A 230,686-nucleotide genomic window follows, 5' to 3' on the forward strand; every position below is an offset into this window, starting at 1 on the left:
ATCTCTGCACCGGTCTCGGTGACCACCAAGGTGTGCTCGAACTGTGCCGTCCACTTACGGTCCTTGGTGACGACGGTCCAGCCGTCCTCCCAGATCTCGTAGTCGATACCACCGTGGTTGATCATCGGTTCGATCGTGAAGACCATGCCCGGTTCGATGATCGTCTCGACCGCGGGCTCGTCGTAGTGCAGGATCACGAGGCCGTTGTGGAAGGTCTCGCCGATTCCGTGTCCGGTGAAGTCCCGGACGACGCCGTACCCGAACCGATGGGCGTATGACTCGATGACGCGTCCGATCACGTTGAGCGCGCGGCCGGGCTTGACGGCTTTGATGGCCCGCATCGTTGCCTCGTGCGTGCGCTCGACGAGCAAGCGGTTCTCTTCGGACACGTCACCGGCGAGGAACGTCGCATTGGTGTCGCCGTGAACCCCGTTGATGTACGCGGTGACGTCGATATTGACGATGTCTCCGTCCTGGATCACGGTCGAGTCGGGGATTCCGTGGCAGATCACCTCGTTGAGAGACGTGCAGCACGACTTGGGAAAGCTCTTGTATCCCAACGTCGACGGATATGCGCCGTGGTCGAGCATGAACTCGTGTGCGATGCGGTCGAGTTCGTCGGTCGTGACACCGGGAGCGACAGCCTTGCCGGCTTCCTGCAGCGCGCCTGCAGCGATCTTGCTGGCGATGCGCATCGCCTCGATCGTCTCCGGCGTCTGAACCCAGGGCTCGTTGCCCTCTTTGGCGGTCGGCTTCCACGCGTACTCGGGCCGCTCGATCTTCGAGGGCACAGCGAGGACGGGAGAGACGGTTCCAGGGACCAATGGGGTACGCACAGACATGCAGAACAGCCTAGACCTCGCGTCGCGCGTCAGCCGGATGCACTCCAGTTCCGGAAAACAGGATCGACGAGAATTCTGGCGGGGGTCGACATCGTCTGTCCGAACTCCTCGAAGAGATTGTCGCGCGATTCGAAGGTGCCCAGATCACGGTCGACGAATTCGGAGAAGTCCAAGCAATCACACGAAACCGATCCACCCCAGCTGATCGGAGCGCGTCCGATCGCGTCGAACAGTGTTTCCTCGCCGGTGTTCGTGAACGGTTGCACCGATGAGACTGCCGCAGGTGCAACGATCTCGGAGATGTCCTGCCAGCGTCCGTCGATCAGAAATTCCGGCCACGCCAGCAGCACTGACTTCGGAATCACCGCACGTAGATGCCGAAATCGCGGATACCAGAATTCCCCGCGAAGTACGAGACCGCGGACGCGGGTGGCGATACCTCGGCGGCGAGCCAACGCTTCGACGACGGCAAGTCTCTGGCTGCATGATCCGCGCCCTCGACTCAATGTCACCGAGACGGGCTGCCGGTCGTCGAGTCCGTACACCGCCCGAATCGTTGCAGCGACGCTGCGATGCGCCGACACCAGAAACTCCTGCGCCGACTGGATCGCACCTTCTGCAATGTCCTCGTATAGGCGGGCCACGTCGTGGTGGCCCCAGTCGAGAATCGGCGTCGCGGCTGCGTCGCCTCCGGACACATCGTGGCGGATGTCACCGTCGCGGATTCCGCCGAGCAGCACGCACGTCATGTCTCAACCGTAGTGCGCGACCGGAATCCGTGGAGCCTGACAGAATCCGAACCGTGAAGAAATGGCTGCTGTTGATCACCGCGATCCTGACCGAGGTGTCTGCGACTCTGTCGTTGCGCGCCGCCCTCGATCACCCCGCTTGGTACATCGTGGTCGTCGGCGGATATCTCGCGGCATTCACCGCCTTGTCGTTCGTCCTGCGGGAGGGCATGGGACTCGGTGTCGCATACGGAATCTGGGGCGCAACCGGCGTTGTCCTGACCGCCGTGTTCGCAACTTTTCTTTTCGGCGACCCGCTGACAGCAACGATGGGCGTAGGTATTGCCCTGGTCATCGGCGGAGTGCTGTGCGTCGAACTCGGTTCCCAGGTTGCTGCCGACAGCGGGCCGGTGGACCCGGCATGACCTTCCTATTTCTGATCGCTGCAATTATTTCCGAGGTCACCGCGACGTTGTCGCTGCGGATGGCGTCGCAGGACGGCAGCGACAAGCGATGGCTCGCGGTTGTCGCCGTGGGGTACCTCGCCGCTTTCGCTTTCCTCACGCTCGCACTCGACGCGGGCCTGACGATCGGCGTTGCGTACGGCATCTGGACTGCATGTGGGGTGGCGCTGACGGCAATCGCATCCCGCATTCTCTTTCGCGAACCGCTGACCAAGCTCATGATCGTGGGGATCGGCCTTATCGCGGCAGGCGTGCTTCTCATCGAACTCGGTGCGGGCCACTGAGCCCAGCAAACAGGGTGTAAGGTTTACCTAACTTTGCTTTGGAGGTAGTCCGCGGTGCCGATCCCTGCCCTTCGTGAAATCGACGGTGGTCCACACCTGGACGACGGTCCGCACTTACGGGAACCCGAACGCCACACCCCGATGGCGCGCGCCGTCCCGGCGCCGTTTCGACTGACGACGTACATCGTCGAGACCGACCACATCACGCAGTGGCCACAGCACGCTCATGCCGAGCACGAACTCATCTGGTCCGACCGCGGCGTCGTCAACATGATCATCGACAATCAACTCTGGACCGTCACGCCCGGCGTCGGCCTGTGGATCCCTCGCGGGGTCCTCCACGAGGGTCAGGCCAATCCCCACGTCGCATTCCGCGCCACTCTCTTCACCCCCGAGTTGTGGACTCCCGCCTGGAACGAACCGTGCATCGTGACGCTGAGCGAGGCGGCGCGAGTTCTGCTGATCCACCTCGCCCATACCGGAATGCCTGCAGAACAACGCCTTCGGGCTCAGCAGGTCTGCGTCGATCTCCTCACTCCCGCATCGGCCCCGCATTTCGACGTGCCGATCCCCCGCGATCCTCGGCTACGGATACTCGTCGACAAAGTTCTGTCTGATCCCGCGGACGATCGATCACTCGATCAGTGGGCGCACGTTCTCAATCTCAGCCGACGCACGGTCACCCGGATCTTCGCCGCGGAACTCGCCTTGAGCTTTGCGCAGTGGCGCACCCTGGTTCGCATGAGTACGGCCTTGGGAATGCTCGGGACCGGGATGAGTGTGAATGCAGTCAGTCGTCGAGTCGGGTACGGGACGTCGAGTTCGTTCATCGCCGCCTTCCGCAAGACGGTCGGCTACACCCCCGGCAATGCTCTCGCCGCCGTCAACTGACGCAAGCCTGACCTGTTGTCGACATCTGCTGGCCCCTTCGCTACACGGACGCGCCCTACATTCACTTAGGTAAGCCTGCTCTCATGTGCTCGAGGCACTGAGTCGTGCAAGCACTTCCCCGATCAATCCCGAGGAGTTTCGCGTGTTCAGATCTGCCCGTCAGAGAATTCGTCCCCATCGGAGGCGACGAATAGTCGTTGCGCTGATGGTGGCGGCCGCACTGCCTCTGACCGCCTGCACACAGTCGTCGACCGAGACCGAAGGAAACAATTCGTCGGCATCCGCCGTCGAGGACGGCGCGTTTCCCGTCACGATCAAGCACGCATTCGGTGAAACCGTCATCGACAAGGAACCGACCAGGGTCCTCACCCTCGATTCCGCAGCGGCAGACACCGTCATCGCCCTCGGAGTCACCCCGGTAGCGATGCAGAAGGACTCGTGGGCCGGCGACGCCGACGGCTTCCTGCCGTGGACCCGCGCGGAACTCGAGAAGTCGGGCCACACACTGCCCACGCCTGCGCCGTACTACTCCGACAGCGGGGAGCTCCTGTTCGAACAGATACTCAATGTCGCACCCGATCTGATTCTTGCGCCGTATTCCGGTTTCTCCGAGCAGGACTACCAGCGCCTGAGTTCGATCGCCCCGACACTCCCCTACGACACCAAGCCGTACCAGCCGAGTTCGTGGCAGAACCTGGCCACCGATGTCGGCAAGGCTCTCGGTCGCCCCACTCAGACCGCTGCGCTGATCAAGTCCGCGGAGGAAACTGTCCAGGAGTCGAAGGCGAGCCATCCGGAATTCAACGGGGTCACCTTTGCCTTCGGGTCCTACATCCGCGAGGGAGAAACCGAAACCGCCATCTACGGCCCCGACGATCCACGCGTCAAGTTCGTCGAAAACCTTGGGCTCACAGTTGCTCCCGACGTGGTGAACGGCGCCAAGAACTTTGCAGGCGACTCTTTCCTGTTCGGCATCAGCATGGAGAAACTCGACACGATCAACACAGACGTGTATCTCGGATGGGCAAGCGATCAGTCGGAAGTCGACAGCACGTTGGCCAACACTCTGTTCGCGCGGTGGCCGGTCATCGCCAACGGAAAGGACTTGTGGATCACCGACAATCGCCTGACAGCGGCGACCATGTACGTCAGCGTTCTGAGTGTCCCGTGGGCAACCGACGAGCTCGTTCCACAGTTGACCGAACTGGTCGCCAAGTAGCAGCCCACGCGGTCGGATCACGCACCTGAAGGCCACTCACTGCGCAGTGTCGCGAAAACCAGAGTGTCGGTCCATTCGTTCTTGATCCACGCGTTCTGCCGAAAATGTCCCTCTAGCCGCATACCGATACGCTGCGCGAGTCGTGCCGAAGATTCGTTTCTCGAATCCATCTGCGCGATCACGCGGTGCAATCGGGGAGTCGCGAATACATAATCGAGCAGAGCCGTCACCGCTTCCGTCGCGAATCCGCGGCCGCCGAACTCGGGCGAGAACGCCCACCCGAGTTCGGCGGTGCGCTCGGTTTCAGCTGTGCGCTCGGTTTCAGCTGTGCGCTCGGTTTCAGCTGTGCGCTCGGGCTCGTCGACAAGCCACGCACTCACGCTTCCCACAACCTGACCGTCGTATTCGACAACAAGCGCCAGGGCACCGGCCACGAGGTCACGGCGAGAAATCCTGGTCTGCACGGCCTCTCGGGCCGCCGCGAGATCCCAAGGCTCGTTGAACAGGTACCGGCATACGTCGCTGCGCCCGTGGAAGACGAGTAGGTCCCGGTGATCGCCCGGCCGATAGGTGCGAAGTACCAGTCGGTCCGTCCGGATCACCTCAGGTGCAGTCGCCGTCGACCTGCCCACGTCCCCCATATCCATGCCATCACGGTAGGTTCTTTCGAATTCGTAGGCGCGTGAATATCGCGAGGACGAGCAGTGCTCAATGTTTGATTTGCCCCGTGGCGGGCTACTTCACCACCGTAAATGGTCGAAATACGGAGTTATGCCAGGCAATTTCGCACTTGAAATCTAGGGGCGGTCATGTCCGAGGATTCACTGGTCAAACAGGGTGTGGCAAAAGGAAGCGCGCTCGGCGGCGCGGTGCTCCTCGTCACCGTCGGCGTGCTCGAAATTCTCCAAGGCATCTCGGCGATATCCGAGGACGACGTGACAGTCGTCGGCCCCGAATACACCTATCAATTCGACCTCACGTCGTGGGGATGGATCCACCTCGTACTCGGTGTGCTCGTCACCGCGGTCGGAATCATGCTCTTCACCGGCGCGACGTGGGCACGGGTCGGAGCAATAGTCATCTGTTCTCTGTCGATCCTCGCGAACTTCCTCTGGCTACCCCACTCTCCGTGGTGGTCGATCATCATCATCGCGCTCGACGTGTTCGTCATCTGGGCTGTCGCGACATGGAATCCCGACGTGATCTGAGGCGACAGTTTCGGATCCACCTATCAAGTTCGACGTTTTCATCTGTGCGGCAGCAGTTTCCCTCCTGAGAGGAACACGATGGCAAACGGCACGAACGACGGCCCGCTCCACGAGGACGAGCGTGCCGAACTGGCCAGGCTGCGCCAAGAGGTTGCATCGCTTCGCGAGCACACTCCCAGCGCCCGTGAAACGCCCCTCGAACAGGTCCCCCGGCCACCTCGACACGGCCTCCGGTGGACCGCCGTGGTAATTCTGCTCGTGTTGGTCGCGCTACTCGCAGTCTTGTCCGTGACCACGCGCTTCACCCGAAGTCAGATCCTGGACACGGACCGTTACGTCAGCACTGTTGCGCCACTGGGCGAGAATCCCGCCGTGCAGGCCGAGATCACGAATCAGATCACCGACGAGATATTCGATCGTGTCGATGTCGAGGGGCTCACCACCGACGCGCTCACCGCACTGACCGACGTGTCGAACCTTGCAGCCAACGCACCTCGCCTGGACCAAGCTCTCGTGGGGTTGGCCCCGGTGATCGCCGGTCAGGCGAAGAGTTTTGTCCACGACACGGTGGGCTCACTCGTGCGGTCACAACAGTTCGAAGACTTGTGGATTCAGGCGAACAGGTCTGCGCACAACTCCCTCGTCGCGGTCATGACCGGCAACTACGGACCCGACTCCGTCGAAGTCGATCAGAGCGGAACCGTCAGCATTTCGCTGAGCACGATCATCGACAAGGTCAAAACAGTCTTGATCGACCGCGGCTTCGCCTTCGCAGACAAAATCCCCTCCGTGGACAAGGAATTTGTTCTCTTCCAGTCCCCCGAACTCGTGAAGGCACAGCGAGTCGTCTCGGCACTCGACAAGGTCTCAGCAGTGCTGCCATGGATGGGAATCGCTTGCGCGGCAGCCGCTGTCGCCGTTGCTCCAACGGGTCGCAGGCTCCGCGCGCTGTCACTGGTCGGTCTGTCGATTGCGTTGGGAATGCTTGTTCTCGCGATCGGAATTCTCATCGGGCGTGCAATCTACCTCGACAGTGTCCCTACCGATATTCTCTCGCCAGACGCCGCGACTGCCGTCATCGACACAGTTCTGGTGCCACTGCGCACGAGTCTTCGCGCGGTTGCAGTCCTCGGCGTGGTGGTGGGGCTCGGCGCCTACCTGGTCGGTGGGTCGTCGTCGGCAATCGCCGTTCGCCGAGGCTATGGGCAGGCATTGGACTTCGTCCGGCATTCCTCCAGAGGGCGTACGCCGAATCAGGTGGAGCGGTGGGCCAATCAGCTTCGTGTTCCGCTGCGCTGCGCCATCATCGGCATCGCCGCACTGTTGCTGCTCTTCTGGCGCTACCCCACAGGATTGGTCGTGGGTTGGATTGTCTTCATTGCGCTGGTCGCACTCGTAGTTCTCGAAATACTGGTTCGTCCTGCACGCGCCGCCGCGGAGGATGCCAGGCCCGACGACGCCGGAACCGACGACGCCAGGCCTGGGGCAGAAGATACGAAAACTACGCCAGCGCCTTTGCCTTGATTGCCTGGAATTCCTCTTCGTTGATCGCGCCTGAGTCGAGAAGCTCTCTGGCGTCGGCGATCTGCTGAGTCGGCGACTTCCCGGCGACGTTTCGAATGTAATCACTCTGCGCGTGTATGTGCTGCTGAGCGGCCTCCATCGACCGCCGCGTCATTCCGTCGTTCTTGACGACCACGTAGATCATCGCGGACAGGAACGGAATGACGAAGAGAAATATCATCCACAGCGCCTTGGCCCAGCCCGAAGTCTCGTGATCACGGAACAAATCGGTGATGATCGAGAACAACACGCTCAAGTAGGCCACAAAGGCGAAACAGACGAAGATGAACCAGAAGAATTCCCAGAAACCTTCCATGTCAACGCTCCCTGCACTCGGTTTACACATCAGGAGTTCGGGAGGCTGACCTTCCGCGCCTGAACTTCTGCATTCGGCCAGAACTCCCTGGTCCAAGGTCATTTCAGTATGCGCCGACGACTTCCGTTCCGGCTACAGCTCGAGTGAGTCCAGGTTCGCCGAACGCTCGTCCATAATCGAGATCACGATTCTCCGATTCGAGATCTCCTGTCTGGCAGCCTTTTCGACAAGGAGAGGCACGAAGTCACGGATCCGACAGCCCACGAACCGCTGATGAATTGTTCGCACTCTGTTTTCGATCTCCGGTGGAGGAACATTCGGATACCGGGAAATCAGGCGAGTGATCACCCGCTCGACGTGAAGCAACTCTTCGTCGCCAGTCATTCATTAATGGTCGTCCGTCCAGCCGAGCGCGTCAAGACTCGGAAAGGGTTCGAAAACAACACAATTCAGGTACCTCTCGTAGCCAGGCCGACCGATGGGGCACAGTTCGAGACTTCTGACAATTGCGGGGGGATAATCGACGGATGATGTGGACGGAGAGTCTAGGTCGGCTACCGGGGATCGCGACTGCACGCGGATATCGCCGTGAATGGCTGCGCGCAGACGTCACGGCAGGACTCGTTCTGACGGCCCTGCTCATCCCCGCGGGGATGGGCTACGCGGAGGCCGCCGGATTGCCCGCGTACGCCGGTCTGTACGCAACCATCGTGCCGTTGCTCGCGTACGCGGTAGTCGGACCGTCGAAGATTCTTGTACTCGGGCCTGATTCGTCACTGGCACCGCTCATCGCCGCCGCGGTCATACCGCTGGCAGTGGTCGGCGATTCGGAGAACGCGCTTGCACTTGCCGGAGTTCTCGCCATTCTTGTGGGTCTCATCCTCGTGATCGGGGGTTTCCTGCGTCTGGGCTTCGTCACCGAGCTCCTCTCGAAACCCATCCGTCTCGGGTATCTCAATGCGATCGCACTCGTTGTCGTGGTTGGTCAGATTCCCAAGCTGCTCGGATTCTCCGTCGACGCGCCCGGCCTCGTCGGTGAAATCGGTGAAATCGGGAAAGCACTGATCGGTGGTGATGTCGACACCCTCGCTGCCGTCGTCGGCATCGGCTCACTGGTCGTCATAGTCGCCTTCCGGCTCTGGGTACCTGTAGTTCCCGGCGTGCTGGTGGCAGTCGTCGCGGCCATCGTCTTGTCCGCTGCCGCCGGTCTCACCGATGACATCGGAATGGTCGGCGCGCTGCCGGAAGGGCTCCCCCTCCCCTCTGTCGGCGGAGTCACCTGGCAGGACGTGGGGCAGCTGATCGGGCCGGCGGCCGGTATCGCGTTGATTGCCTTTGCCGACACCGGTGTTCTCTCGCGCACCTTCGCCGCCCGACACGGCGAGGACGTGAACGGCAGTACCGAAATGAAGGCGATCGGTGTCGCGAACGTGGCCGGCGGACTTTTCGGCGGATTCCCGATCTCTGCGAGCGGATCACGGACGCCGGTGGCCGAACAGAGTGGGGCACATACACAATTGGCCGGCGTTGTCGGAGCGCTTGCGGTCCTGGTGTTCGTCCTCGTCGCTCCCGGACTCACGGCATATCTGCCCGATGCAACACTGGCCGCCGTCGTCATCGTCGCCGCGTGTGCACTGATCGACGTTGGCGGCATGGTCCGCATGTGGCGCATGAGCACCGTGGAATTCGGCCTCGCCGTCGCGGCGTTCCTCGGCGTCGCCCTCGTCGGGGTGCTTCAAGGCATCCTTGTTGCGATCGGACTGTCCTTCGCAGCGGTCATCGCGCAGGTATGGCAGCCACATCGAACCGAACTCGTCGAGACCGGCGAACCCGCCGGATTCCACGACGTCGAACGACATCCAGATGGGCATCGCATCCCCGGCCTGGTGTTGGTGAGGTTTGACGCGCCACTGTTTTTCGCGAACGGCGAGATCTTCGACGAGTACGTTCGCTCCGTCGTCGCCAAGGCACCCGACCCGGTCGAATGGGTGGTCATTGCCGCCGAGCCGATCACCGGGCTCGACACGACCGCCGTCGACGAACTCGTCGATCTGGATACATTTTTGGAGGGCAAAGGAATTCGATTGGCATTCGCGGAGATGAAAGGTCCGATCAAGGATCGACTCATCCGATTCGGGGTCGGCGACAGGTTCGATTCGACGCACTTCTACCCGACCATCGAAGCGGCCGTGAACGCATTCCGCACCCGAACCGGCGACTGACAACGCCAGGCAATCGGGAGCCTAAGCTGCATTAGGTACCGTTTGGTATGGGATTCACGACGGACAATGTTCCGGCTCGCCGTATCGCTCAGGTCGCCGGGGTGGGTGGGATTGCCGTCGGTGTCATTGCGCTGATCTCGTCGTACTCCACCAAGCCGATCAACCCGTTGATCGCCGTGGCCTCCTTTGTCCCGATGCTGCTTGCAGTCACACTCGCAGCGTCCCTGATATGCCTGGTTTTTCGCCGCTGGATCCTGCTGGCGATTTCGGTGGTACTGATAGCGGTGGGCGCGTCGGTGATCAGTCCATTGTATGTAGCAAACAGTTCCGAAATCGACGGGCCGTCTCTGCGTGTAATGCAAGCGAACCTTCTCTTCGGGCAGGCAGACCCCGTCAGTTTGACTGCGACGGTGCGTGAGAAGGCAGTCGATGTCCTCACGGTTCAGGAACTGACCACATCACTCGAAGGCTCTCTGAGAGATCAAGGGCTCGAGCAACTGCTGCCGCATCACTACTTGGTACCGGACGAGGCCGGCGGGGGTGGCGCAGGTATTTACAGTCGTTATCCGCTGACGGAAACTCGGGAATTGAACGGCTTCGGACCTACCAATCTTGTTGCCGAAGTGGGCTTCTCGACTCCGTTCACCCTTCTGGCGGTACACCCCGGACCGGCGTTCGTGACCCCTCCCGACGTGTGGACTGCCGAGCTGAGCACTTTGCGGAACACACTCGACGCCGCCTCCGCGCAAGAAACCGTCATCGTCAGTGGCGACTTCAATACGACATTCACGCACAAGCAATTTCGTGACCTCCTCGACGTCGGCTACTCCGATGCCGCAGACCAATTGGGAGTAGGCATCGTTCGCACCTACCCGGCGGACAAAAAATTTCCCGCGATCGTCGGCATCGACCATGTACTTCTGCGGGGCGGACAGGCGAAAGCTCTCGAGCGGATCGAGATCGAAGGTTCCGATCACTTCGGCTTGATCGTCGACGTGACGATCCCCAACTAGTCGGAAGAGCACCCGCCCCGCGAACGCATTGCGGATCACCCGTGCTTCGGCATGCTTCGACCCGACACATCGATCGTTCGATGAAGGTGATGCGGCGTACGCAGGACGATCGACCGGTCCACCACGGATACGCCCGGAAACTGCTCGGCGAGATAACCTTCCAAACGCTGCACGTCGTCGATCGAGCGCAGCCACACCGCCAACGCGATGTCGTAGCTGCCGATGGTAGAAGCAACAAGCCTCGCCTCGCGCAGGTGGGAAAGGCGCTGAGCAATTGCCTCCTTTCGCCCGTCGAGACGTAAGAAGTACCACGCGTAGACCGGCCAGCCGGAGTAGGGCCGAGCTATCTCCGTGCGGACGACCAGACGCCCTGTCGACAGCTCGTGAGAAAGTAACGCTCCGGCGCGTGCCGGCGTGACTCCGAGGGCTGCAGCGAGTGCCGAGACGGTAATTCGTGGTTCGCGGGAAAGGATGTCGAACAGCTGCGACTGTTCCTCTTCGCTGGCGCGTACACCACGAATCTTCGCCGGCGGAGTCGCCTCGAGCGCGGCGATCTCGTCCGCGTCGAGAGCACGTAGACGCCAGTTTCGGGCATCGGAGTTCGCCGAGGACACGATCTGTGTTCGCATCGCGGTGATCATCGGCAGCGATCGTGTTCGCTCCAGGACGTATCTGGACAATTGATCGAGGTCGGTGCACGTGAGCGTGACAAGCAGATCCCGATTGCCGGTTGTGAGATCGACTGTCAGGACCTCTGGATCGTGCGCGATCTGTTCGGCGACACCAAGGGTCTGCGCCGGTGCGCATTCGATCTCGAGGAGCGCAGTCGCCGACACGATGGGACCGCCTCGGTAGGCAGCGATCCACGCTATCCCTTGCGAGTGTAGACGCTCCCAACGCCTGGTCAGGGTGACCGGGTCGGAACCGATCGCGCGTGAAAGCTCGGACCACGACGCTCGCGGCCTGATCTGCAGTGCGTTCAACAGCCGAAGATCGTCGTCCTTGAGCATCTGATCCTGCACCGAGGACCTCACTTTCACAAGAATGCTGCACCGAAACAGGATCGAAACGCATCAATCCTAACTTCATCTCATCAATAGTCCACCAAATCCTGAGCCTCGAGAACGCTACATCTTGCGTTCGTTCGCCCCCTCGAGAAAGACACCGACATGACCGAAGCATTCCCTGTCTCGCATGACGATTCTCCGGTCAGCGATCAGACCGCGACGCACAAGGTCGTTTTCGCCATGAGGTCGCCACGCCTGTGGATCGTGGTGATTCTGCTCCTCGGGCTTGCGGCAGGCGCCCAACTGATCGGCCCCGCAGTGATTCCCGTCGGCGCTGCCGCCATCACGATCCTGCCCATGGTGTGGGGACTGATTGCCGGCGGTGTCGTCTCGAGCCAGAAGTGGAAACCTCTCGGCCTCGATCTTCAGGCCGCAGCCTCGGCAATCATGGGGCTGGCTGTTCTCTTGCTCTGCGCAAGACTGTCTTTCACCATCGGCCCGAACATCCAACTGTTGTTCGAGGCGGGCCCTGCCCTGCTACTGCAGGAACTGGGGCACTTGTTCGGCACTATCGCTCTCGCACTCCCACTGGCGGTACTCCTTCGGATGGGACCGGCGACCGTCGGAGCAACCTTCTCCATCGACCGCGAGGGCTCCTTCGCGATGGTCAGTGAACGCTACGGCCCCGATTCCGACCAGTACCGCGGAGTCCTGTCGATGTACGTTTTCGGCACTCTGTTCGGTGCCGTGCTGATCAGCCTGATTGCGTCGCTGGCTACGTCCTTCAACATCTTCGACCCCCTCGCGTTGGCGATGGGTGCTGGGGTCGGATCCGGCTCGATGATGGCTGCCGCTGCCGCGAGCGTCGTTTCGGCGCACCCCGAGATGGCCGACCAGGTACTCGCCGTGGCAGCCACATCCAACATCATCACCGGCCTCCTCGGCGTGTATGTCGGCATGTATGTCGCACTCCCCCTTGCTGATCGAATCTACGGCGCACTCACCAAGCGCTCGAAGACGAGCACCGAGCGGAAAGCTGACACTGCCCCACGAGCGGTCGCGCCGAGTGTCACCGTGCCGCTGACCACTATCGTTCCGATTCTGTTCGTCGGTGGGGTCATCGTCTCCTCGATCGCAGCGGGTGGCGTAACTCGATCGATCATCGTCGGATACCTGATCCTCACCGGATTGTTACTCCTGGGCGTCGGCGTGGCCCGCCTGACCCGCGGCAAGATCGCGGCGATGATCGCCATCATCACCGTCGGCGCCTTGGCGACCACGCCGTGGTCCCCCATCGGTGACTTCGTCTCGACCACCGTCGGTACCGTCGACTTTCTCTCGATCTGCACCCTCACCTTGACTGTCGCAGGTCTCAGCCTCGGCAAGGACCTTCCCTTGCTCAAGACGATCGGCTGGAAGATCGTCCCGGTCGGAATCGTCGCGATCCTCGCCTCGTACCTGCTTTCCGTGGTCGTCGCGGAGTTCGCGCTCGGCCTCTGGCATTAGGACTGCACCGAAAGACGCTGGAAACAAAAGATCTTGAAAGGAAGCAATATCCATGTCCATCGCTGACACCCTCGCCCCCACGGACTCGGTTTCGAGCACGATCGAGAAGTGGTCATCTCGCCTCATCGACGTCAGCCACACGATCCATGCTCACCCAGAGTTGGCATTCGAAGAGCATCGTGCGTCGGCGCTCTTGGCTGACGCCGCGCAGGAAGCGGGCTTCACGGTTACTCGCGCCGCCTACGGCCTCGAGACGGCATTCGAAGCGGTGCGAGGCTCCGGCCCCTTCCGCGTCGTCGTCTGCGCCGAATACGACGCCCTCCCCGACATCGGTCATGCGTGTGGGCACAACGTCATCGCCGCCGCCGGACTCGGAGCAGCCGTCGCACTCGGTGAGGTCGCGGAAGAGCACGGCCTGACCGTCGTCCTCCTCGGTACGCCGGCCGAGGAACACGGCGGCGGGAAAGTCCTACTCCTCGAACGCGGCGCATGGGAGGGCGCGGCGATGTCGATCATGGTCCACGGCGCTGCAGGTGAAGACGTCAGTTGCACCGTCACGGGAACGCAGGCAGTCGATCGGTTCGACGTGACCTACTCCGGACGAGCCGCGCACGCGGCCGCTGCGCCACACAAGGGAATCAACGCAGGTGACGCCGCCACGATCGCCTTGGTTGCCATCGGACTTCTCCGTCAACAACTTCCGTCCGACGTCAGACTGAACGCCTACGTCGAGCACGGCGGCGAAGCGACAAACATCATTCCGGCCTCGACATTGGTTCGAGCGGAAGTTCGGGCCGCAGAACTCGACGTGCTGTTGGACGCCAAGCGTCGCATGCTCGCATGCTTCGAGGGCGCTGCTGTGGCCAGCGACTGCTCCTGGTCGACCGAACGCGCCGAACCTCGGTACGAGGAGCTGGTACAACATCGCGTGCTGGCGACCATCTGGGACGAGGAGATCGCGAGCCTGGGCCGCACCGCGGCCGCCCGAACTCCCCTGACCGGCGGCTCGACTGACATGGGCAACGTGTCGAAGGCGGTGCCCTCGATCCACCCGATGATCGCGTTGCGCGGCGTCACCGGAGTTCCTCACACTATCGAGTTTGCCGCTGATGCCCGCTCCGCAGCGGGTGACGAAGCCGTTCTGCATGGGGCAATCGCAATGGCGCGCACTGTGATCCGAGCCGCTAGCGGGGACTCGCGCTCCACCCTCTTGACGCTTGCGGCCCAGCGCGAGTCAGGAGCGACCACCGTCACGAGCGCCGAATGAGCACCACCGGAGTCTATGTTTCCGCTCTCGAATTCTTCTCCATCGGCATCGGACCCTCCAGTTCACACACGGTCGGTCCGATGCGCGCTGCCCACGCTTTCGGCGGCGAGCTCGCCGCTGCCGACTTGACCGCGTCGGTCGACCGGATTCGCTGCAATCTGCACGGCTCACTCGCCGCCACCGGAATAGGCCACTGCACTCCCGACGCGGTGATCGCGGGACTTCGTGGGTTGGAGCCTGAAACGTGCGAGCCGAGCGACGTTCACGGGCGTTGGGCCGAGCTGTCGGACGGCGGATCGGTGACGCTCGTCGGTGGCTCGCTCGAACACGTAGTGTTCGAGCACGAGGACATGGTGTTCGAGCCGCTCGTTCGCCGTCACGGCCACCCCAACTCGATGACCCTGACCGCCTTCAAGGGTCGCGAAATCGTCTGTACACGTACATATCTGTCGATCGGTGGCGGATTCGTACTGCGCGCCGGAACGGAGACGCAAGCAAACGCGCATTCGATCAACTCACGCTACCGAACCGCGAAAGAGCTACTGGCGGAAAGCGGCTCCGGAACTATCGCCGAACTGGCCTTGTCGGACGAAATCGCGATACACGGCCAGGATCGGGCATTCACCGGCATCGACGCGATCTGGTCCGCGATGCGCGCCTGCATCGAGCGCGGCACCCAGACCGAAGGTGTATTGCCCGGGCGTCTCGGAGTTCGCCGACGCGCGCGGTCTGCGAACATTCAACTGGAACAACGTAACTGCGCACCATCCTCACGCGAGTGGCTGACGGTCTACGCCATGGCGGTCAACGAAGAAAATGCAGCAGGTGGCCGCGTGGTAACGGCTCCGACGAACGGTGCGGCAGGCATCGTGCCGGCGGTGCTCTACCACCACATACGTGCGACGGGCGCCGGCGCGCATGACGTTCGAACATTTCTACTCACCGCGGCGGCAATCGGGTCGATCATCAAGGCGAATGCCTCGATCTCGGGTGCGGAAGCCGGGTGTCAAGGCGAGGTCGGAGCCGCTTGTGCGATGGCGGCGGCAGGTCTGTGTGCCGTCATGGGTGGATCGCCACGACAAATCGAGAATGCAGCTGAGATTGCCATGGAACACCATCTGGGGCTGACCTGCGATCCGGTTGGTGGCCTGGTCCAAATCCCCTGCATCGAGCGAAATGCCGTAGCCGCCTCGACTGCAGTCACCGCAGCACAGCTCGCATACCTGGGTGACGGGACGCATGTGGTGAGCCTCGATACCGTCATCGAGACCATGCGACAAACCGGAAACGACATGTCCGTGCGCTACAAGGAAACCAGTGAAGGCGGGCTCGCCGTCAATGTCGTCGAGTGCTGAGGGGGATGTCGACGCCGGTGGCGTCCACGGGCGGCCGCCACCGCCGGAAATATCATCCTCTCGAACGATGAAGTCCGTAGCGCGGATTTCTACACTCGGTGACATGACTTTGTGGACGGTGACCAGATGACCGCGCATCACGCTGGCGGAATTCCGCTGCATACCGCGTCGGGGCCATCTCGGCCGATACTGTCTTCCGGCCGCAAGATCGCCGCGCTGATCGCTGCCGCCGCCGTCTTCTCCGCAGCCTTCGTTCTCGCCCCGGCCATGCTGACAACACGTCCCGGCGAGGGCTATGCAAACCAGGGGGCGCTCGTCGAGACGGTCCGAGCAAATTTCGTCGAGTATTGGAACTCGGGCGTTGAGAGCTTCACGCCCGGTTTGCAGTCCGCTGTCGACTACTGGCAGCGGTACCACATGGCCAAGGCAGTGATTGCGGTAATCCTGTTGACCGTCCTGCTCTCACTCGGCCGCGCGCTCTGGATGTCGTTCGTGAACGCCGGCCCTCTGACGGCTGGAAAGAAACTCGCATTCGTCTCGGCCGGTGGACTGGTCACACTCCTCGCACTGTTCTCGTCGGTACTCGTAATGGCAAACGTCCAAGGTGTCGTTGCGCCCTTCTCTTCGCTGATCTCGATGTTGCCCGTGGCCCAGACGGATGGGGCGCTTGGCGACACTGTCGGGCAGGTCCGCCAACAGCTCGCTCAGTCGACGGGCACCGGAAATCAGCAAAGTCCCGCCCTCGAACTGATGATCAGCGACTTCGCGCGGTATCACTTGGCCATGGCGGTGATCGCGCTGATCGCGGCAGCAATATCACTGGCCGTGGCCGTGGTCGTGTGGGCACGCTTCGCGAGAACGGCACGATCCGAGCGACGGACGAGATTCATGTCGGGGTCGATAGGCCTTCTCACTGCACTGTTCACGCTGGGATTGATCGTTGTCGGCGTAGCAAATATGGGCACCGCGGCAGACCCGGCACCGGCGCTGGCGGCGTTCTTCGACGGCGGGCTCTGACCCAAGTCAAGGGTTGAGGCCAGGGTTCCGTAGTCCCCCGGTACCGGTTGAGGAGGTACCTGGGGACTGCGTCTGCCGTACCCGGGGTCGATGTGTGAGTGCCCTCGGACAGGCAGAGTTCGACTCATGAAAACCGGAGCAAGACGCATCATGCTTGTCGGCCTGTGCAGCGCCATGGTTGCCGGCGCTGTAATCAGCTGCAGCACGGACAAATCCACAGACAATCCCACATCCACCACTGACAAGGTCATGGACTCTGCCATCACCGGCCAGCTCGACTCGATCATCGACGCGGCGGTGAATTCGACCGGGATTCCCGGTGCGATGGTGGGCATTTGGGGACCCAACGGCAACTATGTGAAGGTTGCGGGCGTCGCCGATACTGCAACGAAAGCACCGATGGAAACCGACTTCTACCACCGAATCGGTAGCGTCACCAAGACATTTACCGTGACCGCCCTGCTGCAATTGGTCGACGAGGGAAAGATCGGTCTCGATGATCCGATTTCCCAGTACGTCGACGGCGTCATGGAAGGTGATGCGATCAGTTTGCGTCACCTGGCAGGGATGCGCAGCGGCCTTGTGGACTACACGACGTCCGAACAGTTTGTGATGGAATATCTTTCGGATCCTCGCCGACCTTTCACACCGGAAGAACTCGTCGGATACGTCAAGGATCTCCCACTTCGACTTCGACCAGGGACCACCGTCGACTACTCGAACACCAACACTGTTCTGCTGGGCATGGTGATCGAAAAGGTCTCCGGCTCAAAACTGTCGGACGTCATCGACACCAAGATCGCGACACCACTCGGGATGGAGCACACCAGCTTTCCCACGACCAACGCGTTCCCGACACCACACGCACAGGGGTACACCAACCAAACGCTCGACGAATCCGTGACCGCGGCAACGGATTGGAATCCGTCGTGGGGCGGCGCCGCGGGTGCAATGATCTCGTCTTTGGACGACATGCGCATCTGGGTTCCGGCGCTGGCCAAGGGCGATCTTCTCACCGACGACACTCAGAAGCAGCGCCTGCAAACCGTGAACTTGAGCGAAGGGGACGACAGCTCCGGCTACGGACTCGGATTGTTCAACAGCGGTGGCTGGATCGGTCACAACGGAAGCCTGCCCGGCTACAAGACAGTCTCGGTCTACTTGCCCGAGAAGGACACCACCCTGGTCGTCTTCATCAACACCGACATCGACGGCGAGACTGATCTGACCAGCGCGTTGATGGTACCGATCACCAAGTTGATCAGCCCCGACAACGTCTACGGCTGATCACCTCGGGTCGGATCCACAATTCGGACGAAAGTGACATTTCGGGTTCGGTCAGTCGATAGGCTCATCCATCGACAGATCGAACCCGGAAGAGGCAGACATGGGATCCTTGAACGACTGGTTACTCAACAGCGACAGCCCGCTCGCGGGGATCGTCGGCGGCATCCTACTGACGATCGCGATGCTTTCCGGCGGCACGGGCATGTAGCCCGCCACGCTCGATACAGCTCCGTATAGCGCTGGATGTTCAGTGCGTGACCCGACGAACATGTTCGTTACGAACATGTTCGTGTACGGTGTAGTCATGCCCACGCAGCCAACAGGTCCGTCGAGCCGTCGCAATCGTCCAGCCAAACCCGCTCTGACACGCGAGGGCATCGTCGGTACCGCGGTGCAAATCTTGCGGTCGGAGGGGTTGCAGAAGTTGACGATGCGTCGACTCGCCCTCGAACTCGACACCGGCCCGGCGTCGCTGTACGTATACGTGCGCAATACTGTCGAGCTACATGCCGCGGTTCTCGACGAACTCCTCGGAGTCGTGGATCTCGCCGAAAATTCTCCCGGCACTTGGCAAACCCGCCTCGAACAGGTCTTGACCTCCTACACGGCCGTGCTGTTCGATCATCCCGGTCTCGCCCAGTCGGCACTCGTTTCCCGGCCCAGCGGAGTTCACTACGTACGCCTGCTCGAGCGCCTGCTGGCATTACTCGACGAAGGCGAAGTCCCTTCGGGTCAAGCAGCGTGGGGCGTGGACTTGCTGCTGCAGTATGCGACGTCCACAGCTGCCGAACACTCGGCGCCGAACAATTCCGCCGACTCGGATGCCCAATGGAGCGCGTTGACCGACGCAATCCGGAACGCAAACCCGCAGACGCACCCCCTCGTCTCAGGCCATGCAACAGCACTACTCGCCGGTGAACCCACCGCACGTCTGTCCTGGGGATTTCGCACGCTCATCACGGGCATCGAGAACACCCCACTCACTTCTTAGGAATCCACCATGAATCACTATCCCATCGCAATCATCGGTGCCGGCCTCGGCGGCCTCACCCTCGCCCGAGTCCTCCATCTCCACGGAATCGATTCTGCGGTATTCGATCTCGAATCCGGACCAACAGCGCGGACCCAAGGCGGCATGCTCGACATCCACGAAGACTCGGGCCAGATCGCGCTTCGTGCCGCCGGCCTGTACGACGAGTTCCGCGCCCTCGTTCATCAAGGCGGTGAAGAGACACGCGTCCTCGATCGAAATGCCGTCGTGCACCTGAGCGAGCAGGACACCGGAGACGGTGACCGCCCGGAAATCGACCGAGGTCAGCTGCGTGACCTACTGCTCAGCTCACTTCCACAAGAAACAATCCACTGGGGAGCCAAGGTCCGCAGTGCACATCCGTTGCCGGACGGTCGACACGAGGTCCACCTCGCCGATGGCACCCACTTCACCACCGATCTCCTGGTCGGCGCCGACGGCGCGTGGTCGAAAATTCGCCCTCTGGTTTCGAACGCCACTCCTGCCTATACCGGGATATCTTTCGTTGAGTTCGACCTTCACGACGCCGACAACCAACACGCGAATGCCGCCGAAACAATCGGTGGCGGAATGATGTTCGCGCTCAGCGCCGACAAAGGCTTCCTTGCCCACCGTGAGACCGACAACAGTCTGCACGTCTATGCCGCCCTGCGAGTTCCCGAGAACTGGGCGGCGAGTGTCGACTTCTCCGACGATCACATCGCGAAGAAGATTCTGCTGGAACACTTCTCGGACTGGGACGAGTCGCTGCGTTCACTGATCGTCGAAGCGGACAGCACGCTGACTCCTCGCCCCATCCATGCCCTTCCCATCGGGCACAGTTGGAGCCGTACTCCAGGCGTCACATTGCTCGGGGACGCAGCGCACGTCATGTCGCCGTTTGCCGGAGAAGGCGCAAACCTGGCAATGCTCGACGGCGCCGAACTCGGCGAGGCGATCGCGTCACACAGCAGCACGCAGCAAGGACTTGCTGCCTACGAAGAGCGACTGTTCCCGCGTAGCGCCGCGTCGGCACAACAGTCGGCTGATGGACTGGACATGTGCTTCGGCGAGAACGCACCCCAGGGGCTCCTGGACATGTTCACCTCACACCCCTGACCTGACGAATTCGGATCAGGTCGTCAGGTCCTCGTGGGCAAGCGACGAAGACAAACCACGGTGGGCTTCGACTTGCTCCAGCAGTTGGCGGGCTTTCTGCTCGACCACGGACACTGCATCGGCGCCGGCGACCCAACGACGTGGGGGTAGCGGCGAATCGACAAGTGCCACAAGTGCCGCGGCAAGTTTCACCGGATCCCCACCCTGGGCACCGTTCATACTCTTCCACGCTTCGACGGTCTCGCCAGTCCGAGCGTCGTAGTCGTCTATCGACAATTCCGGCCAGATCGACGACGCACCCTCGACAAGCAGCTCGGTCCGGAAGAATCCCGGCTCCACGATCGTCGTCCCGATTCCGTACGGTTCGACGTCGAATCGCAATGATTCCATCCAGCCCTCCAGCGCAAATTTCGACGCGGCGTAGGCTGCGCAAAACTCCTGACCAACCAGGCCCGCAAGCGAACTGACAGTCACGACATGCCCACTCCGTTGCCTACGCATCACCGGCAGCACCGCCCGTGTCACATTGATCGGCCCGAAAAAGTTGGTCTCCATCTGAGCGCGAAGTTGTGCCGGACTGACAACTTCGAAGAACCCGGCGTAGAAGTTTCCGGCGTTGTTCACCAGCACATCGATTCCACCGAATCGTGCAACTGCCGTGTCCACCGCAGCATATGCGGCTTGTTCGTCGGTGATGTCCAAGGCAATCACCAACAGGTCGTCATGCTCACCGATCGCTGCAGAAACACGGTCCGCATCACGCCCCGTTGCCACCACCGCATGCCCGGCAGCAAGAGCCGCCTGCGCAATGTCGACTCCCATGCCCCGGCCTGCGCCGGTAACGAACCAGACCTTCTTGTCAGCCATGTTCACTGTCCTCTCGTTTGATGGAGTCCAGTACAGAACAGATTCCACGGCCCTGGGAGTGCCTGTCGTTCCGGGTAACAGCAGACCCCCTCAACGCGCCTACTCGCGAAGAGTCGTCAAGAAGGCAATACGGTCACCACGGTAGAGCGAACGAACGCGCTCGATCGGCACACCCTCCGGATCGACGGACGTCCGGTGCAACAGAAGCATCGGCATCGAGGTGGTGGACTCGACGAGTGTTGCCTCGCGCGGTGACGCGAGCACCGTCTCGATCCGTTCGGTAGCAGAGGCGAAGACCACGCCGATGGAGCGGATGGCCGCGTACAGGGACGTCGTCGCGTCGAAGGCGTCGAGCATCTCACCGAACCTGCTGTCCGGCAAGAAGGTTGATTCGAGCCCGATCTTCTCGCCGTCGGCGAAGAGGACACGCTCGAGATGAACCACGCTGTCGCCCAACTCGATACCCAACTCCGTCGCGAGACCGTCGTCGGCTGACATTCGTTCGAAGGTCACAACCTTACGACTGGGCACTCGCCCAGCACTCAGAGCGCCTTCGGTATAGGAACGAATCGACAGCGGCTGAACCAACTTCGGACTCGCTACGACGGTGCCCCGACCCCGCCGCTCGATCCGTCCTTCGACGAGAAGATCACGAAGCGCTTGACGAACCGTCTCGCGAGCGACGGTGAACCGCGCCGCCAGTTCTCGCTCCGACGGGACGGAATCACCCTCGTCGAGCCCGCTGAGAATGGTCTCGATCTCGGTGCGCACCCGGTAGTACTTCAACTCGGGTTCGATCACGACGCTCGAGGTCCCCGGCCCGGTGGACGTCTGCTGATTCATGGCGCAAGCGTACAAGAATTCGGTCTATACCAATTGTTAACCTGGAGTTCGTCTCGATTCCCCCTATTGGTCTAGACCAAACGTCACTATCTCTACATGCGAATTTTGATTGTGGGCGGAGGAATCCTCGGAACGGCGCACGCCGACGAGGCAATCCGCCGGGGACACGATGTCATCCATCTCGAACGCGAGCCCGAAGCCCGCGGTGCAACGGTACGGAACTTCGGATTGGTCTGGGTATCCGGGCGAGCTCCCCACGAACTGGAAGCCGCGCTGCGTTCGCGCGAGCTGTGGGCGAACCTTGCCGCCCGTGTCCCCGGCGTCGGATACCGCCCGGCCGGCTCCATCACCCTCATGCGCACCGAGGAGGAGGTCGCGGTCGCGCAGGAAGCATTCGCTCGGCCGGACGCCGACAACCGAGGGTTCGCACTTCTCGATCCCGACGCCGTTCGCGTCGTCAACCCCGCACTCCGGGGCAAGTTTCTCGGCGGACTGCACTGCACCCTGGACGCCGCTGTCGAGTCGCGGCAAGCGCTCCCCGCCATCCGTTCTTACCTCGAATCCACCGGCCGTTACACCTTCCACGCCGGAACGGAAGCCCGCGAGATCACGACGAACACCTCCGGCGTACACATCCGTGACGATCACGGTCGCAACTTCGAGGCCGATCTCGTGATCGTCTGCCCCGGAGCAACACTCGGCGGATTGGCCCGCGATCTCGCCGGCGATCTCCCGTTGCGACGTGTGCGCCTGCAGATGATGCAGACAGCCCCACTCGGCGAAAAGCTCACCACCGCAATCGCGGACGGTGACAGCTTCCGCTACTACCCCGGTTTCGCCGGATCTGCCCTCGATCACCTTCGCACGGTGCAGCCGCAGGAACCGACGGCCGAGGAGCACCGCATGCAGCTCCTGTGCGTGCAGCGCTTGCACGGCGGCCTGACCATCGGCGACACCCACGAATACGAGGAGCCCTTCGACTTCGACGTCGACGAGGCGCCCTATCGCCATCTGTCCGGAGTCGTGGAAACACTTCTGGGACGCGATCTTCCGCCCATCGTCAAGCGATGGGCGGGCGTCTACAGCCAGTGCCTCGACCCCTCACAACTTGTTCACCGCGCACAAGCCGCCGACAACGTCTGGGTGGTTGCCGGTCCCGGTGGCCGAGGCATGACGCTCGGCCCGGCACTGGCGGAACACATCGCCGACCAGCTCGGTCTCTGAATCCTTCCGACAAGAAAGACTTCTCATGTCTCCCATCACCCTTGCCGTTCTCGACATGGCCGGCACCACCGTCGCCGACGACGGACTGGTGCTTCGCGCGTTCGCCGCCGCTGCCGAAGCCGGCGGACTGCCTGCCCAAGGCACCGAAGCCGACGCCGCTCGCCAATACGTCCTCGACACGATGGGCCAGTCGAAGATCGTCGTGTTCCGGGCGATCTTCGGGGACGAATCCCGCGCCCAAGCCGCGAACGCCGCCTTCGAAACCACTTACGATTCCCTCATCGACCAGGGCCTGGCCGAGCCGATCCCCGGCGCCGAGAAAGCCATCACCACTTTGCGCGAGGCCGGCATCAAAGTTGCCTTGACCACCGGGTTCAGCCGATCGACGCAGGACAAACTCCTCGTCGCGCTCGGCTGGGAATCCCTCGCCGATCTCACCCTCTCCCCCGCCGAGGCCGGTCGCGGTCGACCGTACCCGGACCTGGTTCTGACTGCCCTGCTCAAACTTTCGATCGACGACGTCCACCAGATCGCCGTACTCGGTGACACGTCCAACGACGTGCTCAGCGGCATTCGCTCCGGCGCATCGATCGTTGCCGGCACTCTGACCGGCGCTCACGACGAACAGCAACTTCGCGAAGCCGGTGCCACCCACATCGTCCCGTCCGTGACGGAGTTCGCCGAACTCCTCACCCACTCCTGATCTCACCTCCGAAAAAGGAATCGTCATGCGTCTACGCCCGAGCATCGCTGCGGCCGCTCTCGCCGTGTCCGTCCTTTCGTTCACCACCGCCTGCGGTGGCACCGGCACTGCCGCCGGATCAGATACCGAGACCGTCACCGTCTACAGCGCCGACGGTCTGTCCGGTTGGTACAAGGGAAGATTCGACGCCTTCACCGCGCAGACCGGTATCGCCGTCAACCTGGTCGAAGCTGGATCCGGCGAGGTTGTCTCCCGCGTCGAGAAGGAGCAGTCCAACCCACAGGCAGACGTGATCATCACGCTGCCGCCGTTCATCCAGAAGGCCGACGCTCAAGGTCTGCTCGAGCCCAGCGGAATCGACACCTCCGCCGTTCCTGCCGACGAGAAGGACGACGCCGGCAAGTACGTACCCGTCGTCGAGAATTACCTCTCGTTCATCGCCAATCCAACTGCATCACCCGCCCCACAATCTTGGGACGACCTGCTCACCGATCAGTTCAAGGGCAAGTTGCAGTACTCCACGCCCGGGCAGGCCGGCGACGGTACCGCGGTGTTGTTGCTGCTCCAGCATCTGATGGGCAAGGAAGGCGCCCTCGACTACCTCGGAAAGCTCCAGGCCAACAACGTCGGACCCTCGTCCTCCACCGGAAAGCTCCAGCCCAAGGTCAGCAACGGCGAGCTGCTGGTCGCCAACGGTGACGTCCAGATGAACCTCGCCTCCATCGCCGACGACGGATCGAAGTTCGACATCTTCTTCCCCGCTGGAGCCGACGGCACTCGCACCACCATCGCACTGCCCTACGTGATGGGCCTCGCCAAGAGCGCACCCAGCAGCGAACAAGCCAAGAAGTTGATGGAGTTCCTGCTCTCCGAAGAGTCCCAGAAGACCGTCGCCACCGATGCACTCGGCGTATCGGTCCGCGAGGACGTCCGAAGCAACGCCGGTGAATCCAGCGACAAGAACACGCCTTCCGGAGTTCTGCAGGGCGTCAACGTCTGGACCCCGAACTGGAACGACGTCCTCAGCTCGCTCGACGCCGACATCGCCGCTTACCAGAAAGCCACCGGGAGCTGATCATGGCAAGAACCAGACTGGGGCGGACGCTCCCCGAGACCGTCGGTGTTCACGGAGCGATCGAACATTCCGCTCCGGCAATCACTTTCGATCGCGTCAACGTCGCCTACGGCCGTGGAAAGACCGCAACCCATGCCCTCGTCGATTTCAATCTGCGAGTGGCACCGGGTGAAACTGTGGCACTGCTGGGGCCCAGTGGATCCGGGAAGTCGACCGCGCTGAAGGCCCTCGCGGGATTTGTCCGCCCCACGTCCGGTTCCGTCAAGCTCGGCACCCGAGACATCACCAATCTGCCTCCCGCACAGCGCGGTATCGGCGTCGTCGTTCAGTCGTACGCCCTCTTCCCGCACATGCGAGTTTTCGAAAACGTAGCCTTCGGACTCCGAGCCCATCGCGTGCCGCGGTCGGAGATCGGCCCTCGCGTAGCCGAAGCCCTCGACATGGTCGGGATGTCGGCGTACGGAAAGCGCCTTCCCCGTGAACTTTCCGGCGGTCAACAGCAGCGAATCGCCATTGCCCGAGCATTGGCGATTCGCCCTGGAGTACTCCTCCTCGACGAACCGTTGGCCGCCCTGGATGCTCAACTTCGCGAGAGCATGCTCGGCGAGCTGGCGAGGCTGCGCGCAGCACTACCTGACACCGCCATGCTCTACGTGACGCACGATCAGAGTGAAGCCCTGGCGCTCGCGGACCGAATCGCAGTGATGCGCAACGCCAGACTCGCGGACATCGACACCGCCGAGGCCTTGTGGAAGCGTCCACCGTCCAGCTTCACCGCGGCCTTCCTCGGGGGTGCCAACCTGCTGCCCTGCACCGTCACACGCGTCATCGGCACCTCCGCACTGGTCTCGATCGGTGGCACGCCGTTCACTGCTCACGCCCCGCAGCCCGAGATCGGGCACATCGAATGGGAGTCCGACATGGACGCCTACCTGTGTGTTCGTCCACACGCGGTAGGCGTAACCGGCGTCGGCGCGCGAGGATCATTCCCGGCACATATCGTCTCGAGCGTCTGGCGCGGTTCCACGACGCGTCTGACACTGGCTGTCCATGGTCTCGACGACGTCCGCGTCGACGCAGATGTTCCAGGGCACGACGAGCGACCGGTCGACACAGAAGTGGGCGTCGTCCTGCCCACGGACGGCAGCGTTCTGGTTCCCGCGGATCGCCACCCATGACGACCACCTTGGAACGCCCCGAAACCGCTGTGCCCCAGCACAAAGACCCGATCCCGTGGCGCCGGATCGGGTGGGCGCTACCGCCACTGCTTCTTGTCCTCGTGTTTGCTGTCTATCCCACCGCGCGTGTCCTCACGGAATCGCTGAGCACCGAGAGCGGCACCGGGTTGTCCACGTGGTCCTCCGTGCTCGGTTCGGAACTGTTCCGAACCGCACTCTGGCGGACCATCCAGATCGCCGTGGCGTCGACGCTGGGCTGCCTGGTGCTGGGCACCTTCCTCGCCTTGGTGCTTGCCTTCGTTCCGTTTGCCGGATACAAGGTGGTTGGCCGATTGATCGACACAGTGCTCGCCCTGCCGTCGTTCCTGATCACGCTGGCGTTCACGTTTCTGTACGGCACTGCCGGCGCCGTCAACGCGTTGATCATGCGCATCACCGGCGACGCGAGCGGTCCGCTCAATTTCCTCAACACGCCGTTCGGAGTCATCGCGGCCGAGATCACCTTCTTCACGCCGTTTGTCGTCCGACCGCTACTGGCCGCGTTCACCCAGATTCCGCGTGAACAGCTCGACGTTGCAGCCAGTCTCGGCGCGTCTCCTGTCCGAGTTCTGCGACAGGTGGTGATGCCGGAAGCGTGGCCGGCCCTGCTGGCCGGTGGTTCACTCGTCCTTCTGATGACGCTCAACGAATTCGGCATCGTGCTCTTCACCGGAGCAAAAGACGTCGTAACCCTTCCGGTCCTCATCTACACCCGTGGCATCGTCACCTTCGACTTGCCGGGAGCGGCAGTGATCGCGACGGTTCAAGTCGCACTCTCGCTCGGCTTGTACTGCCTCTACCGATTCACGTTCAACAGATTGATGGGAGGCAGCCGTGCTGCTGTGGACCCGAAGCTCTAGGGCTCTAGTACTCGGATTCTTCGCCCTCGTCGTCGCGGTTGTCTTCGTCGCGCCGATCGCCACCGTCGTCGCGGCTGCCTTGGCCGGATCGTGGACCGGGCCACTTCCGTCGAATCTCGGTGGAAAGAACTTCTCCACGGCGCTGTCCGACGAGAACTTCGCCAGCCTGACCGTCAGCTTGCAGACTGCGTTCATCTCGGGCGCGCTAGCTCTGATCGTCGGAACCTGGGCCGCGCTGGCTGCTCGTGAGGCGCCGATGTGGCTGCGGCGCATCACCGACGCCGTGTTCCACCTGCCGATTGCAGTTCCCTCGGTCGCGATCGGATTGGGGCTGCTGATCACCTTCAACGAGCGCCCGCTGCTGCTCGGCGGTACCAAGTGGATCGTGATTCTCGCTCACACGGTTTTGGTGCTTGCCTTCGCCTTCAGTTCCGTATCGGCCGCGCTCGAACGGCTCGATCCCGCCTACCGTCAAGCTGCCGAATCACTCGGCGCCGGGCCCGTGCGGGTCCTGACGCGGGTGACGCTACCGCTGCTGCTCCCAGCGTTGGGTGCGGCCGCCGGGCTTTCCATCGCACTGTCGATGGGCGAGCTGGGCGCTACCGTGATGGTCTATCCGGCGACCTGGAAGACCTTGCCAGTCAGCATCTTCGGACTCACCGACCGCGGCCAGGTATTTCTCGCCGCAGCAAATACGACACTGCTGCTTGCAGTCACCCTGGTCGCCCTCATGGTGGTCGGCAGAATCCGGCGGCGCTGACCTTGCTGTGCGCCTTTATTAACCGCCCGCGGTTAATAAAGGCGCACAGCAGGGGGTTTATCCCTTCCGCAAGATGTACCGCTGAACCTTGCCGCTCGGGGTCTTGGGCAGGTTCGGAACAAAATGCACGGTGCGCGGGTACGCGTGCGCGGCAAACTTCTTCTTCACCAGGGTTTGCAGTTCCTTCTCGAGTTCGTCGTCGCCGTCGACGCCTTCGCGGAGAACGACGAACGCCTCGAGGACCTCGCCGCGCAACTCGTCGGGCATACCCACGACGGCGGCCTCGATGACGTGTTCGTGCATGACCAGCACGCTCTCGACGTCGAAGGGGCCGATGCGGTAGCCCGCCATGATGATGACGTCGTCGTCGCGCGAGGAGAAGAAGAAGAATCCGTCCTCGTCCGTCATCCCGGCGTCACCGGTGATGTACCAGCGACCGTCTTCGCTGAATCGCTGCTTCGTCTTCTCCGGCGCATCGACATACCCGGTAAACCACATCAACGGGCTGTTGTGCGTATCGATCGCAACGCGTCCCTGAGTGCGAGCCGGCGCGATGTCATCCGAATTGTCTTCCAGCACAGCGGCAGACCAACCCGGCAACGGACGACCCATCGATCCCGGGCGTACGTCTTCGCGGAGACCGTCGGCCCAGGCGTTGACGATGAACATGCCGTGCTCGGTCTGGCCGTAATGATCACGGACCTCGACGCCCAACGAGTTCTTGGACCACGCAACAACATCCGGGGTCAGGGGCTCACCGGCCGAGGACGCACGGCGCAGCGAGATGCCTTCCGGAACGGGTGCCTTGTCGGCGCGCAGACTGCGGTACACGGTCGGAGCGGCGGCAAAATTGGTGACACCGAACTTCTCGATGATCTGCCACGTCAGAGGCGCGGAGAAGCCGGCGTGCAGCAGAATGCTTCGCGTGCCGGCGGCAAGCGGGCCGAGCAAGGCGTAGTACAGCCCGTACGCCCAGCCCGGGTCTGCGGCGTTCCAGAACACGTCGTCGTCGCGGACGTCGAGGCCGAACTCCTGGTAGGCGTGGAACGACGCGAGCGCGCGCACCGGAACGGGAACGCCCTTGGGTGTTCCCGTGGTGCCACTGGTGAACAACTGCACCATCGGTGCGTTGCCGCCGACTGCCTGAGCAGCGCCCTTCGGGTCTTCGGCATCCTGAGCTGCGACAAGTGCGTCGAAGTCCAACTCGTCACCGGCCGCACCGCCCGCGACGACGACCTGCCACGCTGCGTCGGCGGGAATGTCCTCACCCGGCGCGAGCTTGTCGAGCTGATTGGCGTCGGAAATGACCACCTTCGCGCCGCTGGCCGTCAAGCGGAAGGCGATGGCCGGCGAAGCGAACGCCGTGAACAACGGCACGTGGACCGCGCCGCGGCGCCAGATTCCGAGGAGCGCGACCACGAGGTCCGCAGACTTGCCCATCAACGTCGCGACGTTGTCACCCGGCTCGACTCCGAGGTCGGCCAGAGCTGCCGCGAAACGCGCGGACTGCTCACGTAGATGACCGTAAGTGAGGTCCACCGAGTTAAGGTCTGCCTCGACGACGGTGAATGCAACGCCATCCGCGGGATGCCGATCGCAGAGCAATTCTGCGGCGCTGGCATGCGGGGTGTCGTACTGGTCCAGCAGCTCGCGCACCCGTGCGGTGGGATCGGTGCTCATCAACTTGCTCCTTATCGATCGTCGTATGGTTGGCCCGACCGGTTACGTTGGCGGCTCGTCATACGTACTGTTCACCCCCTATGATCTAGCTCACAAGAGAACTTCACTACCCCCAGAAAGGGGTACCTGCGTGAACCGACATGCTTCGTCACTTCTGCGTCCCCGCGACGGGGACGCTATGCGAGGTGAACTCCGAACAATTGCAGCTCAGGGCGTTGTTCCCGTGCTGTTCGGAGGCGAGGTCCAGGACGGAACCCTGCACCTGAGCGAATTCGTCGGCACCCGCACCAACAACCTCAAGGGCTTGGCCATCCCGCCGCGCTCGGGCATGGGCGGACGCGTCGTCGCCCAGGGTTCACCGATCACCGTCAACGATTACGGCAATTCGCAGTCCATCACTCATCACTTCGACCGGCCTGTTCTCAGCGAGGGCCTGCATTCGATCATCGCCGTTCCGGTCATGGTGTCCGGCAAATCGCGCGCTGTCCTCTACGCCGCGATCCGTGATTCCGCTCCGTTGGGTGACCGCACAGCAGACGTCATGGTCAACGCATCCCGGCGCCTCGGGATGGAGTTCGCCATCCGCGACGAAGTCGACCGTCGCCTACAACTACTGCAGGCCGCCGCCGCGACCACCGCCGACGGTATGTCTTCGGAAGAGATCCGCGGAGTCCACGCCGAACTACGCAGTGTCGCCCAGACCGTCACAGACACCGACTTACAGACCAAACTCCGCGGACTCTCCCAGCGTTTGGCCAACCTGCTGCGGCCGACCGTCGACGCCGAATCCGACGTCACGCTCACCCCACGTGAAGTGGATGTTCTCTCGCAAGTCGCACTCGGCTGCACCAACATCGAAGCCGGCCAAAGGCTTTCCCTCCGCCCGGAGACCGTGAAGAGCTACCTGCGTAGCGCGATGGGCAAGCTGGACGCGAGCTCACGCCACGAAGCTGTGGTGACCGCCCGCAGGTTGGGACTGCTCCCCTGACGAGTCAGTAGCCTTCCGGCAAGGCGGTGAGCATGTCGCGGGTGACTGCGACAGCGTTGTCCGAACTTCCGCCCCGCACAACCAGAGTCGCGAAGGCCAGGTTGCCTCGATAGCCGACGAACCACGCATGCGATCCCCCTTCGACCTCGGCTTCACCGGTCTTGCCGTACACCTCACCCTGATCTTCGACGCGTTCGGCAGTACCGCTGGTGACCACGAGCCGCATCATTCCGCGCAGACCGTCGACCATGGCCGGCGTGATCGCTGGACGCTCGCCGTCGATGGTGGTTTCGCGCCCCGAAATCAGTTGCGGCACCGGAGTCGAACCGTTCGCGACCGTCGCAGCTGCCATCGCCATTCCGAACGGACTGACCACGACCTTGCCTTGACCGAACCCGTCTTCCGTCCGCTGGACCAGATCCGACGCCGGCGGCACCGAACCCGAATCGATCGGCAATCCCACCACGTTGTAGTCCTGGCCGATACCGAACTGCGCTGCGGCAGTGGTCAACGTGTCCGGTTGCATCTCGCTGGCCAGCTTGGCGAAGGACGTATTGCACGAACGTGCGAAGGCCGTTGCCATCGGCACTGTGCCGAGTGAGAACTCGTTGTAGTTGGGAACGCTGCGCTCACCGATCTCGATCCGGCCCGGGCACGGCACCATCGTGTCGGGGGTCGCCTGACCGGTCGAAATCGCCGCACCCGCCGTGATGATCTTGAACGTCGAACCCGGTGGGTACTGACCCATCGTCGCGACCGGACCGTCACGGTCCGCCGCCTTGTTCTGTGCAACGGCCAGAATGGCCCCACTCGACGGTTCGATGACCACCATCATCGCCTGGTCCTTGTTCACGTTCACCGCGCGCTGCGCAGCGATCTGGATGTTACGGTCCAGACTGATACTGAACGACGGAACAGGTTGCGGCGCAGTCTCGGTCAGCACGTCGGTGTCGACGCCGTTCTGGTTGACCGTGACGACACTCCAGCCGGCTTTACCGTCAACCTCGTCGATGATCGTCTTCTTGATCTGCCCGAGTAGGTCAGGCGCGAACTCCGGGTCCGTCGAGACGAGATCCGATTCGTCCGAGACAGATACTCCCGAGATGGCTCCCAGTTGCGCCGAAACCTGGTCGTAGTCGTCACTGCGCAGCCGGGTCACCAGATAGTCGCCCTTGACGGCCGTCGAGGATTCGGCGATCGACTGACCCGTCAGCGACGAATCGAACCGCCCGAGAACACTTGCGAGACTGTTTGCGGAACCGATGATGTCGTTGCTCTTGGAGCGATCGAACTTCACTCGGTAGACGATTCCCGGCACCAGGACATCGGTCCCCGAATGTTCGTTGACCCGCGCTCGCGGCGCTGCGGTTGCCCGCAACGACATCGTCTGCTTGTCACCGAGGCGCGGATGAACGTCCGTCGAACTCCACCGGACGGACCAGTCGCCGTCCTTGCGTCCCATCTGCAGCTCGCCGTCGTACGTCCAGACGCGGTCTTTCGGAAGGTGCCACTCGTAGGTGTAGCCGACCGTCGCGGTATCACCGTTCATCTTCACCGACGTGGTCTCGGCAGTCATCGACTCCGCCTGGAGCGCATCCCAGGTGTCGCTCAATACAGGACCCGCGGAATCAGGCCGGTCCGTCAGTTTCGCTGCCTCGTCGATGTCCCTGTCACCGAACGCACTCAGGAACTGCTGCGCGACGGGCTCGGGACCGGCGGGTTTCGGAGTACACGAACTGATCCCCACCGCCATGAAAATCACGGTGCAGGAGGCCAACAGTTGGGCCGAGCGACTACGAGAGAAATGCCGAGTGTTCATCGAGCCCCATAGTAGGGCGACAAATGCTCCACCCAGCGTAGGCGCGACCATTGCCTGCAACTTGGACGCTCAGTCGAGCAGCACCGTCGAAAAGGTCGCGACCTGCCGGAACCCCACGCGCGAATAGGTCGACCGCGCAATCGTATTGAAGCTGTTGACGTACAGGCTCGCAATGCGACCGGTCGCCATGATCGACTCCGCTACAGCCGCTGTACCGGTCACGCCGAAGCCTTGTCCCCGAAACTCGGGATTGACCCACACACCCTGAATCTGGCCACAGCGCGCAGACATCGAACCGACCTCGGCCTTGAACACGACCTGACCGTCATCGATATGCGCCCACGCTCGCCCGGCGGCGATCAGGCTTGCGACACGATGTCGGTACCCGCGCCCACCGTCGTTGGCACGTGGATCGACGCCGACCTCTTCGATGAACATTGCGATCGCGGCAGGAAGATAGATCTCGAGTTCGTCCGAACGAACCTGCCGGACCAGCGGATCGGACGGACACGCCAACGGCTCGGATACCGCGAGCAAAGGTTGTTCGGGGCGGACCTCCCGCGCAGTTCCCCAATCGAGCTCGAGCATCTCCCATAGGGGCAACGCCAACTCGGCGCGTCCGACTACCGAGGAGCACATACGCGGAATCCGGCAGGCACGGTCAGCGAATGCCCGAATGTCATCCGGCTCGCCCCGAAGCGGGACCAAATTCGCCCCGGCAAAGCACAGGGAAGACAACGGCCCGCCTCGACTCCACAGCTCGCCGTGAATCATTCGCGGATCGACGCCGCATTCTTCGACACGCGCGGCAATCATGCAAGCCGCCACCGGATCGGCGTCGAGTACCGCCCGGACGTCCTCGAGATCTCGACTTCCGACCTGCTTGGCTCCGAGGAGTTTGAGCATCCGTCAACCCCCTCGACTCGACTGCGCGTCCACGAATATCACTACCCGATCATGATGCACTCAGATTGCCACGAACCTGACACCGACGGGGAAGATTCATCCGGCAATCACTCAACTCACGGTGACGACCGGTGCACCCTCCGAAGCGTCACCCTCCATGCTTTCGGCAATTTTCATCGCCTCTTCGATCAGCGTCTCGACGATCTGAGCCTCGGGCACCGTCTTGATGACCTTGCCCTTGACGAAGATCTGGCCCTTGCCGTTGCCGGACGCCACTCCGAGGTCCGCCTCACGCGCTTCACCCGGCCCGTTCACGACGCAGCCCATGACTGCCACGCGAAGCGGAATCTCCATACCTTCGAGGCCGGCAGAGACCTCGTCGGCCAGGGTGTAGACGTCGACCTGTGCACGGCCACACGAGGGGCACGACACGATCTCGAGCTTGCGCGGACGCAGGTTCAGCGACTGCAGAATCTGGTTACCGACCTTGATTTCCTCGGCCGGCGGGGCCGAGAGCGATACGCGGATGGTGTCGCCGATACCCTCCGCGAGCAGCGCACCGAAGGCGACCGCGGACTTGATCGTGCCCTGAAACGCAGGGCCCGCCTCGGTGACGCCGAGGTGCAACGGGTAATCGCACTTGGCAGCGAGTTGGCGGTAAGCCTCGACCATGATCACCGGATCGTTGTGCTTGACGGAGATCTTGATGTCACCGAAGCCATGCTCTTCGAACAGCCCGGCTTCCCACAGCGCGGACTCGACCAACGCTTCGGGCGTCGCCTTGCCGTATTTCTCCATCAACCGAGGATCGAGCGATCCCGCATTGACGCCGATGCGGATCGGAATGCCCGCGTCACCGGCAGCCTTGGCTACCTCTTTGACGCGGCCGTCGAATTCCTTGATGTTGCCCGGATTGACACGCACCGCAGCGCATCCCGCCTCGATTGCCGCGAAAATGTATCGCGGCTGGAAGTGGATATCCGCGATAACCGGGATCTGGCTCTTCTTGGCAATGATCGACAACGCGTCCGCGTCTTCCTGACGCGGGCAGGCGACACGGACGATGTCGCAACCGGACGCGGTCAGTTCGGCGATCTGCTGGAGCGTTGCGTTGACGTCATGCGTCTTCGTGGTGCACATGGACTGCACCGAGATGGGGAAATCGCTGCCCACACCTACCGTGCCGACCTGCAGCTGCCGTGTCTTGCGTCGAGGAGCAAGAATCGCTGCGGGTGCCGAGGGCATTCCCAGTCCGATAGGGATGGTCACGTCTGTGCCTTCTTTCATAGCTTCACTGCAAGTTTAGCCGGGCGATCGCCGCACTACCGCGCGGCAACCGTCGCCCTTCTCACACGGTCAGAAGATCTTGATCGGATTGACGATGTCAGCCGTGAGTGTCAGCAACATGAACGCGCCACCGATCACGATGAATACGTAAGTAATCGGAAGGAGTCTCGTGTAGTCGACCGGGCCGCCCGGAATCAGGCCGCGGCGTGCGCGGAACCAATCGCGGATCTTCTCGTAGAAGACGACCGCGATGTGCCCGCCGTCGAGCGGCAACAGCGGCAGGATGTTGAAAACACCGAGGAAGAAGTTGATCGATGCGAGCAATCCGACGAACATCGGCCACTCGGCTCGATCAGCGGCCTCGCCGCCGATCACGCTGGCACCGACCACGCTGATCGGTGTGTCCTGAGCCCGCTCGCCGCCGGTGACCGACTCCCACAGAGCCCCCACCTTCGACGGAATGTCAGCCAGCGCCTTCACCGAGTCGACCATGATCTGTCCGGTGTAGTCGAAGGCCGCCGGCACAGCCGTGAACGCGTTGTACTCGACCAACGCCGAGCCCGGACCACCGATTCCGACAGCGGATACTTCCTGCTTCACGGGAACGCCACTGGCCGAGTTCACATATCGCTGGACTCGTTCGGGGACGACCGTGATCGACAACGCCTCTCCGTCGCGATCAACCGACAACACGATCGGGCCATCCACACCTCGAATAGCAGCTGCCACCTCGGGGAAGGTGCTCGTCGACTTTCCATCGACTGCGGTGATCCGATCCCCCGATTTCAGGCCCGCATCTCCTGCGGGGCCTCCACCCGAGCACTCTGTCAGCTCGAAGTTGCCGTCCTGGCCCAGCTGATCGGGGGCTACACACGTGACCTCTTGGACCACTGGCTGAGCGGGCTCAGTTCGACCCCAACCGAGGAGCAATGCGTAAATCAGGAGGAACCCGAGAATGAAGTTCATCGCGATACCGCCGGACATGACGACGACGCGCTTCCACGCCGCCTTCTTGTACATCGCGTGCGGCTCTTCTTCGGGCGTCATCTCGTCGAGGGCCGTCATGCCGGCGATGTCGCAGAATCCACCGAGCGGCAGCGCCTTGAGTCCGTACTCGGTCTCACCTCGACGAAACGAGAAGATCTTCGGTCCGAAGCCGATGTAGTAGCGGCGAACCTTCATTCCCAAAGCCTTGGCCGTCCACATGTGGCCGGCTTCGTGCAGGGCGATGGACACGCCGATGCCGAGGGCAAACAGCACTACGCCCAGTGCAAAAACCATGAAAGCTCTAGCCCTCCTGCTTCACGAGCTGACGCGCTCGTGTGCGTGCCCAGCCGTCTGCGGCCAGAACGTCGTCCACGGTAACCGGTTCCGCGGACCATTGACCTGCATCGTCGAGAACAGCGGCCACCGTGCGGACGATTGCCGGGAAGGAAATGACACCGTCGAGGAATGCCTGGGCCGCCACTTCGTTGGCCGCGTTGTAGATCGCGGTGAAGCAACCTCCGGATTTGCCCGCGCTTCGCGCCAGATCGACGGCGGGGAACACAGACGAATCGAGCGGCTCGAATTCCCAGGTGGAGGCGGTGGTGAAGTCGCATGCCGACGCCGCGCCTTCGATACGGTCCGGCCAGCCGAGAGCGAGCGCGATCGGCAGCTTCATGTCCGGTGGGCTTGCCTGTGCCAGCGTCGATCCGTCGAAGAAGGTCACCATGGAATGCACGATCGACTGAGGATGCACGGTGACGTCGATCCGGTCGTAGTCGATCCCGAACAGCAAGTTCGTCTCGATCAACTCGAGGCCCTTGTTGACCAGGGTTGCCGAGTTGAGAGTGTTCATGGGTCCCATCGACCAGGTGGGGTGCGCTTTTGCCTGTGCCGGGTTCACACTTTCGAGATCCTCGGCACTCCAGCCGCGGAATGGCCCACCCGAAGCGGTGAGGACCAAGCGAGCCACCTCGTCGGCCGATCCGCCACGCAGGCACTGAGCCAGCGCGGAATGCTCGGAGTCGACCGGCACGATCTGACCCGGCGCGGCAGCCTTGGTCACCAGCGCTCCGCCCGCCACAAGGGATTCCTTGTTCGCCAGCGCCAGACGCGCCCCCGAGTTCAAAGCAGCCAGAGTCGGCTCGAGTCCCAACGAACCGACGAGCGCATTGAGGACAACGTCGGCACCACTGTCCCGAACCAGTTCCGTCACGGCGCTCGGTCCCGAACGGGCGGTGACCGATTCCAGCGCCGATGCCGCCGCAGGATCGGCAACGGCGACGTCGGTGACGCCTGTTGCGCGAATCTGTTCGGCCAACAACTCGACATTGTTGCCACCCGCCGCGAGTCCCACTACTTCGAAACGATCGGGGTTGGCGGCGATGACCTCCAGCGCTTGGGTACCGATCGAACCGGTGCTGCCGAGGAGGAGGACGCGGGTACGTGTGGTTTCCTGCACCCGCCCATTGTTCCTGATAACACCTGAGAACAACCTTATCGACGCCCAACTACGTACGACAGGCAGTCGTATGTCACCATATTGGGCAGTAGTGCAACCGAATGAGCAGGAGGATCGACCGTGGCCGATACCCAGTTGGACGTCAAGTCCAGCGCCCCCGTCGTGGTCTCGCACGTCGATGAGGCCGAGGTTCCCTCTGCCGCATGGGGGTGGAGTGGTGAAGGACTCAAGTTTTTCCGTTTCCTCGGATGGTTCTTCGCAATATTCCTGCTTCTGATGATGATCGGAAACCATCACGGCAAGGTCGAGGATCTGTGGCTCATCGGCACCGCCGGATTGATGATCTTCATTCTGGTCCGCGACATCGTCATTCGTCGCCGCCCGCGCTAGAGACCTGACATAGAGAAGGCCTCCACGAACGAAAGTTCGTGGAGGCCTTCTCTTTACGTGTTTCAGGCCTGGAGCGTTTCAGTTCTCCGCGGCCAACTGACCACAGGCTGCGGCGATTTCCTGACCGCGCGTGTCACGCACCGTGCACGAGACGCCCTGAGCGATGACCCGACGCACGAACTCACGCTCGACGTCCTTGGGGCTCGCGTCCCACTCGCTGCCCGGCGTCGGGTTGAGCGGAATCAAGTTGACGTGCACCAAACCGCCGAGCGCCTTCTTCAGCTTCTTGCCCAGCATGTCCGCGCGCCACGGCTGATCGTTGACGTTCTTGATCATCGCGTACTCGATGGAGACACGGCGACCGGTCTTGTCTGCGTAGTACCGGGCAGCCTGAAGTACCTCCGACACTGACCAGCGATTGTTGACCGGGACAAGGGTGTCGCGCAGTTCGTCGTCCGGCGTGTGCAGCGACACCGCCAGCGTGACGCTCAGGCCTTCGTCAGCGAGCTTGCGGATCGCCGGGGCAAGCCCGACGGTCGAGACGGTCACGGACCGCTGAGACAGGCCCAGTCCGTCCGGTGCAGGTGACGTGATGCGTCGTACCGCTGCCACTACGCGCTTGTAGTTCGCCAAGGGCTCACCCATGCCCATGAACACGACGTTCGACAAGCGGCCGGGGCCGCCGGCAACTTCACCGTCGCGCATGGCGGCCGCTGCCTCGCGTACCTGATCCACGATCTCGGCAGTCGAGAGATTGCGGTCGAGGCCGCCCTGACCCGTCGCACAGAACGGGCAGGCCATTCCACAGCCTGCCTGACTCGAGATGCAGAGTGTCGCCCGATCGGGATAGCGCATCAGGACGCTTTCGAGCAGCGTTCCGTCATGCGCCTTCCACAGGGTTTTGCGAGTGTCGCCCGAATCGCACGCGAGATGCTTGATCGGCGTCAACAGAGTCGGGAAGAGCGACTCCCCCACCTTCTCGCGCACCGATGCGGGGAGATCGGTCATCTTCTCCGGATCGGCTTCGAGCCGCGCGTAGTACTGACGCGCCAGCTGATCGGCCCGGAAAGCCGGTAGGCCGAGCTCTTTCACCGCTTCTTTGCGCTCGGCGGAATCGAGATCGGCGAGGTGCCGTGGAGGCATTCCGCGCTTGGGTGCAGTGAAAACGAGGGGAAGAGAGGCAGCCATAGTTACACCATTGTCCCATTGTTTTGGGGTGCTACCCCACTGCCACCCGATTGTGGCCGGATTACCCGTGCAACTTCGCGCAGGTTGCGTGATGATCATGTCATGTCAACCACACCAGAGGATCCGTCGAACTCTCCCGTGTACGGCCCCGCCGACGGTTTCGGTCCCGACCCGGAACTTCCGAAAGTGGGCGAGGACAAGGCCGTCGAAAAACACGATCCCGAGCCGACGCCGGCGCCGGAACCTACGCCGACCGGAACGGCTGTCACCGACCGAACCAGAGCTGCGACAACCTGGGTTGGCCTGGTCATAGGCGCAATCGTGCTGATCTTGCTGCTGGTGTTCATCCTGCAGAATCTCGAGAGTGTCTCCGTCAAGATCCTGGCCTGGCAGATCGACTTTCCGCTCGGAATCACGATCCTGCTTTCCGCTATCGCGGGCGCGCTGATCATGGCATTGGCCGGCGGCGTTCGCATCATTCAGATCCGGCGCGCAGCGAAGCGGCAAATGTGACTGAAATCTAGTTACGCAATTGGGTCGATCGATGGGCCACCAGGCATCATTGATGTCGTGGAAATCACCGGAAAGGCCCTGATGTGACTACTCACATGGAGAGACCTGTGACCTCGCGAATTGCCCCGCAGCAGGCAAGATCCTGGCTCCTCGTCCCCGCGTCCAAACCGGACACCTTCGACGCCGCCCTCGCGAGTGCGGCCGACGCCGTCATTCTCGACCTCGAGGATGCCGTCACCGCACCCAACAAACCGGCCGCCCGCCGCGATGTCGCCGCATTTCTGAGCGAGCACAATCACGCCTGGGTTCGGATCAACGACGCCACGACACCGTTCTGGGAAGAGGATCTCGCCGCACTCGCGGGCCTCCCCGGACTCGAGGGTGTCATGCTCGCAAAGACCGAAAGCGGACAGCAGGCCGACGCCACTGCCGAGCGACTACCCGAGGGCACCAAGATTCTTGCCCTCGTCGAATCCGCGGTGGGACTCGAAGCTGCCCCCGAGATCGCACGCACCGACGGAATCTTCCGTCTGGCATTCGGCAGTGGCGACTTCCGGCGCGACACCGGAATGGACGACTCGCCCACCTCGATGTCGTACCCGCGTTCGCGGCTCACCATCGCCAGCCGCGCGGCACGCATCGCTCCGCCGATCGACGGCCCCACACTCGGCCCCGATCTGGATCTGCTCGCCCGAGACTGTGCGATCACGTTGTCACTCGGGATGGCAGGCAAGCTCTGCATGACCACCGCACAGACCGCCCCCGTCAACGCGGGCCTGAGCCCGTCCGTTGCCGACGCCATCTGGGCTCAGAACGTCATCGACGATCTCGGCGAAGACGGCTCACGCGTACGCGACGGTAGTGACCTACCCAAGCTCGCCAAGGCGAAGAAGATCCACAAGCTCGCCACCCTGTTCCACATCCCCACCGATCGCTGATTTTTTTCGAACTGAATCGGTGCAGAAAACGTCAGGCGCTCAAGTCGGAGCGCCTGACGTTCGTCTTTTCAAGCCTTGCTTCACGCAAGTTCGAGTGAGCGTGGTTTGTATCGGACGTGGATCCGGTACCCCACCGAAAAGGCCAGACCCGTCACTTGTGCGAATGCACGCTCGGCGGTCTTCTCGGTGAATTCGATACCGAGTACTCGCCGTAAATCGTCTCGATTCTCGAACTCCCAACGGGCCTCGACACGGGTGAGCGAGAATCCCTGAGCGTCGAAGAAGGCTTCGACTGCCGCGGGATCGTATTTAGGCAGATCCGCCCTCATCCACTCTCCGTACGGACCGGCGCTCACATCGAGGTCCACGATGAGCAGGGCTCCCCCAGGCCTCAGGATGCGCATGGCCTCACGAATTCCCGGACCGCAGCCTTTGCCGAAGAAATACGCCGTTCGGGCGTGGACGAGGTCGACTGAAGCATCGACCAGACCTGTGGACTCTGCCGAGCCATGGACTATGTCGATCGACGCCGAATCGCGGCTTCGTTCCCGCGCGGCCTTCACCAGCGGTGCATGCGGCTCCACTCCGACGACACGACGCGCGGTACGAGCGAACTCCGGTAGATGAAACCCTGCCCCACAGCCGACGTCGACGACGTCACGTCCGGACCAGTCGATCTGGGCTCGCATCGCGGCCCAGATGGACCCGTCGACGTCCTGCGCGCGGTTCTCGACCTCGTAGACGTCCGGCCAATGCCAGATGTTCGGACTGGGGATCGGCTTGGACCGGCCCGAGAAGAAATCACGCACGAGAAATCAGACGAGTGCGTACAGAATCAGCCAGGTGACAAATGCCGACGGCAGGAGCGAATCCAGGCGATCCATGATTCCGCCGTGTCCGGGAAGCAGGGTTCCCATGTCCTTGATGCCGAGTTCACGCTTGATCTGCGATTCGATCAGGTCGCCGACCGTCGCGACTACCACCAGGACGACACCGAGCAGGACGCCGATCATCGAGTTCGCGTCGAGGATCAACGTCACCGACAACAAGCTGCCGATGACACAGAAAATGAGGGACCCGACGAATCCTTCCCATGACTTCTTCGGGCTGACCGCCGGAACCATCGGATGCTTTCCGAACAGGACGCCGGCCGCGTAACCACCGATGTCGGAGCACACGACACCGATCATCAGGACGAAGACGCGACCCGGGCCGTCGTCTTCGAGCACCATCAATGCACCGAAGGACGCCAACAGCGGAATCCATGCCAGAACGAACACCGTGATGGAGGTGTCTCTCAGGAAGTTCTTCGGGGTTGCCTTGAGCCCGTGGTCGAACAACCGCCACACCATGCACACCAGGACGGTGGCGGTGAATCCGCTGAGCACCCCGACAGGTCCCCACGGCCAGCCGAGCCAGATCGTGGCTTGTCCGCCGACGAGCAGCGGAATTCGCGGCACCTCGATGTCGGCTTCTCGGAGTCGCGTGGTGACCTCCCACGTCGCGATGAACATCGCAACCGCGACGACGGCGATCCACCCCGGGGGCAGGAAAATCAAAGTGCCGATGACCAGGGCGCCGAGACCGGCTCCGACGCCGATGGCGGCAGGTAGGTTCCTGCCCGCCTTCGACTTCGGCGGTTGCGCGCCCTCAGCGCCGCCCGTAGGCCCGTCCGTGACGGGACCACCGGCGGTTCCCTCTTGTGCGTGCACCCAAACTCCCTGATCTACTCCCGACGACAAACACTGCAAACGAGGAGGCTATACCTCCATCAACTCTGCTTCCTTGTGCTTGACGAGTTCCTCGACCGTGTGCACGTACTTCGCCGTGGTCTTGTCGAGTTCTTTCTCTGCGCGACCGACCTCGTCCTCGCCGGCTTCACCGTCCTTCTGGATCCGGCCGAGCTCGTCCATCGCCTTACGGCGGATGTTACGCAGCGTGACCTTCGAATCCTCGCCCTTGGACTTGGCCTGCTTCACCAGTTCACGACGACGCTCTTCAGTGAGCTGCGGAACCGAGATGCGGATGATGCTGCCGTCGTTGGACGGGTTCACACCGAGATCCGAGTTGCGGATCGCCGTCTCGATCGCGTTGAGCTGCGAAGCCTCGTACGGCTTGACGATGACCATGCGGGCCTCGGGAACATTGATGCTCGCGAGCTGCGTGATCGGCGTGATCGAACCGTAGTAGTCGATCACGATGCGCGAGAACATACCGGGGTTCGCGCGTCCGGTGCGAACCGAGCCGAGATCGTCCTTGGCTACCGTGACAGCCTTTTCCATCTTCTCTTCTGCCTCGAAGAGCGCTTCATCGATCACGGCTGTTCCTCCATGTTGTTCTGCATCATTTTTTGGGTGTCACTCACGACTTGATCAGGGTGCCGATCTTCTCACCGGACACCGCGCGAGCGATGTTTCCTTCGGTGAGGAGGTTGAACACCATCATCGGCATCGAGTTGTCCATGCACAGGCTGAATGCCGTCGCGTCCGCGACCTTGAGCTCACGCTCGATGACCTCGCGGTGCGTGATCTGTTCGTACATCGTCGCGTCCGGGTCGATACGCGGGTCGGCCGAGTAGACGCCGTCGACTGCCTTGGCCATCAGCACCACCTCGGCACCGATCTCCAGTGCGCGCTGCGCAGCAGTGGTGTCAGTCGAGAAGTAGGGCATACCCATCCCGGCACCGAAGATGACTACGCGACCCTTCTCGAGGTGCCTACGTGCGCGAAGGGGAAGGTACGGCTCGGCGACCTGTCCCATGGTGATGGCCGTCTGCACTCGGGAATCGACGCCGGCCTTCTCCAGGAAATCCTGCAGAGCGAGGCAGTTCATGACGGTGCCGAGCATGCCCATGTAGTCGGAGCGGGCGCGATCGAGGCCACGCTGCTGCAGTTCCGCTCCGCGGAAGAAGTTTCCGCCGCCGATGACCACTGCAACCTGCACGCCTGATCGAACGACCTCTGCGATCTGCTCAGCCACCTTGGTGACCACGTCGGGATCGAGACCGACTTTGCCGCCTCCGAACATTTCGCCGCCGAGTTTGAGCAGGACCCGCTTGAATCCTGGACGTTCGTTGGCTGGTTCGGACATTGTTCTCCTCAGTTCGATACAAGACCTTGTAGGTCCTTCATTCTTCTTCTGCCGCGAATCGGACACCGCGACATAGGAAAGCCCCCGGGACTCGTCCCGAGGCACTCTCATCCTGCCTCATCGGAGGCCCCAGGTACACGTAGACCCCGCCGGCAGAGCAAATGCTCTTCAGGCGGGGTCCATGTGTGCGGGCTCCGAATTAAGCGGAGGCGCCGACCTCGAAACGCACGAAGCGCTTGATGGTCACGCCTGCCTCGTCGAGGATCGCCTTGACGGTCTTCTTGGAGTCCGTGACCGAAGACTGCTCGGTCAGAACGACGTCCTTGAAGTAACCGTTGACGCGGCCTTCGATGATCTTCGGCAGCGCCTGCTCGGGCTTGCCTTCTGCGCGGGCGGTCTCTTCGGCGATGTGACGCTCGGAAGCGACGATCTCCTCGGGAACCTCGTCACGCGTGACGTACTTCGCCTTGAGCGCTGCGACCTGCATTGCAGCGCCGCGAGCAGCCTCAGCAGCAGCATCGCCTTCACCGGTGTACTCGACGAGAACGCCGACAGCGGGCGGCAAGTCGGAGCTGCGCTTGTGCAGGTACACGGCGACGGGGCCGTCGAAGGAAGCGACGCGGCTCAGTTCGAGCTTCTCACCGATCTTCGCGGACTGCTCCGCAATGACGGTGTCGATGGTCTTGCCGTCGAGCTCGAGTGCCTTGAGAGCGTCGAGGTCAGCAGGCTTACCAGCAGCAGCGACGGTCACGATCTCGTCGGCCAGCTTGATGAACTCGTCGTTCTTGGCGACGAAGTCGGTCTCGCAGTTGATCTCGATCATGACGCCGTCCTTGGCGACGACGAGACCCTCAGCGGTGGTGCGCTCTGCGCGCTTTCCGACATCCTTCGCGCCCTTGATGCGCAGCTGCTCGACGGCCTTGTCGAAATCGCCGTCCGCATCTGCGAGTGCGTTCTTACATGCCATCATTCCGGAGCCGGTGAGCTCACGGAGCCGCTTGACGTCAGCGGCGGTGTAGTTCGCCATGATTAGCGAGCCTCCTCATGTGTCTGTTTCGGACCTAGGACTAACGGTGAAGCACGGCCTAACGGTGAAGCACGGCCTGACGGTGGTGCTCGGGCCTAACGGTGAAACGGCCCTGACCAAATGAACTCTTGGTCAGGGCCGGTTTCAACGAATCAGGCCTCGGTGGCCGGTGCCTCTGCGGCGGGGGCTGCTTCAGCCTCTGCAGCCGGAGCTGCCTCAGCCTCTGCGGCGGGAGCTGCCTGCGAGAGCAGTTCCTGCTCCCACTCGGCGAGGGGCTCGCCTGCGCCGGCTTCGGGCTTCGCGTCCTTGTCGGCGCTCAGTCCTGCACGTGCCTGCACGCCCTCGGCAACCGCGGAAGCGACAACCTTGGTCAGCAGTGCTGCGGAACGGATGGCGTCGTCGTTGCCCGGGATCGGGTAGTCGACGAGGTCGGGATCGCAGTTGGTGTCCAGGATCGCGATGACCGGGATGTTCAGCTTGCGAGCCTCGGCAACTGCCAGGTGCTCCTTGTTGGTGTCGACGATCCACACCGCGGAAGGAACCTTGGCCATGTCGCGGATACCACCGAGGGTGCGATCCAGCTTGGTCATCTCACGCGTGAGCATGAGGATTTCCTTCTTGGTGCGACCTTCGAATCCACCGGTCTGCTCCATTGCCTCGAGCTCCTTGAGGCGAAGCAGACGCTTGTGAACGGTGGTGAAGTTGGTGAGCATGCCGCCGAGCCAACGCTGGTTGACGTAGGGCATTCCGACGCGAGTCGCTTCGGAAGCGATGGACTCCTGCGCCTGCTTCTTGGTGCCGACGAAGAGAACGGTGCCGCCGTGGGCAACGGTCTCCTTGACGAACTCGTACGCCTTGTCGATGTACGTCAGCGTCTGCTGGAGGTCGATGATGTAGATGCCGTTACGGTCGGTCAAGATGAATCGCTTCATCTTCGGGTTCCAGCGACGGGTCTGATGTCCGAAGTGGGTTCCACTATCGAGCATCTGCTTCATGGTTACGACAGCCATGGCTGTGTACCTCAAACTTTCAATCCGGTTGATGCAGGCGATCGGGTGATCCCTGCCCTGGCACCCGCACGGCCGTCGGACCTGTTTCGTGAGAATCAGGACCAGCCGAGGCCGGAAAACGTGCGCGGGCGCGCGAAGTCGGACTGTGCGAGCACAGACCGCTCGACAAGTGTACGTCCTCGTCCCCCGATGCCATAACCACCCCGGAAGCAACAGACCGAACCGGCGGTTGTGGATCGGCGGTTCTCTTGTGGATTACCCGTCTGATCTGCGTTGAAGCACGCGCGACTCCACGGAAGATCAAGGAATGACGATGTTGAGCGGAGCCCGACGCGGCGTGGTCGTTGCTGCGATCTCCTGCTGTGCCGCCGTCGGCACGGCGTCGGCAGACACGCGTTTCGACTGGCCGCTCGCTCCCCGGCCGCACGTGGAACGCGTATTCGACAAACCGGCCGAGAACTGGCTGCCGGGTCATCGCGGCGTCGATCTCGGCGGCAGCGCCGGCCAACCCGTCCTCGCTGCCGGCGAGGGCATCGTGGCGTTCGCCGGAGTCGTCGCGGGCAAGCCGACGGTCTCGATAGATCATTCCGGCGGCCTACGCACGACCTACGAACCCGTGGTGGCCGACGTTCGCGCCGGTGAACGCGTCGCGGCCGGGGCCGCGATCGGCACCCTGGAATCCGGCCACGAAGGGTGCGTCGTCGCTGCATGTTTGCATTGGGGCGTGCGACGAGGGCGCGAGTATCTCGATCCCCTCGGTCTTGTTCGGACGCAACCGCTCAGGCTCAAGCCACTGAGAGATGGTTGATCAGTCGCAGAATCAGTGCCATTCGGAAACGGCGTGCCGACCCACAGCGTCCGCGAAGTCGTCGGCCACCATCGCTGCCAATTCCATGAATGCTCGCCTGGTGGCCGGTCGCATCAACTCGAGGTCCATCACCGACCCCTCCGCGAGATGCTCGTCGAATGGAATGACCTCGACGGCGCGGCATCGACGCATGAAATAGTCCACCAACGCGTCCATGTCGATCACGCTCGACCCTGGACGGGCGGCACTGATGACGACGACGGTCCGTTCGACCAGGTGACCGTAACCATGCAACTGAAGCCAATCGAGCGTCGCCGCAGCACTTCGGGCCCCGTCGATTGCCGGCGAACTGACGAGCACCAACGAATTGGCAAGATCGAGAACGCCGTTCATCGCCGAGTGCATGATCCCGGTACCGCAATCGGTGAGAATGATGTTGTAGTAGACCTGCAAGATGTCGATGACCTGGCGATAGTCCGCCTCGCTGAATGCTTCCGAAATCGCCGGATCCTGCTCACTCGCCAGGACCTCGAGACGACTCGGCGACTGTGATGTGTGCACTCGCACGTCCGAATAACTCTTGATGTCCGGCCGCGCGGCAATCAGGTCGCGCACTGTCGAATTGGTCTGCAGCGGAACACGTTGCGCCAAAGTTCCGAAATCGGGATTGGCATCGACCGCCACGACACAGTCGCCGCGAAGCGACGCAAACGTTGCACCGAGCCCCACCGTGACCGTTGTCTTGCCCACGCCCCCTTTGAGCGAGAGCAAAGCAATTCGGTAGTCGTTGCGTATCGGCTGTTCGATGCGGGCGGCCAGGGCGCGATTGCGCTGTTCGTTGGTCGATTCCCCCAGATTGACCACACCACCGGTCGCACGATGCAATCCTCGCCGCCAGCCACCCCGGGGTGTCCGTTTGGGGCGTTTCAGTAAAGCCTCGGCAACCAGATCCTGGTTTGTCACCTGCTGCTGACTGGACGGCGGCGGTGGCGCCGTCCAGGCCTCTTGCGGTCGCACCGCAGGCTCAGGCGTCGGCACCGGCGGTGGAGCCGGTTGCGGCGCTTCGGACAGCCAGGCCGGTTGGCCACTGTTCGGCGGGTGCTTCACATCTTGGCGGTTCACGAATCCCCCGGATATCGCATGTAATCGAGTGTCTTGACACGACGATCGAACTTTGCCGATTGTTCACTCTTCCGACCTGCGACGCTACCAAATACCGGCCGAGAACTCGCGTCGCTTCACGATCTAGGCGCGTGGATGGGCCTGATCATGGACGGATCGAAGCCGTTCGACCGACACATGCGTGTACAGCTGAGTGGTCGCCAGACTCGCATGCCCGAGGAGTTCTTGGACCACACGAAGATCAGCACCGCCCTCCAGCAAATGTGTCGCAGCCGAATGCCGAAGCCCGTGCGGACCCATGTCGGGAGCTCCTGGAATTGCAGCCATCGTTTCGTGGACCACCGAACGCGCCTGACGCTGATCGAGCCTGCCGCCTCGAACTCCGAGGAGCAATGCTCGCCCGGACCGATCCGAACTCAGTGCGGGTCGCCCGTGCTCCAGCCACCCGTTCAGTGCCGATTCTGCGGGCAGTCCGTAGGGCACCGATCGCTCCTTGTTGCCCTTGCCGAGAACACGAAGCAATCGTCGATCGGCGTCGACCGACTCTAAGTCCAGTCCACACAACTCACCGACACGAATTCCGGTGGAGTACAACAATTCCACGATGAGCCTATCCCGCAGGGCGAGCGGCTCTTGTTGCTGCGCACCGCTTTCCGCCGCATCCATGGCATCGAGGGCTTGACTCTGACGCAGCACCGTCGGCAGTGTACGACGAGCAGGTGGAGCCGCCAGACGTGTACCCGGATCGACGGGAATGCGTCCGGTCTGCGCGAGCCACGCTGTGAAACCGCGCGCCGACGACGCCCGACGAGCGACCGTCGTGCGGGCCGTTCCGACGGCATTCTGGGCGGCCAACCACGAGCGCATGACCCCAAGGTCGAGGCCGTCGAGATCTACCTTCTCCGAACCCGCGGCGAAATGGGTCAGCAATGCCCGTGCGTCGCCGACGTAGGCGCGGATCGTGTGTTCCGACCGACCCCGACTCAGTCGGAGGTACTCGGCATAGGCATCGAGGTGAACACTCAAGCTCGCCGGCAATGCGTCAGTCATGAACACACGCTCGCCCGCCGCGATTGAAACTGCAAGCTGCCTCGCCGATAGGGTTGATCGGTGAATCGAGCAATTCCTCTGAAGATGTTGTGTGTACTGGCACTGATTTCCGCAATCGCTCCACTGTCCATCGACATGTACCTGCCCGGCCTACCCTTGATGGCGGATGCACTCGACACTACTGCGGCCAGCGTTCAGCTGACACTGACCACCTTCATGGCGGGCCTCGGAATCGGGCAGCTGATCATCGGGCCGATCTCCGACGGACTGGGCAGGCGACGAATACTGCTGGCCGCGACGATCATCACGGCACTGAGCGGCGCGGCATGCGCAGTGGCACCGAACATCGAGTTTCTCATCGGTGCGCGACTCGTCCAGGGATTGAGTGGAGGCGCTGCCATAGTCCTTGCCCGCGCTTGTATTGCTGATCGAGCACGTGGCGACGACGCGGCGAAGCTTTTCAGCATCATGATGATCATCGGCGGTATCGCTCCCGTGGTCGCCCCACTGATCGGCGGTGCACTTCTCGGCCCCGTCGGATGGCGCGGAATCTTCTGGGTGCTGGCCGTCGCAGGTGCTGTGATGGTGGCTGGCGTCGTGTTGCTTGTTCCCGAGACACTTCCACCCGAGCGACGCCACGGCGGTGGATTGAAGGCACTGATCTCGAATCTGCGATAATTCGTCCGAAATCGGCACTACCTCGGTTATGCACTCGCATTCGTCTTCGGATTCGGCGCCCTGTTCGCGTATATCTCCGCATCACCGTTCGTCGTTCAGAACGTCCTGGGGCTCACTCCGTCACAGTTCTCGATAGTGTTCGCAGTGAACGCCACCGGAATGGTCACGGCAGCGATGATCACCACTCGCCTTCTCGGCAGAGTCGGCGCTCGCACATTACTGCGATTCGGGGTGTGCCTACTCCTCGCCGGCGGTGCCGTATTGTTCTGCACCAGTGTGGTTTTCAGCTCCACGAATCCCTGGTTGATCTTGGGCCCGCTGTTCGTCGCCATTTCGAGCATCGGGTTCATCATGGGCAATGCGACCGCTCTCGCCCAAGGAGAGGTCACCAACGCTGCCGGAACCGGCTCAGCACTGATGGGAGCGGGCCAGTTCGGCTTGGCCGCGCTGGTTTCGCCGTTGGTGGGAATTGCGGGAGAAGACACGGCAGTTCCGATGGCAATCGCAATTCCCACCTTCGGAGTTCTCGCGGCCGTTGCGCTCGTGTTGCTGACCCGCGGCAAGGCCGCAGCAGCTTAGCTTTCGGCCGCGGCGAATTCGGACTTCCACACTCGGAAGCCTTCTTCGGTGCGACCACGACGCCAGTATCCGGAGATAGAAGCGGCCGACGCCGGGACATTTCGTTCCTTGCGAATGTATGGCCGAAGGTTATGCATGACGGCTTGCGCCTCCCCGTGAATGAATACGTGAGGTTCGCCTGGCAGCCACTCGAGCGCCTTGACCGCGGCAACAACTGGCGCGTTGTCACCTGCCGACTCTTCACCCACCGCGTCGGACGACGCTCCGCGATGTAGCCAGGTCACGGCAATGCCCTCTGGAGCATCGAGTGCAATCTCGTCTTCCGGTCCACCGACTTCGACGACGGCGTAGCCGACCGCATCCGGCGCCAATCTTGCTATCGACGCAGAAATGGCAGGTATTGCGGTCTCGTCACCGACGAACAGATACCAATCAGCGGACGGTGACGGTGAAAACGCGCCGCCCGGTCCACGCAGGGTAATCTCAGTGCCCGGCTGAACTGAAGCCGCCCAAGGACCTGCAACTCCGACGTCACCATGGACGACGAAATCGATCGCTATCTCTTTGGTAGCAAGATCGTAGGAACGGATCGTGTAGGTACGCAGGACGGGCTGATCAGGAGTGCCGAATTCGATCTTTACATAGGAATCGCTGTATTCGCTGGGAGTGAACGACTCGAAGCCTGGTCCCCCGAGAAACACTCGTACCATGTGGGGGGTCAATTGTTCGGTCCGCAGAACCGTCAATGCAGTTGTCGGCTTGGCCACAGAAAGATCCTTCCGAAAGTTAGTGTTACCTAACTAATGTACACGACAATTGCAGCACGAGGGCGAAATACCTCGCCGACGACTCCACGCAGCGCTCTGTCAGCCCTTGTACGCAACGAAAGAAACCGACCAATCTGCTGGGTAAATACGGTGCCGTATACGCGGATTCTCTGATCAGCTTCACATAGACGACCTGTCGGACAAAGCTGTCCGAGAACTCGGCAAAGCAACAGTAAAATACACCTCTGGCTCCCGGCGAAGTTCGCCGGGAGCCAGAGGTGTATTTAATTCAATCTAGTGTGCAGCGTCGAAAGCGTCGATGATTTCCGCTTTGATACGTCCACGCGGAGCAACTTCGTAACCGTTCTTACCCGCCCAGTCACGGATGGCCTGGAGCGTCTCCTTGGAGCGGCCTGAACCCGACGTGGCCTGCGGAGATGCAGCCTGAGCCTTCTTACCGCGCTTCCCGCTCACCTTCGCAGCCGCCTCGACGAACGGCTTCACCGCAGCGTCGAACTTCTCCGCATTGGTGGCGCGCAGATCGATCACGTAATCCGTTCCCTGGTAAGAGAACTCAATTCGATCACCGAATCCATCGTCAATCGGCTTACCGTCAAGGTCGTCGATGAGTTGCCGAATCAGCTTCTCAGCCATTGCACTCCTCTTTCAATGATCGATTCAATTCTCCTTCACAATACACAGATAGAGCGTTGATGAACAAAAGAAGTTCGTAAGTCTCCGTGATTTCCGAACAGACTCAATGGTCCGAATTAGCAGCAGGTTAGCGGCATTGCCTCGAACGAACATGGTCCCGAAATTTTGTACATTCACACTTCGGGTACCGGGTGTCGATCAATACCCGCCGTCATCGTGATCCAGACTAATCGGACTTCTATGCACATAGACCTGAGGCTTCCCTGAGACTTGTCGAACCTGCAGGTCGGGTCGGCAAAGCGGGGTCGAGAATTACATTGCACAGAGTCGAGCAAATTCACGAAATATAGCCCTGACGTGCAATTACCGATGCACTGACGGTATTGAAGATTCGCTGCCTTCGGAAACGATTAGTGAGCATCGCCACGCATGGTCGGACAGCGCAGAGAGGTTCACGAACTACCGCGTCCGAAACCAACCACTCGAATCAGAACTTGCAAATCCCTCGAGTTCGAGCAGAGGAAGAGTTGCACGAACCTGAGCTATGAGCAAGCCCGATTCCTCGGACAACTCACGGGTACTACGAGACCCTGTTCCCGGCAGAGCTTCGTATACCAACCGAGAATTGCCGCGCAATGAGTCGATGTCACGCGTCGCCGCAGCATCCTCCGCGGAATCCCCGACACCAAATGGACCTGACGCTTCGACTACATCCACGGCATTGGAAACGAGTTGCGCTTCACGTTCGCGAATCATCCGGTGACATCCGGTCGACGATGCCGATGTCACCGGTCCCGGCACCGCCATTACCGGGCGGCCCAATTTCCGAGCCCAATTGGCGGTATTGCGAGCCCCACTGCGCCAACCCGCCTCGACAACCACGACTCCGTCCGACAACGCAGCTACCAGTCGATTCCGTGCCAGAAATCGGAACTTTGCGGGTGTCGTGCCGGGTGGATATTCACTTATCACCGCACCCGAATTCGCTATCTGTTTGAGTAGTCGCGCATGCCCGGACGGATACGCTCGATCCACCCCACAGGCCAAGACGGCCAGAGTGGTTCCGCCTACGCCCAACGCAGCGCGGTGCGCGGCCCCGTCGATACCGAAGGCCGCCCCGGAAATCACGGTCCATCCGTCGACGGCGAGGTCACCGGCAATCTCTGCCGTCACGTGTTCGCCGTACGCAGTAGATGCCCGCGTACCGACAATCCCAACCGATCTCTCGGTCAGATCAACCAGATCCCCGGACCCCAACACCCACAACACAAATGGCGCCGTCTCACCCCCGGAGGCATCGAGTCCGTCGAAGGAAAGCATTCGCCACGCCGGCCAATCGGCGCAGTTCGGTGTTACGAGTCTGCCACCCATCGCCTCCATCAGGTCGAGGTCTCGTTGGGCTGTGTCGATGTGAGCGCGGGCTCGCGTCTTCTCCTCGATTGCGGGTGGCAGATCGCCGTTGCGGACCGCCCTCGCAGTTTCTTCGACCCCGAGCTCGTCGATCAACATGGACATATACGCGCTTGGGCCCTGCACGACGCGGGACAGATATGCCCAAGCGAGTAGTCGCGGATCGTGTGCAGTCATTGGAATCCCCTGTCTCGGAAGTCGAGTGCGGTGACAACTTGGTCGGGTCCGGGCATCGCCTCACCTGCCAGATCGGCGACACTCCAGGCAACCCGCAACGCTCGGTCAGCCCCACGAGCGGTTATCACCCCTTTACGCAGCGCCCGTTCCACCGGCGCCAACGCCGCACGCGAGAGTCTGAACTTCTGCCTCAACGCAGGCCCTGGCACTTCCGCGTTGGTCCGCCACCCGTACTCGCTCCACCGCTGGGCTGCAGTGTCTCGAGCTGCCGCCACGCGCGCACGAACATCGCCGGTGCTTTCCCCCACTTCGTCGATCAGCGCTCCGGTTGCAACGGCTTGCATCCGGACCCTGATGTCGACTCGGTCCAAGAGCGGGCCGGACAATTTCCCCAGGTATCGGCGACGCGCCGCGGGTGCACAGACACAATCCGCGTCTCTCGGCGGCGCGCACGGGCAGGGATTGGCGGCCAGGATCAGCTGGAACCGCGCCGGGTACCGCGCAACTCCGTCCCGCCGGGCGATTCGCACCTCCCCGTCTTCGAGCGGCGTGCGTAGCGCTTCGAGCACTTTCACCCCGATCTCGGCACATTCGTCGAGGAACAGCACGCCGCGATGGGCCCGGCTGACCGCACCAGGACGAGCCATCCCACTACCACCACCCACCAGTGAGCTGACCGACGAACTGTGATGCGGCGCAATGAAAGGCGGCATGTCGATCAACGGCCGATCCTCCGGCAACACCCCCGCCACCGAATGAATCGCCGTCACCTCCAACGACTCCCCCTCCGTCAACGGCGGAAGAATCCCCGGAAGCCTCTGCGCCAACATCGTTTTCCCGATCCCCGGCGGACCCGTCAACATCAAATGATGCGCACCCGCCGCCGCAACCTCGATCGCCCACCGCGCATCCGTCTGCCCGACAACCTCACTCAAATCCCGCACCACCACCGAATCCGCACGCTCGAAAACATCAGGAACAGCCAACGCCAACTCCCCACGCAACCACCCGATCACCGCAGACAAATCGTCGGCACCCAGCACCTCGATCCCCTTCACCAGGCCCGCCTCAGCCAACGCCCGAGTTGGAACCACCACAGTCCCCCACCCCGCCCGCTTCGCCGCAAGCACCGCAGGCAACACACCACGCACCGTCCGCAAACGACCGTCGAGTGCCAACTCCCCCAAAAAGACAGTCTCCCGCAACAACTTCCGCGGCAACTTCTTCGCCGCATCGAGAACCGACAACGACAAAGCCAAATCGTAAACACTGCCCACCTTCGGCAACGTCGCCGGCGACAACGCCAAAATCACCTTGCTGTCCGGCCACTCCTCACCGGAATTGGTCACCGCCGCCCGAATCCGATCACGCGACTCGTGCAACGCCGTATCAGGCAGCCCCACCAAATGCACCGCTGGCAACCCGCGCCCGATATCCGCCTCGATCTCCACAATCTGGCCGTCCACGCCACTGACCGCAACAGAATGCGCCCGCCCCAACGCCATCAGAACGCATCCACAAAATGCTCGACCGAAAACTCGCCGCCGCGGCCGATCAGCACCGCCACCACATCGAAACGCACCCTCGACCACGACCGACCCGAATCCGTGAGCCACTGCATCGCCAACACCCGAATCCGACGCTGCTTCGCGAACGTCACCGACTCCGCCGGACTCCCGTACCCGACACCAGAGCGAGTCTTCACCTCCACGAACACAATCCGATCACCGGATGTCGCAATCACATCCAACTCGCCGTACCGACAACGCCAATTACGCTCGACAATCTCCAAACCCGCATCGATCAGGAACTCGACAGCCACATCCTCGCCCCGAGCACCCAACGCCATATTCCTCGCCATCACAGCCCCCACCACTCACACCCCGCGCCCGCCCATACGAAACGCGTCCCACCCACCACCCTCAACCCACCACCACAAAACCAAGCCACCCACAACCGACCTGTGGACAACTCAGAACCTGTGCAATTCGGCAGCGTGATACATCAACGACGGCGCACAATCCGACAATTTTCTGAAATTCCCCACAAATTGGACGAAAGTCCAGTAGAACTAGTTACAGTTTTGCTCAAACCGTCACGCACCCCGCTGAATGGAGTTCTACATGGCCCGCCGCTCACTTCGCCACGCAGTAGCAACCACCACATCCCTCGTTCTCATCGCCGCCGGCGTCACTGTTGGACTTGGCGCCTCGGTGGCGCAAGCAGCACCGGCCTGCGCGCTCAACCAGTCGGTCACCGACAGTTGGGCCGGTTCCCTCGGGACGCCGTACACCGTCAGCAAGGAGGTTGTCGGCGACGGCAAGGTCGCAGCGGGTCAGACGGTCACCTACATCACCAAGGTTTCCGGTTCCGGAGCCCTCGTCAATCAGATCCGCGATTTCCACCCGGCAGGATTCCAGCTCGTCAAGGCTCGCCTGAACGTCAAATGGCTTATCGGCGACCAGAAGTGGGACGACGTCACCAAGACCGTCGTCGTCGGCAATAACTCCGTGGTGGCAAAGGGCGGCGGATGGACCACTGCGGGCGGCGGCGTCATCGCTTTGGAAACCACCTACAAAGTTCCCGATAACGCAGTTGTAGGCACGCAGCTCGACAGCGGCGCCGGCACCAACATTGTGCTGGCGGCGGGCGACTGGAACATCAATCCGATGGGCGTCTGCGTCACCATCCGGCAGCCGAACCCCGTCGAGGCGGGCGCCGGAAGCCTCGAGGACATGGGCTTCGGCTCACTCAACTCCGGATCAGGCCAGGTATTCGGCTCCCTCACCGACCCGCAGGGGTCGATGACCAATGTCATCAGCGGTGTCCTGGGCAATGTGCTCGGCAACATGAGCTGACTCAGTTCAGATTGGTAAATCGGCCGAGCTACCAGCAGATGCTGGTAGCTCGGCCCATTTCTACCTTGCCGAACAAAGCTTTGCCGTCAACCGAGTTCAAGAAATCATCAGCAAATCACCGTATCAGCCTTCCGCCGTACCGGGCCGGCGTCGTACCGAAGGTTTCCCGAAATGCGGCGATGAACCCACTGCTGGTGCGGTAACCAACCTGCGGGGCAACGTCATTGACACCCTCACCCCGCGCGAGCATCTCGAGTGATGCATACATGCGTGCTCGAGTTCTCCACTGCCCGAACGTAATCCCCGTATCGGCAACAAAGGCTCGCATCAAGGTCTTGGAACTGACCCCGAGTTCGCCCGCCCACTCCCCCAGCGTCCGTGAGTCCGCCGGATCAGCGAGGATCCGGGCTGAAACCGAACTCGCCGCAGCGTTGCGAGGAACCGCGAGGACGTCGTGCCGTTCGGGTGCTGAAGCAAGAATGTCGTAGAGCAACTCCTGACTCATCAACCGCCGAGCATCGTCGATGGTCCGGTCGGCGAGGTGCCGCAACAATTGAGCGGACAGTGCGTCGACTTCGAGAACACGTGGCTGAGTCCACCGCGGCCCGGCAGGGCGTAGATCCGGACGCGCATAGGCCGCGATCATGCATCCCTCCGTCAGAAGAGTCATGTCATGGAGGACGGTGCCCGGCAGCCAGACCAAGTGTTCGCTGTGCAGGTGCCACACATTGCCCCCGGCAGCGATCTGCATCGTGCCTTCACTCATCCAGGCGATCTGATGCTCCGGGTGTCGATGAGCTCCGTACGCGGTCACGCCGTCGACGATGTTGGCGTAAACCTGAAAATCTTTGAATGTCCGTCCGCGACTATCGGGGAGCGCTAGCAAGGAGTTTGGGCGAGTCGAGTACTCGAGAGTGGACATTTTCCGTCTTCCTGGGCGTATCCGAGTCCATCCGGAAGGATGGACCGACAATTCTGCAAAGGTTAGCCTCACTTTATTGCTGACGCGACCAGTTCAGCACTTTCCTGCGGAACTCAGATCACTCGCCCACCACTTCGAAGGAGCATGTACGTGCCCTCACGTAGCACCCGAATCCTCGCCGCCCTACTCACGACGGCCGCGATCATCGGGTTCTCGACCGCCTGCGGAACCTCGCAAGGCGTCGACACCACATCAGCGACCCAGAGCAACGACGCATTCCCCGTGACGATCGAGCACGCCCTGGGTTCGACGACAATCGACGCCGAACCACAGCGCGTCGTCACACTCGGCTACACCGATCACGAACCACTGCTTGCCTTGGGAGTCGAACCCGTCGGCATGGCCGAATGGTGGGGGTCCGGCATGGATGAAAGCTGGCCGTGGACGAAGGACTACTGGAAGGGGAAAACTCCGACGTACATCAACAGCGGCGGAGACTTCAACTTCGAGCAAATCGCCTCCCTCGCACCAGATCTGATCCTCGCGCTGTACGCCGACATCGACACGGAAACCTACAAGAAGCTGACCTCGATTGCGCCGACCGTCGCGCAGAGCAAGGACTACGACGCATACACAACGCCGTGGACCGACATGACGGTCACCGCCGGGCGCGCCCTCGGCAAAGAACCACAAGCTCGACAATTGATCACGGATACCGAAAACGCGTTTGCCACCGCTCGCGCTGCGCACCCGGAATTCGCCGGGCAAACCGCGACGATCGTCAACCTCGACACTCCCGAGGGATACGTGTTCTCGTCGCACGACCCACGCGGAATCTTCCTCTCGTCACTCGGATTCACCCTCCCGCCGACGGTCGACACATTTGTCGGCGACCAGTTCGGCGACTGGCTCCCGAACGAGCGCTACGACATCCTCGAGCCCGTCGACCGCTTGATCGTGATGGCCGATCCGGAGGGCGAGAAGGCTCTCGCCGGCAACACTCTTTACCAGCGGTTACCCGCTGTGAAAAACGGAAATGCGATAGTCGTGCGATACACCGCAGATCCACCCGTCGGCGCTGCAATGTCCGGCAACACCGTCCTCAGCATCCCCTATGCCATCGACCAGCTGACAGCTACCTTGTCGAAGTAGACAGCAGGACCAGGTATCGAAAATATGTTCGAAGAGTGTTAGCCTCAATCCCAGGAAGCACCCACGAACATCGAGGACCGCCATGGACGAGGTACCGGACACCGCGTTAGATCTGGCTCGACTGGTCGACGAGTTGACGGTTCTCGACCAGCGACGCGTCGACATCGGCGAGAGCTTGGTTCACCTCGAGTACCTCTACTCCCGAATGGGCGCTCGGCAACAGGCAGATGCTGCCCGAAAAGCCTTTCAGGAGAAGTATGTCGGGCGAATCTACGAACTCGCAGACGGCCTGCGCACCTGAAAAGGGGTTGCACACAACCACGGACGAAGCGCATGGTCAATCCTGCACGACACACGTCGGACCGATCGGTTTGGCTGTGAACTATGTGGGAGAAATCTGATGGAGAAGATCACCAAGAGGCTGTGGAACTGGGCATCGATACTCGACGAGAACACTCGTGAGCAAGCGCTGCGCACGTCCCAGATGCCTTTTGTCCGTCCACATCTGGCATTGATGCCGGATGCGCACCTCGGTGCGGGTGCGACGGTGGGTTCGGTCATTCCGACGGAAGGCGCAATCATGCCCGCCGCCGTAGGAGTCGATATCGGCTGCGGAATGATCGCGGTCAAAACCCAGTTCAGCGCATGCGACCTTCAAGGCCGCGACCTGAGCATTCTTCGCCACAGCATCGAACGCTCCGTCCCGCTCTCGGCAGGTGTCTACAACACGACGCTGAGCGACACGGCGCACATCCGCATCGCAGAACTCGAGGCGATGGCGGGCGATCGTCTGGCCTTCTACGACAAGTTCAAGAACAACTGGAGGTTTCAGCTCGGAACGCTGGGTTCTGGCAACCACTTCATCGAGGTGACGCTCGACGAGAGCGACGGCGTCTGGCTGTTCCTGCACTCGGGAAGCCGCGGTATCGGAAACAAGCTCGCACAGCATCACATCAAGATCGCCAAGGACTTGTGCGAGCGGTGGTACATCGACCTTCCCGATCCGGATCTTGCCTACCTGGTCGAGAGGACACCCGAATTCGACTCGTACATCACCGATCTCAACTGGGCTCAGCATTTCGCCCTGCTCAACCGAGAAGAGATGATGGACCGCGTCGTGAAGGACTTCGCGCATTTCATGGGTGACGGCAAACCCGCGATCATCGACGAGCTCGAGCGGATCAACTGCCACCACAACTTCACCCAGAAGGAGTTCCACATGGGTCGCGGAGTGTGGTTGAGCCGTAAGGGTGCGATCAAGGCAGACGAGGGCACGCCCGGGCTCATCCCCGGTTCGATGGGAACCGCGAGTTACGTCGTCGTCGGCAAGGGAAACGTGCCCTCGTTCAAGTCCAGCCCCCACGGCGCGGGTCGGGTGTACGGACGTAACCAGGCACGCAAGACCTTCACCATCGAAGATCTCGACAAGGCGATGGTCGGCATCGAATACAAGCGCTCCGCGGCGTTCCTCGACGAGATCCCGGGTGCGTACAAGGACATCGACGTCGTGATGGACGACGCGAAGGACTTGGTCGAGATTCGACACACCCTGCGTCAGATCGTGAACGTCAAGGGCAACTGATCCGGCACAAAGCAGCGAAATACGAAGTGCCCCGCCGATATCGGCGGGGCACTTCGTCGTCGAGATCTGTGCAGCACGCACAGGTCAGTCAGGAAGGCGCAGATCCGGCTTGTCCAACTCTTCGATGTTGACGTCCTTGAACGTCACGACGCGCACGTACTTCACGAATCGCGCCGGGCGGTACATGTCCCACACCCAGGCGTCGGACATCCGCAGCTCGAAGTAGATTTCCCCGTCGGAATTGTGGGGCAGCAACTCGACCGTGTTGGCCAGGTAGAAACGTCGTTCGGTCTCCACGACGTAGGAGAACTGTCCGACGATGTCCCGGTATTCACGGTAGAGCGACAGCTCCATCTCGGTTTCGTACTTCTCGAGATCCTCGGCACTCATCGGTTTAGCCAGTCCTCCCAGTTCGTCTGAACTTCCATCATCCCGTACGGCCTGCACGTTGTTCCAACCGGACTCCCGCAGCCACCACGTTGGCATAGGTCATGCGGTGTTCGGGGCACGGCCCCAGGTCTTCGAGAGCGTCCATGTGCAGGGGCGTGCTGTATCCCTTGTGAATCGCGAAGCTGTATCCGGGATGAGTGTTGTCCATCTCGGTCATCACACGATCTCGGGTCACCTTCGCGAGAACGCTCGCCGCGGCGATACATGCAGCGGCGCCGTCACCGCCGATGACCGGCAGCGAGGGAGCCGTCAAACCCGGAACCCGGAACCCGTCGGTGAGGACGTAGCCCGGTTCGAGGTCGAGGCCCGCAACTGCTCGTCGCATCCCCTCGATGTTGGCGACGTGGATACCGATCTGATCGACTTCCGCAGCGGGTACCGAAATAACACTCCACGCCAACGCCAAACGCTTGATGGCCGGGAAGAGCTCCTCGCGCGCGCGTTCGGTCAACTTCTTCGAATCGTCGAGCCGCGCCAGTGCCGCTTGCGGTTTCGGCGCCAGGACACACGCGGCAATGACGAGTGGACCAGCGCACGCTCCGCGCCCGGCTTCGTCGACGCCGGCGACCGGACCGAGTCCGGTTCGCGCCAACGCAGACTCCATCGTCCGCAGACCTGCCGATCTGCGAATGACAACGCGAGGGGGCCAACTACTCACTGTCTCTGCCTACTCGGAACTACGCGAATCCATGTGTGCGGTCCGACAACTCAGTTGCCCTGAATATCAGGCGCATCGATGCCGCCCATTCGCGACGGGGGAAGGACGATGAATCGAGCTTGACCGATGATGTTGTCGATCGGGACTGTTCCCTGGAACTCGTCATCCACGTGGTAGCGCGAGTCGGCGGAATTGCTGCGGTTGTCGCCCATGACCCACACGTGGCCCTCGGGAACGGTGATCGGTCCGAAGCATCGGCCCGACTTCACTTCGGTGTCACACGTTTGTGTTCCCGGAGTGAACGGGAAATCCATCTTGATGTACGGCTCGTTCAGCGGTTTGCCGTCGACCAGGACTCGGCCCTGGTCATCACAGCATTCGACGGTCTGGCCACCTGTTGCGATCACTCGCTTGACCAAGTCGTTCTCGTCCGGCGGAACGAGGCCGACCCACGAACCGACTTCTTGAATGCCGCGGACTACAACGTTGTCGGACCGATTGGACACATATTTCGTGTTCCACGAATCGGGTCCCTTGAAGACGACGACGTCACCGGGTTCCGGATCGCCGAAGCGGTATCCGATCTTCTCCACCACGATGCGGTCACCGGTACATCCTGCACAGCCGTGCAGTGTCGGTTCCATCGATTCGGATGGGATGAGAAAAACTCTGAAGACAAATGCCTGAAGGACGATGCTGAGTACCAGCGCTACGCCGATCAGAACAGGGAGTTCTCGCAGGAACGATCGCTGTTTCTTCTGCGGCCGATGTGAGGTCGGTTCCGCGGAACCGCTTGATCCCTCGTGATTCTCGGGTCCGGACGACAATGCCTGCTCCTTCGAAGAATCTGCCACAGAAACCAGATTAGCCCGACACCGCGCGTACGCGGTGCCGGGCTCATCGGAAAGATCAGCGCTTTTCCTTGATCTTCGCCTTCTTGCCACGAAGCTCACGGAGGTAGTACAGCTTGGCGCGACGGACGTCACCGCGGGTCAGAACCTCGATGGAGGCCAGCGTGGGGCTGTGAACCGGGAAGGTGCGCTCGACGCCGACGCCGAAGGAGACCTTACGGACGGTGAAGGTCTCGCGAACGCCGCCGCCCTGGCGACGAATAACGACGCCCTTGAAGACCTGCACGCGCTCCTTTGAGCCTTCGATAACCTTGACGTTCACGTTGAGCGTGTCGCCGGGACGGAACTCGGGGATGTCGTCGCGGAGCGACTTTTTGTCCAGGAAGTCCAGGGTGTTCATATGTCATCCTTGTATTTCGCAGGAGCAGAGGAACCGAGCGGCACGCGTTTCGGTCTCCCGAAACGGCGCTCGTCTGGTTCGTGCCCAGATCAAGTGCTGCTGCCTGGTCCAGGCAACCCGTCCATTGTGCCAGACGCGGACACCAGCGGGGAAATCGGCGGCGGCGGAGCCGCGTGGATGGTGTGGTCCAGTTCCTGCTCGGCCGCGGTCATCGCATGCTCGACGCTCGGTGATCCGGCAATCAGATCCTGGACGTAGATCTTGGCCCGGATGACGGGCCGACGCCACTTCCGCTCACGCTCGAGCGCGCGGTTCATCCGTTTCGGCTTGCGCGTGTACCGCCAGCGAGCCCACGGTGCACCCGGCCGGCTCAAGCGAACCGCTCCGATTACCAGCAGCGGAAAGACGAACAGACCGACGAGCCCCGTCCAGATCTTCCCCTTGAGAATCACGATTGCCGCCAAGGCGAAGTTGATCAACGCGACGAAAACGAAGACCAATTTGATCCACGGATCTCGTTCTTCACGGAATCCGGCGACGTCGAGCAGTTCGAGGGGGCGGAAACCCAGCAGCACCAGACCGGTCACGGCGATCGCGACGAAGACCGCATCCACCGAGGTCCGACCTTGTTCGGACCAGTACACATCCTTCAGGTAGAAGATCAGTGCGAACTCGTCGAGCACCAACGCCGCACCCATACCGAAGATCGCCGCCAGGACGGCACCGGTGGTCTGCGAACCATCGACGTAGACCGCGATCAACGCACCACCGGAGATCATCATGGCGATCACACCGAACACGACGTGATGCACATGCTGACCTCCGGGCGCGATGTTGCCCGGCCACCATTTCACTTGCGCGCGAATCATCCGAACGCTGAGGCGGATGAAAAGGAACGCGGACAGGAACCCGAGCAGGAAGAACAGCAACGGCAATCGGCCATGGGCGATGATCTCGCGCTCGAGCCACTCTCGCATCGCTGTCCTCCCTTCACCGAATTCATGATCCGACCCTGATCGGATTCATACCGCCAACCGACTCGATTGTGACGATACGGACTTCGAAAACCCGGCGGACGGATTTACTTGCCGAAGCCCGCCTTGCGCAGAGCGTCGGCCATCGACCCGGCAGCAGGCGCGCGGTTGTCCGGTCGCTGCTCGCGTCCACCCTGGCGTCCGCCATTTCCTCGTTGCTGACCCTGCCCCTGACGCTGACCCTGCGGCTGGCCCTGACGCTGAGGTTGCCCACCACGCGGGCCTTCGGACTTGCGGGGCGCACCCACCTCGTCGTCGAGACGAAGCGTCAGCCCGATGCGTTGGCGTGCCTCGTCCACTTCGAGAACCTTCACCTTGACGACGTCACCGGATTTGACGACCTCGCGTGGGTCCTTGACGAAGTTGTGTGACATCGCGGAGACGTGAACCAGACCGTCCTGATGAACTCCGATGTCGACGAAGGCGCCGAAGGCTGCGACGTTGGTGACCACGCCTTCGAGAGTCATACCTGGCTTGAGATGCGCCACCTTCTCGATGCCTGCGGCAAAGGTCGCGGTCTTGAATTCGGGTCGTGGATCTCGTCCCGGCTTCTCCAACTCGGAGATGATGTCGGTGACGGTTGGCAGACCGAATCGCTCGTCGACGTAGTCGGACGCCTTGACCGATCGAAGTGCCTGCGAGTTTCCGATCACGGTGCGCACGTCCCCGCCCGCACTCGCAACGATCTTGCGAACCACCGGATATGCCTCCGGGTGGACGCTCGACGCGTCGAGCGGGTCGTCACCGTCGGTGATCCGCAGGAAGCCTGCGCACTGCTCGAAAGCCTTGGGTCCCAGGCGGGAGACGTCCTTGAGTCCCTTGCGGGATTTGAACGGACCGTTCTGGTCCCGATGCGCAACGATGCTCTCCGCGAGAGAACCCGCGATTCCGGACACCCGAGCGAGCAGCGGCACGGACGCCGTGTTGACGTCGACGCCGACCGAGTTGACGGCATCCTCGACGACGGCGTCGAGGGAACGTGAGAGCAGCGATTCGGTGATGTCGTGCTGGTACTGACCGACACCGATGGACTTGGGGTCGATCTTGACCAACTCCGCCAACGGATCCTGCAGGCGACGCGCAATGGACACCGCACCGCGAATCGAGACGTCGAGGTCGGGAAGTTCCTGCGACGCGTAGGCCGAAGCCGAGTACACCGATGCGCCTGCCTCGGAGACGACGATCTTGGTCAGGTTGGGCGCGCCGGTCTTCTTGATCAGTTCGGTAGCGAGCGTGTCGGTCTCACGTGAGGCCGTGCCGTTGCCGATGGCGATCAGTTCGACGCCGTGCTTGGCTACCAGCCCGGCAAGCGTCGCAAGAGCCGCGTCCCACTTGTTCTGCGGCTGGTGCGGGTAAATCGTCTCGTAGGCAACAACTTTGCCGGTTCCGTCGACGACGGCAACCTTCGTTCCGGTGCGGAATCCGGGGTCGAGTCCCATGGTGGGTCGGGCGCCGGCGGGAGCTGCGAGGAGTAGATCCTTGAGGTTGGTGGCGAAAACGTCGACGGCGTCCTTTTCGGCCGACTGCCGCAGACGCATCCGAGTGTCGATACCGAGCGTGACGGCGAACTTCGTCTTCCAGGCCCACTTGACAGTGTCGAGAAGCCACCCGTCGGCGGCCCGCCCACGGTCGGCGATCTCGAACCGCGACGCGATGCGGCCTTCGTAGACCGTGCGCTCCCCCGCCGCGAGTTCTTCGGTGTCGGCCGCCATGTTGAGCGACAGCACTTCTTCCTTCTCGCCGCGCAGGACGGCGAGGATGCGGTGCGAGGGCAATTTGGAGAACGGTTCCGAGAACTCGAAGTAGTCAGCAAACTTCGAGCCATCGGTTTCCTTGCCCTTGCGGACCGAGGAGACGACCTGGCCGCGATTCCACATCAGCTCGCGCAATTCACCGACCAGATCGGCGTCCTCGGCGAAGCGCTCCACGAGGATCGACCGGGCGCCGTCGAGTTGTTCGTCCGAATACTGCGCGGGATCGGTGGTGGGATCTCCGATGAGAGCATCCGCGACGGGCTCGTGGCCGGCTTCGCGGGCGATCTGCGCCTTGGTGCGCCGCTTCGGCTTGAAGGGGAGGTAGATGTCCTCCAGCCGCGCTTTCGTCTCGGCCAGCATGATCTGACCGCGCAGTTGGTCGTCGAGTTTGCCCTGAGAGTCGATCTCCGTGAGCACGGCGTCACGACGGTCGTCGAGCTCGCGGAGATACCGCAGCCGCTCGTCCAGGAGTCGCAGCTGGGCGTCGTCGAGCGTGCCGGTGACTTCCTTGCGGTACCGGGCGATGAAGGGCACCGTGGCTCCGCCGTCGAGAAGGTCGACTGCTGCTGCAACCTGGCCTTCGCGGACGTCGAGTTCCTCGGCAATGCGCTGGTTCACGGTCTTGAGAATCACGAGATCCGACCCTACCGCTATCCTGAGACAAGAAGATCGGCAACAGTGCCGTGTCAGGGCTACCGGGGGAAACAGATGAGTACGCGGTACGTCCGGATTGCCGCAATGGTGGCCGCAGTTACTTTTGCGGCTTCGTGCAGCGGCGGACAGAACCCGGATGATCCGATGCAGACCCCCGCCTTTCCCGACACCAACGTTCCGGTTGCAGAGACCCTCGACGGCCGCCTGGCGCAAGCTCAGGTAGCGGCGCTCGGGCGTGGTGCGGACGTCTCCATCGCGATCCTCGACCGCTCCTCGGACAAATACCTCGATGTCGCCGGTGACCAGCAGATCGAAACCGCCTCGGTGGCAAAACTTTTCATCGCCGAGGATCTACTCCATCAGGACGCTCGCGGCGAGCGGCCCATCACGGACGACGATCGCACCCTCATGGCGGCGATGCTCGAATCCTCCGACGACACCGCAGCCAACCTCCTCTGGGACGAGGTCGGCGGCCAAGAGGTGATCAGCCGCGTCGCCGAGCGTTACGCACTGACCGCGACGACGCCGCCGTGGGACGGTATGTGGTGGAACACCGAAACCACGACACGTGACCTGGTCACCTTCTACAGCGGGATCCTCGACGACTCCGACCAACTCGGACCTGAACGGGTCGAGCAGTTCGTCGAGTACCTGCGGCAATCCACTCCCGAAGGAACCGACGGCTACGACCAGAGGTTCGGCCTACCCGAGGCCCTGTTCGGCGAGCCGGTCATCGGAGTCAAACAAGGCTGGATGTGCTGTGTCGAGGACAAGTGGATCCATCTGTCCACCGGCATCGTCGGCGACGACAACCGATACATCATCGCGATCGGTTCACGAGAAGACGTCCAGTACACCGACGAGGACAGCTTCTATCCCGACACCTCGTTCACCGATGCCGTCGACGACGAGAGCGCACTGCACGCTCGCGACACGGTCACCGGCGTCACACAGATCCTCTTCCCGAGCGGAAGCATCGACGACTGGGCGGCGGCATCCACGACCGCGGACTCGGTGATGCCCGAAGCGTCCGGGCCCTGATTCGATCCACGCGGTCGTGTTCGTCCTCAAGCCTGCTTGTATTCGAGGACCGAACCGATCACCCGTTCCTGTTGTTCGGACGTGAGCATGGGCCACAGCGGCAGGCGAAGGATCGACGCGGAGAATTCGGCGCTACGCACACACGGCTCCGGTGTTCGTCCGTAGCGCACACCGGCCGCACTCGTATCGAGCGGGACGTAGTGAAACGGCGCCACGATTCCATCAGCGGCAAGATGCCGGATCAACCCGTCGCGACACTCTTCGGTCGGCATCTTGAGATAGAACAGGTGCGCGGTGTGCTCGCGATCATCGGGGACCGACATGGGAACGACCCCGTTCTCGGACGCCCACTCGCCTAGACTCACGCTGTAGGTATCCCAGACGCGATGCCTGGCCGCTTGAATCGCGTCGAACTCCGAGAGTTGTGCGTCGAGGACAGCGGCATTGAGTTCACTGGGCAGATAACTCGACCCGATGTCCTGCCACGAATACTTGTCGACCTGGCCGCGTAGGAAACGCACACGGTCGGTCCCCTTCTCACGGATGATTTCGGCGCGGGTCATCAGCTGATCGTCGGAGAGCAACAGCGCGCCGCCCTCGCCGCAATGAACGTTCTTGGTGTCGTGAAAACTCTGCGTACCGATAGTTCCGATGGTGCCGAGCGCCCGCCCACGCCACTTTCCGCCGAGGCCATGGGCGTTGTCTTCGATCAACGCAACGCCGTGGAGTTTTGCGAGGTCGAGGAGAGGTTCCATGTCGGCGGCGACTCCGCCGTAATGCATGACCAGTACAGCTTTGGTGCGCTCCGTGATCGCCGCTGCGACGCAGTCGGGATCGATATTGCCGGTACTCGGATCGATGTCGACGAACACAACAGCGGCACCGCGCAACGCGACGGCAGTCGCCGCCGAACTGAACGCGAAGCTCGGAACGATCACCTCGTCGCCAGGTCCCAATTCGAGGAGCAGCGCACCCAATTCGAGTGCATGAGTGCACGAAGTCGTCAGCAGAGCATGCGTGGATCCGGTGATCGCCTTGAGCGCAGCGGTCGCGGACTTGGTGAAGCGTCCGTCACCGTGAATGTGATCGGACTCCAGAACCGTTGCCAGATTCGACAATTCGTTCGATGCCCGATAGGGGCGGGAGAAGATGATGCGATCAGTGCTCACGACTATGCCGATCGATCGAGGTTCCGGGCCGCGGTGAATCGACAGTCAGATACAGCGGCTTTCCGACAAGGACGTGCAGTGCAACACCGAGGTATTCGGCGATGAGACCGAGCGAAAACAGGATCGCACCCGAACAGACCAGCAGCGCCATGATGATCGACGCCCATCCTTCCGGGTCGTTGTTGTCACCGGTCATGGCTTGGATGAAGATCACCGCGGCCATGATCACACCGGCCGACGCCAGAGTGACTCCGAGCAGACTCACCAACCGCAGACCGCGGGTTCCGCTACACAACACCATCTTCCAGAACAACGAGAACAAACGCCGATAGTTGTACCCGGATTCCTCGCGGCCTTCGGCTCGAAGAGTCACCGGCGCCGTGGCCGTGTTGCCGACCACCCACGTCAGCGCGACGTCCAGGTACACGCCATTGGCGGCGACGCCGGCCAACTGTCGGCCGATGTCACCTCGGATCAGGCGGTAACTTTCGAATCTCGTCGAATCAGGGAACGCGAATACCGTCGCCAAGACGATCTTTGCGCCGCGCGATGTCAGGTTCCGCAAGAATCCATGCGGGCGAGTGTTCGTGGGTTTGGAATACACGAGATCGGATCGCTCCGTCAGCGCCGTGTCGAGGAAAGCCCCGATATGCACCGGGTCGTGCTGGCCGTCCTCGTCCATCGTCACGATCCACTGTCCACGGGCAGCGGCCATACCGGCGATAGTCGCCGCGTCCTGGCCGTAGTTGCGACTGAGCCACACGACGCGCACCTGATCGAAACGACGCTCCAATTCGAGTAACACGACGTCGGAGCGGTCCGGTCCGTTGTCGTGGACCAGAACGATCTCGTCGACGGTGAACTGCGCACCACCGGGCGTCGAACTCGGCGCGCACAGGCCGTCCAACTCCTCGACGAGCGCCGTGATCGTCTTTTCGCCCTGATAAACGGGCACTACGACGGAAATCGAGTGCACTCGCTTCCACTCCCTTCAGGGGGCTCGACTGGCGCCGAGAGACAGGCACGATCGGGCCCACACCGTCGCGAACTTTAACACGCAGAGGTGTCCGGACTTCGGATGCCGACGGCGCGTGACGCGCTCGCGTCTCCGTGCGCCCCACCTGCCCTGTTAAGGTCTGGAACTCGTGGTGGAAACTCGCACTCTCGCCCGGGCAGACGTGTACAAGTGGGGCGCCGTCACGGCGGTCGGTGTCATCGCCGGCTACCTGGCCGTGGTGCTCGCGAACGCTCGTCACTTCTACACCGACGACACCGAGTCCCAGTACGCGCCGCTGTGGGTCATGCTCGGCCGTAGCCTGCGAGAAGGACACCTGCCGGTACTCGTCCCCGAGAACTGGATGGCGGGTAACTACGCGATCGAGGAAGCGGGCCTTCTCAATCCGCCGCAACTTCTGATCGACCTGATCGCACCGTCCTTCGACAACCTCGCGCTGTACGCGACGATCGTCAAGTTGATCTTCGCGATAATCCTTGCGCTGGGCGTCTATCGGATCTGCCTGGAGTACGGCTCGAAGCCCACGTGGGCTGCGGTCGCCGGAGTCTCGATTCCGTTCACCGGGTTCCTCCTGTTCTTCGACTCCGCCAGTTGGATGACAGCCTTCACCGGCACCGCATGGATGGTTCAGGCATGGGCGTCGGCAATCCGCTACGCCCGCGGCAAGAGCGGTCCGATCCCGACCTTCGTGTTCTTGTATCTCGCGATGTCGGTCCAATATGTTTTCCCCGCAGTCGAATCCGGCTTGATGATCGGCGCGGTCGCAATCGGCGAAGTTGTCTATCAACGGCGTTGGTTGCCGTCGCTGCGGCTTCTGGCGGTATCTGCCTGTGCCGCCCTCGCCGGTCTCGCGACGTATCTACCGAGCCTGCTCACCGCCGACGTCACCTGGCGCGGCGCATCCGAAGTCAAGAACGACGCTTTCCTCGCCGTTCCCTGGTCGGAATCGCTGAACGCGAGCCTGCCGAGCACCATGCCTGCATTCTCCTCGTGGTGGGGATACATCCAGACCATGCCCATGGTCTACATCGCCTGGTTCCTCATACCCGCCCTGGCGTTCATAGACTGGGGCAAGGCACGCGGCGCGGCACGCGAATTGACCGCCGTCGGGATCTTCACGGTCGCCGTCCTCATGTGGACGGCCGGGCCGAGCACGATCGGCCCACTTCGGTGGCCCGCGCGCGTTCTTCCGATGGTGGCCATCGGACTCCTGCTTCTGGTGTGCATCCTGCTCGGGCGTTACGCCACGACCGACAAGTTGCGCGGGCGCGCCGTTGCAGCGGGAATCCTCGTCGGCCTGCTTCTGATCAGGTCCGCCTCGGCAGCCCCCGGGCTCGCGAAATGGCACGTGATCTCAGCCCTGGTCGTTGTCGCACTGGGCGCCGCGATGGTCTGGCTGGGCCGTACGAAGGGCACCGCGCTCGCATGTCTGTTGGCAATCGCCGCGGTCTCCCCCATCACTTACGCCCAGGTTCGAGCCGCGCAACCGACCCCGATGAGCTGGAACCTGCCCGAATCCCGCTCGGAGATGAAAGAGGCCTTCCCCGACTTCGACGGCACGACACTGCAACTGGGCGACCGTGCGCTCATCGCTCCCGGGGACAAGACCCTCGACGGAGCGTACGGTTCCCTGGCCTTCGGCAACTACCCCAAAGACCTCGAACTGACCTACACCAGCGGCTACACCCCCAACGGGCACTTCTACTTCGGTGATCTGCTCTGCATGCGCTGGGACATGAGCGTCTGCCCCGACGCCTTCCGACGTGCATTCACCGTCGAACCCACCACTGGCCGCACCATCGTCGACCTGATGAACGTGGACCGCGTCGTACTTCAGAACGCCCTCTACCCCGATTCACGCAACAACCCGGCTCCCGACGGATGGACATGGGTCGACTACCCCGGCCACGAGAACTACATCTCGGTGCTCGAACGCGTCGACGGCCCCGTCTCGACACGCAACGGACGCATCGCCGACGCCCAAGACGTCGAGGCTGTTTCGACCGGGGAATCGAACATGTCGAGCACCCTTCGTGTCAGTTCGGAGACCGGCGGCAGGGTTGTGTTCGCACGGCTCGGCTGGCCCGGATATCGGGCGAGCCTGGGCGGTCAGTCTGTCCCGATCGACGTCGTCGCGAAGTCCTTTGTCACCGTGGACATTCCCGCCGGGACGAAGGACGCAGAGCTTGTCCTGACGTGGCGCCCGCCGGGTTGGAAGGTCGGCGGCGCTTCGATGGTCGCCGGAATCCTCGGCCTCGGCGTGCTCGAGTGGATGTATCTGCGGACCCGGCGCAAGGACCGGATCGAGATCGTGAAAACCGAGTCTTCATGACCGAAGACATCGCATCACCCGAGAACCCCGGTCCACTGCTGCGGGTGGTCAAGCATCAGCCCATCGCGTTTGCCATTGTCGGAGTGGCCAATACGGCGATCGGATACGTGCTCTTCGTGATCTGGTCACTGATCCTCGACAACAAGGATCTGTATCAAGTGGCTGTGATCGGCGCGTACTCCATCAGCGTGCTCATCGCTTTCGTTCTGCATCGGACTCTGGTTTTCCGCGTCCGCGGACATGTCGCACGCGACCTGGGTGCGTTCATCGTCGTCAATTCCGGTGGCCTGGTGCTGAATCTGATACTCGGAACAATCGCGGTGTCGATTCTGCATGCCCCTCCGCTTCCCGCCCAAGCGGTTGTCATGTTGATCGTCGCCGGTGTGAGCTTCTTCGGTCATCGATACTTCTCGTTCCGCCGCAAACCTGCCGAACGGCACTGACCTCCTACGATTCGCGGGGTAACGCTCGATCCACCGCCGCCTCGACGATCGTACGAATATCTTCCTCCCCGAACAGGTTCGGCAATGTGAGTCGATCCAGTACAAGCCAGTTCAGCGACAAATAGAGCAGGCGAACGGTCATCGCATCGCCGGGCACCCCGGATGCCAGGTGATTGGCGACATTGAGGTCGAAGTCTTCTCGGATGCGGACGGTCAAGACCGCTCGCAGGTCCGGTCGACGCGTCGCCTCCAGCCGCAACTCCATGAGCGCGAGGAAACCCGTTCCGAACGAGGTGACCCGCTCGACCACGTCGAGCATGAGCGTCACCAGGCGCTCACGATCGGTGCCGTTGACGGGATCGATCATCCCTGCGAGGTCGTCCGGAATCAGTCGCTCGTAGATCCGGCCACCCGCTTGGGTGAGCAGGTCGTCGCGATTGGAAAAGTAGTTCGACGCTGTCCCGTTCGGCACGGCCGCCTGGGTGTCGACGGCCCGAAAAGTCAAGCCTCGAGCACCCTCTCGGGCCAACACCTCGATTGCCGCGTCGATCAGGGCAAGCCGACGTTCCGGGTTCTTTCGCACTTGACATCACTCCTGACACGACCCTAAGTTGAACCACTACAAACATAGTACTACGAACGGAGCGTCAAGATGCGAAAGCTTGTGTACTACGTGGGAGCTTCTCTCGACGGCTACATCGCGGGACCAGACGGCGAATTCGATTTCTTTCCGGTATCCGAACAGATCACGGCCTGGATACGCGATCGATATCCCGAGACCGTGCCAACGCATGTGCGGCCCGCTCTCGGAATCGAGGACGCGCCCAACAGAACCTTCGATACGGTCATCATGGGCCGCGGCTCTTACGAACCCGGGCTGACCGCCGGCGTGAGAAGCCCCTTCGCACACCTGCGCCAGTTCGTCGTCTCCACAACCGTCCCTGACGCCGAGGATCACGCGGTCACAATCGTCCGCACCGACCCACTGGCAGCAATCAAATCCCTCAAAGGAGAAGAGGGACAGCATATCTGGCTGTGCGGAGGCGGAACTCTCGCCGGCGAACTACTACCGGAGATCGACGAGTTGATCATCAAGAGGTATCCGGTTGTCGCCGGCGCAAGCATACCGATGATCAGAGGTGACTACGCGCCGACACTGTTCACACCGACTGCAACCGAATCGCTCGACGACGGCGCAAGCATCACCTGGTTGAAGCGAAATACCTAAGGAAGAAGATCCGGTCGACGCTCGGCCGTGCGCTGCAGCGACTGCTCATGGCGCCAAGCCTTGATCTTCGCGTGATCACCGGAAAGCAGAACCGGCGGAACTTCGAGGTCGCGCCACACAGCCGGGCGAGTGTAACTAGGCCCTTCGAGAAGACCGTCGGAGAACGAATCCTCTTGGTGTGACAGCTGATTGCCGAGAACGCCGGGCATCAGTCGCACAACAGCCTCGACCATCACCAGCACGGCTGCTTCACCGCCGATCAGGACGTAATCGCCGATGCTGACTTCTTCGACCCTGACCCGCTTGGCGGCGTCGTCGAAAACCCGTTGATCGATACCTTCGTATCGGCCACAGGCGAAGACAAGGTGCTTGGCGGTGGACCAGCGGTGCGCGGTCTCCTGGGTGAACGGAACGCCGGCGGGAGTGGGCACCACCAGAATAGTCTCGGCATCATCCGGGCCGGAAGAATCGGAGCGCCCGATCACGTCGTCCAGTGCCGGACCCCAGACGGTGGGTTTCATGACCATGCCGGGTCCGCCGCCGTACGGAGAATCGTCGACGGCTTTGTGTACGTCATGGGTCCACGACCGAAGATCGTGGACGTCGACCGAGATCAAGCCACGTTCGATTGCCTTGCCCAGCAAGGCAGCACGAAGCGGTTCGAGATACTCGGGAAAAATGGTGACGACGTCGAGACGCATGACAAACGATCAGTCGTTGTCTGAGTTCGAATTGTCACTGTTCGACTTGTCGCCGAAATCCGGGTCGAGCAGTCCCTCGGGAGGCTCGATCACCACGACGCCGTCAGCAATCGACACCGAGGTGACGATGGCGGCGACAAACGGGATCAGCAATTCACCGGACGTCTCACCGGTACGGCGAATCGAAAGCAATTCGCCTGCCGCGGAATGCAATACCTCGATGACCGAACCGACCTCGGTACCGTCGGTGAGGACGACCTTCAGCCCTTCGAGTTCGTGATCGTAGAACTCGTCCGGATCGTCCGAAGGCTCGAGTTCGGAGCTGTCGATGACGAACAGTGTGCCGCGCAACGCATCTGCGTCGCCGCGGTCACTGACGCCTTCGAGGCGCAGCAAAAGCCGCCCGGAATGATCCCGGGCGGCTTCCACTGTGTACGACTTCAGTGTGGACTCGCGCGGCTTGCGCCCACGCAGCACGGAACCTACGGCAAAACGATCCTCGGGCTCGTCTGTACGAACCTCGACTACCAATTCACCTTTGATGCCATGCGACTTCGCGACACGACCGACTACGAGTTCCACCTGTTTACTGCCGTCTACTGATCGGTGTCGACGACATCAACACGGATACCGCGGCCACCGATGCCGGAGACCAAGGTCCGCAGAGCGGTCGCCGTGCGACCACCCCGACCGATGACCTTGCCGAGATCGTCGGGGTGCACGTGCACCTCGACGGTCCGTCCCCGACGTCCGGTGATCAGCTCGACACGCACATCGTCGGGATTGGCGACGATGCCACGCACGAGATGCTCTACCGCATCAGCGACGACGGCACTCACTTGTCAGCAGCCTCGGCGTCTGCAGCGGGAGCCTCGGCGTCAGCCGCGGTGTCTTCTGCCTTGGCCTCGTCAGCCTTTGCAGCCTTCTTCTTCTTGGGGGTGATTGCTTCTGCAACCGGCTCGTTCTCGGCCTGCGCGAGCGCAGCCTGGAAGAGCTCGAGCTTGGTGGGCTTGGCTTCCTTGACGCGCAGGGTGCCTTCGGTGCCCGGCAGGCCCTTGAACTTCTGCCAGTCACCGGTGATCTTGAGGAGTGCCTCGACGGGCTCGGTGGGCTGTGCGCCCACGGACAGCCAGTACTGAGCGCGCTCGGAATCGATGTCGATCAGCGAGGGCTCTTCCTTGGGGTGGTACTTGCCGATGGTCTCGATCGCACGGCCGTCACGACGGGTGCGCGAGTCGGCGATGACAACGCGGTACTGAGCGTTGCGGATCTTGCCGAGGCGGGTGAGCTTGATTTTGACAGCCACAGCTGCAGTTCTCCTTCAGCGCGCACAACAGTGCTGCGCATGTCACGTGCAATTCAGCGACCCACACGATTTGTGAGCCCGGTTTTGCCTCTATCCTGTGACCGTCGCAGCGGTACGTAACCGGATGCGACGAACAATGGTCCATTGTGCCAGATGGGTGGGCTCGTTCGGAAACCACCCTGTGCGCGCTTCGAGAGTGCGGGGACTCCCTAACCACTCACGGGGGTGCCGCGGAGGATGACACGCGTCGGCTTCGCGAGCACATCGGGGTTTCCGCGCGGATCTTCGGAGTAAACCACCAGGTCGGCGGGCGCTCCTTCCTCGATGCACTGCGCACCCAACCAACTCCGCGCGTCCCAGCTCGCTGCGCCCAACGCCTGGTGAGCTGTCAATCCGGCAACTTCGAGTTCGGCGATCTCGTCGGCGATCCGCCCGTGCCTGATCGATCCGCCTGCGTCCGTTCCGGCATAGATCGGAATCCCGGCCTCGTGAGCGGCACCGATCGTCTGGTGTCGACGAGCGTGCAGATCGCGCATGTGCGCGGCGTAGATCGGATACCGCGTGGCGGAGTCCGCGATCTCGGGGAAAGTAGCGATGTTGATCAGCGTCGGAACCAGGGCCGTGCCGTGAGCGACCATCAACTCGATGGTCGCGTCCGTCAATCCGGTTCCGTGCTCGATGCAGTCGATGCCGGCGTTGATCAGGCCGGGCAGGGCGTCCTCGGCAAAGACGTGAGCGGTGACCTTTGCGCCTTCGGCGTGGGCGGCAGCGATGGCCTCGACCAGGATCTCGTCGCTCCACAACGGGGCGAGGTCACCGATGGAACGGTCGATCCAGTCGCCGACGAGCTTGACCCAACCATCACCGGCGCGTGCCTGACGCACTACCTCGGCCGGCAGCTGAGATTCGTTGTCCAGGTCGACCGGCAGGCCCGGGATGTATCGCTTGGGTGCCGCGATGTGCTGGCCTGCGCGAATAATCCGCGGCAGGTCGAGGCGCTCGTCGACGAACCTGGTGTCGACCGGTGATCCGGCGTCGCGGAGCAACAGCACACCCGCGTCACGTTCGGTCTTCGCCTGCCCCAGCAAGCCGTCGACGTTTTCGCCCCCACCACCGCCGTAGCGGATGCCCACGTGACAGTGCGCATCCACGAGACCCGGTGTGATCCAACCCGATTCGACGATCGTCTCCGCACCGGACACCGGCTCGAAGGAGATCAGCCCGTCGACGATCCACAATTCGATCGGCTCGGCATCGGGCAGACCGATACCCCGGAGATGAAGCGCAGCCACCGACTACTTCTTGGGCAGCTTGAGCTGGGAGAGATCGATGCCTTCCAGTCCGGGCGGCAACTGATCGAGACCCTTGGGCATGTTCGACAGGTCGGGCATACCGGCCGGCATTCCGCCGGGCATCCCCGGGAATCCGCCCATACCGGGGAATCCTCCGCGCATCTTGGGCTGCGTCGGGCCCTTGCCGCCCTTCTTGCCCTTCTTGCCCTTCTTGCTGCGAACCTGCTTGCGTGCGCCGGGCATGCCCATGCGGCCGGCCATGGCAGCCATCATCTTGCGGGCTTCGAAGAAGCGATCCACCAGCTGGTTGACGTCGGAAACCTTGACGCCCGAACCGTTCGCGATGCGTAGTCGGCGTGAGGCGTTGATGATCTTCGGATCGTCGCGCTCGGCGGGCGTCATACCGCGGATGATTGCCTGAATGCGATCGAGTTGCTTCTCGTCGACGTTGGCAAGCGCGTCCTTCATGCCGCCGGCACCCGGCAACATACCCAGGAGGTTGCCGATCGGGCCCATCTTGCGGACGGCCATCATCTGATCGAGGAAGTCTTCGAGGGTGAGCTGGCCGGAACCGATCTTGGCTGCGGTCGCTTCGGCCTGATCGGCGTCGAAAACCTGCTCGGCCTGCTCGATGAGGCTCAGGACGTCGCCCATGCCGAGGATCCGGCTGGCCATGCGATCGGGGTGGAAGACGTCGAAGTCTTCGAGCTTCTCGCCGGTGGACGCGAAGAGGATCGGCTGGCCGGTGACCTCGCGCACGCTCAGTGCGGCGCCACCGCGGGCATCGCCGTCGAGCTTGGTGAGGACGACGCCGGTGATGCCGACTCCCTCACGGAAAGCGTCGGCGGTGCTGACCGCGTCCTGACCGATCATGGCGTCGAGAACGAAGATGGTCTCGTCCGGGTTGACGGCGTCACGGATACCGGCGGCCTGCGCCATCAACTCCGAGTCGATGCCGAGACGACCGGCGGTGTCGACGATCACGACGTCGTAATGCTTGTTGCGGGCTTCCTCGACGCCGGCGCGAGCGACCTCGACGGGGTCGGCTGCGGAAACGCCCAGTGCGTTCTCGCCACCGCCGATGGAGGTGCCGGGATGCGGCGCGAAGACCGCAGCGCCTGCACGCTCACCGACGATCTGGAGCTGAGTGACGGCGCCGGGACGCTGAAGGTCGCAGGCAACGAGCAGGGGTGTGTGCCCCTGATCCTTGAGCCACTTGGCCAACTTTCCGGCCAGCGTGGTCTTACCGGAACCCTGCAGACCGGCCAACATGATGACCGTCGGCGGAGTCTTGGCGAACTGGAGTCGACGGGTTTCGCCGCCGAGAACCTCGACCAGCTCTTCGTTGACGATCTTGACGACCTGCTGGGCCGGGTTCAGTGCACCCGAGACCTCGGCGCCCTTGGCGCGTTCCTTGATCTTGGCGATGAAGCTACGCACTACGGGAAGCGCGACGTCGGCCTCGAGCAGGGCAAGGCGGATCTCGCGGGCCGTAGCGTCGATATCGGCGCCGGACAGACGACCCTTGCCACGCAGATCCTTGAGAGATCCGGTCAATCTGTCGGAAAGGGATTCGAACACCGAGTGCGCTCCTGAAGGTCGTGCGAGTTAGCCGTGGATATTCTCGGGCACCAGCCTAGCCGCTACGCCCGCACCGATCCCAGCCGATGCGGGCGTAACTGCCGAAACCGGTCCGTCAATCCTCTTTCTTCTTCGGTTGTGGCACCGGAACCACCGCCAGCACTGCCTCCTCGACGCGCTCTCGCGCGGCGCGGGTATCTGCCTCACCGAAGTCGAGGCAGAACGCGTCGACCACCGAGGAACCCAACGTGGCGACCTTCGCCCATCGGATGTCGGCACCACTGTGTTCGAGTGCTGCGGCCAGTCGGCAGAGCAGGCCGACGCGGTCCTCGGTACGCAATTCGAGGATCGCGTGACCGTCACCGGGCGCGTCGAACCAGATGACCCGCGGCGGCGCCTGCGAATAGAGCACCGGAACCGCCGAATCCTTGTTGGTCTGGATCGGGTCGTCCCACTGCTCCGCCCGTGCCTCCTCGTCCTTGGCGTCGAGAAGTTCGAGCAGATTCAGCTCGCCGGCCGAAGCCCGGATCAATTCCTGCCTGAGCAACACCGCCTGCGGAGGTGTGCCGAATCTCGGCGTGACGACAAACGAGTTGACCGCCGAACCCGCATGCGACCCCAGCGATGCGGAATGCACCCGCAACGACTGCAGCGCCAGAACTCCGGCAGCCCGAGACAGCAGCCCGGGAGCGTCGGGCGCGATGACCGTCACGACGTAGGTGTGCGGATTCTCGGCCGGCACGAGCGAGACGTGAACCCCGCCCTCCTCGGCGATGGCCAACTGCTCGGGAGCGAGTGGATCGGGTTGTGGGAGGTCCTCCCCCGCCATCAGCAAACGGCATCGACGCACGAGCTCACCGATCAGCGACGACTTCCAGTCGCCCCAGACGCCAGGCCCAGTGGCCAGCGAATCCGCCTCAGCCAACGAATGCAGGAGATCGAGGAGCGTCCCGTCCCCTTCGAGTGCGTCGACCACTCGCTGCACGGTTGCCGGATCGTCGAGGTCGCGACGGGTGGCGGTTTCCGGCAACAGCAAGTGATAGCGCACCATCGCCGTCAACGTCGCGACGTCGGAAGGCCAGAGCCCCAAACGATTTCCGATCGCGGTGGCCAATTCGGCGCCGACGACGCTGTGGTCTCCCCCTCGCCCCTTGCCGATGTCGTGGATCAACGCACCGAGCATGAGCAAGTCCGGCCGAGCGACGCGCGTGGTGAATCCGCTTGCATACGCGGCGGTTTCGACGAGGTGGCGATCCACCGTCCACGTATGGACGGCGTCGCGCGGCGGAAGATCGCGAATGGTCCCCCACTCCGGCAGTAGTCGACCCCAGAGCCCGGTCCGGTCCATCGCCTCGATCACCGGAACGGCACGCGATCCCGAACCGAGCACGACAAGGAGATCGTTGACCGCATTCTTCGGCCACGGCTCGCGCAGTTCCGGGGCATTGTCGGCCAGGCGATTGAGAGTCGACGCGGAGATGGGCATGCCGTTGGTGGCCGCCGCTGCCGCGACCCGCATCACCAGACCGGGATCCTTCTTCGGTCTCGCATCGCGCGCCAGAACAACTTCGCCGGCATGCTCGACGACGCCCTCGTCCAGTGGCCGCCGCACCGGCGCGCGACGCAGCCGCGACAAACCACGCCGGGGCAAGGAGTTTCCGGCGGTACGGATACCGACGTCGACCGAATAGCTGATGGTGCGCGCCGATTCGCTGAGAAGGCGTGCCAGGTCGAATCGATCACCGATCCGCAGCGCCGCACCGATTTCGTCGGCGTCCTGCGCTCGCAGTTGATCGCGGGCGCGACCGGCAACGCGGTGAAGTTCGGTGCGCACGTCGAGCAACCGCCTGTGCGCAAGTGCCAGACCGCCGCCGGGCGAGTTGGGTCCCAGCCCCGGCATCCCGTCGGTCAATTGCGCGATGGACAGGGCGTTGAGCAGTTGGACGTCACGCAGTCCGCCACGTCCGCTCTTGAGATCGGGTTCGGCGCGATGGGCGATCTCGCCGCTGCGCTCCCACCTCGTACGGGTCTGGGTGATCAGTTCGTCGAATCGGCTGCGGATGTCCATTCGCCACTGTCGACGGACACCACTGATCAACAGGTTGCTCAGTTCCACATCGCCGGCAATGTGGCGTGCTTCGAGCATTCCGAGTGCCGCCGTCATGTCGGTAGCCGCAACCTGAAGCGCCTGCGGAAGCGTCCGCACGCTGTGGTCGAGTTTGATGTGCGCGTCCCACAGCGGGTACCACAGGCTGTCCGCGACCTGGGCCACGACCGCTGGGTCCATGTCGTCGTGCAGCAAAATCAGATCGAGATCGGAATACGGCAACAGTTCGCGTCGGCCCAGACCACCCACGGCGACGATGGCGAACCCACAATCCGGTTTGATGCCCAGTTCGGTCCCCTTGGTGGTCAACCAGAATTCGTGCAGATCGACCAGTGCATGTCGCAGCGAGGGGGCGTCGAGCCTCCTGTTCTTGACGCCTCCGGTGAGTAGGGCCTTGCGTGCGCGGGCCAGGTCCGCAGCTTCGTCGGATCCCCCTGACGAGACCGGCCCTGGCCCCGTCGCTTTCGCGACGGAACCAGGGCCGAAGTTCTCGGACCCTTTCGGGTCAGAGTGCATCGCCACCGCGTTCCCCGGTGCGAACCCGGATGACCGACTCGACTGGCGAGACCCACACCTTGCCGTCACCGATCTTGCCGGTGCGAGCGGCCTCGACGATCACCTCGACCACCTTGTCCACGGCCGCGTCGTCGACGACGACCTCCACCCGGACCTTGGGTACGAAGTCCACGGAGTACTCCGCGCCTCGGTACACCTCGGTGTGGCCCTTCTGTCGGCCGTAGCCCTGAACTTCGCTGACTGTCATTCCCAGCACTCCGGCCTGCTCGAGTCCGGTCTTGACGTCCTCGAGCGTGAACGGCTTGACGATTGCTGTGATCAGCTTCATGTGCTCATCCCTTTCCAAACTCTGAAGTGCCTGAATTCACTTTATTCACGTGCTGATCACGCGAGGTCGTATGCGGTCTCTGCGTGTTCGGTCTCATCGATGCCGCGTGCCTCGTCCTCGGCCGAGATTCGCCAGCCCAGGGGCTTGAGTGCGAAGCCGATGATCGTCGTCAGGACGCCGGTGAAGACGAGTGCTGCGAGTGCGATCACGATCTGAACCACCAGTTGCTTGTAGTCGCCGCCGTAGAAGAGGCCGGTTGCGGTGCCGAAGAATCCGATACCGATCGTGCCCCACAGGCCGGAGACGAGGTGAACGCCGACGACGTCGAGCGAGTCGTCGAAGCCGAAGCGGAACTTCAGGCCGACTGCGAGAGCGGACAGGATGCCGGCAACGGCGCCGAGGAAGATGGAACCGACAGGGTTGAGCGCACCGGCAGCAGGAGTGATGGCGACCAGACCGGCGACCGCACCGGAAGCTGCGCCGAGGCTGGTGGCGTGACCGTCACGAATACGCTCGGTGGCGAGCCAGGCCAGGACTGCGGCACACGTCGCGGTGGTCGTGTTGACCCAGGCGAGACCGGCGTTTCCGTCGGCGGCGAATGCCGAGCCGGCGTTGAAGCCGAACCAACCGAACCAGAGCAGTGCGGCGCCGAGCATCACGAAGGGCAGGTTGTGCGGACGGAAGGCGGTCTTGCCGAAGCCGAGACGCTTGCCGACGATGAGAGCGAGGACCAGACCGGCCATACCCGCGTTGATGTGAACGACTGTGCCACCGGCGAAGTCGATCGGAGCGACGTTGGCGACGGTGACTCCGTCGTCGTTGACCGTGGTGCCGAAGAGCTTTGCCGCGATGCCGTCCTCGGAGCCCGAAAGGAGTCCGCCGCCCCACACCATGTGTGCGAGGGGGAAGTAGACGACGGTGACCCAGATACCCGAGAACAGGAGCCAGGTGCCGAACTTGACTCGCTCGGCCAGGGCGCCACTGATGAGGGCGGTGGTGATGATCGCGAACGTCACCTGGAACGCGATGTCGATGACGTTGGGGTAGCCCCAGGCGCCGGCGATGAAGTTGCCGTCAGCATCGGTGATGCTGTTCTTGAGACCGAAGAACTCGAACGGGTTGGCAAAAATGCCCCCGATGTTCTCGGTGCCGTAGGACATCGACCATCCCCACAGAACGTAGATGACGCCGATGACGGCCATTGCCCCGAAGGACATCATCATCATGTTCAGCACGGACTTGGACCGAGACATCCCGCCGTAGAAGAAAGCGAGGCCGGGTGTCATCAGCAAGACCAGAGATGCAGCCATCAGCATCCATGCGGCGTTACCGGAGTTCGCCAACAAATCGTCGGTACTCACTTACTACCTCCTAGTCGCACGTGCCGGACAGCACGTCGTTAAGGAGAAGAGTGCTGGGCTGGTGTTTCGTCCATGGCGCTGTCGCGTTTCGCAGACGTGAACCAATTGCCCAACTTTGTTGCAAACAGGTTTCGCCAGGGGGTTCTACGCCCCCAGTGCGCCTTTTCGGTGGTTCGCGCTACCGAAAAGGCGCACCGCGGCGTCAGCCCAGCAGGGCGTCGACGAACGCACCCGGCTCGAAGGGCGCCAGGTCGTCGGCACCTTCACCGAGACCGACCAACTTCACCGGCACACCCAGTTCATGCTGAACCTGGAAGACGATTCCGCCCTTGGCAGTTCCGTCCAGCTTGGTCAGTACGACGCCGGTGATGTCCACGACCTCCGCGAACACTCGAGCCTGCGCCAGTCCGTTCTGGCCGACCGTCGCATCGAGAACCAGCAGAACGTCGTCGACCGACGCCTTCTTCTCGATGACCCGCTTGACCTTGCCGAGCTCGTCCATCAGACCGGTCTTGGTGTGAAGGCGGCCGGCGGTGTCGATCAGGACCACGTCGACGCCGTCCGCGATGCCCCGTGAGACCGCGTCGAAGGCAATCGCAGCGGGATCTCCACCCTCCTTGCCGCGAACAACTTCAGCGCCGACACGCTCGGCCCACGTCTGGAGCTGATCAGCAGCGGCGGCGCGGAACGTGTCCGCGGCACCGAGCACGACGCGACGACCGTCGGCGACGAGCACGCGAGCCAGCTTGCCGGTTGTGGTGGTCTTTCCCGTCCCGTTGACGCCGACGACGAGCAGAACAGCCGGGTGATCGTCGTGCGGCAAGGCGCGAATGGAGCGGTCCAGTTCGGGACGCAGTTCGGCGATCAACACCTCGCGCAGCAGGGCGCGGGCGGCAGCCTCGGTCCGGACGCTGCGGGCCGCCATCTGCTCACGAAGCTTCGTGACGACCTTCTCCGTTGTCGCGGAGCCGAGGTCCGCGATGAGGAGGGTGTCCTCGACTTCTTCCCACGAATCCTCGTCCAGATCGCCGCCACCGAGCAGACCCAGCAAGCTCTTGCCGACTGCCGACTGCGAGCGAGAGAGGCGCCCGCGCAGTCGGTCCAGCCGACCCTCGGTCGGGTCGATCTCGTCCAGTACGCGCGGTGCTGGCTCGACGGTTTCGGGAACGACGACAGGTTCGGGAACGACAACAGGCTCGGGAACGACAACAGGTTCTTCGACAACCGGTTCTGCTACCGGTGCCTCTTCTACTACCGGCTCCTCGATGACGGCCGGCTTCTCCGCAACGGGTTCTTCGACGACCGGTTCCGCGACAGCTGGTTCCTCGATAACCGGTTCTTCGACGATCGGTTCTTCGACAACCGGCTTTTCGACGACGGGCGGCTTCTCCGCCAACGGAGGTGTCGGAACCACCGGAGGTGGCGCTGTTGCCGTCGACCCCTGACTGAAGTTGAACCCGCCGCCGGCCTTGTAGCCGCCTGACTTGTCCTTCTCGGGGGCGCCGAGCTCCGGCTTCGTCTCGGGCGCCTTCAGCGAAACCTGCCCCTTGCGGTAGCGCAGGAATCCGGCAACGAGAACGACGAGTAGTACGGCCGCTACAGCCGCGATGATGATCCATGCCTGGGTAGTCACCGGCCCATTGTTTCAGGCTCCGACCCGGAAAGTGAGCAGGGCTTACGTAGAGGCCATGTCTTGACCGCGAAGTCGCTGCGAAATCACGGTGGTGATGCCGTCGCCGCGCATGCTGACGCCGTACAGCGCGTCGGCGATTTCCATCGTCGGTTTCTGGTGGGTGATCACGATCAACTGCGACTTCTCCCGCAATTGTTCGAAGAGTCCGATCAGCCGCCGCAGGTTGGTGTCGTCCAACGCCGCCTCGACCTCGTCCATGACGTAGAACGGGGACGGGCGTGCCCGGAAGATCGCGACCAGCATGGCCACCGCGGTCAACGACTTCTCGCCGCCCGACAGCAACGACAACCGCTTGACCTTCTTCCCGGGCGGACGGGCTTCGACCTCGATGCCTGTGGTGAGCATGTCCGACGGATCGGTGAGAACCAGTCGTCCTTCTCCCCCGGGAAACAGTTTCTCGAACACGCCCACGAACTCCCGCTCGACGTCTGCATAGGCCTCGGTGAACACCTGCAGGATTCGTGCGTCCACGTCTGCGACCACGGCGAGAAGGTCCTTGCGTGCGGTCTTGACGTCTTCGAGCTGAGTGGAGAGGAAGGTGTACCGCTCCTCGAGCGCTGCGAATTCCTCGAGCGCCAGCGGATTGACCTTGCCGAGGGTGGCGAGGTCCTTCTCCGCCCGCTTGGCGCGCCGTTCCTGAGTCGCACGGTCGTACGGAAGCGGAGCGGGGGCGGTGACCTGCTCCCCGCGCTCCTTGGCCTGCTCGTACTCCTCGATTTCGAGGGCGGTCGGCGGCAGTTCGACGTCGGGTCCGTACTCGGCTATCAGATCGTCGAGGCCGATACCGTACTGATCGAGGATCGACTCCTCGAGTTGTTCGATGCGCAGCGCTGCCTGAGCCTTCGCAACCTCGTCGCGATGGACGGCGTCGGTGAGTGAAGCGAGCTGTCCGGTCAGTGCCCGGACGATCTCTCGGACCTGATCCAGCTTCGCCGTGCACTCGGAGCGTGCCCGAGCCAACTCGTCGCGGTGAGCAAGAGCTGCGGCAACGACGGTCTCGAGTTCGGCCGCCACACGCTGTCCCGATTCGGCGACAGCAGCTGCAACTTCCGCAGCGTGCGCTCTGGCGCGCAGAGCCCGTTCGGCACGAATCCGCGCCTCTCGTTCGGCAGCAGCGGCGCGGCGAAGCGAATCAGCCTTTCCGCGTACGGATTCCGCGCGCTCTTCGGCGGTGCGCACGGCAAGGCGGGCATCCATTTCGACGATGCGTACTTCCGCCAACGCGGCTGCCGCCATTTCACGATCGGCAGCGGTCGATTCCGCGCCGTGCCCCGGTGCACTGCCGTCGGTTTCGGCGACACGGAGTCGTTCCTCCAGGTCTGCCAGCTTCGTCAGAGACTCACCGCGGCTCTCCTCGGCACGCACTCGCTGGGCGGTCAATCGCTCGGATTCCGCGTGGGCCACGCGCGCGGCTTGCCCCAATCTGCCCAACTGCTCGTAGATGGCGGACATGGCAGCGTCCGATTCGTTGAGCGCGGCCAAGGTCTGCTCCGCGGTCTCGCGTCGAGCAGCCTGTTCGGCCAGCGCGCCGGACAGCGCAGCGTCGAGTTCTTCGGATCGGCTTTCCGTGGCCGTCAACTCCGCCGTCGACGCGTCGATCGCCGCCTGGACCTCCAGCGTGCTCGGCTGCCGATCCGACCCGCCGATCATCCACCCCGGGCCATGCAGATCGCCGGAACGCGTCACTGCACGCATTCCCTTGTGGTCAGCGACAACTCGAATCGCGTCATCGAGAGTTTCGACGAGGACGACGCCATCGAGGATTGCGGTCAATCCGGCACGCAACTCGTCAGGGCAGTCGATGACGTCGACGGCATGACGGCTGCCCGGTGCGATCTCGCTCTCGCGTTCGATCGCCGGTTCACCGCTCACGATCAGTGACGCACGCCCACCGTCCTGATCGGCCAGTGCCGCAACAGCCGAGCGAGCCGAATCCAACGACTGCGCCACGACGGCGTCCGCTGCCGGCCCCATCGCGGCAGCGATTGCAATTTCGTAGCCGGGTTCGACGTGAATCAATCCGACCAGCGAGGTGATGCCGTCGCCGCGCCGGTGTTCGAGCAGCCAGCCGCCACCGTCCTTGCGCTGCAAGCCCATCGACAGCGCTTCGATTCGCGCACGGAGCGAAGCGATGCGTTGCCCGCTCGTCTTTTCTTCCTCGCGAAGTTCTTCGACGCGTGCATCGATCATTTCGAGAGCTTCGACTGCCCGTTCATGATTGGTGTCGAGGCCGACTTCACCGGCGTCGAGGTCCCCGATGCTTTCCTGCACCGTGTCGAACTCGGCTTGTGCGGCATCCCCACGCAGACGGGCCTCGTCGATCGCCTCGGTCAGTCGAGAAACTTCCGCGTCGACGGATTCGACGCGGGTACGCAGAGTGTCGACCTGGCCGGAGAGTCGAGCAAGTCCTTCACGGCGGTCGGCGACGGCACGAACTTCCGCCATGTGCGCCCGTTCCGCTTCTGCTGCAGCATCTTCGGTGGCCTCCAGCTGGTCCCGAGCAGCTTCCGCCGCCGCTCGCGCGATTTCTACGCCTTCGAGGAGTTCGGCCTCCTCGGCCGCAAGACGTTCGGCTCGCGCTTCCATCTCTTCCGGGTCCTGGCCGCGGTTGCCGACGGGTTCGGAGTCGAGATGGCGTGCACGCTCGCGGGCGATGCGCACGGTGGCGTTGACTCGTTCGGCAAGCGCAGAGAGCTGGAACCAACTCTGCGCGGCGGCTTCCGATCCCGGAGTCAGTCGAGCGAGAGCTTGCTCCTGACGCCCGAGTTCGAGGTTGGCCTCGTCGAGCGCGGCCGCCACCTGGTTGTGCTGTTCACGGGCCGCTTTCTCGTCCTGCGCCTGGTCGTTCAGTTGAGTTCGACGGGTCACCAGGTCGTCAGCGGCCAGCCGCATCTTTGCATCACGCAGGTCAGCCTGGACCGTCTGTGCTCGCCGAGCAACCTCGGCTTGGCGCCCCAGCGGTTTGAGTTGCCGACGCAGTTCCGCGGTGAGGTCACTGAGTCGAGCGAGATTGGCCTGCATGGAATCGAGCTTGCGCACCGCTTTTTCCTTGCGGCGGCGATGTTTGAGGACTCCCGCGGCTTCTTCGATGAAGGCGCGTCGATCCTCGGGGCGGGATTCGAGGATCGCGGCGAGCCGTCCCTGCCCGACGATGACATGCATTTCGCGGCCGATACCCGAGTCGCTGAGCAGTTCCTGGACGTCCATCAGGCGGCAGGACGAACCATTGATCTCGTACTCCCCCGCGCCGTCGCGAAACATGCGGCGCGTGATCGACACCTCGGAGTACTCGATCGGGAGCGCGCCGTCGGCGTTGTCGATGGTCAGGGTCACTTCGGCGCGGCCCAGCGGCGCGCGGCCGGAGGTGCCGGCAAAGATGACGTCTTCCATCTTGCCGCCGCGCAGGGCTTTCGCGCCCTGCTCGCCCATCACCCAGGTCAACGCATCGACGACGTTGGATTTACCCGAGCCGTTCGGGCCGACGACACAGGTGATCCCCGGCTCGAACCGAAGAGTCGTTGCCGACGCAAAGGATTTGAATCCCTTGAGTGTCAGACTCTTGAGGTGCATGGGGGGAAACTTTACCGCCAAACAGGTCAGCGTTCGACGAACCCTGTCAGGTCACCCCTTGCGGGGTCCCAGCTGTCGACCACGAGATCCACCGAGCCCGGGGTGGTTCCCGAGCGCAGCAACTCCAACAAACGCTCGAGCTGCGTGCGTTCGCCTTCTGCCACGACGAGCACTCGACCGTCGCGTTGGTTCGACGCATATCCGATCAACCCGAGTTCGAGAGCGCGAGCCCTGGTCCACCAGCGAAACCCGACGCCTTGAACGTATCCGTGAACCCACGCCGTCAGTCGCACAGGCGGTGTCTCAGTCATGACATTCAGCCCGCCACACGTTCGAGACGGTGAACCTCACCCAGGAAACCGGTGGTGTAGAGCGAGTTGGGATCCCAGCCCGGGCCGGCGCCGAACTTCACCGCGGACGTGAACGGAAGACCTGAGGCGATCTCACACGAAGATCCCGAATTCGGATCGACGCGAACAACTTTGCCGCCGGCATTGAATGCGACGTACAGCGCGCCGTCCGGTCCGACGGTCAGATCGTCAGCCATGTTTGCCGGACCGAATCCGGGGAGCGTGATCGTTCGCACCGGCCCGCCCAGATCGTCTGCGTCGAGGACGTGGACGGCAGTCACCATGTCGAAGGTCGTCGTCACGTAGATCGTCGAACCGGAGCGTGCGAGGCCGTCGACGGTGCCGAGGTCTTCACGAACGATCGAACTCGTTCCGTCACCGTTGACGACCGTGAGCCCCGGCCTGGTGAGTGTGCGAGCAGTGAGGAAGCGGTTATCGTCCAGCGGCACAAGCCCGTTCGGCATCACCAGTCCGTCGGCAATCGTTGTCACCGATCCGTCTGCCACGTCGACCTTGCGGAGGTTGCCGTCGGCGATTCCGAACAGCCCCGAGACAGTCGAGTTACCCGTGGTGAAGTACACGGAACCGTCACGCGCGACCAGTCCGCCAGGCCCTGTGACGTCACCGACCAAAGGTGTCCGTGTTCCGTCCGGCGCCACTTTCAGCAGTGCACCCGGCCCGATCAGAGCCGACTGCGACAACACCATCGATCCGTTTCCGTCGAACTCGAGATTCTCGAGCATGCCCGCACCACTCGTCACGACGCTCGACGTCCACGAACCGCAACCTCCGGGTGAGCCGCCGGCCGGCACCGAGGCCTGCGCCGGAGCACTCACCGCCACAACGGAACCCAGTGCGATCGCAGCGACAACGCTGCCCGCGCGGAACATCAGGCTTCCGTGTCGAACGACAGTGTGACCTTGGTTCCGGCCTTGAGAGTGCGCCCGACCGTGCACACCTTGTCGACGGAACGCTCGACGAGAGTGATGAGGCGCTGCTGCGCTTCGGCATCCAACTCGCTGAGGTCGAGTTCGAGAACCTCGTCGAGCTGCGGATAGACCTCGTTGTCACGATCGGCGGCACCGGACACTCGGACTGTCGCGTCGTAGTTGTCACCGAGGCGGCGAGAGATCGGGAAGTCGGAGCTCATACCGGTGCAGGCAGCCAGAGCGATCTTGAGAAGTTCCCCGGGTGTGAACACTCCTGGCACCGATTCGGAGCCGATGAGAACCTCTGCGCCACGCGAACTCTTGCCGGTGTAGAGGCGGGTTCCGGTGCGCTCGACCCAGAGTTCCGTGTGAGCCGGGGCGGTTGCAGCGTTGTCAGCAGTCTGTTCAGCCATGACGCAATCTTGCCACTCCGCCGAACCGACGGGGCGGGAGACCTAGGCGATTCGCCGTGCCCTCGGGGTCGGCTGACACCGCGGGCAGCTGAACGACGATCGATTCATGAACTTCTCGCGCTTGATCGGCGCGCCGCATCGCGGGCACGGAAGATTCTCCTGCCCGTACGCCGACAGTGACCGGTCGAAGTAGCCGGACTCCCCGTTGACGTTCACGTACAGCGCGTCGAAGGACGTACCGCCCTGATCGAGCGCTTCGCCCATCACCGAGTGCGCCGCGGTCAACAGTTCTCGAAGTTTGGGCCTGGTGAGCGTTTCGGCGATTCGGTTGCCGTGAATCTTTGCTCGCCACAATGATTCGTCGGCGTAGATGTTTCCGATTCCGGAGACCACCGTCTGGTCGAGAATCGCACGCTTGATCTCGGTGTGCTTGCCCCGCAGGACTTTCACGACGGATTCGAGATCGAACGCAGCATCCATGGGATCGCGAGCGATGTGCGCCACCGACTCGGGCAGCATCGTTCCGTCGACCTCGACGAGGGGGGAAATCGACCAGCCACCGAAGGTTCGCTGATCGACGAATCGGAGATCGGCCCCGGAATCGAGGGCCAACCGAATGCGTAGGTGCTTTTCCCAGTCGACTGTCGGGGGCTGGACCAACATCTGTCCGCTCATCCCGAGATGAACCACCAGTCCGACACCGGCAGGCTCGAGAACCAGCCACAGATACTTGCCGCGACGCTCTGCCGAAGCGATGGTCTGCCCGGTAAGTTGGCCGATCAAGTCATCGGAACCGAGAATGTGGCGCCTGATCGCGCGGGGATGGAGTACCTCGACGGCCTCGATCGCCGCACCTACAGCATGAGACTGTAGGCCGCGGCGAACGACTTCGACTTCGGGAAGTTCAGGCAAGAGTGAACTCAGCCGGCGAGATCAGACGGGTCGTCAGCAGCGACTGCGGTTGCAGTGGCATTCTCCGACATCGTCTTCCATGCCGAACTTGCTGCCTTCTGCTCGGCTTCCTTCTTGGAACGACCGACACCGACGCCCAAGGGCTTGCCACTGATGAGAACGGTGGCCGTGAATTCCTTGTCGTGATCGGGTCCGGTAGCGGTGATCTCGTAGACGGGAACTCCGGCACCGTGTTCTGCGGTCAGTTCCTGCAGACTCGTCTTCCAATCCAGACCCGCGCCCAGAAGCGGTGCGCGAGTGAGTAGATCGTCGAACAGATCGAGAACAACGCGTCGCGCGGTCTCGATGCCGTGCTGCAGGTGGATGGCGCCGAGAATCGACTCCATACCGTCGGCGAGGATGGACGGCTTGTCACGGCCGCCCGTCATTTCCTCACCCTTACCCAGCAGCAGGTGCGCTCCGAGTCCACCTTCACCCAGAGTCCTGGCAACCTCGGCGAGTGCATGCATGTTGACCACGCTCGCACGAATCTTCGCCAGATCACCTTCGGATTTGTCCGGGTGGGACAGATAGAGATTTTCGGTCACCGTGACGCCGAGAACGGAATCCCCGAGAAACTCGAGGCGCTCGTTCGTGGGCAGTCCGCCGTTCTCGTACGCGTACGAGCGGTGCGTGAGGGCCAGGGTCAGAAGACCGGGCTCTATATCTACGCCGACAGCGGCGAGGAGCTTGTCGTGATTGCCCTCGCCGCCGGCGGCTGAAACTGTATTTTCGCTCGTCATAGTCTTTCTCCGGGGAGAACTAGACAGCAGCGGTTACCTGGCGGCCCTTGTAAGTACCGCATGACGGGCATGCGATGTGGGGAAGGGTCTGCTCGCCACAGCCACGGTTGGGGCAGGTAACGAGGGTGGGCACAGTGGTCTTCCACTGGCTACGACGCGACCGCGTGTTGGATCGCGACATTTTGCGCTTGGGGACAGCCACTTCTACTTCTCCTCGGCTTCGGTGATCACAAGATTTTCGCTGGTGTTTGATTCCACGCCAAATTTGGCCGCGAGACCAGCCCAGCGAGGATCAAGTATGTCATGCCCATGCCCAGATTCCGCAATCGCCAGGCGAATGCCACATTCTGAGCACAATCCCAGGCAATCGTCACTGCACAGAGGCTGGAGCGGAAGCGCCAGCCCGACTGCATCGACTATGACCGGTTCGAGGTCGATTTCGTCGTCTTCGACCGCGTAGACCTCTCCCTCTTCCGTCGTCTCCTCGGTGGTGCTGTCCGGGTATGCGAACAACTCCGTGAGATAGATGTCCACGGTGTCGGTGAAAGGTTCGAGGCACCGCGAGCATTCACCCTTGGTGGGTGCATGCACGTTTCCGGTGACGAGAACACCTTCGGACACTGCTTCGAGACGAAGATCGAGATCTATGTCCGCGCCCGCTTCGATCGCGATCAGATCGAGACCGATACGGTTCGGGGACTGAATTGTTCTCTCGACGGTACGCATCGACCCTGGACGACGACCGAGCTTGACCGTGTCCAGCAAAAATCCCGCATCACTTGACTGATGCGACGAACTACGACGATGCGTTGACAAAGAGAACTCACCTAACTGTTGAAACTGGTATGGGCAACCACTCCACAATACGGCAGAGACAAGGCAAATCCCAATTCCGTCCACGAAAAAGTGGGCCGCCCCATATCGGACGACCCACCTTCGACTGTCTCGTTCGCTCTAGCGACGACGCTCCGAACGACGATCGTCGTCCTGGTAATCGGGAACTCCCGAACCCGTACGAAGCTGTTGGCGACCACGCCCGACCGATCGAACGGTTCCGGTGAGGAACTCTTCGAATTCGGCCAACTTGGTGTCGACGTACAGATCACACTCCGAACGCATCCTGTCGGACTCCGCGTGAGCGGCATCGATCACTCGCGCGGATTCCGCGTGAGCTGACTGGACTACCTCGGTCTGCGACACCAGACGAGCCTGCTCTGCCGTTCCCTCCGCCACCGAATGCTCGTACGATGCCTGGCCGGACTCGATCATCCGATCGGCCTCGGCACGCGCCCGGCCGGTGACGGCGTCGTACTCACGACGGCCGTCGGTGACGGTCCGTTCCGCTTCTGCTTCTGCGTCCTCGACCAGCTGATCGGCGTGTGCACGTGCTTCGGCAACCATGCGATCGGCCTGAGCCTTGGCATCGGACAGAATCCGGTCGGCATCGTCGCGTGCGTTCTCCACCGTCGACGTCGCCTCGGCGTTGGCGCTGCTGACCGTCTTCTCGGCGGTTGCTCGCGCGTCACCGACCAATTTGTCCCGATGATCGAGGACGTCCTGAGCGTCGTCCAGCTCGCTCGGAATTGCGTCCCGGACGTCGTCGAGCAGCTCGAGTACGTCACCGCGAGGCACAACACACCCCGCGGTCATGGGAACACCGCGCGCCTCTTCGACAATTGCGACCAGTTCGTCCAGTGCCTCGAATACGCGGTACACAAGCAACCCCAATCTCTACCGGCCGAAATCGGCCCACATCGTCACCGGTCCACTCGGACCTGTGCCCGTTCCTGTCCAAGTTTGCCGGAAGAACAGCCAACGGGGTGTCGTCGTGGTCGGTGTGTCGGGGATCAGCTGTTTTCGGCTGCTCGCTCGGCGATACGCGCGAGTAGCCGAGAATGCACCTTGGCAGGCAACATGTCGGAGACGTCGCCGCCGAAGGTCGCGACTTCCTTCACCAGAGAACTCGACAGGTAGCTGTACGTCGGATTCGTGGCGACGAACAGTGTGTCGACGCCGGTGAGCTTCTGATTCATCTGAGCCATCTGCAGCTCGTAATCGAAGTCGTTCGCGCCGCGCAGACCCTTGACTATCGCGCTGAGGCCTTCTTGTTTCGCATAGTCGACCAGCAGTCCGTGCCACGACGTGACGCGAACGTTGGGCAGGTGACTCGTCGCGTCTTCGAGCATCTCGATCCGCTCGTCGATCGTGAACATGCCACGCTTGCTCTTGTTGATCAGCACGGTGACCACGACCTCGTCGAATTGCGCAGCAACTCTTCCGATTACGTCGAGGTGACCGTTGGTCACGGGGTCGAAGGATCCGGGGCAGACGGCGCCAGTCATGAGTCCAGACCGTAGCAGGTGGCCAGCTCGATGCGGGCTTCACCGTAGTTCTTGGCCTTGATCGGCTCGTAGCCCTGAGGCCACACGGTCTCCGGCGAGCGCGACGAACGTTCGAGTACGACGATCGTGCCCTCCCCCACCCATTTGTTGGCCTGCAGATCAGTGAGCATGGACACGACGGCATCGTCGGTCACCGCGTACGGCGGGTCCGCGATCACGATGTCGTATTCACGCGCGCTCGGACCCGAGACCACGGCCGCGACCGGAGCGGCGCGAACCGTCGCTCCCGGCAACGCGACAGTGCCGATGTTCGCCTTGATGACGGCAGCAGCCTTGGCATCCAATTCCACGAGAACGACGTGCTCGGCCCCCCGCGAAAGCGCTTCGAGGCCCAGAGCACCCGAACCAGCGAAGAGGTCGAGAACCGCGCACCCTTCGAGATCGATGCGCGCTTCGAGAGCACTGAACAGCGCCTCGCGAACCCGATCCGACGTGGGACGGGTGCCGCTCGGCGGGACTCGCAGGCGTCGACCGCCCGCGAGTCCCGAGATGATGCGTGTCACTCTGCGGCGCTCTCCCCCGTCGAGACGACTACCAGCAGGTCTCCGCCCTCGACCTGTTGGACGGCGCTGATCGCGATCCGCGATACGACGCCGGCGCGCGGCGAGGTGATCGCCGCTTCCATCTTCATCGCTTCGATCGTGGCCACGGTGTCGCCGGCCTCGATCTTCTGGCCTTCCTTCACCGCGAGCGTCACGACACCCGCGAACGGCGCCGCCACGTGGCCCGGGTTGTTCTTGTCGGCCTTCTCCGCCACCGGTACATCACTGGCAATGGAGCGATCACGGATCGAGACCGGGCGCAGCTGGCCGTTCAGGATGCACATGACAGTGCGGTAGCCGCGCTCGTCGGGCTCGGAGATCGCTTCGAGACCGATGATCAGCTCCACGCCGGGAGCCAACTCGACGCGGTGCTCGTCGCCGCGCCGCAACCCGTAGAAGAACTGGTTTGCCGAAAGCCGCGACGTATCACCGTACTTCTCGCGGTGCTCGAGGAATTCCTTTGTCGGGCCGGGGAACAGCAGACGGTTCAGCGTCGCCTGACGGTCCTTCGACGAGCCCTCGAGCAGCACCTCGTCCTCGGCGGAGAGCGTCGCTTCCGGCTTGGCCTGGCCACGTCCTTCGAGGGCCTTGCTGCGGAACGGTTCCGGCCAGCCACCGGGAGGCGTACCGAGTTCACCGCGCAGGAAGCCCACCACGGAGTCGGGGATGTCGAAGTTCGCCGGATCTGCGGCGAACTCCTCCGAAGGCACGCCGGCGCCGACAAGATGGAGCGCGAGGTCGCCGACGACCTTCGACGACGGCGTCACCTTCACAAGGTGTCCGAGCATGCGGTCTGCGTCGGCGTACTTGGCTTCGACCTCTTCGAACCGGTCGCCGAGACCCAGAGCAACGGCCTGGGTCCGGAGATTGGAGAGTTGGCCGCCCGGAATCTCGTGCGTGTACACGCGTCCCGTCGGTGCCGGCAGTCCGGATTCGAACGGCGCGTACACCTTTCGCAGCGCCTCCCAGTACGGCTCGAGGTCGCACACGTTCTCCAGGTTCAGCCCGGTGTCGAACTCGGAGTGCGCAGCGGCGGCAACGATGGCCGAGAGAGCAGGCTGGCTGGTGGTTCCGGCCAGTGCCGCGGAAGCACCGTCGACCGCGTCGGCGCCCGCCTGCCATGCTGCGAAGTACGTGGCCAACTGTCCACCGGGAGTGTCGTGTGTGTGAACGTGAACCGGCAGATCGAAGTTGCTGCGTAGAGCCGTCACCAGCTTGGTAGCCGCCGGAGCACGCAGCAGGCCTGCCATGTCCTTGATCGCGAGCACGTGAGCACCGGCGTCGACGATCTCTTCGGCCAGCTTCAGGTAGTAGTCGAGCGTGTACAGAGTTTCGTTCGGATCCGACAGATCACCGGTGTAGCTCAACGCCACCTCGGCGAGGGCCGTTCCGGTCTCACGCACCGCGTCGATGGCAGGGCGCATCTGGTCGACGTTGTTGAGCGCGTCGAAGATTCGGAAGATGTCGATGCCGGTGTCTGTGGCTTCCTGAACGAATGCGCGCGTGACCTTTTCGGGATACGGCGTGTAGCCCACCGTGTTTCGACCGCGAAGAAGCATCTGGAGGCAGATGTTGGGAATCGCCTCGCGCAGTGCGGCGAGCCGGTACCACGGATCCTCGTGCAGGAAGCGAAGTCCCACATCGTAAGTGGCGCCGCCCCAGGCTTCGATCGAGAGCAGTTCCGGAGTCAGCCGGGCCACGTGCCCGGCAACTCCGAGCAGTCCGCTGGTTCGAACTCGCGTGGCCAACAACGACTGGTGCGCGTCGCGGAAGGTGGTGTCGGTGACGCCCACGGCCTTCTGTTCGCGCAGTGCCTTCGCGAAGCCTTCGGGTCCGAGTTCGAGCAGGCGCTGACGGCTACCGGCAGGAGGAGGCGTCGAAAGATCGATCTTGGGCAGCTTGTCCTGCGGGTACACCGCCGAGGGTCGCTCACCGTGCGGCTTGTTGACCGTCACGTCGGCGAGGTAGGTCAGGATCTTGGTGCCTCGGTCGGCGGAGGAACGCAGGGTCAGCAACTGCGGACGTTCCTCGATGAAGGAGGTCGTCACGCGTCCGGCACGGAAGTCCGGGTCGTCGAGAACCGCCTGCAGGAACGGAATGTTGGTCGAGACGCCACGAATGCGGAACTCGGTGACCGCGCGGCGAGCCCTCGCGACAGCGGCTTCGAGGTCGCGACCACGGCAGGTGAGCTTGACCAGCATCGAGTCGAAGTACGCTCCGACCTCGGCTCCGAGCGTGGCGCCGCCGTCGAGTCGGATACCGGCTCCGCCCGGGGTGCGGTACGCGGTGATGCGGCCCGTGTCGGGGCGGAATCCGTTGGCCGGATCCTCGGTCGTGATGCGGCACTGCAGCGCCGCGCCGCGGAGCTTGATCGTGTCCTGTGACAGACCAAGTTCTGCAAGCGTCGAACCGGACGCGATCTTGAGCTGCGACTGGACGAGGTCTACGTCCGTCACTTCTTCGGTGACGGTGTGCTCCACCTGAATTCGCGGGTTCATCTCGATGAAGACGTGGTTGCCGCGCTTGTCGAGAAGGAACTCGACGGTGCCCGCGCACGTGTACCCGATCTCCTTCGCGAAGGCGACGGCGTCGGCACAGATCTTGGCGCGCAACTCTTCCGAGAGATTGGGCGCCGGAGCGAGCTCGATCACCTTCTGGTGGCGACGCTGCAGCGAGCAGTCACGCTCGAAGAGGTGGATGACGTTGCCCTGCTCGTCGGCGAGGATCTGCACCTCGATGTGGCGGGGGTCGATGACGGCCTGCTCGAGGAAGACCGTCGAATCGCCGAAGGCCGATTCCGCTTCGCGCGCTGCGGCTTCGATCGCTTCCTTGAGTTGTGAGCGCTCCGCAACGCGGCGCATTCCGCGTCCACCGCCGCCTGCGACCGCCTTGACGAAGATCGGGAAGGTCATGTCCTCGGCGGCCGCGAGCAACTCGTCGATGTCCGCTGACGGCTCCGAGGACGCGAGCACCGGCAGGCCGGCGGCCTTTGCCGCTGCGATGGCCCGAGCCTTGTTACCAGTCAACTCGAGGATCTCGGCGGACGGGCCGACGAACTTGATGCCTGCCTCGGCGCACGCCGCCGACAGATCCGGGTTCTCGGAGAGGAAGCCGTAACCGGGGTAGATGGCGTCGGCTCCGGCGCTCTTGGCGGCGGCGACGATTTCCTCGACCGAGAGATAGGCGCGAACGGGGTGACCCTTCTCCCCGATCTGGTAGCTCTCGTCTGCCTTGAGACGGTGGATCGAGTTCCGATCCTCGTACGGGAACACCGCGACGGTTCCGGCACCTAGTTCGTAGGCGGCGCGGAAGGCACGGATCGCAATTTCGCCGCGGTTCGCGACGAGCACTTTGGAGAACATTCGAGAAAACTACCCCGATTTCATCTTGCGTCTACATGCGGAGTCTCATATTTCGGACTGAATCGAGAAACCAACCCGGCGGTCCTCGTGCTATTCGATTTCAGCTTGTCGTCATACCCGTCACGACTTCTCGAGGTACTCGATCCGGTCGGAGTCCAGGGCAGCGGTCACCATGGAAGCGAGGGCGGGATGACCCTCGAGCGACGGATCGGAGTCGACGATTCCCTGAGCGAACTCCCTGGCGGACTCGAGGATGTCGCCGTGGGCCATGAGGGAAAGCAGTCGCAGATTCGAGGTTGTGCCCGACTGCGCCGCACCGAGGATGTCTCCTTCACGTCTGGTCGCGAGGTCGAGTTGAGCCAGTTCGAACCCGTCGTTGGTCGCTGCCACCGCCGAGAGCCGCTCGTACGCCGGTCCGCCGGGATTGCTTCCGGTGACGAGGATGCACAGTCCCTGGTGTTTGCCTCGACCGACTCGTCCGCGCAGCTGATGGAGCTGACTGACGCCGAACCGCTCGGCGTCGACGATCACCATCACCGTCGCGTTCGGAACGTCGACACCGACTTCGACAACGGTCGTACAGACAAGGACGTCTATGTCACCGACGTTGAACGCGCTCATCACGACGTCTTTTTCGTCGGAAGGCAGTCGACCGTGCAGTAACCCCACTCGCAGGTCGGCCAGCGGGCCGCTCGACAGCTCCTCGAAGACGTCGACCGCCGACTTGGTCTCCGGCTGCTTCTCCTCGGTGAACTGGTCCTCACCGGCACCCTGCTCACCGTCGCCGATCCGCGAGCACACGACATACGCCTGACGACCGTCCGCGACGTCCTCACGGATTCGTTCCCATGCCCGATCCACCCACTGCGGCTTCTGCTTCGCGGGCACGACACTGCTCTTGATCGGGGTTCGCCCACGCGGAAGCTCTCGCAGGGTCGATACCTCGAGGTCGCCGAGCACCGTCATGGCGATGGTTCGCGGAATCGGCGTTGCCGTCATCACCAGCAGATGCGGACTCAGTCCTTCGCGGGCACGTGATCGCAATTGATCACGTTGCTCGACGCCGAAGCGGTGCTGCTCGTCGACCACAACCATGCCGAGGTTGAAGAACTCCACGTTGTCCTGAATGAGTGCATGGGTACCGATGACGATCCCGGCGTCGCCGGTCACGGCTTCGAGCAGCGCTGCGCGCTTCGCAGCCACAGGCAGCGAGCCGGTCAAAAGGGCGATCCGGGTGGAATGTTCGGCCGAACCGAGCTCACCGTCTGCGGCCAGCGGGCCCATCATCTTGCGCAGTGATCGCGCGTGCTGGTTTGCCAGGACCTCGGTGGGTGCGAGCAACGCACACTGATACCCCGCATCGACGACCTGCAGCATCGCGCGCAGAGCCACGATCGTCTTGCCTGACCCGACCTCGCCTTGGAGAAGCCGGCTCATCGGGTGTGGGCGGGCGAGGTCGCCGGAGATCTCCTCGGCGACTGCTTGCTGTCCCTCCGTCAGAGTGAACGGGAGCATCTCCTCGAACTGATCCGCGATCCCGCCGGCAACCGGAGCGCAGGCCGGAGCCACACGCTCGGAGTTGTCGTGACGACGCATCGCGAGGACCAACTGCAGAGACAGCGCCTCGTCGAAACGCAGACGATCCTGTGCTCGTTCGATGTCTTCCTTGGTATCCGGGAGGTGAACGGTACGCAGCGCCTCGTCCAAACCGATGAATCCGTGTTCCGCCCTGGTCTCGTCAGGTAACGGCTCCTCGATCGGATCGAGTTGGTCGAGTACTTGCCGCACGCACCGCATGATGGTCCAACTCTCGACCTCGCGGGTCGCCGGATACAGCGGGATCAATGCGCGGTCGAAGACGGACAGATCGAGTTCCGCGCCGGGATCCTGATTTGCGCGAGCCAGGCCCGCAAGGTCACCGGCTCCCTTGATAGACGCCAAGGGAACCACCGAATCCTCCTCGCCGACACGAGGTTCCGGCAGGATCAGGTAACTCGGATGAGTGAGAGACCACTTGCCGCGGAAGTACTTCACCGTCCCGGAGAACATCGCCCGCACGCCGGGCTTGATGACGTGCCGCACCTTCTGCGGGTTGAAGAACGTGACGTCGACGGTCTGCGAATCAGTGGCCAGCGATACTCGCAACATCTGCCCCGGACGGTTCTTCATCTTCACGACGGCCGCCGACGCCACCCGCGCGATGATGGTGATGTGCTCACCCTCGGGCGGCTCCTTCTCGGCAAGTTCCTTGCCTGCCGACGCGTACCGATGTGGGTAGTGACGCAGCAGGTCCTCGACCGTCCGGATCTCGAATGCCTCGTCGAGCGCGTCCGCGGTCTTCTTTCCCAAAAGCCGATCGAGCGGGTCGGCGAGCGTCGCCATCAGTTCCTCCAGCACAGTGTCGCGGTAAGCACATGTGTTCGTATATCAGTAGTCACCGACAGACCCGGTTCGATCACTCCACACCCAACTGGAACAGGTCACCCGGCTGATCGCCCTGATAGACGAGCACGTCGACGCCCGGGTGATGCGCGATCACGTGTGCCTCGAGTTGCCCGGCCAGGTCGTCCGGCGCGTCCGCACCCATGAGTAGGGTCACGAGTTCGCCACCGGATCCAAGCGCAAGGTCGACCAGTCTCGCACTCGACTCCGCGACGTCGGGCCCGATGAGCACCACCTCGTGCCCCATCAGACCGATCGCGTCACCCGGGTCACAGGTCCCGACGTACGTCAGGGAGCGTTCGACGGCAATGCGCAGCGATCCCCACCGAGTCGCAGCTGCGGCCTCGGACATCGTGAAGCCGTCGTCGGCGACGTTGCGCTGAGCGTCGTGAACGGCGAGGGCCGCCAGGCCCTGGACCATCGACGATGTCGACAGCAGCAGAACCTGGTGAAGCGGATCGCGGGCAGCGGCACTGACTGCGACCAGTTCCTGAGCGGTCAAAGCTCCGTTCGGAAGCACCAGAACTTCGCTTCGCTCCATCTGACGGATGCGGCCGAGCAGTTGCGCGCGTGTCACCGGCGCGTCGTCGCACCGAAGAACCGTCGCGCCCTCACTCTCGAACAACGCCGCCGCACTGTCACCGGCAACGACAGCCAGTACGCCGCGCGCGCCGGCGCCGGGGAATCGCCTCTCCGCCCGTGCCACCAGCTGGTCTCGTTCGTCGACGAGAAAACTGCTGATGCGAATGCCGTGGACCTTCCCGGCCTCGAGACCTGCCTCGACGGCAGCGCCGGCATCGCAGCAATGCACGTGCACCGACCAGCCACCGAAGCCGTCGCTGACGATGACCGTCGAATCCCCGAGGACGGACAGCCGCGTGCGCAGCGCCGTCATGCGATCGTCGTCCGAGTCGTCGACGAGGTACATGACCTCGAAATCCTGTTCCGAGTGATCACCGCATTCGATCGGGCTCTTGTGAGCCCAATCGTGATCGAAAGCGCTGACGTCGACAACTGCGCTCGACTTCGGGTCCGGCGTCCCCAGATCCTCGCGAACCTGCGCTTTCCCGGTCACCACCTCGACAAATGCGTCGAGAATCAGAACGAGTCCGAATCCCCCGGCATCGACCACTCCGGCGGAGGCCAGAACGTCCAGTTGCTCCGGGGTCTTGTTCAACGCGACCGCAGCCGCATCGGCAGCGGCGGCAACCACGGAAGCAAGGTCCTCGCCACTCGGCGTCCTGGTGTCGACGCACTCCTGCGCCGCCTCCCCCGACGCGCGCAGAACCGTGACGATGGTGCCTTCCACCAGATCGGAGACAGCCCGAGAGGCCAGCGCCGTCGCCGTTGTCAGCGAGTTCGCAAAGCTGCGACCGTCGATGTGCTCGCCGTGGACGCTCTCGGCAATGCCCCGGATCACCTGGGACAAGATCACTCCGGAATTGCCCCTGGCACCCGATACCGCGCCCCGAGCCAGAGCGTTGGCGACGCGACCGGCACTGCGGACGTCGTCCTCGATCGTCTCGGCGGAATCGAGGGCAGCTCGCATCGTGAACAACAGGTTGGTGCCGGTATCCGAATCAGGGATGGGAAAGACGTTGAGGCTGTTGATCTCTCCACGACGTTTCTGGAGGCTGTCGACCGCCCGACGGGCCCAGCGCCGCAGCAGATGGCCGTCCGCGACGGATTCCACTTCATCGGCGACGCGTTGCACTTCCCCCACTGACGGTTCCCTTCCACGACGGAAAGACTGACGACTGACCGACCGCGACGAAAACGAGATCGGCGATCGGTGCAGTCGAGGGTAGTCCGACGCTTCGGCGCAACCGTGACTACCGGGCGGTTTGGCCATTCGGGCCGGAAGCGGTTACTCTTACACGGTTGCCTCGAACGGGCTACACGAAATAATGCTGCACATTGTTTGTTGCTGATTGACTGTTTTCACGTTCGACTGCACAGTGAGCGGTCAAGGATCGGTTCGAAGTCGAGTATATTCGGATTGTAATTCTGGCTGCCCTACCGTGTAGGGTAACCACTTCAATATTCATTTCTAACAAGGAGTTCGCGACTATGGCTGCCGTCTGCGACGTATGCGCCAAGGGGCCCGGCTTCGGTAAGTCGGTCTCGCACTCGCACCGGCGTACCAATCGTCGCTGGAACCCGAACATTCAGTCTGTTCGTACCGAGGTTGCCCCGGGTAACACCCGTAAGGTCAACGTGTGCACCTCCTGCCTGAAGGCAGGCAAGGTCGCTCGGGGCTGATTGCCCGAGCACAAACTATTGCAGGCTCTGCCCCCGTCACTTCGGTGACGGGGGCAGAGCTGTATCTATGTGTCCCCGTGTTTCGTTTGGCTGTCAGGCACCCGTAATGTGCGTTGAGTGACTTCTATCGATGACCTGAGCAAAGTGACCCTCGACGAGGGCGTACTCCGCATCACCATTTCCACCGCCGCCAACGGCACCTCACTCGACGACGAAGGACTTGTTCAGGGCGCGCAGGCGCTCGAGACAGTCGGAAACGACATCGGGAGCATCCTTCTGGTCGGCGAGGGCGCAAACTTCTGTGCCGGCGGCAACGTCCGTGCCTTCGCAGCAGCCCCCGACCGCGGCGAGTACGTGGCCGAAGTTGCCCGCGTCTTCCACGTGTTCGTACGCGCGCTCGACGCCGCGACCGCTCCGGTGGTCGCCGGAGTCCACGGATGGGCAGCCGGCGCCGGAATGAGCCTGGTCTGCCTCGCCGACGTCGCGATCGGCGGAACCGGCACCAAGCTTCGCCCTGCCTACCCCTCCATCGGTTTCACCCCGGACGGCGGGATGTCGTGGACACTCCCCCGCATCGTCGGTGCGGCACGCGCTCGCGAGATTCTTCTCAACGATTCGGTGATCGGTGGCGACGAAGCCGTCCGCCTGGGGATTCTCACGCGACTCGTCGGCGACGACGAGGTTCAGGAAGAAGCAGCTCGCCTCGCCCGCGCCTTGGCCAACGGGCCGAGCACGTCGTACTCGGGAATCAAAGCGCTGCTGCGTTCGTCACGGACGAACTCGCTTGCCGAGCAACTCGACGCCGAAGCTGCGTCCATCGCCCTCGCGGCGAACAGCCCGATCGGCCGCGAAGGTGTCGACGCATTCGTCGAAAAGCGTCGCCCCGATTTCACTTCCGCAAAGCAGGCGTAAGTCAGCGGCATGCCGAACGTCGCGCCACGACGTTCGGCATGCCAGGTGAGTGCAGACGCAGTTCGATCAGCCCAGATTCCAGTCGACCGGATCGGCTCCCAGTCCGGTCAAGAGTTCGTTCGCACGACTGAACGGGCGCGAACCGAAGAAACCGCGCGAGGCCGAAAGCGGTGACGGGTGCGCGGATTCGATGATCGGTGTGTCGCCGAGCATCGGCGCGAGGGTGGCCGCGTCCCGACCCCACAAGATCGCCACCATCGGCGACGACCGCGCGACCAGAGCGCGGATAGCCTGCTCGGTGACCGGTTCCCAGCCCTTCTTGCGATGAGAAGCGGCTTGCCCAGGCTGCACGGTGAGAACGCGATTGAGAAGCAGCACACCTTGTTTCGACCACGGCGTCAGATCGCCGTTCGGCGGTATCGGCAACCCGAGATCCTGGTGATACTCCTTGTAGATGTTGCCGAGGCTTCGCGGAACCGGCCGCACGTCCGGGGCAACCGAAAAGCTCAACCCGACAGCATGACCGGGCGTCGGATAGGGGTCTTGACCGACGATCAGCACCCGAACGTCGTCGAACGGGTTCGTGAATGCACGCAAGACGTTCTCTCCCGCAGGCAGATACTCCCGTCCCGCAGCGATCTCGTCGCGCAAGAACTTACCCATCGCGGAGATCTGCTCCGAGACCGGTTCGAGTGCCCGCGCCCACCCTGGATCGACGATCTCTGCAAGCGGCGCCATCAGTCGAGCCTGCGCAACGCGTCGCGGTAGTACGCCGCATTGGCTGCGTACATCTTGACGTTCCCGTCGAGGTGACCGAGCGGAACCTCGTATCCCGCACGGACCTTGGCCGGCACACCGAGTGCCATGCTGCGCGGCGGAACCTGCATCTTGTTGGCCACCACCGCACCAGCGGCGACGATCGACCCCGTCCCGATCACCGTACCGTTGAGAACAACTGACCCCGATGCGATCAGGCAGTGGTCCTCGATGGTCGACCCCTCGATGTGCGCGTTGTGGCCAACGACGCAACCGGAGCCGATGACGGTTGCATCGATGGCGGTGCAGTGGATGACGGTTCCGTCCTGGATGTTGGATCCGATTCCCACCGAAATGGTTCCGTAGTCACCACGCAATACCGCTTGCGGCCAGATAGAGGTTCCCGCCGCGAGAGTCACGGCGCCGATCACCACCGCGTCCGGGTGGACGTACGCGTCCGGATGGATGTCCGGAACTCTGTCTCCAAGTGCATATACAGCCATGAAAGCAACCTATACCGCGGTGGTGCCGGTGGTCGAAAAGCTGTGCCAACCTCCGCCGCTCTCGCGGAGGGAACCGTCGACCGTCACACCGGACCCGCCGACGACCTCACCGATCACAGTCCACCCCGAAGGAATCTCGACTTCCGGCCCGAAAGTTGCTGCAAATCCGTGATCTTCACCACCGGAGAGGATCCACTCCAGCGGATCGACGTCGAGGACCTCGGACGCCGACGCGACGTCGGGTGAGGTCGGAACCGTCGCCGAGAAGATGTCGAACCGCACGTCCGATGCCTCTGCAAGATGTCGGAGATCCGCGATCAATCCGTCGGATACGTCGGTCATCGAATGTGCTGATCCTGCCGCCGCCCAAGCCGATTCATAGGGCGGATTCGGAATCCGATGAGAAGCAAGCAAATCCGGAAAACCTTCCGCTTCGTCGAGAAGTAGGGCCAAACCCGCTGCCGAACAACCGAACAACCCGGCGACCGCGATCCTGTCACCGACCTTCGCTCCCGACCGCAGCACTGCCGGACGGCCGCCGAGATCGCCGAGTACGGTCACCGACACGACGATCACCGGTGATTGGACGAGGTCTCCGCCGACTACACCGGCTCCCAGATCGGTTGCCGCGTCCCAGATCCCGGCCGAGATCCCGTCGACCACGTCGACGGGAGTCGACGGTGGGCACCCCAGAGACACGGTGAATGCCGTCGGCCTCGCTCCCATCGACACCACGTCGGCAGCGTTCTGGGCCACCGCCTTGCGGCCGATGTCCCGCGGCGAAGACCAGTCCATTCGGAAATGTCGACCCTCGACCAGCATGTCGGACGAGACGACGACGCGACCGTCACCGGAGGTCACGATCGCGGCATCGTCACCCGGCCCCAATTCAGTGGTGACCGGTTGGATTCGGCCGACGAGAGAGCGCGCGATCACGTCGAACTCCCCCACCTGTTCGACGGTGTGCTCTGACCCGAACTCCGATGATGCAGCGAGCCCCGATGATGCAGCGAACTCCGATGATGCGATGAGTGTCTCCAATGCCGACGCAATTCGCTCGTAAGCGGCCTGCGGTACCTTCTAGCTGTGGTCGTGAATGCTTCTGCAAGCTCACGCGTGTGTCGGCAATCCTACCGATTCACCGCCGTGTCCTCAGAAGTGACAAGACCGCCGATCGACTGGACCAGGACCCGAGCGAAGAACTGAGCATGGCAGAAAACACTTCCACCGCAGACAACACCGACATCGACCCCGACGGCGACGACGATCCGTCCGAGCGCCGCAGTCCGGCACTGATCGCGACCGCCATCGCGCTCCCGGTGGCCCTGATCGTCGGAGTGGTGATCGCAGCCGTCGTCGCGGGAAACAACCCCGAACTCTCGCCCGTGGCGCTCGGTCCCGTGCCGGCACCGGCTGCAGAGTCGGAGACCTGCGTTTCCCTTCTCGATGCGCTTCCCGACAAGATCGACGACTTCACGAAAGCCGAGTTGGTGGAGCCTGCTCCGGTCGGAGCCGCCGCTTGGCAGCGCAGCGAAGGTGAGCCGATCGTGCTGCGCTGCGGACTAGACCGTCCGTCCGAGTTCGATCAGGCGGCAGCGCTACAGGTCGTCAACGGCGTGCAGTGGTTCCAGGTCTCGGGAACCGACATCGGTCTGGCGGCGAGCACGTGGTTTGCCGTAGACCGTGGCGAGTACATCGGTATCACTATCCCCGACGGGACCGGCCCGACGCCGATTCAGGAGATCTCCGACACCATCACGGCGACTCTCGAACAGAAGCCTCTCGACCCGGCACCGGTCGCGGTTCCCTGATCAGCGAAGGCCGGTGCCTCGAGCGATGGCGGTGTCGACCAGTGTCGAAATCAAAGTGCGGTAATCGATTCCGGTGGCGTTCCACATCTTCGGGTACATCGAGATGGAGGTGAACCCGGGCATCGTGTTGATCTCGTTGATCACCGGACCGTCGGCCGTGACGAAGAAGTCGACTCGCGAGAGTCCTTGGCAATCGAGGGCCTTGAACGCGCGGACTGCAAGCTCCCTGATCTGGTCGCTCACCGACTCGTCGAGTTTCGCAGGGATGTCGAATTCACAGACGTCGTCGAGGTACTTGGTGTCGAAGTCGTAGAACGCGTCCGAATCGGCGTCGGAATCCGGCATCCGGATCTCGGCGACCACACTCGCCTTGACGTCGCCGTTCGGGAATTCGAGGACGCCGCATTCCACCTCGCGGCCGATAATCGCGCCTTCGACGATCACCTTGGGATCGTGCAGGCGTGCATGAGCAATCGCCCCGTCCAGACCGTCCCAATTGCTCACCCGAGTGATGCCGATGGACGAGCCTCCACGAGCGGGCTTCACGAAAACCGGAAGGCCCAACTCAGCCTTCTGCTCTTCGGTGAGCGTTGCGGTTCCCGGTCGAAGCACGACCTGCACTCCGACGGGAAGTCCTTCAGCAGCAAGAAGCTTCTTCGTGAACTCTTTGTCCATGCCGGCGGCGCTGGCCAGGACTCCGGGTCCGACGTACGGAACCCCGGCAAGTTCGAGCAGACCCTGAATGGTGCCGTCTTCGCCGTAAGCCCCATGCAGAACGGGGAACACGACGTCGACCGACGCGAGCACAGCACCGGCGTCCGACCCGTCGAAGGAGATGACTTCGCCCTCGCGGGTGGGGTCCGCGCTGAGGACCACCGACGTTCCGTCCTTGTCGACCGACGGCAGTGCGCGCCCGCTGATCGAGAGGGCGCTGGGGTCGCTCGAACCGAGCACCCAGGAACCGTCGACGGTGATGCCGATCGGTACGACGTCGTACCGATCGGGGTCGAGGTTGCTCAGGACGCTTCCGGCGGAAACACAGGACACTGAATGCTCATTGCTCCGGCCACCGAAGATCACGGCCACGCGGGTACGGCTGCTGTTCACGCGTCAAACCGTACCGCCGAATCGACTTCGGCACGCGATCGGGCCGGACCCGAAATCATCGACGTGGTCCGCTCAGGCGTCGAGCGCACGCTCGATGTCGACCAGAAGATCGGCGGTGTCCTCGATGCCACAAGCGATTCGGACAAAACCCGCACTGACCGGATCGCCCCAGCGCGCACGGCGATCCGCCGTCGTGTGGATCCCGCCGAAGCTGGTGGCGGCCGTGACGAGAGCGCTCGCTTCGACGAACGAGTGGAATGCCTGAGCCGAATCCAGTTCGACGCTCACCAGTCCGCCGAATCGATTCATCTGACCGGATGCCGTTGCGAAGGACGGGTCACCGCGAAGGCCCGGGTAACGAACGGACCGGACCGCTTTGTGTCCCGCCAACATCTCGGCCAGGGCCAGCGCGTTGTCGCACTGACGTCCGAATCGCAGGCCTGCCGTGCCGAGACTGCGGTGCGCAAGCCACGTCTCGAAGGGGCCGAGCACTGTTCCCGAAAGAAGTCGCTCACGCTCGATTCGCTGACTCACCGCCCCATCGGAGGTGGCGACGTAACCCATCAGGAGGTCACTGTGCCCGCTGAGGGCCTTGGTACCGCTGGCCACGACGATGTCGGCACCCAATTCGAGCGGGCGCTGCCCCAGCGGTGTCGCAGTCGTGTTGTCGACGATCAGCAGCGCGCCCGATCGGTGGCACACGTCGGCGAGCACGCGAAGGTCGACCACGTCCAGCACCGGGTTGGACGGCGTCTCGGCGACGACGACCACGCGGCCCGGCGACGCGGCGAGCAGATCCGCGAAGCTCGCGTCGCCCATCTGCAGAGTCGAAACTTCGCGAACCGTGATCCCCAACGGCGCGAGGCGCTCATTCGCGTACAACCGCACCTGGTAGTACCCGTCCGAGGGCACGACGACCGTATCTCCGGTGACGAGCACGCTGCGCAAGGTCGCGGTGATCGCGGACATTCCCGATCCCATGACGAGGCCGTAGTCCGCTCCTTCGAGCGCCGCGAGCGCTGATTCGAGTCCGCGCCAACCCGGGTTCGATGCACGAGCGTAGGTATCGGACTCGGAGCCTTCCTCGGGCGAAAGTTGGTACGGCGCAGCGAATATCGGCCCAAGCTGCATGGGCTGACCCGCGGCGTGTTCGCGCGCGACGGCGCTCACGCTGCGCGTCGAATCCCCGTAGTCCCCGCGATGACTCATACCGATTTCACTCATTCCGGCTTCGTCCGGCGTCCGAGCAACTGACCGATCGCATCGCTGACGGCCATACCTTCGTGGCACACCCGATGGACCGCGTCGGTCAACGGCATCTCCACGTCGTATCCGGCAGCGAGTGCGCGTACCGACGTGCACGACTTCACGCCCTCGGCGACCTGACCGTTGGTTGCCTTCTGCGCCGACTCCATCGACCCGCCCCGTCCGAGCCGCTCTCCGAACGTCCGGTTTCGCGACAACTCGGACGTGCAGGTCGCTACCAGGTCACCGACACCCGCCAAGCCTGCGAGAGTCGACGCCTTGGCTCCGAGCGCAACACCGAGCCGGATTGTTTCGGCGAGCCCGCGGGTGATGATGCTGGCAACCGTGTTGTCGCCGAACCCACTACCGGCGGCCATGCCACAGGCCAGTGCGATCACGTTCTTGCACGCACCGCCGATCTCACAACCGATGACGTCGGAATTGGTGTACGGCCTGAAATAGCCGGTAGCGCAAGCATCCTGGAGAGCGAGGGCACGCGAGGAGTCCGAGCAGGCGATCACCGTCGCCGCGGGCTGCCCGCTGGCGATCTCGTGTGCAAGATTCGGGCCCGAGAGCACCGCGACGCGCCCCGGTTCCACACCGGTCACCGACACGATGACCTGGCTCATGCGCATGAGCGTCCCGGTCTCGATTCCCTTGGCCAGACTCAGCAGAGTCGCATCGGGTCCGATCGAGCCCTTCCACTGCTCCAGGTTTCCCCGTAGCGACTGCGAGGGAACCGCCAGCACGATGAAGTCAGCGCCTGCCATCGCCTCCTCGTGGTGGTGGGTCGCGCGGATCGACGAAGGCAAAGCAATGCCTGGCAGATAGTCGCTGTTCTCGTGTGTGGTGTCGATGCGCTTCGCGACCTCTTCACGCCTGGCCCACATCGTCACGTCGGTTCCGGCCTCGGCCATCACCTTCGCCAACGCCGTTCCCCACGAACCTGCGCCCAATACAGCTGCCTTACTCACACGCTCACCCCGTCTACCCGGCGAAGCGGGTCGCCGCCAGAAAAATCGTCTGCACAGAGTATCGCCTGTGGTGCACTGCGGTGGGCAGCCGCGGACACCGAGCGTGATGACTGGCAAGATCGAGGGATGGACAGCGCGGAACCCCCGTACCCACACGTCGTGGAGACACCGCATGCGCGCACGGAGATCGAACGCCCCATGCATGCGATAGTGGCCGTCAAGTCCTTGAGATCGGCCAAGTCCCGCCTCGCGGGCGAACTCGACTCGGATGCGCGTGCAGACCTGGTGTTGGCCATGCTTCACGACACCCTCGCCACAGTCGCAGCCGTCTCGGCCATCGACAGCGTTACAGTGGTCACCCCAGACCCCACCGTTGCCGCACTTGCATATTCCGTCGGCGTGACGGTCTACGCCGATCCAGCTCCCGACGGCGCCCGAACGAACGGCGCAACACCGCGCACGGAAGAAACCCTCAATGCGGCGCTGAGTGCAGCGGCCGCCGATATCCGAGCCAAGCGCGGAGTGGTCGACCTCGTTGTGCTGCAAGCCGACTTGCCCGCCATGCAACCAAGCGAACTGACGGAGGCCGTGGCCGCCGCCCGAAGCGGCGGACGTTCCGTCGTCGTCGATCATCACGGCACCGGCACCTCCGCATTGTTTGCGTGTGGAGAGAGTGCGCTCGACCCTCGATTCGGACCGGAATCTGCACTTGGACATACCAATTCAGGCGCTCGTCCACTCAACGGCCAATGGCCGGGACTGCGCACCGACGTCGACACCCATGCCGATCTCAGCACTGTGCGAGCACTGGGAGTAGGCCCCGCCACATCGGCTTCGTTGACCAGACTCAAGGCCACGCCGTCGAACAGCCGATGAATTTTCTTTCATCGATTGTCGGACCGCGCGATTGTGGGGGATGATCGACGAGTGAGCAATGGCGAAGCACTCGAAAACCGTATTTCCGAAGACCAGTCGGACGGAGACCACAGCTCCGGCCGGCACGAGAACGGCGCGGCCACCTCGCCGCGATCTCAGGCCGTCGCGGTCGCCACCAACATCCCGGGCGCGCCCCCTGCAGCTACCAAGGCAGAGCTACCCGAATTGCTCGTCGGGCTCCCCGAGGATCGTTACCTCAACCGCGAACTCAGCTGGCTCGATTTCAATGCCCGTGTTCTCGCATTGGCCGCCGACGAGTCACTGCCGTTGCTCGAACGCGCAAAGTTCCTCGCCATCTTCGCTTCCAATCTCGACGAATTTTTCATGGTCCGGGTCGCCGGACTCAAGCGCCGCGACGAGACCGGACTGTCGGTCAGGTCCGCCGACGGCCTCTCCCCACGCGAACAATTGGCGCTCATCGCGCGTCGCACCCAGGAACTCGCCGACAAGCACGCGCACGTGTTTCTCGACTCGGTCCGCCCTGCCCTGGCGGCAGAGGGCATTTCGATCGTTCGGTGGGCCGATCTCAGCGCCGATGACCACGGCCGACTCTCGGCACATTTCCACGAGCAGGTCTTCCCGGTACTGACGCCGTTGGCAGTCGATCACGCTCACCCGTTCCCCTACATCAGCGGACTGAGCCTCAACCTCGCCGTGACGGTGAAGGACTCCGTCACCCGCGGCGAACACTTCGCTCGCGTCAAGGTTCCCGACAACGTCGGCCGGTTCGTGCGAGTCAAGAGCACGACGTCTTCGTCCACCATCGATTCGTTCCTCCCGATGGAAGAACTGATTTCGGCTCATCTGGACGTGCTGTTCCCCGGAATGGAAATCGTCGAACATCACGCTTTCCGAATCACACGCAACGCCGATTTCGAGGTCGAAGAGGATCGGGACGAGGATCTGCTGCAGGCACTCGAACGTGAATTGGCGCGTCGCCGTTTCGGTTCACCCGTTCGACTCGAAGTTGCCGACGACATGACCGAGCACATGCTCGAACTGCTTCTGCGTGAACTCGACGTCGATCCGGCCGACGTGATCGAGGTTTCCGGTCTGCTCGACTTGTCCTGCCTCTGGCAGGTTTACGCCGTCGACCGCCCGGCTCTCAAGGACGCGCCGTTCGTCCCGGCGACGCATCCGGCGTTCGGTGAGCGCGAGACTCCGAAGAGCGTCTTCTCGACCCTGCGCGAAGGCGACGTGCTCGTCCACCATCCTTACGACTCGTTTTCCACAAGCGTTCAACGCTTCATCGAACAGGCCGCCGCCGACCCGCAGGTACTCGCGATCAAGCAGACCCTGTACCGCACTTCCGGCGACTCCCCCATCGTCAACGCACTGATCGACGCCGCCGAAGCCGGCAAGCAGGTTGTCGCGCTGGTGGAGATCAAGGCGCGCTTCGACGAGCAGGCCAACATCAAGTGGGCACGCAAACTCGAACAGGCCGGCGTTCACGTCGTCTACGGTTTGGTCGGTCTCAAGACTCACTGCAAGACTTGCCTCGTCGTCAGGCGAGAGGGCTCGACCATTCGTCGTTACTGCCACATCGGCACCGGCAACTACAACCCGAAGACCGCGCGTATGTACGAGGACGTCGGATTGCTCACCGCAGCACCGGAGATCGGTGCGGACCTCACCGACCTCTTCAACTCGCTGACCGGATACTCCCGAAAGACGAGTTACCGCAACCTTCTCGTTGCGCCGTACGGGGTTCGACGCGGGATCATCGAGCGGATCGACAACGAGATCGCGCACAAGCTCGCAGGCCGCGAGGCCGGTATCCGCTTGAAAGCCAACGCATTGGTCGACGAGCAGGTCATCGACGCGTTGTACCGCGCGTCCAAGGCCGGTATCCCCGTCGAGATCGTGGTCCGCGGAATCTGCGCGCTCAAGCCGGGCGTCCCCGGCCTCAGCGAAAACATCGAAGTACGTTCCATTCTCGGACGCTTCCTGGAACACTCGCGAATGTTCCATTTCCGCTCGGCCGACGAGTTCTGGATCGGCAGCGCAGACATGATGCACCGCAACCTCGATCGCCGCGTCGAGGTCATGGTGCAGGTCAAGGACCCGAAACTGTCGAAGCAGCTCGGTGACATCTTCGACTCCGCGCTCGATCCCCGAACTCGCTGCTGGGTACTGCATCCGGACGGGAGTTGGGTCGCTGCCCCCGAACGCGGTGAGGACGTACGTGAGCATCAACAGTCGTTGATGCGCAGCCGCACCGCCAGCGGGTCTTGACGGGCTCGGATCACACAATGAGCGACAAGCCGGTCAAAGCCAACATCTTTGCCGCAGGCGCGGTTCTGTGGCGGAAGGCTCCCCAGGATCCTTCCGCCATCGAGATCGCCGTCGTACATCGACCGAAGTACGACGACTGGTCATTCCCCAAAGGAAAGCTCGATCCCGGCGAGACCTTCTTGACCGCGGCAGTTCGCGAGGTCCGCGAAGAGACCTCGATCACCGGACGTTTCGGAAGGCACCTCGGTGGCGTGACGTACCCGATCCCGGGACATCGCAAACTCAAACGGGTCGAATACTGGTCGGCCGAAGCAGTAGACGGAGATTTCGGGCCGAACAACGAAGTAGATGTTCTCTATTGGCTTCCGGTCGCCGAGGTCGCCGATCATCTTTCCTACCCGATGGATCGGATGATTCTTCGCCGCTTCGTTTCCATTCGGCCGGACACGAAAACGGTATTGCTCGTCCGCCACGCAAAAGCTGGAAGCCGTAAGCGGTACAAGGGCGACGACAATGTGCGTCCACTCGACGCCAAGGGCAAAGAGCAATCCGCCGCCTTGGTCGAACAGCTGAAAATCTTCGGAGCCGATTCGGTTTTCGCGGCTGACCGTACGCGCTGCGTCGACACCGTAATGCCATTGGCGGAGGCATTGGGTGTCGAAGTTTCGACGGAACCTCTTCTGACCGAAGAAGGTTACGAGGCCGATCCCGAGGCCGCCAGGGCACGTGCGCTGCAGATCGCCGCGTTGGAGGGCACTCCCGTGATCTGCAGCCAAGGAGGCGTCATCCCCGATTTGATGCGCTGGTGGGCTGATACGGCCGGTGTAACACTGCCCTCCGCACGCAACCGTAAGGCGAGCACTTGGGTGCTCTCGTTCCTCGACGGCCGTCTGGTTGCCGCCGATCACCTCGACAGCCCGCTCCCCAAAGTCGCCAACTCCTGAGGGATTTGGACCAACCGACACCCAGCTCGAGTCGGTAGTTTTGCAAAGCACTGAAACACAGGAGAATTCACACTTCTCCCAGGCAGCAAAAAGAGGTGCAGCCGCGGATCTGATCCGCGGCTGCACCTCTTTGTCTTACGGCATCGGGTTTTTCACCCGAACGCGACTACTTTGCGCGCTTGGCCGGAGCCTTCTTGGCCGGAGCCTTCTTGGCTGCGGTCTTGGCGGGAGCCTTCTTGGCCGGAGCCTTCTTGGCCGGAGCCTTGGCTGCGGTCTTGGCGGGAGCCTTCTTGGCGGGAGCCTTGGTGGCAACCGTCTTCTTGGCTGCGGTCTTGGCCGGAGCCTTCTTGGCGGGAGCCTTGGTGGCAACCGTCTTCTTGGCTGCGGTCTTGGCCGGAGCCTTCTTGGCGGGAGCCTTCGCGGCAACCGTCTTCTTGGCTGCGGTCTTGGCCGGAGCCTTCTTTGCCGGAGCCTTCTTGGCTGCGGTCTTCTTGGCAGCAGCCTTCTTGGCTGCAGCCTTGGTGGCCGGTGCTGCTACGCCACGCTTGACTGCCGGGCCGGTGGCCGGAAGCTTCTGTCCACCAGCGATAACAGCCTTGAACTGCGCACCCGGACGGAAAGCCGGAACCGACGTCGGCTTGACCTTGACGGTCTCGCCCGTACGCGGGTTGCGTGCAACACGTGCTGCACGACGACGCTGCTCGAAGACTCCGAAGCCGGTGATGGTCACGCTCTCGCCACGGTGGACGGCGCGGACGATGGTGTCCACGACGTGCTCCACTGCGTCGGTCGCTGTGCGCCTGTCCGAACCCAGCTTTTCAGTCAGAACATCGATGAGCTCTGCCTTGTTCATTGAAATTCCTCCGCTAATTGTGGTCCACCGTCGGACCGACTGAGAACCACGGTAAACCTGATAACGGCAAGAGTCTATGTGCCACGCCAATTCTCATTCAACGTGACTGCGAAATGGTGACCTATTTCTCTTCCCGCGCGGAGTCGCGGATTTCGGTTCAGCCCTGCGAAATTCGGGCTGGAAGGGTAGTCGGTTTCCATGAAGGCCTTGACTTTTCGAACTCGGAAATCGCTTCTACCTGCCGCAATGTCAGTCCGATGTCGTCGAGACCCTCCAGCAGACGCCACCGTGTGTAGTCGTCAATATTGAACGGCACCACCGTAGTTCCGGCGCTCACGGTCCGATTCTCGAGATCTACTGCCAATTCCAGTCCGGGCTGCTCTTCGAGCAACTTCCAGAGCAATTCGACGTCGCTCTGCTCGACCTGTGCCGCCACGAGACCGGCTTTTCCGGCGTTCCCGCGGAAGATGTCGGCGAACCGGGAAGCGATGACGACTCGAAATCCGAAGTCCGAGAGAGCCCACACGGCGTGCTCACGCGAAGAGCCCGTGCCGAAATCGGGGCCGGCTACGAGGACACTTCCCTTGTCGTACGGAGCCAGATTGAGAATGAAGTTGGGGTCGGTACGCCAGCCTGCAAACAGCCCGTCCTCGAATCCCGTGCGCGTCACCCGTTTCAGGTACACGGCGGGGATGATCTGATCGGTATCGACATTCGAGCGTCGCAGCGGGACGCCGATACCCTTGTGCGTGGTAAAGGATTCCATCGAAATTCTCCTAGAGAAGGTAAGTGGGTCAGACCAGATCGGCCGGTGCCGAGAGCGTTCCGCGGACCGCCGTGGCCGCCGCGACGAGCGGGGAAACCAGATGGGTCCGACCGCCTTTACCCTGTCGGCCTTCGAAATTCCGGTTGGACGTCGATGCCGAGCGCTCGCCGGGAGCAAGCTGGTCAGGGTTCATTCCCAAGCACATCGAACAACCGGCCTGACGCCATTCCGCCCCTGCCGCTGTGAAGATCTCACCGAGACCTTCACTTTCGGCTTGAGCACGCACCCGCATCGAACCGGGAACGATGAGCATCCGAACGCCCTCTGCCACATGGCGACCTTCGAGCACCTCGGCTACTGCGCGCAGATCTTCGATCCGTCCGTTGGTGCACGAACCGACGAACACGGTGTCGACAGCAACATCCCGAAGCGGCATGCCGGCGTCGAGACCCATGTAGGTGAGCGCCTTCTCAGCTGCCTGACGCTCGCTCTCGTCGACGATGAGTTCGGGATCGGGCACACGGTCACCGAGTGGCGCACCCTGTCCCGGATTGGTTCCCCAGGTGACGAAAGGCGTCAATGCGCTTGCGTCGATGTGGACCTCGTTGTCGAATTCCGCACCCTCGTCGGTCTTGAGCAGCTCCCACGCGGCGACGGCTTCGTCCCACTCTGCGCCCGACGGTGCATGCGGACGGCCCTTGATGAACTCGTATGTGGTCTCGTCCGGTGCGATCATGCCCGCACGGGCTCCGGCCTCGATCGACATGTTGCAGATGGTCATACGAGCTTCCATCGACAGTTTGCGAATGGCCTCACCGCGGTACTCCAGGACGTAGCCCTGGCCGCCGCCGGTGCCGATCTTGGCGATGACGGCGAGGATCAAGTCCTTACTCGTGACACCGGGAGGCAGCTCGCCGTCGACCGTGATCGCCATGGTCTTGAAGGGGCGCAACGACAATGTCTGCGTCGCCATCACGTGCTCGACCTCGCTCGTGCCGATTCCCATTGCGAGCGCACCGAATGCGCCGTGCGTCGACGTATGACTGTCACCGCACACCACGGTGGTTCCGGGCTGAGTCAGGCCGAGCTGCGGTCCGACCACATGCACGATGCCCTGATCGAGATCGCCCATGCGGTGCAAGCGAACTCCGAACTCCTCACAATTTCGGCGCAAGGTGTCGACCTGAGTCTTGGACACGGGATCGGCAATGGGCTTGTCGATGTCGATCGTCGGGACGTTGTGGTCCTCGGTGGCGATCGTCAGGTCAGGGCGGCGCAACTGGCGACCCGCCAAGCGAAGTCCGTCGAATGCCTGCGGGCTCGTCACTTCGTGAACGAGGTGGAGATCGATGTAGATGAGGTCGGGATCCTGCCCCTCCCCTTTCACGACAACGTGGTCGTCCCACACCTTCTCGGCGAGAGTGCGTGCTTTCTGTGCCATGTCTTCCACCTCTGTACGTAGCCTCGCGTCGGCGGACTACGGGCTGGCCCGCCGCGCGTGAAGTAAGTCCCCAGCCTCCGCAGCAGATTCAGACTGTCCCTTTCGGAACTTGCGCCACCTCCGAGGAAATGCGCTAGCTCATCCTGAAATGCGCTAGCCCACCAGGAAATGCGCTATCATCCCACTATGCGAGAAACTGGTATCGACCTATGAGACAGCATAGCGGCATCGGCGTCCTGGACAAAGCAATGGGCGTGCTTCATGCAGTAGCTGAGGAACCGTGCAGCCTCACCGAACTCTGTGCACGAACCGGTTTGCCGCGCGCGACCGCCCACAGACTCGCCGTCGGTCTCGAAGTCCATCGACTCCTCACTCGCGATTCGGACGGTCAGTGGTGCCCAGGGCCCGGGCTCGCCGAACTCGCTGCCACCGCTAATGATCCACTCATTGCAGCGGCCGGACTCATCCTCCCCCGCCTTCGCGAAATCACCGGCGAAAGCGTCCAGCTGTACCGCCGGGAAGGCACCCAACGCATCTGCGTCGCGTCGATGGAACCGCCGACCGGCCTGCGTGACACGGTGCTCGTCGGAGCCCGACTGCCGATGAATGCCGGTTCCGGCGCCAAGGTCCTTCTCGCATGGGCAGATCCACAAACCCAACGGACCGTCCTCGCTGATGCGTCGTTCGGCGAACGAGTGCTCCTCGAGGTTCGCCGGCGCGGCTGGGCTCAGAGCGCGGCCGAACGTGAGCCCGGTGTCGCCAGCGTCGCGGCTCCCGTCCGAGACTCGGCAGGCGCTGTCATTGCCGCGATTTCGGTCTCCGGCCCCATCGATCGGATGGGTCGACGACCGGGAGCCCGCTGGGCGGCCGACCTTCTCGCAGCCGCCGAAGCGCTCCACAAGCGTCTGTAATTCGTGACACAGTAAGGTCTTCAGATCCTCGAGCACGTAGGAGTACGACGCGACCATGGCAGGAAAACAGCGTAGTCAGATCACGATGACCGAGGCCGAAATTTCGAGCTTCGTCGAAAAGAGCCGTACGGCAACGATGGCGACGTTGAGCGCCGACGGAATGCCTCACCTGATCGCGATGTGGTTCGCAATAGTCGACGGCGAAATCTGGTTCGAGACCAAAGCCAAGTCGCAGAAGGCGGTCAATCTTCGCCGGGACTCCCGTATGTCCGTCCTGATCGAAGACGGTCTGACGTACGACACACTCCGAGGCGTATCGATGGAGGGCACCGGAATGATCGTCGAGGATCCCGAAGCCCTCTTCGCCGTGGGAATCAGCGTCTGGGAGCGATACACCGGCCCGTACACCGAGGATCTCCGCCCGGCCGTAGACGCAATGCTCCACAAACGCGTCGCGGTGCGGTTCGTTCCCGATCGAACTCGTTCGTGGGATCACCGCAAGCTCGGGATGCCCGCGATCCCGCTTTCCGGTTCTACTGCACCACCGTCGTAGAGCCCGAGATTCGTGAAGCGAAAATTCACGAGCTTTCGAATTCGGGCCGGCGTAGTTTCACCAACAGGCCCAACAACAAGGAGTGAGCATATGAGCGATCTCGACAGCAATACCCCGTCCGAATCCGAATCCCAATCGGAGGAGACCAAACGAAAGTTCCGTGAGGCCCTCGAACGGAAGAATCATCAGAACGCCAAATCGACTGACCATCGCGACGGACAGTCCAAGGTCCACAACACGCATGGCCCGGCCGATCACAAGCGAGAGTTCCGCCGTAAGAGCGGATAGCCGATCGAGGACAACAGAGTGAGATGACGATCACCCCCAGTCGAATTCGACTGGGGGTGATCGTTTTTCGCATGGCAGGCAAAATTTTCACACAAACGAAAAGACCCTCCGATCAATGATCGGAGGGTCTTTCCTTTGTAGCCCCGACGGGATTCGAACCCGCGCTACCGCCTTGAGAGGGCGGCGTCCTAGGCCGCTAGACGACGGGGCCAGGACACGCTTTTAAACGTGGTATCAGTCTTGCTCTTGGATGCTCAGCAAGCTTAGCTTGTCTGAGTCCGGCCACAAAATCGACCGGATTTCCGCTGGGGTACCAGGACTCGAACCTAGAATGGCGGTACCAGAAACCGCTGTGTTGCCAATTACACCATACCCCAAGGTCTTGCTCACCAGCCTTGCCCGATCCGCTTCGCTGTTGTGCTCGGCGGCTCGTCTCCGGCCGAAAAGAAGATTACCAGTACCCCTGCCCCAAATACCAAATCGTATGGTCACAGGAGGTTTTTGCTTCATTTTCGGCCGGAGGACCGTCCGATCTAGGCGGTTACGGCTGCCCTACCCGCGCGCAACCGAGCAAGCGAGACCTCACGACCGAGCAATTCCATCGACTCGTACAGCGGAGGGCTGATGTGAGAGCCCGTGATCGCGACCCGAACCGGAGCGAAGGCCTTACGCGGTTTGAGCTCCAGATCCTCGATGAGGGCCTTCTTGAGTGCTTCCTCGATACTGGCCGCCGTCCACTCCGAAGTGGCATCGAGCGCCGCAAGAGACGCGTCCAGAACCGGACCGGCATCTTCCTTCAGGTTCTTTGCCGCCGCGGCCGGATCGAGAGCAAACGACCCCTCGTCGACGAACAGGAATTTCAGCAGATCCCACGCGTCGGACAGGACGACGATGCGCGTCTGCACGAGGTCCGCCGCAACAGTGAACGTCGCTTCGTCGACGTCGGCGCCGATATGGCCGTGTTCCACCAGGAACGACTTCAGGCGGCCCGCGAAGTCGGCCGGCTCGAGCAGGCGAATGTGCTCGGCATTGATCGCGTCGGCCTTCTTCTGGTCGAAGCGCGCGGGGTTGGAGTTGACCTTGGAGACGTCGAAGGCCGCAACCATCTCGTCGAGTGAGAAGACGTCGTGATCGTCAGCGATGCTCCACCCGAGCAGAGCCAGGTAGTTCAGCAATCCCTCGGGGATGAAGCCGCGATCGCGGTGGATGAAGAGGTTGGACTCGGGATCGCGCTTGGACAGCTTCTTGTTGCCCTGACCCATCACGAAAGGCAAGTGCCCGAACGACGGTGTGAAATCGGCAACACGAATGCGGATCAATGCCTCGTACAACGCGAGCTGACGCGGAGTCGAGGACAACAGATCTTCGCCGCGCAGTACATGGGTGATCTTCATCAACGCGTCGTCGACCGGGTTGACCAACGTGTACAGCGGAATACCGTTACCGCGAGTCAGCGCGAAGTCCGGAACGGTGCCGGCCTTGAACGTGGTCTCGCCGCGCACCAAGTCGTTCCAGGTCAGATCGTGATCGGGCATGCGGAGTCGGACGACGGGCTTGCGTCCCTCGGCGACGTACGCAGCGCGCTGCTCGTCGCTCAGGTCGCGATCGAAGTTGTCGTATCCGAGCTTCGGGTCGCGGCCGGCAGCCTTGTGCCGCGCTTCGACTTCCTCGTTGGTCGAGAAGGACTCGTATGCCTCACCCGCGGCCAGCAACTTGGCCACGACGTCGAGATGCAGGTCACGACGCTCGGACTGGCGATACGGCGCGTGCGGTCCACCGACCTCCGGGCCCTCGTCCCAGTTGAGCCCCAACCAGCGGAGGGCGTCGAGGATGGCCTGGTAGGACTCTTCACTGTCGCGCTGCGCATCGGTGTCTTCGATACGGAACACGAATGTGCCGCCGTGGTGTCGTGCGAACGCCCAGTTGAACAAGGCTGTGCGCACCAAACCTACGTGCGGGGTTCCGGTGGGTGACGGGCAGAAACGGACGCGTACTTCGCTGTTGGTCATGGCTCACTTGGCTCGGCGATGATGGATGGTCGTACTACAGGTTAGTCCGGTAGCGCTTCCTCCACGCCCCCGATCACCTACCCGGTAGGACGTTGATTCGCGTCATGTCACCGTCGTAGTAGGCAAGTAGGCGCTTGTCCATCACCTTTCGCCACAGCGGCGGCACCCAGGCGCACACGATCATGACCGCGTAACCCGCTGGAAGTTGCGGAGCTTCGGCCGCACTTCGCAGGCTCTGGTACCGCAGACGCGGATTCGCGTGATGGTCGCTGTGACGCTGAAGTTGATAGAGGAAAAGGTTGCTGACGACGTGGTCGCTGTTCCAACTGTCCTCAGGAGAGCAGCGAACGTACGAGCCGTCAGGCCTCTTGGCGCGAAGCAATCCGTAATGCTCGAGATAGTTCGCGGTCTCGAGGAATGTGAAACCGGCAATAGCCTGAACGGCCAACCACGGCGCGATTTCCCACCCGAACACTGCGATCAAACTGCCGAACAACACGACACTCATCGCCCACGCGTTCAGGATGTTGTTACGGTAACTCCAGGTCCGCCTCCCTTGACGCTTCAGACGAGCGCTTTCGATCCGCCATCCCGAGCGCAGGCCGCCGATGACACTGCGAGGCAAGAAGAACCAGAAATTCTCCTTGTATCGCGAACTGGCAGGATCCTCCGGCGTCGCAACACGGACGTGGTGACCATGGTTGTGCTCGACGTAGAAATGGCCGTAGAAGGACTGCGCCAGCGCTACTTTCGCGAGCCACTTCTCGAGCTTTTCGCTCTTGTGCCCCAATTCATGTGCCGCGTTGATCCCCACACCGGCAACCACGCCGGCGGTCATCGCGAGCGCGAACTTCTCCCCCGCCGCCATCGGCGCGTTCACCCAGCACCAGGCGACGAACACGAGACCGACGTATTGGAGGGGCAGGAACAGATACGTGCACCAGCGGTAGAAACGATCCTCCTGCAGATGCGGAATCGCTTCGTCCGGCGGGCTGTTCCCGTCTTCGCCGGCCAGGAGATCGATGAGGGGAATGACGATCACGATGAGCCAGGCCCCGATGGCCCAGAAGAGCCCAAGGCTGAATTTGTCGACCAGGAACCACGCAGCGAACGGACTGAGAGGAACCAGCAAACCCAACGGCCACAGGTAGCGCTTCTTGTCTCGCCACACCGGCCGCTGCCCGATTCGTGCTTCCCCTGTCGCTGACCGGGAGGCTTCCGCGAAGGTCGTCATGTATCACCACGTTTCTGCGCAATCCACTCGATTGCCCCATCGGCTTCTATCCAGTTATCGGTCACCCTACTGCTCAGCGTTACATTTCAGGGAATTTGGTCTGTTACGGGCCGTGGCAGCAAACCGAGGGGCGAACCCTCCCAACCTGATCAATTCAGACATAACGCCAGGAGGATCAGTGGCGAAGCTTCGCCTGGCTCACAAAACTCGCAGGTCAGTCCCAGCGCCTGATCACCTCGATCCGAAAGGTAATCCCCATCAATCCCCCGGCGATAGTTACTATCTTGCAACTTTTCTTCGACAGACACCTCTCGACTCACACCACGACGGAGGCCCCATCCAGTTGGGATGGGGCCTCCGTAGTCACATGACTGAAAGAACCGGGTCAGATCACTTCTTGGCGGTCACCGGGTTGGTGAGCGTGCCGATCCCCGAGACCGTGACCGACACCGAATCACCGTCGACGATCGGGCCCACTCCGGCGGGGGTGCCGGTGAGGATGACGTCGCCGGGCAGGAGTGTCATCACCGCCGAGATCCACTCGATGATCTTCGGAATGTCGTGAAGTAGGAATGCGGTGCTGCTGTCCTGCTTGACCTGACCGTTCACCTCGGTCTTGATGTCGACGTCGGACGCATCCAGGCTGGTCTCGATCCACGGACCGAGTGGGCAGAAGGTGTCGTGCCCCTTCGCGCGCGTCCACTGCCCGTCGTGACGCTGATGATCTCGTGCCGACACGTCGTTGGCGATCGTGTAGCCGAGAACCACGCTCAACGCCTTTGCCGCCGGAACGTCCTTGCACGGTTGACCGATGACTACCGCGAGTTCACCCTCGAAGTGCACCTCGTTGGAGGTGGGAGGCAAGACGATCGGGGCACCCGGGCCGACGATGGACGTATTGGGCTTGAGGAAGATCACGGGATCCGCAGGGGCTTCGCCGCCCATCTCCGCGATGTGATCTGCATAATTCTTGCCGATGCAGATCACCTTGCTGGCGAGAATCGGAGCCAGCAGACGAACATCGGCGAGCGGCCAACTTCGGCCGGTAAATGTGGGGTTCCCGAACGGGTGCTCCGCAATTTCCTTGGCGACGAGGGCATCCTCTTCACCTTCGATACTGACGAACGCAACACCATCGGGACTGGCAATTCGACCAAGACGCATGCCGGCCAGTCTATCGGGGTGTCGGAAACGACTGACGCGCGCAAGCCGAAAGGCTTACGCGCGTCAGTCTCGTGAAAGAAATCCTTACAGCGCTGCGGTGATCCGGTCGCCGATCTCCGTCGTGGAGATGGGGCCTTCGCCGCGGGTAGCCAGGTCAGCAGCGACCACAGCCTCCACCCGAGCGGCGTCGTCCTCGCGCCCGAGATGGCGAAGAAGCAGTGCGGCCGAGAGGATCGCGGCGGTGGGATCTGCGATTCCCTTGCCGGCGATGTCCGGGGCACTACCGTGAACGGGCTCGAACATCGAGGGGTTGGCCCCCGACGCGTCGATGTTTCCGCTTGCGGCCAAACCGATTCCACCGGTCACCGCGCCGGCGAGGTCGGTGATGATGTCACCGAAGAGGTTGTCCGTGACTATGACGTCGAAGCGCGACGGGTCGGTGACCATGTAGATGGTGGCAGCATCGATGTGGCAGTACGCGGTTTCGACGTCCGGGTACTCGGCTCCGACGGTTTCGATCGCACGTGTCCAGATCGCGCCCGCGTTGGAAAGCACGTTGGTCTTGTGGATCAGTGTGAGGTGCTTGGAACGTGTCTGCGCCAGCGCAAATGCATAACGAACAACACGCTCGGCTCCGAACCACGTGTTGATCGACACCTCGGTCGCGATCTCGTGATCGGTGCCGACGCGGATGGCGCCACCGTTACCGGTGTACGGGCCTTCGGTGCCTTCACGAACCACGACGAAGTCGATCTCAGGCTGGGCCGCCAACGGCGACAGCGCACCCGGATACAGCTGAGCGGGGCGAAGATTCACGTGATGATCGAGCTGGAAACGCATGTTCAGCAGCAGACCACGCTCGAGGATGCCAGGCGCGACGATCCGCGGGTCACCGATGGCGCCCAACAGGATTGCGTCGTGTTGACGGATCTGGTCCAGCTCGTCCGCCGGGAGCAATTCGCCGGTGGCGTTGTAGCGACGGGCACCGAGATCGTATTCGGTGGTTTCCAGATCCGGAACCAACTTGCCGAGCACCTTGAGTGCTTCGGCTGTGACCTCGACACCGATTCCGTCGCCCGGAATGACCGCAAGCTTCATGGAGTCCTCATCTCAGTAGAACTGTGCGCCTTTATTAACCGCGGGCGGTTAATAAAGGCGCACAGCAAAAACAATCAGGAAAGGTCGACCTGGGCGACGCGAGCGTCGAGCTGCGAGACGATTGCCTCGACCTCGGTGTCACCGACGACGCGGTCGACACGCAGGATGACCGTTGCGCCTTCGCCTTCGGCGTCCTGGCTCAGTGCTGCAGCCAGGATGTCGACGCCGGCGTTACCGAGAACGGTACCGAGCACACCGAGAACGCCCGGGCGATCGCTGTAGTGGACGACGATGTTGTGACCCTCGGCGCGCAGGTCGAAGCTGCGTCCGTTGATGTTGACGATCTTCTCGACCTGCTGCAGGCCGGTGAGTGCGCCCGTGACCGACGTGACCGTGCCGTCAGCCGCAACTGCACGAACCTCGACCGCGCTGCGATGAGCCAGTGCCTCGGAGTGCTTCTCGACCGACACGGTCACGCCACGCTGCTCGGCAAGTGCCGGAGCGTTGACGAACGTGACAGCCTCGTCGCTGCTGGCGGAGAACACGCCGCGCAGTGCAGCCAGGCCGAGGATGTCGACGGTTTCGGCCGACAGCTCGCCGGTGGCGACAACCTGCACGGTCTGGACAGCTTCAGGCGACAGCGTTGCAGCGAGGAGACCGAGCTTGCGGACCAGCTCGAGCCACGGAGCAACTTCTTCGCCGACGGGTCCGCCGGAGACGTTGACAGCCTCGGGAACGAATTCGCCTGCCAGAGCGAGGAGAACGCTCTTGGCCACGTCGATGCCTGCGCGGTCCTGAGCCTCCGACGTCGATGCGCCGAGGTGCGGGGTGACAACGACGTTGTCCAGCTCGAAGAGCTTGGAATCGGTGCACGGCTCGGTGCTGAACACGTCGAGGCCGGCGCCGCGAACCTTGCCGGAGACCAGTGCGTCGTAAAGCGCATCTTCGTCGATCAGACCACCGCGGGCGGCGTTGACGATGATGACGCCGTCCTTGGCCTTGGCCAGGCGCTCGGCGTTGATCAGGCCGGCCGTTTCCTTGGTCTTGGGCAGGTGCACGGAGATGAAGTCGGCGCGCTCGACGAGCTCGTCGATGGTGACCAGTTCGATGCCGAGCTGCGCTGCGCGCGCTGCGGGCAGGTAGGGGTCGTACGCGATGATGGTGGTCTCGAACGCGGCGAGACGCTGCGCGAAGAGCTGGCCGATACGGCCGAGTCCGACGACACCGACGGTCTTACCGAGGATCTCGACACCGTTGAACTTGCTTCGCTTCCAGGTGTTCTCACGCAGGGTCTTGTCTGCTGCGGGAATCTGGCGAGCGGTCGACATGAGGAGCGCGACAGCGTGCTCGGCAGCGGAGTGAATGTTGGAGGTCGGTGCGTTGACGACCATCACGCCGCGCTCGGTGGCTGCGGGGATCTCGACGTTGTCCAGGCCGACACCGGCGCGGCCGATGATCTTCAGCTTGGTGCCGGCGGCCAGAACCTCGGCGTCGACGGTGGTGGCGGAACGAACGAGAATCGCGTCGGCCTCGGGTACCGCGGCGAGCAGCGCCGGGCGGTCAGGTCCGTCGACCCAACGCACCTCCACACCGTCACCGAGCGCCTCGACTGTGGACGGCGCGAGCTTGTCGGCGATCAGAACAACGGGACGGCCAGGCTGGCTCACGTGCAAACTCCCTGATTAGGTGGGTGTGAAGGTGGTTTAACCACCGATAGTTTAGTGCGCGCTGACTTCGAATCCACAACGCGGTAGGCAATACCACATAGTGGACACTTTCGCGGGCAAATTCTCGATGGAATATGAATCCGGGCTCAACCGGCCCGGAAAACGACTCCGGCCCAATGCCGCGCTGGTTCAACGTAATTGAACCGGCGCGACATCAGGCCAGTGGAGACGTGGAGCGTGAAACGACGAATTACGCGGTTTCGGTGATCGGACGATCGACCCAGCTCATCAGGTCGCGCAGCTTCTTGCCGGTGACCTCGATGGGGTGCTCGGCGTTGGCCTTGCGCAGGCCCTCGAGTTCGGTGTTGCCGTTCTCGACGTTGGCAACCAGACGACGGGTGAACTCGCCGGACTGGATGTCGGCCAGGATCGCCTTCATGCGCTCCTTGGTGTCGGCGTCGATGACGCGCGGGCCGGAGAGGTATCCACCGAACTCAGCGGTGTCGGACACCGAGTAGTTCATGCGGGCGATGCCACCCTCGTACATGAGGTCGACGATGAGCTTGAGCTCGTGCAGAACCTCGAAGTACGCCATCTCGGGTGCGTAGCCGGCCTCGACCATGACCTCGAAACCGGTCTTGACCAGTTCCTCGGTGCCGCCGCACAGCACAGCCTGCTCGCCGAAGAGGTCCGTCTCGGTCTCTTCCTTGAACGTGGTCTTGATGACGCCTGCGCGGGTTCCGCCGATGCCCTTGGCGTAGGACAGAGCGAGAGCCTGGCCTTCACCCTTGGGATCCTGGTCGATGGCGATGAGCGCGGGAACGCCCTTGCCGTCGACGAACTGACGACGCACCAGGTGGCCGGGTCCCTTGGGGGCGACCATACCGACGGTGACGAACTCCGGAGCCTTGATCAGGTCGAAGTGAATGTTCAGGCCGTGACCGAAGAACAGCGCGTCGCCGTCCTTGAGGTTCGGCTCGATGTCGTTTGTGAAAATGCTCGCCTGAGCGGTGTCAGGTGCGAGCACCATGATGACGTCGGCCCACTCGGAAACCTCGGCCGGCGTACCGACCGTCAGTCCCTGCTCCTGTGCCTTTTCGCGGGACTTGGAGCCCTCCTTGAGGCCGATGCGCACATCGACGCCCGAGTCGCGCAGGCTCAGCGAATGGGCGTGGCCCTGGCTTCCGTAGCCGATCACAGCAACCTTGCGGCCCTGAATGATCGACAGATCGGCATCGTCGTCGTAGAACATCTCGACTGCCACAGTTCTCAACCTCTCCTTGGATTTTTACGTGTCTAAAAGTACTAGCGGGTGGCCGTGATCGACTTCGGCCCTCGACCGACTGCCACGACCCCGGACTGAACGATCTCCCGGATACCGTACGGATCAAGCATCCGCAGCAGGGCATCCAGCTTGGACCGAGTACCGGTCGCCTCGATGGTGACGGACTCCGGGGAGACGTCGATCACCTTGGCGCGGAACAGGTTCACCGTTTCGATGACCTGCGTGCGCACGCTTGCATCTGCGCGCACCTTGATGAGCACGAGCTCGCGAGCGACGGATGCTTCACCGTCCTGCTCGACGATCTTGATGACGTTGATCAGCTTGTTGAGCTGCTTCGTCACCTGCTCGAGAGGGAACTCGTCGACCGTGACGACGATGGTCATTCGTGAGATCTCGGGGATCTCGGTTCCGCCCACCGCGAGGGATTCGATGTTGAATCCGCGGCGGGAGAAAAGTGCGGAGACGCGAGCCAGCACGCCTGGCTTGTCCTCGACGAGAACACTGAGGGTGTGACTGGTGCTCACTTCTGATCCTCCCCTGTGCCCGCGGCGGGTCCGGCTTGCTCGCGTGACATGGCTTCGTGGATGACGGCGGGCTCGGCAACTGCCTCGTCGTCGTCGAACAGCGGCCGGATGCCCCGGGCCGCCATGATTTCGTCGTTGCTCGTTCCGGCAGCGACCATCGGCCACACCTGTGCGTCGGCGGTGACGATGAAGTCGATCACAACAGGCTTGTCGTTGATGGACTGCGCCTCACGGATCGCAGCTTCGACATCTTCTTCACGCTCGACACGAATTCCGTGGCAGCCCAATGCTTCTGCGAGCTTCACGAAGTCGGGGATGCGGATGGCGCCGTGCGTTCCGAGGTTGGTGTTGGAGTAGCGCTCTTCGTAGAAGAGTGTCTGCCACTGACGCACCATGCCGAGGTTGCCGTTGTTGATGAGGGCAACCTTGATCGGGATACCTTCGAGTGCGCACGTTGCGAGTTCCTGATTGGTCATCTGGAAGCAGCCGTCGCCGTCGATCGCCCACACCTCGGTGTCGGGCATGCCCATCTTGGCGCCCATGGCTGCGGGAACCGCGTACCCCATGGTGCCCAGTCCGCCCGAGTTGAGCCACGTGCGCGGCTTCTCGTAACCGACGAACTGCGCGGCCCACATCTGGTGCTGACCGACGCCGGCGCAGTAGATGGCATCCGGTCCGGCGAGCTTGCCGACGGTCTGGATGACGTACTCCGGGCTCAGCTGACCGTCGGTGGGGCGGTCGTAGCTCAGCGGGTACGTACGACGGATGTCGTTCAGGTACGCCCACCACTCGGTGAGGTCGAACGTGGTGCCCGTGGCCATGTCGGCACGGATCGCCTCGATGAGTTCGGTGATGACCTCTTTGCAGTCGCCCACGATCGGGACGTCGGCGTAACGGTTCTTGCCGATCTCGGCCGGGTCGATGTCGGCATGGATGACCTTGGCGTCGGGCGCGAAGGAATTCAGCTGACCGGTGACGCGGTCGTCGAAACGCGCACCGAGGGTGATCAGTAGATCGCTACGCTGCAGAGCGGCGACCGCGGCGACGGTGCCGTGCATTCCGGGCATACCGCAGTTGAGGTCGTGACTGTCCGGGAACGCGCCGCGGGCCATCAGCGTGGTGACGACGGGGATACCCGTCAGCTCGGCCAATTCGAGCAGCTCCGGCGAGGAGTCGGACTTGATGACGCCGCCACCGACGTACAGAACCGGCGACTTGGCGTCGGCGATCAGACGCGCAGCTTCGCGAACCTGCTTGCCGTGCGGCTTGGTGACCGGGCGGTAGCCCGGCAGACGCATCTCCGGCGGCCACGAGAACGTGGTCTGCGACTGCAGGATGTCCTTGGGGATATCGACCAGGACGGCGCCGGGGCGACCACTGGCCGCGAGGTAGAAGGCCTCGGCCATGATGCGCGGGATGTCGATCGCGTCGGTGATCAGGAAGTTGTGCTTGGTGACCGGCATCGTGATGCCTGAGATGTCGGCTTCCTGGAAGCCGTCGGTACCGATCAGCGAGCGCGCCACCTGTCCGGTGATCGCGACGATCGGAACGGAGTCCATCTGCGCGTCGGCCAGTGGCGTGACCAGGTTGGTCGCACCGGGACCCGAGGTAGCCATGCACACGCCGACCTTGCCGGTCGCCTGGGCGTAGCCGGTGGCAGCGTGGCCTGCACCCTGCTCGTGGCGCACGAGCACGTGGCGGACCTTGACCGAATCGAAGAGTGGGTCGTAGACCGGGAGCACGGCACCGCCGGGAATGCCGAATACCGTGTCGACCTCGAGCTCTTCGAGGGCGCGAACCACAGACTGGGCGCCGGTTACCCGCTCAGGCGGGAGCTGGCGACGGTTGGCCGTCTGGGTTGCGGCAGCCGCGGTTGTCGGGCTCGGTGTCCCTGACTTGCGCGGCGTGGGTTGAGGCCGTGCTGTTGGTGCGCTCACTGGGAAATCCTCTGATTCTGGCTCCGGGCAACAAAAAACCCCCGTCAGCATCTGCTGAGCGAGGGTGGCGCGTCGTTATCTGGTGAGTTGAAAAATCGACTCAGGCGACGACGCGCCGGCCGATTACGAGCAACTCATTCTGTTTCACGCACTCGACAGTAGAGGCGCTAGTCGCGAACGGCAAACTTGGTGAGTCGACCGTCCCAGAATCTGAGATACATCGGCTGCAATGCGAAGATGTAGAGGTGTCAACTTCGCAGCAGCCCGTGCCACCGGCTCAATCATCCCACACGCCGAAACCACTTCGGCACGTCATCCGCATTTCGCAGCTCGCTTACATGGCGTGCGCATTCCTTCTGTTCGCGGTCAGCTTCCCGATCTTCGGGTGGCCCGTCGCCTTCAGCTGGTTGCTGATCCTTCCGATCATCGCCGTCTATCTCGTCGCGCGACTGCGCACCACCGTCAGCCCCGACGGCCTCGAGGTCCGCTCGACATTCTCCAAGCGCACCCTCGCCTGGGACGACGTCAAGGGTTTCCGCTTCCCGAAGCGCAGCTGGGCGCGCGCGGAACTCACCGACGGAACCGAGGTGACCCTGCCTGCGGTCAGCTTCGTCAGACTTCCCGAGATCGCGATCGCCAGCGGCGGCCGCATCACCGATCCCTACGCATCGGCGGCAGAAGCCTTCGCCGCCAAGGAAGCCGAAGAAGAAGCAGCGGCAGAATCGGAAGCAGAATCCGGGGTCGAGTCCGACAACGCCGACAACGGTTCGGTCCAGCCCGAAGAGAAGCGCCAGTAGCACGCGAGTAGCGTTGAAAGGCCCTCGCTTCTCTTTGAGTGGACCAGCAACGATCACATAAGGAACACGCCCATGCCCCCGTTGAGGTCACGCACCACCACCATCGGACGTAATGCTGCCGGAGCCCGATCCCTGTGGCGCGCCACAGGAATGACGGATTCCGACTTCGGTAAGCCGATCGTTGCCGTAGCGAACTCGTACACCCAGTTCGTACCCGGCCACGTGCATCTCAAGAACGTGGGCGAGATCGTTGCCGAGGCCATCAGCGCGGCCGGCGGCGTCGCTCGTGAGTTCCACACCATCGCAGTCGACGACGGCATCGCAATGGGCCACGGCGGAATGCTCTACTCGCTCCCGAGCCGCGAGATCATCGCCGACTCGGTCGAGTACATGGCAAACGCCCACACGGCCGACGCACTGGTGTGTATCTCGAACTGCGACAAGATCACTCCCGGCATGCTCAACGCCGCGATGCGTCTGAACATCCCGACTGTCTTCGTCTCCGGTGGTCCGATGGAGGCCGGTAAGGCAGTGGTCGTCGGCGGCGTGGCCCAAGCCCCCACCGACCTCATCACCGCGATCTCCGCCTCTGCCAACGATGCAGTGTCCGACGAAGGCCTCGACGAGGTCGAGCGCAGCGCGTGCCCGACGTGCGGCTCGTGCTCGGGCATGTTCACCGCCAACTCCATGAACTGCCTGACCGAAGCCCTGGGCCTCGCATTGCCGGGCAACGGCTCCACGCTGGCAACTCACAAGGCTCGTCACGCACTCTTCTCTCGTGCGGGCACCACCGTGGTCGAGGCTGCACTCAAGTACTACCGCGACGGCGACGAGTCGGTGCTGCCGCGCAACATCGCGACCCCGGCAGCGTTCCGCAACGCAATGGCTCTCGACGTCGCCATGGGCGGTTCCACCAACACCGTCCTGCACACGCTGGCTGCGGCACAGGAGGGCGAGGTCGACTTCGACCTCGACACCATCGACGCGATCAGCCGCAAGGTGCCGTGCCTGTCCAAGGTCTCCCCCAACTCGGATTACCACATGGAGGACGTCCACCGTGCCGGCGGAATCCCCGCGCTGCTCGGTGAGCTTCGCCGCGGCGGACTCCTCGAAACCGATGTGTCCACCGTCCATACCAAGAGCTTCGACCAGTGGCTCGACGACTGGGACATCCGCTCCGGCAAGGCAACCGACGAGGCGATCGAACTTTTCCACGCGGCTCCCGGTGGCGTGCGCACCATCGAACCGTTCTCCACGGACAACCGTTGGTCCGCCCTCGACACCGATGCGGCCGGCGGCTGCATCCGCGACGTCGAGAACGCCTACACCGTGGAAGGTGGCCTGGTTGTCCTGCGCGGCAACATCGCACTCGACGGCGCAATCCTCAAGACGGCCGGCATCGACGAGGAACTGTTCACCTTCCAGGGCCCGGCGCTCGTCGTCGAATCCCAAGAAGAAGCCGTCTCGGTCATCTTGCAGAAGAAGATCAAGGCCGGCGACGTTCTCGTCGTGCGTTACGAAGGCCCCAAGGGCGGCCCCGGCATGCAGGAAATGCTGCACCCCACTGCCTTCCTCAAGGGCGCAGGCCTCGGTAAGGAATGCGCACTGATCACCGACGGTCGTTTCTCGGGCGGAACTTCCGGACTGTCCATCGGCCACATCTCCCCCGAGGCTGCCGCAGGCGGAGTCATCGGACTCGTCCAGAACGGCGATCAGGTTCGCATCGACGTCGCCTCGCGCACGCTCGAGATCCTTGTCGACGACGACGTCCTCGCCGAGCGACGTGCCAAGATGGACGCCTCCGAGCGCCCGTGGCAGCCGGTCGATCGTCAGCGCACCGTGACGACAGCACTGCGCGCCTACGCCGCTCTGGCAACGTCCGCCGACAAGGGCGCGGTTCGCTACGTTCCGTAAGTTCTGCCACGAATCGAAAAAGATCCCCGGCCGTTTTTCGGCCGGGGATCTCTTCTTTCAGCGCGCGGCTCGAGATGCGCGTAGCCGATGTGACAGCCGCACAAGGTTTTCGGGCAGTCGGACGTGCGGCAACCAACTCAGCTCCACGAGATGCTCGCCAACGGGCGACTGCAGAGGATCGACAGAGTCGGGGTCCCCATCCCGCCTGTCGCCCCGATACGGGTGAACAGTTTGCAGAAGCCGCACCGCACTTCCAAAACGGGATGGGTTGATGCAACTCGTCGACAGCAAGACCGACCGACAGGTACCGAATAACCGGGCGACACGCGGAGCACCAACGGAACGATATGAGCTATCAGACATTTCAGACCGAATCGCGCGTCCGGCTCGTGAGCGAATTCACTTGGACGTAGGGTTCCAGACACCAGCTGATCAATTCAGATACATGAGGGGGGATGACTTTCAGTCAGGTGATCATTTCGGTCAGTTCGAGTGAGCTGACTTGCACACAGCGCTCACCAGTGGTTCCCTCATCAGGTCGCTGAGACGCACATCACAACGACGACAGTCAGCCACCGCCCGTCACCCACAAGGTCGACGGGAAACAACCAAGGAGCAATACATGCCCGGAGTCGGCATATGGCGCACCAAATCCGTCGAGCAATCGATCGCGGACACCGACGAGCCTGAGACAAAGCTCAAGAAGGAACTGACCGCGAAGGATCTCACGGTATTCGGAGTCGCCGTCGTCATCGGCGCAGGCATCTTCACGCTGACTGCTCGAACCGCAGGCAATGTCGCAGGACCCTCGATTTCACTGGCATTCGTTCTCGCTGCGATCGCCTGTGGCCTTGCCGCGCTGTGTTACGCGGAGTTCGCCTCCACCGTTCCCGTCGCAGGCAGCGCATACACGTTCTCCTACGCGACGTTCGGTGAGTTCGCCGCCTGGATCATCGGCTGGGACCTCATCCTCGAGTTCGCTCTCGCCTCCGCAGTCGTCGGCAAGGGTTGGTCGCTCTACCTCGGCAATGTCATCGGGGCCAGCGGCAGCACCACCGCCCACATCGGTTCGATCAGCTTCGACTGGGGCGCGCTGCTCATCATCGGCGCGATCACTCTGATCCTCGCGATCGGCACCAAGGTTTCCTCGCGAGTCTCCGCAATCATCACCGCGATCAAGATCGCAGTAGTTCTGCTCGTCATCGTCGTGGGCGCCTTCTACATCAAGAAGGAGAACTACTCCCCCTTCATCCCGCCGTCCGAAGGAACCGAGAGCTCTGCAAGCGGAATCCATCAGACCTTGTTCTCCTGGCTGACCGGTGCAGGCGGAAGTAGCTACGGCGCTTACGGATTGCTCGCAGCAGCCAGCCTCGTGTTCTTTGCCTTCATCGGCTTCGACGTCGTCGCCACCACGGCCGAGGAAACCAAGAATCCGCAGAAGTCGTTGCCGCGCGGAATCTTCGGCTCGCTCGCCATCGTCACCGTTCTCTACGTTGCCGTCACACTCGTCCTCACCGGCATGGTCAAGTACACCGAACTCAAGGACGGCAGTCCTCTCGTCGGCGATTCCAGCGCCACCCTCGCAACCGCATTCGAGGCCAACGGAATCGGTTGGGCACAAACCGCCATCAACTTCGGTGGCCTGGCCGGCCTCACAACAGTTGTCATGGTCATGATGCTCGGCCAGACCCGCGTCCTCTTCGCGATGTCCCGTGACGGCCTCATGCCGCGCAGCCTGGCCAAGACCAACGCCAAGGGCATCCCGATGCGCATCACGTTGATCGTCGGTGGCATCGTCGCCGTCCTGGCAGCCTTCTTCCCGATGGGCACACTCGAAGAGATGGTCAACATCGGAACGCTGTTCGCTTTCGTCCTGGTTTGTGTCGGCGTCATCGTCCTGCGCCGCACCCGCCCCGACCTGCCGCGCGGATTCCGCGTCCCACTGGTGCCGTTCGTTCCGATCGTCGCCGTGCTCGCCTGCGGTTGGCTGATGCTCAACCTCTCGGTCGAGACCTGGATCCGGTTCCTCGTCTGGATGGCCATCGGTGTTGTCGTCTACTTCGCCTACGGTCACCGCAAGTCGGTCCTCGGTCGCAAGCTCAAGGACGGAACAGCCATCCCGTCCGCGAACGCCGACCCGGTACTCGTCAAGGACTGATCCTTCACAAACGAACCGCCGCTCTCCGATTCGGAGAGCGGCGGTTCGTTTGTTCGACGACGCGAGTTTCAGATGAGCGGATTGGCACCGTTCAGAAAGATCCAGGTGCAGACGCCGGCAGCGATACCGAGGATCAAGACCACGAGCGATCCGACAAACGGGCGGGTTGCCCAGCCACGACGACCGTCGAGCGCAATACGACCCGGGCCCGTCAAAATGATGACGCCCGCACAGATTCCGAGCAGCATCTCGTATTCGGTGCCGTCAGGGGCAAAGTACTCGAGGCCGGGGGCACTGGCCTGACGCAGCGCCCACGCGTTGATCATCACCGCAAGAACCGACGCCGCCGCAACGGGAGTCAGCAACCCGAGGATGAGGAGCGCACCACCGGCGACCTCACCGACGGCACCGAGTATCGCCATCCATTTTGCCTGCTGGAACCCGGCGTCGGCCAGCATCGTCTCGAACCCGCCGAGACCCGGCCCGTTCCAGATACCGGTCAACTTCTGCAGACCGTGCACCAGCGCGGTTCCGCCGACGGCCAACCGCAGTGCAAGCAGGCCGAGATCGAGAGTGCCTCGGCCCCGCGGAGTCTCGGTGGTACCTGCCACCGCTTCGGCGGTGGGGACGGCAGCGATCGGAGCGTCGTACGCCGTCTCGCGCTCGAGAGCTACTGTCGGCTGATCCGCACCCGGTGCTCGGTACGTCGGTATCTGCTCGGTCAGGGAATTGGCGTTCGTGGAACCGAAATCGAGATCGTCGTCGGTTCGCGGCAACGGATTCTTGGCGCTCACCGTCGGAAATTGTTCGGTGGGCGAATCATACGGACTGGACACATTGCCCGTCGGCTTGTCCGCATCCGACAACTCGCTGGGATCTTTTCGCTCGTCAGTCACGTAGGTGAGCCTATGACCGATTCACGAACTCGACGGGGAACCTTGGTCCGGCGTGGCGGCATCTGCCGTGCGTTACGTAACGTCTTGGGCATGACTACGGGTAGGCATGCAGCGCTGGGCGCACTGGCTCTGATGCTCGGGACATCGTTGCTCGCAGGTTGCGCCGACTTCGACGAATCGACTGCCTCGCCGTTCACACCCGAACCGACCAACCAGGCCAGCGCCGAAGTACAGCCGGAGAACCCGCCGCCGTCGACCACGCCGCCGGCGCCGCGGACCGGCCCTCTCGGGCCGTGTCAGGACGCCGACACCGCCGTGATCGCAACCTGTCTCGACACCACCGGTGGGCTCGTCACACTCCCGGATGGGAATTCCGGACTGGTCGCCGAACGGCGGACCGGCCGGATCATGCAGGTAGCGCCCAACACGACACCGGTCGAGGTTGCCAAAATCGACGTCGACGGCAGCGGCGACGGCGGACTGCTCGATATCGCCCTCTCCCCCACATTTGTCGAAGACAACCTGATCTACGCCTACGTCACCACCGGAACCGACAACCGGGTGGTCCGTATTGCTCCCGGTGACACCGCCAAGGAGGTCCTCGGCGGAATTCCGCGCGGCGCGAGTGGCAACGGTGGATCACTGGAATTCGCGGCACCCGATCAGCTCATGGTCCTGACTGGCGATACCGGCAACCCTGCCGTTGCTCAGGATCCCGGCTCGTTGGCGGGGAAGCTGTTGCGAGTCCGATCGTTGACGCCCAACGCTGCGCCGCCTCGCCCGGAAGTTGTGCTGTCCGGAATCGGAAACGGCGGCGGCGTATGTGTCGATCCAGGCATCGCGACGTGGGTCACCGACCGAACCACTCTCGAAGATCGCCTCCAACGCGTCGGCGCCGACGGCACGGTGACATCCCCCGCGTGGACGTGGCCCGACCGACCCGGAGTCGGCGGGTGCATCGCAGCGCAGGGAGTGGTAGCTGTCGCGCTGGGGGCCGGCAAAGCGATCTCGGCGCTGGCCGCCGATCCGGGAACAGGAGCAGTCACGACCGCACCGTCGGCAGTGGCGAAAGACACGTACGGCCAACTGGGCGGTTTGGCGCTCGGATCCGACGGTTTGATGTGGGCGAGCACGATCAACAAGACCGCGGGCGAGCCGGGACCGAACGACGACAAGGTGGTCAAGATCCCGATGCCGAGTGGCAGCGGCGGGATCGACTGAGCCGCGATCGCCGAGCGCCATGTCTGTTCGGTCACGGATCCCGTGACCGAACATGCACAGATGCGTACTCTTTTGTTAGCGGGGCTAAACACCACGCATTTGCCAGGACCGGTTGGCCAACCACGACAAAGGAGTCGGTATGAAGGCAATCCAGTACACGAGAATCGGCGCAGAACCCGAACTCACGGAGATTCCCAAACCCGAGCCCGGTCCAGGTGAAGTGCTCCTGGAAGTGACCGCTGCCGGCGTCTGCCATTCGGACGACTTCATCATGAGCCTGCCGGAAGAGCAGTACACCTACGGCCTTCCGCTAACGCTCGGTCACGAAGGCGCGGGCAAGGTCGCGGCCGTCGGCGACGGTGTCGAAGGACTCGACATCGGAACCAACGTCGTCGTCTACGGGCCTTGGGGTTGCGGCAACTGTTGGCACTGCTCGCAGGGACTGGAAAACTACTGTTCTCGCGCACAAGAACTCGGCATCAATCCTCCCGGACTCGGCGCCCCTGGCGCGTTGGCCGAGTTCATGATCGTCGATTCACCTCGTCATCTCGTCCCGATCGGCGACCTCGACCCGATCAAGACAGTGCCACTGACCGACGCCGGCCTGACGCCGTATCACGCGATCAAGCGTTCACTGCCGAAACTTCGCGGAGGCTCGTACGCAGTTGTCATCGGAACCGGTGGGCTCGGCCACGTCGCCATCCAACTCCTCCGTCACCTCTCGGCAGCAACTGTCATCGCACTCGACGTGAGCGCGGACAAGCTCGAACTGGCAACCAAGGTAGGCGCTCACGAAGTGGTTCTGTCCGACAAGGACGCGGCGGAGAACGTCCGCAAGGTCACCGGAAGTCAGGGCGCCGCACTGGTTCTCGACTTCGTGGGCTATCAGCCCACCATCGACACCGCGATGGCCGTCGCCGGTGTCGGATCCGACGTCACCATCGTCGGGATCGGTGACGGTCAGGCCCACGCCAAGGTCGGGTTCTTCCAGAGTCCTTACGAGGCTTCGGTGACAGTTCCGTACTGGGGTGCCCGCAACGAGCTGATCGAATTGATCGACCTGGCGCACGCCGGCATCTTCGACATCGCGGTGGAGACCTTCAGCCTCGACAACGGAGCCGAAGCGTATCGACGACTGGCCGCCGGAACGCTCAGCGGCCGCGCGGTTGTGGTTCCTGGTATGTAGATCGACGGTGGTGGAACGACCGCGGTAAGAACCACAGCGGAAAAACACTGATGCCCGGCCGAATTCGTTTCGGCCGGGCATCAGCGTTCGCTACCGAGGACTAGCTGCACGCCTCGATGACAAGTTCCTTCACACGAGCCGCGTCTGCCTGCCCACGTGTGGCCTTCATGACGTCGCCGACGATCTTTCCGGCGGCCTGGACCTTGCCACTGCGGATCTTGTCGGCGATGTCGGGGTTGGCTGCGAGTGCTTCGTCGACGGCCGCCTTGAGCTTGGTTTCGTCACGTTCGACGACCAATTCCGGGTGGGCCGCGACAACCTGCTCCGGATCGCCCTCACCGTCGAGGACGTGATCGACGACCTGGCGAGCGACCTTGTTGTTGAGCTTTCCGCTGTCGATGAGAGCTACGACCTGCGCAACCTGCGCCGGGGTGATCGGCAGAGCACCGAGTTCGACGCCGCGGGTGTTTGCCTGCTGCGAGAGGTAAGACAGCCACCACGAGCGCGCTGCCTCGGGCGAAGCACCGGCCTCGGTGGTCGCGATCACCAGATCGATGGCACCGGCATTGACGAGGTCTCGCATGACCTCGTCGGAAATTCCCCAGTCCTTCTGGATCCGCGCGCGGCGAATCCAGGGAAGCTCCGGCAAGGTGCCGCGCAGTTCTTCGACCCACTCGGCGCTCGGAGCGACTGGCTCGAGATCCGGTTCCGGGAAGTAGCGGTAGTCCTCGGCCGTTTCCTTGCGGCGTCCGGCAGCGGTGGTGCCGTCGGCCTCCTGGAAGTGGCGGGTCTCCTGGATGACCTCACCACCGGCGTCGAGAACTGCTGCCTGACGGCGCATTTCGTAGCGAACTGCGACCTCGACGCTCTTGAGGGAGTTGACGTTCTTGGTCTCGGTACGCGTTCCGAGTTCCTTGGCGCCGATCGGCATCAGCGAGATGTTGGCGTCGCAGCGCATAGATCCCTGATCCATGCGCACGTCGGAGACGTCGAGTGATTTGAGCAGATCACGAAGCGCCGTCACGTACGCACGAGCAACCTCGGGAGCGCGCTCACCGGCACCGTGGATGGTCTTGGTGACGATCTCGACCAGCGGCACACCCGCACGGTTGTAGTCGAGCAGTGAGTGGCTCGCACCGTGGATACGGCCGGTAGCGCCACCGACGTGGAGGGACTTACCGGTGTCCTCCTCCATGTGCGCACGTTCGATCTCCACGCGCCACGTCGTGCCGTCGTCGAGGATCACGTCGAGGTAGCCCTCGGTGGCGATCGGCTCGTCGTACTGGGAGATCTGGTAGTTCTTCGGCTGATCCGGGTAGAAGTAGTTCTTGCGCGCGAATCGGCCCCACGGCGTGATGGAGCAGTTGAGCGCAAGGCCGATCCGGATCGCGGACTCGACAGCGGCTGCGTTCACCACCGGCAACGAACCGGGCATGCCCAGACAGACCGGGCACACCTGGGTATTGGGTTCGGCACCGAACTCGGTGGGGCACGGGCAGAACATCTTGGTCGCGGTGCCGAGTTCTACGTGCACCTCCATACCCATCACAGGCTCGTACTTGGTCAGTACTTCGTCGTAATCGAGGATGTCGGGCGCATCGACAGCAGTCATGGTGATCAGTTTATGCGTCCGCGGCTCAGCCGAAGAATGCGGCTGACTCCTCGTAGCGCTCCTTGGGCACCGTCTTGAGCTTGCGTGTCGCCTCGGCGAGTGGAACGAGGTCGATGGACGTTCCGTGCAACGCGACCATCTGACCGAAATCTCCGCGGTGAGCTGCGTCGGTGGCGTGAACTCCGAAGCGAGTGGCGAGGATGCGGTCGTGCGGCGTCGGGGTGCCGCCGCGCTGAATGTGTCCGAGGACTGTGGTGCGAACTTCCTTGCCGATGCGGCGCTCGATCTCGTTGCCGAGCTGCTGCGCGACGCCGGTGAAGATCTTGTGGCCGAACTCGTCGATGCCGCCCTCACGCAAAGTCATCGACGCGGGATCGGGCATCGCACCTTCAGCCACGACGCAGATGAAGTGGGAGTCGCCACGCTGGAAGCGCTTCTTGACCATCGCGCACACCTCGTCGACGTCGAACGGCTGTTCCGGAACCAGAGTCAGGTGTGCCCCCGACGCCAGTCCGGCTTGCAGCGCGATCCAGCCCGCGTGCCGGCCCATGACCTCGACGAGCATGACGCGCTGGTGAGATTCGGCCGTGGTGTGGAGCCTGTCGATGGCGTCGGTCGCGACGGCCAAGGCGGTGTCGAAGCCGAAAGTCACGTCGGTGCAGTCGATGTCGTTGTCGATCGTCTTGGGCACGCCGATCACGGGCACGCCGCTCTCGGAGAGCCAACTGGCCGCGGTCAGTGTGCCTTCGCCACCGATCGGGATCAGGACGTCGATCCCGTTGTCGTCGAGGGTCTGTTTGATCTGATCGAGGCCCGCGCGGAGTTTGTCGGGGTTCACGCGAGCTGTGCCGAGGATCGTGCCGCCGCGGGTGAGGATGCGATTGATGCGGTCGTCGGAGTCGAGTGGCACCTTGCGGTCCTCGAGCAGTCCTCGCCAACCGTCCCGGAATCCGACCACGGTACTGCCGTAACGACCGGCCGACGTACGTACGACGGCGCGGATGACCGCGTTCAAGCCCGGGCAGTCGCCGCCGCCCGTGAGGATTCCGATTCGCATAGTGCAGCACCTCTCGTGACCGGATTGTGGATCTTGATGTCCATCTTCCCCCAGTCACCGTATTGCCGCAGGATAGCGGCGTTGCCGAGCCGCAACGCCGCGCCGAGCGAGAGCACTAGCCAGGCGTGACGAGCCCGCTTTCGTAGGCCAACACGACTGCCTGGGCACGATCGCGCAGATCGAGCTTGGACAGCACCTTCCCGACATGGGTCTTGACCGTTTGTTCGGCGACGAACAAACGCTCGGCGATCTCGACGTTGGACAACCCGCGGGCGATCAATTCGAGGACCTCACGCTCACGCGGGGTCAACGCGTCGAGCGCTGCGGGTCGTGCGCGCGGGGCCGCCCGGCGACTCGTCACATCGGCGATCAGACGCCGCGTCACCGTCGGGGCCAACAAGGCCTGCCCTTCGGCGACGACGCGTACCGCCCGAATCAGTTCCTCGGCCGGTGCGTCCTTGAGCATGAACCCGCTCGCCCCGACGCTCAGTGCCTCGTAGACGTAGTCGTCGATGTCGAAAGTGGTGAGCATGAGAACTCGCACCGGTGGTTCCCACCCGGCGGACAGAATCTGGCGGGCAGCGTCGAGTCCGTTCATCTCGGGCATACGAACATCCATCAACACCACATCCGGGCGCAGACGCGCAACCTCGGCGACGGCGATCTTGCCGTCCGGCGCATCGCCGATCACGCTGATGTCGGGCTGGGCGGAGAGTAGGGCTCCGAACCCTTGTCGAACCATCGCCTGGTCGTCTGCGATGAATACTGTGATGGGCACTCGGACAGCCTAGGCGGGCATCGACGGCAACTCGGCCCGCACCTCGAACCCTCCATCCTCTCGCCGGTTTGCCAGCAGCATGCCGCCCACCGCCGAAGCCCGCTCACGCATTCCACGGATTCCGTTGCCACCAGTGGTTTCCGACGCCGAGTGCTGATTGCCGCCCAATGGCGAAGGTCCGTTGTTCACGTACGCGCTCACCGATTGCGGACCGAAGGCCACGGCGACCTCGATGGGCCCGCCGGGTGAATGCCTGGCCGCGTTGGTGATCGACTCCTGAATGATCCGGTAGAGCGCAAGGCCCGTGGATTCCGAGACCGACGCCCGATCGCCGTCGACTCGCCACGACACCGGAAGTCCGGCACGGGTACTGCCGAGCAACAGTTCGTCCAACTGGTCGACGCCCGGTTGCGGAGCCGTCACCACGGTGTCCCCGTCGCTGCGCAGGACTCCGAGGAGGCCGCGGATCTCGTTGAGCGCTGCTCGCCCTGTCTCACTTATCGATTCGAATTCCGTTCGGATCTCCGAGGTGACTGCATCGAGCCGGTAGGGCGCGCTCTGCGCTTGCACGACCACCATCGACATGTGATGGGCCACGATGTCGTGCAAGTCGCGGGCGATCCGCGCCTTCTCCTCGAGGATCGTGCGCCGAGTGCGTTCGAGTTCACTGACTTCCTCCTGCTTGGCCAACTGGCGGCGCGAGAGAACCAACCAGCGGATCAACAGGCAGAAGACGACCAGGGCACTCAGCCCGACGGCCCAACCGGCTCCGTCGCTTCCCGGCGCGTTGCCGAGGAAGAGCAGCACCGTGGCGATCCAGGCGACACCGACAACCTGAATGGGCGCCCGCAGGCTCACTGCGGCCAGCAAGGACATCAGCACGATGATGTGGACGACCTGCCACGGGTAGTCGTAACCGGACGTGTTGTCGAACACCAACGGGATGATCAGTGCCGAGACCGCCGACACCGCCCAACCCAACGGAGCGTTGATTCGGATCAGGACGAACGGAAAAGCGGCCAACGCGGCGACGAAGGGCATGATCGGCGGCGAAACATGATGCGTCAGTTGCAGTGTCGGCCAGGCAATCGAATAGAGGATCAGAGTGATCACGACGACGACGATGTTCCAGAACTGACCGCGCGCCACGAAACTGGTTGCGCGGCGAACCTTCTCCGAATGTACTACCGCCCCGTCGAGGCCGGACAGCATCGACCCGGCAGTGGCGTATGTCGGCGCGGACACATCCGGTGCGCCCCTGTTCTTCCTTCGGACCTTGATCACTCGTCAAGCCTATGAAGGCGAACCCCGAAAGTCCTCATACTGCAGAGTGAGATCCCCCTACCTCCGAGGTATCACAGGGGAGGGAATTCTCACCCGATCGCGCGCCGGAGAACCCCTCCACAGAGCGATGACCGCCAGGATTGTCCGTTCATAGCGTGAACGGCATGCGGATCACACGAGTGAAAGACCTCTCGCGAAGCGGCGGTACCTGGGCTGCCTTGGCCTTGGCTGCAACGGCAGCGATTACCGTCACCGCCGGCGCGAGCGGCGCCGAGTCGCCGCGCACCGAGAATTCGAACGCATCCAGGGCCATCGCCACCGTGACTACCGCGAATGCCTCTGACGCTGCGACCACCATCCCGGCAGATTTCGCCGCATTTGCCGGCTACACCCCCACCGTGGTCGACGGATACCTCGCCAATCCCCACGGCGACTGCTCGTCCCCGGTCCCACTGCCCGACGAATTCGACTCGGCCTGCAAAGCACACGATCTCGGGTACGACCTACTCCGCTACGCGCATTCACACGGAACGGAACTGGGGCCGTGGGCCCGGCAGGTCCTCGACGGTCAGCTCGACGAGCGAATGCATGCGGCCTGTGAAGACCGCACGTCCTTTCTCTCACGTGGGTATTGCTTCGCGATGGCCGATGTAGCTGTCACGGCGGTGAACGGAAACTCCTGGCGCCAAAGCTATCTGACACCGGTCACGGAATCTGGATTCGGTTACGGCACGGCCGGAGTTCTTGCTGTTTCCGCCCTCGGCTTCACCCTGATGCGGTCGCGGCGCCTCGCCCCGTCGAACGAGTTCTCCATCTCCCCGAAAGCGATTGCAGCATGAGCGTTCTGAATGCGTCACGGACCCCCGTCCTCGCCCGAGTCGGGGCGCTGGCGGTCCCTCGGGTGTCCACGAGTGTCGCCGTGGCAGCGATGTCCGCCATCTCGCTGGCCCCAGGACTGCTGCCGAGATCAGCCGCACTCCAGGGTGTGTTCAGCGGACTGCTCGTCGCGGTCGGGCTGCTGACGGTGTGGGTGTTCTCCGCGATCGCCCGTCCACTCGTGCCCGATCGCGTCAAGGCCGGATTCGACGAACGTCATTGGCGCATCTGCGCGTTCGGACTGTCGACGGCCGCCACCGCCGTAGCGATGTTCGCCGCCGCCGGTTGGCAGAGTTCGTTGCGAGCAGCGATGGGGGCACCGCCTGCCGGACCGCTCCACTGGGTGGAGGCGGGTTGCATTGCCGCGCTGACCGCCCTTGGCCTCTGGGGCATCGGGGTCGGGATGTCGAAGGCGCTGCGGTGGATGGGTTTCGCGCGGGGTGTGGGCGCCCTGGTCATGGGAGTCCTCGGAGTGCAGTTGGTCGTCGGCCCTGCCGTCTGGAACGGTCTCGCCGATTCGTTCGACAAGTCCAACTCGTACATCGACAGCGCTCTGACACAGCCACTTTCGGCGTCCGGGTCAGGCGGCCCCGATTCTCTGATCTCGTGGACGTCGATGGGGGCGGAGGGACGCAAGTTCGTCGCTGCCGGCGAAGACTCGGTGCGCGTCTATGCCGGTCTGGATTCCGCACCCGACGCCACATCACGTGCCGCTCTCGCGGTGAGCGAACTCGATCGCGTCGGCGGCTTTGCCCGCAACAGCGTCGTGGTGGCCGTTCCGACCGGCTCGGGGTGGATCGACACCCACGCCGTCGACGGTATCGAGCAACGGTTCGGCGGGGACGTCGCGATCGTCGGACAGCAATACTCCGACGCACCCAGCTGGGCGACATTCCTGTTCAGCCGCGACGACGCCGAAGAATCAGCCACCGCCCTGTTCACGGCTGTCGGCAGCCACATCGCCGCGATGCCCGCCGAGGATCGACCGGACTTGTTCCTCTACGGACAGAGCCTCGGCGCCGTCGGCGGAAGCGCCGCACTGACCGAGGCTTTGTCCGAGGGCAGTCCCATCGTCCCGTGCGACGTGTTGTGGGCCGGTCCCCCGGCCGGCGCGACACGAACGGACGGCGCAACCGTCCTCGCGAACACGTCCGACCCGGTGGTGTGGTGGTCGCCCGCCCTCGCGACACAGAAGCCGGATCTGAGCCGAGCGGCCCAGGATGCACCGATTCCTCAGTGGATCCCGGGCGTCACCTTCCTGCAGACCACCGTCGACATGCTCGGTTCGCTCGGTGTCCCCGCCGGTCACGGCCACCGCTACGGAACCGATCAGGGAACGGCTTTGGGGACGTGCTCCTGAAACTGCTGTGCGCCTTTATTAACCGCGGGGGGTTAATAAAGGCGCACAGCAAACAGATCAGACCGCAGTTGCAATCGGGCCGCGAGCAGCTTCGTAGGCGGCACCGACGCGGTAGAGGCGCTCGTCAGCCATGGCGGGCGCCATGATCTGAAGGCCCACCGGCAGGTTGTCGTCCGCCGACAGCCCCGAGGGCACCGACATCGCGCAGTGTCCGGCCAGGTTGGTCGGCAACGTGCACAGGTCGGAGAGATACATGGCCAGCGGGTCGCCCACCTTCTCCCCCAACTTCCACGGCGTGAACGGGCTGGTCGGCGAGACCAGTACGTCTACATTCTCGTAGGCCTTGTCGAAATCGCGCGCGATGAGCGTGCGGACCTTGAGCGCCGAACCGTAGTAGGCGTCGTAGTATCCCGAAGACAGTGCGTAGGTACCGATCATGATGCGGCGCTTGACCTCCGGGCCGAAACCGGCGGCGCGGGTTGCCGCCATGACCTGGTCGGCACTCATGTTGCCTTCGTCGACGCGCAGTCCGTAGCGCATGGCGTCGAAGCGGGCCAGGTTGGACGAGACCTCACTGGGCAGCACCAGGTAGTACGACGCGAGCGCATGCTCGAAGCTCGGGCACGAAACCTCGACAACTTCGGCGCCCAAAGCCTTGAGTTGCTCGACAGCAGCGTCGAAGGAAGCGATGACGCCGGGCTGGTAGCTGTCGGAGTGAAGTTCCTTGACCACACCGACCTTGACGCCGCGCAGGTCGCCGGCTGCACCTTCACGTGCCGCAGCGACCACCGGACGCACGGGGGCGTCGATGGACGTGGAGTCACGCGGATCGTGCCCGGCGATGACCTCGTGCAGCAGAGCGGTGTCGAGCACGGTGCGACCACAGGGGCCGCCCTGATCGAGCGAGGAGGCGCACGCGACGAGTCCGAAGCGTGAGACAGTCCCGTACGTCGGCTTGGTTCCGACCGTCGCGGTGACCGCAGCGGGCTGACGGATCGAACCGCCGGTATCGGTGCCGATGGCCAGCGGGGCCTGACGGGACGCGAGCGCCGCTGCGCTACCGCCGCCCGAACCACCGGGGATGCGGGTGACGTCCCACGGGTTGCGCGTCGGGCCGAAGGCCGAGTTCTCGGTCGAAGAGCCCATCGCGAACTCGTCGAGGTTCGTCTTGCCGAGGATCGGGATGCCGGCCGCGCGCAGCTTCGAGGTCAGAGTCGCGTCGTACGGCGCGACCCAGCCTTCGAGAATCTTCGACGCACAGGTGGTCGGCATGTCCGTCGTGGTGAAGATGTCCTTCAACGCGATCGGAACACCGGCGAGTGCCGAAGCGGGTTCGTTTCCGCCTGCGAGCGAGTTGTCCACTGCTGCGGCGGCTTCGAGAGCCTGTTCGCCTGCCACGTGCAGGAACGCGTGGTACTCGGTGTCGACAGCAGCGATGCGGTCGAGATGCGCCTGCGTGACCTCTACCGAGGACACCTCACGCGAGTGGATCTTGCCGGCCAGCTCAGCGGCGTCCAGCGTGGTCAGATCGGTCATTCGCCCTCTCCAAGGATCTGCGGAACCGCAAAGCGATCCTGTTCGACTGCGGGTGCTCCGGACAATGCCTGCTCGGGGGTCAATCCGGGCACGATCACGTCGGGGCGCGTCACGTTGGTGACGGCATTGGGGTTCGCCATGGGCGGGACGTCGTCGGCCGCGACCTCGGTGACCACCTTGACGTGGTTGAGAATCGAATCCAACTGACCGGCGAACTCGTCGAGTTCGGCATCGGACAGGGCGAGTCTGGACAGCCGCGCGAGGTGCGCGACCTCGTCACGGGAGATGGCAGGCACCGCGGGGCCCCTTTCGGAAGAGGACGTGAACATTGCCGGTCCAGCCTAGTTGCTCGCCGCGACAGACCTGTAAGCACGCCTGCAGTACCGAACGACGAGCACTCTCACTGTGTCGATCGCCACGCCGGATTCCGGCGGTGTGTTTCGCTCGTGTGACAAGCATGTGCATCTGGCGTGACGCCGCCGCGGCGCCCACCATCGCAGGTTGAGCAAGTGCAAAGATGAGTCAGACCCGGGTCGACGTGATCCGGGCGAGAACCGATCAGCGAAAGGCACGCACGTGTCGTACCTGCTTCGCGTCCAACTGCCCGATCGACCCGGCAGCCTCGGCGCTCTCGCCGTAGCGCTCGGTTCGGTGGGCGCAGACATCCTCTCCCTCGACGTCGTGGAACGAGGCGACGGTTTTGCCATCGACGACCTCGTGGTCGACGTCGAACCGGGCGCGCTGCCCGACACTTTGATCACCGCTGCCGAGCACCTACCGGACGTGCTGGTCGATTCGATCCGCCCCTACGCCGGGATTCTCGACACTCACCGTGAGCTCGAACTCATCGATTCCGTTGCGACGGCCCGAAACGATCGACTACAGGTCCTCGTCGACGGCGCGCCGCGTGTACTGCGAGTCGGTTGGTGCGTCGTCGCGGACATCGGCAAGCACGGTGCGTACCGCGTCGTCGGTAGCGCCGGCGCGCCGGAAACCCATGCCACCGACATTCCGTGGATGCCACTGGACAAGCCCACCGCCCTCGACGGCGAGGCCGACTGGGTTCCGGACGTATGGCGCGACATGAACACCAGCCTCGCTGCCGCACCTCTCGGCACCGGCAATCGAGTCCTCATGCTCGGTCGTCCCGGTGGGCCTGAATTCCGCCCTTCGGAGATAGCCCGCCTCGGCTATCTCGCGGGAATCGTGGCGACGGTCCTGGGTTGACCAGGCTGGGTAATCAGGCGAGACCGCGAACCATGACGGTCAGTTCCATACCGCGAATCGGCTCCCACGCCCGCTCGGGATCAGGGACGAAACCGTTGCGGTCGTAGATGCGACGCGCATCGACCATCTCGGGCTGCGTCGAGATGACCACCGAGTGATCGCCGCGGTCGTAGGCCTCGGCGATCACGGCGCGAACCAATGCCGTTCCGGCGCCCGATCCCCGAGCTTGCGGCGAGACCGCGAGCATGCGGAACTCGAGTTCGCCCTTCTGCGCAACATCCGCGAAGGGCGTGCCGGGTTCGGCGATCGTCAACGAGCCAACGACCTCGTCGCCGAGAACGGCAACCAGTACCCGTCCCTGCTCCACCCGAGTTGCGGTGTCGCGCAGGCGCTCCGCGTACGGGGATCCGTCGGCGACGAATCCGCCACCCACGTACGACTGCACAGTCAGTTCACCGACGGTCTCGAACTCAGCCGGTAGAACTTCACGAATCTCGATCATGGCGTCACTATCGCACCCTGCACGCCAATCTCAGAAATCGGACAAAGTCACTCTGATTCGTCCAATTCGGTGGGCGCGACCGCATCCGGGCCATCTTCGAGCAACCGCCGGAAGCCGTCTTCGTCGAGCACCGGCACACCCAATTCGACTGCTTTGTCGTGCTTGGAACCGGGCGCTTCACCCACGACGACAAAGGCAGTCTTCTTCGACACCGAACCCGCGGCCTTGCCCCCGCGCACCAGAATCGCTTCCTTCGCCTGATCTCGCGAGTACGTCTCGAGCGAACCGGTGACGACGATCGAGAGGCCCTCGAGATTGCGCGGAATCGAGTCGTCTCGTTCGTCCTCCATGCGCACTCCCGCCGAAGCCCACTTGTCGACGATCTGCTGGTGCCAGTCGACGGAGAACCACTCCACAACAGCGGCGGCGATTGTGGATCCGACGCCGTCGACTGCAGCCAACTCGTCGACCGACGCTTCCCGAATGCGTTGCAGCGAGCCGAATTCGCCGGCCAACGCCCTCGCGGCAGTGGGGCCGACGTGCCGAATCGACAGTGCCACAAGCACTCTCCACAGCGGCTTGTCCTTGGCCGAATCCAGGTTGGCCAGCAAGCGTTTTCCGTTTGCGGACAGGGCTCCCGCATTGGTGCGGAAGATCGGAACCTCGATCAGTTTCTCGGCGTCGAGTGAGAAGAGATCACCCTCGTCACCGATGACCTTCGCCTCCAACAGCCCGGTCGCGGCCTCGTAACCGAGCACCTCGATGTCGAATGCCCCGCGACCGGCAACGTGGAACACGCGCTCGCGCAACTGCGCCGGGCAGTACTGCTGGTTGGGGCATCGCACATCGACGTCGCCCTCTTTTGCGGGTGCCAACAACGTGCCGCACTCGGGGCAGTGCGTCGGCATCACGAACTCGCGCTCGGTACCGTCGCGCACGTCGGCCACGGGACCGAGAACCTCGGGGATAACGTCACCGGCCTTGCGCAACACCACGGTGTCGCCGATCAGCACACCCTTGCGCTTGACCTCGGATCCGTTGTGCAGCGTGGCCAAGGACACAGTGGATCCCGCCACCGTGACGGGTTCCATGTATGCGAACGGCGTCACGCGACCCGTGCGACCGACGCTGACCCGGATGTCGAGGAGCTTGGTCGTTACCTCTTCCGGTGGGTACTTGTACGCGATCGCCCACCGTGGCGCGCGTGACGTGGTCCCCAGGCGACGATGCAACGACATCTCGTCGACCTTGACCACCAGGCCGTCGATCTCGTGCTCGACGTCGTGGCGATGTTCTCCCCAGTACTTCATCTTCTCGACCACCGCGTCGGCGCCGACCACCCGCGAGGTGTGCGTGGACACCGGAAGACCCCACGCTGAGAGTGCCACGTAAGCGTCGTATTGCGACGCCGGCTCGAAACCTTCCATGCGCCCGAGCCCGTGGCAGATCATGCCGAGACGACGACGCGCGGTGACAGCTGGATTCTTCTGACGCAGGGATCCCGCCGCGGAGTTGCGCGGATTGGCGAACGGCGCCTTGCCCTCCTCGACCAGGGAGGCGTTGAGTGCCGCGAAGTCCTCGAGGCGGAAGAACACCTCACCGCGTACCTCGAGCAGGCTCGGGATCGGGTACTCGTCCGTGGCGGTGAGCCGCTCCGGGATGTCGTTGATCGTCAGGGCGTTGAGTGTGACCAACTCGCCTGTGCGGCCGTCGCCGCGGGTTGCGGCACGCACGAGTTTGCCGTTTTCGTAGACGAGGTTGAGCGCGACACCGTCGATTTTCACCTCACACAGATAGTGCAGTTCCGGGCCGGTTTCCTGCTCTACCTTGGCGATCCACCCGCGGAGTTCGGACTCGTCGAAGACGTTGTCGAGACTGAGCATCCGCTCGAGGTGATCGACGGACGTGAAGTCCGTCGCGAATCCGCCTCCGACCAATTGCGTCGGCGAGTCGGGAGTCCGCAGATCCGGGTACCGCTCTTCGAGAGCATTGAGCTGCCCGAGCAATGTGTCGAATGCACCGTCCGAAATGACAGGCGCATCACGAACGTAGTAGCGGAACTGATGCTGGCGTACCTCTTCGGCCAGCTCCGTCCACTGCTCGCGCGCCTCGTTGGGCGCTGGCTGCATTGCATCCGCGGTTTCAGTCACAGCTAGGAGAATATCGGTTCACACCGACACACCCCATGACTCCACACATCAGAATGCCGACGGATCGTCCACCAATGCCTTACCGACGTCAGTGCACAGCCGAAGGGCGGCGCGACTCCACTCGAGGCTCGCACCCGCAAGACCACAGCTTGGGGTTACCGCGACCTGGGTCTGCAGGAGTTCGCGCGAGAAGCCGAGACGATCGATCAGGGTGACGGCGGGCATCGCGCACGCTTTCCACGTCACCGGCTTTTCCGGCGGGGCGGAAGGAACCAGACCGAGCGCCAATTCCTTGCCGGCGTCGAACAACTGGCCGATGCCGTCGAGATCACGAGAACCGACGAGCGACATGTCGAAGCTCACGCCGAACGCCTGGCTTCGCCTCAGTAGATCCCACGGCATGTCGGCAACGCAGCTGTGAACGATCGTCGGCAGCCCGCAACCGCTGATCGTCGAGTCGAGCACCGCCAGCGCCTCGGGTTCCGGCAGAGCCGGAACGCTTTCCATCTTGGTGCGCCCAGGCAGCGAACCGGCCAGAACTGCCGCGATCTGAGGCTCGTCCAACTGGATCACGACCTTGGCGCCGGTCCGGCGTGTGACCTCGGCCGCGTGTCGCGCGAGACCCTCACCCAGTGATTCGGCGGTGTCACGCAGCGCCCCGCGGTCGACGAGAACCCGCGAACCGTTCGCGACCTCGATCTCGGCGCCGAGTGTCAGCGGGCCGGCAGCTTGGAGCTTGACGACGTGGTCCCCGCCGACGAGACGGGCCGACTCCCAGGCTTCCTCGAGTGCGTCGAGATCCTGGTTCAGGAAGTCCTCGGCGCGCTTCGCGACGTTGCCCCTTCGCGGCACGACGCGATAGGCACGCGTCGAGGCGTCGAGGTTGATGTCGACCAAAATGGCCCCCGCCCGGCCGACCATGTCAGCGCCGAGACCGCGACCCGGCAACTCCACCAGGTGTGGAAAACCACCCAGTTCACCGAGGATGGTTGCGGCACTTTCGCGGGCGTCCGTGCCCGGCCAGGATCCGATTCCGGTGACGAGGCCACCGATGGAAACCTGCTGTGTCACAGTGCGTTCGGCTCGGATTCGGTGCCGGAGATGGTGCCACTGCCGAGAACCTGGTCGCCCAGTTCGCTGTCGGGGCGATACAACACGACGGCCTGTCCCTTCGCGACGCCGGTCAGTGGTTCGCGCAACGAAATCGCGATACCGCCGGTTGAAGTACCGTCATCGACGGCCTCCGCAACGGCCTGCGCCAATCCGCCGTGCGCACGAACCTGCACCATGCACTCGACGGGGCCTTCGGGCGCTTGGCCCGAAGTCCAGATCGCGCGCTGGGCCGAGATGGCCCAGACGTCGAGATTCTTGGCCGAACCGACCCGTACCGTTCCGGTTTCGGGCTCGATCGCAGTCACGTACCGCGGACGGCCGTCACCCGCGGGGCCTTCGACGCCGAGCCCCTTGCGCTGTCCGATCGTGAAACCGTGTACGCCGTCGTGCGCAGCGAGGACCTCACCCGAATCCGCGTCGACGACGCTTCCGGGACGAACGCCGATCCGCGCACCCAGGAATGCTCGAGTATCGCCGGTCGGGATGAAGCAGATGTCATGGCTGTCGGGCTTGTTCGCCACAGCCAGGCCTCGTTCGGCGGCTTCCTCGCGGATCTGTTCCTTCGGTGTGTCACCGATCGGGAACATCGCCCGCGAAAGCTGATCAGCAGTCAGCACACCGAGGACGTACGACTGATCCTTGTCCGCATCAACCGCCCGGCGCAGGACGCCGTCTTCGAGGCGCGCGTAGTGACCCGTCGCCACGGCATCGAAACCGAGAGCGACCGCACGATCGGCCAGTGCGGTGAATTTGATCTTCTCGTTGCAACGCAGGCACGGATTGGGGGTCTCACCCGCTGCGTACGACGCCACGAAGTCGTCGATCACGTCTTCCTTGAAACGATCGGCGAAATCCCAGACGTAGAAGGGTATTCCGAGGACGTCGGCAGCGCGCCTGGCGTCGCCGGCATCTTCCTTCGAGCAGCAACCACGCGAACCCGTCCGCAATGCGCCCGGCGCCGTGGACAGCGCAAGATGAACACCGACGACGTCATGTCCGGCGGCAACGGCGCGGGCGGCGGCGACAGCGGAGTCGACGCCTCCGCTCATGGCTGCGAGTACTCGCATCAGCGATCCCCTCCACGCGAACCGGCGCCGGCAAGACCGGCGGCCCGAGCGCGCTCTACTACTTGTGGAAGCGCAGCGATCAGCGCGTCCACATCGGTGACACTCGACGTATGTCCGAGCGAAAATCTCAGGGAGCCACGCGCGACAGACGATTCGACGCCCATCGCGATCAATACGTGGCTGGCCCGGGCCACACCAGCGGTGCAGGCCGAACCGGTGGAACATTCGATACCGGCCGCGTCGAGGAGCATCAACAGCGAATCGCCCTCGCAACCGGGAAAGGTGAAGTGCGCGTTACCGGGAAGCCGATCGGATCCGGTCGGGCCGTTGAGTACCGACTCGGGAAGGATCTCCAGGACTCCATCTATCAACCGATCGCGCAACTGCGCCAATTCCCTTGTGCTGGAATCGAAGTTCTCGACATTCGCGCGCAGCGCAGCAGCCATCCCGACAACACCCGCAGTATCCGGAGTGCCCGAACGCAGATCACGTTCGTGTCCGCCGCCGTGAAGGAGCGGCACACAGGGAACCTGGCGTCCGAGCAGCAGTGCGCCGACGCCGTGCGGACCACCGAACTTATGTGCCGCGATGCTCAGCGCGGACAACTTGCTCGCCGCGAAATCGACGGGCAATTGCGCAACGGCCTGGACCGCGTCGCTGTGCATCGGAATCTCGAACTCTGCCGCGACCTCTGCCAACTCCATGATCGGCATGATCGAGCCGACCTCGTTGTTGGCCCACATCACCGTCACGAGTGCCACCTCGTCGGCGTGGACGGACAGCTCGTCGCGCAACGTCTTCGGGTCGACGACACCGTTCTCGTCGACCGGCAACCACGTCACACGCGCGCCCTCGTGCTGCTCGAGCCACTCGACGGCGTCGAGCACCGCATGATGCTCGACGGAGCTGGCCAGAATTCGAGTGCGTCGCGGATCGGCGTCACGGCGAGCCCAGTAGATGCCCTTGACCGCGAGATTGTCGCTCTCGGTTCCTCCGGAGGTGAAGATGACCTCCGACGGCCGCGCACCCAGGCTCGCGGCGATCGATTCGCGCGATTCCTCGACACGGCGCCGGGCCGCACGGCCGGAGCCGTGCAGCGAGGACGCGTTGCCCACGGTTTTGAAGGTATCGGTCATCGCCTCGATAGCGGCTGCCGACATCGGAGTCGTGGCGGCATGATCGAGGTACACCGGAAATCCGGCGTGGGCACTGTGTGCAGGCAGAGTCATGGCTTGACAAGGATAGCCCAGCACGAGAGTTCGCCCAGCCTCGCTCAGGAGGCTACGCGGTCATCGCCGGGGAGGGATCGATTTGTCCCACGGCTTGTGTCACGAGTTCCGGCGCGGGGTCGAAGATGTCGTGAGCTGCCAGATCGATGGTTTCGACGCCTCGCACAGCTCTCTCGCATCGCTGTGCGAGGTCGATTCGACACTCCCCGGCCTCCTCGAGTGGAGCCAGCCTGACCTTCACCTCGACGTTCTTCTGACGCAGGATCCGGCGGATGGACTGACCGATCGTTTCGGTGCCGACAAAGCACGGTCCGGTGCACAGGGAACCGTCGGCGTTCTCGTAGCGGATCGCCATGGGCTGAACCGGGCATTCGGCGTCGACGGCAGCTTGGAACATCGCCGGGCGAAAACCGCCGTACGCCCGGCCGCACCAGGTCGTTCCCTCGGGAAACACCATCACACGGACACCGCGCTGCAGGCGCTCGCGAACGACGTCGACGGTTCCGGGAAGTTCACGCAGTCGAGCGCGATCGATGGGGACGACGCGCATCCGGCGCGCGAGACCACCGAGCACTGCCCAGTCGAGCAAGTCGGCACGGGCGACGAAGTTGGCCGGGGCAACGGCACTCGCGACGAGGACGTCGGTCCACGACACGTGGCCGGCGACAACCATCACGCCCGCCGGTTCGGCGCGCCCCAACCGCTGATCGTCGACCGTGAGCTTCATCCCCAGGCAACGCAGCAGCGCCCGCGAGTACCCGCGCTGCATCTCCGTACGCCAGGCGCGCGGGAGCAGCCAACCGGCCGAAAGCACCGGCGCAGTCACAAGTGCGGCGCCGACCATGACCCCGCGGGCCATCACGGTGATACTCGACACACGGGGTGCGTCCGCGGGTAGGCACCCGTCGCCGCAGGGGCTCGTCGGCACCCAGTACGGCAACGTCGCGGTCATCAGCCGATCCCCGATTCGTGCGCGGCGGCCGCCGATCGCAGCCGTTCGAGGTAGCGCTTGTTGGCGGAGTGAAGGCCTTGCAGCGCAACAAAATCGGCCACACCGAACTCGGGATCGTGAGCAGGTTCCCCGCAGATCGTCGCGCCCATCCGCAAGTAGCCACGAAGCAACGGCGGCATCGTGACGCGTTCCGGTGCGGCAATCTCGTCGAGCGTCAGACCGCCGAGGACCACCGGGTTTCGTGGAGTCACCCGCCGTGACGCCGGACTGGCGTGTTTGTTCATCACGAAGTCACGGACGCCGCGGACATCGGCGCCGGCGATTGAATCGGGGCTCGGGAGGACAGGCACGGAGACGCAGCCCATCACCCACTCGTATCCGGTCAATTCGAGGTAGTGCAGGATGCCTGACCACATCAGGCTGAGGACGGATCCGGTGCGGTGAGCGGGATCGACGCACGCGCGACCCATTTCGACGATTCTGTTCGCCACCGGATCGAGCGCGGAGATGTCGAATTCCGTTGCGGTGTAATACCCACCCGCGGCCGCAGCGGAATCCGGCGGCAGCATTCGGTAGCAGCCGACGTACTCCTCGGTGATGTTGTCGCGAACGAGAAGATGATCACAGAATTCGTCGAAGGCGTCGGCGTCGAGCTCGAACACGCCGGCCGAGGCCGGGAGGGAGAAGCCTGGCTCGGAGGCGAACACTCGGTATCGAAGGCGCTGCGCTGCGACACGATGCTCGCGGTCGGAGGAGACGATCAGGGAATATCTCGGCTGGGCGACCTCACGGCCGAGATTGTCACTCGCGGAGCGAAGGACTGACGTAATTGTCATGCGCAAGGTTTATCGAGCGCGAACGGCGTCTCGGTATCGACGAAGTGACATGCCGATGCAGGCCGGGTGAATAAAGCACTGTGCGCCTTTATCAACCGCGGGGGGTTGATAAAGGCGCACAGCAGTTTGTGCTTTTTAGCCCTTGTGGGACTTCACAGCTTCGGTGAGCTGCGGTGCGACGTTGAACAGGTCGCCCACGATGCCGAAGTCGGCGATCTCGAAGATGGGTGCCTCTTCGTCCTTGTTGACCGCGACGATGGTCTTGGACGTCTGCATGCCGGCACGGTGCTGGATGGCACCGGAAATGCCGAGCGCGATGTACAGCTGCGGCGAGACCGTCTTACCGGTCTGACCGACCTGGAACTGTCCGGGGTAGTAACCCGAGTCCACAGCGGCACGCGAAGCACCGACTGCAGCGCCGAGGGAATCGGCCAGCTCTTCGACGACGGAGAACTTGTCCGCGCTGCCGACGCCACGTCCACCGGAGACGACAACCGACGCCTCGGTGAGCTCGGGGCGGTCGCCGCCGACGATGGGCTCACGCGAGGTGACCTTGACGGCACTCTCGTCCTGAGCCGGAACCTCGACGGTGATCTGCTCGCCTGCGCCGGCCTGCGGAGCAGCCTCGACTGCACCCGGGCGAACCGAGTAGACGGGAACGTCGCCGTTGGCCTTGGCCTCGACGGTGAACGCGCCACCGAAGATGGAGTGGACGCCGGTGCCGTCAGCCTTGATCTCGATGACGTCGGTCAGTAGTCCGGAGCCCAGACGTGCGGCCAGACGACCGGCAACCTCTTTGCCCTCGGTGCCGGCCGCGGTGATGACCGCTGCCGGGCTGGTGGACTCGACCAGAGCGGCGAGAACGTCGACCTTGGGGGTGACGAGGTAGCCGTCGATGTCGTCGGACTCGGCGACGTAGATCTTCTCGGCGCCGGCTGCTGCCAGAGCGTCGGCGAGCTTTGCTGCGGTACCCGCGGGGCCGGCGACAACTGCCGACGGCTCACCGAGTGCGCGTGCAGCGGTGATGAGTTCGGTGCTGACCTTCTTCAGCGCACCCTCTGCGTGCTCTACGAGCACAAGTACTTCTGCCATGACTTAACTCTCCCTGAGTTCTTCTGCTGGATGTCTAGAAGGGCGCGGTCAGATGACCTTGTTGCTGACGAGGTAAGCGGCAATCTTGGTGCCACCGTCTCCCTCGTCGACGATGCGCTCACCAGCGGTACGGGGGGGCTTCGGGGTGGAGGACGTCACGGTGGTGCCGGCGTTCGCAACACCGACGGTCTCCGGATCGACTCCGAGGTCGGCCAGCGTGTAGACGAGAACTTCCTTCTTCTTCGCGGCCATGATGCCCTTGAAGGACGGGAAGCGCGGCTCGTTGATCTTCTCGGTGACCGAGACGATCGCGGGCAGCGAAGCCTCGAGGCCGAAGACGCCCTCGTCGGTCTCGCGCTCACCGGTGATCTTGCCGTCGGCGACGACGACCTTGCGCAGCTGCGTCAGCTGCGGGATGCCCAGGTACTCGGCGATGATGGCCGGAACAGCGCCGACGCGGCCGTCGGTGGCCTCGTTGCCGGCGATGATCAGGTCTGCAGGCTCGTCGTTCTCGAAGGTGATCTGTCCGAGAGCAGCAGCGAGCGTCCATGCGGTCTGGATCGCGTCGGAGCCGTGCAGTGCCGGGTCGTTGATGTGGACGGCCTTGTCGGCGCCCATCGACAGAGCCTTGCGGATAGCGTCGGTGGCGCGGTCGGGACCTGCGGACAGCACCGTTACCTCACCGCCCTGAGCTTCCTTGATGAGGAGTGCTTCTTCGACGGAGCGCTCGTTGATCTCGTCGAGGACTGCGTCGGCGGCTTCACGGTCAAGCGTGTAGTCGCCGTCGGTCAGCTTGCGCTCGGACCATGTGTCGGGGACCTGCTTGATCAAAACAACGATATTCGTCATGGGTCTTCGTCGACCTCCTGTGTGTAATTCACCTGATAAATCGTCTGTGGTGCTCGCGCAGTCCGAGCGTCCGAAAAGAGAGTCCGACAGGTCTCCCCACGGGCGGATTTCTCGGTTCACGTCGGCTGTGCGTTAGATTACCCCACGTTAAGTTACCGGTGGGTAACTTAACGTGGAACCTCGTCCACCATAACGGCACGAACAGGAATTGACAGCAGTGATCTGGACCACGGCGAACACGTTCTACTCGGATGGCACTAATCTCGCACGGGTGAGTGAAACGAGTGTCAGCAACCACGAGGACGCACCCCTGCCCTTGACGGGCGAACGAACCGTGCCAGGAATCCCCGAGGAGAACTACTGGTTCCGGCGCCACGAAGTGGTGTACCGCGCACTTCTGGAGCGCTGCACGGACCGCCGAGTTCTCGAGGCCGGCTCTGGAGAAGGCTACGGCGCCAACATGATTGCGGACGTCGCAACGAAGGTTACGGGCCTGGACTACGACATCTCCGCAGTCGAACACGTCCGCGCGCGTTACCCTCGCGTCGAGATGCTCCACGGCAATCTCGCCGAGCTTCCACTGGCCGACAACTCGGTTGACGTCGTCGTCAATTTCCAGGTGATCGAACACCTGTGGGATCAGGGTCAGTTCCTGCGCGAGTGCTTCCGCGTTCTCGCTCCCGGCGGCGAACTTCTCATCAGTACCCCCAACCGGATCACCTTCTCCCCCGGCCGCGACACGCCGCTCAACCCCTTCCACACTCGTGAGCTCAACGCCGCCGAAATGACCGAATTGCTCGAAGACGCCGGATTCCGCGTTCAGTTAATGACCGGCGTCCACCACGGTTCGCGTCTGAAGGAACTCGACGCGAAGCACGGCGGATCGTTCATCAAGGCGCAGATCGACCGCGCGTTGGCCGGCGAGCCCTGGCCGGAAGATCTCACCCGCGACGTCGAGGGCATCAACGTCGACGACTTCAGCATCAGCGAACCCGACATCGACGACAGCCTCGACCTCGTCGCCATCGCCGTGAAGGACACCGCAGTGAAGGACATCGCCGTGAAGGAAACCGGCGAGTGAGTAACGCAACACCCGTCACCGAACCGGGGATGTTCGCCCTGGTTCTGCACTCCCATCTGCCTTGGCTCGCCAACCACGGCAGATGGCCCGTCGGCGAGGAATGGATCTACCAGTCCTGGGCTGCGTCGTACATTCCGCTTGCCGCCGCGCTTCGACGCCTGGCCGACGAGGGCCGATCGCACCTGCTGACACTGGGAATCACGCCGGTGCTCGCGGCTCAGTTGGACGATCCCCACTGCCTCGCCGGGATGCATCACTGGCTCGGCAACTGGCAGATCCGTGCCCACGAAGCCGCCGGGATGCCGGACGCGGCGCACCGCGCACTCGGCGCGCGCGAACACCGGGCGTCAGCCGCCGCTCTGGAGGATTTCGAGACTCACTGGCAGCACGGCGCTTCCCCGGTGTTCCGGGACCTCATCGATCGCGAGGCCTTCGAGCTTCTCGGCGGGCCGCTGGCCCACCCGTTCCAACCCCTGCTCGATCCTCGCTTGCGGGCCTTCTCTCTCCGCGAGGGTCTCGCCGACGCGCATGCCCGGTGGAGCCACACTCCGACCGGGATCTGGGGACCCGAGTGCGGGTACACACCGGGTATGGAGCGCGGGTACGCCGAAGCGGGCGTCACCCACTTCATGGTCGACGGTCCCGCCTTGCGCGGCGACACGTCCCTCGGCCGCCCGGTTCGTGAATCCGACGTGGTTGCCTTCGGCCGCGACCTGCAGGTCAGCTACCGCGTCTGGTCCCCGAAATCCGGATACCCGGGTCACGCTGCTTACCGCGACTTCCACACCTACGACCACGAGACGGGCCTCAAGCCGTCGCGGGTCACCGGACGGACCGTCGACTCCGCCGACAAGTTGCCGTACGACCCCGAACTCGCTGCCGCCGCCGTCGACAAGCATGTTGCCGACTTCGTCGAAACCGTTCGGGCGCGTCTGCGCAGTGAATCCGCCCGTATCGGCCGCGACGCCCTCGTGGTCGCGGCTTTCGACACGGAACTGTTCGGGCACTGGTGGCACGAAGGTCCGCAGTGGCTCGAAAAGCTCCTGCGCGCGCTCCCCGAGGCCGGAATTCGCGTCGGGACCCTCGCGGACGCCAAGGCATCGGGATACGTCGGCGAACCCGTTCAACTCGAGGATTCGTCCTGGGGATCGGGCAAGGACTGGCGCGTGTGGGCCGGCGATCAGGTGTCCGACCTCGTGCAACTGAACTCCGAAGTAGTCGAGACTGCCCTCACCACCGTGGACAAGTCTCGCGGACGCGACAACGCTCCCGGCCGACCGGAACTGCGAAACCGCGTCAACGATCAGGTACTTCGCGAGACACTGATGACAGTTTCGAGCGATTGGGCATTCATGGTGAGCAAGGATTCGGCCGCGGGGTACGCCCGCGAACGCGCACACAAGCACGCCCACGCGACCAGGGAAATCTCCGAAGCGGTGGTTTCCGGCCGCGACACCGTCGCCGAGCGCCTTGCCGAAGGCTGGAATCGTGCCGACGGATTGTTCCCAGGTCTGGATGCACGCCGTCTGCCCGACACGGAACTGGCGAACGGGAGTGCGTCGTGAAGATTCTCATCGTCTCGTGGGAGTACCCACCGGTCGTCGTGGGCGGGCTCGGTCGCCACGTCCACCATCTCGCCACCGAGCTTGCGGCTGCAGGCCACGAGGTTGTGGTCCTCTCACGGCGACCGTCCGGCACCGATGCGTCCACGCACCCGACGGTCACGCACATCTCCGAAGGCGTCCTTGTCGTCGCGGTGGCCGAGGACCCCGCTCACTTCGTCTTCGGTGAGGACATGCTCGCGTGGACCCTCGCGATGGGTCACGCGATGGTCCGCGCCGGGATGGCGCTGCACAAGCCGGGAGTGGGCGAGGGCTGGCAGCCGGACGTCGTACACGCGCACGACTGGCTGGTCGCACATCCGGCTATCGCCCTGGCCGAATTCTATGACGTCCCACTGGTTTCCACACTTCACGCCACCGAGGCGGGTCGCCACAGCGGCTGGATCTCCGGACGCATCAACCGCCAGGTCCACTCCGTCGAGTGGTGGCTGGCAAACGAATCCGACTCTCTCATAACCTGTTCGGCGTCCATGCAGGAAGAAGTGACCGAGCTCTACGGTCCGGCGCTTCCGCCGATCACCGTCATCCGCAACGGAATCGACGTGACCACGTGGAACTTTCGCGAACGTGGACCGCGGTCCGGACCGCCGAAACTCCTCTTCGTCGGCCGCCTGGAATACGAGAAGGGCGTGCAGGACGCCATCGCGGCTCTCCCCCGAATCCGTCGTAGCCACCCCGGCACGACCCTCGCGATCGCGGGCGAAGGCACCCAGTTCACCTGGCTCTACCAACAGGCGCGGACTCATCGCGTCGCGCGGGCAGTGGACTTTCTCGGCAACCTCGATCACACCGAACTGCTCAGCTGGCTGCACGGAGCGGACGCCATCGTCCTGCCGTCCCGCTACGAGCCCTTCGGGATCATCGCCCTCGAAGCGGCGGCAGCCGGCACTCCGCTGATCACGTCCACCGCAGGCGGACTGGGCGAAGCCGTCGTCGACGGGGTGACGGGGATGTCCTTCCAACCGGGCGACATCGCCGGGCTCACCTCGGCTGTCCGCGAGGTTCTCGACGATCCCGCCGGGGCGCAGGAACGGGCAGTGGCCGCCCGCGCACGCCTGACATCGGACTTCGACTGGCATCAGGTCGCCGAGGAGACTGCTCACGTCTACGCAGGCGCAAAGCGTCGGGTGCGGCAGCCGTTGGCTCGTCCGCAGATCCCCGAGCGTCCGCTACCCGGCCGCTGAAGCGCTGATCTCAGAGGATCGGGAGTGGCGCGGTGAAGCGAGAACTCGCGTCCCCGAGCAGATGGCCGGGTGGCAACATCCGGCCGCACAGCACCAGCAGCAGATCCTGCGCCGCTCCGTGGACCTCGGCGCCGGCGCCGTACGTCCAGTCTCGGTCGTCGGCGCGCAACCGAGCGCCGTCGAGGTCCGTCCCGAAATACTTCACGGTTTTGGGCGAGAGTCCGCTGAGCACGCGAGTGAGCCGGTCTTCTGGCACCACGTAATCGTCGCCGAGTGCCACGCGAATGTCCTGACCGTGGATCACGTCGTGCGAGAGTGCACCCTCGAAGCCACCACCCGGCGGCTTCCACGGGTGTGCAACGTTGTCGCGAAGCGAGGCAAGCAATTGTTGCTCACCGACTTCCGACGCGTCGGCGAGCGCTCGCCGATTCGACATCTTGTTGAAGTTTCCGCGTGACTTGACCATTTCCACGACGAATCGCGGCGCCGAGTATCGGTAGGGCATGGTGATGTGCGCGATCACTTCGCGGACCCGCCACCCGTCGCACAGGGTCGGCGCGTTCCACTGCTCCGTGCTCAGGCCTTCGAGAAATCCCACCAGTTCGCGGCGCTGCGCCACGACCCATTCGGGTGTCTGTTCGCTCATGTCGGCACTCCTTTCACCGGCGCAGACTTTCGGCGCCGATACCGATACAGACCGGTGGCGGCGCCGAAAGTAATCGCAGGTTCTGTCAGAACGTGAGCTAAGGCGTCGACGACGCGTCGGCAGCGTCCGCAGCAGCCTTCTTGCGTGCGATGTCCTCGAGTGCCGCGATGTACTTCGCACGATCGGCAGCGCCGGCTTCCCAATCGGACTTGCGGTTCTTGACCGCCTTTGCGGGCGAGCCGACAGCGATGCTGTAATCCGGGATGTCTCCCTTGACGACGGCGTGCGCACCGAGAACACAACCGCGTCCGACGCGGGTATTTCGCAGCACGGTGACCTTCGCTGCCACCCAGGTGTCCGGGCCGATACGGACGGGGCCCTTGACGATGCCCTGGTCCTTGATCGGTGTGTTGATGTCGTCCATGCGGTGGTCGAAGTCGCAGATGTAGCACCAGTCGGCTACGAGCGTCGACGCACCGATTTCGATGTCGAGATAGGTGTTGACGACGTTGTCCTTGCCGAAGACGACCTTGTCGCCGATGCGCAGCGAACCTTCGTGGCAACGGATCGCGTTGCCGTCGCCGATGTGTACCCAGCGCCCGATCTCGAGGCGGGACAGATCGGGGGTGGAATGGATTTCGACGTTCTTGCCGAGGAACACCATGCCGCGCAGGATCACGTGCGGGTTGGCCATCTTGAACTTGGCGAGACGGTAGTACCGCACCAGGTACCAGGGTGTGTACGCCTTGTTCGCCAGAACCCATTTGAGGGAATCGACGGTCAAGAACTTGGCCTGATCGCTGTCGTTGCGGCGTGATCCCCGCCATCGAGTGCGCAACGGTGCGCCCCACATGCTCGTCATGAGTGTTCAGCCTACGTGGGGTCGACTCACCGACCCTCGGGGTGTGCCCCGTCACGTTGCCCCGGTCGGGATAGTCTCTGCTCCGGGCTTGTGCAGTTACCGAAGGCTCTTGACGAAGTGAAGGCAGGGAGATTGTGATGCGGCGGGTCCTACGGTCGTCCGTGATGGTGTCGACGGCGATCGTTGCGGTCCTGATCGCCGGTTGCGGCAGCGACGACGGACGGGTGGACCGGTACGCGTCGGCCGGTTGGCCGGCCATGCACGCCGACGCCCGCAACAGCGACACGAGCCCGGTCACCGGTTCACGCGATGTCGAGTTCGCATGGTCACGCCCCCTCGGCGGTCCGGTTGCCGCGTACGCGTCGGTGGCCGCGAACGGCCAGAGTTTCGTCACCGCCCGCACCGAGAACGGCTGCAATCTCTTTTCTTTCCAGATGGATTCGGGTCGCAAGAAGTGGTGCGCTCGACTCAACGACGGAGTAGTCGCCTCGACGCCCGTCGTCGACACGGCCACCAATGTCTACGTCGGCGAGAGCGGCGCGATGATGTCCTTCACCGAAACGGGTCAATTGCGTTGGCGCACGCTCGTTGTGGGCACTCCCCTCTCGTCGCAGTTCACCGGCGACGGAAACCTGTTGTTCATCACCCAGCTGGGTCAGATCAACGTGCTCAACCCGCAGACCGGCGCAAAAGTTCTTCCGTCGTTCGACCTGATCCCGCCGCCGTCGATCGACCAGGGCTCGAATGCAGAACTCATTCCCGACAACAAGGGTTTGAACGAGTGCTTCCTCGGTACCGCCGGCTGCCCGGTGGCCAATACGCCGGCAGTCGACCTGGGCACCGGCAAGTTCTACTTCACCTTCTACGGACCCAGTTCTCAGGCAGCCGATCTGGTCGCCATGAAGTACACGGGCGGTGACAATCCGTCCATCACCCGCGAGTGGTCCACCGACGCGCTTCCCGGTGGGACGGCGTCGAGCCCGGACCTGTCGAAGGACGGCAAGACCGTGTACGCCACCGACAACAACGGGTCGCTGTGGGCGGTGGACGCCGAAACCGGTGACACCAGATGGAGTTACGACATCGGCTTCAACTCGGCCGGTAGTGCCTCGACGTCCGACGACGGTTTGATCATCCCCGCCGGCGGCGACAAGGGTCACCTCCTTGCCGTGCGCGACGAGGGAGATCACGCCGAACTCGCCTGGGAACGCAAAGACCTTCTGCAATTGGGCGTTCCGGCGCAGACCGCCGGCAACACCGGCTACACCGTCGTCCGCGAGGGTGAGAACGGACTGAGCCTGATCACCTTCGACACCGAGACCGGTGAGACGGTGGATCAGGACACGCTGCCCGGAGCGGTCGGCTTCACCGTCGGCACCTCCATCGGTCCGAAGGGTGAAGTGTTGACGCCCAGCGCAATCGGTGAGCTGTTCGTCTTCAAGTGAGCTAGCGGGACGCCTCACAGATGAAGGCCGACGCCGATCGTCCGATCCGCACGATCACGACGCTCAGCGCAAGCGAGCCCTTGAGCTTGAGCCGTGGACGCAGCACTGCCGGGTCGACGTCGACTCCTCGCACCAAAATTTCGGCCACCCCGCAGTCCCTCTTGGACAGCGTCTGTTTGAGCAGTTTCTCCGAGTACTTGATCTGCTCGAGGATCCGGAATCCGCGAACTCCCTCAGGGACGCTGTCGCCGGTCAGATAGGCGATCCGCGGATCGAGCTGCCACAGGCCGTGTCTGGCCGCGTAGTGGCGCACCAGGCCTGCGCGCACTACCGCTCCGTCCGGGTCGATGATCCACTCCCCCGGAGCCTGCTCCGGAATAACGTCGTCCTCGGCGTCGGTGATCGCCCACCCGCTCCCGTCGGAGCGAAGCACCGAAGCTCGACGCGTGACGCCGGACTCGGCCAGTCCCGTCGACCACAGGCAGGCTTCCTTGACTCCGCCGTCGAGCGAGACGACCTCGACTTCGCCGGCCCAGCCGAGGTTGTCGAAATCGAGTCCGGGAGCGCACTTCACGGCGAGATCACGGCCGGAGTACGCCTCGATGAGGTCCGGTAGCGGCGGCATCAGGGCTGCGGGATCGTGAGTGCGACGACCGCCCGATCGCCGCGCCGGGTCCGCCAGTACGACGGTCTCGCGTGTCGTCGGGCGGAGTGCGTCGGCACGCAACAACGCTGCGCTCGGTACATTGCGCTGCGCCATCGCCAGCCGAACGGAATCGATGTCGCTGCCGATCACGCGATGCGCAACTCCGGTCAAGGCGTGCAGTTCGGCGCCGATCGAGCACGTCACGTCGTGGACGTCGCGCCCGATCAGACGCTGCGCGCGGTGCGCCGCCACGACGCCGGGAGTGGCCTGCTGCATCGCGTCGTCCGTGAACAGCCACTGATCACTGCCGGGCAGTTTCGCAGCGGCTTTGCGTCGAAGCAGGACAGTGTCCACGAGCGCAGGCATGTGATCACCGAAACGCGTACGCGCCCGGCCGATGTCGGCCAGACGCGTACGCGTGGACAGTTCGAGCTGATCCACCTCGGCCAAGGCAGCTACGCCGGAATCACTTCCGAGATAGTCGACGTCGCCGAGGGTGAAGTCATAACCCAATTCAGTTGCCGGGCTTCACGCCGGTGATCATGACGTTGTAGAAGAATCCGCGAGGAACGACGTGGCGGAGCACCTTCTCGTCGACCCAGCTGAGCGTCTTCCAACCACCGAAAGCGAAACGCCCCCAGCCCCAACCGAGCTTCTCCGGCGGAACAGCCGCCTCGAAGGTACGGACCGGCCAGCCGAGCAGCGCCGCGGCGAATTCCTCGGTGGCAGCGTGGACCTGATCGGCGCCGGCGGACTTCGCCATGTTCTCGAGGTCCGTGGGGTCGAACGTGTGGATGTCGACGACAGCCTCGAGAGCTGCTGCGCGAGAAGACTCGTCGAGCTCCTCCTGCGGGCGACGCCAATCTGCCAGGAACGGCAGCTTGGTCACGCGTGTGGTTGCTTCCCACGTCGCGCGGCCGAGCCAGCGGGCGTAGAAGTTGCCGACAGTCGTGGGCTCACCGGCGAAGACGAAACGACCGCCGGGCTTGAGAACACGGAGGACCTCGCGCAGCGACTTCTCCACGTCCGGGATGTGGTGCAGCACGGCGTGGCCGACCACCAGGTCGAAGGTGTTGTCCTCGTACGGGATGGTCTCGGCGTCGGCAACACGGCCGTCGACCGGAAGGCCGAGGCTTTCGGCATTGCGCAGTGCGACCTTGACCATGCCGGGCGAGAGGTCGGTGACCGAACCGGTCTTGGCGACTCCGCCCTGCATCAGGTTCAGGAGGAAGAATCCGGTGCCGCAACCCAGCTCGAGGGCGCGCTCGTACGGGAGCGGCTGGTCGCCCGCGACGGCGTCGAAACGACCACGTGCGTAGTCGATGCAGCGCTCGTCGTACGAGATGGACCACTTGTCGTCGTAGGTTTCGGCTTCCCAGTCGTGGTAGAGCACCTGAGCGAGCTTGGTGTCCTTACGAGCGGCCTCGACCTCTTCGGCCGTGGCGTGCGGCCGCGGCGCGGGGTCGACTACCGAGGTGTCGGTAGCGGCGGGCGGCGTGACGGTTGCGTCGTCATTCGGGCTGGCTGTCATGGCGGCTATCCTACTCGCTGGTAAGAGATGAACAAGTTCTAGTTTAGGGGAGCCTACTCGCCCGTGAACTCGGCCTTGCCCGGACCGTTGGCGATGAACGACTCCATGCCGATCGTCTGATCCTTGGTCGCGAACAATCCGGCGAACAGATGCTGCTCGATCTTGAGGCCGGATTCCAGGTCGGTGTTCAGACCTTCGTCGATGGCTGCCTTGGCAGCAGCCAACGCGCGTGACGCTCCCCCGACAAACTGGGAGGCCCATGTCCGGGCCGCGGTGTAGACGTCGTCGGGAGCGACGACCTCGTCGACCAAACCGATGGCCAACGCCTCGTCGGCCCCGACGAAACGGCCGCTGAAGACCAGATCCTTGGCCTTGGCCGGACCGATCAGCCGAGCGAGGCGCTGCGTTCCGCCGCCACCGGGAATGATTCCGAGCAGAATCTCCGGAACTCCGAGCTTGGCATTGTCTCCGACGATCCGGCGATCGGCCGACAGTGCAACTTCGAGACCGCCACCGAGTGCATATCCGGTGATCGCGGCAACGGTCGGCTTCGGGATGGACGCCACGGCGCCGAGTCCTGCCTGCATGCCGCCGATCGCGTCACGGATCTGGCCGTAATCCATCTCTGCCATTTCCTTGACGTCGGCGCCGGCAGCAAAAACCTTCTCGCCGCCGTAGACGATGACTGCCTTTACTGCCTTGTCGACGGTCGCGGCGTGTGCAGCAACGGCCAACTCGTCCTGGACCTGACGGTTCAGCGCGTTCATGGGCGGGCGCGCCAGACGGATGGTGCCGATGCCTTCGGAAACTTCGAGAGTCACAAATTCAGCCATGATCGAGAATCTACTTTGCCACCTTGATCGACCACGGATGCGGTCCGGCGGTGTAGTAACCGTCCTGGTTCGGGAATTCGACGCGCAGTGTTTCCTCGTCGGTGATCAGCGTCGGCAGGATGACGGGGATCTCCGGCTCGGCTGCGAGTATCTCCGCCACCGAGCTGAACTTGGCCAATTCGGTCAGCTGGCTCCACGTCGGCGGCAACAGGATGCTGCCACCCTCCCGCCAGTGCGCCAGCGCGTCCTGCGGGCTCTGCCAACGCACCTCGGCGGCCTCGGAGGTGACCCCGTCCGCGATCTGTCCGGTCGGTGACGCTGCGACGAAGAATCGGGTGTCGTAGCGGCGTGTCTCGCCCACCGGCGTGATCCAGTTCGCCCACGGCCGCAGCAGATCCGCTCGCAGGACCAGGTTCTCCTTCTTCAGGAAATCGCTGAACGACAGCTCGTGCTTTTCGAGAGCAACGCGGTCCTGTGCGTAGCCGGCCGTGTCCGCGACGACGGTGTCCGCGGTCGGTCCGGCGAGCAGGACGCCGCACTCCTCGAAAGTTTCCCGCACCGCAGCCAAGACGAGAGCCTTCGCCCGAGCCACATCCGTGCTGAATCGCTCGGCCCACCACTCGACGGAAGGGCCGGCCCACTCGACCTCGGCCGTCGCATCGGACTTGTCGACGCCGCCGCCGGGGAAGACCGTCATGCCCCCGGCGAACGCCATCCCCTGCACTCGTTGAAGCAGGAAGATCTCGATACCGGATTCGGCATCGCGCACCAAGATGACGGTCGACGCATCCTTGGGCTCGGGGACAGCGTTTGCATTCTCGTTAGCCATGCTTCGCGAACCTACGCGATCTGTGATCTGGGCCGCATTTCAGGTCCCACTGACGCTCACGCGCGATGAGCTCCGGACGGCCTCGCACGTCGCGCGAAGTATCGGCCGTCCGCCTTGTCGAGGCTGATGGACTGGCTGAATGCCGCGCTCAGATTTTCGGCGGTGATCACGTCGTCCAGAAGACCCTGGGAGACGACCTCACCTTCCTTGAGAAGGAGTGCGTGCGTGAAGCCCGGCGGGATTTCCTCGACGTGATGGGTGATCAGAACGGTAGCCGGGGCGTCCGGATCGGCAGCCAGTTCTGCGAGTCTGGCCACGAGTTCCTCACGGCCACCGAGGTCGAGCCCAGCGGCGGGCTCGTCCAGAAGAAGAAGTTCGGGATCGGTCATCAGGGCTCGCGCGATGAGGACTCGCTTGCGCTCGCCTTCGGAAAGCGTCCCGTACGTCCGATCCGCCAGGTGCTCGGCGCCGAGGCTTTCGAGCATCTCCACAGCACGCGATGTGTCCATGGATTCGTACTCCTCGCGCCACCGACCGAGGACGGCGTAGCCGGCCGACACGACGAGGTCGCTGACCTTCTCGTCGCCGGGCACCCGGTTCGCCAACGACGACGAGGACAGTCCGATTCGCGGGCGCAACTCGTTGACATCGACCTTGCCGAGAACTTCACCGAGGAGGTGGGCAGAACCGCTGGTCGGGAAAGTTTCACCGGCTGCGATTCGCAGCAGCGACGTCTTGCCGGCACCGTTGGGTCCGAGCACCACCCATCGCTCGTCCAGCTCCACTTTCCAGGTGACGGGCCCCACGAGAGTGGACCCTCCCCGGCGGATGAGTACGTTGTCGAAATCGATGAGCAGATCTGGATCAGGTAGCGGCACCCGAACATCTTCCCGCACATTCTCCGGCCGTTCACGGCAGGATCATCTTGCGTGTCGCCTCTCATCGAAACTCCCGCCCCGACGCCCGGGTCTCCATTCCCACTCGGCGCCCACATCGTGGACTCCGGAACCCAGTTCGCGGTCCACGCACCAGCTGCGTCGAGCGTCCAGATCTGCCTGATCGACCAGGACGGAAACGAAGATCGCGTCGAACTCCGGCAACACACGTACGGAATCTGGCACGGGATCATCGCCGGGATCGGCGCGGGGCAGCGGTACGGAATTCGGGCGAGCGGCCCGTGGAATCCGCGTGCCGGACTGAGACTGAATCCACACAAGCTGCTCATCGATCCGTGGGCGCGCCGCATCGAAGGGGAACTCGGTGACCACCGCGCCCTCCTGTCGTACGCCGACGATCCTTTCGGCGACCCGTCGACGCTCGACTCGCTCGGCCACGTGCCGCTGTCCGTGGTGACTCCCGGCCTCGCTCCCGCCTCGGCCCGCCTCGAGACGCCGTGGGAGGAAAGCGTGATCTACGAACTGCATGTCGGCGCATACACCGCCGCTCATCCAGGAGTTCCCGCCGCCCACCGCGGAACGTACCTCGGCCTGACGGCACCGGCTGTGATCGATCACCTCGTCTCACTCGGCGTCACCGCCGTGGAACTGCTTCCCGTACAGGCGTTTCTGACCGAACACAGCGTCCGCGAGCGAGGGATGCGCAATCACTGGGGATACTCGACGGCGTCGTACTTCGCCCCACATCCCGGATACGCGGCGACTCCGGGCGGCGAAGTCACCGAGTTCCGGATCATGGTCGACGCACTCCACGCGGCAGGCATCGAGGTCATCCTCGACGTCGTCTACAACCACACCTGCGAGCAGAGCGTCGACGGAATCAGTGTCAGCTGGCGAGGTTTGGACGGCCCTGGCTACTACCTTCTCGACGGAAACGGCCGCGACATCGATCTGACCGGGTGCGGCAACACGGTCGACGCCTGCTCCCCCATCGCCGTCCGCATGATCACGGACAGCCTCCGTTACTGGGCCACCGAAATGGGTGTCGACGGCTTCCGATTCGATCTCGCGAGCGCGTTGGGTCGGCCGCGCGGCGGGGCCTTCGACCAGCGCGCGTCCATCCTGTCCGCCATCTCCTCCGATCCGGTCCTGACTCGGTGCAAGCTCATCGCCGAACCGTGGGATGCGACGGCCGACGGTTACCAGGTCGGAAACTTCGGACTCCAGTGGTCGGAATGGAACGATAAGTACCGCAGCACCATTCGCCAGTTCTGGAACGGCGGCTCCAGCGTTCGGAAGGTCGCGTCGCGCCTCGCCGGTTCCGAGGACATCTTTGCCGGCAGCGGCCGTCGCCCCTGGGCGTCGATCAACTTCGTCACGGCGCACGACGGGTTCACCGCCGCCGATCTCGTGGCATACAACCACAAGCACAACGAGGCCAACGGTGAAGACAATCGTGACGGCGCCGATCACAACGATTCGTTCAACCACGGAATCGAAGGCCCGAGCACCGATCCCGAGATTCAGGACGCCAGGGCACGTCACGTACGGGCGCTACTGGCCACACTCGTGCTGTCGACAGGCACACCGATGCTCACCGCCGGAGACGAGTTCGGCCACAGCCTGGGCGGAAACAACAACGCGTATTGTGTTCCCACACTTGCCTCCCCAACCGATTCGTGGGCACTGGACTGGGCGAGGGCCGATCAGTCGTTGGTGCAGTTCGTCTCCCGAGCGTTCGGGTTACGCCGAGCGGCACCGGCGCTGCGTCAGCCCGAATTCTTCGAAGGCAGAAGGAGACTGGAGCACCCGGACCTCGTCTGGTTCGACTATGCCGGCGTCGAGTTCGACGACACCGCATGGTACGACGAGAGTCACCGAACGCTGCAGGCCTGGATCGACGGAGCCGACGTTCGGTCTCACACTCGGACCGGGCGCCCGCTCGGTGACGACAGTTGGCTCCTGATTCTGCATTCCGGCGGACCGGTTCAGGTCACGGTCGGCACTCCGGAATGGTTCGACGGCACCTTGACTGCATCGTTCGATTCGGCGTCACCGACCGGCGAACCTGCCTCCACGGCGGAAGTTCCCGTCGGCACCGAGATCTCGTTGACCGGACCCACGGTCTTGGCCTTACGTTCGGTGTCACGTCCGCCGGTAACCGCCGCAGTCATGGAATCCGGCAGCACCTTGATCAGGAATTGAATGGTCGGCCCGATCCCGAAGGCGTACAACACGGTTCCGACGCCAACGGTTCCACCGAGAAGCCATCCGGTAGCGAGGACCGCGATTTCGATGCTGGTACGCACGAGCCTGACCGACAAGCCGGTGCGCGCGACCAGTCCTGTCATCAACCCGTCGCGGGGACCCGGCCCCATGCCTGCGCCGATGTAGAGAACGCTGGCCAGACCGTTGAGGAGGATGCCCGCGACCATGATCACGGCACGAACTGGCATGGAATCGAAGACCGGCAAGAAGGCCAGTGAAGTATCCACCGAGATTGCAATGACAACGACATTCGCGACCGTGCCGAATCCTGGCCGCTGACGGATCGGAATCCAGAGCAGCAGTACCACCGCACCGGTAATGGCAGTGATCACACCGAAACTGAGCGAAACATGCTCGGCCACACCCTGATGAAACACATCCCAGGGGTCCAGTCCGAGGCCGGCAGTGATCATCATGGCCATCGAGAAGCCGTACAACCACAGACCGACGAACAGCGAGGCGAATCTCCGTATCAACACTCGACCATCTTGAAGGCCACTGGACTGTTCATCCATAGCCAAGTTGCCGACACTGGACTGGTCGGGTGAGGTCTCTACGGAACAGCGATGACTGTCATGGAGCCTGGTGCCACTTCCGTGAACCCCGCATCGCGCACCGCGACGGCCTCCGACCTCTTCAATCCTCCTACTGCCTCGGCCCACTGTTTCGGACTTGCGTCGCGTACCGAGCAACGGAAGTCGTTCTGCGCCCATGCCCAGCACTGTTTCTCGGACATGGCCGCTGCCAACAACATCGAGGCATGCCCGACCTGTGCCGACGCCTTGCCTACCGTCATCTCGAGCGCCGAGTCGATCCACAGCACCGGAATGCCAGGCTCGGGCTCGCCAGGCTCGTCGTGCTCGAGGTCGGTGCCACCGATCTGCAACTTCTTGATTCGCGGGTCCAGTTCTCCGACCGGCCCGGGAACCAGAGCCCGCGCCTGGGCACCATCCACGTCGACGGTGATTCCCGGTACCTCTTGCGCGGCGAGCCACTGGGCTCCACGCGCTCGGCGAGACACTTTCCGGATCCGGGCACCCACCCACGCCGAATAGTCCTCGTGCCACGGGCCGGGCTCCCCGTCTTCGGTGAACCCGACGCGTTCGTCCAGACACAGCGCCACTGCCGCCGATGCCGCAGCCTCGAGCAATGCGGTGCGCTTGGGCGGGTCTGCCTTCGGAATGTGGAGAACGATCGGCATCGCCAGCACCAGCGCCGGATCTGCGGGATCGTCTCGCCCTCCGTAGCCAGCAGCCAACACCGCGTGGCGCTCGCGCCAGCGAGAATCGGGGCCGGACATCACAGCTGGATCGGAACTGACTGCTGGATCGGAACTGACTGCTGGATCGGAACTCATGGAATCGGTACGCGTCGTACGCCACCGTCGACGGCGTCCGCAGCCTCGACCTCGTCGCGGGTCACACCGAGAATGAACAGCACGGCATCGAGGAAGGGATGCGACAAAGCCGCGTCCGCGACCTCCCGCAACGCAGGCTTGGCGTTGAACGCCACACCCAGGCCTGCGGCGTTGAGCATGTCGATGTCGTTGGCACCGTCACCGACAGCGACGGTCTGTTCCATCGGAACACCGACCTGATCGGCGAACTTGCGCAGCGCGACGGCCTTCGCAGCGCGGTCGACGATTTCACCGATCACACGTCCGGTCAGCTTGCCGTCGACGATCTCGAGGGTGTTGGCGTGCACGAAGTCCAGTTCGAGTTCGTGTGCGAGGCCTTCGATGACCTGGCGGAAACCGCCGGACACCACGCCGCAGTGGAATCCGAGGCGGCGCAGGGTGCGAATCGTGGTGCGCGCCCCCGGCGTCAATTCGATGCTCTCTGCCACCTCGTCGATGACGGAGGCATCGAGACCGGCCAGTGTCGCCACACGCTGGTGCAGTGATTCGGTGAAGTCGATCTCGCCGCGCATCGCAGCTTCGGTGACGGCGCGGACCTCGTCCTCGACTCCGGCCTTCGCGGCGAGCATCTCGATGACCTCGCCCTGAACGAGCGTCGAGTCCACGTCGAACACGATCAGACGCTTGGCTCGGCGAGCGAGACCTGCGCGCTCGACTGCGATGTCGACGTTTTCGAGAGCGGCGACCTCGGCGAGTCCGGTACGCAGCTTCGCGTCGCCGTCGACAGTATCGGCTGCGCTGACGCTGAGTTCGAGGCCGGTGACCGGATAATCGGCGACACCACGGATGGAGTCGATGTTGGCGCCCTGCTTCGCGAGTTCGCGTGCTACCGAGCGCATGGCGCGAGCATTGACCGGGCTGCCGAGAACAACGACGGCGTGAGTGGACACTGCAGGTCGCCCGGGATCGGCACCGATTTCGATGTCGACGTTCATTCCGACCGTCGCCATCGCCTGTTCGAGCTCTTCCTGAAGAGCTTCGGGATCGTTCGGGCAGGCCACCATGACCCCGAGTGTCAGTCGACCTCGAATCACCACCTGCTCCACGTCGAGCAGACGCACATCGTGCCGCGACAGCGCCGCGAACAGTACCGAGGTGACGCCAGGGCGGTCCGGCCCGGTCACAGTCACCAGAACAGTGGTGTCAGAGGCACCCACCGAAAACTCCGATCGTTTCTTCGTTCGCGTCTTGATCGTCACTATTGTGCCAAGCGAAAGGCCCCACCCGTTACTCGGGCGGGGCCTTCGCTGATTACTTCAGTGTGTTACTTCGCTCAGGAGCGGCTGTCGGTGCCGGGGTCGCCTTCGTCCCCGACTGTCAGCGGCTCGTGACGAGCATCTTCGAGCACGGTGCTGGCGTTCTTCCCGCCGTGACCGGGGCCGACGTGCGCTTCTGCGCGCATCCGCTCCACCATGTGCGGGTAGTGCAGCTCGAACGCCGGACGCTCGCTACGGATGCGCGGCAACTCGGTGAAGTTGTGACGCGGCGGCGGGCAGGTGGTCGCCCACTCCAGCGAGTTTCCGTAACCCCACGGATCGTCGACGGTGACCACTTCGCCGTAGCGGTAACTCTTGAAGACGTTCCAGATGAACGGCAGCGTCGAGGCACCGAGTACGAAGGCGAAGATCGTGGACACCGAGTTCAGAACCGTGAATCCGTCCGAGGGCAGGTAGTCGGCGTACCGACGCGGCATACCTTCGGCACCGAGCCAGTGCTGAACGAGGAACGTGCCGTGGAAACCGACGAACGTGGTCCAGAAGTGCCACTTGCCGAGGCGCTCGTCCATCATGCGACCGGTCATCTTCGGGAACCAGAAGTAGATACCGGCGTAGGTGGCGAACACGACCGTACCGAAGACCACGTAGTGGAAGTGGGCGACGACGAAGTAGCTGTCGGTGACGTGGAAGTCGAGCGGCGGGCTCGCGAGGATGACACCCGACAGACCACCGAAGAGGAAGGTGATCAGGAAGCCGATCGAGAACAGCATCGGCGATTCGAAGGTCAATTGCCCCTTCCACATCGTTCCGATCCAGTTGAAGATCTTCACGCCCGTCGGCACGGCGATCAGGAACGTCATGAACGAGAAGTACGGCAGGAGGACAGCGCCGGTTGCGTACATGTGGTGAGCCCACACAGCGATCGAGAGAGCGGCAATGGCCAACGTTGCGTACACCAGACCGCTGTAGCCGAAGATCGGCTTACGGCTGAAGACCGGGAAGATCTCCGAGACGATGCCGAAGAACGGCAGCGCGATGATGTACACCTCGGGGTGACCGAAGAACCAGAACAGGTGCTGCCACAGGAGCACACCGCCCGTTGCCGGGTCGAAGATGTGTCCACCGAGATGGCGGTCGACGAACAGGCCCATGAATGCAGCGGTCAGCAGCGGGAACGCCAGCAGGATCAGGATGCTGGTGATGAAGATGTTCCAGGTGAAGATCGGCATGCGGAACATGGTCATACCGGGTGCGCGCAGGCAGATCACGGTGGTGACCATGTTGACGCCACCGAGGATGGTGCCGAGGCCGGCGACAGCCAGACCCAAGACCCACAGGTCGGCGCCGACGCCGGGGCTGTGCAGCGCGCTGGTCAGCGGCGTGTATGCCGTCCAACCGAAGTCTGCTGCGCCACCGGGCGTGACGAATCCGGCCGTCGTGATGATCGCGCCGAACAGGTACAGCCAGTAGCTGAACGCGTTCAGACGCGGGAACGCGACGTCGGGTGCACCGATCTGGAGCGGAAGAATGTAGTTCGCGAAACCGAAGACGATCGGGGTCGCGTACAGCAGCAGCATGATCGTGCCGTGCATGGTGAACAGCTGGTTGAACTGTTCGTTGGAAAGGAACTGCATACCGGGTACAGCAAGTTCGGCACGCATCATCAGTGCCATGAGGCCACCGATGAGGAAGAAGGCGATGGAAGTCGCCAAGTACATGATTCCGAGCACCTTGGGATCGGTGGTCGTGATCATCTTGAAAATGAATGAGCCCTTGGGTCCCTGCCGCGGCGGGTAAGGCCTGGCCGGCGCTATCGTGGGGACTGGCTGGGGCGCTACGGCAGTCACTGATCCTCCTGAATGTGCCTTTGGTCGCTCCGCAGACTCCGTCAAAGAGCCCTTGGTTGCGCCCGCAGGGTCCGTCGCCCGGGCTGCGGACAACGGCTTCTGGCTTGCGCTCATCGAATCGTAGACCGTGACTCCGAGGCACCGCGACCCGGTCCTACTCTGCGTCGTACTCGAGCATCCGTTTTTCACGGCACCGAACGAACGACCTGCGGTTTATGTTCCCTCGGGAGTCCGAACCCACTTCCGAATCGGCGTGTCGTGCCCGTCGAAGAATTCGGCCGGTGTCCGTTTTCGGCCAACTCCTCCACTGATAAGGTCACCCTCGCCTAACTCATCTCAGGAGTCAATCAGTGAAATTCTTTCCCCGCCGGGCCGCGATGGTAGCGGTCGCAGCCTCGATCGCCTTGGTCGTTCCAGCCTGCTCGAGTAACGACGAGCCCGCTGCAGCCACCACCTCGACCGAGTCGGGCGCATTCCCCCGCACTGTCGAGCACTTCCGTGGAAGCACCGAAATCCCGGCCGCACCCCAGCGGATCGTCGCGCTCGACAACAGCTTCACCGACGCCGTCCTCCTCCTCGAATCCCCGCTCGTCGGCTACGTCGACTACCGCGAGCCCGGTCTGCCCGACTACCTCGGATCCTCCAGGGACGAATTCGCCGCGGACGCCGTTTCGGTCGGCACTGTCAGCAGCGCGAGCCTCGAGAAGATCGCCGCACTGCAGCCGGACCTCATCATCTCCGCCGAGGTCCGTGACGGGAAGAACTACGACCAACTGTCCGCGATCGCGCCCACTGTCTTCACCCAGACGACCGGTCCGACGTGGAAGGACAACATCCGCCTGGTCGGTGAAGCGTTGGGCAAGGAATCGCTGGCCGAGGCGAAAATCACCGAATACGAAACTCGAGCGACTGCAGTCGGCAAGGAAATCAACGAGAAGGCGAACAACCCGGTCATCTCGGTGGTCCGATTCGCCGGTGAACCGACGGCTCGCCTCTACCGCACCACTTCGTTCAGCGGCATCGTCCTTCAGGACGCCGGATTGAAGCGCCCGGACAACCAGGGGCCCGACCCCGCCGATGCCGGCAACATCATGATGAAGATCAGCCCCGAACTGATCAACGAAGCCGACGCGGACGTCATCTTCATCAGCACCTGGCAGGACGCCGAGGGCAAGAGCGCCGAAGCTGCGAAGCCGTTCCTCGAGAGCCCGCTGTGGCAGACCCTTCGAGGACGCAAGGTCGACGTGGACGATTCACGGTGGATGTCGCCGGTCAGCATCCAGGGCGCCCACATGATCCTCGACGACCTCTCGGACACGTTCGAGGTGGACAAGCAGAACAGCTGAGTCGAACGGCTAACCTGAACGGCGCCCGCTCACACAGGAAGCCGTCGACTTTGTCTGTTCTCTCACGCACGTCCGTTCTCTCGCGCACGTCTGTTCTCTCACGCACGATCGCCCGCACGTCCGTTCGTCGTGTCTCGATCCTGGGGATCGCCGCCACGATGCTCGTCCTCGGCGGTTGCTCGTCCGACTCGTCGGACGACCCCGCGAGCACCATCGTCCGGACCACTACGTCGATCGCCGGTGCCGGCGTGATGGGCATAGAACGCGACACCGCCACCGCGTGCCCGACGCCGACGCAGGCCGACCCGGGTGCCGGCCCGGAGGTGAAGCGTCGAGTCGTACACACTGCGGGCGAAACAGAGGTTCCTTCCGACCCCCAACGGATCGTGGTCCTCGACAGCGTCTCGATGGACGCCGTGTGCGCCCTCGGTCTGTGGGAGCGGGTAGTCGGCGCCGCAACCGGCGGCGACTCGCCTCAACCGTCGTACCTCGGTTTCGGTATCTCGGAGATTCCGAGCGTCGGCCCCGTAAGCGCACCCGACGTCAACGCCGTGAAGGCCGCCGCGCCGGACTTGATCCTCGGGTCCAGTCCGGCGTCCGACGGTGTGTACGGGCAACTCGACGCCATCGCCCCAACCGTGTTCGCCGGTTCCGATCCCGTGTTCTGGAAAGCGCAGTTCGCGCTCGCCGGCCAGGCGCTGGGCCGTTCGTCCGCAGCTGCGACGGAGCTCGACCGCTACCAGCAGGACGTCGTGCAACTCGGCGACGCATTGAATGCCTCGCAGACGCAGGCATCAGTGGTTCGGTTCGGTTCGAAGGACCTGCAGATCGAGGGACCCGCATCCTTCGCCGGACAGATCCTCAGTGACGTCGGCGTCCGGCGCCCACCGGCGCAGCGATTGACCGATGCGACCACAGCACCGATTCCGGCCGACGATCTCAGCGCCGCCGAAGGTGACTTGATCTACGTACTCTTCGACGGGCCGAACGGTCGGACCTACGGCACCGAGATTATGAAGAGCGACCAGTGGCAGGACCTCGCCGCTGCCACCGACCGGCGTGTGTTCGTCGCTGAAGACGACATCTGGAACGGAAACGGGATGACTGCCGCCCGGGCCGTACTGGCGGACTTGAAGGGAACCTTGAACGGATATGCGAGCTGACCGGAACGAACGACTACTCCCACCTTCGAGGTGGCTCGCCGCAACTGTGATGTTCGGGTTCTGATCATGCCGATTCCCGAATTCATTGTCGCACTGCGCGAGAAGGTCGGTCATGCGCCGCTCTGGCTGTCCGGAGTGAGCGTCGTGATCCGCGACGACAACGGCCGGGTCTTGCTCACCCGCCGCGCCGACAACGGTCAGTGGGCCGTTGTGTCCGGCGTTCTCGAGCCTGGCGAGGAGCCGTCGTCGGCGGCGGTGCGCGAGGCGAAGGAAGAAACCGGCGTCGACGCCGAATTGATTCGGATCACGAGTGTCGATGTCACAGAGCCCATTACGTACCCCAACGGTGATGTGACTCAGTACCTCGACGTGTGCTTCCTGGCCAGGTGGACCGGCGGAGATGCACACGTGGCGGACGACGAAAACCTCGAGGTCGCGTGGTTCGCGCCGAGCGAACTGCCGTCGGACATGACGGAAACCTCGCGTCTGCGCCTCGCAAAAGCGTTGCTGGACAAGCCGGAAGCGTGGTTTCAGCGCTAGTCCACTCCCCCGTACATGACCGAAGCCCGATTCCTACCTGTGCAGGAGTCGGGCTTCGGCATGTAAAGGCGGGTCGTCGCTCTAGAAATCCCGAGCGGGTCGCTCTAGAAATCCCAGTCGTCGTCTTCGGTGTTGACGGCCTTGCCGATGACGTAGGAGCTACCCGAGCCGGAGAAGAAGTCGTGATTCTCGTCCGCATTCGGCGAAAGTGCCGACAGGATAGCCGGATTGACGTCCGTCTCGTCCTTCGGGAAGAGGCCTTCGTAACCGAGGTTGTTGAGCGCCTTGTTGGCGTTGTAGCGCAGGAACTTCTTGACATCCTCGGTCAGGCCGACGCCGTCGTAGAGGTCCTGGGTGTAGTCGACCTCGTTCTCGTAGAGCTCGAAGAGCAACTCGAACGTGTAGTTCTTGAGCTCTTCACGCTCGGCCTCGGTGAGCTGTTCGAGGCCCTTCTGGTACTTGTAGCCGATGTAGTACCCGTGCACGGCCTCGTCGCGGATGATCAGGCGGATGAGGTCTGCGGTGTTGGTGAGCTTGGCGCGTGAGGACCAGTACATCGGCAGGTAGAAGCCGGAGTAGAAGAGGAAGCTCTCGAGGAGCGTCGAGGCGACCTTGCGCTTGAGCGGCGACTCGCCGTTGTAGTAGTCGAGAACGATCTGCGCCTTGCGCTGCAGGTTCGGGTTCTCCTCCGACCAGCGGAACGCGTCGTCGATGTCGGGGGTGGAGCACAGCGTCGAGAAGATCGAGCTGTAGCTCTTGGCGTGCACCGATTCCATGAAGGCAATGTTGGTGTAGACCGCTTCTTCGTGGGGGGTGATCGCGTCCGGGATGAGGCTGACGGCGCCGACGGTTCCCTGAATGGTGTCGAGCAACGTCAGGCCCGTAAAGACGCGCATGGTGAGCTGCTGCTCCTGCGCGGTCAGCGTTCCCCAGGACGGGATGTCGTTGGAGACCGGCACCTTTTCGGGCAGCCAGAAGTTGCTGACGAGGCGATCCCACACCTCGGCGTCCTTCTCGTCCTGGACGCGATTCCAGTTGATGGCGGAAACGCGACTGACCAGCTTGACCATAATTCCTACCTAGCGAGAGAGATACTGCCGAATGTTGGCTTGCCTGAACACTACCCGTTGTGTCGGGTCCGCGATGCCAACACAACAACATGTGTCGCACGCGCCCCTCCACGAGTAGAAGAAATGTGATATCAATTAAATATCACTTACCGATGGAAAGCGAGTCTCGCATGACCAGCACACCCACCGTGGCCGAGAAACCGACCGGTGTCGCCACCACAACGATCGCCGAACGCCCAGGCTGGGACCTGTCCGGGAGCTGGATGCTCCTCGGCGGCGTACTTCTCTTCCTGGCCGGAATCGCACTGTCCGTCGTTGGCGGAGTTCTGGGACTCTTCGCCCTGATTCCGGTCGGAGTGGTGCTGTTCATCGCGTCACTCCCGCTACTGATGGGTCTGACCTTGGTGCAACCGAATCAAGCCCGAGTTCTGCAACTCCTGGGAAGCTCGTACAGCGGCACCCTGCGCACGCCGGGACTGCGGTGGACAAATCCGCTGACTGTCCGTCGATCGATCTCGACGCGTATCCGAAACCACGAGACCGGTCAGGCGAAGGTGAACGACGCCGACGGCAATCCCATCGAGATCTCGGCGGTGGTCGTCTGGCAGGTGGCCGACACAGCGCTCGCCTCGTTCCAGGTGGACGACTACGAGGAGTTCGTCTCCGTACAGACCGAGGCGGCCGTCCGCCATATCGCCGGCAGCTATCCGTACGACGCCGAAGGCCGAGTCTCGTTGCGCGAGAACGCCGATATCATCACGACCACCTTGTCGGAGGAGGTTCACGCCCGCGTACGAGCGGCGGGTGTCGAAGTGATCGAGACGCGCATCAACCGGCTCTCGTATGCACCGGAGATCGCCAGCGCAATGCTTCGGCGCCAGCAGGCGGGCGCTGTCATCGCCGCCCGTCAGCAGATCGTCGAAGGTGCGGTGTCCATGGTCGACATGGCACTCAAGCAGCTCGAGGAAAAGCACGTCGTCGAACTCGACGAGGAACGCAAGGCGACGATGATCAGTAACCTTCTGGTCGTGCTGTGCGGCGACCGCGACGCACAACCGGTGCTGAACACCGGTTCGCTCTACCAGTAAAGGAAAGGCCACATGGCCACGGATCCAGCTCCGCGATCCGAGCGTAAGAAGATCCTTCTTCGGTTGGACCCAGCGGTGCACGACGCGCTTGCCCGCTGGGCCGCCGACGATCTCCGAAGTACCAACGCCCAGATCGAGTTTCTCCTTCGGCGCGCACTCACCGAGCACGGTCGAATGCCGAAGAACGCCGGCAAGATGCACGGTCCAGGCCGCCCGCCGGCTTGACGAGCAAGCCTGAAAAGCAAGCTGCCCCCGTGAGCCTTTCGGTAGCAGTCACTACCGAAAAGGTCCACGGGGGCGAAGCCATTTACAACATGCAGGAAACGCAGCCCTCGACCTCGGTGCCTTCGAGTGCCATCTGACGCAGACGGATGTAGTACAGCGTCTTGATTCCCTTGCGCCACGCGTAGATCTGCGCCTTGTTGATGTCGCGCGTGGTGGCGGTATCCTTGAAGAAAAGTGTCAGCGACAGGCCCTGGTCGACGTGTTGTGTTGCGGCAGCATAGGTGTCGACGATCTTCTCGTACCCGATTTCGTAGGCATCCTGGTAGTACTCCAGGTTGTCGTTGGTCAGGTAGGGCGCCGGGTAGTAGACGCGACCGATCTTGCCTTCCTTGCGGATCTCGATCTTCGACGCCACCGGGTGGATGGAGCTGGTGGAGTAGTTGATGTACGAGATCGAGCCGGTCGGCGGGACGGCCTGAAGGTTCTGGTTGTAGATACCGTGCTTCTGAACCGAAGCCTTCAGCTCACGCCAGTCGTCCTGGGTGGGGATGTGCAGCTTCGCATCGGCGAAGAGTCCGCGAACCTTGTCGGTTGCAGGCTCCCAGGCCTGGTCGGTGTACTTGTCGAAGAATTCGCCCGAGGCGTACTTCGACTCCGGGAAACCCTTGAAGTACGAGCCGCGCTCGATGGCGATCTTGTTCGACGCACGCAGTGCGTGGAACAGCACGGTGTAGAAGTAGATGTTCGTGAAGTCGATGCCTTCTTCGCTGCCGTAGAAGATCCGCTCACGAGCGAGGTATCCGTGCAGGTTCATCTGACCGAGGCCGATGGCGTGGGAGTCGTTGTTGCCCTGCTCGATCGACGGCACCGAGTAGATGTGCGTCTGGTCGGACACCGCCGTCAATCCGCGGATCGACACTTCGATGGTCTTGGCGAAGTCGGGTGAGTCCATGGTCTTCGCGATATTCAGCGAACCCAGGTTGCAGGAGATGTCCTTGCCGACCTTCGAGTAGGACAGGTCGTCGTTGAACAGTGAAGGCGTCGAAACCTGCAGGATCTCCGAGCACAGGTTCGAGTGCGTGATCTTGCCTTCGATCGGGTTGGCCCGGTTCACCGTGTCCTCGAACATGATGTAGGGGTAGCCCGATTCGAACTGCAATTCGGCGACGGTCTGGAAGAACTCGCGAGCCTTGATCTTGGACTTGCGAATTCGCTTGTCGTCGACCATCTCGTAGTACTTCTCGGAGACGTTGATGTCGGAGAACGGAACTCCGTAGATGCGCTCGACGTCGTACGGCGAGAACAGGTACATGTCCTCGTTCTTCTTCGCGAGCTCGAACGTGATGTCCGGGATCACGACGCCGAGTGAGAGCGTCTTGATGCGGATCTTCTCGTCCGCGTTCTCACGCTTGGTGTCGAGGAAACGGTAGATGTCGGGGTGGTGCGCATGCAGGTACACAGCACCGGCGCCCTGACGCGCACCCAATTGATTGGCGTAGGAGAACGAGTCCTCGAGAAGCTTCATGATCGGGATGACACCCGAGCTCTGGTTCTCGATCTTCTTGATCGGTGCGCCGTGCTCACGAACGTTGGTGAGCAGCAAGGCAACACCGCCACCGCGCTTGGACAGCTGCAGAGCCGAGTTGATGGAGCGACCGATGGACTCCATGTTGTCTTCGATACGAAGCAGGAAGCAGGACACGGGCTCGCCGCGCTGCTTCTTGCCCGAGTTCAGGAACGTCGGGGTGGCGGGCTGGAAGCGTCCGGCGATGATCTCGTCGACGAGTTCGACGGCCAGGTCTTCGTTGCCTGCAGCGAGGGTGAGCGCAACCATGCACACGCGATCTTCGAAACGCTCGAGGTAGCGCTTACCGTCGAAGGTCTTGAGCGTGTAGGAGGTGTAGTACTTGAACGCACCCAGGAACGTCGGGAAGCGGAACTTCTTGGCGTACGCGTGATCGATCAGGAACTTCACGAAAGTACGTGAGTACTGATCGAGAACCTCTGGCTCGTAGTAGTTTTCCTCGACGAGGTAGTCCAGCTTCTCGTCCAGATTGTGGAAGAACACGGTGTTCTGGTTGACGTGCTGCAAGAAGTACTGACGGGCTGCAGCGACATCCATCTCGAACTGGATCTCACCGTTGGCGCCGTACAGGTTGAGCATGGCATTGAGTGCGTGGTAGTCGAGACCGTTGGTGGAATCGCCGCCGCGTGCATCACGCTCTACGCTTCCTGCCGCGATCGTGTCAGTGATGGTTGGCGCCACTGCCCGTGCTCCTTCTCTGTTTCGAGATGATTCCAGAACTCCCCCAAGCCTTCTCGTACTCGGTCGACATCTTCGGCAGTGCCCATGAGTTCGAAACGGTACAGAAAAGGAACGTGGCATTTCTGGGAAATGATGTTTCCTGCATAGCAAAAGGACTCACCGAAATTGGTGTTTCCCGCCGCGATCACTGCTCTGATCAACGACCTGTTGTGTGGATTGTTCAAAAAACGAATGACCGGCTTCGGCACATAACTGGTGTCGCGCCCTGTCACGGTGACGCCGCCACCATAGGTGGGCAGAATCAGCACATAGGGCTCGTCTACGCGAAATGAGCCGTCACGGTCATGGATGGGTATACGTGTCGCAGGCAGGCCGAGACGTTGAACGAATCGGTGGGTGTTCTCCGACACGCTGGAAAAATAGACCAGCGAAGTCATCGGTTGTCACCATTTTCTTGTACGGTGCCCGGAACTACTCAGATGTGTCGGCGGAGGTCTCCACCGCCGACACTGCGGCGCTTCAAGCAGCGACGGTCAGGGTCTTGATGCGATCGGGACGGAAGCCCGACCAGTGATCTTCACCGGCAACCACGATGGGTGCCTGGAGGTACCCGAGAGCCATGACGTAGTCGCGGGCTTCGGCATCCTCGGTGATGTCGATGACGTTGTATTCGAGACCGGCCTTGTCGAGGGCGCGGTAGGTGGCATTGCACTGAACGCAAGCGGGCTTGGTGTAGACGGTGATGCTCATGAGAGTCCCTCTTTCGCTTAGCCAACAAAGGCCGATGTAGTGATGTTCAGCACCGATTCGACCGATTGCCGGAGTCTCGCTCGAGGCGTTCCGCGTTGTGGTCTCTCAGTGCTCAAGACACTACACCTAGTGGCCGACAGAAACACATAACGCGAGATGTTGTGAGTCACATCGTTGAAATTCCCAGGTCGCCCCTGTTCAGCGCACGCAACTTCCGGCGCGTCGGCGTGTCGCGCGTCACATTTCGGTCGCGGGCTCGACAGCATCTGAAAACCACTTCTCGGACCTACCATGAGCGTCGTGGAAACACCTCCGAAGGACGAAGCTCCGCGCCACCAGGCAACCGTGACGAGAACGCAGCAGGTGACACCACTGATGCGCAGAATCACCTTCGGCGGCGCGGGCCTGAGCGACTTCGAGACGAGCGGGAGCCCCGACGAACGGGTGCTCGTCAGATTCCCCCTCGATCCCCCTCACGCCCGTAGTTACACGGTCCGACGCTGGCAGCCGTCGAAGAACGAACTGGAGATCGACTTCGTTCTCCACGGCCACGGCGGAGCGGCACTCTGGGCCGAGAATGCGCAACCGGGCGCGACCGTCCATCTCTCGACTGCGAGCGGGTGGTTCACGCCGCCGGCAGAGTGCGACTGGCTGCTACTCGTCGCCGATCACGCCGCACTGCCTGCGATCGGGCGGATCTTGGAAGAAGCACCCGACGATCTACCGATCCACGTCATTGCACAGGTGCCCGCGCCGAGCGAACAGCAGACGTTCACGACGCGCGCCGACGCTCACTACCGATGGATCGACGAAGCAGACTCACTGCTCGCCGAATTGGCCGGCGTTCGCATGCCTCCCGGCGAGGGCTACATCTGGTGCGCAGTCGAGGCCGCGACCGCCAGACGCATCCGCGCCCATCTGCGTCGAACATGGGAAATCCCGGCAACCCGCATGCACGTGATGGGTTACTGGCGGGAGGACAAGGAGAACTGGGAGCGTCGGTACGCAGTCGTCGCCGACCGTATCGATTCCGCGATGGGCGAAGCGATGTTGGCCGGCAAGGATTTCGAGTCGGTTCGCGACGCCGTCGACGACGCGATGGAACGCGAAGGGCTCTAGCGGACGTATGGCCCTCGCTCGCATACGAGTGAGGGCCATACCTTCCGGCATGGCCCTCACTCGAGAAACGGTTTACGCGTTGACGAGCTGCTTGCTGGCGTCGACGAGGTCGGAGACGACCTTGGAGATCTGAGCGAGCACCTCTGCGTTCTCACGCGGGTGCAGCTCACCGAACAGTGCGCCGGTTCCACCGATGCTCAGTGCGGTGTCCTCGACGACCTTGCCGCCGGCGATGCGGACTGCCTTGGTGGTGTCTTCGTGAGCCCACTTGGCGCCGTTGCCGCTGGGCGAAGCGCTGATGACTGCGACAGCCTTGTCCTTGACGGCACCGACACCGTACGGACGCGAGATCCAGTCGATGGCGTTCTTCAGAACTGCGGGGATGGTGCCGTTGTATTCGGGGGTGACGAGCAGGAACGCGTCAGCGTCGCTCGCAGCGGCGCGCAGTGCGTCGACAGCGGGAATGGAAGCACCCTCGACGTCGATGTCTTCGTTGTAGAAGGGGACGTCGGCGAGGCCTTCGAAGACCGTCAGCGTGGCACCCTCGGGTGCGGCGGACACAGCCGTCTCGGCAAGCTGGCGATTGACGGATCCGGCGCGCAGGCTGCCGACGAGAACGAGAACATTGGTCTGTGACATAACGAGATTCCTTCGAGAGTGGTGCGGTTGGTGGCTCCGGTTGAAAGTTATATCAACTAAACGGACCGCGGTCCACTTACATTCCCCGGCCCTGTAACCTGATCCCGTGAGCGCAATCCCCCTCCCCCAGATCGGCGCCGTACCCGTCGAGCGCGGTGACGCAGCACGTAACCGCGTACTTCTGCTCGACGCCGCAGCCCTCCTCGTCGCCGAGCGAGGTGTCGACGCGGTCACGATGGATGCCGTCGCGTGCCGAGCCGGTGTGGGCAAGGGCACAGTTTTTCGGCGCTTCGGCAATCGATCGGGACTGATGCAGGCACTGCTCGATCACACCGAGCGAGAACTGCAGCAGGCATTCATGTTCGGCCCCCCACCGTTGGGTCCTGGCGCGCCGCCGATCGAGCGCCTCATCGCGTTCGGACGAGCCCGGATCGCCATGGTGGAAGTACAGGGCGAAGTCCTCCGAGCGGCGGAAAACGCTCCTGAATACCGCTTCGGCGGTCCGGCACGAGCACTCGGCATCGCTCACGTCATCGGACTTCTTCGAGGAGCCGGCGTCGAGGGCGACCTCGATCTGCTCGCTTCGGCACTGTTGGCACCGCTCGAAGCGTCGCTTGTCCTTCATCAGGTGCGCGATCTCGGGATGACCACCGAGCGCCTGGCCGCCGGCTGGGAAGACCTTGCCCGGCGCGTTACTCGATGTTGACTCCCCAGATCCGTCCCACCACTTAATGTGAGCCCATGCGCATCGCAGCTGCCGTCATCGGCCTCCTGACCATCGCCGCGGTAAGCGGTTGCTCCGCTTCGTCCGACTCCCCCGAGGACAAGACGGACCCCTCCGGCCGCGTCTTCATCTCGACCTCCGTCGACGGAACACAAATTCCCGGCGGCGGCCCGCTGACTCTCGATTTCAGCCAAGCGGGTCGAGTGTCCGCGAGCGCCGGATGCAACACGGCAAACGGCTCGATCGAGTTCACCGACGGCACACTGACCACCGGCACCATGGCATCGACCATGATGGGCTGCCCTCCCAGCATCGCCGAATCCGACACCTGGACAACAACATTGCTGACCTCCGCGCCGACGTGGAGCCTCGACGGCGACACCCTCACCCTGACATCGGACGACGCCACAGTGACTCTGCAGGACAAGAAGATCGTCACGCCGGATCGACCTCTGCAGGGCACGACGTGGACCGTCACGTCACTCATCAGTCCCGATGCGATCAGTACGAGCCTGGCTCTGGAGACGTCAGCTCCCGAACTCACGATTGCCGCAGACGGTTCGGTCAGCGGAACCACCGGATGCAATCGCATGACCGGAAGCGCCCAGGTATCCGACACCACAGTCACATTCACGCCGATGGCAACCACGCGAATGGCCTGCCCCGAGGAGAACATGGACATCGAGCGTCAGATCCTGGCGGTACTCGACGGTGAAGTGAGCTACACCGTCGACGCCGACACGCTGACCCTGCGCAAGCCCGACAACACCGGATTGATACTGACTGCGCAGGCTTGACCAGACGCTGCAGGCTCGATCAGACGTTGTCGAGCAGCCAGCGCCCCAATTCGCGGGCGCTGGCATCGATCATCGCGGGCCAGTCCAAGGCCGAGTCGTCCGCATGGTCGCTGACATGTTTGACGAGTCGGCAGCTAGCACCCGCAGCCTGCGCGGCGAATGCGATGGCGAACCCCTCCATGTCAACCAGATCGGCTCGCTGAGCGAGAGCGTCCCGGGTCGCAGTGTCGGCGATGAATGCGTCGCCGGTCGCCAGCACGGAGTCGTCTCCGTCGGCGAGCACCAAACGGTCCGCGACGTCGTGCCCCAGCGCTCGGATCGCGGTGCTGCTGATGTCGTGATTGATGACAACCCCGGGAACATAGAGGCCACCGTGGTGCGCGTGCAGCGCACCGGCGGTCCCGATGTTGACGACCAGCGGCAGATCTTCCCGCTCGTACCGCGCCAGAGCAGAGGCGACTGCTGTTGCAGCACTGACCTTTCCAATACCTGTGATCAGCAGTTCGTATCCTTGCGGCACATAGGCCGCTTCCGACTTCGTCGCACTGACCACCAGAACGTTGTTCGCACTCATGTGCGCGACCGTACCGCCCACGTTGTGGTGGCACTGCGCGCGCCTGCTCACATCGCTAGAGTCCATTCATGGCCACACTGCGTGAAAGCATCATCGAAGAACTCGGCGCAAAGCCGACAATCGACGCCGCAGCGGAGGTTCGCGCGCGAGTCCAGTTCCTGAAGGACTACGTGCGCTCGACCCCCGCCAAAGGATTCGTTCTGGGAATCAGCGGCGGTCAGGACAGCACGCTCGCCGGCGCCCTCGCCCAACGTGCGGTCACCGAACTCCGCGAAGAAGGCCACGAGGCCGAGTTCGTCGCTGTTCGACTCCCCTATGGCGCGCAGGCCGACGAATCCGATGCTCAGATCGCACTCGGCTTCATCAAGCCGGACCGCTCTCTCACGGTCAACGTCAAGCCTGGCGCCGACGCCACAGCCCGTGAGGCCTCCGAGGCGTTGGGGAACGGCGAACTACGCGACTTCGTCCGTGGCAACATCAAGGCGCGCGAACGAATGGTCATTCAATATGCGATTGCCGGTCAGCTCGGCTACTTGGTGATCGGTACCGACCACGCCGCAGAAGCGATTACCGGCTTCTTCACGAAATTCGGTGACGGCGGCGTCGACATCACGCCGCTCACCGGCCTGAGCAAACGTCAGGGCGCTGCGCTACTGCAGGAATTGGGCGCACCCGAGAGCACGTGGCGCAAGGTGCCGACCGCCGACCTCGAGGACGACCGACCCGCGCTGCCCGACGAAGTTGCCCTCGGCGTCACGTACTCACAGATAGACGACTACCTCGAAGGAAAGGACGTTTCCTCCGAGGTAGCCGAAAAGCTCGAGAAGATGTTCGCCAACACTCGTCACAAGCGCACGGTGCCGGTCACACCCCTGGATGACTGGTGGAAGTAACTCTTACCAGCGACTAGCTACCGAACAGGCTGCCGAAGACGTCGCCCAGCGAACCCGTTCCCGAAGCCGGATCCTTCTTCGCGAAGTTGGTGGTGCATCCGTTGAACTGCACCGCATCGACCAGCGTCGAGGTGGCAGCGGAGCCGGTCCCAACACTGACGCCGTAGTGGTCGACTACCGCTTTCGGGTTCGCGGCGACGATGTCAGCCAAAGGCACTGACACGCGGTCCTTGGCGCCGTCGATGTTCTGAGTGCTCCACCACACGCCCTTCTGGAGATCCGCGTGAACGCCGCCGTCAGCCGTCGGCGTCGCGTCCGGTCCCGGGACCCACACCAGGGTGGTGAATCCGTTCTCGAACTTTCCGCCGGTGGTTCCGGTGAGGCGAAGCTGGAACGCCGCAGTCGGCGTGGCGGCGCGCTCGGCGAAACCGATCGCCTTGCTGACTGCGTCGGACAGCTTGATACCGCCGGCCGAATGGTAGGAAACCGAACGATCGCCGGTACCGTCGACGGCCAGCTTCAGTGAACCGTCCTTGTCGAGAACGTTGTCGGCCGTGTACGACGCGGTCTGATCCTTCTCGTCGGTGAACGGGATGCCCCATCCGTTCGGCGTCGCTTCGGTGGACAGAGTCGAGCACGAGGCTTCCGGCGCAGAAGAGCCGAGAGAACCGGTGGACGGAAGCGCAGTAGCAATTGCCGGAGCGGTGAGTGCAGCTGCCCCGAGGAGCGCTACGACGACTCCGACACGGCGCGTGGAATTAATCGACATTGAAATACCTTTCACATATCCCGAGTGGAATTGCGCCAAAATTAACACATGTCGACAATTACCAACAGCGAAGGTATTTCTTTTGTCATCCAAACAGATGACAATTCACCTGGGCAATTAGAAGTGCATTTACTCCCCCAAAAGTAGGAGAAACTAAACAAAACGACCAATGCTGGACAATTGACCAATAATGGAGAACATGGAGATGGATGCCACTCGAGCTGGAGTGATCAAGATATAAATATTTGGACCGGGAAACCGAAAAAGGACAATACGACGGCAGCCCACAAATAGCTACGCCGGCAATTCTCGGACTAGCCTCCAGCGAAAGGCGGAAGAATATCGACAGCGCTACCGGAGGCTCGAGACACGTCGCGGGTCAACTCGTCACCGACGAGGAAAGCCGAGACCGACAGCACTCGCTCCATCTCCGGTCCGTATCGCCCGACCAAGACCGCGACCAACTCGGCAAGTGTGTTGTCGGGCGAAATGGCGACTACCTCGCTACGGCAACCGGATACATCCGCTGCAGCAGCAAAGTAACGAACCGAGATCGAATGCGGATCAGCCACCAATCGCTCCCATACTTCTTTCCGGCGGAACGAAGTCCGCGGCGTCGATGCCGTGCCCTGCCCACTTGTTCCACATCGCACCGCGCCACAGATCCGCTAGTTGGTCGTCACTTGCTCCGGACCTGAGCGCGGCACGCAGATCGACTTCGCGGTCGCTGAACAGACATGACCGAATTGTTCCCTCGGCAGTCATTCGGGTCCGGTCGCATTCACTGCAGAACGAGCGGGTCACGGAAGCGATGATTCCAACCGTCATCGTGGTCCCGTCGACACGCCATTCTTCGGCAGGAGCCGACGGATCTTCGCGGCCGATAGCTTCCAATTCGAAACGGCTTCCCAATACGGACAACAATTCAGCCGCGGTCACCATGTTCTCGCGCGCCCACGCATGGTCTGCATCCAGAGGCATTTGTTCGATAAAGCGTAATTCGACGCCGGCTTCGAGGCACCACTGCAAAAGATCCGCCGCGCCGTGGAGCGTTTCACGCATCAGCACCGCATTGATCTTCAGTGGCGCGAGTCCGGCCGCAGCTGCCGCTCGAATTCCCGCGAGAACGGACGGCAACCTGTCTCGACGCGTCAATTCCGCAAAATGGGCGCGATCGACGGAATCCAGAGACACGTTGACGCGGGTCAGACCCGCTGCAGCCAGCTTCGCGGCACGATGTTCGAGCCCAACGGCGTTGGTAGTCATGGAAAGTGGAATGCCCGGCACGCGAGCCGCGCACCCGCCGATGATCTTTTCGAGGTCACTGCGCATGAGTGGTTCCCCGCCGGTGAATCTCACTTCACGAATACCGACTCGTTCGACACCGATTCCGACCACTCGAATGATCTCTTCGGGACTCAGAAGGTCTTCCGTAGCAATGGCCGGCAGGCCCTCTTCGGGCATGCAATACGTACAGCGAAGTGAACACTTCTCGGTGATCGAGACTCGCAGATCTCTGGCAACACGCCCGAACCTGTCGACCAGGAGATCCGTCTCGGGACGACCGGCGAGGGAGGCAGCGTCAAACCGCACGGTGGGAATTCCCATCGAGACCACTGTCATCACTTCACCAACTTCCGTATTGCTCCAGTATGACCGAAAGCCGTACTCCGTGTGTCGGACGGACCACACCGCCTAGGATCAAAACATGTCGAGGTTGTCGAGGTTACTGTCATGAGCGCGCGTTCGGTCGAGGAACACGCTGCGCACATCTCCGGATTGCTCACCGGCCTGCACACCCTCTCTCCGTCGGCGGTTCCGACGGCAGAAGCGTTGGGGCGCATAACTTGCTCGGATATCGCATCGCCGGTGGACCTGCCCCTCTTCCGCAACTCACAGATGGACGGATATGCGGTCGATGCTGCTTCTGTGGCCTCGGTTCCGACCACACTGACGGTTCGAGGCGTGATCGCCGCTGGAAGCGGAAAACCACCGAAACACCTTCCAGGATCGGCATTTCGCATCATGACCGGTGCGCCGCTCCCCGAGGGTGCCGACGCCGTCGTTCCCGTCGAGGACACGACGGGCGTCACCGAACACGTGGTCACCATCGAACGGGGCAGGTCTGTAGGCGAATTCGTTCGCGAACGTGGCAGCGACATCACTGCCGGAATGCTACTGGTCACGGCCGGAACACACTTGGAACCTCGCCATATCGCCGCGCTGAGCGCTGTGGGCCTGGCCTCGCTCGACACGTACACGAAGCCACGGGTCGCGATAATTACGACGGGCGCCGAACTGAAAAGTGCCGGAACAACTCTCGAACCAGGCGAGATCTACGATTCCAACGGACCAGCTTTGGCAACATTGGCCGAAGCCAACGGCGCCGATGTCGTATCCGTCGCCCGAAGCAGCGACGACCCGGCCGAGTTCCGCGAATTACTCTCGTACGCAACCTCGGTCGCCGATCTGGTTTTCACCTCCGGTGGGGTGTCCATGGGGGACTTCGAGGTGGTGAAGGAAACTCTCACCCCTCTGGGTGCACACTTCGGCCACGTCGCGATGCAGCCGGGTGGCCCGCAAGGCACCGCCGTGGTGAACGAAGTGCCGGTACTGAGTTTCCCGGGCAACCCGGTCAGCACGATGGTCTCGTTCGAGGTCTTCGCCCGCGGCGAACTGCGCCGGGCCGCGGGTCTGCCCGAGATCCCGCGCGAACGGCTGCCACTGACTGCACCGCTACGTTCGGTGGATGGCAAGCGCCAGTTCCTGCGCGCGCGTAGAACTGCGGACGGTATCGAACTCGTGGCCGGACCCGGCTCGCACCTCGTTGCAGCAATGGCGTGGGCCGACGTCCTGATCGACGTCCCCGCTGCCGTGACCGAACTCGGAGCGGGCGATCTCGTCGATGTCCTCCCGCTCTCGGCTTCCTCGATTTGATTCACTCGATCTGATTCAAAGGACACTCATGACCGAATTGACACACGTCGACAGCGAAGGCCGAGCGCGCATGGTCGACGTCAGCGCCAAGGCCGAGACGACGCGCATCGCCGTCGCTGCCGGTGAACTCGTCACGACCGCCGAGGTAGTTCGCCTCGTCCGCGCCGACGGCATGCCCAAGGCCGATGTCCTCACCACCGCGCGCATTGCCGGAATCGCCGGTGCAAAAAAGACGTCAGAGCTGATCCCGTTGTGTCATCAGCTCGCGCTTTCGTCGGTCAAGGTGGAATTCGGGTTCACCGAAACCTCGATCACCGTCGAAGCGACGGCAAAGACTCGCGGACAGACCGGCGTCGAGATGGAAGCACTCACCGCCGTCGCGGTAGCCGGCCTGACCTTGCACGACATGGTCAAAGCGGTCGATCCCGGAGCCACTATGAACGGTGTTCGCCTGCTCACCAAAGACGGTGGTAAACACGGACATTGGACCCGCGACACTCAGAACTCACAGACATCTCCGGCGCACGCCTTCACCTCGCCACGATCCGCAACCGTGCTGGTCGCTTCGACCGGTGGCGCGAACGGCACCAGACCCGACACCACCGGTCCGACGATCGCAGCCTGGCTACGCGAGCGGGACTTCGAGGTGCGTGGACCGCTTGTGTACGCCGACGCAGACATCGCGGCGGGCATCGCTGACGCCAAGGAGGGCTCCCCGTCGCTTGTCATCAGCACCGGCGGCACCGGTGCTTCCCCCACGGATGCAACCCCAGAAGCTACCCGGGCAGTCTTGACCCGTGAGTTGCCCGGGGTCGCAGAAGCTATCCGAACGAAGGGCCTCGAAAAGACCCCACACGCGTCACTGAGCCGTGGTGTGGCAGGTCTCACAGGCACGACGGTCATAGTCAATCTTCCGGGTTCTCCCGGTGGAGTGAAGGACGGTCTCACCGTCCTCGAACCCATCATCGATCACCTGCTCGCGCAGGTCGCAGGCGGAGGAGCACACGATGAGTGAGCTACTGGCTCGGATCTCCGAGCAACCGATTCACGCAGACACCGTCGACGCCGCCGTTGCCGGTCCGAAGAACGGTGCTGTTGTGGTGTTCACCGGGACGGTACGCAATCACGATGGCGGTCAAGCGGTTTCAGCGTTGGAGTACCAAGCGCATCCGGATGCCGAACGCTTCCTCCAGACGTGCTGCCAAGAGGTTGCCACCTCGACCGGCCTGCCGGTTGCCGCGATCCATCGCGTCGGACACCTCGAGATCGGCGACCTCGCACTGGTGGCCGCCGTCGCCGCCCCGCATCGAGCGGAGGCGTTCGCCGCGTGCGCCGAACTGGTGGAGCGCATCAAGCACGAGGTACCGATCTGGAAGCGGCAACACTTCGCGAACGGCGTCTCCGAATGGGTCGGGTTGTAGGTCGAACGCTCCGAGAAGGTAGAGTTACGATCACTAGGTGCCTGAAATCGGGCATCCAGCGTCGTAGAACGCAAATTTTCTTGCTGAGTGCTCAATGCACCCGCTCTTCTTACGGCGAAGAAGCCTGCCGACCGGCAGCGCCGCCACCACTGTGCTTGATTGTTCGACCGGTTCATTCCCGTGTCGGCATCCGGGCACGAACACGTGCCCGAAAGGCTCTGAACACACTTGTCTGACATCTCTACGCCCGCTACCACCTTCGCAGCCCTCGGTGTGCGCGCACCGCTGGTGAAAGCTCTCGAAGACGGCGGAATCACTTCTCCGTTCCCGATCCAGATCGACACCCTCCCCGACACTCTTTCGGGGCGCGACGTACTGGGCCGCGGAAAGACCGGAAGCGGCAAGACCCTCGCGTTCTCCATCCCCATGGTCTCCCGCCTCGCCGGCGAACTGTCCGGGGGCAAGCGTCGTCCGGGTCGACCGCTCGGCCTGGTGCTCGCACCGACGCGTGAGCTCGCCACCCAGATCACCGCAACCCTCGAACCGTTGGCCGCCGCATACGACTTGCGCGTGACCACCATCTTCGGTGGCGTCTCGCAGCACCGCCAGGTTCAGGCTCTCAAGGCCGGAGTCGACATCGTCGTCGCCTGCCCCGGTCGCCTCGAAGACCTCATGAAGCAGAAATTCGTCAGCCTCGACGCCGTCGAGATCACCGTGCTCGACGAGGCAGACCACATGGCCGACCTCGGCTTCCTGCCCGTAGTCACCCGCATCCTCTCGTCCACCCCGCAGGACGGGCAGCGCCTTCTGTTCTCGGCAACGCTGGACAACGGCGTCGACAAGCTCGTCAAGCGTTTCCTCAAGAACGAGGTCATGCATTCGGTCGACGAGGCCAACTCCCCCGTCGCCGCGATGACGCACCACGTGTTCGACGTCGACGGCGTCGAAGCCAAGAAGGCTCTGGTCGAGAAGCTCGCTTCCGGTACCGGTCGTCGCATCCTGTTCATGCGCACCAAGCACCAGGCACGCAAGTTGGCTCGCCAGCTCACCGAGTCGGGCATCCCGTCAGTGGACCTGCACGGCAACCTCTCTCAGGCCGCTCGCGACCGTAACCTGGCGGCATTCTCCGCCGGTGAAGCGCGCGTCCTCGTCGCCACCGACGTCGCAGCACGCGGCGTCCACGTCGACGACGTCGAGTTGGTCGTCCATGTCGATCCGCCGGCCGAGCACAAGGCGTACCTGCACCGTAGTGGTCGCACCGCTCGCGCAGGCAGCGCCGGCGACGTGGTCACCGTGGTTCTGCCCGAGCAGCGTAAGGATCTCGCGATCCTCATGCGTAAGGCGGCCATCAAGGTGACCCCGGTTCGTTCGACTGCCAACTCCGAGCACGTCGTCAAGTTGGTCGGCGACATCGCACCGCACGTCACGCCGGCTCCGAAGGCTCCGGCCCAGCCGAACGGTGGACGCGGACAGCGTCCCGCCGGCCAGGGTGGACGCGGCGGCGCAGCACGGTCGGGTCAGGCTCGCTCCGGACAGGGCGGTCAGTCACGCGGCGCTCGCACCGGCGGAGCTGCCCGTCAGGAACATGCAGGCGGCGGCGCTCGCCGTCCCCGCACAGGCGGCGGCGCTCGCACCGCAGGCTCCACCGGTGGCCGCCCCGCTCGCTAGGCCGCCCCGCACAACTCAATAGGTTTCGTAATGGACAGCGTCGGCCAATGGCCGGCGCTGTCGCCATCCGAAACGCTCGAGATCCGGAACCTGTTGAAACTCAGTCACCTTCCCGACGCACAGCCACGCAATGGGGCGAACGGGTGACGGAATGCGCATGAGTTCGGTGAGGTACTTCTCGTCGTAGAACGAGACCCAGCCGATCCCGATCTCCTCGGCTACCGCAGCGAGCCACAAATTCTGAATTGCGAGTACCGCCGAGAACAGTCCGGTGTCGTCGACGGTGTGGCGGCCGAGGATGTTGGGGCCACCACGTGACGGGTCGTAAGTGACGACGATGCCGGTACCGCTCTCGGCGATTCCCTCGATCTTGATGGGGTCGAACGTCGAGCGGCGATCCTCGGGCAAAGACTGCGCGAAATTCAGCCGGGCTTCGGCGACGTGTGCCGCGAAGGTGTCGAGCGTCTCCGGATTCCGAACGACGACAAAATCCCACGGCTGCGTGTTTCCCACACTCGGCGCGCGATGAGCGGCGTCGAGAATGCGCATCAGAGTTTCGTCGGGGACGATCTCTCCCGAGAACTCGGCGCGAACGTCTCGGCGTCGCCGAATCGCTTCGTACACGGATACAGCTGATTCACTCACGCCCCGACGGTATAGCGGTGCAATCCCAGCATGGCGTCGGGGTGCGGTTCGACCGTTTCTTCGCGCACGCAGTTGCGGAGCGCGCTGCCGACCGCTCCCGAGTCCATCCCGGTGCCGATCACAACCAGTTGCGTGGTTCGAGACTCGCCGGACTTCCACCGCAGCGGCGTGATCCGAACATGATCACCCACCGATTGGATCTCGAATTTCCCTGTGTAACCAGGAATCTCGAAGTTCACGAATCCCTTGATGCGGTACACGCCCGGCGGTTGATTCTCGAGGAAATGCGTCAGAGCCCTGGCGTCGAGAGCCGCCTCCGATGTGAAATCAACCGACTCGTAACGGTGGTGCAGGTGATCGTGATGACACGAGCCGTCTTCGTGCCCGTGCTCGTGCCCGTGCTCGTCACGCAGGAGTTCATCCAGGCTCAATTGGTCGCCCGGAGCCGGAGGGGTCACCTCTCCGGTATCGAACAGCAGAGCAGGGTCTATCCGCGAATGTGATGTTTCCACAATCGGCGCTCGCGGGTTCAACTCACGGATTCCGACCGTGAATCGCTCGCGCTCGGAGACCGGAACGCTGTCGATCTTGTTGACTACCACCAGGTCTGCCAGACGGACATGTTGATCGAGTTCGGGATGCTCGCTGCGAACGGTGGAAAAATTGGCTCCGTCGACCACCACCACCAGGCCGCCGTAGACGACGGACGGGTTCTCACTTCCGAGGACGAGTCGAATCATGTTCCGCGGCTCGGCCAACCCGCTGGCCTCGATGACAATCACGTCGATCCCGGATTGCCGGTGCGCCAGCTTGTTCAGCATCTCGTCCATGTCGGAGACGTCGACAGCGCAGCACAGACAGCCGTTGCTGAGAGAGACCATCGAATCGACTTGACCGGCGACCATCATCGAATCGATGTTGACGGAGCCGAAGTCGTTGACGATCACACCGATGCGTACGCCGTCGTTGTTGCGCAGAAGATGGTTGAGCAGCGTCGTCTTGCCCGAACCGAGAAAGCCTGCGACGACAATTACGGGAATCTGCTTCTTCGCCACCACACAACCTTCCGAAACCACACCTACCGATCAATGATCGTAGTGGAGTGTGGCTTCGGAAGGCTCACGCTGACGGCAGGCTCACACCGTGCAGAGCGGACGGATGTCCGACGTACCCTCGGTGGTCGGTGACGTCAAGATCGTGCACGCGTTGTAACCACGGGATTCGGCGACCCGGCGGATCTCGCTCCAGCCTGCCGCGTCGACAATCGGGGACCGTGACAGCACGAACCCGGAAAGCCGGAGTGGATCACCCACCAGTGCCCACGAATAGTCGTCGGCGATGTACGCGACGATGTAGTTCGGCGGACCGTCCAAGCTTTCCTGAGTGGGCACCCCCGGGAAGCTCACATGCAACTGAGCACCCGTTGCTGGATCGGTAACTCGGGCATTCCCGACGATCTCGTTGGCTTCACCGGTCCACGTCGTACACGTGTTCTTCACGCTCACGTTCGAGGAATCGACCAGCCCGTAACTCGCCCGGGTGTCCTTCGCGCACGCGAGGTTGAACGGCTGAGGAATCGCCGCCACCTGGTTCCACTCCCCTACGTAGCGCGCGGCGTCCAGATTCGGCACCGGCTGCAGGGGCTCCCAGAGTGGGTCCGCCTGCGCGGTTCCCGAAAACATCGTTACTGCGCCACACACTCCCGCAATCGCAATCGCACTTCGCCCCGACCACTTCATGTCACTGCTCCTCGTCTGCGCAACGCTCGATCGGCATTGGTTCCTCAAAGTATTCGGAGCAGTCGGCCTGAAGGATGGGGACGTATGGAAAACTACTTTCGGTTTGTTATGGACCTCTTTCACAAACCTTATGTAATCTTTGCTAAAAGATAGCTGAAAGTCGGACGGAGCTACTGTGATGAAGGTTGTCGACTTAGGTCTAGAACGCACTCGCTATGCAGTCATCGACGAGACGATCGAGTCGAGGTGGCGCAGAGTCACCTCGATGCAGCACGACGCCGTTGCCGTCGTGACTCCGCGCGACCGAATCACTTTCGCCGAACTCGAACTTCGAACCGACGCTTTGGTCCGCGAACTTCGGTTGCGCGGGTCACAAGGGGCCTGCCCGGTTGCAGTCGATCTCGAACCAACCGCCGAATCGGTGCCCGCCATCCTCGCTACTCTGATTTCCGGCCGACCGTTGGTGATGATCGACCCACAACTCCCCGACGCCAGGCGCGCACACATCATGAGCACCTCAGGGGCCGTCGCGCTGCAATCGATCCTCGACGAATCAGCGGCGACCGGATTCCGTTTCGACAACGCGCTCGAACCGTCCAGTTCCGACCCTGCCATGATCGCGTTCACGTCAGGCACCAGTGGGACGCCCAAGGGAGTCGTCCTGAGCCACTCCATGTGCCTGAACAAGGCCGACGAACTTGCCGCGGCAATCGACCTGCGACCCGACGATCACATCGGGAACCTGCTGCCCGTCAGTTTCGGCGCCGGAATCACGGCACTGATCATGGGGCTGATGAACGGAGTCACGGTCTTCTGCTGGGATCCACGTATCGACGGCGTCTCGGGCATCGACGACTGGCTGATCGAGAATTCGATCACGACTGCGCACTGTGCACCATCCTTTCTTCGGGTGTGGTCGGATCTCGAAGGCGAGGAAGCAAAAGAAGATCCGATCGGTTCCCTCCGCGTCGTCGTGACGTACGGAGAAGCAGTCCACGGCGAAGACTATGCGCGCCATCGCAGTCACGGCTTCGCTCGCGTCACGTACGTCAACTGGCTGGCCACCACCGAGACAGGTGTCGTCGCATACAACGAGTTCCCGCCACATTCCGAACTACCCGCCGGAGTGGTTCCGGCCGGACGGGCCCGCGACGGCAAGGACGTACAGATCGTCGACGTGAACGGCGTGCCTCTCCCCGACGGAGAGATAGGCGAGATACAGGTTGTCTCGACCGATCTTGCCGACGGTTACCACAACGACCCCGAGCGCACTGCAACACGATTCACTCGTCTCGGCGACGGAGTCGGTATCTACCGGACCGGTGACCGAGGCCGTATCGACGAACGCGGCGAACTACAACTCCGAGGACGCGTCGACGACGCCGTCAAGATTCGGGGATACCTGGTAGAGCCGACGGAGGTCGAGTCGCACATTCGTCGAATCCCCGGCATCGCCGATGTTTTCGTGGGTGCAGTTCTCGAGAACGATCGACCGGAGATCGTTGCCTACGTAGTCCAGAACAAAGCCGTGATGGCACGCTCGGGCGCCGAGATGCGGCGCGAATTGGCGAGAAATCTGCCGGCCTGGATGCTTCCCCGACATTTCGTTCCGATGGCAGCGTTGCCCCGCAACGAGAGGGGAAAGGTCGATCGAACGACGCTGCCGTCCGTCGAGGTGCGTTCCACTCCACCGACTCTCGCCGGGCCCGCCGAATTGTGGCTGTCATCGATCTGGGAGTCGATTCTCGGCATCGATTCCGTCGACCGTGAGGACGACTTCTTCGAACTCGGCGGAGATTCGCTCGCTTCCACCGAAGTGGTGGCAAAGATTCACGACATGTTCCGGATCCGGATCACGACGGCGGAGTTCGCGGCCGCGAGCACCGTCAAAGAACTTGCGGCGCTGGTAGATCGGTGCAGAATCGATCCCGATGATCGCGTCTGTCACAACACGATGGTTCCGCTGAAGCTCGAAGGGACTGGGCGACCGCTGTTCATCATGAACGGAGCGGGGTGCCCCTCGACGACCCTGTCCACCCTGGCGAAAGCGCTCCACACCGATCGCCCGGTCTACGCACTTCAGCCACACGGCTTCGAATCTCGCGGACTGCCCGATCGGTCGGTGAGAGCAAGCGCCCGCCGTTTCATATTCGAAATCAAGAAGATTCAGCCCGCCGGGCCATACCTCCTGGCCGGATACTCGTACGGCGGCTACGTGGCGCTGGAAATGGCAACACAGCTGTCCGAATCAGGTGACACCGTCGAGCACGTCACCGTTCTCGACACCAGAATCTCCACCGAAACTGCCACCCGACTGGCCACCCGAGCCGGAATCAGTTTGGATCCGTCGATCGTCGACCTTGCCCCACAGCCATCCACCAATACCCGATGGAAGCCGGCCAGACGCACCGTCGCCGCTATGTGGATCCGCACACTCTTCGCCGGCATTCTGCAGTACCCGCCGGCCACCCAGTGGACTGTGTTCCTCTACATCGGAGGCCAGGCGCTCCGGAAGCATCGGATACGAGCATGCGCCGCGCCGGTCACGGTGATCCGTGGAGCCACCAACAACCGTGGACGCGAGATCTGGTCACTCATCGCCACGGGCTCACTCGATTTCGACGATGTCGACGCGTGTCACGAAGACATCGTCCGTCAACCGTACGTCCGCAAGACTGCAGCGATCATCGATCGAGTCTGTGATCGAACGTGACCAGCGCTGCTCATGTCCAGCTGTAGAAGAGAGGGCGGCGCGGGGTGACAGCCCAGTCGGTCGTCGACGAACAGACTCTTTCCTTGACGAATGCACCTGCCCTGCCTGCAATGAACATCCTCGTTGCTTCGTCGACGCGAGTCGTCCGTTGGAACACCCCGTGCCGCCTACCAAGACTGATGCACTTGCCTGCAAACTTCGGAGTCACCGGGCGCGGTGCGGAACCGTCGAGTCGATGCAGGATCGTTTCTGCCGCATGAACTCCCAAGGGGATCGCGGCCTGACAACTCATTCTCAGTGAGTTCTCACCGACTGTGACCGCATCACCCGCACCGACGATGTCGGGGTGAGACGGGCATTCGAGTCGGTCGTTCAGTTTCAGGCGACCGAGATCGTCGACGGGGAGGCCACTTCGACCGGCTAGCTCCGGGACACCGAATTCTGTTGCGAGAATCGTGCACTCCGCCTCCACCCGCATGCCACCCGCGAGCTCGCACGACGAACCGTCGATCCGCGTCACCCGCGATTCGCTGACGATATCGACCCCGAGATCGGTCAACGTTCTGAGAATTGCCGATCGCGCACGCTCGGACAGGTCCGGGGCCACGATCCCACCCGTCACCAAAGTGATTCGGTTGCTTCGCTGCTCAGCCAATTCTGCGGCTGTCTCGATTCCGGTGAGACCGCCGCCGACAACGCAGATGGCAGCCTTCTCGTCGAGGGTCGACAGCCTGGATTCGAGTCGGGTCGCGTCCTCGAATTCGGCGACGCTGTACCCATGCTCTGCCGCCCCGACGATCGTGCTGGGCGACTGCCTACTTCCGACTGCGTAGACCAAGTAGTCGTAGTCGACCACGATGCCGTTGTCGAGGGTAAGCCTGCTGACCGCGGCGTCGATGTCCGTCACCGTTCCGAATACTCGGTGTGCCGTACGCGGTAATGCGCTGTCGAACGAGACCGTCGCGTCGTAGCCAGTTGCGATCATCTGATGGAGTCTGATTCTTTGCACGAAGTGTGGGCGCGGATTCACGACGCTCACCGTGATGTCCGACCGAGTTCGCAGCAGTCGCTTCGTTGCCATGACGCCCGCATATCCTGCCCCGATTATCACCACGTGTGCACTCATGGTTCTCCGTTCCGCCGACGGTCCCCATGCCGAGAATGCACGGGATGATCAAGCCTCACCGCGGACAGTATTGCGCACGAAACAACAAATGCTCTGCACCGATTGGTGCAGAGCATTTGTTCGGGTGGAGCTAAGGGGACTCGAACCCCTGACCCCCACACTGCCAGTGTGGTGCGCTACCAGCTGCGCCATAGCCCCGTATTCAATTCACTCTAACAGTCGAACTCGCAGCGGCTTTACTGCTTTCCGCTTGCTGGAAGAAAGTTACACCACTTGACTCCTGGGCAACAAATCGCCTGGTCAGAGCGAGGCGGCCGCTCCTCGTCGGAGCGGCCGCTTCCGCTCAGGAGGAGAGCTTGGAAACCCAGTCGCTGCTGCCCGTGTCAACGATCTTGCCGTTCGCCACGACCGTGGGGGTGCCGTTGGACCCGACATCCTTGAGCGCCTGGCTGGCGGCCGCGGCATTGGCCGCGGCGGCTTCGACGTTGGTACCGGAAGAGATGCAGGTTGCCACGTCCTCGGATGCGCCCGCATCACGAGCGATCTGGGCGAGTTCGTCGTTGGTGTGGTCGCTGCTGCCACCCTCGGCAGGCTGCGTGTCGGTAGCGAAAAGCTTCGTGTGGAATGCGGAGTACGCGATTGCGTCGCCACTCTGAGCGACGCACAGCAGCGCCGCGCCGGCCCGGGTGGAGTAGTCACCGCTGCCCGACGCCCGGTTGAGGAAGTTCAGCATGTGGTAACGAACAGCGACGTCACCGTTGTCGACGGCGGCCGCGAGAGCCTGGCCACTGAGGTGCTCGAGCGCAGCGCAGGCCGGGCACAGCGGATCCTCGAAGAGATCGATGGTCGTCGCGGCGGAGGGCTTGCCGAGCAGCACCACGCCGTTGTCCTGCACCGTGACGGCAACTTCGGAATTCTGCACGGAGCCGTAGCCGTCGTTCTGGGGCTTGTTCTTGCTGTTCGTCCACAAGACACCGCCGATGACGAGGGCCGCGATCACGAGCACCGCGAGGCCACCGATGATGTAGGTGGAGCGGCTCGAGACCGGTTCCGGCGAATATTTGTTCTTGCTGCTCTTGGTGCTCACGCTGATGCAGTCCTTCGTGCGTCGAAACGATTTACCGATTGCTTACCTTGCCACTGAAGACTGAGTATCCACTGAGAACGGCGCACGTGATCCCGGCCCCAATGCGAGCGGCGAACGCGGGAACACGAGCAGCCAGACGGCAAGTGCCAAGAAGCCCAGGTCCCGGAGAATCTCCTTCAAATAGTCCCAAGCGCCTACGTCGGCTGCGCCTCCGCCGCCGAAACATCCACAGTCGATGGACAATCCTCTGGCCCACACCGAAATGATCACCGCAATGAGAACCGTCAAAATCACCACCGAGACTGCGGCGGATACTCGCACCGCCAGCCCGACGAGAATGAGCAGACCAAGGACTATTTCGACGAGGGGAAGCGCCGTTGCCACCGGACCGACCAGTGACTCGGGCAAGAGTTGATAGGCACGCACCGCGATCTTCGTCTGCACGGGATCAAGGAATTTGAGCCCCCCGGAAATCAGCCAGACGGCCGCCAAACCCAATCGGGCTACAAGACTCACGATACGAATTGCCACCCGATCGAGAGTACAGAATGCCCGGTCAGTCCAGGTTTGTCCGCGCAGGAGTATCCGTCAGCGCCGTCACATCGGTCAGATCTTCGACGACGGACTCGACAGGCTTCGTTCGCGACGGGACGAACAACCAACCCGTCGCCGACACGACGACTACGGCCCCCATCACGGCGAATGCTGCCGAGTACGACACATGCTGAGCGATCAGACCGGCACAAATCGGTGCCACTACGCCGCCGATGTCCGACATCATCTGGAATACCGCGAGAACGGGTCCGCCGCGGGCCGTCGACCCGACGACATCGGCAACCGCTGCCTGCTGAGCCGGGCTCATGAGCCCGGAGCCGACGCCCGTCACAGCAGCGATGGCAAAGAACAGCACGAGGTTGTCCGTGAATCCCATTGCGATGGTTCCCAGACCACAAATGAGCAGACCGCTCACGACGAAGGGCTTACGCCCGAAGCGGTCCGAGAGTCGTCCGGAAACGATCAACACCAACGCATTTCCGACGGCAAAGATCGTGAGAGCGTAGGCGGCAATCGACGGGTCCCGGTCGAGGAACTCGACGACGAACAGGGGAACCATGGCAACGCGAACTCCGAAGATCACACCGCCGAAAGCGAGATTCGATCCGAGGGCGGCCCGGTACACCGGCGACTGGAGGCCTTCGGTGAGAGTCATCGACTTCACATCGACGGCCTTGTCCGGTGACGCCAGGTGCGACCCGCGCAGGCTCACGAAGACCACGAGCGCGGCGATCACCAGCGCAACTGCGTAGATGATGAACGGCATCCGCAGACCGAACTGCAACAGCGCACCACCGACCAGCGGGCCGCCGATCGAACCCATGAGAAAGCTTGTCGCGTACAGGCCGGACACGCGTCCACGGCTGTCCGGCGGTGACATGCGAATGATCAACCCGAGGGCCGACACGGTGAACATGGTCGACCCGATGCCGCCCAACGATCGGAACAGCAGAAGTTGCCAGTACTCCCCCGCGAAGGCGCACGCACCGGTCGACACCGCGACGATCAGAAGGCCGACGATGTAGACCGGCCGTTCACCGAGCTTTTGTACCAAAGTGCCGCTCATCGGCGCGAACACCAGTCGCATGAATGCGAAAGACGAGATCACGATCGTGGCGGCGGTGACCGATACGTCAAAGCTGCGCGCGAACTGCGGTAGCGCCGGAGCGACCAATCCGAATCCGAGGGCGATGACGAAGCTGGCGGCGACCAGTACCCAAATTTCCTGTGGCAGCTTGGCTGCACGAGTTTTCATGTCGCCCGGGATTCTAGCCGGGCGACACGAACGCTCCGCGAGCTAGTTCGCCTTCAAGACGCCGGACACCAAGTCCTTGGCCGCTGCCTGAACCTGCGCCAGATGATCGGCACCCTTCATCGACTCGGCATAGATCTTGTACACGTCCTCCGTGCCGGACGGCCTCGCTGCAAACCATGCACTCTCCGTCGTCACCTTGAGACCACCGATCGCCGCGCCGTTTCCAGGCGCCGCGGTCAGTGTCGCAGTGATCGGTTCACCCGCCAGTTCGGTCGCACTCACCTGATCGGGAGACAGTTTTGCCAAGACTGCCTTCTGTGCGCGTGTCGCCGGCGCATCGATCCGTGCATAGGCCGGGCTCCCGAACTTCTCGGCCAACGCGTCGTAGTGCGCCGACGGAGACTTTCCTGTCACCGCGGTAATTTCCGACGCGAGCAACGCAAGGATGATGCCGTCCTTGTCCGTCGTCCAGACGGAACCGTCGTGGCGGAGAAAGGATGCTCCGGCGCTTTCCTCGCCGCCGAATCCCACAGACCCGTCGAGCAGACCGGGAACGAACCACTTGAAACCGACTGGAACCTCCAGCAATTCGCGGCCCAAACTGCTGACCACGCGATCGATCATCGAGGAACTCACGAGTGTCTTGCCCACCTTGGTGTCTGCACCCCACCCTGGTCGGTTCGCGAACAGATACTCGATGGCAACCGCGAGATAGTGATTCGGGTTCATCAAACCGCCGTCGGGCGTGACGATGCCGTGGCGGTCGGAGTCTGCATCGTTTCCGGTCGCGATGTCGTAGCGATCCCGAATCCCGATAAGCGAGGCCATCGCGTCGGGCGACGAGCAATCCATGCGGATCTTGCCGTCGGTGTCGAGCGTCATGAACCGCCAGGTCGGATCGACGAGAGGATTCACCACTTCGAGATCGAGTCGATGAGTTTCGGCAATCGCGCCCCAGTAGTCGACGCTTGCACCGCCGAGTGGGTCTGCACCGATCCGGATTCCGGCGTCGCGGATCGCATCGAGGTTGAGGACCGAGGGAAGGTCTTCGACGTAGTAGCGAAGGAAGTCGTAGCGTTCGACGCGGTCCAGTGCCTGCGCCGCCGTGACACGCCGTACCCCGGAAAGCCCCTTGCGCAGTAGCTCGTTCGCTCGATCGGCGATAACCGACGTCGCATCCGTGTCCGCGGGCCCACCGTGTGGCGGGTTGTATTTGAAGCCACCGTCGCGCGGCGGGTTGTGCGAAGGCGTCACGACGATGCCGTCGGCCTTGGCTTCCGGCCCCGTCGAGTTGTATCGCAAGATCGCGTGGCTCACAGCGGGGGTGGGCGTGTAGGCGTCGCGTGAGTCGACAAGCACGACGACGTCGTTGGCGACGAGGACTTCCAACGCGGACAGCCAGGCGGGTTCGGACAGCGCATGTGTGTCCCGGCCGATGAACAGCGGCCCGTCGATACCTTGCGAGGCGCGGTATTCGACGATCGCCTGGGTCGTGGCCAGGATGTGGGCTTCGTTGAAGGCGGAATCGAGGCTGGAACCGCGATGTCCGGAGGTGCCGAAAAGTACCTGCTGCATCGGGTTCTCGGGATCCGGGGTGCGCGTGTAATACGCGGAAACCAGATGAGGAACGTCGATCAGATCCTCTGGCAGAGCCACTTGTCCTGCTCGTTCGTGCGCCACGAATCCCCCTCGGCCCGGTGGTCGACCACTGTGTCGACGCGACTGTGGACAATTGTCTACCCTGGCTGCGTGGCGTGCACGCTCGGCGCCGGATCGGTCAATTCGTGAGCTGGATCCCCACCCACGCAGCGGACAAGCCGACGATCAGACTGACGACGATGTAGATCAGCGAAAGCGTCGTCTGGCGCCGCTCGACCATGCCCACGTTCTCCGTCGCGAAGGTCGAGTAGGTGGACAGGCCACCACAGAAGCCTGTCGCCAGGAGAGCGGCCATCTCGGTGGAAAGAGCTGCTCCGGTGAACAATCCGAGGAGGAAGCAGCCGATCACGTTCGCGGCGAACGTCGCAGCCGGGAATCCCTTGTACGCGGGCACATACCGCGCCAACAGGTACCGGCCACTCGCACCCGCGCCGCCGCCGAGCGCCACCAGGAGAACTGTCATGCCGACGCTCCGTCCCGCGTGCGGATCCAACGCTCACCGAGCCCTTTGCCCAATGCTGCGGCAAGGATCGCGGGGATAAGCGTCCCGAGTACATAGAGAATCGATCGCCATGGACTCTCCGTCACCGCGTGAACCGCAAATGACGAGAAGGTGGTGAACCCTCCGCAGAACCCGGTGCCGAGAAAGAGGTACCCAGCCTTGTTGTGCACGAGGAGGGCCGCGAGAACGCCGAGCACGAACGAGCCGACGACGTTGATGACCAGCGTCGTCCAGATGTGAGGAAAGAGCTCCCCCAAACCGAAGCGGCTGAGCGCACCCAACGCTCCACCGACGGCAACCGCGCCTACCGCAGCCGGCAGTTTCAGATCACCCATGCTCTGGCCTCACGCGAAAGAGCCTACGTCCCGGAGCGGGCTTTCGGCGGGCGAGGAATGAAGTAACTTGTCCGCTGCTGATACTCGCGATAGCCCGGACGCTGTTCCATGTGTCGCTCGAGCAACCGCGCTCCGGTGGCGAAGACCAGGAAGTACGTCATGGCGATCGGAGAGAGAACGGTCAACACCCCCGGCCACACGGACGCTGATACGAGGAAGATCCCCCACCAGACGCACGCGTCGCCGAAATAATTGGGATGCCGCGTCCACGCCCACAATCCTTGATCCATGATGTGGCCACGGCTGCCCGGATCGGATTTGAACTCCTCCATCTGTCGGTCGCCAACCGTCTCGAACGTGACGCCTACTATCCACAGCGCGATACCGAGTACGACAAGAAGTCCGAAGCTGCCGTTCGATACTGCCGCGACCTGGATCGGCAGGGAGACGAACCACAACGAAATACCCTGCGTGAGATAGATCTTGCGGAGCGCATACAGCGTTCGGCTACCCGTCGCTCGTCCGAGCATTTCTTCGTACCGCGGATCTTCACCCTTGCCTCGCGATCGGATCGCCATGTGCGTCGCCAACCGCAGACCCCAGATCGCCACCAGCGCAAGCATCAGCAACCGGCGCCAGAGGTCGCCGGTTCCAACTATCGCGGACACGAGCGCAATCAGAACGAAGCCGGCGCCCCACGACACGTCGACGACATTGTGGCGCCCGATCCGTACGCCGATCGTCGCTGTCACTGCCATTCCGACGGCTATCGCCAGCAGACTCGTGAGCGTGACCACTCCGAATGCGCCCCAGTCGAATCCGTTCATCGCCGCGACACCCACTGCGGGCGAACCGATTCCATACCCGATCGACCGTCACCGTGCGGCCGGACGGACAGAATCTGATCGACGCCCATCCTGCCGTCCCGAAATGCCATTCCGCCGCCGACGAGGTAGAGGCGCCACACCCGAGCGACCTCGACGCCGACGAGATCCACGACGCGATCCCAGTTCGATTCAAAGGTCTCGATCCACGCGTCCACGGTCCGCACGTAGTGCTCACGCAGGGCTTGGACGTCACGGACTTCGAGTCCACCTTCCTCGATCATCGCAACGGTGCGGCCCACCGGTCTCATGTACATGTCCGGCGCGATGAACGACTCGATGAACGGGCCTCCACCGGGGTGCGCGCCGGTGCGTGACATCTGTTGAATCAGCACACGGCCACCGGCAATCACGTTGTCGTGGAGCGCTCTCACGTACGTCGGATAGTTGTCCTCCCCGACGTGCTCACCCATCTCGATCGACGCGACCGCATCGAAAGGACCGTCGGGAATCTCTCGATAATCTTGGAGCCGGATCTCGACCCAGTCTTCCAAACCGAGTGCGCGGATCTTCGCGTCGACAAAAGCCTTCTGCTCCGCCGAGATCGTGATACCGACGACCCGAGCGCCGTACTCCCGCGCCGCGTGCAGGCTCAGCGAGCCCCAGCCACAGCCGACATCGAGAAACCGCAAGCCTCGCGCTCGATCGAGACCGACCTTGCGGCACACCAGGTCCAGCTTGTCCGTCTGTGAATCTTCGAGTGTGTAGTCCGGTGCATCGGAAGTCCAATAGCCCGAGGAGTAGGCCATGTTGTCATCGAGGATCAGTTGGTAGAAATCGTTCGACAAATCGTAGTGGTGCCCGATTGCCGCGCGGTCGCGCGCGAGACTGTGCAAGCGACCCTTCACCTGAGCCTGCGACGCCGGTGGAGCCAGAGGTCTCCCGAAAGCACCGAAGGATCGCGCAGCCTTGACTGCACCCAGGACGAGCGACGGTGTGGGGGTGATCGACCCGAGTCCCCGCTCGGCAGCCACCTTCCACACATGCGTCAGCGCATCGCCGAGATCGCCTTCGACGTCGAGTTCACCGAGCACATATGCCTGCGCTGCCCCTAACTCTCCGGGATTCCAGAGCAAGCGTCGCAACACGTTCGGGCTGTAGAGCGTCACTTTCGGAGCATCGTCCGGGCCTGCTGTGCTGCCGTCCCATGCAGTCAACCGCACCGGAAGTTCGCCGCCGACAAGTGGACTGAGGATGTCCGAGAGACGACCCGCAACGCCGGTACCGTGCGTCGTTCGATCCATCGTGGCAGTCATCGCTGGTTCCTCCGATCGAGAACAATTTGCTGGACGTCGAGATAACCCGAGCGGAAACCCGCCTCGGAATAGCAGAGGTAGAAATGCCACATGCGCGCGAACACCGCATCGAATCCGAGCGCGGACGCCTCGTCGGTGCGAGCACTGAAACGCTCGTCCCACAGTCGCAACGTCTGCGCGTAGTGATCGCCCATCGACATCCGCTCACGCACCCGGAGGGTTGTCATGCGTTCTGTCACATCCTCGATCGCCCGCACCGACGGGAGAAATCCGCCGGGGAAGATGTACTTGTGCACCCAGGTGTAGGTGTTGCGGGTCGCGAGCATTCGATCGTGCGGCATGGTGATCGCTTGGATCGCTGCGCGTCCACCCGGCGCCAGCAGGGCGTCGATCGTCTGGAAGTAGCTTCCCCAGTACTGGTGGCCGACAGCCTCGATCATCTCGACCGATACGACGGCGTCGTACTCCCCCTGTACTTGCCGATAGTCGAGAAGATCGACCTGAACGCGATCTGCCAGTCCCGCAGCGCTTATTCGTTTCGCTGCCAATTCCTGCTGTTCGACCGACAATGTCACCGAGCGCACCGTTGCTCCGCGCTGGGCTGCTCGTATCGCCAATTCTCCCCAGCCTGTGCCGATTTCGAGCACTCGCGAACCTGGACCGACACCCGCGCCGTCCAGCAAGCGATCGATCTTCCGATGCTGGGCCGCTGCGAACACGTCCCACGACGGGGTAGCTCCTACCGACAGATCCTCGAAGAGAGCACTGGAATACGTCATGGTGTCGTCGAGGAACAGCTCGAACATCTCGTTCGAGAGGTCGTAGTGCCTGGAGATGTTCGAGCGCGTGTTCTGCGTCGAATTCCGCTCACTGCGAGGCTGCTTCGGAATGTAGAGGCCTCGTAGCCGCTGCAGGAAGTCAGGAATCAGCGTCGCCACACGGGAGGCGAAGACTTCCAGGACCGCGGTGAGGTCGGAGGCTTCCCAATCGCCCGCCATGTACGACTCGCCGAATCCGATCAAACCACTGTCACCCACGCGAGCAGCGAAGTCGTCCGGGCGGTGAATGACCATCAACGGCGAATCGGGGCTACCGCCACCGGAGAACTCACCGTTGGGCATCTGGACGCGCAGTGGCAAACGCGCTACCGCCTTGTGGAACAGGGCGCGGGCAACCGGTGATGCAACCCGCACTTTGAGCCCGCTCGGCACTGTGGCGACGCCCGGCCACCGCTCGGTTTCGATCGTGTGAGCGGAAGGTTCGGTGCCGAGAGTGGTTGTGGTCATTGCACTGCCTCCTGCGGGTGATGTTGCGGTCGGGGAACGATGGGTAAGCGCCTGGCCCACAGGCGGATTCCTTGAAATCTGATCTGCGCGGCGACTCGGAGCGGAGCCAGCGGGATGGCGAGCGCACTGCGGACGATCTCGCGCGTCGTCGCCGGCACACAACGACCGGACACCGTGGCCACGAATGGAGCCTTGCCGTCACGGGCCAGAACTATCGAGAGCGCGAGCGCGGTGTCGGGTAGCGGAAGTCGCATCCGGTACTCGCCGTCCAGATCGTTGAACGGAGAGACGTAGAACTCTTTGGACGTGCGAGCCCCGCCACGTTCATCGGTTTCGAGCAGGTAGCAGTGTCGCTCGCCGTAGGTGTTGTGAACCTCTGCCACGACGCACCGCTGAGTGCCGTCGTCGTTCAGACACCAGAACACACTCAGCGGGTTGAACACATGGCCGAGAACACGTGCGTTCGCAAGCATGAGGATGCGGCCGCCTGCGAACTCCACTCCGTTGGTTGCCAGAAACGTCTCGACGTTGGCACGAATCGATCGAGTGGGGTCGCCGAGGTGATCCCCGGCGTCGAATGTCGCCAAGGGTCGCAGAGCCTTCGGGAGCTCGGGCAAATCGTCGACGTCGACGAGCCAGCTGTAGCTTCGGTACTCGAACTCGTTGTGCAACGGCTCCGTTCGTACGTGACGGATGCTCGTATGAACGATGGACGGCGTGATGGGTGTGGGCGGGGTCAGGGGTGTGGTCACGGCCACCGACCTCCGACGCGTTCGGCGGCGCGCAGGCCGGACAGTGCACCGTCCTCGTGGAAGCCCCATCCGTGGTACGCACCGGCAAACGCGAGCACGTCCGAGTCCAACTCGGGAAGCCGCGCTTGAGCGGCAACGGAGGTGGGTGTGTACTGCGGATGTTCGTAGGTCATCTGATCGATCACCGACTCCGGGGACACCATCTCGTCTCCCCCCAACGTCACTATGTAGCGCCGACCGGTCTCCGGCAGCCGCTGCAACCTCGTCATGTCATAGCTGACCAGAACGTGATCTGGCTTCGCGTTGCATTCAGGGATGTAGTAGTTCCACGACGCGCGCGCATTGGTGTTGCCGGGCAGCACATTTTCGTCGGTGTGAAGTTGGGTGTGGTTGACGGAGTAGGGCATTGCGCCGAGGACCTGGGATTCGGCAGGCGTCGGATCCGCCAAGATCTTCAGCGCTTGCTGCGGATGCGTTGCGACGACAACTGCGTCGAAGGTCTGGATCTGGTCGTCGCCGTCGCGGATGTCGACGCGATCGTCGAATCGGTGGATGGCGCGAACCGGCGTGTTCAGACGGATATCGCCGATGCTCTTGGCAACCAGGCGAACGTATTCGCCCGATCCACCGGTGACTGTTCGCCAGGTCGGCGATCCGGTGACGCTCAGCATTCCGTGGTGATCGAGGAACGAGAACAGGTATCGCGCGGGATATTTCAGCGCCGAGCCGGGATCACACGACCAGACTGCCGACACGAGCGGAGTCATGAAGTGAGCGGTGAAGTAGTCGGAGAACCGTCCACTGCGCAGGAACACTCCCAGTGTCTGGTCGGGTGTCGACGGATCCGTGTTGTCGAGCAAGGCGCGGGCACGGCGATGAAAGCGCTTGACCTCCATCAACATCGACAGAAAACTGCCATTCACCAGCAGCCCCGGCGTCGGCAGAACGCCGCGCAACCCTTGGCCTCCCGAGTACTCGAGCCCGCAACCCCCACACCTGACCGACATACTCATATCCGATTCCTGCGTAGGCACATCGAGTTCTGCGAACAATCGCAACAATGTCGGGTAGGTGCGATCGTTGTGAACGATGAACCCCGTGTCGATGGCGAGGCTTCGCCCTTCCGGGTCGGTGACCGAATGGGTGTCCGCGTGCCCACCGAGCCGTGAATCCGCTTCGTAGAGGGTGACGTCACTGTCCTTACTCAGCACCCACGCCGCTGTCAGACCTGCGACCCCACTACCGACGACGGCCACCTTGCGCTTGTCCGAACTCATCGTCGTTCTCCCGTCTTCGTTGCGGTTACCCCGCGTCTGATTTCTGCGACTGCCTCGGCGACGAGGCGATGCCAGGTCGCCACGCGGCGGAACATGAAGTGGCCTGCGCCGTCGATGCCGATCCATTCAGCGCACTTACCCGACTTCTGCAGTCCGTCAACTTTCCGACGAGACGCTGCCGGATCGGTCCATGAGTCGGCCGTGCCGTGGAGCACAACCAGTGGTGTGTCCGAACGCAGATTCACCGACGTTCCATCGGGCCACCACGGCGCCAGCGCAACCACACCGACGACCGCCGGATCGCCACACAGATCGGCGGCGACCCGCCCGCCCATCGAGTGCCCCAGCAAAATCACCTGAGCTTGTGAATTGCGTTTCGTTATCGCGTCGAGTGCGGCGCGAGCGTCGGCGACCGGACTGCGCTCGGCACCATTCCAACCACGAACCCGATAGCGAGCCTGCACCGCTTTCACACCGGAGCGGCGAAGCTGAGCGGTGAACGGGCGCATCCGAAGGTTGGACAGATGCCAGGCCCTGGCCGGGCGATGGCTCGAGACCTTACCTCCAGGCAGCACGAGCACCACCAGGTGCTGGTCACCGTCCTGCTGTTGCCGTCGGTTGGGCGTCATGCATGGCATTCGGAGCCGAAAACCATTTGGATGGGGTTCGTAGAATTTCTTTTGTGAATCATGAAGCACTCGTCGGTGACGTCCTCGACGCCATGGACGCCAACTTGGTTTCCCATGCCTGCCACCTGCATGAACACTTGCCGACTGCATCGGTCACGGTCACTACAGATGTTGTCGTCGCAGACAGCGGCCTCGCCGACGACACGTTCAACATCATCGCTGGTGCTCGCTTCGCCGTACCTGCCGACGGGCCCGAAGATCGGCGACTGATCGACATCCTCGCCTCGATTCGAGCAACCGGACGTCCGTTCTCCTGGTGGACCGGCCCCCGCGACAATCCCTCTGACCTCGGGGCTCGCCTGTCCTCCCTCGGCTGTCTGCGCTCCGAGGAAGAACGAGCGATGACGGCGGGACTTGAGGTCGTCCCGTATCCGACGGCTGTCCCAGAACTCTCCGTTCATCAGGTGACTACCCGTTCTCAGCTCGCCGACTATGCCGCCGTGATGGCCGCCAATTGGTCGCCTCCCTCAGCCGCAGTTATCGGTTTCTTCGAAGACACCGCCGATGCCGCTCTCGATGAGCGTTCGCGGAGTTCATTCGTCGTGGGGTACGCGAACTCCCAGCCCGTCGCCGGAGCCGAGGTCCATTTTGCGGCCGGCGTCGCCGGACTGTACGGCGTCGTCACGCTCGAAACGGCTCGCCGACGCGGATTCGGCTCGGCGGTCACCCTTGCCGCACTCGACATCGCCCGCGAGCGAGGTGCCCGAACCGCCGTACTTCAGGCGTCCAGCGACGGCGCACAGCTCTATCGAAACCTCGGCTTCGAGGACGTCGGCACCTACACCGAGTACTCGATCGGCAGCGGTTAGACGTCCCCGCGGGGACGCTTTCGGACCCCGTTCGGAAGTGTGTGTCGGCACCCACCTCTAATATCGAACGTACATTCGAATTGACGTCGGAGACAGGCCGGGGGGCAAGTCATGAACGCAACACTGATCGACGAAGAAACTCGGAGTTCCACCCGAGACGGCGTTGAGCAACTCGGCACGGAAATCTGCGCCCTCGCCGGCCAGATCGCTGCAGCCACCGCCCGATTCCTCACCCTCCTCGCAAAATTCGACGAAGACCGCGGCTGGACCGGCCCTGGACTTCACTCCTGCGCCCACTGGCTGTCATGGAAGTGCGGAATGAGCCTGCACACCGGCCGCGAATATGTTCGCGTCGCCAAAGCACTCCGATCATTGCCAGAGATGCGGAAGGCGTTCGAACAAGGCCGCCTGTCGTACTCGAAGGTTCGCGCACTCACCCGAGTCACGACACCTTCGAACGAGAAGCAGATGGTTCGGTTCGGCTGCGAGGCGCCCGCAGCCCAGATCGATCGTCTCGCTGCCGGCCTGCGTAAAGCAACCGACAACGAATCCGGCAAAACCAAAGCGCCCGCACATCTTCAAGTCCGCTGGCATTGGGACTCGGATACGGGCGAGTTCGTCATCAAAGGACGCCTGCCTGCGCAGGACGGCGCCCGAATCCTCGCAGCGTTAGCTCTGGCGGAACGTGAACGCACTCGAACCACCGCCACCGTCCCCGCCGACGAGACAGCCACCAAGAACCCCGTCGGAAACATCGGGCCGGGCCTCGTCGCAATGGCTGAGCTCGCCACCGCCGCGGCCGCAGACCCCACATCCAAGGCCGCCGCGAACGAAGTTGTGTTCTTCCACGAAGCGGACTCTGTCCGCATTCCTAGCGGGCCCGCCCTCTCCGAAAACGATGCCGAGGAAGTGCTCTGCAATGCCAAGCTTCGCCTGGGAACAACAAAGGATGGATGCGTTCTGAATCTGGGCCGGCGGACCCGCGTCGTCAGTGCCAAACAGATGTTGGCATTGAATTACCGCGACGGATGCTGCCGCACACCAGGATGCGGACGGACCCGCTTCCTGCACGCACATCACGTGAAATTCTGGGGACGCGGCGGCAATACGGACTTGGACAACCTGATCATGCTCTGCGGTACCTGCCACCGCGCGCTGCACGACGGCCTGTTCACGATCACTGCACTCGGCGAGCAGAAGTTCGAGTTTCGCTATGCCGACGGCGACGTCATCGACCCAGCACCGCCAACCGAGGGGTTCGCCGATGACCTATTGCGCGGGGACGTGCCCGACGACGCGATCGTGCCGGCGTGGGGCGGAGAGCCCCTCCACCTCGATCACGCGGTCAGCGTCATCCTCGACGGCTGGGCCGCGTGAGCAAACATTGGTCTAGTCCAATCTGAATCCGTCGTGAACAATCGGACAACCCTCGCATTCAGATAGTGCAATTGGTCTAGTCCTATCGCAATATCTTTAGCGTGACCAAGAAAATCGCACGCACCTCAGCAGCTATCACACTCCTCCTCGCCGGCGCTGTTGCTGCCGGAACCGCAACTGCCGCAGCAATTCCCGGATCGTCCGACCTCAATCCGTCGGCCGCCGAGAAGACAGTTGTCATCGGGCTCGACGGCACTATGCTCAGCCACATCAAGACCGCCGATGCTCCCCGTCTCCAGAAGCTCATCGCCGAAGGAACCAGTGGAGAATCTTCCATCCTCGGCCACACCACCATCTCCGGACCGTCGTGGTCGACCATCCTGACCGGAGTCTGGGACACCAAGCACGGCGTCAAGGACAACACGTACGCGGGTGCCCGCTTCGATCTCTACCCGAGCGTGTTCACACGGTTGGAAACAGCACAGCCATCTCTGCTCACCGAGTCGATCTCCACCTGGGGTGGCATCGACAACATCGCATCCAGCGGCACGCCGAAAGCCGACGTTGTCGTCACCACTACCGATGCAGGGTCCGGAGCGGCCACCGATGCTGCGACCGCTGACGCCGTCGCCCGCGACATCACCGACAAGGGACCTGACCTGATCTTCACCCAACTCGATCAGGTGGACGGCGCGGGGCACAGCGGCGGCACCAACGGCGCTGCGTACGAAGAGTCGATCGCCTCCGTCGACGCTCAGGTAGGCAAGATCATCGATGCTGTTGATCAGCGCGCTGCGAAGACCGGTGAGAAATGGACCGTTCTGGTCACTGCGGATCACGGCCACAAGCCCGCCGGCGGACATGGAGGTCAGACACCGGCAGAAGCAACGACATTCGTCATCGCGCGTGGTGCGGGATACGCAGCCGGTAAGACGACCGACTCGTACACGATCGCCGACATCACTCCGACCATCCTCCAGAGCCTGGGTGTCGCATTGCCTGCCGATCTGGACGGTAAGCCGCTGACGAAGGACGCTCCCGGCTTCGTCGGCTCGATCGACTTGGGATTCTTCGGCTCCTGATCTCGAGAAGACACCGACGCTCAGCAGAGTGCTGCAGCACCACAGCAAAGAGGTCGGGCCGAAGAGCGTGTGCTCTCCGGCCCGACCTGTTGTGGAGCTGCCGGGAATTGAACCCGGGTCCTACGTTGAATCGCTAGGGCTTCTCCGTGTGCAGTTCGCTAAGTCTCTACTTGGATCTCCCAGTCTCGCGAACAAGCCAGGATGACGATCCCAGTCACTGTTTGATGTCCCATCCGACTCCGTGACCGAGCCGAACAGTAAAGCCCTCTAGCTGATGCCAGGAACCGGGTCGAGGGCAACCCCGGGCTGACAGACACGCTTCGCTACTTAGGCAGCGAGAGCGTAGTCGCGCTGATTGGAATCGGCGCTTATAGGTTTGCAGCGACGCTTACGGTGGTCTCTTGCCTGCACCGACACGCTTCCCCTAACTCAACACACGCAGTCGAAACCGTTCAGCCCCGTGTGTGCCCCGCGTCTTTCGTGGGGCTATTCACTATAACGCGCCGAAGTTCGGAAGTCATACCAATTAATCGGCGGCACTTTCCGTGTCCTGGACCCCAGCCGTTTCCTGCACCCCAGCCGTTTCCTGAACTGCAGCGGTTTCCTGCACTGCAGCCATCTCACGCTCGGCAGCACCGGTGATGTTGGTGATCATCCCCTGGAAGACGACTCCGTGGAAAGGCAGGATCGAGTACCAGTACGCCCGGCCGGCCAGCCCGCGAGGGAAGAAGACCGCACGCTGATCGAGATGTGAACCCACCGGCCGTCCATCCGCACCCGCCGGACCTTCCGACACTCGCAACTCCAACCATGCTCCGCCCGGGACCTTCATCTCGGCGCGCAATCGGAGCAACTTACCTCGATCGATTTCTTCGACCCGCCAGAAGTCCAGGGCTTCACCGGTGTTGAGCCGACGTGGATCCCGCCTACCCCGGCGCAGTCCGACCCCGCCGACCGCACGGTCCATCCACCCCCGGATGGCCCACGCCAAAGGGAAGGAATACCAACCATTCTCGCCGCCGATCGACTCGACCACCGACCACAGGGTTTTCGGATCCGCCGAGCAGTCACGTTCGCGATGATCGACGTAGACGGCTTCGCCGGCCCAATCCGGGTCGGATGGAAGAGGGTCGGATGGAGCGCCCGCGATCGTTGCACCGGACCACGCCGTCTCCACCTCACCGGTCTCGATCTTGCGAAGCGCCAAACGCACTGCTTCCCGGTACGGCGTGAGGCCACCGGCCGGAGGCGGGATGAAGTCGTCGATGTCGTGGTCGTGCATCACCGCGTCGTTCTGCAGTGATTCGATCAGCGGCATCGCCAGACCTCGCGGGATCGGCGTGACCAATCCCACCCAGTGACCGGCCAGACGCGGGGTGAGGACGGGCAGGACGAGGATGCGTCGGCGTACCAATCCTGCGACGTCGGCGTAGGTGTTCATCATCTCGCCGTACTGCATGACATCGGGCCCACCGATGTCGAAGGCGCGGTTGACCTCCGGCGTCGTCGTCGCGGCTGCGATCAAATAGTGGAGTACGTCACGCACGGCGATCGGCTGAATGTTGTTGTGCACCCACTTGGGTGTGGTCATCACCGGAAGTCGATTGGTCAAGTGGCGCACCATTTCGAAGGACGCCGAACCCGATCCGATCACCACGCCGGCCTGGAACACAACCGTCGGAACGTCGGAGTCGAGCAGGATCCGACCAACTTCGAGCCGAGACTGCAGGTGAGTCGACAGCTCTCGATCGGACGGATGAAGCCCGCCCAGGTAGACGATCCGGCGCACCCCCGCATCGCGCGCAGCGGCGGCCACGTTCTGCGCGCTCTGCTTGTCGATATCGGAGAACGAGCCTCCCCCACCCATGGCATGAACGAGGTAGTAGACCACGTCGATATCGTCGAAAACACCTGAGAGGGAATCACTGTCGGTCAGATCCCCACGCGTGATCTCCACCGAATCATGCCAGGGCACATCGCGTAGTTTCTCGGGGCTTCTCACCACCACACGCACATGATGGCCCTCTTCGACCAGGCGAGGGGCAAGACGGCCGCCGATGTATCCGGTCGCACCCGTGATCAACACTCTCACTGCGTCCATCACCCCACGCTACGCAGAATTCAACTGCGAAGCGCGAGTGCAACCTCGAGGTCGTCGTTGGTCAACATCATGTTGATGCCCGCTCCGGCCTTCGCCCCGGCGGCCGCGGCCATGATGACCTGGGCACCTGGGTCGACGACGTTGCCCGCGGCGAACACCCCGGGCACGCTTGTGGCCCCCATCATGTCGACCGTCACGAAATCGCCCATCATCGTCTCGGCGCGCGATGCGCCGAATGCGCGCAAGATCGCATCGTTGGGGTCCATCGTGAGGGCGCCACCGACAAAGACCGCCGAACGCGCGACCACAGTGCTGTCGGCCAAACGCACGCCCACCAACCGATCGTCCTCGACGACGGGACCGGCGACCTCACCCTCGACGATCGAAATACCTCGAGCTGCAAGCTTTTCCCGGTCCTCGGAACCCAGTTCGGTGATTCGATGGAGGAAGAGAACCACGTCGTCGGACCACTGGCGAACCATGAGCGCCTGGTGCATCGCAAATTCCGCACTCTTGGCGATCACGCCAAGCGGCTGATCACGCACGCCGTACCCGTGGCAGTACGGGCAGTGCAACACATCGCGGCCCCAACGCTCGCCGAAGACTTCGAGCTCGACCGGCAGACGGTCCGTCAGACCTGTGGCAACAAGGACTTTGCGCACCTGAATCTTGCTGCCGTCAGCGAGTTCGACGGAGAAATCGGCCGAAAGATCCTCGCTGTCCCGTGTCACGGAGACGACTGTGCCGTCATGGAACTCGCCGCCGAATTTGCGGACTTCACCTCGGCCGATGGTCAGCAATTCGGCGGGGTTCATGCCGTCGCGGGAGAGGAATCCGTTCATGTGATCGGCGGCCGCGTTCCGTGGTGAGCCGTTGTCGAAGACGATCACGGACCTGCGCGCCTGACCAAGGATGAGTGCGGCGTTCAGCCCTGCCGCGCCGGCTCCGATTACTGCTACGTCGAATGAGTTCTGCGTCATGAATCCAGAATGACAAGAGATCGCAGTCTTGACAAACACTGTTGCCGTTTTGGCAAAATGGTTGAATGACCGAAACATCGTTCGAAGCCGTTCTAGCCGGCATCGGCCCTCGCCTACGTGCGTTGCGCCAGCAGTCCGACATGACCCTGGCCGACCTGTCGGAGACCACCGACATCAGCGTCAGCACACTGTCGAGACTCGAATCCGGTACTCGCCGAGCCAACTTGGAGTTGCTGCTGCCGATCGCCAAGGCACACGGCGTCCCGTTGGACGACCTGGTGAACAGCAAGATCAAAGACCCCCGCGTTCGAGAAGAACCGCGAACGGTCGGATGCATGACGGTCATTCCGCTGACGAGTCAGCCTGGCAACCTCCAGGCCTACAAGATGATCATCTCCCCCACCGACGACGATCGCGAGCCGGGATCCCACGAGGGCTACGAGTGGGTCTACGTTCTGTCCGGGCGCATCAGACTCCAACTCGGCGACCGCGATTTCATCATGGGGGCAGGCGAGGCCGCCGAGTTCGACACCCACATTCCGCACCGCATCAGCGCTGCCGACGGCCGACCTGCCGAGGCGATCAGTCTCTTCGGGAAGCAGGGCGAGCGTGTTCACCTACGCGCAGCGCCGGCCGACAGACGCGGTTGAACTGCCAGGACCGAATCAGGCGCCCGCAACGGCAATCATGCCGACTGCCGCCAGCGCCAACAGCATTCCCGCTTGTTGCACGCGGCTTACCCGCTCGCCCAGCATCACCATGGCGAGCAGAACCGTCGCAGCCGGATACAGCGAACCGATCACACTGACCAGTGAAAGCATTCCACCTTGGAAGGCGTAGATCATCGTCCCGTTCGCGACGACGTCGAGGACGCTGACGTACACCGCGAGCTTGAGTGGCTCGCCTCGTGGGAGAACGAAGTGACCGGCCGCCAGCGCGACCAACCACACCACGACGGTCGCGGCGCCCCGCGACACGGCCAACGCCCACAGCCCGCTGCCCTCGCCGATCTGGTGAAGTGCGATGAACGAGAGTGCAAATGCACCACCGCTTCCGACCGTCAGAAACGCCACCTGTCTGGTGAAGCGGAGAGTGATTCCGCCGGCAACCTCACCCGCGGTGTCGTCAGGCGACTCGCGGCTGACCAGGACGACGGCGACCAGCGCGACGGCGATACCCAGGTACGCGATCAGCCCCGGCCGCTCGCCGAAGGCGAATCCGACGAGCACCGGAATACCCGCCACCAGAACAGCTGTCAGCGGTGAGACCACAGACATAGGTCCGGTCGCCAAGGCGAGATAGAACCACCACACCGCCAGACCACTCGTGACGCCCGCGATCGCGCCCCAGATCAAACCGTTCAGCGTCAACGTGCCGGAAACGAAAGGTGCTGCGATCAGAACGATGACGAGCGAGAGCGGATACGAGACGATCACCACACGGAGTGCGGCAACTCGTCGTGACGCAACTCCGCCGACGAAGTCGCTGACTCCGTAGGCAACTGCCGCCACGAGGGCAAGCAGGATGGAGGTCAGCGCATGCCCTTGATACGACGACCGAGCTCGCGGGTCACCTCGCGCTCGGCGGTGCGCTTGGCCATGTCCTGGCGCTTGTCGTAGTCCTGCTTACCCTTTGCCAGCGCGAGTTCGACCTTGACCTTGCCGTCGTTGAAGTACATCGACAGCGGGACCAGTGTCTGGTTTCCCTCGCGGGTCTTGCCGACGAGGTGCTCGATCTCACGCTTGTGCAGCAGGAGCTTTCGGGTACGACGCGGCGAATGGTTGTTCCACGTACCTTGCGTGTACTCGGGAATGTGCAACGAGCGCAACCACACTTCGCCGTTGTCCACGGTGGCGAACGCGTCGACGAGCGACGCCTTGCCTTCGCGCAGACTCTTGACCTCGGTCCCGACGAGCGCGATACCGGCCTCGTAGGTGTCGATGATCGTGTAGTTGTGACGTGCTTTGCGATTGGTCGCAATGACCTTGCGGCCCTTTTCCTTCACTGTCCGGGCCTCTCAGTCCGCTGTCTTGCTGTCGAATACTGTCCTACCGTCAAATACAGTTCCAGCATAGAAGCTCGTGCAAACCGATTATTCGCGGACGTACAGACGCAGCGTCACGTACGCCGTCACCGCTGCCATACCGACACCGGCAAGCACGAGGATCGGCGAGACGAACAGCACGTCACTGTTGGAGATCCGCGCCACGATGTTGGCTTCGTAGACGTCGGACAGGACCCCGTCGATGAAGACGTTCTTCGCCGTGAACAGTCCGGCGATGGCGAGCACCGCACCGATCAAGGCTGCAACGACGGCTTCGAGGAGGAACGGAAGCTGGGTGTACCACCGCGTCGCGCCGACCAATCGCATGATGTTGACCTCGGTACGACGCGTGAACGCCGCGATCTGGACCATGTTGGCGATCAGCAGGATGGCCGCGATCGCCTGGACGATCGCGATCGCGAACGCTGCGTTGCGCACTCCGCCCAGCACGCTGAAGAGTCGGTCCACCAACTCGCGCTGATTGAGCACACTCTCGACGCCGGGCCGCGAACCGAAGGTGTCGTTGATGACGCCGAATCGCTCCGGGTCACTGAGCTTGACCTTGAACGACGCCGGGAAGCTGTCCGGGCTCACCAGCGCTGCCAGCTCGGGCTGGTCCTTGAACACGCGCTCGGTGGCGTCCTTCACGGCGTCTTCGCGGTTGAGGTACTGAACGGCGACAACGGACGGCGTCTGCTCGAGTTCCTTGCGCAACGAACTGCAGATCTCCTGCTCGCAACCGGGATCGGCCGAAGAGATGTCGTCGGTCAGGAAGATCTGCACCTCGACGCGTTCGAGGAAGATCTGCTGGGTCTTGCCTGCCATCTGCACGACCAGCAGACCACCGCCGAAGAGGCCGAGGGAGATCGCCGTCGTCAAGATCATGGCGATGGTCATCGTGATGTTGCGGCGTAGGCCGGTCAGGACTTCACTGAAAATAAAGCTGGCGCGCATCGGGGAATCCGATTCCTTTTCGAGAGGCCGGTTGTTTCACGACAACCGGTGGGCGTACGGGACGTGTGGTCGTAGTCGGCGCTACCTGCCGACGCCGTACACACCCCGCGCTTCGTCTCTGGTCACCTTGCCGAGATCGAGTTCGATGACGCGTCGACGCATGGAGTCGACGATGTGGTGGTCGTGGGTCGCCATCACGACGGTGGTACCCGTGCGGTTGATCCGCTCGAGCAGCAGCATGATGTCCTGGCTCGTTTCGGGGTCCAGGTTGCCGGTGGGCTCGTCGGCGAGCAGCACGAGCGGGCGGTTCACGAATGCGCGGGCGATGGCGACGCGCTGTTGTTCACCGCCGGAAAGTTCGGTGGGCAGTCGATCGGCTTTTCCGGCCAGCCCGACCATGTCGAGGACCTCGGGCACAGTGCGCGCGATGACGTTGCGGGGTTTGCCGATGACCTCCAGGGCGAAGGCCACGTTCTCGGAGACCGTCTTCTGCTGAAGCAACCGGAAGTCCTGGAACACACAGCCCATGCTCTGACGAAGCTTCGGCACACGGCGAGCCGCCAGCTTGTTGACGTGGAAATCCGCGACCTCGATATCGCCGGACGTGGGCGACTCCATCTTGAGCAGCAATCGCATGAACGTCGACTTGCCAGAGCCGGAGGGGCCGATGAGGAAGACGAACTCCCCCTTCTCCACCTCCACACTGACTTTGTCGAGCGCCGGCCTGGTGGAGGCCTTGTAGGACTTCGACACATTCTTCATGCTGATCACAACTAGCCAGTCTAGCCGTTATCTAACGGTGACCTTGGCGCCACGCGCGACGAGCCTCGTCCTTATCCGGTACCGGTGGTCTCAGGTGACTGCGGCACCGACGTCGGTGCCTGCATTGCCGCGCCAGGTTGCGGGACGGTCGTTGTCGCCGGAGTGGTCGGCACTGTGGTTGCGGACTGTTCGGCGTTTCCCGGAGCCGGAGCGGGACCCGACGTCGGCGTCGGCGAACCGGAACTGCCCGTGCTCGATTCCGCGGACGGAGTCTCGGATGTGGTCGTCGGCTCGGTCGAGGACGGCACGGGGGTGGTCGTCGACGGTTTGACCGACGGAGCGACGTACGGCTCGGTCTGCGACGTGTCCACGCTGGGCGGTGGTGTGGCTGCGGGCTGTTCCTCAGGATTGAGGTACGTATGCAACAGATACGTCGCCAGCCACGCCACGATGAGGATGAAGGTCGACGTTCGCATCCGGCCACCGAAGAGCCGTGACGGAAGCCAGTCCAGGTGAAACAGTCGGTCGAGTCCGCGGCGCGGTTCCTGATCGGTCATTCGCTCGCCTCCTCGGTCCGTGCGGTGTGCAGATCCGGTGACACCGTGATCCCCTGTCGTCGCAGTGCCGCGGCGACGCGGACACGAAGAGCGCGTCCGACCTGGAACTGTTTGCCAGGGAGCGTTCGCGCGACCATCCGCACGTTGACCTGATCGACCTCGAGGCTTTCGACGCCCATGACGGTGGGCTCGTCGAGCAGAAGTTTCTTGAGTCCACGGTCGGCCATCGCGTCGACTCCGACCTGGCGAAGCACCTCGTTGACTCGGGTGAGGTCCGCGGTCGCCGGAACCGGCACGTCGATGACGGCGCGTGCCCAATCCTTGGACAGGTTGGTCGCTTTCACGATCTGGCCGTTGGGAACGGTGATGACCTCGCCGTCGGAGTTTCGCATCCGCGTCACGCGCAGGGTCACGTCCTCGATAACGCCTTCGGCGTCGTCGGAGGAGCCGGTGATCGCAAGCCGGACGGTGTCACCGAAACCGTACTGGCGTTCGGTGATGATGAAGAAGCCGGCAAGGATGTCCTGCACGACGCGTTGAGCACCGAAACCGAGCGCCGCACCGAGAACAGTTGCCGGCGCCACGAGACTTCCGATCGGCAGGTTCAGTTGGTCGAGAACCTTCAGCGTCGCGATCACGTAGATGAACGTGATGACCACCCAGGTGATCACCTGCGCGACCGAGTGACGATGCTTGGTCGCCTCGGAGCGAACCAGCGCATCGCCCAACTGATAGTTGGAGTCGATCTGGTCGGTGACCTTGTTGCCTCCCCAACTGACCAGCCGGGCGAGAATCATCGCGCCGAGCACGGTCATGAGGACTGACAAACCGGTGGTTTGAAGCCAATCGAGCAGGTTCTGCCCAGGTCTGAGTAAAGTCATCGTGCCTTTCGGTATCCGAACGCTATGCGGACTGGTTCTCGCTCATGCGCCAGCGGATGCCGGCCTCGAGGAACCCGTCGATGTCGCCGTCGAGCACTGCCGACGGGTTGTTGACCTCGTACTCGGTACGCAGGTCCTTGACCATCTGGTACGGATGCAGAACGTAGGAGCGCATCTGGTTACCCCACGAGCTGCCGCTGTCGCCCTTGAGCGCATCCATCTCGGCGCGCTCTTCCTGACGCTTGACCGCGAGCAGCTTGGCCTGCAGGACGCGCATCGCCGACACCTTGTTCTGGAGCTGCGACTTCTCGTTCTGACAGGTGACGACGATTCCGGTCGGGATGTGTGTGAGTCGAACAGCGGAGTCCGTCGTGTTCACGGACTGTCCACCGGGACCGGACGAGCGGTAGACGTCGACGCGGATGTCGTTCTCGTTGATCTCGATGTGGTCGGTGGTCTCGACGACGGGCAGGACCTCGACCTCGGCGAACGACGTCTGGCGACGCCCCTGGTTGTCGAAGGGGCTGATGCGAACGAGCCGGTGGGTGCCCATCTCGACGGACAGCGTGCCGTACGTGTACGGGCCCTTGATCGCGAACGTCGCGCTCTTGAGTCCGGCCTCTTCGGCGTACGACGTGTCGTAGACCTCGACGCCGTAGTCGTGCTTCTCCGCCCAGCGGATGTACATGCGCATGAGCATCTCGGCCCAGTCGGCAGCGTCGATACCGCCGGCACCCGAGCGGATGTTGATGAGTGCGTCGCGCTCGTCGTACTCGCCCGAGAGCATGGTCTTGACTTCCATCGCCGCGATGTCGTCACGCAGGCTGGCCCGTTCGGCGTCGGCATCGGCCACTGCGTCAGGGCCTTCGTCTTCTGCCAGTTCGTAGAGGATCGGCATCTCGTCGAGTCGCTCGCGCAGTGCCACGATCCGGCGCAGTTCGGCCTGAGCGTGGGAGAGCTGGCTAGTGACCTGCTGGGCGTGTTCCTGGTCGTTCCACAGACCCGGGTCGGCTGCCTGGTGCTCGAGCTCGTCGATGCGTCGGCGCAGCTCCTCGACGTCCACAACCGATTCGCAGGTGCGAAGGGTGGTGTCGAGGGCGTTCAGGTCTGCAATTACGTCGGGATGCACGGTTCTCAAGGCTACCGGGTGCCGACCTGGGCTCTGCCGTGCGTCACCCTCTCGGCTCGCCCCGTCCGTCACGTATTGGGATCACCGGGACTGGAAGCCTTGCCAACGTCCCTCCGAGGGAACCTACTGGAACGATGACTGTCACCGACGAATACCTGCAGAACAACGCCGCCTACGCCGAGCAGTTCACCGGACCGCTCCCCCTCCCACCCAGCCGACACGTTGCCGTTCTCGCGTGCATGGACGCGCGTCTCGACGTCTATCGGGTGCTGGGAATCAAGGAAGGTGAATCGCACGTCATCCGCAATGCGGGTGGAGTCGTCACCGACGACGAAATCCGTTCCCTGGCCATCAGCCAGCGTCTGCTGGGAACCACCGAGATCATCCTCATTCATCACACCGACTGCGGGATGCTGACGTTCACCGACGACGACTTCAAGCGATCCATCCAGGACGAGATCGGCATCAAACCCAACTGGGCTGCCGAATCGTTCCCGGACATCGACGAGGACGTTCGTCAGTCGTTGAAGCGTATCGAGAACAGTCCGTTCGTCACCGCGACGACCTCCCTACGCGGATTCGTCTTCGACGTCGCCACCGGAAAGCTGAACGAGGTTCTCCCCGATTGAGCCGGTAGGTTGTGTACCCGTGACCGATCGCGCATCCGACCTCGCACTCGCCCTCCGTATCGCCGACGAGGCTGACGCGATCACTCGCGCCCGCTTCGGCGCACTCGATCTTCGAGTGGACGACAAGCCGGACCTCACCCCCGTCTCCGACGCCGACCTGGCTGTCGAGCGAGCGGTGCGCGCGACGCTCGGTGAGCATCGCCCTGCAGATTCCGTTCTGGGGGAAGAATTCGGCGGCGACGCAGTCTTCGAGGGCAGGCAGTGGGTGGTCGACCCCATCGACGGGACCAAGAACTTCGTCCGCAACGTGCCGGTGTGGGCCACGCTGATCAGCTTGCTCGAGGACGGTGTCCCGGTTGTGGGCGTCGTGAGCGCACCCGCACTGAATCGGCGATGGTGGGCGGCAACAGGTTTGGGCGCTCACACGTCCTTCGGGGACGGTGACGCGCGGGCGATCCGGGTATCCGCCGTCGACCGCAGCGAATCAGCGAGCCTGAGCTTCTCGAGCCTATCCGGGTGGAAGGACCGCGGAATTCGCGATCAGTTCGTCGAACTCACCGACCATGTGTGGCGCGTGCGCGGTTACGGGGACTTCTTCTCCTACTGCCTCGTGGCGGAGGGTGCCGTCGACATTGCTGCCGAACCCGAGGTTTCCCTGTGGGATCTGGCAGCGCTCGACGTATTGGTCCGTGAGGCCGGCGGCGCGTTCACCGATCTGGACGGCGGCGCGGGTCCGCACGGCGGGAGCGCGGTCGCCACCAACGGACTGCTGCACGAGGACGTACTTGCTCGCCTGAGGTAACCAACCGCGTACCAGAACATCCCACCCGTCGCAAGGGTCCGAGGGAGGAGTCCCGTCAGGCCCGTCGGCAGGATTCGGCACGACATCTCGACCCGTTGACTGGAAGTAGTTGATCACGCACTACTTCCAGGAGAACGATGAACCGGATTTCCAGGCGCACGATTCTGTTCGGTCTGGCCGCCGCGCCCCTCGGGCTCACGGTGGGCTGCGGCGCCGACCCAGCAGCGAAGAGCGCCACGCTGGCAGTGTCCGGATCTTCGCGTCCGCTACCGATTCCGCCGCTGGCCGACTCCACCGTCGACCCCGCCGGTATTCGCCACTTCACACTCCGCGCCGGTGCCGGAACCACCGAGGTCGTCGCGGGAAAACTCACCGACACTTGGGGTTTCAACGGATCCATCCTGGGACCCACCATCCGTGCCGAACGCGGAGAATCTGTCGCTTTCACGATCGACAACACACTGGCCGAGCCCACGACCGTCCATTGGCACGGCATGCATCTGCCCGCCAGATACGACGGTGGCCCGCACCAGACCATCGAAGCCGGCGGACGCTGGGAACCGGCGTGGACGATCAGCCAGTCTGCCTCGACGCTCTGGTATCACCCACACCCGCACGGATCCACCGAGCGGCACGTGCAGCGCGGTCTCGCCGGACTGTTCCTGATCGACGATGCCGACACGCGGGCGTTGGACATCCCCAAAACCTATGGTGTCGACGATGTTCCGCTGATAATCCAGGACCGTCGATTCCTCGCCGACGGTAATTTCGACGAATCAGATCCGACCGACATCGGCCTGCTCGGCGACACGATCGTCACCAACGGCATCTCCGACGCCTACCTCGACGTCACCACCGGGGTCGTCCGGTTGCGCATTCTGAACGGCTCCTCCGGCCGTCTCTACAACCTGGGGTTCCCCGACGACCGGACGTTCGATCTGATCGCCACCGACGGCGGACTGCTCGAATCACCGATTCCGATCAAGCGGATTCAGCTCAGCCCCGGCGAACGAGCCGAGATCGTGGTTCGCGTCGACCCCGGCGCGACGACCACACTTGTGTCGTTCCCGATCGAGGACGGCGGCGGCGTGAGCGCCTCCGACGCAGAGAACTTCGGCATGAACGACCGCTTCGACATCGTCGAGCTGCGGGGGGTCGCCAGCCGCGCGTCACGGTCGACTCTCCCGGCGCAGTTGGTCGTACTGCCGCGTCTGGATCCGTCGAAGGCAAGCGTGTCCCGAACCTTCGATCTGCAGTGGTACATGATCAACGGGCAACGAATGGACATGAACCGCATCGACTTCGAGGCCGAGGTCGGCGCCGCCGAGGTGTGGACGATCACCAACAAGGACAACTGGCCACACAATTTCCATGTCCACGACGTACAGTTCCAGATCCTCGACGTCGACGGTCGCACTCCCCCGCCGCACTTGCGCGGACCCAAGGACACCGTCTACGCACCGCCAGGCAGCAGGATTCGCGTCGCACTGCAGTGGTCCGAGTACACCGATCCCACCTTCCCGTACATGTTCCACTGCCACCTGCTGATGCACGAGGACCAAGGGATGATGGGCCAATTCCTCGTCCTCGAACCGGGGCAGAAGGCGGCTCCGATGCAGATGGACATGCCGATGCCTTCGTCTGGTTCGCACTCCGGTCACTGAAAGTTCTGCAAGTGGTACACGGCGAGGCGAACCCGATTGTCGCAACCGGTCTTCGACATCAGGTTCGCCACGTGCGTCTTCACCGTGGTCACACCGAGATGCAGCGTGTCCGCGATCTCCTGATTGCTCTTCCCTTCTGCCACCAGTGCGAGGACCTGCGATTCGCGATCGGTCAACGGAACCTTGTCCGTCACAGCAGTGTCTGCGATACCACCGATCACCGCTCGATCCACGACGCGGCGGAGAAGTTCCGGAGTGAACACCATCTCGCCCTCGGCGATCCGCCGAATGGCACCGAGCAACTCGGCGGGTTCGGTGTCCTTGACGAAGAATCCCGAAGCCCCCGCGGCGAGTGCGGGATACAGATGATCGTCGTCGTCGAAGGTGGTCAGCACGAGAATTCGCGCTCGTCGACCTGCCTTGACGATCTGCTGCGTGGCACCGATCCCGTCCAGCCCGGGCATTCTCAAGTCCATCAGAATCACGTCGGGATCCAGTTCCGCAGCGAGCGCTACCGCATCGACGCCGTTCGACGCCTCACCGGCCACGGTCATGTCCTCGGCTGCCGCGCACAGCATCCGCAAACCGGCGCGCACCAGTCGCTGGTCGTCGACGATCAGCACGCTGATCACGAGACACCGCCCGAGACGACCAGTGGAATACTCACGTGCACTTCCCATTTCCCGTCACTATTGGTGCCGGCGGTCATCTCGCCGCCGACCAACTCCGCGCGCTCCTGCATTCCCACCAGGCCATGACCTGCATTCCGGGGCGATCCCTCGACGTCGTTGACAACTCTGACGTCCACCCGGTTGTCGTCGCGACCGACCGAGACCGATACCGGCCCCTTCTTGTCGCCGTGCTTCATGACGTTGGTCAGTGATTCCTGAACCACCCGCAACAACGTCAGCCTCCCGATCGCGTCGAGGTCGGCTGCGCCTGACCCGACATTCCCCTGGGTATCGAAGACTGCCTGCACCTCGAAACCCGCCGCACGCACACGATCTATCGCCGCCTCGATTTCCGCGTCGACGGCATCCGGCTCGACCAGAGCGACTTCACCGAGCGAAGGATCACGAAGGGCGACCAGGAGGCGACGGATATCGGCCAGCGCATCGGACGCAGTCCCACGCACATCCGCGAGGACCTCGCGCACGGCCTCGTCTTGGGGTGCCAAGACATGTTGAGCCACGCCGATTCTCAGGACGATCGATGCCATGTGGTGTGCAACCAGGTCGTGCAGTTCGCGGGCAAGCGCACTGCGCTCCGCAGCGCGGGTCTGCGCAAGATTGTTCGCGGCCAATTCACGCTGCGAGCGCAGGTACAGCCCCAGGAGCAGCGGCAGCCCTACGTAGGCAAGCACTTTCACAGCCGTGGTGACAGAGAAGAATGCTTCGTGAGATTCGAACCAGATCCCCGCGAGCACCGAACCGCACCATCCTGCTGCCGATACGGCAACTGTTTCTCTACGCTCGGCCCGCATCGTGACGTCGACGACGGCGACCGCCCCGAGATACGGGACCAGTTCGGACAGTCCCCAGGCGTCGGCGACGAACATCGGAACAGCCAGCGCCGAGATGACCAGGGACGCGAAGACCGGCCATCGACGGCCGACGACGAAGGCGAGCGCCGACAGCATCGACAGAATCCAGTAGCTGACAGGAACTCGATACTCCCCCGGATACGTGCTGGCGATCAACAGGCACGGGACCACCACCAACGGTGCGTAGCGCACATACCGCTGTATCCGATCTGGCACCTCTGTCCGGTTCACCCCTCGAGCCTATGACGCGCATCATTTCTCGGTTTCTCGACAACAGACCTTACTGATGAGTAAGATAAGAATCGTCCAACGCCCCAACACCGAGAAACAGCTGGTGATCATGACCAAGCAAGACAGTGTTGCCCCCGACAAGAGCGCTCAGCGCAGCGAATCGGGCGCGCAGCGCGGCGGCGCCAAGGGTGCGCCCCGCGACACGTCCGCCGTCGGCCTGAACCCGATCAAACGCGACGCCATGGGCGCAGCCATGCGTGTGCTTACCAAGATCACCGGTTCGGAACTGGCCGAGAAGTTCAATCTGCGTCAGACCATCGATCGCGTGACCTACGAGGGCACCAAGACGGGCTTCAAAACCCTCGGTGCCGCGACTCGCGGATTCCAGAAGGTCTCGGGCAACGGTGCACCCAAGCGCCTGCCCGACAACCCGAGCAAGAACGCCGACTACTTCGACCTCACCCCGGACGACGACCAGAAGATGATCGTCGAGACGGTGCGTGAGTTCGCGGCCGAGATTCTGCGTCCAGCAGCGCACGACGCCGACGGCGCAGCGCAGGCCCCCGCCGATCTCTCCAAGCGCGCGGCCGAGCTCGGTATCACGCTGATCAACGTTCCCGAAGAACTCGACGGAGCAGCCGCCGATCGCGGCGCAGTCACCAATTCTCTTGTTGCCGAAGCACTTGCGCACGGAGACATGGGACTTGCACTTCCGATCCTCGCACCCAGCGGCGTTGCAGTTGCACTGACGCAGTGGGGCACCGACGCGCAGCAGAAGACCTACCTTCCGGCCTTCACCGGCGAGCAGGTCCCCGGCGCAGCAGTGGTGGTCAACGAACCACGCGCACTGTTCGATCCGTTTGCCCTGCAGACCAAGGCAGTGCGCTCCCCCAGCGGCTACAAGCTCAACGGCGTCAAGAGCTTGGTGCCCGCCGCCGCTACGTCCGAACTCTTCGTCATCGCCGCAGAACTCGACGGCAAGCCGTCCTTCTTCATCGTCGAATCCGACACCAAGGGACTCGTCGTCGAAGCAGATCCCAGCATGGGTCTGCGCGCCGCCGGTCTGGGTCGCCTGATCCTCACCGACGTCGCCGTGTCGGAGTCCGCACTGCTCGGCGACGGTGATGCCGATCAGCGCAAGGCCGAGTATGCCGACGCGATTCGACTGGCCCGCCTCGGTTGGGCGTCCATGGCCGTCGGAACCAGCCAGGCAGTTCTCGACTACGTGATTCCGTACGTCAACGAGCGCGAAGCGTTCGGCGAGCCGATCAGCCACCGCCAGGCGGTTGCATTCATGGTCGCCAACATCGGCATCGAACTCGACGGACTGCGTCTGGTCACGCTTCGCGGCGCTTCACGCGCCGAGCAGGGCTTGTCCTTCGCTCGCGAATCCGCTCTGGCCCGGAAGCTGGCTTCCGAGAAGGGCATGCAGATCG

219 protein-coding genes, 3 tRNA genes, 1 other RNA gene and 2 pseudogenes (2 of these 225 cut by a window edge) are annotated in these 230,686 nt (G+C 63.0%); 79 read left to right on the forward strand and 146 right to left on the reverse strand.

Annotated elements, in window-relative coordinates; all coding sequences use genetic code 11:
• Both map and I7X09_RS01640 read right to left on the reverse strand, forming a co-directional pair.
• On the reverse strand, positions 1-842 hold the 5' portion of the coding sequence (map, locus tag I7X09_RS01635; protein WP_095970687.1) for a type I methionyl aminopeptidase. 16 nt of this gene lie to the left of the window's left edge; 842 of the gene's 858 nt are visible here — the first part of the coding sequence; it begins with the start codon at positions 840-842; the stop codon falls past the left edge of the window.
• Between the two features lie 29 nt (positions 843-871).
• The gene (locus I7X09_RS01640; RefSeq protein ID WP_200315251.1) at positions 872-1,591 is read right to left on the reverse strand and encodes a transglutaminase domain-containing protein; all 720 of its coding nucleotides are present in this window, start codon (positions 1,589-1,591) and stop codon (positions 872-874) included.
• Between the two features lie 53 nt (positions 1,592-1,644).
• Here I7X09_RS01640 and I7X09_RS01645 point away from each other — a divergent pair, with 53 nt between their 5' ends.
• The 4 genes from I7X09_RS01645 (at position 1,645) to I7X09_RS01660 (ending at position 4,428) form a co-directional block, all read left to right on the forward strand.
• The gene (locus I7X09_RS01645) at positions 1,645-1,995 is read left to right on the forward strand and encodes a DMT family transporter (RefSeq protein ID WP_095970689.1); all 351 of its coding nucleotides are present in this window, start codon (positions 1,645-1,647) and stop codon (positions 1,993-1,995) included.
• On the forward strand, positions 1,992-2,318 hold the full coding sequence (locus I7X09_RS01650) for a DMT family transporter (protein ID WP_095970690.1): 327 nt from the start codon (positions 1,992-1,994) through the stop codon (positions 2,316-2,318). The genes I7X09_RS01645 and I7X09_RS01650 overlap by 4 nt, the downstream gene beginning before the upstream one ends.
• Before the next feature lie 54 nt (positions 2,319-2,372).
• Positions 2,373-3,209 (forward strand): helix-turn-helix transcriptional regulator, encoded by an 837-nt coding sequence (locus I7X09_RS01655; RefSeq protein WP_200315253.1) that lies wholly within the window; start codon positions 2,373-2,375, stop codon positions 3,207-3,209.
• Between the two features lie 142 nt (positions 3,210-3,351).
• Positions 3,352-4,428, forward strand: a complete 1,077-nt coding sequence (locus I7X09_RS01660) for an ABC transporter substrate-binding protein (protein WP_234036772.1) — start codon at positions 3,352-3,354, stop codon at positions 4,426-4,428.
• A 17-nt stretch (positions 4,429-4,445) separates the two neighbouring features.
• Here the strand turns inward: I7X09_RS01660 and I7X09_RS01665 are convergent, their stop codons facing one another.
• Positions 4,446-5,075, reverse strand: coding sequence for a GNAT family N-acetyltransferase (locus tag I7X09_RS01665; RefSeq protein WP_200315255.1), 630 nt, complete (start codon positions 5,073-5,075; stop codon positions 4,446-4,448).
• A gap of 162 nt (positions 5,076-5,237) precedes the next feature.
• Here I7X09_RS01665 and I7X09_RS01670 point away from each other — a divergent pair, with 162 nt between their 5' ends.
• Both I7X09_RS01670 and I7X09_RS01675 read left to right on the forward strand, forming a co-directional pair.
• Complete coding sequence (locus I7X09_RS01670; protein ID WP_124566273.1) at positions 5,238-5,636, forward strand: DUF7144 family membrane protein; 399 nt, start codon at positions 5,238-5,240, stop codon at positions 5,634-5,636.
• 78 nt (positions 5,637-5,714) lie between these two features.
• On the forward strand, positions 5,715-7,160 hold the full coding sequence (locus I7X09_RS01675; protein WP_200315257.1) for a hypothetical protein: 1,446 nt from the start codon (positions 5,715-5,717) through the stop codon (positions 7,158-7,160).
• On the opposite strand, the gene I7X09_RS01680 is transcribed toward I7X09_RS01675, so the two are convergent.
• Together I7X09_RS01680 and I7X09_RS29330 are read right to left on the reverse strand one after the other, a co-directional pair.
• A complete protein-coding gene (locus tag I7X09_RS01680; RefSeq protein ID WP_095970695.1) occupies positions 7,138-7,515 on the reverse strand; it encodes an SHOCT domain-containing protein in 378 nt (125 codons plus the stop codon). The two genes, I7X09_RS01675 and I7X09_RS01680, sit on opposite strands and share 23 nt — an antisense overlap.
• Positions 7,516-7,647: 132 nt before the next feature.
• Complete coding sequence (locus tag I7X09_RS29330) at positions 7,648-7,899, reverse strand: three-helix bundle dimerization domain-containing protein (protein ID WP_124566276.1); 252 nt, start codon at positions 7,897-7,899, stop codon at positions 7,648-7,650.
• 143 nt (positions 7,900-8,042) lie between these two features.
• Between I7X09_RS29330 and I7X09_RS01685 the strand changes: the two genes are divergently transcribed.
• Positions 8,043-9,737 (forward strand): SulP family inorganic anion transporter, encoded by a 1,695-nt coding sequence (locus I7X09_RS01685; protein WP_200315259.1) that lies wholly within the window; start codon positions 8,043-8,045, stop codon positions 9,735-9,737.
• 47 nt (positions 9,738-9,784) lie between these two features.
• Positions 9,785-10,750, forward strand: a complete 966-nt coding sequence (locus tag I7X09_RS01690) for an endonuclease/exonuclease/phosphatase family protein (protein ID WP_200315261.1) — start codon at positions 9,785-9,787, stop codon at positions 10,748-10,750.
• 35 nt (positions 10,751-10,785) lie between these two features.
• Here the strand turns inward: I7X09_RS01690 and I7X09_RS01695 are convergent, their stop codons facing one another.
• On the reverse strand, positions 10,786-11,784 hold the full coding sequence (locus I7X09_RS01695) for an Lrp/AsnC family transcriptional regulator (protein ID WP_234036773.1): 999 nt from the start codon (positions 11,782-11,784) through the stop codon (positions 10,786-10,788).
• 135 nt (positions 11,785-11,919) lie between these two features.
• Between I7X09_RS01695 and I7X09_RS01700 the strand changes: the two genes are divergently transcribed.
• The 7 genes from I7X09_RS01700 to I7X09_RS01730 all read left to right on the forward strand — a co-directional run bounded on the left by I7X09_RS01700 (position 11,920) and on the right by I7X09_RS01730 (position 20,317).
• On the forward strand, positions 11,920-13,263 hold the full coding sequence (locus I7X09_RS01700; protein WP_200315263.1) for a DUF3100 domain-containing protein: 1,344 nt from the start codon (positions 11,920-11,922) through the stop codon (positions 13,261-13,263).
• Between the two features lie 52 nt (positions 13,264-13,315).
• Positions 13,316-14,530, forward strand: a complete 1,215-nt coding sequence (locus I7X09_RS01705; RefSeq protein WP_166809643.1) for an amidohydrolase — start codon at positions 13,316-13,318, stop codon at positions 14,528-14,530.
• Positions 14,527-15,885 (forward strand): L-serine ammonia-lyase, encoded by a 1,359-nt coding sequence (locus I7X09_RS01710; RefSeq protein WP_200315265.1) that lies wholly within the window; start codon positions 14,527-14,529, stop codon positions 15,883-15,885. Before I7X09_RS01705 ends, I7X09_RS01710 begins: the two co-directional genes overlap by 4 nt.
• Positions 15,886-16,011: 126 nt before the next feature.
• On the forward strand, positions 16,012-16,902 hold the full coding sequence (locus tag I7X09_RS01715) for a hypothetical protein (protein WP_234036774.1): 891 nt from the start codon (positions 16,012-16,014) through the stop codon (positions 16,900-16,902).
• Between the two features lie 126 nt (positions 16,903-17,028).
• A complete protein-coding gene (locus I7X09_RS01720; RefSeq protein WP_200315269.1) occupies positions 17,029-18,189 on the forward strand; it encodes a serine hydrolase domain-containing protein in 1,161 nt (386 codons plus the stop codon).
• A 304-nt stretch (positions 18,190-18,493) separates the two neighbouring features.
• The gene (locus I7X09_RS01725) at positions 18,494-19,180 is read left to right on the forward strand and encodes a TetR/AcrR family transcriptional regulator C-terminal domain-containing protein (protein ID WP_200315271.1); all 687 of its coding nucleotides are present in this window, start codon (positions 18,494-18,496) and stop codon (positions 19,178-19,180) included.
• A gap of 9 nt (positions 19,181-19,189) precedes the next feature.
• Positions 19,190-20,317: an FAD-dependent oxidoreductase gene (locus I7X09_RS01730; protein WP_200315273.1), complete on the forward strand. Its 1,128-nt coding sequence runs from the start codon at positions 19,190-19,192 to the stop codon at positions 20,315-20,317.
• A 15-nt stretch (positions 20,318-20,332) separates the two neighbouring features.
• Here the strand turns inward: I7X09_RS01730 and I7X09_RS01735 are convergent, their stop codons facing one another.
• Together I7X09_RS01735 and I7X09_RS01740 are read right to left on the reverse strand one after the other, a co-directional pair.
• Positions 20,333-21,184, reverse strand: coding sequence for an SDR family oxidoreductase (locus tag I7X09_RS01735; protein ID WP_200315275.1), 852 nt, complete (start codon positions 21,182-21,184; stop codon positions 20,333-20,335).
• 99 nt (positions 21,185-21,283) lie between these two features.
• Positions 21,284-22,027: a GntR family transcriptional regulator gene (locus I7X09_RS01740; protein ID WP_095970707.1), complete on the reverse strand. Its 744-nt coding sequence runs from the start codon at positions 22,025-22,027 to the stop codon at positions 21,284-21,286.
• Positions 22,028-22,123: 96 nt separating this feature from the next.
• Between I7X09_RS01740 and I7X09_RS01745 the strand changes: the two genes are divergently transcribed.
• From I7X09_RS01745 to I7X09_RS01770, 6 genes are read left to right on the forward strand one after another with little or no spacing between them, the layout of a single operon-like run.
• Positions 22,124-23,251, forward strand: a complete 1,128-nt coding sequence (locus tag I7X09_RS01745) for a TIGR03364 family FAD-dependent oxidoreductase (protein WP_200315277.1) — start codon at positions 22,124-22,126, stop codon at positions 23,249-23,251.
• Positions 23,252-23,276: 25 nt separating this feature from the next.
• Positions 23,277-23,954: a phosphonatase-like hydrolase gene (locus tag I7X09_RS01750; protein ID WP_124566288.1), complete on the forward strand. Its 678-nt coding sequence runs from the start codon at positions 23,277-23,279 to the stop codon at positions 23,952-23,954.
• A 25-nt stretch (positions 23,955-23,979) separates the two neighbouring features.
• Positions 23,980-25,029: a 2-aminoethylphosphonate ABC transporter substrate-binding protein gene (locus I7X09_RS01755; RefSeq protein WP_200315279.1), complete on the forward strand. Its 1,050-nt coding sequence runs from the start codon at positions 23,980-23,982 to the stop codon at positions 25,027-25,029.
• Between the two features lie 2 nt (positions 25,030-25,031).
• The gene (locus tag I7X09_RS01760; protein ID WP_200315281.1) at positions 25,032-26,207 is read left to right on the forward strand and encodes an ABC transporter ATP-binding protein; all 1,176 of its coding nucleotides are present in this window, start codon (positions 25,032-25,034) and stop codon (positions 26,205-26,207) included.
• A complete protein-coding gene (locus I7X09_RS01765; RefSeq protein WP_200315282.1) occupies positions 26,204-27,106 on the forward strand; it encodes a 2-aminoethylphosphonate ABC transporter permease subunit in 903 nt (300 codons plus the stop codon). The genes I7X09_RS01760 and I7X09_RS01765 overlap by 4 nt, the downstream gene beginning before the upstream one ends.
• On the forward strand, positions 27,081-27,866 hold the full coding sequence (locus I7X09_RS01770) for an ABC transporter permease (RefSeq protein ID WP_166809655.1): 786 nt from the start codon (positions 27,081-27,083) through the stop codon (positions 27,864-27,866). Before I7X09_RS01765 ends, I7X09_RS01770 begins: the two co-directional genes overlap by 26 nt.
• A gap of 57 nt (positions 27,867-27,923) precedes the next feature.
• On the opposite strand, the gene I7X09_RS01775 is transcribed toward I7X09_RS01770, so the two are convergent.
• A complete protein-coding gene (locus tag I7X09_RS01775; RefSeq protein ID WP_200315284.1) occupies positions 27,924-29,546 on the reverse strand; it encodes an AMP-binding protein in 1,623 nt (540 codons plus the stop codon).
• Positions 29,547-29,724: 178 nt separating this feature from the next.
• Here I7X09_RS01775 and I7X09_RS01780 point away from each other — a divergent pair, with 178 nt between their 5' ends.
• Positions 29,725-30,534: a LuxR C-terminal-related transcriptional regulator gene (locus tag I7X09_RS01780; RefSeq protein ID WP_166809803.1), complete on the forward strand. Its 810-nt coding sequence runs from the start codon at positions 29,725-29,727 to the stop codon at positions 30,532-30,534.
• A gap of 4 nt (positions 30,535-30,538) precedes the next feature.
• Here the strand turns inward: I7X09_RS01780 and I7X09_RS01785 are convergent, their stop codons facing one another.
• The 5 genes from I7X09_RS01785 to dxr all read right to left on the reverse strand — a co-directional run bounded on the left by I7X09_RS01785 (position 30,539) and on the right by dxr (position 36,992).
• The gene (locus I7X09_RS01785; RefSeq protein ID WP_200315286.1) at positions 30,539-32,353 is read right to left on the reverse strand and encodes a penicillin-binding transpeptidase domain-containing protein; all 1,815 of its coding nucleotides are present in this window, start codon (positions 32,351-32,353) and stop codon (positions 30,539-30,541) included.
• Between the two features lie 69 nt (positions 32,354-32,422).
• On the reverse strand, positions 32,423-33,259 hold the full coding sequence (locus I7X09_RS01790) for a GNAT family N-acetyltransferase (protein ID WP_095970716.1): 837 nt from the start codon (positions 33,257-33,259) through the stop codon (positions 32,423-32,425).
• Between the two features lie 111 nt (positions 33,260-33,370).
• Positions 33,371-34,528 carry a flavodoxin-dependent (E)-4-hydroxy-3-methylbut-2-enyl-diphosphate synthase gene (gene ispG / locus I7X09_RS01795; protein ID WP_095970762.1) on the reverse strand — a complete coding sequence of 386 codons (1,158 nt, stop codon included), beginning with the start codon at positions 34,526-34,528 and terminating at the stop codon, positions 33,371-33,373.
• Between the two features lie 87 nt (positions 34,529-34,615).
• Positions 34,616-35,827, reverse strand: a complete 1,212-nt coding sequence (locus I7X09_RS01800; protein WP_200315288.1) for a M50 family metallopeptidase — start codon at positions 35,825-35,827, stop codon at positions 34,616-34,618.
• Positions 35,828-35,834: 7 nt separating this feature from the next.
• On the reverse strand, positions 35,835-36,992 hold the full coding sequence (gene dxr / locus I7X09_RS01805; protein ID WP_200315290.1) for a 1-deoxy-D-xylulose-5-phosphate reductoisomerase: 1,158 nt from the start codon (positions 36,990-36,992) through the stop codon (positions 35,835-35,837).
• A 120-nt stretch (positions 36,993-37,112) separates the two neighbouring features.
• Here dxr and I7X09_RS01810 point away from each other — a divergent pair, with 120 nt between their 5' ends.
• Positions 37,113-37,382, forward strand: a complete 270-nt coding sequence (locus I7X09_RS01810) for a DUF2631 domain-containing protein (protein ID WP_003942762.1) — start codon at positions 37,113-37,115, stop codon at positions 37,380-37,382.
• Between the two features lie 78 nt (positions 37,383-37,460).
• Here I7X09_RS01810 and rlmN read toward each other — a convergent pair whose 3' ends face one another.
• Positions 37,461-38,570: a 23S rRNA (adenine(2503)-C(2))-methyltransferase RlmN gene (gene rlmN, locus I7X09_RS01815; RefSeq protein WP_003942816.1), complete on the reverse strand. Its 1,110-nt coding sequence runs from the start codon at positions 38,568-38,570 to the stop codon at positions 37,461-37,463.
• Between the two features lie 102 nt (positions 38,571-38,672).
• On the opposite strand from rlmN, the gene I7X09_RS01820 reads away from it, so the two are divergent.
• Together I7X09_RS01820 and I7X09_RS01825 are read left to right on the forward strand one after the other, a co-directional pair.
• Positions 38,673-39,083 carry a LapA family protein gene (locus I7X09_RS01820; protein WP_172436569.1) on the forward strand — a complete coding sequence of 137 codons (411 nt, stop codon included), beginning with the start codon at positions 38,673-38,675 and terminating at the stop codon, positions 39,081-39,083.
• 95 nt (positions 39,084-39,178) lie between these two features.
• Entirely contained in the window at positions 39,179-40,021 is an 843-nt protein-coding gene (locus tag I7X09_RS01825; RefSeq protein WP_200315292.1) for an HpcH/HpaI aldolase/citrate lyase family protein, read from the forward strand.
• 80 nt (positions 40,022-40,101) lie between these two features.
• Here I7X09_RS01825 and I7X09_RS01830 read toward each other — a convergent pair whose 3' ends face one another.
• The 6 genes from I7X09_RS01830 to rpsB form a co-directional block, all read right to left on the reverse strand.
• Positions 40,102-40,830, reverse strand: a complete 729-nt coding sequence (locus tag I7X09_RS01830; RefSeq protein ID WP_200315294.1) for a class I SAM-dependent methyltransferase — start codon at positions 40,828-40,830, stop codon at positions 40,102-40,104.
• Between the two features lie 6 nt (positions 40,831-40,836).
• On the reverse strand, positions 40,837-41,733 hold the full coding sequence (locus tag I7X09_RS01835; RefSeq protein WP_095970724.1) for a phosphatidate cytidylyltransferase: 897 nt from the start codon (positions 41,731-41,733) through the stop codon (positions 40,837-40,839).
• Between the two features lie 48 nt (positions 41,734-41,781).
• Positions 41,782-42,339 (reverse strand): ribosome recycling factor, encoded by a 558-nt coding sequence (gene frr / locus I7X09_RS01840; RefSeq protein WP_003942777.1) that lies wholly within the window; start codon positions 42,337-42,339, stop codon positions 41,782-41,784.
• Between the two features lie 43 nt (positions 42,340-42,382).
• Positions 42,383-43,111, reverse strand: coding sequence for a UMP kinase (gene pyrH, locus I7X09_RS01845; protein WP_019747988.1), 729 nt, complete (start codon positions 43,109-43,111; stop codon positions 42,383-42,385).
• Between the two features lie 199 nt (positions 43,112-43,310).
• On the reverse strand, positions 43,311-44,138 hold the full coding sequence (tsf, locus tag I7X09_RS01850; protein WP_007734877.1) for a translation elongation factor Ts: 828 nt from the start codon (positions 44,136-44,138) through the stop codon (positions 43,311-43,313).
• Positions 44,139-44,290: 152 nt separating this feature from the next.
• On the reverse strand, positions 44,291-45,148 hold the full coding sequence (rpsB, locus tag I7X09_RS01855; RefSeq protein ID WP_003942709.1) for a 30S ribosomal protein S2: 858 nt from the start codon (positions 45,146-45,148) through the stop codon (positions 44,291-44,293).
• 313 nt (positions 45,149-45,461) lie between these two features.
• On the opposite strand from rpsB, the gene I7X09_RS01860 reads away from it, so the two are divergent.
• Positions 45,462-45,956: a M23 family metallopeptidase gene (locus I7X09_RS01860; protein WP_234036775.1), complete on the forward strand. Its 495-nt coding sequence runs from the start codon at positions 45,462-45,464 to the stop codon at positions 45,954-45,956.
• Positions 45,957-45,968: 12 nt separating this feature from the next.
• On the opposite strand, the gene I7X09_RS01865 is transcribed toward I7X09_RS01860, so the two are convergent.
• Positions 45,969-47,078: a MinD/ParA family ATP-binding protein gene (locus I7X09_RS01865; RefSeq protein ID WP_095970726.1), complete on the reverse strand. Its 1,110-nt coding sequence runs from the start codon at positions 47,076-47,078 to the stop codon at positions 45,969-45,971.
• Between the two features lie 123 nt (positions 47,079-47,201).
• Positions 47,202-48,128: a tyrosine recombinase XerC gene (locus I7X09_RS01870; RefSeq protein WP_200315299.1), complete on the reverse strand. Its 927-nt coding sequence runs from the start codon at positions 48,126-48,128 to the stop codon at positions 47,202-47,204.
• Positions 48,129-48,212: 84 nt separating this feature from the next.
• Between I7X09_RS01870 and I7X09_RS01875 the strand changes: the two are divergent.
• A pseudogene (locus tag I7X09_RS01875) lies at positions 48,213-49,385 on the forward strand (multidrug effflux MFS transporter).
• On the opposite strand, the gene I7X09_RS01880 reads toward I7X09_RS01875, so the two are convergent.
• The 5 genes from I7X09_RS01880 to I7X09_RS01900 form a co-directional block, all read right to left on the reverse strand.
• Positions 49,382-50,152, reverse strand: coding sequence for a siderophore-interacting protein (locus I7X09_RS01880; protein ID WP_095970729.1), 771 nt, complete (start codon positions 50,150-50,152; stop codon positions 49,382-49,384). The pseudogene I7X09_RS01875 and the gene I7X09_RS01880 overlap by 4 nt on opposite strands.
• Before the next feature lie 294 nt (positions 50,153-50,446).
• Complete coding sequence (locus I7X09_RS01885; RefSeq protein ID WP_003942721.1) at positions 50,447-50,806, reverse strand: histone-like nucleoid-structuring protein Lsr2; 360 nt, start codon at positions 50,804-50,806, stop codon at positions 50,447-50,449.
• Positions 50,807-51,265: 459 nt separating this feature from the next.
• Positions 51,266-52,393 carry a DNA-processing protein DprA gene (dprA, locus tag I7X09_RS01890; protein WP_200315307.1) on the reverse strand — a complete coding sequence of 376 codons (1,128 nt, stop codon included), beginning with the start codon at positions 52,391-52,393 and terminating at the stop codon, positions 51,266-51,268.
• Positions 52,390-53,898 (reverse strand): YifB family Mg chelatase-like AAA ATPase, encoded by a 1,509-nt coding sequence (locus I7X09_RS01895; RefSeq protein ID WP_200315309.1) that lies wholly within the window; start codon positions 53,896-53,898, stop codon positions 52,390-52,392. Before I7X09_RS01895 ends, dprA begins: the two co-directional genes overlap by 4 nt.
• Positions 53,898-54,254 (reverse strand): YraN family protein, encoded by a 357-nt coding sequence (locus tag I7X09_RS01900; RefSeq protein ID WP_200317623.1) that lies wholly within the window; start codon positions 54,252-54,254, stop codon positions 53,898-53,900. The genes I7X09_RS01895 and I7X09_RS01900 overlap by 1 nt, the downstream gene beginning before the upstream one ends.
• Positions 54,255-54,516: 262 nt before the next feature.
• Between I7X09_RS01900 and I7X09_RS01905 the strand changes: the two genes are divergently transcribed.
• Positions 54,517-55,251 carry a hypothetical protein gene (locus I7X09_RS01905; protein WP_003942731.1) on the forward strand — a complete coding sequence of 245 codons (735 nt, stop codon included), beginning with the start codon at positions 54,517-54,519 and terminating at the stop codon, positions 55,249-55,251.
• A gap of 115 nt (positions 55,252-55,366) precedes the next feature.
• On the opposite strand, the gene I7X09_RS01910 is transcribed toward I7X09_RS01905, so the two are convergent.
• Positions 55,367-56,065 carry a helix-turn-helix transcriptional regulator gene (locus I7X09_RS01910; protein WP_234036776.1) on the reverse strand — a complete coding sequence of 233 codons (699 nt, stop codon included), beginning with the start codon at positions 56,063-56,065 and terminating at the stop codon, positions 55,367-55,369.
• Positions 56,066-56,317: 252 nt separating this feature from the next.
• On the opposite strand from I7X09_RS01910, the gene I7X09_RS01915 reads away from it, so the two are divergent.
• The 3 genes from I7X09_RS01915 (at position 56,318) to I7X09_RS01925 (ending at position 58,907) form a co-directional block, all read left to right on the forward strand.
• Positions 56,318-57,325, forward strand: a complete 1,008-nt coding sequence (locus I7X09_RS01915) for an iron-siderophore ABC transporter substrate-binding protein (protein WP_234036777.1) — start codon at positions 56,318-56,320, stop codon at positions 57,323-57,325.
• Positions 57,326-57,407: 82 nt separating this feature from the next.
• Positions 57,408-57,626, forward strand: a complete 219-nt coding sequence (locus tag I7X09_RS01920) for a hypothetical protein (protein WP_124566304.1) — start codon at positions 57,408-57,410, stop codon at positions 57,624-57,626.
• Between the two features lie 99 nt (positions 57,627-57,725).
• Entirely contained in the window at positions 57,726-58,907 is a 1,182-nt protein-coding gene (locus tag I7X09_RS01925) for an RtcB family protein (protein ID WP_200315315.1), read from the forward strand.
• A gap of 84 nt (positions 58,908-58,991) precedes the next feature.
• Here I7X09_RS01925 and I7X09_RS01930 read toward each other — a convergent pair whose 3' ends face one another.
• The 6 genes from I7X09_RS01930 to I7X09_RS01955 all read right to left on the reverse strand — a co-directional run bounded on the left by I7X09_RS01930 (position 58,992) and on the right by I7X09_RS01955 (position 64,687).
• Complete coding sequence (locus I7X09_RS01930; RefSeq protein ID WP_003942715.1) at positions 58,992-59,297, reverse strand: DUF2469 domain-containing protein; 306 nt, start codon at positions 59,295-59,297, stop codon at positions 58,992-58,994.
• Between the two features lie 37 nt (positions 59,298-59,334).
• Positions 59,335-60,015 carry a ribonuclease HII gene (locus tag I7X09_RS01935; protein ID WP_200315317.1) on the reverse strand — a complete coding sequence of 227 codons (681 nt, stop codon included), beginning with the start codon at positions 60,013-60,015 and terminating at the stop codon, positions 59,335-59,337.
• 50 nt (positions 60,016-60,065) lie between these two features.
• Positions 60,066-60,869 (reverse strand): signal peptidase I, encoded by an 804-nt coding sequence (gene lepB / locus I7X09_RS01940; RefSeq protein WP_200315319.1) that lies wholly within the window; start codon positions 60,867-60,869, stop codon positions 60,066-60,068.
• Between the two features lie 55 nt (positions 60,870-60,924).
• Positions 60,925-61,266 carry a 50S ribosomal protein L19 gene (gene rplS / locus I7X09_RS01945; RefSeq protein ID WP_003942791.1) on the reverse strand — a complete coding sequence of 114 codons (342 nt, stop codon included), beginning with the start codon at positions 61,264-61,266 and terminating at the stop codon, positions 60,925-60,927.
• Between the two features lie 89 nt (positions 61,267-61,355).
• A complete protein-coding gene (locus I7X09_RS01950; protein WP_003942742.1) occupies positions 61,356-62,243 on the reverse strand; it encodes a hypothetical protein in 888 nt (295 codons plus the stop codon).
• 104 nt (positions 62,244-62,347) lie between these two features.
• Complete coding sequence (locus I7X09_RS01955) at positions 62,348-64,687, reverse strand: Tex family protein (RefSeq protein ID WP_200315321.1); 2,340 nt, start codon at positions 64,685-64,687, stop codon at positions 62,348-62,350.
• Positions 64,688-64,762: 75 nt separating this feature from the next.
• Here I7X09_RS01955 and I7X09_RS01960 point away from each other — a divergent pair, with 75 nt between their 5' ends.
• Positions 64,763-65,749, forward strand: coding sequence for a serine hydrolase (locus I7X09_RS01960; protein ID WP_166809669.1), 987 nt, complete (start codon positions 64,763-64,765; stop codon positions 65,747-65,749).
• Positions 65,750-65,775: 26 nt separating this feature from the next.
• Here the strand turns inward: I7X09_RS01960 and rffA are convergent, their stop codons facing one another.
• Entirely contained in the window at positions 65,776-66,918 is a 1,143-nt protein-coding gene (rffA, locus tag I7X09_RS01965; protein ID WP_200315323.1) for a dTDP-4-amino-4,6-dideoxygalactose transaminase, read from the reverse strand.
• Entirely contained in the window at positions 66,908-67,894 is a 987-nt protein-coding gene (locus I7X09_RS01970) for a glycosyltransferase (protein ID WP_124566309.1), read from the reverse strand. Before I7X09_RS01970 ends, rffA begins: the two co-directional genes overlap by 11 nt.
• Positions 67,895-68,066: 172 nt before the next feature.
• Between I7X09_RS01970 and I7X09_RS01975 the strand changes: the two genes are divergently transcribed.
• Together I7X09_RS01975 and I7X09_RS01980 are read left to right on the forward strand one after the other, a co-directional pair.
• Positions 68,067-70,265: a hypothetical protein gene (locus tag I7X09_RS01975; protein ID WP_200315325.1), complete on the forward strand. Its 2,199-nt coding sequence runs from the start codon at positions 68,067-68,069 to the stop codon at positions 70,263-70,265.
• Positions 70,262-70,708 (forward strand): GtrA family protein, encoded by a 447-nt coding sequence (locus I7X09_RS01980; protein WP_095969238.1) that lies wholly within the window; start codon positions 70,262-70,264, stop codon positions 70,706-70,708. The genes I7X09_RS01975 and I7X09_RS01980 overlap by 4 nt, the downstream gene beginning before the upstream one ends.
• Positions 70,709-70,712: 4 nt before the next feature.
• On the opposite strand, the gene I7X09_RS01985 is transcribed toward I7X09_RS01980, so the two are convergent.
• Positions 70,713-71,291, reverse strand: coding sequence for a TetR/AcrR family transcriptional regulator (locus I7X09_RS01985; protein WP_095969237.1), 579 nt, complete (start codon positions 71,289-71,291; stop codon positions 70,713-70,715).
• Between the two features lie 69 nt (positions 71,292-71,360).
• Between I7X09_RS01985 and I7X09_RS01990 the strand changes: the two genes are divergently transcribed.
• The gene (locus tag I7X09_RS01990; RefSeq protein ID WP_200315327.1) at positions 71,361-71,936 is read left to right on the forward strand and encodes a dihydrofolate reductase family protein; all 576 of its coding nucleotides are present in this window, start codon (positions 71,361-71,363) and stop codon (positions 71,934-71,936) included.
• Here the strand turns inward: I7X09_RS01990 and trmD are convergent.
• From trmD to I7X09_RS02110, 24 genes are all read right to left on the reverse strand, one after another.
• On the reverse strand, positions 71,933-72,637 hold the full coding sequence (gene trmD, locus I7X09_RS01995; RefSeq protein WP_095969235.1) for a tRNA (guanosine(37)-N1)-methyltransferase TrmD: 705 nt from the start codon (positions 72,635-72,637) through the stop codon (positions 71,933-71,935). The genes I7X09_RS01990 and trmD overlap by 4 nt on opposite strands.
• A 9-nt stretch (positions 72,638-72,646) precedes the next feature.
• Complete coding sequence (rimM, locus tag I7X09_RS02000) at positions 72,647-73,219, reverse strand: ribosome maturation factor RimM (protein WP_021343908.1); 573 nt, start codon at positions 73,217-73,219, stop codon at positions 72,647-72,649.
• 14 nt (positions 73,220-73,233) lie between these two features.
• Entirely contained in the window at positions 73,234-73,476 is a 243-nt protein-coding gene (locus tag I7X09_RS02005) for an RNA-binding protein (RefSeq protein ID WP_003939023.1), read from the reverse strand.
• Positions 73,473-73,943 carry a 30S ribosomal protein S16 gene (gene rpsP, locus I7X09_RS02010; protein ID WP_003942818.1) on the reverse strand — a complete coding sequence of 157 codons (471 nt, stop codon included), beginning with the start codon at positions 73,941-73,943 and terminating at the stop codon, positions 73,473-73,475. Before rpsP ends, I7X09_RS02005 begins: the two co-directional genes overlap by 4 nt.
• A 209-nt stretch (positions 73,944-74,152) precedes the next feature.
• Positions 74,153-75,235, reverse strand: coding sequence for an amidohydrolase family protein (locus tag I7X09_RS02015; RefSeq protein WP_200315334.1), 1,083 nt, complete (start codon positions 75,233-75,235; stop codon positions 74,153-74,155).
• Between the two features lie 3 nt (positions 75,236-75,238).
• Positions 75,239-76,816: a signal recognition particle protein gene (ffh, locus tag I7X09_RS02020; RefSeq protein WP_003942713.1), complete on the reverse strand. Its 1,578-nt coding sequence runs from the start codon at positions 76,814-76,816 to the stop codon at positions 75,239-75,241.
• Between the two features lie 115 nt (positions 76,817-76,931).
• Positions 76,932-79,439: a [protein-PII] uridylyltransferase gene (locus I7X09_RS02025; RefSeq protein ID WP_095969233.1), complete on the reverse strand. Its 2,508-nt coding sequence runs from the start codon at positions 79,437-79,439 to the stop codon at positions 76,932-76,934.
• Positions 79,429-79,767, reverse strand: coding sequence for a P-II family nitrogen regulator (locus I7X09_RS02030; protein WP_003942772.1), 339 nt, complete (start codon positions 79,765-79,767; stop codon positions 79,429-79,431). The genes I7X09_RS02025 and I7X09_RS02030 overlap by 11 nt, the downstream gene beginning before the upstream one ends.
• A gap of 56 nt (positions 79,768-79,823) precedes the next feature.
• Positions 79,824-81,083 carry an ammonium transporter gene (locus tag I7X09_RS02035; RefSeq protein WP_042450902.1) on the reverse strand — a complete coding sequence of 420 codons (1,260 nt, stop codon included), beginning with the start codon at positions 81,081-81,083 and terminating at the stop codon, positions 79,824-79,826.
• A gap of 247 nt (positions 81,084-81,330) precedes the next feature.
• Positions 81,331-82,761: a signal recognition particle-docking protein FtsY gene (gene ftsY, locus I7X09_RS02040; RefSeq protein ID WP_200315336.1), complete on the reverse strand. Its 1,431-nt coding sequence runs from the start codon at positions 82,759-82,761 to the stop codon at positions 81,331-81,333.
• A gap of 42 nt (positions 82,762-82,803) precedes the next feature.
• Positions 82,804-86,391: a chromosome segregation protein SMC gene (gene smc, locus I7X09_RS02045; RefSeq protein WP_200315345.1), complete on the reverse strand. Its 3,588-nt coding sequence runs from the start codon at positions 86,389-86,391 to the stop codon at positions 82,804-82,806.
• Between the two features lie 26 nt (positions 86,392-86,417).
• Positions 86,418-86,702: an acylphosphatase gene (locus I7X09_RS02050; protein ID WP_200315347.1), complete on the reverse strand. Its 285-nt coding sequence runs from the start codon at positions 86,700-86,702 to the stop codon at positions 86,418-86,420.
• 5 nt (positions 86,703-86,707) lie between these two features.
• Positions 86,708-87,631, reverse strand: a complete 924-nt coding sequence (locus tag I7X09_RS02055) for an SMP-30/gluconolactonase/LRE family protein (RefSeq protein WP_200315349.1) — start codon at positions 87,629-87,631, stop codon at positions 86,708-86,710.
• Entirely contained in the window at positions 87,631-88,083 is a 453-nt protein-coding gene (locus tag I7X09_RS02060) for an OsmC family protein (RefSeq protein WP_095969228.1), read from the reverse strand. The genes I7X09_RS02055 and I7X09_RS02060 overlap by 1 nt, the downstream gene beginning before the upstream one ends.
• Positions 88,084-88,125: 42 nt before the next feature.
• A complete protein-coding gene (gene mutM / locus I7X09_RS02065) occupies positions 88,126-88,995 on the reverse strand; it encodes a bifunctional DNA-formamidopyrimidine glycosylase/DNA-(apurinic or apyrimidinic site) lyase (RefSeq protein ID WP_095969227.1) in 870 nt (289 codons plus the stop codon).
• An 8-nt stretch (positions 88,996-89,003) separates the two neighbouring features.
• Positions 89,004-89,777, reverse strand: coding sequence for a ribonuclease III (rnc, locus tag I7X09_RS02070; RefSeq protein WP_200315351.1), 774 nt, complete (start codon positions 89,775-89,777; stop codon positions 89,004-89,006).
• Between the two features lie 19 nt (positions 89,778-89,796).
• Positions 89,797-89,979 (reverse strand): 50S ribosomal protein L32, encoded by a 183-nt coding sequence (gene rpmF / locus I7X09_RS02075; protein ID WP_007729318.1) that lies wholly within the window; start codon positions 89,977-89,979, stop codon positions 89,797-89,799.
• A gap of 2 nt (positions 89,980-89,981) precedes the next feature.
• On the reverse strand, positions 89,982-90,542 hold the full coding sequence (locus tag I7X09_RS02080; protein WP_007729319.1) for a YceD family protein: 561 nt from the start codon (positions 90,540-90,542) through the stop codon (positions 89,982-89,984).
• Positions 90,543-90,731: 189 nt separating this feature from the next.
• Positions 90,732-91,493, reverse strand: a complete 762-nt coding sequence (locus tag I7X09_RS02085) for a DivIVA domain-containing protein (RefSeq protein WP_166809806.1) — start codon at positions 91,491-91,493, stop codon at positions 90,732-90,734.
• A gap of 131 nt (positions 91,494-91,624) precedes the next feature.
• The gene (gene coaD, locus I7X09_RS02090) at positions 91,625-92,119 is read right to left on the reverse strand and encodes a pantetheine-phosphate adenylyltransferase (RefSeq protein WP_003942776.1); all 495 of its coding nucleotides are present in this window, start codon (positions 92,117-92,119) and stop codon (positions 91,625-91,627) included.
• Positions 92,116-92,682, reverse strand: coding sequence for a 16S rRNA (guanine(966)-N(2))-methyltransferase RsmD (gene rsmD / locus I7X09_RS02095; RefSeq protein WP_200315353.1), 567 nt, complete (start codon positions 92,680-92,682; stop codon positions 92,116-92,118). Before rsmD ends, coaD begins: the two co-directional genes overlap by 4 nt.
• Positions 92,679-96,083: a pyruvate carboxylase gene (locus tag I7X09_RS02100; RefSeq protein ID WP_200315355.1), complete on the reverse strand. Its 3,405-nt coding sequence runs from the start codon at positions 96,081-96,083 to the stop codon at positions 92,679-92,681. Before I7X09_RS02100 ends, rsmD begins: the two co-directional genes overlap by 4 nt.
• A gap of 120 nt (positions 96,084-96,203) precedes the next feature.
• Positions 96,204-98,465, reverse strand: a complete 2,262-nt coding sequence (gene recG, locus I7X09_RS02105) for an ATP-dependent DNA helicase RecG (RefSeq protein ID WP_200315357.1) — start codon at positions 98,463-98,465, stop codon at positions 96,204-96,206.
• Positions 98,466-98,538: 73 nt separating this feature from the next.
• Positions 98,539-100,248, reverse strand: coding sequence for a DAK2 domain-containing protein (locus tag I7X09_RS02110; protein ID WP_124566321.1), 1,710 nt, complete (start codon positions 100,246-100,248; stop codon positions 98,539-98,541).
• A 347-nt stretch (positions 100,249-100,595) separates the two neighbouring features.
• Between I7X09_RS02110 and rpmB the strand changes: the two genes are divergently transcribed.
• Both rpmB and I7X09_RS02120 read left to right on the forward strand, forming a co-directional pair.
• Positions 100,596-100,787, forward strand: coding sequence for a 50S ribosomal protein L28 (gene rpmB / locus I7X09_RS02115; protein ID WP_003942669.1), 192 nt, complete (start codon positions 100,596-100,598; stop codon positions 100,785-100,787).
• Positions 100,788-100,904: 117 nt separating this feature from the next.
• Entirely contained in the window at positions 100,905-101,699 is a 795-nt protein-coding gene (locus tag I7X09_RS02120) for an enoyl-CoA hydratase-related protein (protein ID WP_124566322.1), read from the forward strand.
• A gap of 66 nt (positions 101,700-101,765) precedes the next feature.
• On the opposite strand, the gene I7X09_RS02125 is transcribed toward I7X09_RS02120, so the two are convergent.
• Genes I7X09_RS02125 through I7X09_RS02135 form a run of 3 tightly spaced genes read right to left on the reverse strand, consistent with a single transcriptional unit; the run spans position 101,766 to position 103,894 of the window.
• Positions 101,766-102,437, reverse strand: coding sequence for a uracil-DNA glycosylase (locus I7X09_RS02125; RefSeq protein WP_095969221.1), 672 nt, complete (start codon positions 102,435-102,437; stop codon positions 101,766-101,768).
• A complete protein-coding gene (locus I7X09_RS02130; protein WP_007729328.1) occupies positions 102,437-102,958 on the reverse strand; it encodes a gamma carbonic anhydrase family protein in 522 nt (173 codons plus the stop codon). The genes I7X09_RS02125 and I7X09_RS02130 overlap by 1 nt, the downstream gene beginning before the upstream one ends.
• Positions 102,959-102,967: 9 nt before the next feature.
• Positions 102,968-103,894 (reverse strand): thiamine-phosphate kinase, encoded by a 927-nt coding sequence (locus I7X09_RS02135; RefSeq protein WP_234036991.1) that lies wholly within the window; start codon positions 103,892-103,894, stop codon positions 102,968-102,970.
• A 182-nt stretch (positions 103,895-104,076) separates the two neighbouring features.
• Between I7X09_RS02135 and I7X09_RS02140 the strand changes: the two genes are divergently transcribed.
• Positions 104,077-104,769 carry a DUF3515 domain-containing protein gene (locus tag I7X09_RS02140; RefSeq protein ID WP_200315360.1) on the forward strand — a complete coding sequence of 231 codons (693 nt, stop codon included), beginning with the start codon at positions 104,077-104,079 and terminating at the stop codon, positions 104,767-104,769.
• Here the strand turns inward: I7X09_RS02140 and I7X09_RS02145 are convergent, their stop codons facing one another.
• The 3 genes from I7X09_RS02145 to I7X09_RS02155 all read right to left on the reverse strand — a co-directional run bounded on the left by I7X09_RS02145 (position 104,770) and on the right by I7X09_RS02155 (position 108,095).
• Entirely contained in the window at positions 104,770-105,876 is a 1,107-nt protein-coding gene (locus I7X09_RS02145; protein WP_200315362.1) for a D-alanine--D-alanine ligase family protein, read from the reverse strand.
• Positions 105,877-105,948: 72 nt separating this feature from the next.
• Positions 105,949-107,100 (reverse strand): cystathionine gamma-lyase, encoded by a 1,152-nt coding sequence (locus I7X09_RS02150; RefSeq protein WP_200315364.1) that lies wholly within the window; start codon positions 107,098-107,100, stop codon positions 105,949-105,951.
• Complete coding sequence (locus tag I7X09_RS02155; RefSeq protein ID WP_019747941.1) at positions 107,097-108,095, reverse strand: NAD(P)H-dependent glycerol-3-phosphate dehydrogenase; 999 nt, start codon at positions 108,093-108,095, stop codon at positions 107,097-107,099. Before I7X09_RS02155 ends, I7X09_RS02150 begins: the two co-directional genes overlap by 4 nt.
• Positions 108,096-108,221: 126 nt before the next feature.
• Here I7X09_RS02155 and cofC point away from each other — a divergent pair, with 126 nt between their 5' ends.
• From cofC to I7X09_RS02170, 3 genes are all read left to right on the forward strand, one after another.
• A complete protein-coding gene (gene cofC / locus I7X09_RS02160; protein WP_325100597.1) occupies positions 108,222-108,971 on the forward strand; it encodes a 2-phospho-L-lactate guanylyltransferase in 750 nt (249 codons plus the stop codon).
• Between the two features lie 180 nt (positions 108,972-109,151).
• Complete coding sequence (locus tag I7X09_RS02165) at positions 109,152-111,266, forward strand: RNA degradosome polyphosphate kinase (RefSeq protein ID WP_442800607.1); 2,115 nt, start codon at positions 109,152-109,154, stop codon at positions 111,264-111,266.
• A gap of 17 nt (positions 111,267-111,283) precedes the next feature.
• A complete protein-coding gene (locus I7X09_RS02170) occupies positions 111,284-112,210 on the forward strand; it encodes an NUDIX hydrolase (protein ID WP_095969214.1) in 927 nt (308 codons plus the stop codon).
• A gap of 166 nt (positions 112,211-112,376) precedes the next feature.
• Here I7X09_RS02170 and I7X09_RS02175 read toward each other — a convergent pair whose 3' ends face one another.
• The 3 genes from I7X09_RS02175 to leuC form a co-directional block, all read right to left on the reverse strand.
• Positions 112,377-113,063, reverse strand: coding sequence for an HU family DNA-binding protein (locus tag I7X09_RS02175; RefSeq protein ID WP_047271271.1), 687 nt, complete (start codon positions 113,061-113,063; stop codon positions 112,377-112,379).
• A 157-nt stretch (positions 113,064-113,220) separates the two neighbouring features.
• Entirely contained in the window at positions 113,221-113,829 is a 609-nt protein-coding gene (gene leuD, locus I7X09_RS02180) for a 3-isopropylmalate dehydratase small subunit (protein WP_095969213.1), read from the reverse strand.
• Positions 113,830-113,857: 28 nt separating this feature from the next.
• Entirely contained in the window at positions 113,858-115,279 is a 1,422-nt protein-coding gene (gene leuC / locus I7X09_RS02185) for a 3-isopropylmalate dehydratase large subunit (RefSeq protein ID WP_124566326.1), read from the reverse strand.
• A gap of 200 nt (positions 115,280-115,479) precedes the next feature.
• On the opposite strand from leuC, the gene I7X09_RS02190 reads away from it, so the two are divergent.
• The 3 genes from I7X09_RS02190 (at position 115,480) to I7X09_RS02200 (ending at position 117,022) form a co-directional block, all read left to right on the forward strand.
• On the forward strand, positions 115,480-116,181 hold the full coding sequence (locus I7X09_RS02190; protein WP_007729342.1) for an IclR family transcriptional regulator: 702 nt from the start codon (positions 115,480-115,482) through the stop codon (positions 116,179-116,181).
• 55 nt (positions 116,182-116,236) lie between these two features.
• Complete coding sequence (locus tag I7X09_RS02195) at positions 116,237-116,734, forward strand: pyridoxamine 5'-phosphate oxidase family protein (RefSeq protein WP_095969210.1); 498 nt, start codon at positions 116,237-116,239, stop codon at positions 116,732-116,734.
• Between the two features lie 90 nt (positions 116,735-116,824).
• On the forward strand, positions 116,825-117,022 hold the full coding sequence (locus tag I7X09_RS02200; RefSeq protein WP_095969209.1) for a DUF5302 domain-containing protein: 198 nt from the start codon (positions 116,825-116,827) through the stop codon (positions 117,020-117,022).
• A 138-nt stretch (positions 117,023-117,160) separates the two neighbouring features.
• Here the strand turns inward: I7X09_RS02200 and I7X09_RS02205 are convergent.
• The 10 genes from I7X09_RS02205 to I7X09_RS02250 form a co-directional block, all read right to left on the reverse strand.
• A tRNA-Glu gene (locus I7X09_RS02205) sits at positions 117,161-117,233 on the reverse strand.
• Positions 117,234-117,327: 94 nt separating this feature from the next.
• Positions 117,328-117,399 (reverse strand) — tRNA-Gln (locus I7X09_RS02210).
• A gap of 156 nt (positions 117,400-117,555) precedes the next feature.
• Positions 117,556-119,031, reverse strand: coding sequence for a glutamate--tRNA ligase (gltX, locus tag I7X09_RS02215; RefSeq protein WP_200315367.1), 1,476 nt, complete (start codon positions 119,029-119,031; stop codon positions 117,556-117,558).
• Between the two features lie 73 nt (positions 119,032-119,104).
• A complete protein-coding gene (locus tag I7X09_RS02220) occupies positions 119,105-120,265 on the reverse strand; it encodes an alkane 1-monooxygenase (RefSeq protein WP_200315369.1) in 1,161 nt (386 codons plus the stop codon).
• Between the two features lie 390 nt (positions 120,266-120,655).
• Positions 120,656-121,429 carry a fumarylacetoacetate hydrolase family protein gene (locus I7X09_RS02225; protein WP_095969206.1) on the reverse strand — a complete coding sequence of 258 codons (774 nt, stop codon included), beginning with the start codon at positions 121,427-121,429 and terminating at the stop codon, positions 120,656-120,658.
• Positions 121,430-121,513: 84 nt separating this feature from the next.
• Complete coding sequence (locus I7X09_RS02230) at positions 121,514-122,527, reverse strand: 3-isopropylmalate dehydrogenase (RefSeq protein WP_095969205.1); 1,014 nt, start codon at positions 122,525-122,527, stop codon at positions 121,514-121,516.
• 74 nt (positions 122,528-122,601) lie between these two features.
• On the reverse strand, positions 122,602-124,194 hold the full coding sequence (serA, locus tag I7X09_RS02235; RefSeq protein ID WP_124566328.1) for a phosphoglycerate dehydrogenase: 1,593 nt from the start codon (positions 124,192-124,194) through the stop codon (positions 122,602-122,604).
• A gap of 250 nt (positions 124,195-124,444) precedes the next feature.
• Positions 124,445-125,446 (reverse strand): ketol-acid reductoisomerase, encoded by a 1,002-nt coding sequence (gene ilvC / locus I7X09_RS02240; protein WP_172436500.1) that lies wholly within the window; start codon positions 125,444-125,446, stop codon positions 124,445-124,447.
• 53 nt (positions 125,447-125,499) lie between these two features.
• Positions 125,500-126,003, reverse strand: a complete 504-nt coding sequence (gene ilvN, locus I7X09_RS02245; protein ID WP_003944718.1) for an acetolactate synthase small subunit — start codon at positions 126,001-126,003, stop codon at positions 125,500-125,502.
• Entirely contained in the window at positions 126,000-127,940 is a 1,941-nt protein-coding gene (locus tag I7X09_RS02250) for an acetolactate synthase large subunit (RefSeq protein ID WP_030535411.1), read from the reverse strand. Before I7X09_RS02250 ends, ilvN begins: the two co-directional genes overlap by 4 nt.
• Positions 127,941-128,206: 266 nt before the next feature.
• Between I7X09_RS02250 and I7X09_RS02255 the strand changes: the two genes are divergently transcribed.
• The 3 genes from I7X09_RS02255 to I7X09_RS02265 all read left to right on the forward strand — a co-directional run bounded on the left by I7X09_RS02255 (position 128,207) and on the right by I7X09_RS02265 (position 132,809).
• Entirely contained in the window at positions 128,207-128,737 is a 531-nt protein-coding gene (locus tag I7X09_RS02255) for a PH domain-containing protein (protein WP_095969204.1), read from the forward strand.
• A gap of 72 nt (positions 128,738-128,809) precedes the next feature.
• Positions 128,810-130,651, forward strand: coding sequence for a dihydroxy-acid dehydratase (gene ilvD / locus I7X09_RS02260; RefSeq protein WP_095969203.1), 1,842 nt, complete (start codon positions 128,810-128,812; stop codon positions 130,649-130,651).
• Positions 130,652-131,273: 622 nt separating this feature from the next.
• The gene (locus tag I7X09_RS02265) at positions 131,274-132,809 is read left to right on the forward strand and encodes an amino acid permease (RefSeq protein WP_058038609.1); all 1,536 of its coding nucleotides are present in this window, start codon (positions 131,274-131,276) and stop codon (positions 132,807-132,809) included.
• Positions 132,810-132,877: 68 nt separating this feature from the next.
• On the opposite strand, the gene I7X09_RS02270 is transcribed toward I7X09_RS02265, so the two are convergent.
• Entirely contained in the window at positions 132,878-133,705 is an 828-nt protein-coding gene (locus I7X09_RS02270) for a DoxX family protein (RefSeq protein WP_095969202.1), read from the reverse strand.
• 90 nt (positions 133,706-133,795) lie between these two features.
• On the opposite strand from I7X09_RS02270, the gene I7X09_RS02275 reads away from it, so the two are divergent.
• Together I7X09_RS02275 and I7X09_RS02280 are read left to right on the forward strand one after the other, a co-directional pair.
• On the forward strand, positions 133,796-134,926 hold the full coding sequence (locus I7X09_RS02275) for a PQQ-dependent sugar dehydrogenase (protein ID WP_095969201.1): 1,131 nt from the start codon (positions 133,796-133,798) through the stop codon (positions 134,924-134,926).
• A 139-nt stretch (positions 134,927-135,065) separates the two neighbouring features.
• On the forward strand, positions 135,066-136,112 hold the full coding sequence (locus I7X09_RS02280; protein ID WP_200315371.1) for an NAD(P)-dependent alcohol dehydrogenase: 1,047 nt from the start codon (positions 135,066-135,068) through the stop codon (positions 136,110-136,112).
• 100 nt (positions 136,113-136,212) lie between these two features.
• Here the strand turns inward: I7X09_RS02280 and gatB are convergent, their stop codons facing one another.
• The 4 genes from gatB to I7X09_RS02300 all read right to left on the reverse strand — a co-directional run bounded on the left by gatB (position 136,213) and on the right by I7X09_RS02300 (position 140,843).
• Positions 136,213-137,724, reverse strand: a complete 1,512-nt coding sequence (gatB, locus tag I7X09_RS02285; protein ID WP_095969199.1) for an Asp-tRNA(Asn)/Glu-tRNA(Gln) amidotransferase subunit GatB — start codon at positions 137,722-137,724, stop codon at positions 136,213-136,215.
• Positions 137,725-137,749: 25 nt separating this feature from the next.
• The gene (locus I7X09_RS02290) at positions 137,750-138,781 is read right to left on the reverse strand and encodes an ATP-dependent 6-phosphofructokinase (RefSeq protein ID WP_200315373.1); all 1,032 of its coding nucleotides are present in this window, start codon (positions 138,779-138,781) and stop codon (positions 137,750-137,752) included.
• A 115-nt stretch (positions 138,782-138,896) separates the two neighbouring features.
• Positions 138,897-139,559, reverse strand: a complete 663-nt coding sequence (locus I7X09_RS02295; protein WP_007729374.1) for a response regulator — start codon at positions 139,557-139,559, stop codon at positions 138,897-138,899.
• Between the two features lie 9 nt (positions 139,560-139,568).
• A complete protein-coding gene (locus I7X09_RS02300) occupies positions 139,569-140,843 on the reverse strand; it encodes a sensor histidine kinase (protein WP_200315375.1) in 1,275 nt (424 codons plus the stop codon).
• A 164-nt stretch (positions 140,844-141,007) separates the two neighbouring features.
• Between I7X09_RS02300 and I7X09_RS02305 the strand changes: the two genes are divergently transcribed.
• Together I7X09_RS02305 and I7X09_RS02310 are read left to right on the forward strand one after the other, a co-directional pair.
• Complete coding sequence (locus I7X09_RS02305; RefSeq protein WP_095969299.1) at positions 141,008-141,682, forward strand: hypothetical protein; 675 nt, start codon at positions 141,008-141,010, stop codon at positions 141,680-141,682.
• Positions 141,679-143,079 carry an alpha/beta-hydrolase family protein gene (locus I7X09_RS02310; RefSeq protein WP_200315377.1) on the forward strand — a complete coding sequence of 467 codons (1,401 nt, stop codon included), beginning with the start codon at positions 141,679-141,681 and terminating at the stop codon, positions 143,077-143,079. The genes I7X09_RS02305 and I7X09_RS02310 overlap by 4 nt, the downstream gene beginning before the upstream one ends.
• 57 nt (positions 143,080-143,136) lie before the next feature.
• Here the strand turns inward: I7X09_RS02310 and gatA are convergent, their stop codons facing one another.
• Together gatA and gatC are read right to left on the reverse strand one after the other, a co-directional pair.
• Positions 143,137-144,615, reverse strand: a complete 1,479-nt coding sequence (gene gatA / locus I7X09_RS02315; RefSeq protein WP_200315379.1) for an Asp-tRNA(Asn)/Glu-tRNA(Gln) amidotransferase subunit GatA — start codon at positions 144,613-144,615, stop codon at positions 143,137-143,139.
• Positions 144,612-144,911 carry an Asp-tRNA(Asn)/Glu-tRNA(Gln) amidotransferase subunit GatC gene (gene gatC, locus I7X09_RS02320; RefSeq protein WP_003944747.1) on the reverse strand — a complete coding sequence of 100 codons (300 nt, stop codon included), beginning with the start codon at positions 144,909-144,911 and terminating at the stop codon, positions 144,612-144,614. Before gatC ends, gatA begins: the two co-directional genes overlap by 4 nt.
• Positions 144,912-145,191: 280 nt before the next feature.
• On the opposite strand from gatC, the gene I7X09_RS02325 reads away from it, so the two are divergent.
• The gene (locus I7X09_RS02325) at positions 145,192-145,842 is read left to right on the forward strand and encodes an amino acid-binding protein (RefSeq protein WP_095969195.1); all 651 of its coding nucleotides are present in this window, start codon (positions 145,192-145,194) and stop codon (positions 145,840-145,842) included.
• 13 nt (positions 145,843-145,855) lie between these two features.
• On the opposite strand, the gene I7X09_RS02330 is transcribed toward I7X09_RS02325, so the two are convergent.
• The 9 genes from I7X09_RS02330 to I7X09_RS02370 form a co-directional block, all read right to left on the reverse strand.
• A complete protein-coding gene (locus I7X09_RS02330) occupies positions 145,856-146,344 on the reverse strand; it encodes a GNAT family N-acetyltransferase (protein ID WP_095969194.1) in 489 nt (162 codons plus the stop codon).
• 47 nt (positions 146,345-146,391) lie between these two features.
• Positions 146,392-148,473, reverse strand: coding sequence for an NAD-dependent DNA ligase LigA (gene ligA / locus I7X09_RS02335; RefSeq protein ID WP_437127560.1), 2,082 nt, complete (start codon positions 148,471-148,473; stop codon positions 146,392-146,394).
• 69 nt (positions 148,474-148,542) lie between these two features.
• The gene (locus tag I7X09_RS02340) at positions 148,543-149,565 is read right to left on the reverse strand and encodes a methionine synthase (RefSeq protein WP_200315381.1); all 1,023 of its coding nucleotides are present in this window, start codon (positions 149,563-149,565) and stop codon (positions 148,543-148,545) included.
• A complete protein-coding gene (gene mnmA, locus I7X09_RS02345) occupies positions 149,562-150,674 on the reverse strand; it encodes a tRNA 2-thiouridine(34) synthase MnmA (RefSeq protein ID WP_124566332.1) in 1,113 nt (370 codons plus the stop codon). Before mnmA ends, I7X09_RS02340 begins: the two co-directional genes overlap by 4 nt.
• Complete coding sequence (locus tag I7X09_RS02350) at positions 150,674-151,903, reverse strand: cysteine desulfurase family protein (RefSeq protein WP_095969190.1); 1,230 nt, start codon at positions 151,901-151,903, stop codon at positions 150,674-150,676. The genes mnmA and I7X09_RS02350 overlap by 1 nt, the downstream gene beginning before the upstream one ends.
• Positions 151,904-151,955: 52 nt before the next feature.
• Positions 151,956-152,855, reverse strand: coding sequence for a lysophospholipid acyltransferase family protein (locus I7X09_RS02355; protein ID WP_200315383.1), 900 nt, complete (start codon positions 152,853-152,855; stop codon positions 151,956-151,958).
• Complete coding sequence (locus tag I7X09_RS02360) at positions 152,855-153,691, reverse strand: GNAT family N-acetyltransferase (protein WP_095969188.1); 837 nt, start codon at positions 153,689-153,691, stop codon at positions 152,855-152,857. Before I7X09_RS02360 ends, I7X09_RS02355 begins: the two co-directional genes overlap by 1 nt.
• Positions 153,692-153,826: 135 nt before the next feature.
• Positions 153,827-154,783 carry an electron transfer flavoprotein subunit alpha/FixB family protein gene (locus I7X09_RS02365; protein WP_003944698.1) on the reverse strand — a complete coding sequence of 319 codons (957 nt, stop codon included), beginning with the start codon at positions 154,781-154,783 and terminating at the stop codon, positions 153,827-153,829.
• A 48-nt stretch (positions 154,784-154,831) separates the two neighbouring features.
• Positions 154,832-155,632: an electron transfer flavoprotein subunit beta/FixA family protein gene (locus tag I7X09_RS02370; protein WP_003944754.1), complete on the reverse strand. Its 801-nt coding sequence runs from the start codon at positions 155,630-155,632 to the stop codon at positions 154,832-154,834.
• Between the two features lie 271 nt (positions 155,633-155,903).
• On the opposite strand from I7X09_RS02370, the gene I7X09_RS02375 reads away from it, so the two are divergent.
• The 3 genes from I7X09_RS02375 to I7X09_RS02385 are packed head-to-tail and all read left to right on the forward strand — an operon-like array spanning position 155,904 to position 159,519.
• Positions 155,904-156,713, forward strand: coding sequence for a class I SAM-dependent methyltransferase (locus I7X09_RS02375; RefSeq protein ID WP_234036778.1), 810 nt, complete (start codon positions 155,904-155,906; stop codon positions 156,711-156,713).
• A gap of 29 nt (positions 156,714-156,742) precedes the next feature.
• Positions 156,743-158,278, forward strand: coding sequence for a 1,4-alpha-glucan branching protein domain-containing protein (locus tag I7X09_RS02380; protein WP_200317627.1), 1,536 nt, complete (start codon positions 156,743-156,745; stop codon positions 158,276-158,278).
• Complete coding sequence (locus tag I7X09_RS02385; protein WP_200315387.1) at positions 158,275-159,519, forward strand: glycosyltransferase family 4 protein; 1,245 nt, start codon at positions 158,275-158,277, stop codon at positions 159,517-159,519. The genes I7X09_RS02380 and I7X09_RS02385 overlap by 4 nt, the downstream gene beginning before the upstream one ends.
• Before the next feature lie 10 nt (positions 159,520-159,529).
• Here I7X09_RS02385 and I7X09_RS02390 read toward each other — a convergent pair whose 3' ends face one another.
• Together I7X09_RS02390 and I7X09_RS02395 are read right to left on the reverse strand one after the other, a co-directional pair.
• Complete coding sequence (locus I7X09_RS02390; RefSeq protein WP_200315389.1) at positions 159,530-160,165, reverse strand: maleylpyruvate isomerase family mycothiol-dependent enzyme; 636 nt, start codon at positions 160,163-160,165, stop codon at positions 159,530-159,532.
• A gap of 97 nt (positions 160,166-160,262) precedes the next feature.
• Positions 160,263-161,027, reverse strand: coding sequence for an acyltransferase (locus I7X09_RS02395; RefSeq protein WP_095969185.1), 765 nt, complete (start codon positions 161,025-161,027; stop codon positions 160,263-160,265).
• A 137-nt stretch (positions 161,028-161,164) separates the two neighbouring features.
• Here I7X09_RS02395 and I7X09_RS02400 point away from each other — a divergent pair, with 137 nt between their 5' ends.
• A complete protein-coding gene (locus I7X09_RS02400) occupies positions 161,165-162,472 on the forward strand; it encodes an outer membrane protein assembly factor BamB family protein (protein ID WP_166809701.1) in 1,308 nt (435 codons plus the stop codon).
• Between the two features lies 1 nt (position 162,473).
• On the opposite strand, the gene I7X09_RS02405 is transcribed toward I7X09_RS02400, so the two are convergent.
• The 5 genes from I7X09_RS02405 to I7X09_RS02425 are packed head-to-tail and all read right to left on the reverse strand — an operon-like array spanning position 162,474 to position 167,189.
• Positions 162,474-163,631, reverse strand: coding sequence for a THUMP-like domain-containing protein (locus I7X09_RS02405; protein ID WP_124566337.1), 1,158 nt, complete (start codon positions 163,629-163,631; stop codon positions 162,474-162,476).
• Between the two features lies 1 nt (position 163,632).
• Positions 163,633-164,649 (reverse strand): class I SAM-dependent methyltransferase, encoded by a 1,017-nt coding sequence (locus I7X09_RS02410; RefSeq protein ID WP_003944733.1) that lies wholly within the window; start codon positions 164,647-164,649, stop codon positions 163,633-163,635.
• A gap of 53 nt (positions 164,650-164,702) precedes the next feature.
• Positions 164,703-165,482: an enoyl-CoA hydratase/isomerase family protein gene (locus I7X09_RS02415; RefSeq protein ID WP_200315391.1), complete on the reverse strand. Its 780-nt coding sequence runs from the start codon at positions 165,480-165,482 to the stop codon at positions 164,703-164,705.
• A 10-nt stretch (positions 165,483-165,492) separates the two neighbouring features.
• On the reverse strand, positions 165,493-166,311 hold the full coding sequence (locus I7X09_RS02420) for an NUDIX hydrolase (RefSeq protein WP_200315393.1): 819 nt from the start codon (positions 166,309-166,311) through the stop codon (positions 165,493-165,495).
• Positions 166,312-166,367: 56 nt separating this feature from the next.
• Positions 166,368-167,189, reverse strand: a complete 822-nt coding sequence (locus tag I7X09_RS02425) for an ABC transporter ATP-binding protein (protein ID WP_003944728.1) — start codon at positions 167,187-167,189, stop codon at positions 166,368-166,370.
• A gap of 117 nt (positions 167,190-167,306) precedes the next feature.
• On the opposite strand from I7X09_RS02425, the pseudogene glgX reads away from it, so the two are divergent.
• Positions 167,307-169,283: pseudogene (gene glgX, locus I7X09_RS02430) on the forward strand (glycogen debranching protein GlgX); the annotation flags it as partial.
• On the opposite strand, the gene yczE reads toward glgX, so the two are convergent.
• The 4 genes from yczE to ctaD form a co-directional block, all read right to left on the reverse strand.
• Positions 169,196-169,990 carry a membrane protein YczE gene (yczE, locus tag I7X09_RS29655; RefSeq protein WP_325100628.1) on the reverse strand — a complete coding sequence of 265 codons (795 nt, stop codon included), beginning with the start codon at positions 169,988-169,990 and terminating at the stop codon, positions 169,196-169,198. The pseudogene glgX and the gene yczE overlap by 88 nt on opposite strands.
• A gap of 38 nt (positions 169,991-170,028) precedes the next feature.
• Entirely contained in the window at positions 170,029-170,775 is a 747-nt protein-coding gene (locus I7X09_RS02435) for a peptidyl-tRNA hydrolase (RefSeq protein WP_200317629.1), read from the reverse strand.
• 53 nt (positions 170,776-170,828) lie between these two features.
• Complete coding sequence (serB, locus tag I7X09_RS02440; protein ID WP_020969288.1) at positions 170,829-172,049, reverse strand: phosphoserine phosphatase SerB; 1,221 nt, start codon at positions 172,047-172,049, stop codon at positions 170,829-170,831.
• Between the two features lie 116 nt (positions 172,050-172,165).
• Positions 172,166-173,956, reverse strand: a complete 1,791-nt coding sequence (ctaD, locus tag I7X09_RS02445; RefSeq protein WP_020907234.1) for an aa3-type cytochrome oxidase subunit I — start codon at positions 173,954-173,956, stop codon at positions 172,166-172,168.
• Positions 173,957-174,333: 377 nt separating this feature from the next.
• Here ctaD and I7X09_RS02450 point away from each other — a divergent pair, with 377 nt between their 5' ends.
• From I7X09_RS02450 to I7X09_RS02460, 3 genes are all read left to right on the forward strand, one after another.
• Positions 174,334-175,302 carry an ABC transporter substrate-binding protein gene (locus I7X09_RS02450; RefSeq protein ID WP_185564420.1) on the forward strand — a complete coding sequence of 323 codons (969 nt, stop codon included), beginning with the start codon at positions 174,334-174,336 and terminating at the stop codon, positions 175,300-175,302.
• A gap of 158 nt (positions 175,303-175,460) precedes the next feature.
• On the forward strand, positions 175,461-176,465 hold the full coding sequence (locus tag I7X09_RS02455) for an iron-siderophore ABC transporter substrate-binding protein (RefSeq protein ID WP_234036992.1): 1,005 nt from the start codon (positions 175,461-175,463) through the stop codon (positions 176,463-176,465).
• Positions 176,466-176,531: 66 nt separating this feature from the next.
• The gene (locus I7X09_RS02460; RefSeq protein WP_200315399.1) at positions 176,532-177,005 is read left to right on the forward strand and encodes an NUDIX hydrolase; all 474 of its coding nucleotides are present in this window, start codon (positions 176,532-176,534) and stop codon (positions 177,003-177,005) included.
• Positions 177,006-177,109: 104 nt separating this feature from the next.
• Here the strand turns inward: I7X09_RS02460 and nrdF are convergent, their stop codons facing one another.
• A complete protein-coding gene (gene nrdF / locus I7X09_RS02465; RefSeq protein ID WP_003944744.1) occupies positions 177,110-178,075 on the reverse strand; it encodes a class 1b ribonucleoside-diphosphate reductase subunit beta in 966 nt (321 codons plus the stop codon).
• Positions 178,076-178,245: 170 nt separating this feature from the next.
• On the opposite strand from nrdF, the gene I7X09_RS02470 reads away from it, so the two are divergent.
• Both I7X09_RS02470 and I7X09_RS02475 read left to right on the forward strand, forming a co-directional pair.
• Positions 178,246-179,163, forward strand: a complete 918-nt coding sequence (locus I7X09_RS02470; protein WP_172436491.1) for an SPFH domain-containing protein — start codon at positions 178,246-178,248, stop codon at positions 179,161-179,163.
• 12 nt (positions 179,164-179,175) lie between these two features.
• Entirely contained in the window at positions 179,176-179,388 is a 213-nt protein-coding gene (locus I7X09_RS02475) for a hypothetical protein (protein ID WP_003944723.1), read from the forward strand.
• Between the two features lie 82 nt (positions 179,389-179,470).
• On the opposite strand, the gene nrdE is transcribed toward I7X09_RS02475, so the two are convergent.
• The 3 genes from nrdE to nrdH all read right to left on the reverse strand — a co-directional run bounded on the left by nrdE (position 179,471) and on the right by nrdH (position 182,404).
• Complete coding sequence (gene nrdE, locus I7X09_RS02480; protein ID WP_003944756.1) at positions 179,471-181,654, reverse strand: class 1b ribonucleoside-diphosphate reductase subunit alpha; 2,184 nt, start codon at positions 181,652-181,654, stop codon at positions 179,471-179,473.
• Positions 181,612-182,091, reverse strand: coding sequence for a class Ib ribonucleoside-diphosphate reductase assembly flavoprotein NrdI (nrdI, locus tag I7X09_RS02485; RefSeq protein WP_003944767.1), 480 nt, complete (start codon positions 182,089-182,091; stop codon positions 181,612-181,614). Before nrdI ends, nrdE begins: the two co-directional genes overlap by 43 nt.
• A gap of 82 nt (positions 182,092-182,173) precedes the next feature.
• Complete coding sequence (gene nrdH, locus I7X09_RS02490; RefSeq protein ID WP_003944717.1) at positions 182,174-182,404, reverse strand: glutaredoxin-like protein NrdH; 231 nt, start codon at positions 182,402-182,404, stop codon at positions 182,174-182,176.
• Between the two features lie 291 nt (positions 182,405-182,695).
• Between nrdH and I7X09_RS02495 the strand changes: the two genes are divergently transcribed.
• Positions 182,696-183,523 (forward strand): siderophore-interacting protein, encoded by an 828-nt coding sequence (locus I7X09_RS02495; RefSeq protein WP_200315401.1) that lies wholly within the window; start codon positions 182,696-182,698, stop codon positions 183,521-183,523.
• Between the two features lie 72 nt (positions 183,524-183,595).
• Here I7X09_RS02495 and I7X09_RS02500 read toward each other — a convergent pair whose 3' ends face one another.
• Complete coding sequence (locus I7X09_RS02500; protein WP_200315402.1) at positions 183,596-184,162, reverse strand: NAD(P)H-dependent oxidoreductase; 567 nt, start codon at positions 184,160-184,162, stop codon at positions 183,596-183,598.
• A gap of 106 nt (positions 184,163-184,268) precedes the next feature.
• Between I7X09_RS02500 and I7X09_RS02505 the strand changes: the two genes are divergently transcribed.
• Together I7X09_RS02505 and I7X09_RS02510 are read left to right on the forward strand one after the other, a co-directional pair.
• Positions 184,269-184,868 carry a TetR/AcrR family transcriptional regulator gene (locus I7X09_RS02505; protein WP_019747883.1) on the forward strand — a complete coding sequence of 200 codons (600 nt, stop codon included), beginning with the start codon at positions 184,269-184,271 and terminating at the stop codon, positions 184,866-184,868.
• A 35-nt stretch (positions 184,869-184,903) separates the two neighbouring features.
• Positions 184,904-185,683 carry an META domain-containing protein gene (locus I7X09_RS02510; protein WP_200315404.1) on the forward strand — a complete coding sequence of 260 codons (780 nt, stop codon included), beginning with the start codon at positions 184,904-184,906 and terminating at the stop codon, positions 185,681-185,683.
• A 19-nt stretch (positions 185,684-185,702) separates the two neighbouring features.
• Here I7X09_RS02510 and I7X09_RS02515 read toward each other — a convergent pair whose 3' ends face one another.
• Entirely contained in the window at positions 185,703-186,257 is a 555-nt protein-coding gene (locus I7X09_RS02515; protein WP_200315406.1) for a nucleosidase, read from the reverse strand.
• A gap of 68 nt (positions 186,258-186,325) precedes the next feature.
• Here I7X09_RS02515 and nadE point away from each other — a divergent pair, with 68 nt between their 5' ends.
• Positions 186,326-187,150, forward strand: a complete 825-nt coding sequence (gene nadE, locus I7X09_RS02520) for an ammonia-dependent NAD(+) synthetase (protein ID WP_124566346.1) — start codon at positions 186,326-186,328, stop codon at positions 187,148-187,150.
• Positions 187,151-187,163: 13 nt separating this feature from the next.
• Here the strand turns inward: nadE and I7X09_RS02525 are convergent, their stop codons facing one another.
• The 3 genes from I7X09_RS02525 to moaA all read right to left on the reverse strand — a co-directional run bounded on the left by I7X09_RS02525 (position 187,164) and on the right by moaA (position 189,542).
• Positions 187,164-187,919, reverse strand: coding sequence for a hypothetical protein (locus I7X09_RS02525; RefSeq protein WP_200315408.1), 756 nt, complete (start codon positions 187,917-187,919; stop codon positions 187,164-187,166).
• A 314-nt stretch (positions 187,920-188,233) separates the two neighbouring features.
• Positions 188,234-188,491 (reverse strand): MoaD/ThiS family protein, encoded by a 258-nt coding sequence (locus tag I7X09_RS02530; RefSeq protein ID WP_003944706.1) that lies wholly within the window; start codon positions 188,489-188,491, stop codon positions 188,234-188,236.
• Positions 188,484-189,542, reverse strand: a complete 1,059-nt coding sequence (moaA, locus tag I7X09_RS02535) for a GTP 3',8-cyclase MoaA (RefSeq protein ID WP_200315410.1) — start codon at positions 189,540-189,542, stop codon at positions 188,484-188,486. The genes I7X09_RS02530 and moaA overlap by 8 nt, the downstream gene beginning before the upstream one ends.
• A 111-nt stretch (positions 189,543-189,653) precedes the next feature.
• On the opposite strand from moaA, the gene I7X09_RS02540 reads away from it, so the two are divergent.
• The 4 genes from I7X09_RS02540 (at position 189,654) to I7X09_RS02555 (ending at position 193,945) form a co-directional block, all read left to right on the forward strand.
• Positions 189,654-190,856 carry a molybdopterin molybdotransferase MoeA gene (locus I7X09_RS02540; protein ID WP_166809714.1) on the forward strand — a complete coding sequence of 401 codons (1,203 nt, stop codon included), beginning with the start codon at positions 189,654-189,656 and terminating at the stop codon, positions 190,854-190,856.
• A gap of 28 nt (positions 190,857-190,884) precedes the next feature.
• Positions 190,885-191,871, forward strand: a complete 987-nt coding sequence (gene moaCB, locus I7X09_RS02545) for a bifunctional molybdenum cofactor biosynthesis protein MoaC/MoaB (protein ID WP_166809715.1) — start codon at positions 190,885-190,887, stop codon at positions 191,869-191,871.
• Positions 191,864-192,277, forward strand: coding sequence for a molybdenum cofactor biosynthesis protein MoaE (locus I7X09_RS02550; protein ID WP_166809716.1), 414 nt, complete (start codon positions 191,864-191,866; stop codon positions 192,275-192,277). Before moaCB ends, I7X09_RS02550 begins: the two co-directional genes overlap by 8 nt.
• Positions 192,278-192,505: 228 nt before the next feature.
• Positions 192,506-193,945 (forward strand): DEAD/DEAH box helicase, encoded by a 1,440-nt coding sequence (locus I7X09_RS02555; RefSeq protein WP_042450056.1) that lies wholly within the window; start codon positions 192,506-192,508, stop codon positions 193,943-193,945.
• 15 nt (positions 193,946-193,960) lie between these two features.
• Here the strand turns inward: I7X09_RS02555 and bluB are convergent, their stop codons facing one another.
• From bluB to I7X09_RS02570, 3 genes are all read right to left on the reverse strand, one after another.
• Entirely contained in the window at positions 193,961-194,590 is a 630-nt protein-coding gene (gene bluB / locus I7X09_RS02560; protein WP_095969167.1) for a 5,6-dimethylbenzimidazole synthase, read from the reverse strand.
• Positions 194,587-195,645 carry a CobW family GTP-binding protein gene (locus I7X09_RS02565; RefSeq protein WP_200315412.1) on the reverse strand — a complete coding sequence of 353 codons (1,059 nt, stop codon included), beginning with the start codon at positions 195,643-195,645 and terminating at the stop codon, positions 194,587-194,589. The genes bluB and I7X09_RS02565 overlap by 4 nt, the downstream gene beginning before the upstream one ends.
• A gap of 81 nt (positions 195,646-195,726) precedes the next feature.
• Complete coding sequence (locus I7X09_RS02570; RefSeq protein WP_200315414.1) at positions 195,727-196,329, reverse strand: lipocalin family protein; 603 nt, start codon at positions 196,327-196,329, stop codon at positions 195,727-195,729.
• A 178-nt stretch (positions 196,330-196,507) separates the two neighbouring features.
• Here I7X09_RS02570 and I7X09_RS02575 point away from each other — a divergent pair, with 178 nt between their 5' ends.
• Entirely contained in the window at positions 196,508-199,042 is a 2,535-nt protein-coding gene (locus I7X09_RS02575) for an alpha/beta fold hydrolase (protein WP_200315417.1), read from the forward strand.
• A 10-nt stretch (positions 199,043-199,052) separates the two neighbouring features.
• Here I7X09_RS02575 and I7X09_RS02580 read toward each other — a convergent pair whose 3' ends face one another.
• The 14 genes from I7X09_RS02580 to I7X09_RS02645 all read right to left on the reverse strand — a co-directional run bounded on the left by I7X09_RS02580 (position 199,053) and on the right by I7X09_RS02645 (position 211,645).
• The gene (locus tag I7X09_RS02580) at positions 199,053-200,168 is read right to left on the reverse strand and encodes an NAD(P)/FAD-dependent oxidoreductase (protein WP_200315419.1); all 1,116 of its coding nucleotides are present in this window, start codon (positions 200,166-200,168) and stop codon (positions 199,053-199,055) included.
• A 125-nt stretch (positions 200,169-200,293) separates the two neighbouring features.
• Positions 200,294-200,366 (reverse strand) — tRNA-Ala (locus I7X09_RS02585).
• Between the two features lie 145 nt (positions 200,367-200,511).
• Positions 200,512-201,255, reverse strand: coding sequence for a DsbA family protein (locus I7X09_RS02590; protein ID WP_200315421.1), 744 nt, complete (start codon positions 201,253-201,255; stop codon positions 200,512-200,514).
• A 42-nt stretch (positions 201,256-201,297) separates the two neighbouring features.
• Positions 201,298-201,786: a MauE/DoxX family redox-associated membrane protein gene (locus I7X09_RS02595; protein WP_095969162.1), complete on the reverse strand. Its 489-nt coding sequence runs from the start codon at positions 201,784-201,786 to the stop codon at positions 201,298-201,300.
• 25 nt (positions 201,787-201,811) lie between these two features.
• Complete coding sequence (locus tag I7X09_RS02600; RefSeq protein ID WP_200315423.1) at positions 201,812-203,065, reverse strand: MFS transporter; 1,254 nt, start codon at positions 203,063-203,065, stop codon at positions 201,812-201,814.
• 42 nt (positions 203,066-203,107) lie between these two features.
• On the reverse strand, positions 203,108-204,745 hold the full coding sequence (gene pgm, locus I7X09_RS02605) for a phosphoglucomutase (alpha-D-glucose-1,6-bisphosphate-dependent) (RefSeq protein WP_095969160.1): 1,638 nt from the start codon (positions 204,743-204,745) through the stop codon (positions 203,108-203,110).
• A 97-nt stretch (positions 204,746-204,842) separates the two neighbouring features.
• Complete coding sequence (gene crcB, locus I7X09_RS02610) at positions 204,843-205,187, reverse strand: fluoride efflux transporter CrcB (RefSeq protein WP_020907219.1); 345 nt, start codon at positions 205,185-205,187, stop codon at positions 204,843-204,845.
• Complete coding sequence (locus tag I7X09_RS02615; protein ID WP_095969158.1) at positions 205,184-205,561, reverse strand: fluoride efflux transporter FluC; 378 nt, start codon at positions 205,559-205,561, stop codon at positions 205,184-205,186. Before I7X09_RS02615 ends, crcB begins: the two co-directional genes overlap by 4 nt.
• Before the next feature lie 23 nt (positions 205,562-205,584).
• On the reverse strand, positions 205,585-206,388 hold the full coding sequence (locus tag I7X09_RS02620) for a DUF1295 domain-containing protein (protein WP_166809723.1): 804 nt from the start codon (positions 206,386-206,388) through the stop codon (positions 205,585-205,587).
• The gene (locus I7X09_RS02625) at positions 206,385-207,701 is read right to left on the reverse strand and encodes an SAM-dependent methyltransferase (RefSeq protein WP_200315425.1); all 1,317 of its coding nucleotides are present in this window, start codon (positions 207,699-207,701) and stop codon (positions 206,385-206,387) included. Before I7X09_RS02625 ends, I7X09_RS02620 begins: the two co-directional genes overlap by 4 nt.
• The gene (locus I7X09_RS02630) at positions 207,698-208,987 is read right to left on the reverse strand and encodes an SAM-dependent methyltransferase (RefSeq protein ID WP_007731299.1); all 1,290 of its coding nucleotides are present in this window, start codon (positions 208,985-208,987) and stop codon (positions 207,698-207,700) included. Before I7X09_RS02630 ends, I7X09_RS02625 begins: the two co-directional genes overlap by 4 nt.
• Positions 208,984-209,745: a DUF1365 domain-containing protein gene (locus tag I7X09_RS02635; protein WP_442800584.1), complete on the reverse strand. Its 762-nt coding sequence runs from the start codon at positions 209,743-209,745 to the stop codon at positions 208,984-208,986. The genes I7X09_RS02630 and I7X09_RS02635 overlap by 4 nt, the downstream gene beginning before the upstream one ends.
• Positions 209,736-211,016: an NAD(P)/FAD-dependent oxidoreductase gene (locus tag I7X09_RS02640; protein WP_200315427.1), complete on the reverse strand. Its 1,281-nt coding sequence runs from the start codon at positions 211,014-211,016 to the stop codon at positions 209,736-209,738. Before I7X09_RS02640 ends, I7X09_RS02635 begins: the two co-directional genes overlap by 10 nt.
• The gene (locus tag I7X09_RS02645) at positions 211,013-211,645 is read right to left on the reverse strand and encodes an alpha/beta hydrolase (protein WP_124566364.1); all 633 of its coding nucleotides are present in this window, start codon (positions 211,643-211,645) and stop codon (positions 211,013-211,015) included. Before I7X09_RS02645 ends, I7X09_RS02640 begins: the two co-directional genes overlap by 4 nt.
• A gap of 53 nt (positions 211,646-211,698) precedes the next feature.
• On the opposite strand from I7X09_RS02645, the gene I7X09_RS02650 reads away from it, so the two are divergent.
• The 3 genes from I7X09_RS02650 (at position 211,699) to I7X09_RS02660 (ending at position 214,973) form a co-directional block, all read left to right on the forward strand.
• The gene (locus I7X09_RS02650; protein ID WP_200315429.1) at positions 211,699-212,514 is read left to right on the forward strand and encodes a GNAT family N-acetyltransferase; all 816 of its coding nucleotides are present in this window, start codon (positions 211,699-211,701) and stop codon (positions 212,512-212,514) included.
• Positions 212,515-212,625: 111 nt separating this feature from the next.
• Positions 212,626-213,891: an HNH endonuclease signature motif containing protein gene (locus I7X09_RS02655; protein ID WP_200315431.1), complete on the forward strand. Its 1,266-nt coding sequence runs from the start codon at positions 212,626-212,628 to the stop codon at positions 213,889-213,891.
• Positions 213,892-213,992: 101 nt separating this feature from the next.
• The gene (locus I7X09_RS02660) at positions 213,993-214,973 is read left to right on the forward strand and encodes an alkaline phosphatase family protein (RefSeq protein ID WP_095969153.1); all 981 of its coding nucleotides are present in this window, start codon (positions 213,993-213,995) and stop codon (positions 214,971-214,973) included.
• Between the two features lie 89 nt (positions 214,974-215,062).
• On the opposite strand, the gene ssrA is transcribed toward I7X09_RS02660, so the two are convergent.
• The 3 genes from ssrA to I7X09_RS02675 form a co-directional block, all read right to left on the reverse strand.
• Positions 215,063-215,433, reverse strand: a transfer-messenger RNA (tmRNA) gene (gene ssrA / locus I7X09_RS02665).
• A gap of 66 nt (positions 215,434-215,499) precedes the next feature.
• A complete protein-coding gene (locus tag I7X09_RS02670) occupies positions 215,500-217,074 on the reverse strand; it encodes an SDR family oxidoreductase (RefSeq protein WP_200315443.1) in 1,575 nt (524 codons plus the stop codon).
• A 20-nt stretch (positions 217,075-217,094) separates the two neighbouring features.
• Positions 217,095-218,054, reverse strand: a complete 960-nt coding sequence (locus tag I7X09_RS02675; protein ID WP_166809731.1) for an NAD(P)/FAD-dependent oxidoreductase — start codon at positions 218,052-218,054, stop codon at positions 217,095-217,097.
• Positions 218,055-218,119: 65 nt separating this feature from the next.
• On the opposite strand from I7X09_RS02675, the gene I7X09_RS02680 reads away from it, so the two are divergent.
• Complete coding sequence (locus tag I7X09_RS02680) at positions 218,120-218,704, forward strand: helix-turn-helix domain-containing protein (protein WP_007731290.1); 585 nt, start codon at positions 218,120-218,122, stop codon at positions 218,702-218,704.
• A 15-nt stretch (positions 218,705-218,719) separates the two neighbouring features.
• Here the strand turns inward: I7X09_RS02680 and I7X09_RS02685 are convergent, their stop codons facing one another.
• The 7 genes from I7X09_RS02685 to prfB form a co-directional block, all read right to left on the reverse strand.
• Entirely contained in the window at positions 218,720-219,565 is an 846-nt protein-coding gene (locus tag I7X09_RS02685; protein WP_234036780.1) for a DMT family transporter, read from the reverse strand.
• A gap of 20 nt (positions 219,566-219,585) precedes the next feature.
• Complete coding sequence (gene smpB, locus I7X09_RS02690) at positions 219,586-220,059, reverse strand: SsrA-binding protein SmpB (RefSeq protein ID WP_003942330.1); 474 nt, start codon at positions 220,057-220,059, stop codon at positions 219,586-219,588.
• Positions 220,060-220,146: 87 nt separating this feature from the next.
• Positions 220,147-221,052: a permease-like cell division protein FtsX gene (gene ftsX, locus I7X09_RS02695; RefSeq protein WP_003942367.1), complete on the reverse strand. Its 906-nt coding sequence runs from the start codon at positions 221,050-221,052 to the stop codon at positions 220,147-220,149.
• 81 nt (positions 221,053-221,133) lie between these two features.
• Complete coding sequence (ftsE, locus tag I7X09_RS02700; RefSeq protein ID WP_020969258.1) at positions 221,134-221,814, reverse strand: cell division ATP-binding protein FtsE; 681 nt, start codon at positions 221,812-221,814, stop codon at positions 221,134-221,136.
• 71 nt (positions 221,815-221,885) lie between these two features.
• Positions 221,886-222,371: a hypothetical protein gene (locus I7X09_RS02705; protein ID WP_200315445.1), complete on the reverse strand. Its 486-nt coding sequence runs from the start codon at positions 222,369-222,371 to the stop codon at positions 221,886-221,888.
• On the reverse strand, positions 222,368-223,252 hold the full coding sequence (locus tag I7X09_RS02710) for a mechanosensitive ion channel family protein (RefSeq protein ID WP_019747849.1): 885 nt from the start codon (positions 223,250-223,252) through the stop codon (positions 222,368-222,370). Before I7X09_RS02710 ends, I7X09_RS02705 begins: the two co-directional genes overlap by 4 nt.
• Positions 223,253-223,274: 22 nt before the next feature.
• Positions 223,275-224,381: a peptide chain release factor 2 gene (gene prfB, locus I7X09_RS02715; protein WP_003942364.1), complete on the reverse strand. Its 1,107-nt coding sequence runs from the start codon at positions 224,379-224,381 to the stop codon at positions 223,275-223,277.
• 134 nt (positions 224,382-224,515) lie between these two features.
• Here prfB and I7X09_RS02720 point away from each other — a divergent pair, with 134 nt between their 5' ends.
• The 3 genes from I7X09_RS02720 (at position 224,516) to I7X09_RS02730 (ending at position 227,476) form a co-directional block, all read left to right on the forward strand.
• Entirely contained in the window at positions 224,516-225,010 is a 495-nt protein-coding gene (locus I7X09_RS02720) for a beta-class carbonic anhydrase (protein ID WP_095969149.1), read from the forward strand.
• A gap of 19 nt (positions 225,011-225,029) precedes the next feature.
• Positions 225,030-225,812, forward strand: coding sequence for a histidinol-phosphatase (hisN, locus tag I7X09_RS02725; protein WP_200315447.1), 783 nt, complete (start codon positions 225,030-225,032; stop codon positions 225,810-225,812).
• A gap of 137 nt (positions 225,813-225,949) precedes the next feature.
• Complete coding sequence (locus I7X09_RS02730; RefSeq protein ID WP_200315454.1) at positions 225,950-227,476, forward strand: multicopper oxidase family protein; 1,527 nt, start codon at positions 225,950-225,952, stop codon at positions 227,474-227,476.
• On the opposite strand, the gene I7X09_RS02735 is transcribed toward I7X09_RS02730, so the two are convergent.
• Entirely contained in the window at positions 227,470-228,108 is a 639-nt protein-coding gene (locus tag I7X09_RS02735; protein ID WP_200315456.1) for a response regulator, read from the reverse strand. The genes I7X09_RS02730 and I7X09_RS02735 overlap by 7 nt on opposite strands.
• Positions 228,105-229,250, reverse strand: coding sequence for a sensor histidine kinase (locus I7X09_RS02740; RefSeq protein WP_234036781.1), 1,146 nt, complete (start codon positions 229,248-229,250; stop codon positions 228,105-228,107). The genes I7X09_RS02735 and I7X09_RS02740 overlap by 4 nt, the downstream gene beginning before the upstream one ends.
• Before the next feature lie 103 nt (positions 229,251-229,353).
• On the opposite strand from I7X09_RS02740, the gene I7X09_RS02745 reads away from it, so the two are divergent.
• Positions 229,354-230,686, forward strand: partial view of an acyl-CoA dehydrogenase family protein gene (locus I7X09_RS02745; RefSeq protein WP_124566575.1) — the 5' portion only. It continues 116 nt past the right edge of the window; the window shows 1,333 of its 1,449 coding nt (coding positions 1-1,333); it begins with the start codon at positions 229,354-229,356; its stop codon lies beyond the right edge, outside the window.

Origin of the sequence: Rhodococcus sp. P-2 (genome assembly GCF_016598535.1) — a bacterium.
In the GTDB taxonomy this organism is placed as follows: domain Bacteria; phylum Actinomycetota; class Actinomycetes; order Mycobacteriales; family Mycobacteriaceae; genus Rhodococcus_F; species Rhodococcus_F baikonurensis.

What these genes read in the sequence shown, in the direction of transcription:
- I7X09_RS02705 (WP_200315445.1), bottom strand. Translation starts at nt 222,371, where the DNA reads ATGACCGATCAGGAACCGCGCCGCGGACTCGACCGACTGTTTCACCTG.
- I7X09_RS01820 (WP_172436569.1), top strand. Translation starts at nt 38,673, where the DNA reads ATGTCAACCACACCAGAGGATCCGTCGAACTCTCCCGTGTACGGCCCC.
- I7X09_RS01680 (WP_095970695.1), bottom strand. Translation starts at nt 7,515, where the DNA reads ATGGAAGGTTTCTGGGAATTCTTCTGGTTCATCTTCGTCTGTTTCGCC.
- I7X09_RS02290 (WP_200315373.1), bottom strand. Translation starts at nt 138,781, where the DNA reads ATGCGAATCGGAATCCTCACGGGCGGCGGCGACTGCCCGGGCTTGAAC.
- I7X09_RS01870 (WP_200315299.1), bottom strand. Translation starts at nt 48,128, where the DNA reads ATGACTGACGCATTGCCGGCGAGCTTGAGTGTTCACCTCGATGCCTAT.
- I7X09_RS01685 (WP_200315259.1), top strand. Translation starts at nt 8,043, where the DNA reads ATGATGTGGACGGAGAGTCTAGGTCGGCTACCGGGGATCGCGACTGCA.
- I7X09_RS01765 (WP_200315282.1), top strand. Translation starts at nt 26,204, where the DNA reads ATGACGACCACCTTGGAACGCCCCGAAACCGCTGTGCCCCAGCACAAA.
- I7X09_RS01980 (WP_095969238.1), top strand. Translation starts at nt 70,262, where the DNA reads ATGACCGAAGACATCGCATCACCCGAGAACCCCGGTCCACTGCTGCGG.
- leuD (WP_095969213.1), bottom strand. Translation starts at nt 113,829, where the DNA reads ATGGAATCCTTTACCACGCACAAGGGTATCGGCGTCCCGCTGCGACGC.
- rlmN (WP_003942816.1), bottom strand. Translation starts at nt 38,570, where the DNA reads ATGGCTGCCTCTCTTCCCCTCGTTTTCACTGCACCCAAGCGCGGAATG.
- I7X09_RS02350 (WP_095969190.1), bottom strand. Translation starts at nt 151,903, where the DNA reads ATGACTCTGCCTGCACACAGTGCCCACGCCGGATTTCCGGTGTACCTC.
- I7X09_RS02580 (WP_200315419.1), bottom strand. Translation starts at nt 200,168, where the DNA reads ATGAGTGCACACGTGGTGATAATCGGGGCAGGATATGCGGGCGTCATG.
- I7X09_RS02500 (WP_200315402.1), bottom strand. Translation starts at nt 184,162, where the DNA reads ATGTCACAGACCAATGTTCTCGTTCTCGTCGGCAGCCTGCGCGCCGGA.
- I7X09_RS02370 (WP_003944754.1), bottom strand. Translation starts at nt 155,632, where the DNA reads ATGACGAATATCGTTGTTTTGATCAAGCAGGTCCCCGACACATGGTCC.
- cofC (WP_325100597.1), top strand. Translation starts at nt 108,222, where the DNA reads ATGGACAGCGCGGAACCCCCGTACCCACACGTCGTGGAGACACCGCAT.
- I7X09_RS02130 (WP_007729328.1), bottom strand. Translation starts at nt 102,958, where the DNA reads ATGGCTGTATATGCACTTGGAGACAGAGTTCCGGACATCCATCCGGAC.
- I7X09_RS02360 (WP_095969188.1), bottom strand. Translation starts at nt 153,691, where the DNA reads ATGACAATTACGTCAGTCCTTCGCTCCGCGAGTGACAATCTCGGCCGT.
- dprA (WP_200315307.1), bottom strand. Translation starts at nt 52,393, where the DNA reads ATGACTGCACACGATCCGCGACTACTCGCTTGGGCATATCTGTCCCGC.
- I7X09_RS01895 (WP_200315309.1), bottom strand. Translation starts at nt 53,898, where the DNA reads ATGGCGTTGGGGCGGGCGCATTCTGTTGCGGTCAGTGGCGTGGACGGC.
- I7X09_RS01930 (WP_003942715.1), bottom strand. Translation starts at nt 59,297, where the DNA reads ATGAGTGCCGAGGATCTCGAGAAGTACGAAACCGAGATGGAGCTGTCG.
- I7X09_RS02620 (WP_166809723.1), bottom strand. Translation starts at nt 206,388, where the DNA reads ATGAACGGATTCGACTGGGGCGCATTCGGAGTGGTCACGCTCACGAGT.
- I7X09_RS02680 (WP_007731290.1), top strand. Translation starts at nt 218,120, where the DNA reads ATGACCGAAACATCGTTCGAAGCCGTTCTAGCCGGCATCGGCCCTCGC.
- I7X09_RS01650 (WP_095970690.1), top strand. Translation starts at nt 1,992, where the DNA reads ATGACCTTCCTATTTCTGATCGCTGCAATTATTTCCGAGGTCACCGCG.
- I7X09_RS02025 (WP_095969233.1), bottom strand. Translation starts at nt 79,439, where the DNA reads ATGCACTCTGACCCGAAAGGGTCCGAGAACTTCGGCCCTGGTTCCGTC.
- I7X09_RS01755 (WP_200315279.1), top strand. Translation starts at nt 23,980, where the DNA reads ATGCGTCTACGCCCGAGCATCGCTGCGGCCGCTCTCGCCGTGTCCGTC.
- I7X09_RS02640 (WP_200315427.1), bottom strand. Translation starts at nt 211,016, where the DNA reads ATGAGTTCGGACAAGCGCAAGGTGGCCGTCGTCGGTAGTGGGGTCGCA.
- I7X09_RS02150 (WP_200315364.1), bottom strand. Translation starts at nt 107,100, where the DNA reads ATGAGTGAAATCGGTATGAGTCATCGCGGGGACTACGGGGATTCGACG.
- I7X09_RS01905 (WP_003942731.1), top strand. Translation starts at nt 54,517, where the DNA reads ATGGCCCGCCGCTCACTTCGCCACGCAGTAGCAACCACCACATCCCTC.
- I7X09_RS01710 (WP_200315265.1), top strand. Translation starts at nt 14,527, where the DNA reads ATGAGCACCACCGGAGTCTATGTTTCCGCTCTCGAATTCTTCTCCATC.
- smc (WP_200315345.1), bottom strand. Translation starts at nt 86,391, where the DNA reads ATGCACCTCAAGAGTCTGACACTCAAGGGATTCAAATCCTTTGCGTCG.
- gatB (WP_095969199.1), bottom strand. Translation starts at nt 137,724, where the DNA reads ATGACTGCTGTCGATGCGCCCGACATCCTCGATTACGACGAAGTACTG.
- ligA (WP_437127560.1), bottom strand. Translation starts at nt 148,473, where the DNA reads ATGCAGCCAGCGCCCAACGAGGCGCGCGAGCAGTGGACGGAGCTGGCC.
- nrdI (WP_003944767.1), bottom strand. Translation starts at nt 182,091, where the DNA reads ATGACTTCGCTGGTCTATTTTTCCAGCGTGTCGGAGAACACCCACCGA.
- I7X09_RS01760 (WP_200315281.1), top strand. Translation starts at nt 25,032, where the DNA reads ATGGCAAGAACCAGACTGGGGCGGACGCTCCCCGAGACCGTCGGTGTT.
- ftsE (WP_020969258.1), bottom strand. Translation starts at nt 221,814, where the DNA reads ATGAAGAATGTGTCGAAGTCCTACAAGGCCTCCACCAGGCCGGCGCTC.
- I7X09_RS02670 (WP_200315443.1), bottom strand. Translation starts at nt 217,074, where the DNA reads ATGGACGCAGTGAGAGTGTTGATCACGGGTGCGACCGGATACATCGGC.
- gltX (WP_200315367.1), bottom strand. Translation starts at nt 119,031, where the DNA reads ATGACCAACAGCGAAGTACGCGTCCGTTTCTGCCCGTCACCCACCGGA.
- ftsX (WP_003942367.1), bottom strand. Translation starts at nt 221,052, where the DNA reads ATGCGCGCCAGCTTTATTTTCAGTGAAGTCCTGACCGGCCTACGCCGC.
- I7X09_RS02710 (WP_019747849.1), bottom strand. Translation starts at nt 223,252, where the DNA reads ATGACTTTACTCAGACCTGGGCAGAACCTGCTCGATTGGCTTCAAACC.
- I7X09_RS01640 (WP_200315251.1), bottom strand. Translation starts at nt 1,591, where the DNA reads ATGACGTGCGTGCTGCTCGGCGGAATCCGCGACGGTGACATCCGCCAC.
- I7X09_RS02460 (WP_200315399.1), top strand. Translation starts at nt 176,532, where the DNA reads ATGCCGATTCCCGAATTCATTGTCGCACTGCGCGAGAAGGTCGGTCAT.
- I7X09_RS02365 (WP_003944698.1), bottom strand. Translation starts at nt 154,783, where the DNA reads ATGGCAGAAGTACTTGTGCTCGTAGAGCACGCAGAGGGTGCGCTGAAG.
- I7X09_RS02220 (WP_200315369.1), bottom strand. Translation starts at nt 120,265, where the DNA reads ATGACGACCTTCGCGGAAGCCTCCCGGTCAGCGACAGGGGAAGCACGA.
- I7X09_RS02570 (WP_200315414.1), bottom strand. Translation starts at nt 196,329, where the DNA reads ATGAAGTGGTCGGGGCGAAGTGCGATTGCGATTGCGGGAGTGTGTGGC.
- I7X09_RS02510 (WP_200315404.1), top strand. Translation starts at nt 184,904, where the DNA reads ATGCGCATCGCAGCTGCCGTCATCGGCCTCCTGACCATCGCCGCGGTA.
- I7X09_RS01735 (WP_200315275.1), bottom strand. Translation starts at nt 21,184, where the DNA reads ATGGCTGACAAGAAGGTCTGGTTCGTTACCGGCGCAGGCCGGGGCATG.
- I7X09_RS01915 (WP_234036777.1), top strand. Translation starts at nt 56,318, where the DNA reads ATGTACGTGCCCTCACGTAGCACCCGAATCCTCGCCGCCCTACTCACG.
- I7X09_RS02415 (WP_200315391.1), bottom strand. Translation starts at nt 165,482, where the DNA reads ATGGCTGAATTTGTGACTCTCGAAGTTTCCGAAGGCATCGGCACCATC.
- I7X09_RS02355 (WP_200315383.1), bottom strand. Translation starts at nt 152,855, where the DNA reads ATGACCGCGACGTTGCCGTACTGGGTGCCGACGAGCCCCTGCGGCGAC.
- I7X09_RS01775 (WP_200315284.1), bottom strand. Translation starts at nt 29,546, where the DNA reads ATGAGCACCGATCCCACCGCACGGGTGCGCGAGCTGCTGGACCAGTAC.
- trmD (WP_095969235.1), bottom strand. Translation starts at nt 72,637, where the DNA reads ATGCGTCTCGACGTCGTCACCATTTTTCCCGAGTATCTCGAACCGCTT.
- I7X09_RS01670 (WP_124566273.1), top strand. Translation starts at nt 5,238, where the DNA reads ATGTCCGAGGATTCACTGGTCAAACAGGGTGTGGCAAAAGGAAGCGCG.
- I7X09_RS02035 (WP_042450902.1), bottom strand. Translation starts at nt 81,083, where the DNA reads ATGCTGATGGCTGCATCTCTGGTCTTGCTGATGACACCCGGCCTCGCT.
- I7X09_RS01990 (WP_200315327.1), top strand. Translation starts at nt 71,361, where the DNA reads ATGCGAAAGCTTGTGTACTACGTGGGAGCTTCTCTCGACGGCTACATC.
- I7X09_RS02475 (WP_003944723.1), top strand. Translation starts at nt 179,176, where the DNA reads ATGGCCACGGATCCAGCTCCGCGATCCGAGCGTAAGAAGATCCTTCTT.
- I7X09_RS01800 (WP_200315288.1), bottom strand. Translation starts at nt 35,827, where the DNA reads ATGGTTTTTGCACTGGGCGTAGTGCTGTTTGCCCTCGGCATCGGCGTG.
- I7X09_RS02720 (WP_095969149.1), top strand. Translation starts at nt 224,516, where the DNA reads ATGACTGTCACCGACGAATACCTGCAGAACAACGCCGCCTACGCCGAG.
- I7X09_RS01705 (WP_166809643.1), top strand. Translation starts at nt 13,316, where the DNA reads ATGTCCATCGCTGACACCCTCGCCCCCACGGACTCGGTTTCGAGCACG.
- I7X09_RS02380 (WP_200317627.1), top strand. Translation starts at nt 156,743, where the DNA reads ATGTTCGCCCTGGTTCTGCACTCCCATCTGCCTTGGCTCGCCAACCAC.
- I7X09_RS01715 (WP_234036774.1), top strand. Translation starts at nt 16,012, where the DNA reads ATGACCGCGCATCACGCTGGCGGAATTCCGCTGCATACCGCGTCGGGG.
- I7X09_RS01690 (WP_200315261.1), top strand. Translation starts at nt 9,785, where the DNA reads ATGGGATTCACGACGGACAATGTTCCGGCTCGCCGTATCGCTCAGGTC.
- ilvC (WP_172436500.1), bottom strand. Translation starts at nt 125,446, where the DNA reads ATGTTCTACGACGACGATGCCGATCTGTCGATCATTCAGGGCCGCAAG.
- I7X09_RS02395 (WP_095969185.1), bottom strand. Translation starts at nt 161,027, where the DNA reads ATGACGAGCATGTGGGGCGCACCGTTGCGCACTCGATGGCGGGGATCA.
- nadE (WP_124566346.1), top strand. Translation starts at nt 186,326, where the DNA reads ATGGCCACACTGCGTGAAAGCATCATCGAAGAACTCGGCGCAAAGCCG.
- I7X09_RS02550 (WP_166809716.1), top strand. Translation starts at nt 191,864, where the DNA reads ATGAGTGAGCTACTGGCTCGGATCTCCGAGCAACCGATTCACGCAGAC.
- I7X09_RS01790 (WP_095970716.1), bottom strand. Translation starts at nt 33,259, where the DNA reads ATGCTCAAACTCCTCGGAGCCAAGCAGGTCGGAAGTCGAGATCTCGAG.
- rpsB (WP_003942709.1), bottom strand. Translation starts at nt 45,148, where the DNA reads ATGGCTGTCGTAACCATGAAGCAGATGCTCGATAGTGGAACCCACTTC.
- I7X09_RS02625 (WP_200315425.1), bottom strand. Translation starts at nt 207,701, where the DNA reads ATGACTGCCACGATGGATCGAACGACGCACGGTACCGGCGTTGCGGGT.
- ilvD (WP_095969203.1), top strand. Translation starts at nt 128,810, where the DNA reads ATGCCCCCGTTGAGGTCACGCACCACCACCATCGGACGTAATGCTGCC.
- I7X09_RS01740 (WP_095970707.1), bottom strand. Translation starts at nt 22,027, where the DNA reads ATGAATCAGCAGACGTCCACCGGGCCGGGGACCTCGAGCGTCGTGATC.
- I7X09_RS02675 (WP_166809731.1), bottom strand. Translation starts at nt 218,054, where the DNA reads ATGACGCAGAACTCATTCGACGTAGCAGTAATCGGAGCCGGCGCGGCA.
- I7X09_RS02435 (WP_200317629.1), bottom strand. Translation starts at nt 170,775, where the DNA reads ATGTCCGGCCCCGATTCTCGCTGGCGCGAGCGCCACGCGGTGTTGGCT.
- I7X09_RS02655 (WP_200315431.1), top strand. Translation starts at nt 212,626, where the DNA reads ATGAACGCAACACTGATCGACGAAGAAACTCGGAGTTCCACCCGAGAC.
- I7X09_RS01920 (WP_124566304.1), top strand. Translation starts at nt 57,408, where the DNA reads ATGGACGAGGTACCGGACACCGCGTTAGATCTGGCTCGACTGGTCGAC.
- I7X09_RS01960 (WP_166809669.1), top strand. Translation starts at nt 64,763, where the DNA reads ATGAGTACGCGGTACGTCCGGATTGCCGCAATGGTGGCCGCAGTTACT.
- I7X09_RS02280 (WP_200315371.1), top strand. Translation starts at nt 135,066, where the DNA reads ATGAAGGCAATCCAGTACACGAGAATCGGCGCAGAACCCGAACTCACG.
- I7X09_RS02330 (WP_095969194.1), bottom strand. Translation starts at nt 146,344, where the DNA reads ATGATCGAGATTCGTGAAGTTCTACCGGCTGAGTTCGAGACCGTCGGT.
- I7X09_RS02400 (WP_166809701.1), top strand. Translation starts at nt 161,165, where the DNA reads ATGCGGCGGGTCCTACGGTCGTCCGTGATGGTGTCGACGGCGATCGTT.
- pyrH (WP_019747988.1), bottom strand. Translation starts at nt 43,111, where the DNA reads ATGTCCGAACCAGCCAACGAACGTCCAGGATTCAAGCGGGTCCTGCTC.
- I7X09_RS01900 (WP_200317623.1), bottom strand. Translation starts at nt 54,254, where the DNA reads ATGGCGAGGAATATGGCGTTGGGTGCTCGGGGCGAGGATGTGGCTGTC.
- rplS (WP_003942791.1), bottom strand. Translation starts at nt 61,266, where the DNA reads ATGAACACCCTGGACTTCCTGGACAAAAAGTCGCTCCGCGACGACATC.
- I7X09_RS02125 (WP_095969221.1), bottom strand. Translation starts at nt 102,437, where the DNA reads ATGGCGCCGCTTGCAGAGATCGTCGATCCAGGGTGGGCGCGGGCACTC.
- I7X09_RS02615 (WP_095969158.1), bottom strand. Translation starts at nt 205,561, where the DNA reads ATGGGTGATCTGAAACTGCCGGCTGCGGTAGGCGCGGTTGCCGTCGGT.
- rnc (WP_200315351.1), bottom strand. Translation starts at nt 89,777, where the DNA reads ATGACGAGCGAAAATACAGTTTCAGCCGCCGGCGGCGAGGGCAATCAC.
- I7X09_RS02030 (WP_003942772.1), bottom strand. Translation starts at nt 79,767, where the DNA reads ATGAAGCTGATCACAGCAATCGTCAAGCCGTTCACGCTCGAGGACGTC.
- I7X09_RS02730 (WP_200315454.1), top strand. Translation starts at nt 225,950, where the DNA reads ATGAACCGGATTTCCAGGCGCACGATTCTGTTCGGTCTGGCCGCCGCG.
- yczE (WP_325100628.1), bottom strand. Translation starts at nt 169,990, where the DNA reads ATGGATGAACAGTCCAGTGGCCTTCAAGATGGTCGAGTGTTGATACGG.
- I7X09_RS02540 (WP_166809714.1), top strand. Translation starts at nt 189,654, where the DNA reads ATGAGCGCGCGTTCGGTCGAGGAACACGCTGCGCACATCTCCGGATTG.
- gatA (WP_200315379.1), bottom strand. Translation starts at nt 144,615, where the DNA reads ATGACCGATCTGACCACGCTGGACGCCGCTGAGCTGGCCGGCAAGATC.
- I7X09_RS02200 (WP_095969209.1), top strand. Translation starts at nt 116,825, where the DNA reads ATGAGCGATCTCGACAGCAATACCCCGTCCGAATCCGAATCCCAATCG.
- I7X09_RS01860 (WP_234036775.1), top strand. Translation starts at nt 45,462, where the DNA reads ATGTTGAGCGGAGCCCGACGCGGCGTGGTCGTTGCTGCGATCTCCTGC.
- I7X09_RS01665 (WP_200315255.1), bottom strand. Translation starts at nt 5,075, where the DNA reads ATGGATATGGGGGACGTGGGCAGGTCGACGGCGACTGCACCTGAGGTG.
- I7X09_RS02050 (WP_200315347.1), bottom strand. Translation starts at nt 86,702, where the DNA reads ATGACTGAGACACCGCCTGTGCGACTGACGGCGTGGGTTCACGGATAC.
- I7X09_RS01925 (WP_200315315.1), top strand. Translation starts at nt 57,726, where the DNA reads ATGGAGAAGATCACCAAGAGGCTGTGGAACTGGGCATCGATACTCGAC.
- moaCB (WP_166809715.1), top strand. Translation starts at nt 190,885, where the DNA reads ATGACCGAATTGACACACGTCGACAGCGAAGGCCGAGCGCGCATGGTC.
- moaA (WP_200315410.1), bottom strand. Translation starts at nt 189,542, where the DNA reads ATGACAGTGGTCTCGATGGGAATTCCCACCGTGCGGTTTGACGCTGCC.
- I7X09_RS02645 (WP_124566364.1), bottom strand. Translation starts at nt 211,645, where the DNA reads ATGACGCCCAACCGACGGCAACAGCAGGACGGTGACCAGCACCTGGTG.
- I7X09_RS01745 (WP_200315277.1), top strand. Translation starts at nt 22,124, where the DNA reads ATGCGAATTTTGATTGTGGGCGGAGGAATCCTCGGAACGGCGCACGCC.
- recG (WP_200315357.1), bottom strand. Translation starts at nt 98,465, where the DNA reads ATGGCGACGCTCGCCGACCCGCTCGATCGGCTTTTGGGAAAGAAGACC.
- I7X09_RS02525 (WP_200315408.1), bottom strand. Translation starts at nt 187,919, where the DNA reads ATGTCGATTAATTCCACGCGCCGTGTCGGAGTCGTCGTAGCGCTCCTC.
- I7X09_RS02055 (WP_200315349.1), bottom strand. Translation starts at nt 87,631, where the DNA reads ATGTTCCGCGCGGGCAGCGTTGTCGCTGCGATCGCACTGGGTTCCGTT.
- I7X09_RS01950 (WP_003942742.1), bottom strand. Translation starts at nt 62,243, where the DNA reads ATGCGAGAGTGGCTCGAGCGCGAGATCATCGCCCATGGCCGATTGCCG.
- mnmA (WP_124566332.1), bottom strand. Translation starts at nt 150,674, where the DNA reads ATGCGAGTACTCGCAGCCATGAGCGGAGGCGTCGACTCCGCTGTCGCC.
- I7X09_RS02175 (WP_047271271.1), bottom strand. Translation starts at nt 113,063, where the DNA reads ATGAACAAGGCAGAGCTCATCGATGTTCTGACTGAAAAGCTGGGTTCG.
- I7X09_RS02470 (WP_172436491.1), top strand. Translation starts at nt 178,246, where the DNA reads ATGACCAGCACACCCACCGTGGCCGAGAAACCGACCGGTGTCGCCACC.
- I7X09_RS01730 (WP_200315273.1), top strand. Translation starts at nt 19,190, where the DNA reads ATGAATCACTATCCCATCGCAATCATCGGTGCCGGCCTCGGCGGCCTC.
- coaD (WP_003942776.1), bottom strand. Translation starts at nt 92,119, where the DNA reads ATGACTGGCGCCGTCTGCCCCGGATCCTTCGACCCCGTGACCAACGGT.
- I7X09_RS02575 (WP_200315417.1), top strand. Translation starts at nt 196,508, where the DNA reads ATGAAGGTTGTCGACTTAGGTCTAGAACGCACTCGCTATGCAGTCATC.
- I7X09_RS01750 (WP_124566288.1), top strand. Translation starts at nt 23,277, where the DNA reads ATGTCTCCCATCACCCTTGCCGTTCTCGACATGGCCGGCACCACCGTC.
- I7X09_RS02225 (WP_095969206.1), bottom strand. Translation starts at nt 121,429, where the DNA reads ATGCGTCTTGGTCGAATTGCCAGTCCCGATGGTGTTGCGTTCGTCAGT.
- I7X09_RS02420 (WP_200315393.1), bottom strand. Translation starts at nt 166,311, where the DNA reads ATGGCTAACGAGAATGCAAACGCTGTCCCCGAGCCCAAGGATGCGTCG.
- I7X09_RS02630 (WP_007731299.1), bottom strand. Translation starts at nt 208,987, where the DNA reads ATGACCACAACCACTCTCGGCACCGAACCTTCCGCTCACACGATCGAA.
- I7X09_RS02495 (WP_200315401.1), top strand. Translation starts at nt 182,696, where the DNA reads ATGAGCGTCGTGGAAACACCTCCGAAGGACGAAGCTCCGCGCCACCAG.
- I7X09_RS02310 (WP_200315377.1), top strand. Translation starts at nt 141,679, where the DNA reads ATGAGCGTTCTGAATGCGTCACGGACCCCCGTCCTCGCCCGAGTCGGG.
- I7X09_RS02170 (WP_095969214.1), top strand. Translation starts at nt 111,284, where the DNA reads ATGAGCGACAAGCCGGTCAAAGCCAACATCTTTGCCGCAGGCGCGGTT.
- nrdF (WP_003944744.1), bottom strand. Translation starts at nt 178,075, where the DNA reads ATGGTCAAGCTGGTCAGTCGCGTTTCCGCCATCAACTGGAATCGCGTC.
- I7X09_RS02230 (WP_095969205.1), bottom strand. Translation starts at nt 122,527, where the DNA reads ATGAAGCTTGCGGTCATTCCGGGCGACGGAATCGGTGTCGAGGTCACA.
- nrdH (WP_003944717.1), bottom strand. Translation starts at nt 182,404, where the DNA reads ATGAGCATCACCGTCTACACCAAGCCCGCTTGCGTTCAGTGCAATGCC.
- I7X09_RS02265 (WP_058038609.1), top strand. Translation starts at nt 131,274, where the DNA reads ATGCCCGGAGTCGGCATATGGCGCACCAAATCCGTCGAGCAATCGATC.
- I7X09_RS01700 (WP_200315263.1), top strand. Translation starts at nt 11,920, where the DNA reads ATGACCGAAGCATTCCCTGTCTCGCATGACGATTCTCCGGTCAGCGAT.
- I7X09_RS01675 (WP_200315257.1), top strand. Translation starts at nt 5,715, where the DNA reads ATGGCAAACGGCACGAACGACGGCCCGCTCCACGAGGACGAGCGTGCC.
- rpmB (WP_003942669.1), top strand. Translation starts at nt 100,596, where the DNA reads ATGGCTGCCGTCTGCGACGTATGCGCCAAGGGGCCCGGCTTCGGTAAG.
- I7X09_RS29330 (WP_124566276.1), bottom strand. Translation starts at nt 7,899, where the DNA reads ATGACTGGCGACGAAGAGTTGCTTCACGTCGAGCGGGTGATCACTCGC.
- I7X09_RS02305 (WP_095969299.1), top strand. Translation starts at nt 141,008, where the DNA reads ATGCGGATCACACGAGTGAAAGACCTCTCGCGAAGCGGCGGTACCTGG.
- I7X09_RS01725 (WP_200315271.1), top strand. Translation starts at nt 18,494, where the DNA reads ATGCCCACGCAGCCAACAGGTCCGTCGAGCCGTCGCAATCGTCCAGCC.
- I7X09_RS02455 (WP_234036992.1), top strand. Translation starts at nt 175,461, where the DNA reads ATGCTCGTCCTCGGCGGTTGCTCGTCCGACTCGTCGGACGACCCCGCG.
- I7X09_RS02390 (WP_200315389.1), bottom strand. Translation starts at nt 160,165, where the DNA reads ATGAGCGAACAGACACCCGAATGGGTCGTGGCGCAGCGCCGCGAACTG.
- I7X09_RS01785 (WP_200315286.1), bottom strand. Translation starts at nt 32,353, where the DNA reads ATGAACACTCGGCATTTCTCTCGTAGTCGCTCGGCCCAACTGTTGGCC.
- I7X09_RS02410 (WP_003944733.1), bottom strand. Translation starts at nt 164,649, where the DNA reads ATGACAGCCAGCCCGAATGACGACGCAACCGTCACGCCGCCCGCCGCT.
- I7X09_RS02195 (WP_095969210.1), top strand. Translation starts at nt 116,237, where the DNA reads ATGGCAGGAAAACAGCGTAGTCAGATCACGATGACCGAGGCCGAAATT.
- I7X09_RS02275 (WP_095969201.1), top strand. Translation starts at nt 133,796, where the DNA reads ATGACTACGGGTAGGCATGCAGCGCTGGGCGCACTGGCTCTGATGCTC.
- tsf (WP_007734877.1), bottom strand. Translation starts at nt 44,138, where the DNA reads ATGGCGAACTACACCGCCGCTGACGTCAAGCGGCTCCGTGAGCTCACC.
- I7X09_RS02060 (WP_095969228.1), bottom strand. Translation starts at nt 88,083, where the DNA reads ATGGCTGAACAGACTGCTGACAACGCTGCAACCGCCCCGGCTCACACG.
- I7X09_RS02190 (WP_007729342.1), top strand. Translation starts at nt 115,480, where the DNA reads ATGAGACAGCATAGCGGCATCGGCGTCCTGGACAAAGCAATGGGCGTG.
- I7X09_RS01825 (WP_200315292.1), top strand. Translation starts at nt 39,179, where the DNA reads ATGGAGAGACCTGTGACCTCGCGAATTGCCCCGCAGCAGGCAAGATCC.
- I7X09_RS02450 (WP_185564420.1), top strand. Translation starts at nt 174,334, where the DNA reads ATGGTAGCGGTCGCAGCCTCGATCGCCTTGGTCGTTCCAGCCTGCTCG.
- I7X09_RS02515 (WP_200315406.1), bottom strand. Translation starts at nt 186,257, where the DNA reads ATGAGTGCGAACAACGTTCTGGTGGTCAGTGCGACGAAGTCGGAAGCG.
- I7X09_RS01780 (WP_166809803.1), top strand. Translation starts at nt 29,725, where the DNA reads ATGCGAGGTGAACTCCGAACAATTGCAGCTCAGGGCGTTGTTCCCGTG.
- I7X09_RS02100 (WP_200315355.1), bottom strand. Translation starts at nt 96,083, where the DNA reads ATGTTCTCCAAAGTGCTCGTCGCGAACCGCGGCGAAATTGCGATCCGT.
- I7X09_RS01720 (WP_200315269.1), top strand. Translation starts at nt 17,029, where the DNA reads ATGAAAACCGGAGCAAGACGCATCATGCTTGTCGGCCTGTGCAGCGCC.
- I7X09_RS02600 (WP_200315423.1), bottom strand. Translation starts at nt 203,065, where the DNA reads ATGAAAACTCGTGCAGCCAAGCTGCCACAGGAAATTTGGGTACTGGTC.
- crcB (WP_020907219.1), bottom strand. Translation starts at nt 205,187, where the DNA reads ATGACAGTTCTCCTGGTGGCGCTCGGCGGCGGCGCGGGTGCGAGTGGC.
- I7X09_RS01885 (WP_003942721.1), bottom strand. Translation starts at nt 50,806, where the DNA reads ATGGCTGAGAAGCTGATTCGGCAACTCATCGACGACCTTGACGGTAAG.